We start from the raw sequence: 225,550 nt of genomic DNA on the forward strand, positions 1-225,550 counted from the left end.
GCTTCGCTTCCGTCATGGCGATCCGCGCGAGACGGACGAAGGGCTTCAGCGGCTGCACGCGGCGGAGACGCTGGTCTCAGGCGCGCGCGCCGACATTCACGACGGCATCGCGCTCTCGGTGGATCTTGCGGGCGACCGCGACGGGCTCGTCGGCTACCGGGCCAAGCGGCATACGGGCGTGGTGGATGTGGACGCGCCTGGGGCCTGCGCGATCGCGGATTATTGGGAGCCGGTGCGCGCCGACAGCCAGCGCCGCCTGATCCTCGATCCGGACCAGTTCTACATTCTGGCTTCGAAGGAGGCCGTGCACATTCCTCCCACACACGCGGCCGAGATGATGCCGTTCAATCCGCTGGTCGGCGAGTTCCGCGTGCACTATGCGGGCTTCATGGACCCGGGCTTCGGCCATTCGGCGGCGGGCGGCAGCGGCTCGCGCGTGGTGCTGGAAGTGCGCTCGCATACGGTGCCGTTCATTCTGGAGGACGGGCAGATCATCGGGCGGCTCGTCTACGAGCGGATGATGGCGCTTCCGGAAACGCTCTACGGCCGCGATCTGGGGAGCCACTACCAGGCGCAGGGGCTGAAGCTCTCCAAGCATTTCAAGTAGAGTGCATTGCGGCCGCACCCGCGTCTCCGGTTCGGAGGCGATGCGGAGATGCGGCTGGATCCCGGCCTGCGCCGGGATGACGTTTGTTTTGTGAAATCCGACAGCCCAGACTCACCGTCGCCCCGATGAAGATCGGGGTCCAGGCGCGTTTCGCATAGGTGACGCTTCGGGCCGGTGTCCGGTGCCCACCCATTACCTCCGTGGCCGGGCTTGGCTCGGCCATTCAGGGGTCAGGCATTCTTCCGTTTGGACAAGTGGCCCTGGATGATCGCTTGTCGATGCGAAGCATCGCTCCGCGATGAGGGAAGTCATAGTGTGCATCGTGAACGCCGCCTCCGTGCCGTTGGGCGGCCTTCATGCAATCGGCGGTCAATCGGCGGTGTGTCTGGATCCCGGCCTCCGCCGGGATGACGTTTGTTTTGTGGGACCCGGCAGCCCAAACTCACCGTCACCCCGATGGAGATCGGGGTCCAGACGCGTTTCACACAGGGGACGCTCGGGCCGGTGTCCGGTGCCCTCCATCACCTCCATGGCCGGGCTTGACCCGGCCATCCAGGGGCGAGGCATTCTTCCGTTCGGACAAGCGGCCCTGGATGACCGCCTGTCGATGCGAAGCATCGCTCCGCGATGAGGGAAGTCATAGTGTGCATCGTGAACGCCGCCGCTGTGGCGTGGGGCGGCCTTCATGCAATCGGCGGCGTGTCTGGATCCCGGCCTTCGCCGGGATGACGTTTGTTTTGTGGGACCCGGCAGCCCAGACTCACCGTCACCCCGATGAAGATCGGGGGCCAGGAACGTTTCACACAGGGGGACGTTTTCCGGCCGTGTGTCCGGTGCCCACCCATTACCTCCGTGGCCGGGCTTGGCTCTAGCTGCCGCTCTTTTCGGCGTCCGGGCATTTGAGGGGTTTCGCAGCCTTGAGGATAGCGGCGACTACGCCCGGAAACTTCGCCTCGATCTCGTCGAGACGCAGGCTGTTCACGACCTCGGTGCCGCGGCGCTCGGACTGGATCAGGCCCGCTTCCCGCAAAATCTGAAAGTGATGCGACTGCGTCGACTTCGGCAGGTGCGCAGGTGCGGCCGTCGAGCAGTTGAGTGGGCAATCGCCCGTCACCAGGCGGCGCACGATCTCGAGCCGGACCGGATCGGCGAGCGCGTAGAGCACGCTTTCCAAGCGGATGGCTTCAGCCGGGGGATGTAGGAACGGTCTCTGCACGCCTTCAGATATGGCCCAAGATTCTTAAAATTCAATAGTTCGATAATCTTGAACTACGGGATTGCCGTTCATATGTCTGGGTGCAGCCGGGGCCAAGGTGGTGGTCGGCGCTACCAAGGTTTCTGACTATGCATATGAAATTTATGGAGAAATTTCCATGGCACGTCCCCTTGAAGGCAAAATCGCTCTGGTTACGGGCGGCAGCCGCGGCATTGGCAGGGCCGTCGCGGAGCGTTTGGCCGCTGATGGCGCGCTGGTCGCGGTCCACTACGGCAAGAACCGGCAGGCCGCTGTCGAAACGGTCTCGTCCATCACGGCTCAGGGCGGCACGGCGTTCGCAGTCGGGGCGGACCTGGCCGCCAAGGATGGCGTGAAGACCCTGTTCGCGGCGCTCGACGACGAACTCAAGGCGCGGACCGGGGCGAGCCAGTTCGACATCCTGGTCAACAATGCGGGCATCGCGCCGTTCGCAAACTTCGCGGACACCACCGAGGCGATCCTCGACGAGATCTACGCGGTGAACGTCAAGTCTGTGTTCTTCGTGGCGCAGGAGGCGTCGAAGCGGCTGCGGGACGGCGGGCGTGTCGTCAACGTGTCGAGCGTCGTTGCGCGCACGCCCTCTCCGGACCTTATCGCCTATTCGGCGCTCAAGGCGGTGATCAACAACCTCACGCAGTCGCTGGCCGTGGTGCTCGGCGCGCGGTCGATCACGGTCAACGCGGTGGCGCCCGGTGCGATCGACACGGATATGGCGGCCGCACTCGTCAAGGACCCGGCCATCGCGGAGCATCTCAAGAGCCAGCAGGCGCTGAAGCGGATCGGCCAGCCGGAGGATATCGCGGATGCCGTCGGCTTCCTCGCGAGCCTCGATGCGCGCTGGGTCACGGGACAGACCGTCTATGTCTCCGGCGGCGCGGCGCTGACCATCTGACGTAGACGGACATCGAGCTTGCCCCGGCAGTCGGCGGATCCTTCCTCCGCAACGACCGGGTGATGGAGTGAACGCGCGTGCGGGCTATCCCTGGCCTCCCCCAGAGGCACGCGCAAACCCCTGCACTCCCTCACCTGAGCCGGGGCATTTTTCTTTCATGAGCCCGCGAAATAGCGCGCGAGGAAGCGCTCGTAGATGGCGGTGAGCGTCACGAGGTCGGAGACGGGCACGTGCTCGTCGACGGCGTGGATCGTCTTATTGACGAGGCCGAACTCCACCACGGGGCAGAGGTCCTTGATGAAGCGGGCGTCAGACGTGCCGCCGCCGGTGGTGAGCGCGGGCGTGCGTCCGGTCTCCGCCTTGACCGCCGCTGAGAGCGTGTCGACGAGCACGCCGGGGCTTGTCAGGAACACGTCTCCCGTTCCGGCGAACGCGAGGTCGTAGCGGGCGTCGACTGTCGCCGCCGCTGCCGCGCACTGATCGCGCACCCACGCTTCGATGGTGGGCCGGCGCCAAGTGTCGTTGTAGCGAATGTTGAAGGTGGCGCGGGCCTCGGCCGGGATGACATTGGCGGCGCGGTTCGGCACCGAGATGACGGTTGCCTGAAGGTTCGAGGGCTCGAAGTGGCGCGTGCCGCCGTCGATCTCGGCGGACGAGAGCCGGTCGAGAATGCGAACGAGCTTGGGCAGCGGGTTCTCGGCTTTCTGCGGATAGGCGGCATGACCTTGCTTGCCGTGCACGACGATCTCGACGGTAAGCGATCCGCGACGTCCGACCTTGATCTCGTCGCCGAGCGCTTCGGGGTTCGAGGGCTCTCCGACGATGCAGTCGCTCACCACTTCGCCGCGCTCGCGCAGCCACTCCAGCACCTTCATGGTGCCGTTGATGGAAGGGCCTTCCTCGTCGCCGGTGATGAGGAAGGAGATCGAGCCGCCGATCTTTCCGCCGCTGGCCGCGAGGTGCCGCAACGCGGCGGCGGCGAAGCAGGCGACACCGCCCTTCATGTCCACCGTGCCGCGCCCGTAGAGGATCCCGTCCTTTATCTCGCCCGCGAACGGCGGAACGCTCCAGGCTTCGAGATTGCCCGGCGGGACGACGTCGGTGTGTCCCGCGAAGCAGATGTGAGGCTCGGCGGCTCCGAAACGCGCGTAGAGGTTTTCGACGTCCGGCGTGCCGGGCTCGCTGAAGGTCATGCGGTGGCAAGTGAAGCCCGCAGGGCGCAGCACGCTTTCGAGCAGGGTGAGGGCGCCGCCTTCGGCGGGCGTGACGCTCTCGCAGCGGACGAGCGCCTGCGTCAGCGCGATCGGATCTCTGGGATCGAGGCTCATGTCGGGCTCGGCTTCTGTGTGCGCGCGGGCGGATGAGGAGCGTGGTCGCCGGGCAGCGTTTCTATGATCGTGATCTTCTGCCAGATCTTGTTCGACAGGTCCGAGGTCAGAAGCTCGATGTCGCCCACGGTCTCGACCACGACCGGGTCGCTGAGCTTCTCCGCGTAGAGGGCGGCGCATTTCGCGGTGAGCGACAGCATTTCGGAGCAGTAGTCGAGGTAGCGGATCAGCTCAAACGGCGTCATGGGCCGGTCCGGCGAGCTCGCCGTGCGGAGGTGGCCGAGCATGCTCGGGTCCTTCGTCAACTGGTGCATGTCGATGACGTGGATGATCGACCGCAGCTCGTGCAGCGCCTTAAGCGCGCGGTCGCGTTTCCACCGCGTTTCGAGGGAAGCGAGAAAATAGGCCGCGCCGCCGAGCACGATGACGAGGTTCACGCCCGCATCGACGCCCTGCATCATTTCCGAGAGGTCATCGGAGGTCTTGAGCGCAGAAGCCTCGATGGCGAAGAGTGCGGCGAGGGCGAGCACAATTGCGAGCAGCGCGAGCAGCGAAAGGCGGAGCCCCCAGATCGGCTGCGAGACGGCGACGATCCGTTCCGAGGTCTGCTGGGCCAGGCCCACGACCTCGCTACAGACGCGGCTGAGGCCCGAGCCCGGGAAGCGCTGCTCGATACGCTTCTGGAGCGTGAGGAGCGTATCGATGATCTTGGTGGAATCGAGAGAGCGGTACATCGGCCGGACGGCGTTTCGAAAGGTGTTTCCTACCTAGCACAGGCCGCCGGCCGTGTATCCCGAGCCGTGACCGGCTCAGTCGCGCAGCAGCTCGTTGATGGAGGTCTTCGAGCGGGTTTTCTCATCCACGCGCTTGACGATGACGGCGCAGTAGAGGTTCGGGCCGGGCTCGCCGGAGGGGAGCGGCTTGCCGGGCATCGCGCCGGACACGACCACAGAGTAAGGCGGGACGCGGCCGAAGAACTTCTCGCCCGTCGCGCGGTCGATGATGGTGGTGGAGGCGCCGAGGTAGACGCCCATGGAGAGCACCGAGCCCTCGCCCACGATGACGCCTTCAGCAACCTCGGCACGCGCGCCGATGAAGCAGTTGTCCTCGATGATCACGGGGCCGGCCTGGAGCGGCTCCAGCACGCCGCCGATGCCGGCGCCGCCCGAGATGTGGCAGTTCTTGCCGATCTGGGCACACGAGCCCACGGTCGCCCAGGTGTCCACCATGGTGCCGCTGTCGACGTAGGCACCGAGGTTGACGAAGGAGGGGAGCAGCACGACGCCGGGAGCGATGTAGGCCGAGCGGCGCACGAAGGCGCCGGGCAGGACGCGGAAGCCGCCCTTCTTGAAGTCCTCTTCGGTCCAGCCCTGGAACTTCGGGGCCACCTTGTCCCAGTAGGAGGAGCCTGCGGGGCCGCCGGCGATGAGGCCCATGTCGTTCAGGCGGAAGGACAGGAGAACCGCCTTCTTGAGCCACTGGTTGACGACCCATTCGCCGCCCTTCTTCTCGGCGACGCGGGCCTCGCCCTTGTCGAGCAGCGCGAGCGCGGATTCGACGGCATCGCGCACAGCGCCCTTGGTTGCGGAGTTCACGCTATCGCGCGTCTCCCAGGCCGTCTCGATCGTCTTCTGAAGGTCGCTCATGCTCGTCTCTGCCCCATTCTTAATCGTCTTGGGGGCGTTCATGCGGGCTCTGCCGGGGTCTGTCAATGCTGGAGGAATTTCGGGTTTTTCCCGAGCGGACAGTGTCTCGGCAAACTCGGCGTTAACGCCATTGCTCTATTTTTAGGGAACGGCTGTGCTCGCAGGCTCAGGACACGCGGCGCGCCGGGCACCTGTGTCGGATTTTGTAATGCGTAGGCGGGAGGTTCGCGTGCTTGGAACCCAAGAGCTCGGTGCGAGAGGCCCGGGCGGCGTTGTGACGGCAGGTCCGTGGATCGCACGGGACAGCTACATTGCCGAGACGGCGGTCATCATCGACAGACTGACGGCGAAGATCGAGCGGCTCGAGCGGCGCGAAGAAGCGCTGAACGCCAAGGTGGCGGAGCTGGTGGAGCATACCCAGCAGGCTGGCCGGTTCCAGGCGCTCGCAGAAAGCCTCAGGAATTCAAGAGATTATAAGCTGGATGAGACGATCCGGCTGGCCAAGGAGCTGCGCGGGAGGATCGAGGCCATCGAAGGTCCGCGCGCCGACTACCACGGTCTCACCTACAAGACGCTGGCGGCCATCGACCGCAAGCTCTCCGAGTTGTCGGCTCCGAAGTCCCGCAAGATTTCCTTCGCTGGGTGGCCTCGCTTCACCGGGGTGATGGCGACTGTTTGCGTCATCGGGGCTCTGGCATCGATGACGCTGCGTCTCGTCTAAGGCCTAGCGCAAGGCGGATTCGACCAGTCGTTTGGCGTCGGCCGAATCCCATTCGGCCGGGCCCGGGAGGCGGCCGATCTCGCGCCCTTCCGGATCGATCAGGATGGTCGTCGGCATGCCGATCGCTTTTAGTGCCGATCCGCTACGCGTCGTCGTATCTATATAGAGTTTCAGAGACTTAACCCCTGTCTCGTCGAGAAATTTCTTGACGGACTGCACGCCGGTGCGGTCCACGGCGAGGGCAACCACCTCGAAGGTGCCGGAGCCCAAGGCGGTCTGAAGGCGGTCGAGGGAGGGCATTTCCTCGCGGCACGGCGCACACCACGTCGCCCAGAGGTTCAGGAGAACCGTCTTTCCACGGAAGTCCTTGAGGGTCTTGGGGTTGCCGTCGCCGTCCGTGAAGCTCACGTCCGCCAGCGGCTCGAGTGTCTTCTTGAAGACGAAGGCGGGCATCCCGGCAGCGCGCTTCTGCACATCGGTCGCGGCCTTTTCTCCCGATTGCTCCTCGTAATCGCCCAAGCCGATGTTGTCAGGCCGGCCAAGCGTGCCGTATACCGCCGCAAAGCCGACAAGAGCCGCAACTGCGGCCATGGCCACCACTGCTGCGTAGCTTTTTTGAGGTGCGCGGGAGGTGGTGCCGTTGTTCATGATTGCTTCCATCGAAGTGGGTCTCACGGAGGGCCCGTTCCGTGACAGATAAAAACGCCAACAAGATGTGGGGCGGCCGCTTCGCTGCCTCGCCTGCCGAGATCATGGAGGAGATAAATGCCTCCATCTCCTTCGACAAGGTTTTGGCGCCGCAGGATATCCGCGGCTCGAAGGCGCACGCGGCGATGCTAGGCGAAACCGGCATCATCACCAAGAGCGATGCGCGCGAGATCCTGCGCGGGCTCGATCAGGTGGCGGCTGAGATCGAAGGTGGCACGTTCAAGTTCTCGCGCTCGCTCGAGGACGTTCATATGAACGTGGAGAGCCGGCTGAAGGAACTGATTGGTGCGCCCGCCGGGCGGTTGCACACGGCGCGCTCGCGCAACGACCAGGTGGCGACCGACTTCCGTCTGTTCGTCCGGGATTCTGCCGACGCAATCATACGGGCCATCGCCGATCTCCAGATCGTGCTGGTGAAGAAGGCGGAAGCGCACGCGGCAACCGTGATGCCGGGGTTCACGCATCTCCAGCCCGCGCAGCCGGTGACGTTCGGCCATCATCTGCTCGCCTATGTCGAAATGCTCGGGCGCGACCGCAGCCGGTTCGTGGATGCGCGGCGGCGGCTCAACGAGTGCCCGCTCGGGTCGGCGGCGCTCGCCGGCACGTCGTTCCCGATCGATCGGGCCAAGACAGCCGAGGAGCTGGGCTTCGACCGGCCGATGGCGAACTCGCTCGATGGCGTGTCGGACCGGGATTTCGCGCTCGAAGTTCTCGCGGCGTCCTCGATCGCGGCGGTTCATCTCTCGCGGCTCGCCGAGGAGATCGTGATCTGGATGACCCCGCAGTTCGGGTTCATCAAGCTGTCGGACCGCTTCACGACCGGGTCCTCCATCATGCCGCAGAAGCGCAATCCGGACGCGGCGGAGCTGGTACGCGCCAAGGTGGGACGCATCTCGGGGGCGTTCTACAGCCTACTGACGGTGATGAAGGGACTTCCGCTGGCGTATTCCAAGGACATGCAGGAGGACAAGGAGGCGACGTTCGACGCCATCGCCTCGCTGCGTCTCGCCCTTCTGGCCATGACCGGCATGGTGGGAGACCTGGAGCCTGTCGAGGAGACCATGCGCGCGGCGGCCGGGCGCGGCTACTCCACGGCCACCGATCTCGCCGACTGGCTGGTGCGGGAGCTCAAGATGCCGTTCCGCGATGCCCATCACGTCACGGGGGCCATCGTGAAGGCTGCCGAGGACAAGGGGCTCGAGCTCGAAAACGTGCCGCTGGCCGTGATGCAGGCCATCGAGCCGCGGATATCGAACGGCGTTTACTCTGTTCTTTCCGTGGAGAATTCCGTAAAGTCCCGCAAGAGCTATGGGGGAACTTCGCCACAGAACGTCGCGAAAATGGCGCGAGCCTGGGCGCGGCGCTTGGAAAAGGACGGCGGGGGGCGCTAAACTCCGCCCCAGTTCCGTTTTAGGGTTTCCAGAATTCCGGCGGGCTTCGAGGGCTTGATCGAGATGACGAGTTGGTTTCGCGCACTTCTGACCGTGTCCGCACTGGCGCTCGCGCTCGGTGGGTGCGGTGTGCGCGGATCCCTGGAAACGCCGGCGGAAGCCAAAGCCGACGCTACCGCCGAGGCCCAATCGGGCCAGGGCAAGCCCGAAGGCGCGGCTCCCAAGCCCCACAAGGGCTTCATCCTCGACGGCCTCCTGCGCTAAGCCGCTTCCCGGTCTTTCCGTTTCCGCTTTTCCGGGAGCCCCGGCTCCCGCTATAGGTGCGGTCGCAAATCGATCGGACCGCTTCCACTCCCATGCATCATTTCAGCTACAAAGGCGGCGTGCTTCACGCCGAGGACGTCAGCCTCGCCCGGCTCGCATCGGAGGTCGGGACGCCGTTCTACTGCTATTCGACCGCGACACTGGAACGGCACTATCGCGTTCTGGATCAAGCCTTTGCAGGCCAGGACGCGGTGATCTGCTTCGCCGTGAAGGCGAACTCCAACCAGGCGGTGCTCGCTACGATGGCGCGTCTGGGCGCGGGGATGGATGTCGTCTCGGAGGGCGAGCTGAGGCGCGCGCGGGCTGCGGGCGTTCCGGCCGACAAGATCATCTTCGCGGGCGTCGGCAAGACCCGGGATGAAATGGCCTACGCGCTTCGCGAGGGCATTTTCAGCTTCAACGTGGAGAGCGAGCCCGAACTCGAGGCGCTGTCGGAGGTGGCGGCGGGCCTCGGTGTCAAGGCGCGGGTGGCGGTCCGGGTCAATCCGGACGTGGACGCGAAAACCCATGCCAAGATCTCGACCGGCAAGTCCGAGAACAAGTTCGGCATCCCCTATCTCAAGGCTGTGGCGCTCTATGCCGAAGCGCGGCGGCTGCCTGCGCTCGCCGTGCAGGGAATTCATATGCACATCGGCAGCCAGATCACCGATCTCGCGCCGTTCCGCGATGCCTTCAGGCTGATGCGCGACCTCACGCTGGAGCTCAGGCGCGAGGGGCACGACATTCATCATCTCGATATCGGCGGCGGCCTGGGCGTTCCCTACCGCGGCTCGAACGAGGTGCCGCCGCATCCGGACGAGTATGCGGCGCTGGTCAAGGCTTCGCTCGGCGATCTCGGTGCGAAGATCTACCTCGAGCCCGGCCGCATGATCGTCGGCAATGCAGGGGTTCTCGTTGCGCGCGTGACCTACGTGAAAGAGGGAGCGAACAAGCGCTTCACCATCGTGGACGGCGCGATGAACGACCTGATCCGCCCCACTCTGTACGAGGCCTTTCACGAGGTGTGGCCGGTTGCGGAGGCGCGTGCGTCCGAGCCGTCCGTGCTGCAGGACATCGTGGGGCCGGTGTGCGAGACGGGCGACTATCTGGCGATCGACCGCACTCTGCCGCCGTTCGAGCCCAACGATCTCCTGGCGGTGATGACCGCGGGCGCCTACGGGGCGGTGATGTCGTCGACCTACAATACGCGCCTCCTCGTGCCGGAGGTGCTCGTTAACGGCGAGACCTATGCCGTGGTGCGGCCCCGTCCGTCCTACGATGAGCTGATCGGCCTCGACCGGCTGCCGCCCTGGCTGGCATAAGGCCGGATCTTGGCTGCGGGTATGGCACGCGGGGCAGCTTGTCCGTTGTCGCGGCTCGGTGCTCACGGCGTTCATTGGCCCCCTGCAATCCAAGGACGGGGCCTCGAACGTTAGCGCTTTTTAATGAAGGCGCCCTGGGGGCCGTGCTAGGTTTCGGGCCATGGAGATGGACCAGAGTTCCCCAACATCCGATCGCGTGTTCGAGCGTAAGATCTGGCGTGCCCGCGTCGTGGGCGCGTTCGAGCAGCTCTGGCTCAAGCTTTGGCTCGTGCTCGCCGTCGTCGCGGTCTTTCTGCTGGTGTCCTACGCGGGCCTCTGGGCCTATCTGCCGCCTGTCGTTCACGCGGGCCTGCTCGGCGCGTTCGGCGTGGCACTGCTCGTGGCGCTGGCATCGCTCGCGCGGGTGACGTGGCCGACGCGCGACGACGCGATAAGGCGGATCGAGCGCGCGTCCGGCGTGCCGCACAGGCCGGCGACCTCCTATGAAGATACACTCAGCGCGCCGTCGTCCGACCCGGCGACGCTTGCCATCTGGCAGGCGCATCGCGCGCGCATGGCGGCGATGCTTGCCAAGCTCAAGCCCGGCAAGCCCCATCCGAGAACAGACCGGTTCGATCCCTTCGCCGTCCGCGCCGCTTTGGTGCTCGGCGTCGCCGGGCTAACCGGGCTCATGGGACCGACTGCGTTCGAGCGGGTGCGGGCGGCGTTCACGTTCGGCGCCGCGTCCGCGCATACGGAAGCGCGCCTCGATGCATGGCTCACGCCGCCGTCATACACCGGCCGTGCTCCCGTCATGCTGGCGGACGGAGCCGGGGGCGCGAAGGCGCAGCCGGCGGCTGCCGAGGGAGATGCGCGGCCTGCGGTGCACGAGGTTCCCATAAAGAGCCTTCTGATCGTTCGTGCCGGTGGCATGGGTGATGCTCCGCTGTCCATTGAAGTCGTGCCGACGGTGGCCGAGGGCGAGAAGCCCTTGGTCGAGCGCGTGGAAGCGAAGTCGGAGCAGGATACGGGCGATCTCAAGGAGGTGCGCTTCGAGATGAAGCGTTCCGCCACCGTTCGCGCGCTTGCCGGACGCAGCGAGCTAGCATCGTGGCAGATCTCGGTCACGCCCGATGCTTTGCCAAAGATCTCGCTGTCGCGTCCGCCGGAGTTGACGCCGCGCGGCTCGCTCAAGCTCACCTACAAGGTGGAAGACGACTACGGCGTGGCGTCGGCCGGCGTGCAGCTCAAGAAGCTCGCCGATCCGCCGCGCGATCCGAAGCGGGCCTGGGCGCAGCCGGAAGCGCCGCGCGGGCCGCGTCCACCGCTCATGCGTCCGCCGAAGCTCGAACTGCGTCTGCCGAAAGCGAACGCGACGTCAGCGGAAGCGCACACCTATTTCGAGATGGCGTCTCACCCCTGGGCGGGACGCAAGGTGATCATGACGCTCGAAGCCAAGGACGTGGCGGGGCAGGTGGGCAAGAGCCCGGGCTTCGAGATGATCCTTCCGGAGCGCCACTTCACCAAGCCGCTCGCGCGCGCCATCGTCGAGCAGCGCAAGAAGCTGCTGGAGGATAGCCGCTATCGTCCGGTGGTGCTGACCGCGCTCGATGCGCTGACGCTCGAGCCCGATGGCTTCATCGACGACACCAAGGTCTATCTCGGTCTCAGGACGGTATTCCACCGCCTCAAGAACGATCGCTCGCGCGCCGGCCTTTCGAGCGTGATCGATCAGCTCTGGCAGATCGCGCTCCGTATCGAGGACGGCAACCTGTCGGATGCGGAGCGAGCGCTCAAGGACGCGCAGGACAAGCTGGCCAAGGCTCTGGAGAACGGCGCATCGGAGGAAGAGATCAAGCAGCTCATGCAGGAGCTGCGGCAGGCGCTCAACGATTTCATGAACCAGCTTGCGCAGCAGAACGAGGGCGGGCAGCAGCAGGAAGGGCAGAACCAGGATCAGCAGACGCTCGCCCAGCAGGATCTCGAGCGGATGATGCGCAATCTCGAGGAGATGGCAAAGAGCGGCTCGCGCGAGCAGGCGCAGCAGCTTCTCTCGGAGATGCAGGATCTCATGGAACGTCTGCAATCGGGCCGGCAGGACCAGGCCCAGGCGCAGAAGAACCAAGAGATGATGAAAATGATGGAAGAGCTGGGCGACATGGTCGGCGACCAGCAGAAGCTGATGGATGACACCTTCGGCGAGCGCCGCGAGGAAGACGGCAATCAGGAGGGCGGACGCAACGGCCAGCAGCAACCGCCTCCCGGCATGAAGGGCATGGGCCAGGAGGGCCGCGAAGGCGGAGCCGGGGCGCCGCCGGGCATGGCGGGTGAGCCGCAGCGCGGCCGCGGTCAGCGCGGTGGCGAGCAGCCGGGCGGACAAGCGCAGCAGGGTCAGGGCAACCAGCTCGGGCAGGGCAATCCGCGCCAGGGCGGCCTCTCCGATCTGACGCAGCGGCAGCGCGAGCTGAGGGATCGCCTCGGTCAGTTGCAGCGGGATATGCGTGGGAAGGGCGCCGGGTCGAGCCAGCAGCTCAAGGACGCAGAGCGTGCGATGGAAAGCGCGGAGGATGCTCTCCAGCGCGGCGATCTCGACGAGGCGACCGAGCAGCAGTCACGCGCGCTCGATCAGATGCGCCAGGGTGCGCAGTCGATGGCGCAGGAGATGATGCGCAACATGCCTCAGCGCTATGGCCAGTCCGGCGATACGCCGCGTGATCCGCTGGGCCGTCCGCAACGATCGCAGGGGCCGGATCTCGGCACCTCGGTGAAGGTGCCGGATCAGATCGACATCCAGCGGGCGCGTGAGATTCTCGAGGAGCTGCGCCGCCGTCTCGGCGATGCCACGCGCGCGCCCGTGGAGCTGGATTACCTGGAGCGCCTGCTTCGCCGCTTCTGACGCGGTGCGCCTCTCAAGCTCGTCTCATGATTTTCGGATGGCGTGCGGTGCGGATGCTTTCGCGCCGCCTCGCTCGCGTGCGGATAAGATCAGGCTCTAAGGTGCGGCAACGGCGGGGGCGGAGCGGATGCCGAGGCCGCCGACCACCTGATGGCTCACGAGATTGGTGGTGAGGCGGCCGCCCGGCGGCTCTTCGCCCGAGAGCCAATCGCTGAACTGGCGCCAGAGATCGTAGAACAGCAGGCTGCCGTCGCGCTCGGACAGCGGCATCAGATACGGCGCAAGGGTGAACTTGTATTCGAAGAAGTACGAGACACGTGCGGTGCGCAGCTCAATGCCGACGAGCGCCTGCCCGACGGCGCCTGCCATCTGGTACTCGTAAGTGCGCTTCTCCGAGTTCGCCATCTGCACTTCCGAGTGAGGCAGCGAGACGCCCGCGCCGAGGCCGACGTAAGGATAAATGCGGGGCGTGAAGCTCGGCAGCCGGAAGAGGCCGTTCAGCGTCAGCATGTTGTGCCCGTGGCTCGCTTCAAGTTTGCGGAAAACGCTACGGATGACGGCCTTCTCGGGAGCGGGCGCGCCGTCGATGGTGCCGGTGAAGGCTGCCTCCTGGTCGAAGCGCGAGATGGTCTTCGAGTGGGTGAAATCGAGCATCGTTCCGATGCGGCCGGTGCCGAGCCAGCGCACGATGCGGGCGCCGTAGTAGATCGGATTGACGAACGGCTTGCCTTCCCACTCGACCTCTTTGGCCGTGAAGTCGTGGACGCCGGTCTTCTTGATCGAGACGTCGCTCGGGTAGGTGTAGGGGACGCCCGAGTAGCCGGCGAACATGAACTCGCCGCCCGCGGGCGCGTAGGCTGAAGGCGCGCCGGCTGGGGCGGCGGCGCGATCCGAGGAGGTGCCATCGGTGCTCTGCTCCATCACGATCGGAGCGGCAACGACGGCGAGCGCGGCGATGGCGAACAGGCTCGACAAGGCCTCGATGCGTCGGGTGCCCATTTGCGGGGCGGGGCGGCGCGGCTGCTCCAACGTCCAGGTGGCGCCCGTCAAGATCCGCATTCTGTTCCCTCTGCCGGCTTGGAATCTGGCTGCCGGACCAAGTAGCGGATTGCGGCAGTCCGCTCAATACCTCAGGGTTTTTCAGCTTCAAGATCGCGGCTGGCTGAGGCGGCCCAGCATCTTGAACACAATGTCGATCTGGGGGGCTTCCCGCGTCAGATAGTCGTGTCCGGTGTAACCCCACCAATCCCAGCAGCCTTGCGGGTTGATGGGCGAGGATGAGGCTTGGGGAAACAGCACGATGAACGCGTTGTTGTCGGCCCAGTTGGCGTAGCCCGACTCGCGGATGAAGGTCTCGCCGGTGTTGGTTCGGTTCTGAGCGCAGCCGTGGAAGGCGATGTGAACGCGGCAGGTGGTGGTCTCGGCGCAGGATTTGGGAATGTAGGCGACGCCGCGCTTCTCCATGCCGTGGTTAGGCTCATCGGCGAAGAACGGGCGCTGGTCGAACTCGATGAAGGTGCCGCCCGGCGTTTCGACGCGGGGCGCGAGATTGCCGTAGATGTGCTTCAGCACCTCGCCGGCCTGGTCGTAGTCGCAATCGACGACGTAGGGCTTGGCGGTGTCCTCGCACGCAAGCCCCTGGTCCGACGTGACGAAGGCGTGCCCGGCCGGCTTGTCCGACACATAGACGAGGTTGGCCTCTTTCAGGCCGAGGCGCTTGTAGAACTCGTAGGCCGAGGCGACGATGGCAGGGACGACGGTGCGATCGTTGGAGCCCGAGAACAGGTAGACCCGGTCCTCCATCAAGCTCGCCAGCGGATCGATACGGCCGGTGTCTGCGAGCTTTTTGGTTTTCTCCACGAGGAGGTCGACATCCGGGATGCCCCAGACGGCGAGCGCATTCAACATGCAGCCGTTGATGGCTTTGGAGAGATTGAGGAAGGCCGCGCCGGGGCCGGGCATGAGATCGGAGAACGCGCTCTCGGCGCAGCCGTAGGGGCCGCCCGCGATGATGGCCGCGCCCGAGACGATCTTGGAATGAGCGATCTGAAACTGGCCGGCCATGTAGGCGCCGGAGGAAATGCCGGACACGGACGTCTCGGAGATGTTGGCCGCGAGGGCTGGCAACTCGACGATCGCATCTTCGGCGTGGCCGGAAGCCGAGGCGAGGAACAGGGCGAGGACGCCGAGAAGCGCGCGTGTCGTGGCATAGCGTCGTTGCACTGGTCTCATCCTGTCGTGTCAGGCGATCGGTGTCGCGCGCTCGGCGCTCGGCCCCACAGTAGCGCGTGAAACGCCGTTCCGCCAATGCGCCGGGCTAGGCAAAAATCCCGCCAGCCGCAGAGCTTACACGTGATCCTCAGCGGAGGCGCACGGTGACGCGGTCCACGTAGCCCTTGGCGTCGATCACGGTCAGCTTGGCGAAGCCGCGCCCGTCCGGCTGCCATTCGACCTCGCGGCGGAAGGGGTCCGACTGTACGGGCGTGCCGTCGACGAGCCACGTGAGGGGAAGGGCGCCGCCTTCGGCCTTGAGGATCAGCGGCTCGGCTTCGCGTTCCTCGACGTCGAGCTCGGACCGGTCCGGCGGGAAGGAGATGAGCACCGGTGGCTCCAGGAACGGGCCGGTGGCAATCTGGCTGTCGCCGGGCTCGCGGAAGCGCTTGAGCGGGGGCGGCAGGCTTGCGCCGGTGGCTTTGATCACGCCAGCGGGGGCAGACCGGAACGGCGCCGGCCGTTCGGCGATACGCGCGAAGGTATCGAAGAGAATGGGTGCGGCGGCCATGCGGCCCATCAGGCCCGGCGTCGAGGCGCCATCCGGACGGCCGACCCACACGCCGACGACGTGGCGGCCGTCGTAGCCGATGGCCCAGGCGTCGCGATAGCCGTAGGACGTGCCGGTCTTGTAGGCGATGGCGCCGCCTTTGACGTTCGGCGGGGGCGGGGCGTCCTTCAGGATGTCGGTTACGTACCAGGAGGACACGGGAGACAGCAGGCGACGGCGCGGGTTCGCGGCCGGCTTTGCCTTGCCTTCTCCGTCGCGGGTCCAGGACAGGCTGATCGGCTCTCCGCCGTGCGCAAGTCCGCCGTAAAGCGCGACGAGGTCCCGCAGCGTCATGCCGAGCCCGCCGAGGGCGATGGCGAGCGAAGGCTGTGTATCGCGCGGCAGCGCGGGCTCGATGCCTGCGCGGCGGAAGCGGCCGATGAGGCGGCCGGGGCCGACGGCGGCGAGCACCTTGACGGCCGGCACGTTGAGCGAGTTGCCGAGCGCCTCGCGGACGGTGACGGTGCCGTGGAAATCCTCGTCGAAGTTCTCGGGCGTGTAGGTGCCGAAGCGCGTGCGGCGATCCTCGATCAGCGTTTCGGGATGTGCGAGGCCCGCCTCGAAGGCGAGACCATAGATGAAGGGCTTGAGGGTCGAGCCGGGCGAGCGGATGGCCGCCGTCATGTCGATGGCGCCCTGGCGATCGTTGTCGAGGTAGCCGGCCGATCCTACGTGGGCCAGCACCTCGCCCGTGTTGTGATCGATGACGATGACGGCGCTCGACAGTTTGGGCCCGAGGAGTTTCGTTTCCTCGGCGGCGAGCTTCTCGACGGCCGATTGCAGCTCGCGGTCGAGCGTCAGGCGATGGATGGTCTTGGCCGGTTTCGCCGCGACCTCGGCTTCCGAGAGGTGCGGGGCGAGTTTCAGGAACTCGAGGCGCTGTTTCGGAACGCGCTCATCTTTCGCACGCTCGGCCTCGGCTTTCGGCAGCACGCCTTCCTCGACGGCGCGATCCAGCACGCGGTCACGGGCACGGCGGGCGCGCTCGCTGTAGCGGTCCGGGCGGCGGGTCTCGGGCGATTGGGGAAGGGCGACGAGAAGGGCGGCTTCACCCGCGGAGAGGTGGCGCGGCTCTTTGCCGAAGTAAGCGAGAGAGGCTGCGCGCACGCCTTCGATGTTGCCGCCGAAGGGTGCGAGACGCAGGTAAAGCCGCAGAATGTCGTCCTTCGAGAGGCGCTCCTCGAGCTGAAGCGCGCGGGCGACCTGGCGCAGCTTGCCGGCGCCGGTGCGCTCGTGCTTGCCGTCGAGCAGGCGCGCAACCTGCATGGTGAGCGTGGAGCCGCCGGAGACGATCTGGCCGTGACGCAGCAGCAGATAGCCCGCGCGCAGGAAGGCCAGCATGTCCACGCCGCCGTGGCTGTAATAGCGCTTGTCCTCGAAAGCCATGAGGATCGCGAGATAGCGCGGATCGACCTCGCTCACGTCGACGGGCAGGCGCCAGCGCCCGTCCTTGGTGGTGAAGGCGCGCAGCAGCTTGTTGTCACGATCGAGCACCGTCACCGACATTTCGTTGGCGGCTTCGAGCGGGAGCGGACCGATCTGGTGCTTGACGATCTCCAAGGTCGCCATCGCGGCGGCGGCCACGAAGGCCACCGCCGCGACAGAAAGGACGGCGAGCCGCAGAGAGCGGGGGAGAGGCCTTGTCCATCGCGATGTGCGACCGGGGGGAGAGGACAAGGCCGCTTCCGCGGCGCGCCGTTTCTTGAGGAACGGGAAGCTCATGTTCCCGGCCCTAGCTCTTGGGTTTCACGATGAGGGTGCCGGCACCGGAGCGGGCGTAGCGCTCCGGACGATACATGTCCTCAATGGTGGCAGCGGGGTGGACGAACGTGCCCGGTGTCACGGCGCGAACGATGTAGGCGACGGTGGCCGAGGCCGCGGGCTCCTTGGCCGCGCTCGGGGTCGCCGGAGCCTCCGCCGTGCCGTTGCCGGTGTCGTCCGAGCCGTTGCTGTCGCTGTTGCTCTCCTCCTCGTTGTCGTTGCTCGACGAGGAGCTGGACGTTCCCCAAAGGTTGAAGGCCGCGACGAAGCGGTCGTCACGGAACTCCGTGTGGTCAGGCCGCAGCGTCGTTTTCAGCCAGTCGAGCGTCTTGATGTCGCCGCTGTCGACGAGGCGCGGGTTCTCGATCTCGAGGCCGGCTGGCAGCCGGTCCACGAGCAGCACGCGGCCAGCGGCCTCGTCGCTCGTGATCTTGAGCACCGCAACGAGACGCTCGTTCTGCGCAAGCTCGCTCTTGCCGCCGGTAGCGCTCTCTAGATCGACCTTCTTGCCGTCGAGCGTGTAGTAGGCGCGCTCGATCTCGAAGCCCTTGGAGATGGCGGGCTCCGTCGTCAGGCTGGCGCCGATCACGGTGACCACCGCGTCTGTAGACGCATCGCCGTCGTTGGTGACGGTGATGCCCTTCTCCAGCTCTTCCGGCGTGACGGCGCGGATGATCGATCCGTTCACCGGCGCGCCGTCCACGAGGAGCTTGGCGGACTTGGTCTGCTCGCCGAGGGCATGGGCGGCCAGCAACATCCACGCCTGTTCCTGTGTGGAAGTGTAGTTGCGGGCGACATACGCCTTGGCGATGACGTTCACGAGACGCGGCGTCTCCGATTTCACAATGCCGGTCTCGGAGGCGAGCGTGACGAGAGCGGCGCCGTCGCGGATGTCCGAACCGTAGTCCGAGCGGGCGACGTTCTGCTTGTCATCCGAGGAGAACGTGGTGAGGGCCGCCTTGAAGGCCGTTTCCGCGCGCTCCTTGTCGCCCACCATGGCGAGGGCAGCGCCGAGCTGCGCCTTGCCGAGCGGCGTCGTGAACTTGTCGAGCTTGGTATCGACGTAGTAGCGGAGTTCACCCACCGGTGCGCGGCCGTTGCGGGCCAGCACGTAGAGGGCGTAGGCACGCTCCTCGCCGCCTTCCGAGAAATCCTCACCGTTCAAGGCGAAGTTCTGGAGACGGTCGAGCGCCTGGTTGAAGGGAAGCTGGCGCACGTCGTAGCCGGACTCGCGGGCACGGGTGAGGAAGTCCGTCACGTAACTGGTGAGCCAGAGGTCACCGCTGCCGGGACCCCAGCTTCCGAACGCGCCGGAGCTGTCCTGCATCTCGAACACGCGGGCAACCGCACCCTGCACGCGCTCCTTCAGGGCCTTGTCGGTGCCGATGCCGACGCGGGCGGCGACGGCGTTGGCGTAGAGCAAGGGAAGAGCACGCGAGACAGTTTGCTCGGCGCAGCCATAGGGGTAGCGGTCGAGCGCGGTCAGCAGGCCGGGGACGTCCATGTTGGCGGTGGGGCCGACCGAGAGGTTCACCTTGGTGCGATTTCTGATGAGGCCAGCGAGCAGGTCCTTAGAGAGTGTGAGCTTGCCGCCGTTGGGTGCGAGTGCGCTCACCGTGGTGCGCTTGATGTCGCCTGCGGGCGGCTTCACGTCGAGCGTCAGGCGGCGCGAGAGAGCGATGCCGCCGGGACCCGAGACGCGGACGTCGTAGGTACGCAGACCCACGTCGGAGGGCTTGAAGGTGACCTGCTGCGACTTGCGCTCGCCGTTCTTGAGGGCGACGGCCTGTTCGGCCAGCGCGGTTTCACCCTCGGTCTGGTCGACGAGCTTGGCGGTGTAGGTGCCGTCCGGTCCGTCGACGTTGTGAAGCGAAAGATCGACGCGGGCTTCGTCGCCGAGGGTGAGGAAGCGTGGGGCCGAAGCCGTGAGCGCCACCTCGTCACGCACGATCACGTCGCTGGTGCCGTGGCCGAGCTTGGTCTTCGACCAGGCCACGGCCATGACACGCACGGTGCCGTTGAAGCTCGGGAGCGGGAAGCTCACGTTCGCGGTTCCGTCGGCGCCGACGGTCACGATGCCGGAGTAGTAGGAGACGGTTTCCTCGACAGGCGGGCTGCCTTGCAGGCCCGTGCCTTCCATGCCGTCACCACCGGAGCGGAGCTTGCCGCGCTCGGCGCGCATGCCGTCGATGAGGCGGCCGTAGAAGTCGCGCAGCTCGAGGGCGAGCTTGCGCTGGGCGTAGAAGTGCAGCTCCGGTGCCGGAACCTGGTAGCGGGTGAGGTTGAGGATGCCGACATCGACGGCGGCGACCGTGATGCGCGCTTCCTCTCCGGCGTCGAGGCCTTCCACCTTGACCGGAATGGTGAGCTCGGAAGCACCCTTCACCTTGGCTTCCGTGGGGATCGCAACCTTGAGTGTGCGCTTCGACTGATCGACGCCGATCCAGCGGACGCCGATGGCGCGGCTCGGCATGCGCTTGGCCGCCTCGTCCATGGGCCGGTAGAGCAGAGCCGTTGCGTAAGCGCCGGGACCCCAGTCCTCGCCGACCGGAATTTCCACGTCGCTGCCGCCTTTGGCGATCTCGACCTCCTTGGTGGAGAGCAGGCCGCGGCCGAGCACGGTCACGAGGGCTTTGCCGCCCTGCTTCGAGGCGATGCGAAGCTTCGCGGTCTCGCCGGGCTGATAGGTTTCCTTGTCGAGGGCGACGTCGAGCATCTCGGGGCTGTCGGCCGTATCGCCGGCATTGTACCAGCCCGCGTTGAAGACGACGCTCGAGAGCGTGCCGGAGGTCGCCGACGAGCTGACCTCGAGACGGTAGCGGCCGTAGTCGACATCCGCGGAGATGGACGCGGGCGTCGTTGCCGTGGCGTCGGCCTTGCCGCTCGCGATCTTGCGCGTGATGGTCTGGCTCTCGTAGGCCCAGTAGCCGTCGCGGCGATACCACTGCCAGGAGCTGTCGAGGCGGACGAGCTGCCAGTCGAGGCTGGCTGCCGTGGGCTTGCCGTCGCCGTCGAGAAGCACGACCTCGAAGTTCGCCTTCTCGCCTTCGCCGAGCGCGGAGGTGGAGAACAGCGGCTTGATGCCGATGCGCGGGTCGCCGAGGCTTACCGGCAGCGTGATCGAGCGCTCGATGGAGCGGCCGCCGCTCTCGCGCAAGCGCACGATGACGTTGGCTTCGAGCGGGCGGGCGGTCTTGGTGACGGCCGGGAGCTTCACGGAGAGAGCGGCTTTGCCGTCGGCGTCAGTCTCGACGACTTCCTCGAGTGGCTGACGAACGGGGCTCACGGTCTCGTCCGCCTCGCCGAAGCGATAGCCGGCATACCCGTCGAGATCCTTGCTGGAAGCCTTGACGACGATATCGCCTTCAATGTCGAGGCCCGCGGCCGGAGGGCCGTAGAGATAGCGGCCGGAGACGTCGATGGTCTTGGTCTCGTCGGGGGCGAGCTTGCCCTCACCCTCCTTCAGCGTGAGATCGAGACGTTCGGGGACATAGTCCTCCACCAGGAAGGAGACCTGCGTGATGGCGTCTGCTTTCGGGTCGGCGTGGAGACGTGCGCGCCAGGTGCCGGTCATTGCGCCGCCGCCGAGCGCGAGGCGAAGCGAGCGTGCGCCAAGCTCCTGCTCAGAGAGCGGATAGCGGCCGTACTCGACGCCATCCGGACGGACGACGATGAGGGTGACGGGGAGGGATGCGGCCGCGCCGGTCGAGTCGCGGACGAGGGCGGTGACGTTCACCTCCTCGCCGGGGCGATAGACGCCGCGCTCGGTGTAGAGATAGCCGTCGAGCGGGCCGGGTGCGTCGCGGCCCTTCACGCCGCGGTCCGAAAGATCGAAGGCGTTAGTCGTCAAGTCTAGGAAGGCGTACTCGCCGTTGCCGTTCTCGGCCACCAGGATGGCGGGCGCATTGCCGCCTTCGCCCTTGGACTGGCCGGGCTCGAAGCGCACGTAGCCGTTCTTGTCGGTGGTCGCGGTGGCGAGCACCTCGTTGTTGCGGGCGACGAGGCGCACGCTGGCGTTCGCGATGGCGTCGGCGCTCGCGAGCGAGCGGACGAACGCGTGCACGCCGTCATCGCCGGAGAACGCGGTGAGGCCGAGATCCGAGACGATGAACCACTGGGTCGCCTGCTCGCGCCAGGTGTCCTGGGTCACGTCGGCGGGGCGGGCGATCATGGCGTAGGCGCCGGGCTTCAGCTCGCCGATGGCTTCGCTCACGGGGAAGGCCGCGGTCACCTCGGAGTTGAGCTTGGTCGGCACTTCCAGCTCGCCCTTGTAGACGAGGCTGCCGGTGTTGTTCTTCAGGCCGTCGAGCTCGTAGCCCTGGAGCTGGCGATCGAGATTGCCGTTCGCGAGGGCGTTGGCGAGATTGCGGTCACCGATGCGATAGACCTCGACCTCGACCTTGCCGGTGTTGATGGCGACGAGCGGGATGCCCTGCTGGCCGCGGCTCGGCAGCACGTAGCTCTTGCCGGTGAAGTGAACGGTGGGCTTGCGGTCGGGAACGTAGACGGCGAGCGTCACCTGCTTCGGAAGCGGCTCGTTCACGTCGGAGGGAAGGCCGGAGCGGATCTGGATCTCGTATCGCTGGCCGTGCTCGACGCCGTCGATGCAGAGCTGGCTGCCTTCGGCGGTCACCGACTGGGGGTCACGGCCGTTGACGGAGACGAACTTCGCGAAGTCCACCTGTCCGCGCGACAGGTTCTCGGAGAACTGGATGCAGACGCGGGGCGTGGCGGCATCGCTGTCGGTCGAATAGTCGGTCATGCGGAAGCCGTGCTCGGCGCGCAGCTTTTCATAGGCTTCGCGCACGTTGGCCACTTCGGCGATGGAGAGGCTGGACTTCAGGGCTTCGATGGCCGGGCGCCAGTAGGAGCGGCGCTGCATGGCCTCGCCCAGCACGGCGAGGGCGCGGGCTTTCATGGCCGGGTCGGAGGCAAGCTTGTAGGCGCGGTAGGCGGCGCCCGATGCGTTGACGGGAAGATCGTAGGTTTCCGAGCCCTTGTTGGGATCGGGCTTGATGGCGAGCAGCGCCTTGGCGAGGCCGATCCAGTTCTCGGGGCTCTTGGCGTCCGAAGCAACCGCGATGGCGTAGGTGCGGGAGGCTGCGCGCGGGTCCTGGGCGAGGACGCGCTCGGCGGCGAGCCTCAGGTCGCCGGGCTTGCGGCCGTCTCCTTTCCACGTGTCCTTGATGTAGGTCTCGTAGCGGTCCGCATCCTTGGCCACGCCTTTGTGCGCGAAAGGCCTCTCCTCGGCTCCGGCGGCCGCGAAGCCGGCCAGAATGAAAACACACGCAAGAATGCTTTGAAGAAAGCGCATAGCCCTTCACCCTTGGATCACTTATCTGCCGCGCTCCCTATCGGGGATCGGGAGGCTGGTCGCTGTTCTCCAGGGAACAGCGCAGGAGCGCGTCAGACGCACTTGGCCGGCGGCCAAATTTCGTGTGCGGACACTATCATCGTGTTGCCCGCACGCGTGAGCCCATCAGACCTGAATGATCAAACGTTGGCAGCAAGATAGAATTTACCGGCAAGTTCCGCTCGATGCGGATCTTTCACCCGGGGGGCGCAAACGGGAAAAGGCCGGCTGCCTGGGGGGGGGATGGCAACCGGCCTTTGGGGGGCGTCAGGAGACGGCAGTGTGGGGTTAGTGGCGCAGCAGGGCCGCCGGCATAGGAGCTTCGGCCCCGGCAAGAAGCGAGGGGTCGAACAGAGCCGGCTGGCGGGGGCCAGCCCAGCGGCGCTCGGCGGTGAGGCTGCCGGAGGGGCCGGCGGCACGCCAGATCTGGGCAAAGGAGCGGACCGCGCGGCCGGCGGTGGCCGGGCAGGTGTCCGAGTAAAGCTCGTAGGAATCCCGCTTCAGCGGATCGCGGCGCATGCAGTCGCCAATCCAGACGGTGGTGGAATCGAGCACGAGCTGCTCATGGGCATCGAGGAGGCGAACGTCGGTCACGAACCGGCACTCGGCGCCTTCGAGCGTCACGCCGGATGCGCGGCGGGCAAGCAGCGCTTCGACGGCGATGCCGGCGGCGGCGAGTTCGGGAGCGAGTTGCGAGAGGGCGGCGGCGGCAGGGCTTTCTGCGGAGAGCGCGAGAAGCCGGTATTTGATTTCTCCCGCCGGAGCGCCGGATGCGCGCTGCGCTTCGAGATGGCGGGTGATGAATGCTTTCAGCCGGGCTTCCTTTTCCTCCTTGGTGACGACGTTCATGCGAGCTTTTGGACCGAAGCGCATTCGTTTTTGTCCTTATTTGGGAAGCGGAGCGACGTCCGTAATTTCCCGTCGTGTAGTTGTGGGGCCATTTAGGCGCCAAGACGGTTAAGCAAGTGTTGAGCGGTGACCCGTGCGCGGCTCGACTTTCGTCCGCGATCACGTGTTGGCGATCGCGGGACGCAAGCGGCCCGCGATGGCGACGACATCGTCGGCTGAGGGATCGCTTTCGTCGATCACGTCAAGCGCTTCAAATGATTCCGAAAGCTCGTCCGTTCGATTTGCTGCGACCTCCGGCGCGATGCCCGTTGACTGATGCGCGTTCACCTCAGTCGCGGAAATTTGTCGGGGTGCGGGAATTTTTTCGTTGTCCTGCTCGATGCCCTCAAGGGCCTGACCGAGGCGGCCGATCAAACCGCCGGGACCGTCGGCTGCATCGAGGGGCAGGGTGAGAGTTGCGGTCTCGCGCTTCAGGACGACATCCACGCGCGGACGGGGTGCCTCCGGCGCTGCCGCTCTCCGTGCCTCGACGATGTCGGGCTGATGGCTCGGGACCGTGTTCGAGTTCGCGGGTTCCGCGAGGGGCTCGTCGTCGAAGGCTTCCGGCTCGGCGCTCAGCTCGGCCTTGGCGCTTCGCGCGTAGGGGCCGAAATCGTCCGACGTCGAAACTCTCGGTGTGGCGGGCTTTGCTTTGGGAGGCGCGGGGCGCGCGGGCGTCCACGCGGCGGTCCAGCTCTCGGCCCGAGTAGGAGCGGCGGGCTCGACAGCCGGGGGAACGGCGGTTTCAGCCGGCTGCGGGGCGAAGGCCGGCTCGGCATCGGCGCGGTGCGGCATGGCAGGGCCGAACCCGGAGCCGAACTCCGGTCTCTGCTCCTTCCCGAAATTTTGCGCGAACCGCGGCTCCATGGGGCGCAGGAGGTCGCGCTCGATGCGGCGGCGCTGGGCTTCGGCCTCGACGCGGCGGGCGGCACCCATCACGGCGCCGAGGATGATCTCGGACCAGGCGCCATCGCGGAAGCGATAGACGCGGAAAGCCTCCGATCCCGCGAACTTGGATCCCTGCTTCGCGAGCTTCTTGCGCACGACACCTGCGAACGGCGTCCAGGTGCGGCGGAAGATCTTGTCCTTCTCGAAGCTGGTGAAGAGGTTGGCCAGAAGCTGGGCCTCGGTGCGCAGCTCCTCGCGCTCTGCCGCGCCGACGTGGAGCGGCGCGTCGAGGGGGACTGCGACGTAGTAGGCGCCGTGCAGGTCGAAGACGACGTGGCGGAACAGCTCGAAGCTTTCGCGGATCTCGGGATCGCGGTGGATGTCGTTGAAGCGCGAGAGAATTTCGATGACCGGGCCGCGTTCGGCTTCGCGCATCTTCGGCATGAGGCCGTGCAGGCGGTGGGCTGGCCGGCCGATGGAAACCAGGAACAGGCAGATGTCGACGAAGATGGCCACCGCGAGCGGGACGTAATCTCGTTTCGAGAGACCGCCTTCCTCGGTGACGATGGCAGCCGAGGGGCCGGCCTCGACCGATTGCATCGCCTTCTTCTGCAGCTCGCGCAGCTCGTCCGCCGACGGCGGGAGCTTGAAGGAGAGGAGGCCGTAGAAGGTTGTGGTGAGGCGGCGGAAGGCCTCGATGGTGGCTTCCGAGCCTTCGACGGCGGCGATGGCGGGCTTTTCCAGAACCGGCAGCTCGTTGATGGCGCGTGCAGCGCCGCGCAGAGCCTGGGCGAGCTCCGTATCGGGGCAGACGAAGCCTCCGTTCTTGGGGTCTCCGAAGGTGGATTTGTCGGCGCGCTCGGCGAGGTCCTGGCGCATCTGCTTCAACTGCGGGTCCGTGCGCAGCGCATTGAAGCCCGAGACCGTCATGTCGAGCTTGCGACTCAAGGACTTCATGAACTCGTTGCGGGTGCCGGACTTGGGATCGATGATCGCGGGATCGTTGGCTGCGATCCTGGCGAGGTCGCCGTCGAGAGCGGCCATGTCCGTCTTCACGGCGGCAACGCGGCCGGCGACGAACTCGGATGCGAAGGAGAAGCGGGCGGCGTCCTCGTCCCGCATGCGGCGGCGGGGGCCATCGCCCGGCTTGCTGTTGGGGCAGGAGGTGCCCTTGGCGCGCTCGGTCTCGGCCTTCGCGCGCGAGACGGTGGCGAGCTGGACAAGGGTGGCGTTCAACTGCTCGAGGCGCGTCGAGGCGGCATTGAGGGAGCTCTGCACGGCGGTGACAGCCGATTCCGCCGAGCGCGAGCTTTCGGCGCGGCTTTCGAGCACCTTCCAGTAGAAGCCGAACCCGAAGCCGACCGAGATGATGGAGAGGAACAGGTAGCCCGCGATGTAGGCGAGGCGCGTCATGGTGCCCACGGGGGCGAACATCTGGTCCAAGAGCCAGACGATCATGGTCATCAGCATGGCCACGGAGAAGCCGATGATCACCTTATGAATGAGCGGCAGGTCGCCCATGTTGGCCTCGATCAGCTCCAACATGCCGACGTAGGTCGCCACCCACGACAGGGTGCCGAGGCCGATGATCAGGACAAGCTTCTTGAGGTCGCGCGGAGCAACGGGGTCGGCGTCGCCGCCTGTCGCGTCGGGGAGAAGTCCGAGCTTGAAGGAGCGCGCAAAATATCCGCGCGAACGCCCCGAATCCGGCGCGTACACCATGGGTGTCGACCTGTCTTAGAGGCTTGCAGGAAAACTCTGACGGTCCCTCTGCGAGCGCAATACGCGATAAAGCCGATCAACCCCCGGCATCTCGTGATCCGGGATCTGAATAAAACGGGTTTTTGTCGCGAGTGGGGCTGCCGCGTGTCGGAAGTTGGCAGTGAGCGGCAGTAGGCAGTAGGCAGTAGGCAGTAGGGAGGGAGCTGCCAGATCACGATGTGGCTGGATCCCGGCCTACGCCGGGATGACGTTGCATTTGGAAGTCACTCCCTCACTCCATCCGCATCCCGGCGACACGGCAAAGCGGTGCCGCGCACGGACGACGGCTGGATGTGGGTATGTCCGAGCAGGGTACAGGAACTCATGCGGGCGACAGGGCGTCGGCAGGACCTTCACCAAGGAGGTAACCTCCCTAGCTGCCGGCTGCCTGTTGCCCGTTGCCTTGCTTCTCAGCCGCTGTTGCGCTCGCCAAAGACGTAGCCGGAGCCACGAACGGTGCGGATCGGGTCGCGCTCCTTGCCGCGGATGAGCGCCTTGCGCAGGCGGCCGACGTGCACGTCCACGGTGCGCTCGTCAACGTAGGCATCGCGGCCCCAGACGCCATCGAGAAGCTGGGAGCGCGAGAGCACACGGCCCGGGCTTTCCATCAGGAACTCGAGAAGGCGGAATTCGGTGGGGCCGAGATGCACCTCGCGCAGGCCGCGCGTGACCTTGTGGGCCGGGCGATCCAGCTCGATGTCGGCGAAACGCAGCACGTCCGCCAGACGGTCCGGAGAAGCCCGGCGCAGGATGGCTTTCACGCGGGCCATCAGCTCGGGAAGAGAGAACGGCTTCACCACGTAGTCGTCGGCGCCGGTCGAGAGGCCGCGGATGCGGTCTCCTTCCTCGCCGCGTGCGGTGAGCATGACGATCGGAATGGATTTCGTCTCCATTCGCGCCCGCATGCGCCGGCAGATCTCGATTCCCGAGACGCCCGGAAGCATCCAGTCGAGAACCAGGAGGTCAGGTTTCTCCTCCGCAACAAGGATCTCCGCCTCTTCGCCGTTCTCGGCGTGGGAGACGCGGAACCCTTCCGCTTCGAGGTTGTAACGAAGCATCTCCGCCAGAGGCGCCTCGTCCTCGATAAGAAGAATCTTGGCCGTCATCGTTTATCGCTCATCCATAAAAATGCGAGGCTCAACCCTGCGAGAACAGGGTGGAGCTGGTGTCGTCGCTCTTCGGGCGGTCGTCGATGATATTCACGCCACGCACGAGGAAGTGCACTGTTTCGGCGATGTTGGTGGTGTGGTCGCCAACACGTTCGATGTTCTTGGCGCCGAACAGCAGATGGGTGGAGAGACCGATGTTGCGCGGATCTTCCATCATGTAGGTCAAGAGCTCGCGGAACAGCGAATTGTACATGGAGTCGATGTTCTCGTCGTCGCGCCACACGGCGAGCGCCCGGTCGGCGTCACGCGCGGCATAGGCGTCGAGAACCTCCTTGAGCTGCGAGAGCGCCAGCTCGCCCATGTGGCGCAGGCCGGTCATGAGGGGCTTCGGGTGCGACTCGTGGGCAATGGCGAGCGCGCGCTTGGCGATGTTTTTCGCGAGATCGCCGATGCGCTCAAGGTCGCCCGTGATGCGCAGCGCCGCCATGACGTGACGCAGGTCGTTGGCGAGCGGCTGGCGGCGGGCGATCATGGAGATCACCTGCTCCTCGATGTCACGCTCGAGCTGGTCGATCTGCTTGTCCGTCTTGACGACCTGCTCGGCGAGCTTGGGATCGCGGCGCTCGAGGGCGTCGAACGACTGCCCGAGGATGTGCTCTGCCAGGCCGCCCATGTGGGCGATCTTCTTGTCGAGGAGAGCGAGCTCTTCCTCGTACGATTTTACGATGTGCTCGTTCATAGGGTCTCCTTTGGCCCCTTGGGGCCCGGCGGCTTTGCTCGTGACGGCGGGTGCCTCCGACCTCGAGGCGCGCCACGGCATGAAGCCGCTCAGCAGGGATTTTCGTTCGGTCGTCATCGGACAGGGTCCTGACTGAGGCGATGCGTCAGCCGAAGCGGCCGGTGATGTAATCCTGCGTGCGCTTGTCCGTCGGGTTGGTGAAGATGTCGTTGGTCGCGCCTTCCTCGACAAGGATGCCGAGATGGAAGAACGCGGTGCGCTGCGAGACGCGGGCTGCCTGCTGCATCGAGTGTGTGACGATGATGATGCAGAAGTTCTGCTTCAATTCGTCGATGAGCTCCTCGACCTTGGCGGTGGCGATGGGGTCGAGTGCCGAGCACGGCTCGTCCATCAGGATCACCTCGGGGCCAACGGCGACGGCGCGGGCGATGCAGAGGCGCTGCTGCTGGCCGCCGGAAAGGCCGGTGCCCGGATCGTTCAGGCGGTCCTTGACCTCTTTCCAGAGCGCGGCCTTCTCGAGGCTGGTCTGCACGATGTGGTCAAGCTCGGCCTTGGTGCCGGCGAGACCGTGGATGCGGGGACCGTAGGCCACGTTCTCGTAGATCGACTTGGGGAACGGGTTCGGCTTCTGGAACACCATGCCGACGCGGGCGCGGAGTTGAACGACGTCGAGGGACGGATCGTAGATGTCCTCGTTGTCGATGGTGATCTTGCCGGTGACGCGGCAGATTGGAATGGTATCGTTCATGCGGTTGATGCAGCGCAGGAACGTGGACTTGCCGCAACCCGAGGGGCCGATGAAGGCCGTCACGCTGCGATCGGGGATGTTCACGGTCACGTCGAAGAGGGCGCGCTTATCGCCGTAGTAGACGTTGACGTCCTTGGCGTGGACCTTGGTGCCATCCGTGGCGCCGAGTTTAACGGCGCGGTTTTCTATCTCAGAGGTCTGCACGTTGAGCATCTCTAACTCCAGGATCAAATTGGGGACTACCAGCGCCGCTCGTAACGGCGGCGGAGAATGACGGCGGTGACGTTCATGCACACCAGGAATGCGAGCAGGATGAGGGTGGCGCCCGCGGTGCGTTCGACGAAGCCGCGCTCGGCGGCCGTCGCCCACATGTAGATCTGCACCGGCAGAGCCGTCGCCGCGTCGATGGGCGTCTTCGGATACTCGACGACGAAGGCGACCATGCCGATCATCAGCAGCGGCGCCGTTTCACCGAGCGCCTTGGCGAGGCCGATGATGGTGCCGGTCAGGATGCCGGGCACCGCGAGCGGCAGCACGTGATGGGTAATCGACTGCATCTTCGAGGCGCCGACGCCAAGGGCTGCTTCGCGGATGGACGGCGGCACGGCGCTGATGGCTGCGCGGGTCGCGATGATGATGGTCGGCAGCGTCATGAGTGCGAGCACCAGGCCGCCGACGAGAGAGGCCGAGCGCGGGATGCCCATGAAGTTGATGAAGATCGCGAGACCGAGAAGACCGAACACGATGGACGGGACGGCCGCCAGATTGTTGATGTTGACCTCGATGGTGTCGGTCAGGAAGTTCTTCGGGGCGAACTCCTCGAGGTAGACGGCGGCGGCGACGCCGAGCGGCACCGCGAACAGCAGCACGATCAGCATCATGTAAAGCGAGCCGACGAGTGCGACGCCGACGCCCGCAGTCTCGGGCTTGCTCGATGCGCCGTAGGTGAAGAGGCCGGTGTTGAAGTGCTTGGCGAGGAAGCCGGCCTCGGCGGCCTTGTCGAGCCAGGCGAGCTGCTTGTCGGAGAGCTGGCGGCGGCCTTCGGGAATGTTCCGGTCGAACTGGCCTTTCATGAGGCTGTCGACGTTGCCGTGTGCCAGAAGGGTGAGCTGCACCGATTTGCCGATCAGAGACGGATCAGCCAGCACGGCCTTGCGGATCTGCGTGTCGGCGTTGGCCGAAAGCAGCGCCGCGGCGGCCTTCGCGTCGGCGCGGTTGGCGGGATCCACGCCGAGCACCTGGAACAGCGCGCGGTTGGCGAGCTTGGTGTAGTCGGCCATCAGCAGATCGCTCTCCGTCGGCGGCGAGGATGAGCCGAAGGCGCCAGCGTCGAGGTTCACGTCGAGCGTGAAGGCAGACTGCGTGAATGCGGAATAGCCGCGCACCAGGATGGTCGAGAACAGAGCGACGAGAAAGAGGATGCCGAACAGGATCGCGGACACGCCGTAGGCCCTGAACCGCCTCTCGGCGGCATAGCGCTTGGCGATACGAGCCTGGATGTCCTGCTTGGAGCGGGAGGCGATCAGAGTTCCGGTTGCCATAGGAGCTGTTTCCACAGTCATTATTCGTACTGCTCCCTATATTTGCGCACGATATAGAGCGCGTAAATGTTGAGGGCGAGGGTGAAGACGAACAGGGTTAGGCCAAGGGCGAAGGCGACGAGCGTCTGAGGAGAGTTGAATTCGAGGTCGCCGGTGAGCTGGCTCACGATCTTCACGGTGATCGTAGTGACCGGCTCGAAGGGGTTCAGCGTGAGGTTCGGCGCAATGCCCGCGGCGAGCACCACGATCATGGTTTCGCCGATGGCGCGGGAGGCTGCCAGCAGGATGGCGCCGACGATGCCGGGGAGCGCGGCGGGGAGAATGACCCGCTTGATCGTCTCGGACTGGGTGGCGCCGAGGCCGTAGGAGCCCTCGCGCAGGGACTGCGGCACTGCGTTGATGATGTCGTCCGACAGAGAGGAGACGAACGGGATCAGCATCACGCCCATGATGAGGCCCGCCGTCAGCACGCTCGTTGCCGAGATCGAGAGGCCCGCGAGGGCGCCTGCGTCACGCAGCAGGGGACCGAAGGTGATGAGGGCGAAGAAGCCGTACACGATGGTGGGGATGCCAGCGAGGATCTCGAGCAGCGGCTTGGTGGTGAGGCGGATCTTGCTGGAAGCGTATTCCGACATGTAGACGGCGCTGAAGAGGCCGACCGGAACCGCAACCAGGAGTGCGACGAGCGAGATATAGAGCGTGCCCCAGAGCAGCGGGAGAAGGCCGAACTGTCCACCGGCTTCGTTGGTGGCGCCGGCTGCGGAGAAGCGCGGGTCCCAGACGGTTCCGAACAGGAAGTCCGTGATCGGCACCATGCTGAAGAAGTGGATGCTCTCGAACAGCATCGAGAGGACGATGCCGAGGGTCGTCAGGATGGCGACCATCGAGCAGCCGAGGAGACCGGCGAGAGCCACGGATTCGACGGCGTTGCGGGAGCGCAGCTTGGGGCCGACCTGGAAGAAGCCGAAGGCCATACAGAAGAGCGAGAGGCCGAGCGCGGAAGCTGTGAGCAGGAGCTGGCTCGAATTCTTGACGGCGAGCTGGAAACGGGCCGCGTCGACGGCGAAGGGCTCCGGGTTGACGGCGAGCGGAACACCCTTGCTGAGGAGGAGTGCCTTGACGTCGGTCGCCGGGTCGGCAGTCTTGTCGAGCTCCTCGCTCGAAAGCCGGGACAGGCCCTTCTCGATCATGCCGATGGTGGACATCGTCAGCGCGCGGGTCTGCTCGGGGCCGGCCAGAACAGTCTCCGGAAGCCGCGACGAGACCATGGACGATACGACCGTCGGCGAGATCGCGGACCAGAGGATGAGGAGAAGCAGGGCAGGCAGCGTGGTCCACAGCAGAACGTAGGCGCCGTAGTACCCCGGCCGCGAATGGAGGGCCGAGGTCTTGCCGTTCACCGATGTCCGCGCGCGCCAGTTGCCCAGCACCCATCCAACAACGCCGAGGGCGAGAATTATCAAAACCAGAATGGTCGTCGACACCGGGCTGATCCCTATTTCGATTTCAGAGTTTGAACCCAGGGCACGGTCACACGGGCCTTTCGGGCGCCCGTGTCAGGCTCGCTTTTCGTGTGACCGTGCACTGGGCTCGTGCTTTTCGTGTCTGAGGTCGCCGGCCCGTTGGGAGCGTCGGAAGACGAGGCTCGCGCGCCGCTTGGAGTGGGTCGCAGGAGACGAGAAGGGAGAGCGGTAAAACACGATCACCGGCTCCCCCTTCTCATACTCCTTTGGTCGTCGTCAGTCAGTCGAAGTGATCGCGGCGGGCTTACTTCGCAGCCGTCGCCAGCGTCTTGCCGCTCTTCACGAGCTCCTGGACTTCCTTGCGCTCTGCGTCCGGAAGCGGAACCAGGCCGTACTCGACGAGCGGGCCGTCAGCCGAGAGGATCTTGTCCGAGGTGAAGAACTCGACGTACTCCTTGAGGCCGGGGATCACGCCGAGGTGCGCCTTCTTCACGTAGAAGTAGAGCGGACGCGAAACCGGGTACTTGCCGGAGGCGACGGTCTCGAGCGAGGGCTCGACGCCGTTGATGGTGGCGACCTTCAGCTTGTCCTTGTTGTTCTCGTAGAACGAGAGACCGAACACGCCCACGCCCTGCTTGTTGGACTGGATGCGAGCGAGCGTCTCGGTGTAGTCGCCGTCGATGTCGACTGCGGCGCCGTCCTTGCGGACCTTGTTGCAGGCCTTGTCGGCGGCCTTCTTCTTGGCTTCGTCGTCCTTGCCTTCGGCCTTGGCGAGCTGGAGCTTGTCGCCGCCGGTGGCCTTGCAGCCAGCGTGGAGAACCTTCTCCTCGAACACTTCGCGCGTGCCGTGCTTCTCACCGGGGATGAAGGCGGCGATCGGGAAGTCGGGGAGGGTCGCGTTCACTTCCTTCCAGGTCTTGAAGGGGTTGGCGACGAGAGCGCCGTCCTTCGGAACCTCAGCGGCGAGCGCGAGGTAGAGATCCTTGGGCTCGAGCTTCCATTCGCCGGCGCCCGAGTCGACGGCGAATACGATGCCGTCATAGCCGAACTTCACCTCGACGATGTCGGCAACGCCAGCCTTGGCGCACTCTTCCTGCTCGGCAGGCTTGATCTTGCGCGAGGAGTTGGCGATGTCGATCTTGTCCTCGCCGACGCCGGCGCAGAACTGCTTGAGGCCAGCCGACGAGCCGCCGGACTCGATGACGGGGGTCTTGAGATTGGAGAACGTCTTGCCGAACTGCTCGGCAACGATGTTTGCATACGGCAGAACCGTCGATGATCCTGCAACCTTGACCTGGTCGCGCGCCAAAGCCGCACAGGCAAACGCGCCCATTCCGACGGCGGTGGCCGTCGTGATGGCGATGAACTTGCTGTTCACGCTAATCTCCATTGTCTCGTGGACTATGCAACGAACGCGGCCCTCCGCCTGCGTTCTGCTTCCCGAAGCTGTTGCCCCGGCGCTCTTTTACTAGCGGCGGGAGACTGTGGATTTATGACAGTCTAATATATTGATTTATAATGATTTATTTTAATTATCTGGAATCTGCGGAAAGTCCGCGCCGGTCGGACTGGCGATATGGCTCGGGCGCTCCGCGGGCTGTCTATTGTGACAGTGGCGACGGCACCTTTCCAAAGTCGGTGCCTGGCGGTCGCAGTCAAAGGTCGCACGGCGCAATTGCGGCAAAGCGTTGACAGGGTCCGATCCGGGTCTCATGAGAAGAGACCTTCCTCATTTTACCTTGTTCGACCAAGAGGGCCGGCTCTCCATGGTTCAGCTCACGCTTCCCAAAAACTCGAAGATCCAGACGGGCAAGACGTGGAATGCCCCCGACATCAAGGGAAAATGGCGCGAGTTCCGGATCTATCGCTGGAACCCGGACGATGAGGAAAATCCTCGCATCGACACCTACTGGGTGAACGAGGAGCAGTGCGGGCCGATGGTGCTCGACGCGCTCATCAAGATCAAAAACGAGATCGATCCGACGCTGACGTTCCGCCGTTCCTGCCGTGAGGGGATTTGCGGCTCGTGCGCCATGAATATCGACGGCACGAACGACCTCGCCTGTCTCAAGGGCCTCGACGAGGTCAAGGGTGCGGTCAAGATCTACCCGCTGCCGCACATGAAGGTGGTCAAGGATCTGGTGCCGGATCTCACGAACTTCTACGCCCAGCACCGCTCGATCGAGCCGTGGCTCAAGACGGATACGGCTGCTCCGCCCAAGGAGTGGAAGCAGTCGCGTGAGGACCGCGAGAAGCTCGACGGTCTCTACGAGTGCATTCTCTGCGCCTGTTGCTCGACCTCGTGCCCGAGCTACTGGTGGAACTCGGATCGCTATCTGGGTCCGGCCGCCCTGCTGCAGGCCTATCGCTGGGTCATCGACAGCCGCGACGAGGCCACGGGCGAACGGCTCGACAATCTCGAGGATCCCTTCCGCCTTTACCGCTGCCACACGATCATGAACTGCGCGAAGGCATGCCCCAAGGGGCTGAGCCCCGCCAAGGCGATCGCCGAGCTCAAGAAGCTGATGGTGCAGCGGCGGGTCTAGCGCCGCCTCCGGGACGTGTCTGGACCCCGGCGCACTTCGGTATGATGATATCCATGTGCCGGCGGGCGGACTGCTCAAGAGGTCTGTCGCGCGTTCCGTCGCCGTCGGCGGATGGGTCATGGCACGCTCATCATAAGCGGAGCGATCGCCCGCTGCGCTTCAACAGGAAGGGGTCCGCGTGCTCGACCATATCGGTTTCCCGGTTTCGGACTATCAGAGGTCCAAGGCGTTCTACGAGACGGTGCTGGCTTCGCTCGGCATGCGCCTGCTGATGGACATGGATCTCTCCGACGAAGGCGGGCCTGCGGGCTATGCCGGGTTCGGCGCGGAGCGGCCTCAGTTCTGGATCGGAACGGGGAAGCCGTTGACGGGCCGGCTGCACGTCGCCTTCGCAGCGAAGGATCGGGCTCAGGTGCGGGCCTTTTACGAGGCGGCGATCGCGGCTGGTGCGCGCGACAACGGCGCGCCCGGCCTCCGGCCTCATTATCACGCCAATTATTACGGGGCTTTCGTCATCGATCCCGACGGGCACAATATCGAGGCCGTCAGTCATCTGCCTGAAGACGATTGAGAGTCTTTTTGCCGCTTTTGGCGGCGGCCATACTCGTTTTCGATTATATCGTTCGCCGCAAACGATTGCGTTTCGCGAGCGGAATTTCCGTTTTTTGCGGACCCCAGAAATAACAAGACCGATGGCGCGTCTCGCTGCCATCGGTCTTCAAGTTGGGAAATTGAGCCGCCGTCGCCGCGCCTGTTGCCCAGACAGGAGCGGGTCCAGCGGTCCGCCAGTTAGGCGGCCTTCCGCTTCTTCGCAGCAGGCTTGCGCGCAGCCGGCTTCTTCACAGCCTTGCGAGCGGCGGGCTTCGCAGCAGCCTTACGAGCGGCCGGCTTCTTAGCAGCCTTGCGAGCGGTGGTCTTCTTAACAGCAGCTTTAGCCATAGTAGTCTCTCCCTCTAGAGTTCGAATCATTTCGAACAAAAAAATCATGAGCAAGTTCGATCATTTTGTTGACATGGAAAGTGGATTCAGCCTGCCGATTTATTCGTATTCGGCTGAAAGTGTTGCGTGAATTCAACAAAATGGTCGACATTCTAAGAGACTACGCCGTCATTCTCGATCTCGTATCAGCTGCGCTCGGCAAATTTCGGAATCTGAAATCCAATTTTCGCATCGCGTGAAAGCGGATTTCGACTCCGAAACCTGCATCACGCGACGCGCTCACGCCGCTTTGACGACACGGCGCTGCAGATCGAGAACCGCCATCATGAAGCCGACGCGATCCTCCACCGCCTCTGCGAGGAGCGAGAAATAGTTCGCTTCCTGAGGGACGATCTCGCCGATCACCTCGCCCAACTCGAAGCGCAGATCGGCTTCGTGCTTGCGTGCGATGGCCTGCATCTTCGCGTTAGAGGCGAGGCAGCTCATGTAGATGAGGTGCACACCGCGGTTGCGCGCTGCGCGGATGACGCGGCCCATGAGCTCGGATCCGATGCCCTGCTCCTGGAAGGCCGCTTCGACCGAGAACGCGGCTTCCGCTTCGCGTCCCCAGGTGTCGCCAAGTTTCTTCAACTCGGCTGCAGCGCGCACCTCGCCGTCCTCGATGTAGGCGAACACGGTCGAGCCCGCGTCAGTCATGTGGGCTGCATAGTCTTCGATGAAGGCGTCGGAAACTCCGTGCGCGAAGCGCATGGTCCGGCTCGCCTTGTCCAGTCGCAGCAGGTGGTCGCGAAACATCGCTTGTTCCTGCGGCCAGAGCTTGCGGAATGTGCCGCTCGCACTCCGTCGCTCACTCATTGCGTCAATCCTCCAGATTGAATCGCAGCGGGGCAATCGATCGTGACTTTCGGGCTCACAGGAGCTCCGGCTAACCTCCGCTGTGATTCGGCGCCCTGACTTATTCCAGGCGCCGCTCACCGATATAGAGCTTGTTGTGCGTTGCACAATGCGCCAAATACGTGACGAAAGATGCGGTGTTTTGCCGTTTCCCTGTAGCTGTGGGGTTTTTGCCTATGTTGCGCCGCAAAAATCGACGGGCAGCATTGCGCCTGGCGCAGGCGTGTAAGAAGGCGTGGCCAAGTTGAGCATCGTTTCCGTCGCGTCATGCTGCATTTTCTGGCAGTTTTGCGCGCGGCCGGCGCAGGCGGGATCATGATGGCGGGAACAGTTCTCAAGCTTTACGAGCGGCGGCTGGCGCTCGGCGAGATAGAGCCGGATGCCGCTCAGCGGGAAGCCGCGGCGAGGCTCGATCAGCTCGCTCGAACGCTGGAAGTCTGGCGGCCGCCCGGCCGCAGCGGTCTTCTCTCCTCCTTCTTCCGCTCGCGCGCGGCTCCTCCTCCCAAGGGCCTCTATCTCCACGGCGCGGTCGGACGGGGCAAGACCATGCTGATGGACCTCTTCTACGAAGCGGTCGCCTTCACGCCGAAACGCCGGCTGCACTTCCACGAGTTCATGGCCGAGGTGCACGACCGCATCCAGCGGGGGCGGGCGACCACGGACGGCGACCCCATTCCGTTTGTGGCGGCAGAGATCGCGGCCGAGGCGGGGCTGCTGTGCTTCGACGAGCTCACCATTACGGACATTGCGGACGCGATGATCCTCGGGCGTCTGTTCAAGGCGCTGTTCGAGCGCGGGCTGGTGGTGGTCGCGACCTCCAACGCGGCGCCAGATCGTCTCTATTGGAATGGCCTCAACCGGCAGCTCTTCCTACCGTTCATCGATCTCCTGAGGGAGCAGGTGGATGTGGTGGAGCTTCTTTCGGCCAAGGATTTTCGTCTCGACAAGCTCGCGGGGCGGCAGCTCTATTTCAGTCCGTGCGATGCAAAGGCCGCGGCCGGGGTGGAGGAGCACTGGGCTAGGCTTACGGGCCAGCACCCGGGGGCGCCGGTTCTCGTGGACGTGAAGGGCCGGCAGGTCCGGGTGCCGCTGGCATCGATGGGGGTTGCCCGGTTCGGCTTTGCCGACCTCTGCGAGAAGCCGCTCGGCGCGCTCGACTATCTCCACATCGCGCACGCCTTCCATACGATCGTCATCGAGGGCATCCCGGTGCTCGGCGCCCAACGGCGCAACGAGGCCCGGCGGCTCATTCATCTCATCGATACCCTCTACGACAACCGCAACTGCCTGATCGTCTCGGCGGAAGCGGAGCCCGACCAGCTCTATACCGAGGGAGACGGGGTGCAGCTCTTCGAGCGGACGGCATCCCGCCTCATGGAGATGCGCAGCGAGGCCTATCTCGCGCGCGGGGCCGCCTCCAGGCCTATATAAGGAGACTATAATTCATGCATCGGGCTGATGATCGACAAGCAGATTGGGCTGCTTTGGTCGAATGCGTCCGTTTTGGGCTCGCGCGGGCTTGAGCCCCTAGTCTTTTCGTCATACCAAGGCCGGAGTTTTTGATCCCCGACACGATCGGGCGCATATTTCATGAGGACACGTATCCACCTCAGCAACCAGGGCCTCAGCGAAGGGCCTCTGTCTCCAGGGAGAATGGTCTAATGGCGCGGACGAAAATCGCGTTGATCGGCGGCGGAATGATCGGTGGCACGCTTGCCCACCTGATCGGTCTCAAGGAGCTCGGCGACGTCGTGATTTTCGACATCGCGGAGGGCATCCCCCAGGGCAAGGCGCTAGATATCGCCCAGTCGGGCGCGGTGGAGGGATTCGACTGCACCCTCAAGGGCACCAATGCCTACGCGGACATCGAGGGCGCCAGCGTCTGCATCGTCACCGCCGGCGTGCCGCGCAAGCCCGGCATGAGCCGCGATGACCTGATTGGCATCAACCTCAAGGTCATGGAGCAGGTCGGCGCCGGCATCCGCAAGTATGCGCCGAATGCCTTCGTCATCGTCATCACCAACCCGCTCGACGCCATGGTTTGGGCGCTCCAGAAGGCCTCGGGCCTGCCGCGCAACATGGTGATCGGCATGGCGGGCGTTCTCGATACGGCCCGCTTCCGGCACTTCCTGGCCGAGGAGTTCCGGGTCTCGGTCGAGGATGTGTCGGCTTTCGTTCTCGGTGGCCATGGCGACGACATGGTTCCCCTGGTCCGCTACTCGTCCGTTGGCGGTATTCCGTTGCCGGACCTCGTGAAAATGGGCTGGATCCGCCAGGAGCGCCTCGACCAGATCGTGGACCGCACGCGCAAGGGCGGTGGCGAGATCGTGGGTCTCCTCAAGACCGGCTCGGCCTACTACGCACCGGCTGCTTCCGCGATCGCGATGGCCGAGAGCTTCCTCAAGGACAAGAAGCGCGTGCTGCCATGCGCCGCGTATCTCAACGGGGAATACGGTGTTAAAGGATTGTACGTCGGCGTGCCGACGATTATCGGAGCGGGCGGAACGGAGCGGGTCGTCGAAATCGACCTGAACTCGGCCGAGCGCTCTATGCTCATGAAGTCGATCGAATCCGTGAAGGGTTTGATCGACGCCTGCATCAAGATCAACCCACAGCTCGGCGCCTAGGCACCGAGCCAAACGCCAGCCGACGCGGGGTACGGACGGGTTCTCTCCTCTTTTGTGTGGCCGCCCCCCTGTGGCCACACGCCGTCTGTGCCGCGCTCCCATCATTCGTTTCCTCGAGGGATTACGCGGAACCATGAATATTCACGAGCACCAAGCCAAAGATCTGTTGCGGCAATACGGCGTGCCGACCTCCGGCGGCGGCGTTGCGTTCACGCCTGAAGAAGCCGAGAAGATCGCGGCTGGGATCGAGACCGAGGTTCGCGTCGTCAAGGCGCAGATCCATGCTGGCGGCCGCGGCAAGGGCCACTTCAAGGAGAAGGAAGCGGGCGAGAAGGGTGGCGTTCGCTTCGCCAAGTCGCCGGCCGAGGCGCGCGAGCTTGCTAGCCAGATGCTGGGCAAGACGCTCGTCACCATTCAGACCGGGCCTGCTGGCCGCGTCGTCCGTCGCATCTATCTTACGGAAGCCGCCAACATCGGCCGCGAACTCTATCTCTCCGCGCTCGTCGATCGTGCCAGCTCGCGCGTCGCCTTCATCGCCTCGACGGAAGGCGGCATGGACATCGAGAAGGTCGCCCACGAGACGCCGGACAAGATCCTGACGCTGACCGTCGATCCGGCGACCGGGCTGCAGCCCTTCCACACGCGCAAGATCGCCTTCGCGCTGGGCCTCAAGGGCGACCAGGTGAAAGAGTGCGCGAAGATGGTGGAAGGTCTCTACCGTCTCGTGCTCGAGAAGGACGTGAGCCTCCTCGAGATCAATCCCCTGGTGGTGACGAAGGAAGGGCATCTCACGGCGCTCGACGCCAAGATCTCCTTCGACAGCAACGCACTCTTCCGCCATCCCGACATCGTCGCCCTGCGCGACGAGACCGAGGAAGATCCGATGGAGATCGAGGCGGCGCGTCACGAGCTCAGCTACGTGAAGCTCGACGGCTCGATCGGCTGCATGGTGAACGGCGCCGGTCTCGCGATGGCGACCATGGACATCATCAAGCTCTATGGAGCCGAGCCCGCGAACTTCCTCGACGTTGGCGGCGGTGCCTCCAAGGAAAAGGTGAAGTCGGCGTTCCAGATCATTCTGTCCGACCCATCGGTGAAGGGCATCCTGGTCAACATTTTCGGCGGCATCATGCGTTGCGACATCATCGCGGAGGGCATCGTTGCGGCCGCGCGCGAGATGGCGATCAATGTGCCGCTGGTCGTGCGCCTCGAGGGCACCAACGTCGATCTCGGCAAGGAGATTCTCGCCAAGAGCGGCTTGAAGATCGTGCCGGCCGACGACCTTGCGGACGCCGCCGCCAAAATCACATCAGCGATCAAAGCCGCCGCTTAAGAGCGTAACCGCTCTTCCGCTTTCATTCGAATTCGTCTGGGCAAGAGACACGACATGGCAATTCTCGTCGACAAGTCGACCATCACCATCTGCCAGGGCCTGACCGGCAGCCAGGGAACGTTCCACACCAAACAGGCACGCAGCTACGGGTCCAAGGTGGGAGGCGGCGTGACGCCCGGCAAGGGCGGCACGAAGCATTCCGATCCGGAGCTCGCGGATCTTCCGCTGTTCAATACGGTGATCGAGGCCAAGGCCAAGACCGGCGCCACGGCGACCGCCATCTACGTTCCGCCGCCGTTCGCGGCCGACGCCATCCTCGAAGCGATCGACGCGGAAATGCCGCTGATCGTCTGCATCACCGAGGGCATTCCGGTGCTCGACATGGTGCGCGTGAAGCGGGCGCTGCAGGGCTCCAAATCGCGTCTCATCGGACCCAACTGCCCCGGCGTGCTGACGCCCAACGCCTGCAAGATCGGCATCATGCCCGGCAATATCTTCCGTAAGGGAACTGTCGGTATCGTGTCGCGCTCCGGTACGCTCACCTATGAAGCGGTGAAGCAGACGACGGATGCGGGCCTCGGCCAGTCCACCGCTGTCGGCATCGGTGGTGATCCCGTAAAGGGAACGGAGCACATCGATGTGCTGGAATTGTTCCTGGCTGATCCCGATACGCATTCGATCATCATGATCGGCGAGATCGGCGGTTCCGCCGAGGAAGAAGCTGCCGAATTTTTGATCAGCGAGGCCAAGAAAGGCCGCAAGAAGCCAATGGCAGGCTTCATCGCAGGCATGACCGCACCTCCGGGGCGGCGCATGGGCCACGCCGGTGCTATCATCTCCGGCGGACAAGGCCGTGCAGAGGACAAAGTCGAGGCCATGCGCCGTGCCGGCATCGCCATTGCGGACAGCCCGGCGTCGCTTGGAACAACTTTGACCAAAGTTCTAAAGGGCTAAGTCGGGTTACGCGTATAAGAGTGTCATCGATAGCGCCGAGAATCGCCTAAATCCTGGGGAGAGATGGTCACCTCATCTCCGGCGCAAGCCGGAATAAATGGCGGGGTTTCGCATGTCACGGCACGCGCTTAACGAGCAGTTTCTTCGCACCTCTTTTCTGAATGGTGTCAACGCTCCTTACATCGAGGAGCTGCAGAGCCAATACGAGAAGAATCCCGGTTCCGTCACCGATGAGTGGCGGCTCTTCTTCGAGAGCATGCGGGATCAGCAGGGGCGGGGATCTGCCGACGGACAAGAAGACGGCAGCGCCCGGGATCCGTCCTGGAGCCTGCCGATCTCGCAGCTCCAGGGCGCTCCCACCGAGCTCGTCTCCGCGCTCACCGGCGACTACGGCGACGTCGAGCGCGGTTTGCGCGACAAGATCCAGGCGAAGGCGTTCGGCAGCGGTTTCGAAATCACGCCGGCCGCCTCGTTCCGCGCGATCCAGGACAGCGTTCGCGCGATCATGCTGATCCGCGCCTATCGCGTGATGGGCCACCTTGCTGCGGATCTCGATCCGCTCGGGCTTGCCGAGCGCAAGATCCACAAGGAGCTCAAGCCCGAGACCTACGGCTTCACGGAGGCCGATCTCGACCGGCCGATCTTCATGGACCGCTACCTGGGGCTCGACACGGCGTCGATCCGGCAGGTGGTGCGCATCCTGCGGCGGACCTACTGCCGCAAGATCGGCTACCAGTTCATGCACATTACGTCGCCCGCGCAGAAGTCGTGGATCCAGCACCGGATCGAGGGCGAGGAGAAGGACATCCGCTTCACCGAGAACGGCAAGCGCGCCATTCTCCGCAAGCTGATCGAAGCGGAGATGTTCGAGCGCTTCGCCGACATCAAATACACGGGCACCAAGCGGTTCGGTCTCGACGGCGGCGAGGCGATGATCCCGGCGCTCGAGCAGATCATCAAGCGCGGCGGCCAGCTCGGCGTGAAAGAGATCGTCATCGGCATGGCGCATCGCGGGCGCCTCAACGTGCTGTCGAACGTGATGGCGAAACCGTTCCGCGCCATTTTCAACGAGTTCAAGGGCGGCTCCTGGAAGCCGGACGACGTCGAAGGCTCGGGCGACGTCAAATACCATTTGGGTGCGTCTTCCGACCGGCAGTTCGACGGCAACAACGTGCACCTCTCGCTCACCGCGAACCCGTCGCATCTCGAGATCGTCGATCCGGTGGTGCTCGGCAAGGTGCGCGCCAAGCAGGATCAGCTCAAGTGCGAGCCGAGCGACCGGACGCCGGTGCTGCCGCTGCTGCTGCACGGCGATGCCGCGTTCGCGGGACAGGGCGTCGTGGCGGAGTGCTTCGGGCTCTCGGGCCTCAAGGGCCATCGCACCGGCGGGTCCATTCACTTCATCATCAACAATCAGATCGGCTTCACTACCAATCCGCGCCATTCACGCTCTTCGCCCTATTGCTCGGACGTGGCGCGCATGATCGAGGCGCCGATCTTCCACGTGAACGGCGACGATCCGGAAGCAGTGGTGCATGTCGCCAAGATCGCGACGGAGTTCCGGCAGAAGTTCCAGAAGCCGGTCGTGATCGACATGTTCTGCTATCGCCGTTTCGGTCACAACGAGACCGACGAGCCGGCGTTCACGCAGCCGTTGATGTACGATCGCATTCGCAAGCATCCGACCGCGGTCGAGATCTACTCGAAGACGCTCATCGACGAAGGCGTGCTCAAGTCCGAGGACGTCGAGGCGATGAAGGGCGAGTTCCGCTCGTTCCTCGAGACGGAGCTTGCGGCCGCGGATGCCTTCAAACCGAACAAGGCCGATTGGCTCGACGGACGGTGGAGCGGCGTCACGCTTGCTGACGATGACGAGCGGCGTGGCAATACCGGCGTTTCGCTCGAAGCGCTGCGGGAAGTGGGCAAGCGGCTCACCACCATTCCGTCCGACTTCAACGCCCACAAGACGATCGTGCGGCTGCTCGAGCGGCGGCGCGAGATGATCTCGAAGGGCGAAGGGATCGACTGGGCGATGGCCGAGCATCTGGCCTTCGGCACGCTCGTCAACGAGGGCTATCCGGTTCGTTTGTCGGGCCAGGATTGCGAGCGCGGAACGTTCTCGCAGCGTCATTCGGTGCTGATCGACCAGGAGACGGAGCGGCGCTACACGCCGTTGCGGCACATTTCTCCCACGCAGGCGCGTTTCGAGGTCATCAACTCGATGCTGTCGGAGGAGGCCGTTCTCGGGTTCGAGTATGGCTACTCGCTGGCTGAGCCCAACGCGCTGGTCGCCTGGGAGGCGCAGTTCGGCGACTTCGCGAACGGCGCACAGGTGGTGTTCGACCAGTTCATCTCTTCGGGCGAGCGCAAGTGGCTGCGTATGTCGGGCCTCGTGTGCCTTCTGCCGCACGGCTATGAAGGTCAGGGGCCGGAGCATTCCTCCGCGCGTCTCGAACGCTTCCTTCAGCTTTGCGCCGAGGACAACTGGCAGGTCGCAAACTGCACGACGCCCGCCAACTACTTCCACATCCTGCGCCGCCAGCTTCATCGCAACTTCCGAAAGCCGCTGATCCTGATGACGCCGAAGTCGCTGCTGCGCCACAAGCGCGTGGTCTCGCGGCTCGACGAGATGGGGCCCGGCACGACGTTCCATCGCGTTCTGTGGGACGATACGCTGCGGCGTCCCGATGCCGAGATCAAGCGCGTGGTGCTGTGCTCGGGCAAGGTCTACTACGACATCGCGGATGCGCGCGATGCGGAGGGACTGGACGACGTCTATATCCTGCGGCTCGAGCAGCTTTATCCGTTCCCGGCGCGCGCGCTCATTCACGAGCTGAGCCGCTTCCCCGGCGCGGAGCTGGTGTGGTGCCAGGAGGAGCCCAAGAACATGGGCGCCTGGAGCTTCGTCGAGCCGAACATCAACTGGGTGGCCGATCGCATCAATCCGGCGGGACGGCGCGTGCGCTATACGGGCCGCGCCGCGTCGGCATCCACGGCGACCGGTCTCATGAGCAAACACATCCACGAGCAGAAATCGCTCGTGGCGGATGCATTGAAGAGCTGAAGCCAGGAGGCTTCTGCAGAACGCGGGATGCCGGTCGCCTCGGCGGCCGGTCAGCAAGGGGCGAGACTGCGATGACGATTGAGATCCGCGTACCGACTCTCGGCGAGTCGGTCGCCGAGGCGACGGTCGGAAAGTGGCTTAAGAAGCAGGGCGATGTGGTGAAGGCCGACGAGCCGCTCGTCGAGCTCGAGACCGACAAGGTCACGGTCGAGGTGCCGGCGCCCGCGGCGGGGCTGCTTTCGGAGATCCTGGTCTCGGAAGGCGCGACGGTCGCAATCGGAGCAGTGCTCGGCGCGCTTGCGGAAGGCGGCGGGGCACAGGCCCAGGCGAAGACTGCGGCTCCGCAACCGGCCGCACCGAAGGCGGAAGCACCCGCCGCAGCGCCTGCCCGCGGTGCGCCGCCGAGCCCGGCGGCTCGCAAGCATCTCGCGGAAGCCGGCCTTTCATCCGATGACGTCGCCGGATCGGGGCGGCGCGGTCAGGTGCTCAAGGAAGATGTCGTGGCGGCTGTCGCTCAGGCCGCGGCCGCGCGCCAGAAGCCCGCGCCGCAGCCGCAGCGCGAGGCGGCCGCTCCTTCTCCGGCCCCTGCCCCTGCGCGCGTTCCCGTTCCTCAAACCCCGCACGAGATCTCGACTCCCGATATCCGCGTGCCGACGGCGGTGAGCGAAGCGGGCCGTGAGGAGCGCGTGCGTATGACGCGGCTTCGCCAGACGATCGCCATGCGTCTCAAGGAAGCCCAGAACACGGCGGCGATGCTCACCACGTTCAACGACGTGGACATGTCGGCCGTGATCGCCATGCGCGCGCAATACAAGGACCTGTTCGAGAAGCGCCACGGCGTGAAGCTCGGCTTCATGGGCTTCTTCGTGAAGGCGTGCATCCAGGCGCTGCGCGAAATTCCGGCGGTCAACGCCGAGATCGACGGCGAGGATATCGTCTTCAAGAATTACTACCACATCGGCGTTGCCGTCGGCACGGACCGCGGGCTCGTGGTGCCGGTGCTTCGGGAAGCCGACCGTATGTCGATCGCGGAGATCGAAGGCAAGATCGCCGAGTTCGGCAAGCGCGCGCGCGAGGGCAGGCTCTCGATCGCGGAGATGCAGGGCGGCACCTTCACCATCTCGAACGGCGGCGTCTATGGCTCGATGCTTTCGACGCCCATCCTCAACGCGCCGCAGGCGGGCATCCTCGGCATGCATCGCATTGAGGAGCGGCCGGTGGTGAAGAACGGCCAGATCGTCGCGCGTCCGATGATGTATCTCGCGCTGTCCTACGATCACCGCCTTGTCGACGGCAAGGAAGCGGTGACGTTCCTGGTACGCGTGAAGGAGTGCCTCGAAGATCCGCAGCGCTTCATCCTGGAGCTTTGATTTTTCCCTCCCAAGGCCGCCCTCGATCTGTGCCGCGCGCAAGAGGGCGCTGACACCTAGCAAAGGTTTTCGTGATGGCTGGACCCTACGATCTCATTGTTATCGGCAGTGGGCCGGGTGGCTATGTGTGTGCCATTCGCGCCGCGCAGCTCGGGCTCAAGACGGCCATCGTGGAAAAGCGCGCCACGCACGGCGGCACCTGCCTCAACGTGGGGTGCATACCGTCCAAGGCACTGCTGCACGCCTCCGAGCTTTACGAGGAGGCCGGGCATAGCTTTGCGCGTATGGGCATCAAGGTCTCTCCGGAGCTGGATCTTTCGCGGATGCTCGCCTTCAAGGACGAGGGCGTGAAGGGGAACGTCGATGGCGTGGCGTTCCTGCTCAAGAAGAACAAGATCGATCCCTATCACGGCACGGGCCGCATCGCGGCGCCGGGCAAAGTCGAGGTGACGGCGCCGGGTGGCGAGCGGCAGGTGCTCGAAACGCGCTCGATCGTGATCGCAACGGGCTCGGACGTGGCGCGGCTGCCGGGTATCGAGATCGACGAGACCGAGATCGTCTCCTCGACGGGTGCGCTGTCACTTCCGAACGTGCCCGAGCGGCTGCTGGTGGTGGGCGCGGGCGTCATCGGACTGGAACTCGGCTCGGTGTGGCGCCGCCTCGGCTCAAGCGTGACGGTCGTGGAATATCTCGATCGCATCCTGCCTGGTATGGACGGCGACGTGGCGAAGTCTCTCGAACGCCTCTTCATCAAGCAGGGTCTGTCGTTCCGGCTCGGAACGAAGGTGGTGTCGGTCGCGCGCACAGACGGCGGGCTGGACGTGACGCTGGAGCCAGCCAACGGCGGCGCGCAGGATCATATCGAGGCGGACGTGGTGCTGGTTGCCATCGGCCGCGTGCCCTACACGGACGGGCTGGGGCTGGACGACGTGGGCGTTTTGCGCGACGAGCGCAAGCGGGTGGTCGTCAACGGGCAGTTCGAGACCAACGTGACGGGCATCTATGCCATCGGCGACGTCATCGCGGGGCCGATGCTGGCGCACAAAGCGGAAGACGAAGGGATCGCCGTGGCCGAGATTCTGGCTGGCCAAGCCGGGCACGTGAACCACGACGTCATCCCGAACGTCATCTACACCACGCCGGAAGTGGCCTCTGTCGGCAAGACGGAGGAGGAGCTGAAGGCGAAGGGCGTCGACTATACGGTGGGCAAGTTCCCGTTCCTCGCCAACGGGCGCGCGAAGGTCAACAGAACCACCGATGGGTTCGTGAAGGTGCTTGCGGACGCGGCGACCGATCGCATCCTGGGCGTGCACATCATCGGCGCGAACGCCAGCGAGCTGATCGCTGAAGCCGCTGTGATCATGGAGTTCGGCGGATCAGCAGAGGATCTTGCGCGGACGTGCCATGCCCATCCGACGCTGTCGGAGGCGGTGAAGGAAGCCGCGCTCGCAGTCGCCAAGCGCGCTATCCATATGTGAGAGGCGGAGCATTCTCGCGCCGGACGAATTGGCTTCGAACAGGACCGCTCGCTATTCGATGGCGGTCACGGTGAATCCGGCTTCGCGCATCAGGGCGACGAGGCCGGTCTTGCCCGGCAGGTGCAGGGCGCCGGTGGCGATGAAGATCGGCCCCTTCTCCATGTGGGAGATGGCCACGTCGCGCATTTTGCGATTGCGCTCGACCACCAGCGTCCGCTCGAACGACGCAAACGCGTCAGGGGCGACACCTGCGCGCCGTGCGAGCGCGATCTGCAGGTCCCAGAGGGCTGAGATACGCCGTTCCAGGTAGAGCTGGACCATCGTTTCCAGGAGATCGTCCGTCTTGTCGACGAGGGCGAGGTTGGCGCGGAGCATTCCCAACTGCTCGTCCTCCGGAACCGAGGCGAGCGCCAGGAGCTGCTCCTCCGTCGTTTCCATGCCTTCGACGGGCATGCCGAGGCTCCGGGCCTGCTCGGCCACTACCATGTCGAGAACGAGGTATCCTTTCTGGACGCGGCGGCGCTCGCACTCGGAGGCCGCGAGCAGCATCGTGATCATCCAGGGCTTGTAGATATGCGCGGCCGCCGCCGGCACGCCGACGCCCTCGATGGATCTGCGCACTTTCGCGAACTCGTCTTTGGTGAGCAGCTTATCGAGGGACCGGCCGTCACTGAACACGGCCTGTTTCGTGGCTGCAGAATAGACGCCGCTGGTTGCTTCCTGCTGCTGGCTGGCGTTCTCGATCAGAAGCGTCTTGGCTTCGGAAAGAGCGGTGCGGGTCGCGTCCGTGAGGCGCGTGACGCGGTCGTCGGTCAAATGGACCGTGCCGAAAAGATAGGACGTCTGAAAGCCGGGACGCTCGAGCTTCCAGAGAACGGCGCGGCCGTTCTCGATCGTCTCGGCATCGCGCAGGATGCGGGAGTAGACGAGGGGGTCGGCGGCGGCGAACTCCTGAAGCAAGCTCTTGCCCTCGCATAGTTTGCCAGGCCGGGCATGTCCGGCTGCCTCGGCAGCCAAGGAGCCGAACGTTGTCAAAACGATCAGAGCCGTGGTCAGCCGGGCCGAGTTCCGCAACGTTCGCTCCTTTGGGTCCTTTGTAGCCGACATTGGAACCTGACTTGCGAAGGCGTTCAACGTCGCGGGTGGGCCTTGTCGTAGACCGCCAGGATGCGCTCGCGATCGACCTCCGTATAGACCTGCGTTGTCGAAAGCGAGGCGTGGCCCAAAAGTTCCTGGATCTGGCGGAGATCGGCACCCGCGGCGAGAAGATGCGTCGCGAAGGAATGGCGCAGGGCGTGGGGCGTGGCCGTTTCCGGAAGCGACAGCTCGTCGCGCATGCGGGCGATGGCGAGCTGGATGAGGCGCGGCGAAAGAGCCCCGCCTTTGGCGCCGACGAACAGCGGCGATTGCGGGTCCAAGGGATAGGGACAGAGGGCGATGTAGCGCTCGACGGCACGCTGGGTGACAGGGAGAACGGGGACCAGGCGCTCCTTCCCGCCTTTGCCGGTGATGCGCAGCACGTCGCGTCCCGAGACGGGCGCGTCGCGGCGCGCGAGGCCGAGGGCTTCGGAAATGCGCAGGCCGGCGCCGTAGAGAAGTAGCATCACCGCGACGTCGCGCGCGCGGATCCAGTCGTCCTCCGCGCCCTCTTCATCGACGAGGGCCGCTGCTTTGTCGACTGTCAGCGGCTTCGGCACCGTATGGGGGATGCGCGGCATCGCGACCTGAGCCAGCGCCCGGTTGGCGACGAGGTTCTCGTTCTCGAGCCAACGATAGAAGGTGCGAAGTGCTGAAATGGCTCGCGATAGAGAGCGGCTTGCGGTGCCCTGCCGCCGTCGCGCGGCGAGGAAGCGGCGGACAGCCTTCACGTCCAGGCGGGCGAGATCGTTGAGGCAAGGGGGGTGGCCGAGGTCGTGTTTCAGGAACACGATGAACTGTCGAAGGTCGCGCTCGTAGGAGGCCAGCGTCGCATTGGAATAGCCGCGTTCGTGTGTGAGATGGGCAAACCAATCCGCCGTCGCGCGACGGAGATCGCTGGCGAGAGGCAGCTCGCCATCGGCTTCGAGAAGGCTATCGATGGTGTCGCGCGTCATGCGGGCGAGCAATCCGTTTTCAGTGTTCGAGCATCGTAGGTGATTTGCACCGTATGCGTGACACCTTGCGCGAAGGCCACGTTTTACGGGTACAAATTGCGCATCCGGAGATTGCGGCCGTGCCTCGCGCGCGGTGCGAAGGAGAGATGCGCACGACGAATCGCTGCGAATCGTCACTCATCTCGATGTGCGCGATTGCGCAGAAAACCGCGTAAATGCTATGCAACTGTGACGCTGCACGCGCTTCTCATGCACGCAAATAGCGTGTTTACGGGCGATTCTGAGCTCCGTTGCGCGTGCAAGCGTGACCAAAACTCCAATCTAGGGCAAAAAAGCGCAGTCTTTTTAAATCCATAGCCGCGGAAATTCATTCTTAATGTATGGTTTCGCGGTCATTGATTCCATTTCTGGGGAAACTCTCATGGCTAAAGCCGCCACCAAATCCGTTGCAAAGACCAAAGCCGCTCCGAAGCCGGCCGCCAAGGCTGCCAGCAAGGCAGCAGTGAGCACCGTCACGCTTCGCCACATCGGCACGGCAATCTCCGAGACGCATGATCTTCCGAAGAAGCAGGCCAACGCCGTGCTCGAGGATTTCGTCGCTCTCGTCACGAAGCACCTCAAGAAGGGCGACCGCATCCGCATCGGCGGCCTCGGCATCCTTCAGGTTCGCAAGCGTCCCGCCCGTCTCGGCCGCAACCCGGCTACCGGCGAGCAGATCAAGATCAAGGCCAGCAAGAAGGTTGCCTTCCGCGCTGCCAAGGATCTGAAAGAGCAGATCTAAGCATTACCGGGATCGGTGCTTTGCTTCGGACGCCCTCGTTCGAAGCAGGCATGGTCCGGTGTGCCCGGTGCGAATGAAAAAGGCGAGCAGGCCGGTATCCCGGCCGCTCGCCTTGTTCATTTTGACTTCGAGGAAGCGACGGCTGGCTAGATGGTCTGGCCGGTCTTCTTCCAGTCAGCCACGAATTGCGCGAGACCCGAATCCGTCAACGGATGCTTGACGAGAGCCTTGAGGATGGCGGGCGGAATTGTCGCCACATCGGCGCCGATGAGGGCGGCTTCCTTTACGTGGTTCACCGTGCGGATCGAGGCGGCGAGGATGTCGGTCTCGAGATCCTGATAGTTGTCGTAGATAGCGCGGATCTCGCGGATGAGGTCCATGCCGTTGAGGCCGATGTCGTCGAGTCGGCCGATGAATGGAGAGACGAACGTGGCGCCGGCCTTCGCAGCCAGGAGGGCTTGGTTTGCCGAAAAGCAGAGCGTGACATTGACCATGGTGCCTTCCGACGTCAGCGCCTTGCAGGCCTTGAGGCCGTCGAGCGTGAGCGGCACCTTGATGGTGACGTTGGTGGCGATCTTCCGCAGCACCTCGGCTTCGCGCATCATGCCGGCATAGTCGATGGCGGCCACCTCGGCCGAGACCGGGCCGGGGACGACAGCGCAGATCTCGGCGATTGTCTGCTTGAAGTCGCGGCCGGATTTTGCAATCAGCGACGGGTTGGTGGTCACGCCATCGAGAAGTCCGGTTGCGGCCAGCTCCTTGATTTCGCTGACATCAGCAGTATCGACGAAAAACTTCATTCTCGGTCCTTTGTGCTGCCCCTCGTGGGCATCCTTCAAGTTGAGAGAGGTGCGCGGCCTTGTCCATGGCCGTCAGCTCGCCCTATCTCTCCGCATAAGCTATCGCTTTCAAGCTTGGTAGCTTCTAATCCGGTAGCGGGACACTTGGATAGCCTTCTTGGCATTAATGAAAAGGGTGAAGGCGCGGCGCGGACGCTGGTTCCGGTGCTGATGCCGGGGGCCCCGCTTGACCAGACCTACGACTATCTGGTTCCGCCGGGGCTTGCCATCGAGCCGGGCGCCTTTGTTCTCGTCCCGTTCGGGCCGCAGACGCGCATCGGCGTGGTGTGGGACGGACCGCTCGGCGGCTCCGATCGTCCGGTCGATCCCAAGAAGATGAAGACGCTGACCGAGCGGCTCGATGTTCCGCCGCTGCCGTTGACGTCGCTCAGGTTCGCAGAGTGGATCGCGGGCTACACGCTTTCGCCGCTCGGCATGGTGGTGCGGATGATGATGAGCGCGCAAGCCGCGTTCGAGCCGGTGAAGCCGCGTTTCGGCGTGCGTGCGGTGGCGGATGCGCATGACCCGCCGCGCATGACGCCGGCGCGCCGGCGCGCGCTCGATCTCGCGCGCGACGGCTCGATCCGCGCGAAGTCCGCGCTCGCCCAGGAAGCCGAATGCAGCACGGGCGTGGTGGATGGTCTCGTCGCGTCCGGAAATCTGGTCGAAGTCGTCATTCCCGAGCGGCGTTTTCCGCTACCCAATGCGGACCACCGGCAAACGGAGTTCACGCGCGAACAGGCGGAGGCGGTGCACGCGCTGGTCTCGGCCGTCGACGGCGGCAGCTTCTCGGTATCGCTGCTCGACGGCGTGACGGGCTCGGGCAAAACGGAGGTTTACTACGAGGCGGTTGCGGAAACGCTGCGCAAGGGGCGGCAGGCCCTGATCATGCTGCCCGAGATCGCGCTCACCGGGCAGTTCATGAGCCGGTTCGTCGCGCGCTTCGGATGCGCGCCCGCAGAATGGCATTCGGCCTTGTCGCCTGCCGAGCGCGGACGCGTGTGGCGCGCGGCGGCGACGGGCGAGGCGCGCGTGGTCGTTGGCGCGCGCAGTGCGCTGTTCCTGCCGTTCACCGAGCTCGGTCTCGTGGTGGTCGACGAGGAGCACGATCCTGGTTTCAAGCAGGATGACCGGGTGCACTATCAAGCGCGCGACATGAGTGTCGTGCGCGGCAGCCTCGGGAAGTTTCCCGTGGTGCTCGCCTCGGCAACGCCGTCGATCGAAAGCCATGTCAACGCGCGGACCGGGCGCTACCGGCATATCATCCTGCCGGGACGTTTCACGGGCGCTGAGCTGCCGGACGTCAAGCCGATCGACATGCGCACGCATCCGCCGGAAAAGGGGCAATGGCTCTCGCCGGTGCTGGTGGAGGCGGTCGCCGCCACGCTCGCGGAGCGGCAGCAGTCTCTCCTGTTCCTGAACCGGCGCGGGTATGCGCCGCTGACGTTGTGCCGCAGCTGCGGTCATCGTTTCGAATGCCCGCAGTGCACGGCATGGCTCGTGGAGCACCGGTTCCGGCGGCGTCTCAATTGCCACCATTGCGGTTTCTCGCTGCCCATGCCGGAGACGTGTCCCAAGTGCGGCGAGGAAGGATCGCTCGTCGCGTGCGGACCGGGTGTCGAGCGCGTGGCGGAGGAGGTGCGGGAGCGCTTTCCGGACGCGCGCCTTGCGCTGTTGTCATCGGACCTCATTCCGGGGCTCGAGGAGATGCGCCGCATCATCGGCTCGATCGAGAGCGGTGAGGTGGACATCATCATCGGGACGCAGATCGTGGCCAAGGGCCACAACTTTCCGCTGCTGGCCACGGTTGGTATCGTCGATGGCGATCTGGGCTTGTCGATGGGCGCCGATCCGCGGGCCGGCGAGCGGACGTTCCAGCTTCTGCATCAGGTGACGGGGCGTGCCGGGCGCGCTCTGACCAAGGGCCGCGGCTTCATTCAAACGCACATGCCGGAGCATCCGGTGATGGAAGCCATCATCTCAGGCGATCGCGAGAGCTTCCTCGACCGGGAGATCGACATGCGACGGCGCGGCGTGCTGCCGCCGTTTGGCAGGCTTGCCGCGCTCGTCATCTCGGCGCGCGACAAGGATCTGGCGGAAACGTTCGCGCGTGAGGTTGCGCGGCGCGCGCCACGTGCGGAGCAGATCGAAGTGCTGGGTCCCGCCGAGGCGCCGATCTCGATCGTGCGCGGGCGGCATCGCTGGCGGCTGCTGGTGAAGGCGCCCCGCGACAAGAACATCCAGGCCTTCCTGAGGGCATGGGGTGAGGCGCTTCCGAAAATCGGAGGTGATCTGCGCCTCACCGTCGATATCGATCCCTACAACTTTCTCTAGGGCCGTCTGTGTCTACGCCAAGCGCGGCTTAGCGATGGTGGCCCGACGAGAGGATCGTGCCGACTGCGAGCACGCCGAGGCCGATGGCGATGCCCTTCGCGATGTCTTTACCGCGGTTGTCGCGGTGGCGCTTGTAGGCGTAGCGATGGCGCGGGCCGTAGTAATCGCGCGGGCCATCATAGTGGCGCGAATAGCCGCGGCCTTCATATCCGTTCCATCTGTCATGGGCGCTGGCGGCGGTCGCGAGCGGACCCATGTTGGCGGCGAGCAAGCTCGTGATGACGGCAACGCTGGTGGCGAATTTCTTGAACGACATATCGTGTCCCCTTCGTCCCGATCCTTGCGCCGGGACTGTCCCGGCACGTTGAGATCCTTGATAGCGGGGGCACTCTGAACTCGTGTTGAACGATGCTTGCAGCTTCCGTTCATCTTCGTTGGAGATGCGTAGACAACGCGCCGGTCAGCTTTTTCGAGCTGCCGGCGCGGGTTTTCGATCTTCTGCTGGTTCAGCGCGGCTCAGCTATTTGAGGTAGGGGCAGAGCTTGCGCTTGCCGTCGTTGGCGAGGAAGGTTCCTGTGGCCCGGTCGAACGAGCGGTAACGGGACTCGCACCGCGCAACGGCGTCACCGTCGTTGGCATAGACGACGGCGTCGTCATCGTAGTCGTCGTCGTAATAATAGCTGTCGTAGTAGGAAGGTCCGTAATCATAGAAGTACGGATAGCCGCCGTAATAGACGCGCGGGAAGCGGCGATGCGGGTAGCCGTGGTGATGGTGCTTGCCACCGCGCCATGCGTAGTTGGGGCCGGGACGCGGACCTCGGAACGCCGGAGGACCGGGCCGGTGTTGTCCGGCGCGGAAACCAGGATTTCCGCCGCCGAGAGATCTCGGGATCGAGCCAGGGCCTGCGGGCTTGAAGGCAGGGCCGCCGCCTCTCGAGGCGGGCCCGATACTGCGAAAACCTCCGCCTGCCCTCATACCTCCTCCGCCGCCACCATCCTTACGGACGTTGATGACGGGCGCTCTCGTGGTGTCGTTCGACAGCGCTCTCGCGGGGCCGGGCGCGGCTGGCGCTGCGCCCAACGGAAGCGCCGCCAGGGCCGCGACGGCCAGTAGTCTCGCTGTTTTCATGCCTTATGCTCCTTAGTTTGGTTTGCACCACGCGACTGGGCCACGTGGAAGGCGCTCGGGCCGTTACCTAAGGATGTGGGGTCTGCGCGAAGGAATCACACCGATTGGCCGGGGGCTGAGGATTATTTTCTCGGAGAGGGCCGGGCGGAGTGCTGAATGGCCGCGGAAATGCCGCGTTAGAGACGCGTTAGGCCGGTTGATGCGCCGTGACGCACATGATACAGAACCGCGGGCTTCAGACGGGGTACAGCGCAACTCAGCGGTGCGGTTTGTCCTGTCTGCAACGTCATCATCATGAAAAAGGGCTGTGGCTTCGGCCGCGGGGCTCCTCCAACCCCTTGAGCGCGCGAGATTTCTTGACGTGGCGACAGAAGAACCAATCGTAGGCGGAGTGGCCGGACGCTATGCGGCGGCCCTGTTCGATCTTGCAGTCGAGCAGAAAAATGTGGCCGAGGTCGAGCAGGATCTCGCAAAATTCGAGCAGCTTTACGACATGAGCCCCGATCTGGTTCGGCTCATCCGTAGCCCGGTCATCGCAAGCGAAGACCAGGCCCGTGCGCTCGGCATTCTGCTGGATAAGGCGGGCGTCGGCACCCTGACGCGCAATTTCTTCAACCTGGTGGCTCGTAATCGCAGGCTGTTCGCGGCTCCCGACATGGCGCGCGCCTTCAAGGCGCTCGCGGCCAAGTCGCGCGGCGAGGTCACGGCGGAAGTGGCCAGCGCCCATCCGCTGACCGATGCTCAGGCCGAAGCCCTCAAGGCTGCTCTCAAGGCCACTGTCGGCAAGGACGTGACGCTCGCGACGAAGGTCGATCCTTCGCTGATCGGCGGTCTCGTCGTGAAGCTCGGCAGCCGCATGGTTGATTCGTCGCTCAAGACGAAGCTTTCCAATCTCACGCTTTCGCTCAAGGGAGGCCATTGACGCCAGGCTTTCGGCCTTGCGCCCTGCCTTCCCCACGTACGTTTCAGAGCCTGCCGAACAGGCGCGCTCACAAGATCAGAACACATAGAGAAAACGCCCCAAGAGACGAGGTCAAGTGATGGACATCCGGGCTGCAGAGATCACCTCGATCCTGAAAGATCAGATCAAGAATTTCGGTAAGGAAGCTGAAGTTTCCGAGATCGGCCAAGTGCTGTCGGTCGGTGACGGCATTGCGCGCGTCTACGGTCTCGACAATGTTCAGGCCGGCGAGATGGTCGAGTTCCCGGGCGGCATTCGCGGCATGGCTCTCAACCTCGAAGCCGACAACGTCGGCGTCGTTATCTTCGGCGACGACCGCACGATTCGCGAAGGCGACACCGTCAAGCGGACCGGTGCCATCGTGGAAGTTCCGGTCGGCAGGGGTCTGCTCGGCCGCGTGGTCGACGGCCTCGGCAACCCGATCGACGGCAAGGGTCCGATCCAGTCCGACAAGAAGATGCGCGTCGACGTGAAGGCGCCCGGCATTCTGCCCCGCAAGTCGGTGCATGAGCCGATGGCAACCGGTCTCAAGGCGGTGGACGCTCTCATCCCCGTCGGCCGCGGCCAGCGCGAGCTCATCATCGGTGACCGCCAGACCGGCAAGACGGCGATCATTCTGGACACCTTCCTGAACCAGAAGTCCGTCAACGCCGGCACCGACGAAGGCGCAAAGCTCTATTGCGTGTACGTCGCCGTCGGCCAGAAGCGCTCTACCGTCGCTCAGTTCGTCAAGGTTCTCGAAGAGCGCGGCGCCCTCGAATACTCCATCGTCATCGCCGCCACGGCCTCCGACCCGGCTCCCATGCAGTACCTCGCGCCGTTCACCGGCTGCACCATGGGCGAGTACTTCCGCGACAACGGCATGCACGCTGTGATCGCCTACGACGACCTCTCCAAGCAGGCCGTCGCTTATCGCCAGATGTCGCTTCTGCTGCGTCGTCCGCCGGGCCGTGAAGCCTATCCGGGCGACGTTTTCTATCTGCACTCTCGTCTGCTCGAGCGCGCCGCCAAGCTCGGCGACGCCGCCGGCAAGGGCTCGCTCACCGCGCTCCCCGTCATCGAGACGCAGGCCAACGACGTGTCGGCCTACATTCCGACCAACGTGATCTCGATCACCGACGGCCAGATCTTCCTCGAGACGGACCTCTTCTATCAGGGCATCCGTCCGGCCGTGAACGTCGGTCTCTCGGTGTCGCGAGTCGGCTCGTCGGCACAGACGAAGGCGATGAAGCAGGTTGCCGGCAAGATCAAGGGCGAGCTCGCGCAGTACCGCGAAATGGCGGCCTTCGCGCAGTTCGGCTCGGATCTCGACGCCGCCACGCAGAAGCTGCTCGCACGCGGCGCACGCCTCACCGAGCTTCTCAAGCAGCCGCAGTTCTCTCCGCTCAAGATGGAAGAGCAGGTTGCGGTGATCTTCGCCGGCACGCGCGGCTATCTCGATCCGCTGCCGGTCTCGGCCGTCGGCAAGTTCGAGCAGAGCCTGCTTGCAGCGCTCCGCGACGAGAAGTCGATTCTCGCATCGGTCGCCGCCGAGAAGGCTCTTTCTGCCGACGCCGAGAAGAAGCTGGTCGACCTGCTCGACGGCTTCGCCAAGACCTTCGTCGCTTAAGTCAGCAATGCCCGTTCCGCGAAGCCGGATACGATCCGGTGCTTCGCGGGAGGGCTAGGGCCGAACTCTCGAGGACGCTCGAATGCCGAGCTTAAAAGATCTCAGAAACCGCATCGCCTCCGTGAAGGCGACGCGTAAGATCACGAAGGCCATGCAGATGGTGGCCGCGGCGAAGCTTCGCCGTGCGCAGGAATCCGCAACTGCCGCCCGTCCTTACGCCGAGCGCATGGACGCGGTTCTGGCCGCGCTGAACCAGCGCGCGAGCCGTGAAGGGGCCTCGCCTCTCCTCGTCGGCACGGGCAAGGATCAGGTTCATCTTCTGATCGTGATGACGGCCGAGCGCGGTCTCTGCGGCGGCTTCAACAACAACATCTCGAAGCTTGCACGCGCTGATGCCCAGAGGCTGATCGCGGCCGGCAAGACGGTGAAGATCCTGACGGTGGGCCGCAAGGGCGCGGACAACCTGCGCCGCGATCTCGGCCGCAACATCGTCGAGCGTCACGACCTGCGTGGCGTGCGCCAGCTCGGCTTCTCGAACGCGGAAGAGATCGCCAACAAGGTGCTCGCCATGTTCGAGGCCGGTGAGTTCGACGTTGCGACGCTTTATTTCGCCGAGTTCAAGAGCGTCATCGCGCAGAAGCCGACCGCGCTTCAGCTCATCCCGGCCAAGCTGCCGGAGACGAGTGCCGCAGACGATGCCAAGGCGGGGGCTGGACAGTCGGTCGTCGACTACGAGCCCGACGAGGATGCGATCCTCGGCTACCTGCTCACGCGCAACATCGCCACGCAGATCTTCCGCGGTCTGCTCGAGAATGCCGCGTCCGAGCAGGGCGCACGCATGAGCGCCATGGACAACGCCACGCGCAACGCTGGCGAGATGATCAACAAGCTGACCGTGAAGTACAACCGTCAGCGTCAGGCGAACATCACCAAGGAACTCATCGAAATCATCTCGGGCGCGGAAGCGCTCTAGGGCAATCGTGTGCAGGTCCCGGCTGGTAGAGCGTCGAGGAGTTGACAATGGCATATAGAACGACAGCAACGACGAAGGGCGGCCGTGACGGCCGAGCGGTCCTCGCCGACGGCAAGCTCGCTCTCGCCATGTCGCTTCCCAAGGAGCTCGGCGGATCGGGCGAAGGCCACAATCCTGAGCAGCTCTTCGCGCTCGGGTATTCGGCCTGCTTCGGCCAGGCGATCCTCGTGCTTGCAAAGAAGCACGGGCTCGATGGCCAGGCGGCGCGCGTGACGGCCGATGTGACGCTCAACACCACGGACGGCTTCTCGCTCGCCGTCGATCTCAAGGTTTCGCTTCCCGGTGCCGATCCGGCCGCGCTGCAAGCGCTGGTCGAGGAGGCCCATCAGATTTGTCCCTATTCAAAGGCGACGCGCGGAAACATCCCCGTGACGCTGTCGATCGCATAGTGAGACCGATGAGTCACGCTTCGGACTAAAAGGGTCCGAAGCGATCATGGTCTGAGCATTTTGGCTGGAGAGGAAAATGGCAAGCAAGGTTGGTAAGGTTCGTCAGGTTATGGGCGCTGTCGTCGACGTGCAGTTCGACGGCCATCTGCCGGAAATTCTGAACGCCCTCGAAACCAAGAACCAGGGCAACCGCCTCGTTCTCGAGGTTGCGCAGCATCTCGGCGAGAATACCGTGCGCACCATCGCCATGGACTCGACCGAAGGTCTCGTGCGCGGCCAGAGCGTCGAGGACACCGGCGCGCCGATCTCGGTTCCGGTCGGCGAGGAGACCCTGGGCCGCATCATCAACGTCATCGGCGAGCCGGTGGACGAAGCAGGCCCGGTGAAGACCAACGCTACGCGCGCCATCCACCAGCCCGCTCCGCAGTTCGCCGATCAGGCGACGGAAGCGCAGATCCTCGTGACGGGCATCAAGGTCGTCGACCTGCTCGCTCCGTACGCCAAGGGCGGTAAGATCGGCCTGTTCGGCGGCGCCGGCGTGGGCAAGACCGTTCTCATCATGGAGCTCATCAACAACATCGCGAAGGCACACGGCGGCTACTCCGTGTTCGCGGGCGTCGGTGAGCGTACGCGTGAGGGCAACGACCTCTATCATGAGATGATCGAGTCGAAGGTCAACATCGACCCGAAGAAGAACAACGGCTCCACCAAGGGCTCCAAGTGCGCCCTCGTGTACGGCCAGATGAACGAGCCGCCGGGCGCTCGTATGCGCGTCGCTCTCTCGGGCCTCACGGTCGCCGAGGACTTCCGCGACAAGGGCCAGGACGTGCTGTTCTTCGTGGACAACATCTTCCGCTTCACGCAGGCCGGCTCGGAAGTGTCCGCTCTGCTCGGACGTATTCCTTCGGCGGTGGGCTATCAGCCGACGCTCGCCACCGACATGGGTGCTCTCCAGGAGCGCATCACCACCACGCAGAAGGGTTCGATCACCTCGGTGCAGGCCATTTACGTGCCCGCCGACGACTTGACCGACCCCGCGCCCGCCACCTCGTTCGCTCACTTGGACGCGACGACGGTGCTTTCGCGTACCATCGCAGAAAAGGGCATCTACCCGGCAGTCGACCCGCTCGACTCGACCTCGCGCATGCTCGATCCGCGCATCGTCGGCGAGGAGCACTACCAGGTTGCCCGTAAGGTGCAGTCGATCCTCCAGCGCTACAAGGCGCTGCAGGACATCATCGCCATTCTCGGCATGGACGAGCTCTCGGAAGAGGACAAGCTGGCCGTGGCCCGCGCCCGCAAGATCGAGCGCTTCATGTCCCAGCCGTTCACGGTCGCGGAAGTGTTCACGGGCTCGCCCGGCAAGCTCGTGTCGCTCGCCGACACCATCAAGGGCTTCAAGGGTCTCTGTGAGGGCGACTACGACCATCTGCCGGAGCCGGCGTTCTACATGGTGGGCTCGATCGACGAGGCCATCGCGAAGGCCGAGAAGCTGGCTGAGGCCGCCTGATAGAGTCCTAGAGTCGTCCGGCCGGCACCGGCCGGGCGATCTCGCGTTTGCGTCTGTCTAGAAGTGAAATCCGGTCGCAAGGCGACGGAGCGGGGGTTGAGATGGCAGGTGGAGACGCTCAGAGCTTTGGCTCTTGCTGCGAAGAACTGAAAGAGGCGATGAGCGGCGAGGAGTTCGAGCCGCTGATCACGGTCGGTGACGACGGCGTGCTCTACATGTCCGTCGGGCTCGTGGAGCTCGAGGACGAAGAGCCGGGCATGGTCGATCATCCGATTTTCTTCTGCCCGTTCTGTGGCAAGGGCGTGCAGACGCCTGACGAGGTCAGGGCGAAGGCGGGTGACGACGAGGACGACGACGCGTAAGCGCGCCGTCGCCTTCCGCGGCCTGCGGATCGCACGGGTGCGCGGGCCGGTTCAGAATTTGAGGAAGAGAAGCCAATGGCTCAGACGTTCACATTCGAGCTGGTCAGCCCCGAGAAGGTTCTTCTTTCGGGCGAGGCAGAGCAGGTTCAGCTCCCGGGCGCCGAAGGCGACATGACCATTCTCCCCGGCCATTCTCCGCTGATTTCCACGCTGCGGCCTGGTGTGATCGACGTGGTGCTCGCCGGCGGCAAGTCGCGGGTCTACGTGCGGCAGGCGTTCGCACAGGTGGAGCCCGATCGTCTGACGGTGCTCGCCGAGAAGGCTTACGACGTCGCGGATCTGAACGCTTCGGCGATCTCGACGCAGCTTTCCGAGGCTGAGGCCGAGCTGGCTCAGGCCAAGACCGACGAGCAGCGTCTCGTTGCCAACCAGGCAATCGCTGCGCTCTCGGCGCTCAAGGCTTAAGCGCCTTTTCGGTTGTGAAATTGAAAAGCGCCCGGCGTTGTCCGGGCGCTTTTGCTTTTAAGCCCAAGATGAATGAAGCGCGCCTCGTGTCCGATCCTGGACTTGCATCGTGACGTGTCTGGGCCCCGACCGCCCATGCGGAGCATGGCTTCGCCATGACGTCGGGGTGACGAGACATTTGTGGCAGGCGTTTCCCACAACAGGGCCGTTATCCCGGCGCAGGCCGGGATCCAGATACGCACACGTTGAAAAAAGGGAACGGCTACTTCTGCTCCGCCAAGTCCAGCTTGCGGCCCATGCGGCGGAGGAGCTGACCGACGTTTGCGAGCAGGTTGTGCTCGATGGCGAAGTAGATGCGCTCGCCTTTGAACTTCTTTTTCTCCGCATCCCACGGGAAGAGCAGAACAACGTCGAACTCGATCGGCTGGCCGGTGGAAGGCAGGCCCATGAGATCGCCGTGGTGGACGCCGTTGAAGTGCGCTTCCTCGACCACGCCCTGGGGGCCGATGAAGACGTTGACCACGGAGAAGCAGTTCTCCGGAAACGCCTTTAGGAAGCCGTCGTAGAACTTGGCCGCGCCCTCGTGGCCGTTCCAGACCTTGCCGTTGTTCAGGATGGTGTAGACGCAGTCTTCGGTGAGGGTGGCGAGGAGGCCGGGGATGTCGCCGCGATGCTCGGCGGCGATGTGATCGAGCCAAAGCTCCTTGATGCGATCGTATTCGGCCTGATCGAATGGTTGGCCGGTCTGGTAGTTCGCGCCATCGTTGAAGGGGGGCAGCGTTCTCGTCAAGGTGCGTGTGGACATGTGCTGAACTCGGCGGGTCTGCGTTTAAAACGGCGGGCGGCGGATCTTGAGGGAACGTGGGAATACAACAATCGGTTCAGCTCCGCCGGGGCGAGAGCCGTTGGATTATCAAATTCGTATAGCCAGCAGGCTGGGTGACCAGATTGATCGGAATCAGATTTGATCCGTGTTCGATCGCTCTTTCATTTCAGCTTTGGGCGAGATAGGCAAATCTCTCTACGACGGTTTGGTAAACGGGCCGCTTGAACGAGACGATGAGGTCGGGAAGCTCCGACATCTCGCGCCAGCTCCAGCGGTCGAACTCGGCTTTGCCATTGCGCGGGCGGATGTCGATCTCGCTGTCGTCGCCCCAGAACCGCATGGCGAACCAGCGTTGGCGCTGGCCGCGGTACTTGCCCTTGAGGGCAACGCCGACGAGCGGCTCGGGCAGGTCATAAGTCAGCCATTGGGGAATTTCGGCGATGACGTCGGCGCTGGTGATTCCCGTCTCCTCGCGCAACTCGCGATAGGCTGCCTCGATCGGTTCCTCACCCTTGTCGATACCGCCCTGCGGCATCTGCCAGATGTAGCCGGATTTGTCTCCGCTCCACTTCGGCAGGCGGCGGCCGGTCCAGACGCGGCCGGTCTTGTTCAGAAGCATGATGCCGACGCAAGGCCTGTAGGGAAGCTCGCGGGATTTGGAGATGTGGCTTAGCTCTGTGTGCTTCATGGGTGTGGGCGGACCGGCGTTCGCGTGCGGAACCGGCGCCTGAGCCGGGGTCACGATTGTCCCGCCTTCGATAGGGTTCGAACGGGAATCATGGTTCCGGGCCCGCGTGGCGCCGAACTATTCAAACGACATCATACCCGCGAAGTTAGCGAGTTTTTGTCAGCCCGTCTGTGCCGTGCGGAATATCGGTGGGTTAGCCGGCAGGCTTGCCGAGGAGGGGCTCGAAGATGCGGAGCACCTCCAGGTACACGTCCCGCTTGAAGGGGACGATGGCGGCCGGAAGCTCCTCGGCTGAGGCCCACCGCCATGTGACGAACTCGGCGTTCGGGGTGCCGGGGATGCCGAGATCGATCTCGGATTCTGCGCCGAGGAAGCGGGCGGCGAACCACTTCTGACGCTGGCCGCGGTAGCGGCCGCCCCAGGCGACGCCGATCAGATGAGGCGGCAGATCGTAGGTCAGCCAGCTCGGTGTTTCCGCAATAATCTCAACGGTTTTGATGGCGGTTTCCTCGCGCAGCTCGCGCAAGGCCGCTAGGCGCGGGTCTTCGTTCTCATCAATGCCGCCTTGGGGCATCTGCCACCAGGTTCCCTGTCCTTCGGCATCGCCCGGCATGTCGGCGCGCTGGCCCACCCAGATACGTCCCTCGCGGTTCAGCACCATGATGCCGACGCAGGGGCGATAGCTGAGGGTCGCGGGATCCGGCTTGGGCGTGCTCATGCGGAAGGCTCGTTCTGTTGGCGGGCTGTTTGGCGTGGAAACGGCGATGGGCGCCGATCAGCGCCCATCTCATGGTCTCATCCGGTCACTATGCCGCAGGGGCAATGCCGGTTCAGGTTTCCGCGCCGGAGCCGAAGCTCTCGGCGCGATCTCATGCGAGCAACCGGTGTCAGTTCGGAACCGTGCTCTTTTCGTTAGCGCCCGGGCTGGACGGCGGCTGGGCGGGCTTGGCAACCGTCTCACCGGTCGCGGTTCCGCGCAGGAAGCTCAGGGCGTACTGGAGCTGGGTGTCCTTCTCGGGCTCCTTCGGCACGTAAGCCGACGATCCCGATTCCTCCTTCGGCTCTTCCTTGGGTTCTTCCTTACCGGCCTCGGTCTTTTCCTTTTCGGCGTTCTTCTCAGCCTGCTCGGCCTTGAGCGCATCCTCGCCCTTGAGGTGTCCGCGCAAGCTCGCCTCGCCGCGGGGCTTCTCGGTGGTCTTGCCCTTCAGCTCCTCGGGAAGCTCCTGCTCGATGACGATATCCGGATCGATGCCCTTCGCCTGGATCGAGCGGTTCGACGGCGTGTAGTAGCGAGCCGTGGTGAGACGGATCGCGCCGTTGGCGCCGAGCGGGATGATGGTCTGCACCGAGCCCTTACCGAACGAGCGCGTGCCGATGATGGTGGCGCGCTTGTGGTCCTTGAGGGCGCCGGCCACGATCTCCGACGCGGAGGCAGAGCCGCCGTTGATCAGCACGACGATGGGCTTGCCTTCGGCCGTGTCGCCGGGGCGAGCCTGGGCGCGCTGCGTCTCCTCGTTGTTGCGGCCCTTGGTCAGCACGATGGCGCCGCGCTCCAGGAAGTCGTCGGACACGGCGATGGCCTGATCGAGAAGGCCGCCGGGGTTGTTGCGCAGATCGATGACGAAGCCGCGCAGCTTGGGACCGATCTCCTTCTTGAGGGCGTCCATCGACTTCACGAGGTTGGCGTGCGTCTGCTCGTTGAAGGTGGTGACCTTGAGATAGGCGATGTCTCCCTCGGCGCGGGCCTTGACGGCGTTGATGCGGATGAAGTCGCGGACGATCTTCACGTCGAACGGCTCGTCCTTGCCTTTGCGCACGACGGTCAGCGTGATCGGCGTGTTGACCGGGCCGCGCATCTTCTCGACGGCCTGTTCGAGCGTGAGGCCGGAGATCTGCTCGCTGTCGAGATGGGTGATGAGGTCGTTGGCCTGGATGCCGGCCTTGGAGGCGGGCGTGTCGTCGATCGGCGAGACGACCTTGACGACGCCGTTCTCCATCGTGACCTCGATGCCGAGGCCGCCGAACTCGCCGCGTGTCTGCACCTGCATGTCGCGGTAGTTCTTCGGGCTCATGTAAGAGGAGTGGGGGTCGAGGGCGGCCAGCATGCCGTTGATCGCGCTCTCGATCAGCATGGTGTCGTCCGGCTTCTCGACGTAGTCGGAGCGGACGCGCTCGAACACGTCACCGAAGAGATCGAGCTGGCGATAGAGTTCCGAGTTCGGCGAATTGGCCGAGTACGTTTGCGAGACGTTCAGCACGGTGGTGGCGCCGGCGAGACCCGTCATCGTCAAAAACGTCCAGAACACCAGATCGGTCTTGCGCATTATTCCTGTACCTTCTGATCAGAGGCGGCCCACCATGGATCCGAATCTATGGGTTGCCCGTCCTTGCGAAACTCGATGTAGAGAACGGGCGCGCTGGCTTGCGGCGCCGCTTGGCCCATTCCCGTCTTTTCGGACGCCAATTGTGCTGTGCGAGGTGCGCTACTCATCGTCCCGATCGGCTCGGCGGCCAATACAAACTGTCCGGGGCCGACATCCATTTGTGACAATCCGGCCACCAACACATGATACCCGCCGCCGGCGTTGATGATCAAGAGTTGCCCGTAGCTTCTAAATTCTCCGGCGTACACGATCCAGCCGTCGCAGGGTGAGGTCACCCTGGCGCCGAACCGGGTTTCCAGGACGAGACCCTTGGACGTTCCTCCATATTGGGTTTTGTCGCCAAAACCCAAGGCCCTGCGCCCGCGCGCGGGGAGAGGCAGCTTGCCTTTCGCGTGCTGGAACTGGATGGCGGGCGTGATCCGGTCCGGCTTTCCGGGCATCAAGGCGGTCGTGGACGGGGCCAGCTCGACGATCGAGGAGGGTTTCTCGCGCGCCGGCGGCGGGGTCATCATTGCCACTTCCTCGGCCCGCTGGGGGGGGACCGGCGGGGCGCTGTCCACGGCGGTATCCGGCGCGATGGTGCGGGCGGCGGGGACGGCTTCGGAGCCCGCGGGCGCTTTCGGCGGAGTGGCCGGCGGCAGCATGGCGACAACCTGCTGGTCTTCCGGCTTCTCCGGGGGCGACAGCGTTGGGGTGGTGTTCACCTGCTGGCTCAGCCGGGCGATCAGCTCGCTCAAGTCGCTGACGTTTTTCGAGATCTCGGCGGTGGCCTCGCGCACCTGCTTCAGCTCGGCCTGACGGTCGGCCAGCGATTGCTTCTTGGTTTCGAGCAAGCTCGCAAGGCGTGTCTGAGTGGCGTTCAGCCGGTCGCGTTCGGCGCGCAGGTTGTCGCCTTCGCGGCGGATGTTGTTCATGATGCCCACCAGCTCGTTGAGCTTGGTGGTGAGCACGCGGGCTTCCTCGCGCAGCCCCGGGAAGGCAATGCCGAGCAGCATGGCGCTTCGCACCATCTCGAGCGCATCCTCGCGCTGGGTGATGATCACCGGCGGCGGGTTGCGCCCCATGCGCTGGAGGGCTGCGAGGAGTCCCGAAATCTTGCTGTGCTCCTTGGCAAGGGAGGCGCGGACGGCCTGCTCCTGCTTCTCGAAGCCGGCGAGGCGGTTCTCGATCGCCGTCATCTGCTCTTCGCTCTTCTGGACGAGCGCGGCGGTCTCGACCAGGCGCGCGTTGATCTCGCGCCGCTCGTCGGCAATGCTGACCAGATCCTTCTGAAGCTCGCGATCACGGGCTTCCTTTGCGGCAAGCTCGCTTTTCTGGTTCTCGAGCTTCCTTGTCGCGTCGTCCGTCGATTGGGGTGTTTGGGCTGGCGCGGCGGACATCACAGCGCCGGAAGCGGCCATCGCAAGCGTCAGCGCCGCCGCGATGCGGCGGGCGCGTTGCTTTTCGCTGGAGGTCGCAATCCTGGTTCGGCTCACACCCTAGCCCATCTGGCCCGACTGAGATGACCCGTGCCGTACGCCGCACCACCGACCCTGGTCTTCATGGTCTCATAAATCTGACATTCGGCGGGATGCCGGCTCGGCGCCCCGCGATCGATCAACTTTCGTGTCCGCGTTCCGGCGCACCGGCCGGACGCGCGCTTTGCGTTCGATTTCCCCAGCGAGCGGCCCCTCGGCATCCCCACGCCGCGGCCTCATCCCAAGGGCGCTGTTTAACCTACGATCGCGCCGGAACAAACACTCCGGAGCAACCCTTGCCACGCGTCCCTTCCCGAGGGGGCGCAGCCGAACCTACAACGCCCGGATAAGTGGTTAGAATTAGGGCACGGGAGCGCAAACAAAGTTTGAACAACGTACGGGGGGCGAGCGGCGCCGGATTGCGCCGAGAGGGCCGCATGGTATTTGAAGCGAGCTAACCTTACGTTAGGATACCGACGTCCCGAAAATCGAGGCTTTTTCGTATGCAATCCGCAATGTACTACCTGTCGACAGGCGCGGTGTTCGCGGTCCTGATCGTGCTTCTGATGGGACTGTGGGTCATGACCCGGGGGCGTAGCCCCAACCTCAGCCAAAAGCTGATGCGCTGGCGTGTCGGCCTGCAGTTCGCCGCCATCGTGATGATCGTCGCGTACGTCTACGTCAAACAGCACATGTGACGGGTCTCAATGGCTCTTTTTCGCGTCGGAAAGCGGTTCCCACTTTGACGCAAGCAATCTAGTGTGAGCGCCGATTGGGGGATTTGCTTCACGATGGTCAAACTCAACAAGATCTACACGAAGACGGGCGATGCCGGCACCACGGGCCTCGGCACAGGGGAACGCGTGCGCAAGGATGCGCTGCGGATCGCGGCCTACGGCACGGTGGACGAAACCAACGCCACGCTCGGCATGGTGCGCATCCATCTCGCGGGGCATCCGGGCCTCGATGCCAAGCTCGGCCGGGTGCAGAACGACCTGTTCGATCTCGGTGCGGATCTCTGCGTGCCGGACCGGGGGAAGGCGCTGGGGTTCGAGGCGCTGCGCGTCTCGGACGATCAGGTCACGCGCCTCGAAGCCGAGATCGACGAGATGAACTCAGAGCTTAAACCACTGAAATCCTTTGTTCTTCCTGGCGGATCTCCGGCATCGGCGGCCCTGCATGTGGCGCGGACGGTGTGCCGGCGCGCGGAGCGTGAGATGGTGGCGCTGGCGGCCCAGGAGGACGAGCCTGTGAGCGCCGCGGCCCTCAAGTATATCAATCGTCTTTCCGATTTCCTTTTCGTGGCGGGGCGCTACGTGAACGACCGGGGCCGCAGCGACGTGCTGTGGGTGCCAGGGCAAAACCGCTAAAAGCTGCTTGTGGATCGAGCCGAGGGGGACCGAGCCATGTTTGTTCCGCTACACGACGAGAACTCCCTGAAATCGATCCGCTTTCAGTATGTGACGATCATGCTGATCGCGATCAACGTGATCGTGTATCTTCTTGAGCGCACACGGCTCGAGGAGGTGGCGATCGCCAGTTTCGCCATTGTTCCCAGGGAGTTGTTCGATACCAGCCTGCTGCCGATCCCGACCGAGTCCATGGGGCCGGCGGTGCCCGAGCAGTTGACGCTGCTGACCTACATGTTCTTCCACGGCGATGTGCTTCATCTTGCCGGTAACATGCTTTTTCTGTGGGTCTTCGGCGACAACGTCGAAGATGCCATGGGGCATCTCAAGTTTCTCTTCTTCTACTTGGCATGTGGCGTGGCGGGCGGCTTGCTGCACGCCTGGGTCGAGCCCGGCTCGGAAAGCCCCCTGATAGGGGCCAGCGGGGCGGTGGCGGGCGTGATCGCCGCCTATCTCGTTCTGCATCCCCGGGTCCGGGTGTGGGTGCTGGCCCTCAAGGCCATTCCGCTCCGGATCTCGGCTGCTTTCGCGCTGGGGCTGTGGATCCTCATCCAGGTCGTCATGGTGCTGCTGCCGCAGGTGGGACCGGTGGCCTGGTGGGCGCATATCGGCGGGCTGATTGCGGGTGCGGTGCTGGTGGTTTTTCTGCGCCGTCCGGGTGTGCCGCTGTTCGACAGGGGGTATGGTTACGGAAGCTGATCCGTGTCCTGCCAATTCGGGCGGCAGAAGTCCTTCTGCTGGCCGCATTGACTTGAACCCTGGCGGCTCGTAGTTTCCTCTCTCGCACTTGCGAAGGGCTTGTAAAGTCAGAGGTCACTCGAGTTTATGCCATGGGGCTGGCGCCGGTGACATCGAAGGGAGACGGGCAGCGCAGGTGGGCCGCGAGTTCGTTCTCCCGCGGGCAAATTTCGGAACGTAAAAAACCAGGAAAGCAATGACCAGAACAAGGCAGTGCGCCGGGGAGCGCCGCGCATCATGAAGATCCTCGTCGCGGTGAAACGAGTTGTCGATTACGCGGTCAAGATCCGCGTCAAGGCGGATGGATCAGGGATCGAGCTGGCCAACGTCAAAATGTCCATGAACCCCTTCGACGAGATCGCCGTCGAGGAGGCTGTCCGGATCAAGGAAAAAGATCCTGCGACTGAAGTCGTCGCGGTGTCGATCGGAACCACGAAATCACAGGAGACGCTGCGGACCGCGCTCGCCATCGGCGCCGATCGCGCGATCCTCGTCGAGACGGCTGACGATACGCCGGTCGAGCCGCTCACGGTCGCCAAGCTTCTGCGGGCTGTCGTCGAGCAGGAGAAGCCCGACCTCGTCGTTCTCGGCAAGCAGGCCATTGACGACGACAGCAATCAGACGGGCCAGATGCTCGCTGCGCTGCTCGGCTGGGCTCAGGGTACGTTCGCATCCAAGGTCGTTCCCGAAGGCGGCGCCGTGAACGTGACGCGCGAGGTGGACGGCGGTCTTGAAACGGTGAAGCTCACGCTTCCCGCGATCGTCACCACGGACCTGCGCTTGAACGAGCCGCGCTATCCTTCGCTTCCCAACATCATGAAGGCGAAGAAGAAGCCGCTCGATGTGAAGAAGCCCGCCGATTACGGCGTCGATGTCGCCCAGCGTCTCAAAGTGCTCAAGACCACGGAGCCGCCGGTGCGTAAGGCCGGCGTGAAGGTGGCGGATGTGGCGGAGCTGGTGCGCCGTCTCAAGACCGAGGCGGGGGTGATCTAATGGCTATTCTTCTTGTTGCGGATCATTCCAACTCGGCGCTCGGCGCCAGCACCGGGAAGGCGCTGACGGCTGCCAAGGCCATCGGCGGCGACGTGCACGTGCTGATCGCTGGCCACGCCGCGCAGGCGGCTGCGGAAGCTGCTTCCAAGCTCGACGGCGTTGCCAAGGTGCTGGTGGCGGACGCCCCGCATCTCGCCAACGGTCTCGCCGAGGAAATCGCGGCGACCGTAGTCTCGCTCGCGGGCAACTACGACACAATCATCGCGCCGGCCACGGCCTCGGGCAAGAACGTGCTGCCGCGCGTGGCTGCTCTGCTCGACGTGATGCAGATCTCCGACATCATCAAGGTGGTTTCGCCGGATACGTTCGAGCGGCCCATCTATGCCGGCAACGCCATCCAGACGGTGCAGTCGACGGAAGCCAAGAAGGTGATCACGGTGCGGACGGCTGCGTTCGCGGCGGCATCCGAAGGCGGCTCGGCTCCCATCGAGAGCGTCTCGGCTGCACCCGCCGTCGGCATTTCCTCTTTCGTCGGCGCGGAGCTCACGAAGTCGGACCGGCCCGAACTCACTGCCGCCAAGATCGTCATCTCCGGCGGCCGCGGCATGGGCAACGGTGAGAATTTCAAGACCTACATCGAGCCGATCGCGACGCGTCTCGGCGCGGCGATGGGTGCCTCGCGCGCAGCGGTCGATGCGGGCTTCGTGCCGAACGATCTGCAGGTCGGCCAGACGGGCAAGGTGGTTGCTCCCGAGCTCTATGTGGCCGTCGGCATCTCGGGCGCGATCCAGCATCTCGCCGGCATGAAAGACTCGAAGGTCATCGTTGCGATCAACAAAGACGCCGAAGCCCCGATCTTCCAGGTCGCCGACTACGGTCTCGTTGCGGATCTCTTTCAAGCCCTGCCGGAACTCGACGCGGAACTCGGCAAGGCCGGACTTTAAGATCAGGGGGCGTTCGATCGAAAGATCGGGCGCCCTACAGTTTTGGCGTCGCGTTTTCTACGACGAACCGGTGCGTATGCCGGATTTTCATGCGCAGCGTGGCCCCGACATGATGCCGGGACAGGCTCCGCAGGATGTGCTCCGGCGGGCCCGGGACAAGAAGGACATTCACCATGGATGTTGCAGTCAAAGCCAAGCCGGCCGTTAGACCGGTCCCGGTCATCAAGCAGGTCGGTGTGATCGGAGCGGGCCAGATGGGCAGCGGCATCACGCACGTCATCGCGCTCGGAAAGTACGATGTGCTGCTGACCGATGTCCGCAAGGAAGCGGTCGACAAGGCGATCTCGACGATCGAGAAGAATCTTGGCCGTCAGGTGGCCAAGGGCGTCGTCAACGAAGCCGACATGAAGGCGGCGCTCGGTCGTATCCAGTTCGCGCCGAACCTCGACGCGCTCGGCGACTGCGATCTCGTGATCGAAGCGGCCACGGAGGATGAGTCGGTCAAGCGGCGCATCTTCCAGGAGTTGTGCCCGAAGCTGAAGCCGTCGGCGCTGCTTGCGACCAACACGTCGTCGCTTTCGATCACGCGGCTCGCCTCCACCACGGACCGGCCCGAGCACTTTATCGGCATGCACTTCATGAATCCGGTGCCGCTGATGGAGCTTGTGGAGCTGATCCGCGGCATTGCCACCGAGGACGACGTGTTCGGCGTGGCGCGCACGTTCGTGGAGAGCCTGGGCAAGACCACGGCCGTCTCCGAAGATTTCCCGGCGTTCATCGTCAATCGCATTCTGCTGCCGATGATCAACGAGGCCGTCTACACGCTGTATGAAGGCGTCGGCACGGTCGAGGGGATCGACAAGGCGATGCGGCTTGGCGCGCACCATCCCATGGGACCGCTCGAGCTGGCCGACTTCATCGGCCTCGACACGTGCCTCGCGGTGATGCAGGTGCTGTACGAAGGGCTGTCGGACTCCAAGTATCGTCCCTGTCCGCTGCTCGTGAAGTATGTCGAGGCAGGCTGGCTCGGCCGCAAGACGAACCGCGGGTTCTACGACTATCGCGGCGAGAAGCCGGTTCCGACGCGCTGATCCGCGCGGGCATTCGCCATGACACAGGCGGGGAAAGTGGCGGTGGTGACCGGCGCCGGAAGCGGCATCGGCCGTGCGGTTGCCGTCGCGCTGTTCAACGCGGGCTTCGACGTGGTGCTCGCCGGGCGCCGTCAAGCCGCGCTCGACGAGACGCTCGATGCGTGCACCGCCCGCCCGGGACGCAAGCTCGCGGTCGCCACGGACGTCGCCGATGAAGCGGCCGTCCTGCGCCTCTTCCAAAAAACCGAAGAGGCCTTCGGGCGGGTCGATGTGCTGTTCAACAATGCCGGCATCTCGGCGCCGGCCGTCACCATCGACGAGCTTCCTTTCGAGAGATGGAAAGCGGTTGTCGACGTCAATCTGACCGGGGCCTTCCTCTGCGCGCAAGCGGCGTTTCGAATGATGCGGCGGCAGATGCCGCGGGGCGGGCGCATCATCAACAACGGCTCGATCTCGGCGGTGACGCCACGCCCCTTCTCCGCGCCCTATACCTCGACCAAGCACGCGATCACGGGGCTCACCAAGTCTCTCTCGCTCGACGGGCGCGCTTTCGATATCGCCTGCTCGCAGATCGATATCGGGAATGCGGAAACCGAGATGACGGAGCCGATGGCGCGCGGTGTGTTTCAGGCCGACGGCAGCGTGAAGCCAGAGCCGCGGTTCGATCTCGCCCATGTGGCCGATGCGGTCGTCTACATGGCCAGCCTTCCGCTCGATGCCAACGTTCAATTCATGACGCTGATGGCCACAAAGATGCCCTTTGTCGGGAGAGGATGAGGTTTCAGGGGGCGATTGGGCACCTACGGTTGCGCGCATTCCGCGGTTCAAATAGATCTTGCTGGTCTCTTTGAAGGGTCGCGCAGCCGTTGATCGTCGCGCCAACAGGGGGAAACGGGCGGGATGCTCTCGAACATCGGCAGGATATGCTTTCGGCTGCTGGCCCCGTGCGCGTTGGTCGCGCTCGGCGGTTGCGCATCGATGCAGGATCTCGCCGGTATTCCCCGCGCCGGGTATCAACCCGACGGAACCTATCTGGTGAGCGAGGACGAAGAGAAGCTGGCGTGCCGGCAGATCAAGGATCGCCTCGACATCCTGAGCCTTCAGATCAAGAGCTTACCCGCCAGGGCGGCGGTGGAAGAACGGAGCCGGCCGACGACGGTGGGCGCCGCGCTTGGCCGCATGTTCGGCGGGCCGGGTGACGGGCTCAAGGCGACGAGTGATTTCCAGCGCGCCACCGCCGAGAGCGACGCGCTTCATGCTCTCGCCGCGAAGAAGCAGTGCGTTTGAGGCCTCTGCTTTTCTTGCGTTCGCGGCGGGTGAAACAAAAAGGGCGGGCGTCCTTGTGAGACGGCCCGCCAGAGTCTGAAATCGGCTCCATGAATTTCCGGCTTTTGCCAGGGGCGCGGAGAGGCCTTCAGGAGCGTCCGAGGCTTAGTCCTCGAGCTCGCGCTTCACGATGCGGCCGCCGCGGATATCGACGTCATAGACGCGGCCGTTGGCATGGCGGGCATCGTCGACCTCCCACTTTCCGTCATCGCGCTCGATCTTGCGCCAGGAGACGAAGCCGTTGGCGCTGAGGACGGCCTCGACGCGGGCGCGCTCGGCAGGGTTCGGCGGGCGGTCGCCGGCGGAAGCGGAAGAGGCAAGCGCTGCGGTGGCGAGGGCGGGCACTGCGAGGGCCAGCATCAATTTCTGCATATTCAATCTCTTTCTCTTCAAACGTTGGCGTTTGGCCGCGTGCGGTTGGGGAACCTCAGAAACCGCGCACGACGTTTTCGGCAGACACAAACTAGGAGATCGCCCCTGACGGCCCCCTGATGGGCTCTGTCAGCGAATTGTCAGGCGGATGTCGATGGACTTGCCGAGGCCGGTACGGAGGTCAGGATCTGCGCGGGGCGGTTTCGAAGCTCAGGGTCGCCGTGAGGCCCGGATTTGCGTTTCTCAGGGTCAGCGTGCCGCCCCAGGAGTCGACGATGTCCGTCACGATGGCGAGGCCGAGGCCCGCGCCCGATCCGCGCTCGTCGAGGCGTCCACCGCGGCGGAGCGCTTCGGCCAAGTGCCCCTCGGGGATGCCTTGCCCGTCGTCGGTGACCGAGAGGGTAATGCAGGCGCCGTCGCGGCGGGCGGTTATGGTGATGGCGTGGCGTGCGTGGCGCGCGGCATTCTCGATCAGGTTGCCCATGGCTTCCGACAGGTCGTCGCGATCGATGGGCGCGCTGAGGCCGGCAGGGACGTCCACGATCCAGTCGAGGCGCTCGCCGTCGGGCGTGCGCTGGACGACGCGGATCACCTGCTCGATGGCTGTCGCGACGCTGGTCTCCGCGCTCCGGTTGGGGGCAGCGAGGCGCGCGCGCGCCAATTCACGCTCGACGGTTCTCTGCATGGTGCGGGTGACCGTCGAGAGATTAAGAGCGACGTCCGTCTGTCCGCCTTTGGCCAAGCGCTCGATTTCAGTCTGCAGAACCTGGAGCGGCGTTCTGAGGCCGTGGGCCAAGTCTCCGGCTCGGCTCTTGGCGCGGGCGAGCTCGGCGTCGCGCGCGTCGATCAGATCGTCGATCTCGTGGGCGAGCGGGCGAACCTCGTCGGGAAAGCTCGATCCGAGGCGCTTGCTCTTACCGGAGCGGATGGCGGCAAGTTGCGTGCGGACTGCGGCTAGGGGCTTCAATCCGATGGTCACCCAGATCCAGGTCGCGGCGAGGAGAAGCGCGCCGATGATCGCGAGCAAGGGCGTGAGATCGACGGCAAACTCGCGGACGGCGTTGGAGATCTCCGCCGCGTCCCAGGCCACCGCGATGCGTGCCGTGCCGCCGCCCATGCGCGGAGGAAGCTCGATACGGCGTTGCAGGAGGTAGAGCTGGGCTTTCGCGGGGCCGACGATGTGGTGATGGTGGATCTGGTCGTCGACGTTCGGCTCCGCGGGAAGCGCCAGCTCCGAATCCCACAGCGAGCGTGAGCGGAGCACTGTTCCGCTCTCTTCGTGCACGATCTGCCAATAGAGGCCGGAGAGGGGGACGTCGAAGCGAGGATCGGCGGGAGACGTCTGAAGCCGGATGCCGCCTTCGGGCGCGGGCTCGAGATGCGCGGTGAGCTGGTTGAGGTAGACGGTCAGCTCGGCGTCGATGCGCCGCTCGACGTGCCGTTCGAAGAGAACGGTCAGGCCGTAGGCAGCGAGCGCGAGCGCGATAGCGGTCGAGACGGCGCCCGCCAGCAGAAGCCTGAGGCGCAGCGAGCCGAGTCTCATTCGGGGGCGCCTGCAACCATGTAGCCGAACCCGCGCCGTGTCTGGATGACGTCTGCGCCGAGCTTCTTGCGCAGGCGCGTGACGACGGCTTCGAGCGCGTTGGCGTCTCGTGCGTCGTCGTCGCCGTAGAGGTGCTCGATCAGCTCACCGGGGGAGACGACGCGTCCCTTGTGATGCAGCAGGTAAGCGACGAGGCGATATTCGAGCGGAGAGATCGCGACGTTCGTGCCGTTCACGAGGACGCGCATCTGGCGCGTGTCGATGGAGATCGGACCCGACTCGATGACCGGCGACGCGTGGCCGGCCGCGCGGCGGATGAGGGCACGCACGCGCGCCATCAGCTCCTCGATCTGAAACGGCTTTGCGAGGTAATCGTCGGCGCCGGCGTCGATGCCCTCCACGCGCTCCGGCCAAGCGCCCCGCGCGGTGAGGATCAGCACCGGCATCTGCCGCCCGGCGGCGCGCCAGCGCTTGAGGACCGCGAGGCCGTCCATCTTGGGGAGGCCGAGGTCGAGCACCACGAGATCAAAGTCCTCGGTGTCGCCCAGAAACCAGGCTTCCTCTCCGTCGGCCGCGATGCGTGGCTGATAGCCGGAAGCCGCGAGCGCGGCGGAAATGCCGGATGCGATCTGCGGCTCGTCCTCGACCACGAGAATACGCATCAGTCGTCGTCCTCGATGCTCAGGATCTCGCCGGTCGCTGCATCGACGTCGACTTCCTTCAGCCGTCCGGCGGAATCGATGACGTCGAATTCATAGACGAAGCGGCCGCCCTTCTCGACGTCCAGCTCGACGCCCAGGATCTTGCCCGGCAGCTTCGGTTTCACCTGCTCCGTTATGTCGGACAGGGATTTGATACGGCCTTCGAGCAGAGCCTTGCGGGCCAGGGCCTGATCGCGCGCGTCGTTGTCGGCGTGGGCCGCTGGGGCCGCTACGACGAGGGACAGCGCCAAAAATAGCGCGTGAGAGGGTGTGGTTCGAGACAGTCTCATAGGGGCGATTTATGCACGTTTTCTGCTGACAAACCGCTGACAGCGGCCATCAGCGAGGGATCAGCGGGGTTGAGCGAGGATGCGTCTACCGGACGACATCTGCGTCCGGTCGCATACAACATAAACGGAGATGATCCTATGAAGAAGCTGTTGGCCGTGTCGGCCCTGTCTCTCGCTCTCGCCGCACCCGCGTTCGCCGGCGACGACTACACCGGGCCGCTGAATGTGCCGCGTGATCAGTGGCTTTCGATCTCGGACGTGATCAAGAAGATCGAGGGGCAGGGCTACAAGGTGCACGAGATCGAGGCGGACGACGGCGCCTACGAGTTCGAAGGCACCAACGCAGACGGCGTTCGGGTGGAAGCGCACGTCCATCCGGCGACCGGCGAGATCCTGAAGGGCTATCGCGACTGAAGTCCGCGGATATGGTTTGCTCCGGCGGCATCGGACCGCCGGAGCCCGGTCTCAGAAGATCTCTTTCATCCGCGGCGCTTGCGCGTTGCCGCGGCCTTACGGGCAGAGGCCGATCTTGCGGCTGCCGGGCGCGCGGCTGATGCTTTGCCGCCGAGCTTTCCGCCCTTGTGGGCCGCGGGATTTCCCGTCGATCGGCCGCGGCCCGAGCCGCCGGCTTTCTTGCCGCCGCCGTCGTCCTTGTTGACGGTTGCCCACGCGCGGCGCTCGGCTTCCTTCTTCTTTACGCCCCGCTTCTCGTATCCCTTGGCGATGTGATCAGCCTTGCGCTCCTGCTTGACGGTATACTTGCTCTTGTCTCCTTGCGGCATGATGTCCTCCATGGCCACAGACGCTCATCAAGAACATCGGCTTTGCGGTTCGGTTCCGCCTGAGCTTGCGCCTGCTCTTCCGAGGCGACTCGCTGCTTTGGTCTAGGGTGCCGGTTTTGATGTTGCTCTCCGCTCCGTAGACCGCCAAACGTAGCGGCGTGACGCCATCGTCAGATGGCCGCTCGATTCACATCTTGGATACGAGGCCGGAACGAATGACAGAGACCTTTCGTGTGCTCATCGCGGATCCGATTCACGAGGACGGGCGCAAGCTGCTTGAGTCGAGCGACAAGCTTTCCGTCAATGTCGCAACCGGGCTCGACGAGGCCGGGCTCATCGCCTGCATCGGGCGTTACGATGCGCTTATCGTACGCTCAAAAACGCGCGTCACAGCGCCGGTCATTGCGGCTGGAACTTCGCTCAAGGTGATCGGGCGAGCTGGTATCGGCGTCGACAACATCGATGTGCCTGCCGCGACGGAACGCGGCATCGTTGTATTCAACACGCCCGACGCCAACGCGACGACGACCGCAGAGCTGACCATCGCTCATCTTCTTTCGCTCAGCCGTCATTTGCCGCAAGCCGATCGCTCCGTGCGGCGCGGTGAGTGGCAGCCCACGCGCTATGTCGGCGCGGAGCTTGCGGGCAAGACTATCGGCGTCATCGGTTTCGGCACCATCGGGCGGCTGGTTGCGGCGCGATGCTCGGGCCTCAAGATGCAGGTGTGGGCCTACGACCCGTTCGTTTCTCCGGAAATCCTGGCGCAGTCGGGTGCGGAGCCGCGGGAGCTCGACGCCTTGCTCTCGGGCGCGGACTACGTGACACTGCATTGTCCGTTGATCGATAAGACGCGCAATCTCATCGATCAGAGCCGCATCGCGAAGATGAAGCACGGCGCACGCCTTATCAATTGCGCACGGGGCGGGCTGGTCGACGAGACGGCGCTGTTCGAAGCCTTGCAGAGCGGGCATCTGGCAGGCGCGGCGCTCGACGTGTTCGTGAAGGAGCCGCCGAAGGATTCGCCGTTGCTCAGCCTCGACAGCGTGGTCGTTACGCCGCATCTCGGCGCGTCGACCGAGGAGGCGCAACAGGCCGTGAGCGTCAAGATCGCGGAGGACATCGCCCGCTTCCTGACGAGCGGGGCCGCCGAGACGGCCGTCAACCTGCCGCGCATCTCGAGCGAGCAGTTCAACCGCACGCGGCCCTATCAGGAGTTGGCGCATGCGCTAGGCCGGCTCGTGGGCTCGCTCAGCCACGGACCCATCAGTGAGCTGGTGGTGCGGCTCTATGGTAGTGTGGCGGAGCTCGATGCGCGCCCCATTACGGCGGAAGCGCTCGTCGGACTGCTCGACAAGCGCCTCGCGGGGCCAGTCAATCGGGTGAATGCCACGCATCTTGCCCGCGCGCAGGGCATTGAGGTGCGGGAGTCGCGCTCGGAGCTTGCCCGGGATTACGTGTCGCTCGTGGAAATCAGCGCCGTGACCAAGACGGCGACGACGACGGTTGCGGGCACGCTACTCGGCGGGCGGCTGCCGCGCCTCGTGCGGATCGATGCCTACGATGTCGAGGCCGTGCCAAAGGGACATTTCATCTTCACACGTCACCTGGACCGGCCGGGTGTGGTGGGCGCGCTCGGCGGCATTCTGGCGCGTGAGGCGATCAATATCTCGCGTATGCATGTGGGTATCGACGGGGCCGGCGCCGGAGGGCAGGACCACGCCATCGCGCTCATCAGCATCTCGGCGCCGCTTGCGGACGCAGCGCTTGCCGAGATTCAGGCATTGCCAGCGGTGGCGCAGGTCGTAACCTTCGAGCTTTGATCGTTCGCTGCCTCCAGATTTTCATCGAAACCGGATCGCTTGCCTCATGACGCTTTCGAAGCCTTCTCAGCGCCCCTCGAACCCGCGTTTCTCCTCAGGGCCTTGTGCCAAGCGTCCCGGGTGGAATCCGGACGCGATCGGGGATGCGTTTCTGGGCCGATCGCATCGCTCGAAGGAGGGCAAGGCGCGCCTCAAGCTCGCGATCAGCAAAACGCGCGAGCTGCTGGGCCTGCCGGCCGACTATCACATCGGCATCATGCCGGGCTCCGATACGGGTGCGTTCGAAGCGGCGCTGTGGTCGCTCTTGGGCGCGCGCGGCGTGGATGTGCTGGCATGGGAGAGCTTCGGCAAAGGTTGGGTCACCGACATCGTCAAGCATCTTCGCGTCGAGGACGTGCGCGTGATCGAGGCGGACTATGGCGCGCTTCCCGATCTCGGCGCGGTCGATTTTTCGCGCGATGTCGTGTTCACCTGGAACGGGACGACGTCCGGCGTGCGCGTTCCCGATGGCCGCTGGATTGCGGATAATCGCGAAGGGTTGACGCTGATCGACGCGACGAGCGCGATCTTCGCGCAGCCGATCGATTGGGCGAAGGCGGACGTGGTCACCTATTCCTGGCAGAAGGTGCTGGGCGGGGAAGGTGCGCACGGCATGCTGATCCTGAGCCCGCGCGCCGTTGCGCGGCTTGAGAGCCATACGCCAGCCTGGCCTTTGCCGAAGCTGTTCCGCCTCGTGAAGAAGGGTAAGGTCGATGCGGCGATCTTCGAGGGCGAGACGATCAACACGCCATCGATGCTATGCGTCGAGGATTATCTGGATGCGCTGGCCTGGGCCGAAACCGTTGGCGGCCTGCAGGGCTTGATGGCGCGGGCAAACGCCAATGCAGGTGTGCTGTTCGACTGGATCGCGCGGACGCCGTGGGTCGCCAATCTGGCGATCGATCCGGCAACGCGGTCCAACACGTCAGTCTGCCTCAAGATCGTCGATCCCGAGGTCCTGGCGCTTCCCGCTGCCGAGCAGGCGGCCTTCGTGAAGGCGCTGGCACTGCGGCTCGAGGCGGAAGGCGTGGCCTTCGACATCGGCTCCTATCGCGATGCGCCGCCGGGTCTCAGGATCTGGACGGGTGCCACGGTGGAGACGGGTGATCTCGTAGCGCTCACGCCCTGGCTCGACTGGGCCTTCTCGGCAGGCAAGGAAAAGCTCAGGTAGGACGTTACGCGATCTCAGAAGGTCGCTTCCAAGCTGACTTTCAGCGTGGTGTCCGGCGTCGTGCTGTTGAGGCCGAACAAGGCGCCGATGCCGAGCACGACCTCGGAGCCTTCGTCGTCGTTCCTCTTCTCCGTGGTGTCTCGCGTGGCGCAGAAGTCGGGGCCCAAAGACCAGTAGACGACCGGTCCGATGCGATGCTGGTCGAAGTCGCCGAACAAGGCCGCTTCCTCACTGGGCCCGCCGCTTCCGCCGATGCGATCCACGGTGCCATAGGCTTCCAGTGCAAGCTCGACGCTGTCGGACCAGTGGTATTTGAGCTGTGTGGCGTATCCGAAGTCGATCTTCTCGTCCTTCTCGCCGGCGTCGTTACGCTCGCCGCCGAGGAACTTGATGAGCGTGGGGTTCAGGCTCAGGTGCCACGGGCCGCTCGCATATTCGAGGATCGGACCGGCATTGATCGTGCGCGAGCTGCCGCTTTCAGCGGATTGCTCGTACTCGACGACGACGCCGAGACTGAAGCCGTCGCCGCGGCGCGGGATCATGATCCAGATGACCTCGGCGGCGTATTCGTCGAGCTTGAGGTTCTCGTAGCCTTCCGCGTGGCGAAGCGTCTCGGGGTCTTCGCGCCGCTCCTTCTCGTACTCGACGCCTATACGCGTTTTCAGGAACGGAGTGAGGCCGAATTCGAGCTCGAGTGCGTTGCGCTGGCGGGAGAGGGAGTTGTCGTCGGCTTCGAGCTCGCCGCTGGCGTCGCGTACCACCTTGCGCCGGGGGTTGCCGAAAGCGTACGCATTCTGGCTCTGAAACTCGATCTCGCCGGGCTCGGAGTTCAAGGTCTTGACCTCGAACTGCCCGACCGCAGGACCGGCGAAACTGGGCCAGCTCGCGAGCGACATGCCGCTCGCGATGAGGGCACACGTGGCTAATCTCTCTGGTCGCATCGCTCCCCTACGCATCCCTTAATAGGGAAATTGTCCCGATTTATTCGGGATTATCAGGCAATAACAAGGGAATTCTGACAGCTCGCTGACACCTGTGCGTTGTGCGACGCGAAAGCTGAGCGCGCGGTATGGCTTGGACTGTCAGGCGAAGCGGGCGAACCGTTTATTTGAGCGCCTGAACGAAGGCTGCTGTCGCGGCGAGGGAGACAGCGGCGCGCACGTGGTTCCACCACGTCCACTCTTTGAGATAGCGGGACCAGAGGTCCACCGCCTTGGCGGATGGAGGATCACAGCGGGCGAGGGCGTCGTTGAGCGGAACGTTGCGCGCGATTGTGAGGACGAAGGTTCCGGCCACGTAGAGAAGTCCGCCTGCGAGCCACCAGGGCGCGCGCGAGTCGCCGCTCTTCAGCACCGCCATAAGCACCAGAAATGCCGATGTCGCGGTTGTGCCGACGAACACGGCGATGAAGGCCGACTGCACGACGACGACGTTGATGGCCTGCATGGTTGCGATCGCTTCTGGCGCAGGCCGTTGCGCGAGCGCCCTCATCACGAAAGCGGAGAACGCGAAGAACACGCCCGCCACCAGCGCGCAGCCCAGGGCCGATAGCCACGTCAGGACAACGAGCAGGCTTTCCATGGGCGGCCTCCATCTCGCGCCGGTCTTTTCTGCCGGCTTCGATGCGATGATCCTACCCTATTTCGTTTTCTGCTTCGCCTCCCGCGCAATGAGCGTCCGCTTGCGCTCGACGCCCCAGCGGTAGCCGGAGAGGCTGCCGCCGGTGCGCACCACGCGATGGCAGGGAATGGCGACGGCGATGGTGTTGGCCGCACAGGCAGACGCGACGGCCCGGACGGCTTTCGGTTTGCCGATGCGCTGGGCGAGTTCGGCGTAGCTCACGGTCTCGCCTGAAGGGATCTGGCGAAGGGCTTGCCACACGCGATGCTGGAACGCGGTGCCGCGCACGTCGAGAGGCAGGTCGAGCCTCGAGCCGGGTTTCTCCACGAACCCCACCACCTTGGCGACGACGTCCTCGAAAGCCTTATCTGCGCCGACCAAGGTGGCGTTCGGAAACATGTCCTCCAGGCTGCGGACGAGGCCCGCGGGGTCGTCGCCCATCAGAATGGCGGTGACGCCCTTTGCACTCGCGGCAACAAGGATCGCGCCAAGCGAGCATTGACCGACCGCGAAGCGCATCTCGGCATTGGCGCCGCCAGCGCGGAAGCTCGAGGGCGTCATGCCGAGCAGATCACTGGAGTTGGCGTAGAACCGGCCAGACGAATTGAAACCGGATTTGTGGATGGCTTCGGTCACGGAGCTGCTCCCTTGCAGGCTGTCGCGGACGCGCTTCTGGCGATGGGCTGCGGCGTAGGCTTTGGGTGTGATGCCCACTGCGGCTTTGAAGACGCGGTGGAAGTGATAGGGGCTGAGACCGCTCGCCCGGGCCAGCTCGTCGAGCGAGGGCGTCTCGTCAGCCTCCTCAATGAGCCTGCAGGCGGCCGCGACCTTCGCGGCGTGGATCTCGTGTAGCGAGGCTTCCCTGGGCTTGCATCGCTTGCAGGGACGAAAGCCCGCCTCCTCCGCCTCCTCACACGTGGCATGGAAGCGGACGTTCTCGCGGTTCGCGCGACGGGCGGGGCAGGAGGGGCGGCAGTACACGCCGGTCGTCGCCACGGAGTAGTAGAACGTTCCGTCATAGGCACTGTCGCGCGCGGTCACGGCTTGCCAGAAGCGAGCTTCGCTCTGGTCTGCTGCCGGTTCCGGGGAGCGTTTGCTGCGCGTGGTGACCATTTCCGGGGCGTCCTTGGTTCGCATTCCGGAAGATAGGACGTCGCTCGCCTTTCGGCACTCCGATCCTTGCTGTGAAATCGAAAAAGTGGGGATCGCCTGGCGGGGCTTCCTCGAAGGCTTGCGCGCAACGCTAGAGGAGGGGCTTCAGCCGCTCGTGGAGATATTCTCCGATCACGCGTGAACCTGCGGGCGTCGTGTGGATCGGATCGTAGAAATCCTGTCCGATATCGAATTGAATCTCGGACATGAGGTCGAGGCAGATGGCGCCGGCATTCCCGCAGGCCGTCAGGACGGTATCCGCGATGCGCCGCTCGATGTTGTAGATATCGACGCCGTTGACGGAGCCGAACTTCCTGAAGGCTTCCTCGTGAAAGTCCGGCTTGTAGTCGCTGATGCCCACGATCTCGCCGTTGGCCGACTTCCAGCGCGCGCTGCGCTGAGTGACGAAAATTGGCTTCGCGCCGAGCGCCCGCGTGAGGGAGGCAAGCTCCGTGATGCGCTCATCGAGCGCCTTCAGGCTCGCGGTGAATTCCGGCAGATTGTAGTCCCTGATATTTCCCTTGGTGGCGAACGGGCCGTCCGTCGCGATGTTCCGGCGGTCGAGGGAGTGATCGTATTTGTCGGGAACGAGAATGCGGCGCGAAATCAGATACAACTGATAGAGCGCGGATTTCTCGCGGATGAAGAGCTGAAGCTTGAGGCGCGAGTTGTCGGCGGCAATGGTGTCAAACGTGCCGTCGGGGTTGGTCTTCATGATGTCGTTGATGCCGACGTAGTAGAGGATGTAGCGCGTCTTCAATCCGTCGATGTTTTTCAGCCATGACGAGAAATTGTGGATGTGGCCGAAGGTCGATTGGCCGTCGATGCCGGCGTTCGCGACGTGAATGTCTTTTCCGTCCTTCTTGAACTGGGATTTAAGTACGGCCTGGAAGGTTTCGCTGTCGTCGATCCATCGCTGGTCCGTTGTGCTGCCGCCGACGGTGATGAGGTCGATCTTGTCGACCGACGTGTCGAGGCCGCGGAAGCCGTTGTCGTCGCGCGTGTAGCGGATCTCAGGCGGCGTGTCGGAGAGCGGGTTCTTGTGAACGAGGTGGACGTTGCGCGGCTTCGTGAACTGGTGAAGCGCGTGCACCTCGGAGAACCACGTTCCGAAGACCAGCTCGACCACGACGAGGCCGAGCAACAGCACCAGCACGTTGACGGCTGCTACCTTGAGAACGTTCATGCTCCCCTCGATCGCTTTTGCATGGTCTGAGTTTTTGTCGTCGGGCTTTTCGCGGGGGCCGAAAGTAACCGGAATTGTTCGGCCGCTTTTTCTTGCTTGTCCCCGAACTTCACTTTTGCCGACTAGAGCAACGGGGGCGGAGAGTTCGCAACGACTTTGCCATTTCCTGCTTAAAGCGATGGCCGCCTCTCGACGGAGGCGGATGCGGGGCCTCGCAGGCGTGCTCGCCAGGACCCCCGCGAAGGGGCGGAAAATGCTCTGGTTTCCGTGGGATACCCCCGCCCGCCGAGGCGCGGGCGCGCCTGCGAGATAGGGTGTTGACATATCTAAGACTATTTCGTCCGCTCTAACGGATCTTTAGATGCTCTGGTGTAAGTTCGTTGCTCGTGCGGGGCTTTACGGCGGCAATCTTTTCGGAACTGGCAATCGGATGGCCATGACACGAAGAGAAGAACCTATTCCGGCCCTGTCGGCTGGCCTGTCGCATTTGATGCTGACCGGCGTCTTTCTGCTCGTGGCGCTTCCGGGGCATCCGCCCCTGCGCGAGCTATCCCCCGTTCCTCCCCCCGTTGCCGCTCCCGCTCCCTCTTCTCCTGCGGTCGTCTCGCCGGGAGCGCCTCAGCCTGCTTCGTCCGCCGCAGAGCCGTCTCCCGCGGTCGAGACTGCGGACGTCAAGGACGAGTGGCCGCAGGAGGAGGTGGTTCGCGGCCGCGAGCAGTGCATGCATCTCCTCTCCGGAATGGCCGCAGAGTTCGAGATGATGGAGTCCATCAAGAAAGGCGAGTGCGGCTTGCCGGCTCCCGTGCTCCTCAAGAGCATCGGCTCGGACCCGAAAGTCGTGTTCGATCCGCCGGTGCAGGTGAACTGCCGCATGGTGGCGGCGCTCGGCAAGTGGGCGAAGACAACGTTGCAGCCGAATGCGCGGGCGCGTTTCAGTTCGTCCGTGACCCGCGTGGTCGGCGCGTCGGGGTACTCGTGCCGCAACATCTACAATCTTCCCAATGCGCGGCTGAGCCAGCACGCGCTCGCCAATGCGATCGACATCGGCGGGTTCGGGCTTGCGAACGGACGCTACATTTCGGTGCTCAAAGGATGGGGCCCCACGGTTCGCGATATCCAGGCGGCGGCCAAGCGCGCCAAGGCGAAGGCTGAAGCCGAGGCAAAGAGGAAGGACAAAGCCAAGGCCGGCGACAAGGAGCAGGCGTCATCCAAGAGTACGGTAGCCGAGGCGAAGGATACGGCGGCTACGGAGGCGGTTCCCGGGCGCCGTGAAAAGCTCGCGAAGCAGGTGACCCAGGCCTCTTTGACGCCGATACCTCAGAAGCCTCTCTTGGCGCAGAAGAAGTCCGCTGTTCCGGCGGAGCCCGCGGAGAAGCCGGCAGAGGCTCAGAAGCCGACTAAGGAGGCGCAATTCCTGCGCTCGATCCATGGTGGCGCGTGCGGTGAGTTCGGCACGGTGATGGGCCCGGAGGCCAACGATCCCCACCGCAACCACTTCCACCTCGATCTCATTTCCCGGCGCGGGCGCGGCTACTGCGAGTAAGCGGGCAGGGGCGCCTGCAATTGGGCTTGCCGCCATTGAACGCTATGCCTAGTGAAGCGTTATCAGAATGCCGATGTCCGATGGAGAGATTGCATGTCCCGGCCGCTTTTGGTGACCATTCCCCACAGCCTCGGAAAGGAGGAAGCCACCAACCGGCTCAAGAACGGCTTGACCAAGGCGACGTCGACGCTGCCGATGCTGAAGCTCGACGAGGAGGTCTGGACGGGCGACACCATGACCTTTCGCATGAGCGCCATGGGGCAGCAGGCATTCGGGTCGGTCGACGTCGCGGAGAAGGACGTCCGGATCGAGATCACGCTGCCCTGGCTGCTGCAGCGTTTCGCCGAAGCGATCCAGGACGCCATCAAGTCCAAGGGACAAGTGCTGCTCGAGCACAAAAAGTAGCCTGCGCGCGCCGCGCGCCTCATCCAAGACCGTCGTGAACAAAGACTAAGCCCAGGCGATTGGGAGAGCGCCTGGGCTTAGCAGCTTTACCGCTGCTTCATCGGGGACGGGTTCTTAAGCAGCGGTATTCGCAGGAGGGGGCGAGGCAACCCCCTCCTACTCACGCTGAAGCGTCACTCCGCCGGAACGGGTGTTTTGTGCTTCGAGGCAATCGTGCTGCTCGCGACGCTCTCCTTGCCGGCGTAAGCACCGCGATAGTTCGCGGCCGGATGGCTCGGCTCGACGTAGGCGTCGGGCGTTCCAACCAGCTTCTGACGGAACGTGCCATCCTTGTACGACGTCTGGACGCGGCCACGCTTGCGCAGCTCGGGAACGACGTAGTCGATGAAGTCCGTCGTCGTGCCGGGGGTCACAGCGTAGGCGAGGTTGAAGCCGTCGATGCCGCCTTCGTCCACCCAACGCTCCAACTCGTCGGCAACCTTCTTCGGTCCGCCAACGAATACCGGGCCGAGGCCGCCGATGCAGCGGTTTCTGATGACCTCGCGAACGGTCCACGGCTTGCCGCCGTCGCCGCCCGTGAGCGATTCGAGCGTCGTGCGGAGGCTGTCGTTCTCGATTGCGCGCAGCGGCTCGTCGAGCTCGAGCTGCGAGAAGTCGAGGCCGGTCCAGCCGCCGTACAGCGCAAGCATGCCCTCGGGGCTCGCGTAAGAGAGGTATTCCTCGTACTTGCGCTGAGCCGCTTCGTCCGTTGCGCCGGTGATGACGGTGTAGAGCATGAAGATCTTGACGGAGTCGCGCGGGCGGCCCTCCTTCTCCGCGAGATCGCGGATGTCCTTCGTCATAGCCCGAGCCTGCTCGACGCTGGTGGCGAGGATGAACATGCCTTCCGCGTGACGCGCGGCGAAGCGGCGTCCGCGGCCGGATGCGCCGGCCTGGAAGATGACAGGGGTGCGCTGCGGCGACGGCTCGCAAAGGTGGAAGCCCGGAACCTTGTAGTATTTTCCTTCGTGGCGGATCGGGTGAACCTTCGATCCGTCAGTGAAGACGCCCGTCTCCTTGTTGCGGTGAACGGCACCGGTCTCCCACGAGCCCTCCCAGAGCTTGTACATGACCTCCATGTACTCTTCGGCCATGTCGTAGCGCTCGTCGTGAGCGATCTGCTTGTCCATGCCGATGTTGAGAGCGGCGCTGTTCAGGTAGGAAGACACGACGTTCCAGGCCACGCGGCCCTTGGTGAGGTGATCCAGCGTCGAGAGACGGCGGGCCAGCAGGTAGGGATGCTCGAACGTCACGGCTGCGGTGACGCCGAAGCCGACGTGATCGGTCACGGCTGCCATGGCGGAGATGGCACCGAAGGGGTCGTTTACGGGAACCTGGGCGGCGTCCTTCAGAGCTGCCTCAGCCGATCCGCGGTAGACGTCGTAGACGCCGACGACGTCGGCGATGAAGAGCGTGTCGAAGCAGCCGCGCTCGAGCTCCTTCGCGAGGTTCGTCCAGTAGTCGATGGTGTTGTAGTCCCACGCTTGGCTCGACGGGTGACGCCACGTGCCAGCCGCCTGGTGGCTCACACACGTCATATCGAAACAGTTCAAAATAATCCGCTTCTTCATTGCGTTTCCTCGGTGCGTAGTGGTTTCGCTTTGCCGTGAAGGCGCTCGCGAATGTCGCGCCTTCTTGTTTTTGCTTCTCCGCAGCCTCTGAGCCGACCGCCCAATCCACGGGGCCGTGCGGTCCCATTGCCCGAGGCTGCGCCGGCTCTCCATCCAACGCAGTCTGTGCGCGCCACCGAGAGACGTGAGGTCTCTCATGCCCGTCCATCGTGCGGTCCGATCTTGATGTACCGACCGGTCCATTTAGCCGCGTTAGCGGAGAAGCGCAAGGGGCGATGTGCGGTTTCGCGAGCGCCTGCGGGGCGCTCGATGCGTCAGGGGCGGGAAATTGACGAATGGGTTTGAAACGGAATTCGGCAAATGAAACGAGCTAGGAGAAAGGGTGCGAATTCGCTCTTCGAAAGCTTCCTTATTTTCTCTTTGTTTCGGTCTCCTTCCGCTTCGCAGCCTCAAGGCTCGGGGTCGCCTGCTTGATGCGCGGCGGCCACACTTGGACGTCAAACGCGGCCAATGTCCTCTCCCGGAGAGGCGAATTTTGAGGGTGTTTTGCGCGTCTATGCACAAGGGCAGCGGGGCCGCGTCCTGCGTCGACGTTGTTAAAATAATATATAAATATCAATTGTATGTCGCGCGATTTATGAGCCGCCCCGGGGTGGGGCCAGGCGATGCGGAAATCGTGGCGGGCATCCTGACCGGCCCTCCTCGCAATCGCGGATGGACCGATCGGTATAATTGATTATGATCCTGATCGAATCGTGGAGATTCGTTTGGGGGAGGTTATGACGAAAACTAAGACACTAACGGCTGTTGCAGCCGGACTGGGCTGCCTGCTTGGCGTTTCTTCTGCTCGTGCGGCGGATTTGGGCCAGAATTGCTGTGCGGACTTGGAAGAGCGCATTGCAGAGCTGGAAGCGACAACGGCAAAAAAGGGAAACCGTAAGGTTTCTCTGAAAATCTCGGGTTGGGTGACGGAGCAGATCGTTCATTGGGACGATGGCGTCGAGTCCAACACCTACGTCACTGGTCTCGGCACAGCCTACGCCAGCAACGTCAATTTCACCGGCAGCGCCCAAGTCACGAAAGACTTCTCGGTGGGTTACGTGCTGCACGTCGAGCTCATCACGAGCGACGTCTACACGACTAATCAGAACGTCAGCAGCGGTGGCGCGGCCCTTTCGGGTGGTGGTCCCAACTCGCTGCAGGTGCTCTATTCGTATTGGTTTGCGAAGAGCGAGCAGCTTGGCCGCTTGAGCGTCGGCATGCAGTCGCCCGCGGATGACAGCGCTGTCGTCGCACTCGACAGCTCGGGCACTCTGCAGGCGGGCTATTGGGTGGCGTATGACGTGTTCGGTTTCTTCGTGCGCGGCAACTTCGCCGCGGGCGACTCGCTGATCTGGGGTAACGCGTCATCGTGCCGTGGTTACGGCGGTGGACCCGGCGATTGCAACGGCGTTCCGCTCAACGTGGTGCGCTACGATTCGCCGACCATCGGCGGGTTCTCGGCGAGCGCGTCGTGGGGTGCGGATGACAACTGGGCGGTTGCGCTCCGTTACATCAACTCCAACTTCCACGAATTCACCTTCAAGGCCCTCGCGACCTACTCGGAAACGACGGACGCTGCGAAGGGCGCGCCTCCGGGCGGCAATCTCGAGTACACGCAGGCGAGCATCTACTTGCAGCACAACCCGTCGGGCTGGTTCGCGCACGGTGCCTGGGGTCATCTCGATCAGGACGTCAATCCGCTCAACAATCCGGCCACGGATACCTGGTATATCAAGAGCGGCATTCGTCTTCATCCGACCTCGATCGGCGCCACAATTCCCTATGGCGAGTATCTGCACGCTAACGACAGTGCCTTCATCGTGAACGATGGCGGCACGCCCGGCGATGCCACGGACGACGTGGGCCGCGTCGCGCGCGGCTCGGAGGCGACATTCTGGGGCCTCGGCGTCGTTCAGGAAATCGATGCAGCCGCCATGTCCGTCTGGCTCCGTTATCGTGAACACGAAGTCGACGTCCCCGGTGTCCAAACCGAAAACATGTCGACCGTGGTTTTCGGTGGCTTCATCAACTTCTAGTCGCACCTAGCTCCCACTGCGGCAGCCCTGTCGTGCATTCGCACGGCAGGGCTTTTTTTTAAGCACGTATGTGAAGGTGCCCGTTGCGTGAGCGCTTGTGTGGCGAGCGCATCGAATGATGGTGAATCTGCGTCGAACTGTCCTGTTCCCTCTTGCTTCATCGTCGAAATGGCATCATTATGGACCGATCGATACAAACAATGTCTCCGCCTCGAATGTGAGAGACCGAAGAAGTTCTGGGAGAAAATGCCGATGCTCTCCATGGTGAGGATTAACGGGAGTCCGAGAGCGCAGTCGCGCACGGGCGTTCTCGTCGATGCGGTGGGAGACGCGATCGCGCGTGCGCTGCCGGTGGAGGACAACAAGGTCTCTTTATCTCTCGCGGGCAAGGACATCATGAGCGGGCTCACCCGCTCGGATATTTCCAACGAAGGAGCGAAGGCGCTCGAGCTTGCAGAGCGCGCCGACCTTCTGATCGTTGGAACACCCATCTTTCGTGCAAGCTACACGGGTCTGCTCAAGCATTTCTTCGATCTCGTCGATATCGAAGCGATGAAGGGTTGCAAGGTCGTGCTCTGCGCAACGGGCGGAAGCGCGATGCACGCGCTGGTGCTCGAGCATCAGCTTCGCCCGCTGATGAGTTTCTTCTCCATGCTTACGGTGCCGACCACGCTTTATGGCGTGGGTGACGATGTGCGGGACGGCGCAATCGCGAACGAGCTGCTTCGCGCGCGAATCGACCGTGTCGTCCATGAAGTCGTTGGACTGTTTGGTAGTGCGGACCGCCGCCAACTCTCTCAGGCAAGTTGAGCGTTAGGACATAGCGCACTGTGGTGCGGCTGCGCCCGTCGTTCGACGATACCGGTGCGGCCTGTTGAAATTCGCTTAGGGAAACGCAATGCGTAAGACTGATGTCACGCCAATGAAATTCGCGCATTGGGTGCCGAACGTGAGCGGCGGGCTCGTGGTGAGCAAGCTGCCTCAGCGGACGGATTGGAGCCTCGACTATAACGTTCGCCTGGTCAAAATCGCGGAAGAGGTCGGCTTCGACTACGCGTTGACGCAGATCCGTTTCATGGGGAGCTATGGCGCCGAGTATCAGCACGATTCGGTGATGTTCTCGGCCGCGTTGCTGGCCAGCACGGAACGCCTCAACATCATCACGGCCGTTCTGCCCGGAATTTTTCATCCCGGCGTGATGGCCAAGCACGGTGCCACTGCCGATCAGATCTTCAACGGACGCTGGTCGCTTCATGTTGCCAGCGGGTGGTATCGCAAGGAATTCGATGCGCTTGGCGTGCCGTGGATTCCCCATGACGAGCGTTACGAGCGCTCTCAGGAGTTCGTGGAGATCCTGCGCGGCGTCTGGTCGAAGGACGGGTTCTCCTACAAGGGGAAGCACTGGACGATCAGCGATTACACGATCAAGCCGAAGCCTCTCATGCTTCCCGGCCGCCCCATGCCCGAGATCTTCCAAGGCGGCAATTCGCTCGCCGCGCAACGGATGGCTGCGGCCGTATCCGACTGGTATTTTATGAACGGCAACACGGTGCAGGCTCACCGCGCGCAGATCCAGAACGTGACGCGGATGGCGCTCGCGGCCGGGCGCCGCGTGAAGTTCGGCGTCAACGCATTCATCATCGCGCGGGAGACGGAAGCCGAGGCGCGCAGCGAGCTCGACAGGGTCATCGCGGCGGCGGACAACGTCGCGATCGCAAGCTTCAAGGACGACGTGAAGGAGGCCGGGCTCGCGAGCCCCGAACGCAAGGGCATGTGGGCGGATTCGACCGAGCGCGACCTCGTTCAATACAATGACGGCTTCCGGACCAACCTCGTCGGCACGCCGGAGCAGATTGCCCGGAAAATACACAAGCTTCGCAAGAATGGCATCGATATGATCCTATGCGGTTTCTTGCATTTTCATGAGGAGACGCGCTTCTTCGGGGAGCGTATTATTCCTCTGGTCCGGGAGCTCGAGCTTGCGGATCCGCCCGGTCCACTCGATATCGCATTGTGACCGGGGGCGAGGACGGGAAGCGCGTTATGCAGAAGACGTCCGTAAAACTGAACTCGGAAGGCATCGGTTCTGCTGAGAAGGGTACACCCCTTATGAACTTCATGATCACGCATCCAAACGCTCGCGGCGACGAGATCAGCTCAGCCCAGGAGATCATCGAAGAAGCACGTGCCGGCCGCTGCTTCATACTCGTGGACGACGAGAACCGAGAAAACGAAGGCGACATCGTCATCCCGGCCCAGTTTGCGACGTCGGAAGTCGTGAACTTCATGGCCAAGCATGCGCGCGGCCTCATCTGTCTGGCGCTGACGCCTCAGCGCGTCGCGGAGCTCAAGCTTTCCGCGATGGTTCAGTCTCCCGGTCCCGGTCTGCAGACAGCGTTCACGCTTTCGATCGAGGCCCGTAACGGGGTCACCACGGGAATTTCGGCGGCCGATCGCGCGCGCACCATCGCGGTCGCGATCAACCCCGAGTGTCAGGCGCGCGATATCGTGAGCCCGGGTCACATCTTTCCATTGATTGCGCGTGAGGGCGGTACGCTGGTCCGCGCCGGTCACACCGAAGCAGCGGTTGACGTGGCGCGGATCGCGGGCCTCAACCCCGCGGGTGTCATCTGCGAGGTGATGAACGACGACGGGACGATGGCGCGTTTGCCCGATCTCAAGAAGTTCGCGCGCCAGCATCAGATCAAGCTCGGCACCATCGCGGATCTGATCGCCTATCGCCTGCGCACGGAGCGGCTTATCCAGCATGTGGCCGCTTCGGGCATCCATCATCCCGCGTTTGGAGAATGGCAACTCCACGTCTACCGCGACACCGTCGAGCACGGAGAGCACGTGCTGCTGGTGAAGGGCGATCTCAAGAAGCCCGGACCTACGATGGTGTGTCTGCATCGCCACGATCTCGTGGGCGATGCCATCCTGGGGCGGGATGGCGAAGGCTTGAGCAGCGCGATGCATCGCATTCTCAAGCGTGGCCGGGGGGCGATCGTCATCATCAATGATGGGCGCCCGACGGCACTCTCTCAGCGAATACTCAACGGTAGCCCGCACTCGCGGCCGGGGCCGGAACTGCGTGAGTACGGCGTGGGTGCGCAGATCCTGCGAGATGTCGGCATTCGCGACCTGATCCTGCTGTCCAACCGGGAGCAGACGCTGGTGAGCATCGAGGGCTACGGACTGAACGTCGTGGGACAAGAGCAGATGTGACGATGGGAGCGTCACCTTCCAACGGAGAAACTCTTTATGATTACGAACTTCGTGCGCAACCTCGTCAGCGGTGGCGAGGGCGGGGTTGACGCCGACTCCTTTCGCTCGGTCATGCGCCAACTCGCGGGCTCCGTGACCGTGATCACGACTGAGGGGGAAGGGAAGCTTCACGGGTTCACCGCAACTGCCGTCTGCAGCGTGTGCGCGACCCCTCCCACCATCCTGATCGTCGTCAACAAGTCGACGCGGACGCATCCGCACATCGATCGCAAAGGCTACTTTGGCGTGAACGTTCTGGCCGACAGCCAGAAACATATCGCCGAGCACTTTGCAGGGAAGGGCGAGGATCAGTTCGCGACCGTCGATCACAGCGTGACGAACAGCGGCGTTCCGCTGATCAACGGCGCCTCTGCGCAGATCGAGTGCAAGATCGTCGAAAAGATGAGTGTGGGGACGCATACCATCTTCGTGGGGCGTGTGCTCGGGACGGGAACCGAGGAGACGCCGCCGCTGGTCTATCACGATGCACGCTACGGTCAGGTGGCCCACATCTAGCCCGTGTGCCACGCAACCATCGAAACGGAGTTCGGCCGGCTTACTGCCGGCGCTGAGAGTGTGGCGATGTCAGAACGAAATCAAACGAGACCTGGACACGACGCTCGTGCGGAGGGCATGGCTTGCGCGAACGCGCTGGCCATGCCCGACATGGTACGAGCGCGCCTGCAGCGTGGTGATGTGACCGGCGCAACGCTTCTGCTTGGGCAGCCTTGGGGCATCACCGCAACGGTGGTGCACGGGGACAAGCGAGGACGGGCGCTCGGATTTGCGACGGCAAATCTCGTGCTCAGCCCCGATACTCCTCTCGCGCATGGCGTCTATGCCGTCCGGGCCACGGTGCGGGGAGCGTGTCACGAAGGGGTTGCCTGCTTCGGCACACGGCCGCAGTTCGACGACGGCGCGCCGCGCCTCGAGGTTCATCTGTTCGATTTCGATCACGACATCTACGGGGCGTCGATGAACGTGGCCTTTGTCGCGTTTCAGCGGCCCGAGATGAAATTCGTCAGCGTGGACGCGCTCAAAGAGCAGATGGCAACCGACTGCAGGATGGCTCGCGAGCTTCTTCGCGAGGGCATCGAGGTTGCTGCGTGCTGAGCGCGCCGTTGCCTTCCGGGGCATCGCCAAGCCTTTAGATTCCTCTCCGGCGTCGTGATCCAGGGCTGCTTTCGATCTCATGATCGATTGAACCCCGGGTTGTTTTGCGATAAGTATGTACCGAACGGTACATGAAGAATAGCCAGGAGGGAGCGCGGTGACGCGAGATCGTTTGCAACATGAGCAGGCTGCCGCGGCCGAGCCGTGCCCATGTCAGGAGGGTATGCGTCCGAGTGTGGATCTTGGCCGCCGAAAACTTCTTTTTGCGGGAGCTGCCGCCACGGCGGCAACCGGCCTGATCGGCAGCCGCGCCGCGGCCGATACGAAGGCGCCGCCCGGTGCGGCGCTCTACGATGTTCCCGAGGATTCGACGAAGGTGCCGGGACGCGGCGTGCATGAGGATCATGGCTACGGCACGCGCTCGCAGTTCGAGAAGGAAGTGCGCGTCAAGGCCGACAATCCGAGCGACATCACGTCCTGGACGTTCACGCCGCTGGCATCGACGATCGGCAATCTCACGCCCTCGGGCCTTCACTTCGAGCGCCATCACGGCGGCATTCCGGTCATCGATCCGGATCGGCACGATCTATTCCTGCACGGGCTCGTCGATGTGGCGAAGAAGTTCTCGGTCGCGGAGCTGAAGCGTCTTCCGTCAGTCACGCGCAAATATTTCATCGAATGCTCCGGCAACACGCTGAGCGAGTGGTCGAAACCGAAGGGCAAGAACGTTCAATTCACGCACGGATTGCTCAGCACCTCGGAGTGGACGGGTGTTCCGTTCGCGACGCTCGCGCGCGCCGTTGGCCTCAAGGACAACGCCGCGTGGGTTCTGGCCGAGGGTGCCGATGCCGCCGTCATGACGCGCAGCATCCCGATCGGGAAGATGCTGTCGGATGCGCTCATTGTCTACGGGCAGAACGGAGAGGCATTGCGGCCGGAGCAGGGATATCCGCTCCGCCTCGTTCTTCCCGGCTTCGAGGGCAATACGCATATCAAGTGGCTCAGGCGGTTACAGGTCAGCGACCGTCCGTTCATGACGCGCGAAGAGACTTCCGCGTACACCGACCTCATGAAGGACGGCCGCGCGAAACTCTATACGCTCGCGATGGATGCGAAGTCGGTGATCACCTTCCCGTCCGGGGAGATGATGCTTCCGAAGCCCGGCCAGTACATGATCCAGGGCTTTGCCTGGACGGGACGGGGCCGCGTTCATGCCGTCGACATCTCGCTCGACAAGGGTGCGACGTGGCTGCCCGCCCGCATCGATAATGTTCCCGAGCCGATGTGCACCGTGCGTTTCAGCTTTCCGTGGCACTGGGACGGGAAGCCGGTGGTTCTGCAAAGCCGCTGTACCGATGAAACCGGCTACGTGCAGCCGACCCGCGCAGAGCTCATCCCGCTCAGGGGAGAGAATGCGATCTACCATTACAACGCCATCCAAAGCTGGGCGATCGGCGCCGACGGGAGCGTTTCGAATGTGCATATCTAGGCTCGCCGCGGCCGTCGTTGCCGCTTGTACCCTCGCTTCTCCCGCGCTGGCGCAGGAGCGCAGCCACGAGATCGGTACGCCTGTTTCCGCGGAAGACCTGAAGCCGTTCTTCTCCATTCAGCCGGGAGGGATCGGGCTGCCGGCCGGCTCGGGTACGGTCGCTCATGGGCGCGAGGTCTACAATCAGCGGTGCTTCTACTGTCATGGCGAGAAGCTCGAAGGCAATCGCGATATGGCGGGGCCTCCGCTGGCCGGGGGGCGGGGAACGCTCGCAAGCGAGAAGCCTCTCAAGACTGTCGAAAGCTATTGGCCACAGGCCAGCACGCTGTTCGACTACATCTGGCGCGCCATGCCGTTCGATCAGCCGGGATCGCTGACGGCCGACGAAGTCTATTCCCTCGTCGCCTATATCCTCGCGGAAGGGAAAATCGTGGGCCAGGACGTGCGCATGGATGCGGAGACGCTCTCCAAGGTCGTCATGCCGAACGCCAACGGCTTCTACGACGGATCGGGTCCTGATCTCAGGATCTATCGCGCCGGTGCCGACAAGTAGCGCATCCGTCCCAGCCCATGTCCACGCGGCTCATTCAGGGACCTGCCGTCACCAAGCTTCCGATCGATCATCGGGGACGGCAGGTTCTGCTCGATGCCTATGCCTATCAGGGCAATAACGAGCATGAGCAAATACTGGCGCTCATCCATCGCAGCCCAGAGGCGGACCCGGACGTGGTGCCGATCGTCAGACTCCACTCCGGTTGCGTGACGGGAGATGTGTTCCATTCCCTCCGGTGCGATTGCTATCAGCAGCTTCAACTCGCCCTGGATGCGATCTGTACCGCCCCGCTTGGGGCGATCGTGTACCTCCCCTATCAGGAAGGGCGCGGCATCGGTCTTTACAAGAAGCTCCTGGCGTATGGCCGTCAGGATCGCGGGGCGGATACGATCGAGGCGAATGTCGAGATCGGCGTGCCCGTCGATGCCCGCGATTACGAGTTCGCTGCGTGGGTTTTAAGAGACATCGGATTTCGGACCGTGACGCTGCTTTCCGGAAATCCGCTCAAGAAATCCGCGCTCGTCAAAAACGGAATACAGGTAAATAAGTGTGCGCCTCTCAAAAGCGCATCAAACCGGTACAACGAGCGCTACATTCGCACCAAACGGAAAAGAATGTCTCACGATATCTGAAAATGAAGTCGCTACGGTTTGAAGGGCTTCTTCGGCCGCCCTTCGGCGATTGCCAAGGTCATGTCGGCAAACGTGTCCGCGATCTCGATCGCCGATTGACGCCCGCCGGGCTTCAGCCATAGGAAGCTGTAGAAGTACATGCCGAGCACGCCCTTGATGGCGATGCTCGGGAGATGGCGAAACCGCCCTTTTTTCTCGCCTTCCCGCAGAGTCGCGGCCCAGACGTCCTGGTAGGACTGGTGGAGGTCCGAGACTATTCTGTGGCGCTGTCCCGTCAGGCAGTCCGCCTCGCGGAAACAGACCGTCATTTCGGGAAGATTTGCGAAAATCGTGGTCATCAGCTGCCGGCTCAGAATGTAAATCCGCTTCGCGGGATCCGGCTCCGTTTCGATGGCTTCGCGGCCTTTGATGACCAAATCCTCGATGTATCGCACTACGATACTGAAGAGCAGGTCTTCCTTGCTGCTGATATGATAGTAAAGCGCGCCGCGCCCCAATTTGACGGCATCGCCAATTTCCGCGACGCCGACCGCGCGATAGCCCCGGGTGGCAAACAATTCAGCGGCGATCCGCTTGATGCGCTCGAATTGCTGGGCGCCTGAATTTTTACGACCTTTGTCTCCCCCGACTCCCTCGGTATCGTCCGCCTCTGTGTGTGGACTAGTCGGTACATTCATGATAGTTGGTTCTTTAGCGGCTTGGCCGCGCTTTTTGGGAGTTTTCAGGTCTGAGCGAGACACAGGATGTTCCTTAAGCAGGTGGCCGAGCGCGGTTCGTTCAAACTTCGTAATTGACCATGGACCGTTCGGCAACGTCCGGGAAGCTAGAAACCCCCCGTGAAGATGCAGAGGCGGTACACGACCCCCAACACCAGTCAAGTACATATCCTGAATTTCGGCTGAGTCCGCACGCGTGGTCCAGGCCGACACAAACCGAAAGAACAACACGTACACACTCTGGAGGTTGCGACTTGACGACGACGATCTCATCCGTCTGGGAGCACACAATCAAGGGCAAGCCCGCAGTGGGAGCCGTTGCCCGCCGTTCAAGGCGAACGGAGCGTGCCGACATTTCCCGCTTCTCCGAGATGACCGGTGACTACAATCCTCTTCACTACGATGAAGCGGCGGCCGCTAAATCCGTGTTCGGAAAGATTATTGTGCAAGGTGGCGTTACCTCGGGACTGCTCAACGCCATCGTCGCGGAAGACCTGCCAGGCCCCGGAACGGTGTTTCTCAGCGTAAACTGGCGTTTTTCGCGCGCAGTCGGCGTTGGCGAAGAGATTACGGCGGAGGTCGAGGTCACGGCCGCTCGCGACGACAAGCCCATCTGCGAGCTTGCGACCCGGATCTTCGACGAACAGGGAAACGTGTGCCTCTCGGGTACGGCAACGGTCTATGTCGCGGCGCTGAAGGACATCGCAGCCGCCTCCGCAGCCGATAACAACGGGGCTCGTACGTGCTGACCTCCACCGACACACGGCCCCCGGTACAAGCCGGCAGTCCCTGGCGCGTTCTTGCGATCCTGAGCCTCGCGATCGTGCTCTCGATGACGACGTGGTTTTCGGCAACGGCCATCGTGGGCGAGCTCAAGGCGGTCTGGTCGCTTACCGACGACTCGGCGACCTGGCTCACGAATGCGGTACAGATCGGATTCGTCGCGGGGGCGCTCGGGGCGAGCTTTGTCAATTTGCCGGATCTCGTCGCCGCGCGGACGCTGATGGCGACGTCGGCCGCGATCGCGGCAGGGGCGAACCTCTTGCTTCTTGCGGCACCTAGTGCGGAAGCGGCCATCGCACTGCGCTTTCTGACCGGTGTGGCGCTGGCCGGGATCTATCCACCCGCGCTCAAGCTGATTTCGACGTGGTTCATCAGGGGACGCGGATTGGCGCTCGGCATCGTCATCGGCGCGCTGACGCTGGGATCGGCATTTCCGCACCTTCTTCGCGCCACGACGACGGGACTGCACTGGCAGGTCGTGGTCGTTGGCACGTCGGTGATGACGCTGGTCGGGGCTGCTCTCATGGCGCTCTTCGCCCGTGAAGGCCCGTCCGCGTATCCCAAGGCCACGTTCAACCCGCGTCAGCTCGGAGATGTGCTCCGAAACAAGCCTGTGATGCTCGCAAACATCGGGTACTTCGGGCACATGTGGGAGCTCTATGCGATGTGGGGGTGGTTCCTCGCCTTCATTCACGCGGCTCTCGAACCGCATGGGCTCGGCGCATCGGCGGCGTCGATGACGACGTTTCTCGTGATTGCTTCAGGGTTCATCGGGTGTGTCGTCGGCGGGGTCATGGCCGATCGCATCGGACGCACCGCCACGACCTCCATCATGATGGCTACGTCCGGCACGTGTGCCTTGCTCATCGGCTTCGCGTTCGGCGGGCCGTTGTGGATCCTGCTCGCGATCTCGATCGTGTGGGGCATCAGCGTGATCGGCGATTCCGCGCAGTTTTCCGCGATCGTCACGGAGGTCGGCGATTCCTCTTTCGTCGGAACCAGCCTTGCTCTCCAACTCGGGCTGGGGTTTGCGCTAACCGTCATTGCCATTCGGGCCCTGCCGAGCTTCGCCGACTATCTCGGTGGATGGCAGTGGGCCTTCGTCTTGCTCGTTCCCGGCCCGATCATCGGCACCATCGCGATGCTCGCGCTCCGCCGTTTGCCTCAGGCGGAGAAGATCGCGCAGGGGCGCCGCTAGCTGGCTGCCAGGTTACGGTTTCAAAAAAAATGGCGCATGCGGGCTCTCTGCATGCGCCATTTTTCTTGATCATTGCGCGTCCTTCGCTCAATATGTACCGGTCGATACACAAGTGGTCGATGCGGGCTGGGACCTGCGCACCTGCCGATGGTGACCCGGGAAGACGAAGTACGTGCGTCTTCGCCATCGGCAATCAGCTCAAATCTTCGCGAGAGGTGGATGTCGGCGCATCTGCACCGTCGAGGACACGCGTCTGCATGCGCTCCGAAGATGGGCGCGGCGAATAAAATCATATTGGGAAGGAAACGTAATGTCCGCGGAAGTTGCGCCGTATCGGCCCAAAGAGGCCTTAAGCGGCTTCGTATGGATCTATGCCGCCTCGATCATCTCGTGCTTCTTGGTGAACCTCTGGGTCACCAACTATCCGATCGGGCCTTGGCAAGGCGAGGAGATCGCCAAGTCGTTCTGGCTCGATAACGTAACGTGGCAGATCTTCGCCGCATGGTGGGTCTGTTTCTTTGTCGTCTCCTCGTTCTGGCCCTTCAACTTCATCGAGAGTCCCGTTACGCGCGGCATCGTGGTGGTCGCGGTCTCGTGGTTTTTGGGCTGGTGGAGCGCCAAGCTCATTCACCTCATTGGACCGGGTGGCGACGGCATCTTTCCGCTGGTTGGCACCACGTGGTTCCTGATGGCGTTCTTCTGCTTTGCGGGCGCAAACTTCCTCGTCGCCTCGCTACCTCCAGCGCGCCAGTTCTTCATTCACCTCATCCTGTTCACGGGGCTCACCTATCTCATCACGCATTCGGCCGTGAAATGGGTTCCGGCGTGGTGGTTCCCGTTCCTGCTCGTCGGTCTTGGAACCGGAACCGTGAGCTATCTCGCGCGCGGCTTGCCGCAGCCGGGCAAGGCGGTCGTCATCATGTCGATGCTGTTCTCGACCGCTGCGCTGGTGTTCATGATCTCGGCCGCCGCCGGCTACTGGGATTTCACCAAGTCGCCGATCTCGGCCTTCTGGTCGATGGGTCATTTCACCGATGACAGCTTCTGGCTGCTCTGCTTCATGACGGCGACGTCGATCAACTATGCGTTGCCGATTATCACGCACAACTGGCCCTTCTCGAAGATAGCGATGCCGTGGGGCGGCCTGCTGGCGTGCGTGTTCTATCTCGTGCTCGACGTGATCGTCGCAAGCCTTCTGGTGCGGCTTGTCGGCCCTGTGTTTTCGAGCATGGAAGAGCTGTTGACCTACGCCTACATGGGCGTGAACTGGTCGCTCGTGTTTCCCCTGGTGTTCGGGACGGGTCTCACAACTCCGTATTTGTGGACCGGTCAAAAGACGCCGGGAACTTGGGATGATGTCGCGTGAGTTGTTCCTCCTCTTACGCGACACTCGGATGCCCGGCCTTCTGGCCGGGCATTCTTTTTTTCTCGATGGGGTGCGGATGCTATTTGGACGCGCCGTTTTTACGAAGATCGGCAATGCTGCAACCGAGCTTGCGCCTGAGGAGAAGACGCAATGAAACGCTATCGGCATAACCGACCTCGGCGGCGATTTCATCGACGTTCGTTCTCGTCATCTTGAGGAGGAAGAGTGCGCGCGCCATTCTCGCGTCCTGAAACGCTTCGAGGGGTGATTTTCCGAGCGCGCTCCTGAGCTTTCGTGTGAGGGTGCGCGGGCTCGTGCCGGTGGCGCTTGCGGCTCGAGACAGGGAGAAGCCGGAAGCGAGATTGTCGTGCGCCCAGCTTTCGAAGCGCTCGACGACGGGATCGTGGTTGCGGACCTGATCGGGCATGACGAAAGCGGCGTGGGTCGAGCGCAAATCCTCGATGCTGAGATAGCGGGCTACCGCCGAAGCCAGTGTGCGGCTGCTGCGGCGGATTAAGGACAGGGCGAGGTCGAAGTGCGCCAACGCGGCGCCGGCGGTTATCACCGCGCCTGCATCCAACACCATGCTGTTTTCAACGAGCCTGACGCGCGGATAGCGCGTTCGGAAGCAGTCGGTCAGCCACCAGCTCGTGGTGGCGGGCAGTCCGTCCAGAAGCCGCGCTTCCGCCAGAACGAAGGTGCCCGTGCAGGCGGCGGCGACTGTCGTGCCTATGGTGTGCCATTGGCGGAGCAGGGTTCCGGCTTCGCTTACATCAGGGCGCTTGAGAACGTCGTCGATCGCCTCGCGCGAGGTCGCTCTTATGGCGGGGACGATCGCAACGTCCGGCGGTTCGATGCTCTCTGCCGCCTCGGTCGGTACAATCAAGCCGGCTGCAGTTTTGGCGCTTTCCGCTATGCCGATCCGGCGAACCTGAAGATCGCCTCCCGGGAGAGGCGCTGCGTTCTCGCGGGCCAGATCCCGCGCCAGTTGCAGGGTGTCGTGCAGGGCGGCGAGCCCGGTGTCGAAGACGCCATCGAGAACGAACAGATCAATTCGCATGGCCGTGGACCCATCGAATATGTCCGGTTCCGCAATTCCGCGGGTACGGGGCGAGGCCTATCAATCTCGGGTATTCCCATCTCAGAAAGCTGGAGACACCATGAGCAAGAAAGCAATCTTCGTCCGCCTCGAAGCCAAACCCGGCATGGAGGCTGAACTCAAGTCGTTCCTGGAAAGCGCGTTGCCGTTGGCCGAAAAAGAGTCTTTCACCAAGACTTGGTTCGCTCTTCAATTCGACTCCTCCACGTTCGGCATTTTCGATACGTTCGAGTGTGACCATGGCCGGCTCGAGCACCTCAACGGCCCTATCGCGGCCGCGTTGCTTGCGAATGCGGACAAGCTGCTGGCGGTGGCTCCGAAGATCGAGAAAGTCGACGTTATGGCCGCAAAGGTCACAGCTTGAGTTTTGGCACACCAAAGCCGGCCGGGTTCGCTCCGGCCGGTCTCTTCTCATGTGTACCGATCAGTATACTATGCCCATGGCTCGCGCTCCAGCGGGCAAAAGCGGGGCACTAAGGATCGCTTCGCGAAATCAGCCGCGCGGCTCAATTCAGGACGAAGTCTTGAGAGAGGTCCCCTGCCCGGCGCGCGATGCAAGCTCGTCGGGCGTCAGCGGCCGCACCGCATAGACGCGCTCGCCGGGGGAAGCGTCGGGTCTATTCCGGATGAATGAGATGGCGGCTGCGTCGTCGCTCACCGGCACGTCAAAGAACTGAAGAGGCGTAAGGCTGTCGTAGCAATACTGAGGGCTCACCTGTATCCGCCAGCCGGCAATATTCCTCATGGCCCACCAAACCTTCGATGACTGGGAATGATTTGGGGGCAAGTCCGTACAGAAATCAAACGTCGCAGAAAAAGAATGTAAACGGAGCTTGTCTTTAACGCCCTAACGCAAACGACTTTCCGTCGTTTAATTTGACCTGGGGCAAGTTGGGCTGCTGCTCCGCGTGTACATCCGAAAAAGGTTTTTGTTCCGGATGATATGCAATGCAGCTAACCCGCTCTCAGAGTTTTGTGGCGTGCCAGAAGCCCATTTTCGGGATCGACAAGCAACTCGCCCTCTACCGCAAGATGCTGCTCATCCGGAAGGTCGAGGAAATGCTCGGCAACGCCTCGCTCGCCGCGGAGCTGCCGGGGCCGGTACATCTCTATGTGGGGCAAGAGGCCATCGCGGTGGGCGTCTGCGATCACCTCGCGGAGACAGACTGGATTGCGAGCACGCATCGCGGCCACGGGCATTTTCTCGCCAAGGGGGGCGATACGGCGGCCCTGGTTGCGGAAGTATTCGGCCGCGAAACGGGCATCTGCCGCGGGCGCGGCGGCTCGATGCACGTCGCCGATTTCTCGCGTGGCATCATCGGCGCGAATGGGATCGTGGCGGGCGGCCTCGCGCTTGCCGCAGGCGCGGCGTGGGCCGCGCAACTCGAAGGCACGGGCCGCATCGCGGTCGCGTTCTTCGGTGACGGCGCGGCTAACCAGGGCGTGCTGATGGAGACGCTCAATCTCTCGTCGCTTTGGAAGCTGCCTCTCATCCTCGTGTGCGAGAACAACGGATTCGCCGAGTTCTCGCCGAGTGCGACGGTGACCTCGGGACGGATCGCGGAGCGTGCTGTGCCGTTCGGCGTGGCGCATCGCACGGTGGACGGCAACAATCTCGAAGCGGTGTGGCTCGCGGCGGAAGAGGCGGTGGCTCATGCGCGCGGCGGTGGCGGGCCGATCCTGCTCGAGTTCGAGACCTACCGGCTTCGCGGCCACATGGAGCAGGAGATGGCCTTCCTCAGCAAGACCTACCGTACGAACGCGGAGGTTGAAGAGAGGAGGTCCGCCGACCCGATCCGCCTGTTCCGCGAAGCGCTGATCGTGCATCGTTTTGCGACGGCCGCAGACCTCGACGATCTCGAGGGCGAAGTGCAGGACGAAGTCGTTCGGGCGAAGCAAGCGGCCAAGGCGGCGCCGTGGCCTGATGTGACGGGCGCCAAAGATTTCATGTTTGCGTGAGGGAGAGTTTGCGCATGTCCAGAAGACGCATGGTGCAGGCCATCCAGGAGGCGCTGGCGGAGGAGATGGAGCGGGATGCCCGCGTTCTCGTGTTTGGCGAGGACGTGGAGGCGAGCATGTTCGGCGAGACGGCCGGCCTATCCGAGCGCTTCGGTGCTTCCCGCGTCCGCAATACGCCGATCTCGGAAGCGCTTCTCAGCGGCATGGCAGTGGGGGCTGCGGCCGCGGGATATCGTCCGGTGTGCCATCTGATGTACGGCAATTTCATCTACACGGGCTTCGACGCGATCGCGAACCAGGCGGCGAAGTTTCGCTACATGACCGGCGGTCAGGTCAAGCTTCCGCTCGTGTACATGGGTGTCATCGGCGGCGGGAAAGCGACGGCCGCACAGCATTCGGATTGCATCTATCCGGCGCTCATGAACCTCGGCGGATTGAAGGTCGTGGTGGCGTCGGATCCCGGCGATGCCAAAGGCCTGCTCAAGGCGGCAATCCGCGACGACAATCCCGTCGTGTTCCTGCAGGCTGCGGGGCGCAGCCGCGAACAGTATCCCGTGCCGGATGATGAGGACTATGTGCTGCCACTCGGCCAGGCGGCGGTGAAGCGCGAGGGGCGCGATCTCACGATCGTCGCCATCGGCAGCATGGTGAAGCAGGCGCTGCTGGCGGCTCACGAGCTCGCATCTCAGGGGATCGAGGCCGAGGTCATCGATCCGCGCACCCTGTTTCCGCTCGACGAGGATGCGATCCTGCGCTCTGTCTCGCGGACGGGACGGCTCGTGATCGCAGACGAATCGCACAACACCTGCGGCGCGGCGAGCTATATCTCGGCGATCGCCGGAGAGCGCGCGTTCGCGGCCCTCAAGGCGCCGGTGTGCCGCGTCACGGTGGGGGACGTGGCGATGCCGTTCTCGCCACCGCTCGAGGACGCGCTGCGGCCTGGCAAGGCTGAGATCGTGCGTGCGGCGCTCGGATTGGTCGAGGCGAATGCCGCCTCTCCTCGCCGGCAGGCGATGGCAGGCGGCGAGATGTTGTCCTAGGCGCGTGCGTTGGATCGGCGTGGCGCGAGATCTGCCGGCGCTTCGGTGCGAACGGCGTGGCGGCTCGGTGTGGGCGGCAGGCGGACGCTGTCGTCTGCGGCCGGTCTTCGCCAACTTTCACGCCCAGACCTCGCCGGCCGGCCGGGGCGGAAACCACCGCGTTCTCTCCCGGGCCCGCCCTGGGTTCCCAAGGGCTGCCGGACTCTTTTGACGGCTCGACGAAGACTGTCGCCTCCTGTGAGGCCCCTGCTTGCCGCTCCAACTCGTGAAGCCACATTTAAGCCATTGAAATATAGTGTATTTATTTGGCTCCCCGCATTTTTTTGCGCGGCGGGATGTGTTCGTGGTTTAACGGGTCCAAAGCACCTGCGTTCGGTGATTTCACTGACCGGCCGAGCCACTTTTTGGAGCAGCATGACCACACGAGCGTCGCGCCTAGATCAGATGCCGGACAGCGAGCTGCTGCGCGTGCGGTTTTGCGACCTTCCGCTCCGCCTGAAGGGCTCCGTGATCGAGCAGCGGGCGCAGTCCGTGTTCGACGATCTGACCGCGCGCGGTATCCGCTTCCGCCCGACTCTCTGGATCTCCGAACAGTGGTACAATCCCGACGAGGTCGTTGGATTCGCCGTTCCGTTCTATCTGCTTCACCCGCGACTGATCCGTCTCGAGCGCAAGATGATGCTGGAAGCCGAAGGCGCGTCGTTGAATGAAGCCCTGAGCATCGTGCGGCATGAAACCGGACATGCCGTCGACGAGGCCTTTCAGCTTCGCAAGATGCGCGAGTACCGCAAGGTGTTCGGTTCGCCGCATCGGGCCTATCCGACGGACTATGTGGCGGACTCGGACAGCCGCGATTTCGTCCAGCATCTCAATGCCTGGTATGCGCAATCGCATCCGGTCGAGGATTTTGCCGAGACATTCGCCGTGTGGCTTCGTTCCAAGAACGGCTGGCGGCGGAAATATCGCGATTGGCCGGCCTATGAAAAATTGATGGCGGTCGACACCTGGATGCGCGATCTGCGCGATGTCGAGCCCCAGATCAAGCCGAAGCGGATTGCAAACGAGCTGCGGGATTCGACGCGAACGCTCGGCGAGCACTACGAGGAAAAGCGCGAGTTCTACGCGATCGACGCCGAAGACGAGTTCGACGGCTCGCTGCTGCGGATTTTCGAGCCGAGCAATGGAACAGCAAGCCGCTCGCGCGGGAACATGTCGGCCGCGGCGTTGCTTGCGGAGTACAGGACACGTCTCAGGCGGCGCACGGCCAAGCCGCTCGGGGTGCCCGCCTACGTCGTCGATCAGGTCTTGCGGCAGCTCGTGCAGCGCGCCCGCATCCTGAAGCTCAGACAAGCACGCCCCAAGGCGGAAACGGTCAGCAAGGTGTCGCGCCTCGTTTCCCGTGCGACTGTCTCAATCATCCGGAACAGCCCAAGACTGCCGCTATGACAAGGTTAAAGAAGAAGCTCACGGTTATCCTTCTGGCGGACGAGCGATTGCTGCCGACGGGAGACCTGACTGAGCTCAGCGGCAAGGAGCGGATGCTCCGGAAGACCGAATACGACGTCAAGAACGCCATCGAGGCGCTGGGTCATACGCTCGTTCCGGTCGGTATCTCGAACAATCTCTCGACGATCACCGATGCGCTCGAAGCCCACAAGCCGGACATCGTCTTCAACCTGGCCGAGGAGTTCAATCACATTGGACACTTCGATCAGCACGTCGTCAGCTTCCTGGAGATGCTTCGTCAGCCTTATACCGGCTGCAATCCCCGCGGGCTCACGATTGCCCGTGACAAGGCTTTGACCAAGAAGATCCTCGCTTACGACGGGATGAAGGTGCCGGAGTTCGCCATCTTCCCGATGAAGCGCAACACAAAGCGCCCCAGCACCTTGGGCTTTCCGCTGTTCGTCAAATCGCTGACCGAAGAGGGATCGATCGGGATCTCGGGCGCATCGATCGTGCGCGACGACGTCAAACTGATGGAGCGGGTGGATTTCATACATCGCACCGCGTCGTCGGCGGCGCTGGCCGAGGAATACATCGAAGGCCGGGAAATCTATGTCAGCATGATGGGCAACGAGCGCGTCACCGTGCTGCCGCCTTGGGAGTTCTTCGTTGAGAACAGGCCCGCGGGATCTCCCTTGATCGCGACGGGCCGGGGCAAATGGGATCCGGATTATCAGGATCAGGCCGGCGTGATGACAGGGCCGGCCGAGATCAGCGAGAAGCTTGCTGCAAAACTGCAGAAGCTGTCACGCGACATCTATCGGCTGCTTGGCCTCAGTGGCTATGCGCGGCTGGACTTCCGCGTCACGGACAACGAGGAAGCTTATCTTCTGGAAGCCAATCCCAATCCGCAGATCGCCTCGGACGAGGATTTCGCAAGCGCGGCCGAAGCCGCAGGCATCGAATATCCGGAGCTGATCGAGCGGCTCATCCGGTTTGGAATGAACTACGATCCTGAGCGCATGACCCTCTGACGCGCGCTGGGAATGCGATGGATCGGTGGTCGCCGGTTGCCGCTAGGCGTATCCCGCCCTGCCCCTGAAGCGCAGCCCCGCATAGATCCACCTGGACCGTTCGGGCTCGCTTTGCGACGCTAACGTGAGCAAGGGCGAAGGCGCCGCCCCTACCAGAACCATTGCGATTGCACCTGTTTGGTGCGGGTGCGCCGACGGTTGTTGTCAGGCGGGGGCGGGCTCGGCTGATCGAAGAAGCTGAAGAAGCCGCCGCCTTCCCAGGGCTTGTAAGCCGGAGGAGCGGGCGGCGTCGGCCGGCGCGTCTTGAAGCCTCCCTGTGGCTGATTGCTCAACACCGCAACGAACTCGGTGCGATAGTTGGTTTCTTTGCTCAATGGCTCGTCGGAGACGATGATCGAGGATCGCGGCAGCGCGGTCGGCGCGATGCGCTCGAGCACGTCGCTCGGGATGTTGATGCGGTCGAGCGCGTTCTTGGCGTCGTCACCGGTGTCGATCGAGACCGCGCTCCAACGCAGACCCGGTCCGTCGGACGCCATCGCCGTGAACACATGCGTTCCGATGGGCATGTCGGCATCGCGGATCGTGACTGGTGCCTCGATGGTGGTGTCGAAGACCTCGCCGCCGTCCGGCCACGCCTTGCGCGTGTTCCGCCGCACATAGAGCTTTTGCGTCGCGCGGCTGATGTAGATCGAGACCGGCTCGAGCGCGAGCTTTGCCTCGGCCGCTGCTTTGGCGGCCTCGGGCTTCTTGGCGGCGGCCTCCTTGGCGGCCTCTTGTGCGCGGGCCGCGGCATCGGACTTCAGCGTCGCGTCGGCTTTCGCCGTTTCGAGTTTCGCTGTCGCTTCCGCGACCTTAGTTGCAGCCTTCAGCCTCTGTTCCTCGGCACCCGCCCTGGCCTGATCGGCTTTTGCGGTGGCGAGAGCCTTTTCGGCGCGCGCAAGCGCGGCGTCGGCCGCGGACTTGAGGCCTTCGAGTTTGCGAAGTGCCGCCTTGGACGATGCCGCCTCGCGTGCCGCTTTCGCGGCGGATTTCTTGGAAACTTCGGCGGCTTTTGCTGCCTCGTCGGCTTCCCGCGCCAGTTTTTCGGCGCGCTCAGGAGCCGCCGCGACGGCGTCGGCGTTCGGAACCAGCAGCGCTGGATGAGAAAATGCCGCGGGCGTTGCGTCGTACGGGGAAATAATCACGCGCATCCCGATGCGCGTCGTGTCGAACAGCTTCTCCGCAAAGCCGAATGGCAACCGCACGCAACCGTGCGAGGCGGCATAGCCCGGAAGCGGGCCGCCGTGCATCGCGATCCCATTCCAGGTGAGACGCTGCATGTGCGGCATATGGGCGTCGTCGTAGAGGTTCGAGCGGTGATCCGCATTCTTCTGGAGAACGGCAAACACGCCGGCCGGCGTTTCGCGTCCCTTCGTGCCGGTCGAAACCGGCGCCTTCAGGATCCAGCCGTCCGCGTCATAGAATGTGATCTGCTGGGACTTGATCGACACGATCGCCATGATCGGCTCGCCGGCATCGCGCGGCGCTGCCTCCTCTGCAGCGCGGGGGGGACGGTTGGCGCTGGCGGCGTCGCTCAGTACAGTCATAGCGGCAATGGCCGCCAGTGCTGAAATTGCCGGAAGCAGTAGATACCGACTGGATTTTTGAGTCATCGTCAACCAACTCAACACGCAATGCTCCCCCTTTTGATGCCAGCCTTGCACGGCACGAATCAAGTTTGGCGGAGCAAAATTAAGGCTGGCTTAGCGGACGACCGATTTTGATGTGCTCTTTAGGACACGCAGTTCCTCGCCTTGGACGCGCCGTCCGGGGCTTGTTTGCGGAAACCCTGGCATCAACGCCGCGCTTCGTGCGGGGCAAGACGCTTTCCGGTGTCACCTTAGCGCCGCGGTCCCGGCTTTACGGCGGGCGCCGCGTCGCTCGACAACAGCGGTTTGCCCGGCTAGCTGGCCACGGGTCTCTCCCTGACTAATAGCAAGAGCTGGGATCTGGAAGCGTCACTGCTGTTTGCTCTCGAGAGAGGGGGCAAGTGGATGCTGGTGGTGGCAAGCTCGGCGGCACCCTCACGCCGGTTCGGCGAGACGAACGCTGAGGCGCAGTACGAGCGGACCGCGCATAACGCGACCTTCATCGAACAGACCCTGGCTCTGATCTCTGCCATCACTGACAGCCCTTGCCGGAGAAGCTCACCACGAACGGTGAGCAGGGATCGCCGGCAACTCGTCATCGAAGCCTCAGCTTCAGACGCTTCTTCTGCTCTGCGCCGCAGGCTTTAGGCAGAAGGCAATCGGATTGAAACACGCAAGCCATTGAGAGGCGACGTGTCGAGCTGAATTTCGCCATTATAGAGCACCACGAGATCGCGTACGATAGCAAGGCCGAGTCCCGAGCCAGCTGCTTGCGTATCCCAGCGTTCTCCGACGTTAAAGACGACTTCGTGCGCCTCAGGAGGCAAGCCTGGGCCGTCATCATCAACTAAGATTTCAACTGATCCGCTTTTGGTTTCGTTTGCCGCGATGCGCACGCGAGAGTGGGCAAATTTTCCGGCATTGTCGATAATATTGCCAAGAATTTCTTGAAGATCCTGAGCTTCGCACGCAGCGCGAATAGCGGGGGGCACGTCGACATCGAAGTGCAATTGTTTATGCGCGTAGATGCGCGACAGAGCCGCTATCACATCGGATACAACGCTCGCGACTTCTGACGATGCTCCCGGGGACAGGCGGTTCGCGACAACGCGAGCGCGAGTTGTCTGGTGATTTATCTGAGCTTCCATCTTTCGGCACTGAGCGAGGATAGTGTCCGCGCTTGCTCCGCAGCCGCAAGATTTGAGCCGATAGGCTTCATCTGTCAAAATTGCCAACGGTGTCCTGAGCCCGTGCGCGATGTTTCCGGCCTGCGTTCTAGCCCTTTGCACCAACTCTGTTGTCGACGCGAACATGTAATTGAGATTGTCGACAAGTGGCTGCACCTCGGATGGATAGTTTCCGGGCAAGCACTTCAGATTTGCCGACCGCATCTTTAGTAGCGCAACATTCAGCTGTCCGAGCGGGCGCATTGCATAAAGGATCAAGAGTGCGGCGGCTGCAGCCATCGCCACTCCCAAGGCCGTCAATGACCACGACAGCGTGTCATTGAAACTGGTCACAACGCTTTCGAGATGGCGTTTGTCCGTGCCAATGATGAATTGGACAGGCGGCTCACCGGGATTCTTCCACTCGAGGCTCTCCGCCACAAGCAACTCGCCAGTTGGGCCTTTAATGTGATGTGTGTGGACACCGACATCGGAGCGCCCGTCGGGCGGGGTGGTGAGCGGGGCCGCCTTCATGGAGGGAGAGCGCGCCAGCACCTTGCCTTTCTGCTGGATCTCCCAATAGTAACCCGAGTTCTCGACATCGTAGCGCGGGTCGCTCAGCGGAGCACGCAGAACCGTTTGGCCGTTCTCTGTATGCGCGAGACGCTTTAGCTCCGAAAGGTGCACGAACAGCTCGTCGTAGAACTGCTGCGTCACGTGGGTCCGGAAGACGTTCGAGAGGATCAACCACGCAAGCACCATGCCGAACGCGATCCACGCGGTGGCGGCAACGATGAGCCGATTTTTGAGGCTGGCAGGTTCCTTCATCACCTAGTCCATTCGGTAACCAAGGCCGCGGATCGTCTTGATCAGATCGGCCCCGAACTTGCGGCGCAGACGGCTCACGTAAACTTCTATCGTGTTCGACTCGCGGCTCTCGCCGAGGCTGTACAGGTGCTCGGTAAGCTCTGCCTGGGAGACAACGCGACCTATTCGATGCATGAAGTAGTTCAGCATGCGCAGCTCCTTGGCCGTGAGTTCGATCGGCTGTCCGTCGAGCAGGGCCATTCCTGCACCGGTATCGAGCGTGATTCCCCTGTGCGTGAGCGTGGCGCTCGCCAGACCCGCGGAACGCCTTATGAGAGCATTGAGACGCGCGGCCACCTCGGGGATGTGGAACGGCTTGGTGATGTAATCGTCGGCGCCAGCGTTGAGGCCATCCACTTTCTCAGGCCAGGAGCCGCGTGCCGTCAGGACGAGGACCGGCATCTTGTGGCCGCCGGCGCGCCATTTGCGCAGAACATCGAGCCCCGACATCTGCGGAAGTCCGAGATCCAAAACAACGGCATCATACGTCTCTTCCGTTCCCATGATGTAGCCGTCGGCGCCGTTGTCGGCTCGTTCGACGGCAAATCCCGCCGAATCCAGCCCTTCTGCGAGGCGTTTGGCTATTTCCGGGTCATCCTCGATGAGGAGAATGCGAATGGCGCACTCCTTTGGCGATCTCTATCGCGAGGTTGATAGCACAGCCCTCCTGAACTGGCGCTTAAAAGACCGGTCGTTCAGCCAGCCCGCAGCTTCGGTTCAGGCCGATTTCAGCTTGGCACAGCACATCCTGGGTCAGGAATTGTAGTCGGATCGGGGAGTTCGAAATGCGCAGGACTTTGATAATGGCAGCGGCCATCTCGCTCCATTCCGCGGGCGTTGCCGTGAGCGCATCCTTGCCCGCACCAGCCCGCGATCTTGCCGTCTCGCCGACCCAGATCGAGCGCATGGCAATTGAAATCGAGCCTGCGACACCGACCGCCGAGCAGGTTGTAGCGCTGCTGCCGGGAACAGTCATCCCGGCGCTCAATGCCCGGATCGTCGCAGCCGCGCCTTTTGGCGGCACGGTCGCGCAGCTCCACGTGCTGCCGGGCGAGCGCGTCAGCAAGGGCCAGGATCTGGCCACAGTATCCAGCCGCGAATTGCTGGAAGCGGCTTCGAACCTCGCTCAGGCGGAAGCGGAGCTTCAAGCCGCCGAAGCCGTTGCTCGCCGACGGCGGGATCTTGCCGAGAAGAACATCCAGAGTCCCACGATGGCCGAAGAGGCCGAGGCACAGGTCACCAAGATCAAGGCCGTCATCGAGCAGCACAAGCGAATGCTGGTTCTCGGCGGCATCAGCAGCACGAGCCCAGGCCAGTATACCATCAAGGCACCGGAAGCAGGGCGCGTCGTTGAGGCCAGCGTCACGCCCGGCGACAAGATCGAAGCCATGGCTCCCGCGGTCACGATCGATACGAGTGATGAGCTATGGATCGAGGCGCAGCTGCCCGCCAACCTCGTGAGCCGTATCGCGCCTGGGGACCGCATCAAGGTCATGGACGGCCCGGAAGGCAAAGTTGTTTCGGTGGGCGGGTCGCTCGACAAGCTGACGCGCTCGACCAAGCTGATCGCGAGCGTCCCTTCCGAGAGCGGTCTTCTGCCGGGGCAGATGGTGACTCTCAGCATCGTCCAGAAAGCCGTGACGGGCGCGCTCTCGGTTCCCGCAAGCGCGGTGGCTCGTATCAACGGGGTTGAAGGCGTGTTCGTCCGCAACGACACGGGCTTCACGCTCGTGCCGGTCGAGGTCGCAGGGCGCTCACCCGCGGCGGCAACGGTGCTCGGCAACCTGCCCAAGGGCGCCGCGGTCGCAGCGAGCGGCCTGCCGCAGCTCGAGCAGATGCTGGGGGCGGAATAGCCCACATGCTCGACCGCCTGATCAGTTTTTCTCTGACGCAACGCGTCTTCATCCTGCTGTCTGCGGTTGCTGCGGCCGTGGCCGGGGCGTGGGCCTTTCGCACAATTCCGATCGACGCCTTTCCCAATATCTCGCCTGTTCAGGTCAAGATGATCCTCAAGGCACCCGGCATGACGCCGGAAGAGGTCGAGACGCGCGTCATCACCCCAATCGAGATGGAGCTGCTCGGCATCCCGAAGCAGACCATCCTTCGTTCGGCGGCCAAATACGCCATCGCCGACATCACGCTCGACTTCGAGGACGGCACCGACATCTATTGGGCGCGTCAGCAGGTCGCCGAGCGTCTCAACGGCGTGCGAGATCAATTGCCGTCGAACATTTCGGGCGGCCTCGCCCCGGTGTCGACGCCGCTCTCCGACGTCTTCATGTTCACCATCGATGGCGGCAACCTCTCGCTGGAAGAGCGGCGCAGCCTGCTCGACTGGACCATTCGCCCGGCGCTGCGCACCCTTCCGGGCGTCGCGGACGTGAACGCGCTCGGCGGTATGGTCCGCACGTTCGAGGTCATCCCTGACGCAAAAGCGCTCGCAGGGGCCCGCCTCGGCGTCGAAGATATCCTGAAAGCCATCGACGAGGCCAACCGCAACGACGGCGCGGGGCGGCTGAGCGAGGGAGAGAAGGCTCTCGTCGTGCGTGCTGCCGGCGCTATTCAGAGGCCACAGGATCTCGAGCAGATCGTTCTCAAGACCGAAGGTGAGTATGTCTTGCGCCTCGGTGATGTTGCGAACATCGGAATTGGAAGCCTCACCCGCTATGGCGCGGTAACCATGGACGGGCAAGCCGAGGCAGTTCAGGGGCTGGTGCTTTCTCTACGGGGAGCCGATGCAAGCGCAATCGTGGCAGCTGTAAGGGCGCGCCTCGACGAGTTGAAGCCGAGCCTGCCGGAAGGCGTGAAAATCAACGTCTTCTACGACCGCTCGGACCTGATCGAAAAGGCCGTCGGCACAGTGGGCAAGGCACTCATCGAGGCGACAGTGCTCGTCGTCGTGCTGCTGCTCCTCTTCCTCGGCAACCTGCGGGCCGCCATCGTCGTGGCTTTGACGCTGCCGTTCGCCGCTCTCGCCACCTTCGTCATGATGAAGGCTTTCGGCATGTCCGCGAACCTCATGTCGCTCGGCGGACTGGCGATTGCCATCGGACTCATTGTCGATGCGGCCGTCGTTGTCGTCGAGAACACGGTCGAGCGGCTCCACCACGAGGGGGACAGCGACATTCCTCTCCTCCACAAAGTTTACCGCGCGGCGGGCGAGGTGGCGATGCCGGTGGCCTCGGGAATACTTATCATCTGCCTCGTGTTTCTGCCTCTGCTGTCACTTCAGGGCCTCGAAGGCAAGCTGTTCGCCCCGGTCGCGCTTACCATCATCTTCGCGCTCGGCGCCTCGCTCATTCTTTCGCTCACGCTCATTCCGGTGCTGTCCTCTTACCTGCTTCGCGGCGGCAGTCACGGCGAGCCGCTGCTGATGCGCATTCTCGCGCGTGGCTACAGAACACTCCTCAAGGGATGCCTGGCCTTTCCGATCGCCGCATATCTTGTGGCCGCAGCCGGGATCGTCGCAGTGGTCTTTGCCTACGGCGCCGTCGGCAAATCGTTCATGCCCACCATGGACGAAGGCTCCGTGATCATGCAGATCACCAAGCTGCCCTCCATCAATCTCAAGGCCAGCATCGAGGGCGATCTTCGCATCCAGAGGCTCTTGAAGGAGAAGGTGCCGGAGGTCGAGCGCATCGTCGCGCGCGTCGGATCGGACGAGCTGGGTCTCGACCCCATGGGTCTCAACGAGACGGATACTTTCCTCGTCCTGAAGCCCAAAGATCAATGGCGCGTACCGAACAAGGAGTGGCTGATTGAGCAATTGCGCCAATCCATGGCCGATATGCCGGGCGTCGAGTTCGCGTTCACGCAGCCGATTGAGATGCGCACCGCCGAAATGCTGACGGGTGCGCGGGGCGATCTTGCCATCAAGATCTTCGGCCCCGACCTCGCGACGCTTTCCGGCCTCGCCGGCAAGATCCAGGGCGCGCTTCAGAGCGTCACCGGCGCATCCGAGGTCTCGACCGTCGCCAACGACAACGTCGAGTACCTTCAAATCGATCTCGACCGTCTTGCTGCAGGCCGAACGGGTCTCGCTGTCACGCGCGTCGAGGACGAACTCCGGGCGATGCTCGAAGGGGCGCCTGCCGGTCTCGTCTCGGAGCCCGGCCGGCGCACGGAGATCGTTGTTCGCGGTGCCGAGGATATCCGCGATAATCCTCAGGCCTTCACATCGACCCAGATCGCAGCAGGCGACGGCGGCGTGGTGCGCGCGGGCGACATCGCAAAACTCGAGCGCGTGAGCGGGCCAGTCAAGATCGAGCGAGAGAATGCCTCCCGTTTCGCCATCGTGCAGGCATACGTGACGGGGCGGGATCTCGTCGGCTTTGTCGAGGACGCCCAGCGTGCCGTAGCCGAGAAGGTGGAACTGCCGCCGGGCTACCGCCTCGTATGGGGTGGCCAGTTCGAAAATCAGCGCCGCGCTGCTACCCGGCTTTCGGTCGTCGTGCCCATCGCGCTGCTGCTCATCTTCGGCGTTCTGTTCGCGACGCTGCGTTCGATGCGTCAATCCCTGCTCATTCTCGCCAACGTGCCCTTCGCGTTGGTGGGCGGCGTGCTCTCACTCTGGATCTCTGGCGAGTATCTGTCGGTGCCGGCCTCTGTCGGCTTCATCGCGCTGCTCGGCATCGCTGTGCTCAACGGGCTCGTCCTCGTCACCCACTTCAACCAGCTGGCCGCAAGCGGCATGCCCATTGGGCAAGTCGTGTTCGATGGTGCCGTCCGGCGTCTACGTCCGGTGATGATGACTGCAAGCATCGCCGCGTTCGGCCTCGTGCCGCTCCTGTTCGCCACAGGGCCCGGGTCGGAGATCCAGCGGCCGCTCGCGATCGTCGTAATCGGCGGTCTCGTCACCTCGACCGCTCTCACCCTGCTGCTTCTGCCCATTCTCTTCCGCCGCTTCGGGTTGAGTGGCGACAGGGACAGCAAAGAAATCCGGAGTCCCCAATGGATCAATCCCTTTGCAAGCTCACGCTCGTCTACCCGATCAGCGCCGCAAATGACCTCATCGAGCTGATTATGTCTTCAAAGCCTGCAGTCGGTGGTTTCACGACCTTCAAAGCGGAGGGCCACGGCTTCGATTTCTCGCGCGCCAGCATCAGCGAGCGGGTGCGCGGCCGCGTCGAGCGAGGCGTGCTCGTGGCGGTGATGCCGCGACGGAACGCGTCCCTCCTGCTCGAATCCGTCCGCAAGGCGCTGCCGGTACCGCACATGGCCTACTGGATCGAGCCTGTCATCGAGGTCGGCCGTCTGGTGGAGGGCAGCGAGTCGCAGTCCGGGCCGTCGGGAGCGGCACCATGATCGTATCCGCCAGCGCGTACCCTCTCACGGCACTGATCCTGCCGCTGCTCACCTCGGGAGCCGCATGGGCGATTGCCGTTTGGGCCCTGAAGCAGGGCGGCGCACGGATCGATTTCCTTCGGAAAATGAAGCCGCCGACAGGTGCAGGCGGGTATCCGCCGCGTGCAACGCCGCCCGAACGCATACGCACTGACAACACGAAGGAAAGAGAGGACCAGTCATGAGACAATTCGTGTTTGCTACCCTCGCGGGCGCGCTGATCGCCTTCGGAGGCCCGGCCTCGGCCCATGAGATCCCGTGGAGCAATGGGGCCGCGCGCATCACGGGCTTTGGCCACTGCGCGAAGGGGGCGTGCCAGCGGCGCGCGTCATTCGAGAGCAGTGTTCCGCACCGCCATGTTGGGAAAGGCAAATGCGCGGGGTTAGGCGCAGGGGGATACGCTTTTGGCAGCAAGTTTGCCTGCTAGCAGCCGCCTTCCACTCTGCTCGCCAATTCCAATCTGCGCAGCGGTATCGAGACGCCACCGAGCACTCGGCACCGGTCGCCAGGTTGACCGCATTCCGAACAGCCTATTGGTGGTATGCTGTCGGCCCAAAGGTCGAATGGCGCGCCCGAAAGTACGGCGATGGCGATGATGATTCAGATGGTTATTTCGCCAACTCCGGTCATCCTCGAGCCTATGTTTTCATAGGTTTTCGCGACGGATTCCCAAACTCGTTTGATCTGGTTTCAGCTTGGACGATGTCGCATATGCCGAGTTTGCGGACGGTCAGTCGATGGCGAGGATTTCATTGCGCTTCTCACGGAAGTGCATCCGTGTACGCACTGCCACCAGTCGTGGCTCGACGAGCTGTCGCGGAAGACCACGACTGACCATCCTTAGACATCCCCGGTATCTCGAGAGCGACGAGTTGCTTCGTCGTGGAGTGCAATTAGTTGCTTTATTTTTCTGCTGCGCTTGATCTCCGGCCGCACTGAATAAGCTTCTCATTTTTAGTTTCTTGGTCGCGTGTTGATTTTGTCTAAGCCTCCAGCGTCGAGACGGCGCACACGGCATCATCGCCTCGGCATTCTTACGAGCTCCATTGCCGCTAAACTTCTCGGGGGGATTTCAATGAGACCGGCACTTCGCCATATCGTGTTGACGGCTGGTGCCGTCGCTATCGCCGCAACCGCGGCTTTCGCTCAGTCGGCAGACACCTATCCGAGCGCTCCAATCAAGCTCGTTCTTCCGCTTGGGGCAGGTGGCGCCACGGACAACCTTGCCCGCATTTCGTCGGGTCCTGTCGAAACCAAATTCGGACAGCCGATCGTCATCGAGAACCGTCCCGGTGCGGGCGGGTCGCTCGCGTCCGCGGTGGTCGCGCAGTCAGAGCCCAATGGTCAGACGCTGCTGTTCGCGAACTTCGCGACCCACGCCGTTACCCCGACGCTGTTCACCAACCTCTCTTACGATCCGGTTAAGGACTTCAAGCCTGTGACGCTGATCGCCTCGCAGCCGCACTTCGTGCTGGTCAACCCCGACCTCGGAATCAATACGCTGGCCGAACTGATCGACTACGCCAAGAAGAACCCCGGCAAGCTCAACTTCGCGTCCGCCGGCGTCGGCAGCCCGCTTCATCTCGCGGCCGAATACTTCAAGATCAAGGCCGGTGTCGATCTCGTGCACGTGCCCTACAAATCGAGCGCGCCGGCGTTGCTCGACCTGATCGCCGGCCGCGTGCAGGTGTTCTTCGACAACGTGTCGACCGCTCTTCCTCACGTTCAGGCCGGTAAGCTCAAAGCCCTGGCCATCACCAGCTCCAAGCGCTCGCCGCTGGCGCCCGAAATTCCGACGGTGGCCGAAGCCGGGCTCCAGGATTTCGAAACCTACGGCTGGTGGGGTGTGGCCGCACCGGCCAAGACTCCGCCGGCGGTGATCGCGAAGCTCAACGCGGCCTATGTCGAGGCGCTCAAGTCGCCTGAGGTTTCGACCAAGCTCGCGAGCCAGGGCTACGACGTGATCGCCAGCACGCCGGAGGAGTTCGAAGCCTACATCGGTAAGGAAATCGCAAAGTGGGCGCCGGTCATTAAGGCCGCCAACCTGAGCCCGACGAACTGAGACGGCATGGGCAGCGTTTTGCCAAATAAAGACACGTTATCCGTTCCAGAAAATGGTGCAACCGAAGCAAAGTCCTGGGTTCCGACCCAGGACTTTGCTGCTGGTATCGCTCTGCTCGCGCTCGGGGGCTTCGCGCTCTATCAAGGCGCGAGCCTGCCGGCGGGCTCGCTGAACGCGGTCGGTCCTGGGCTACTGCCGCGCGGCCTAGCGTTCGGGATCGTCTTCATGGGCGTTCTGATCATCCTGCTGGATTTCACACGTCCGGGGGAGCATCTGGGATTTGTCAATCTGCGGCCGCCGATCTTCATCTTCTCTGCATTGATGGCGTTCGCGCTGACGATCAAACCGCTAGGCCTGCTAGGCGCGGTTCCGATCACTGTCGGGTTGGCTGGCTTTGCCAGTGCCGAGACGCAGTGGCGTGAAATCGTCGTGCTCGCTGCGGTATTGACGGTCGCGTGCATCGCGGTGTTCGGATACCTGCTGACACTCAGCATCCCTGTTGGACCGAGCGGGTCGGCGGCGGCGTTTGCGGCGTTGTGGAAATGACCGAGCTGCTCGACCATCTGGTGTTCGGGCTCGCGGTCGCAGTGTCGCCCACCAACGTGTTGCTGTGCCTTGCGGGGTGTTTTCTCGGAACGCTGATCGGGGTTCTGCCGGGGATCGGCAGCATCGCCACCATCTCGATGCTGTTGCCGCTGACATACAGCCTCGATCCGGTCGGCTCGCTGATCATGCTGGCGGGTATCTACTATGGCGCCCAGTACGGCGGGTCCACCGCCTCCATTCTCGTGAATGTCCCGGGCGAGGCGACCGCGATCATCACGGCGATCGACGGTCATCAAATGGCGCGGCAGGGGCGGGCAGGCGCGGCGCTCGGCATCTCGGCGATCGGGTCGTTCATCGCCGGTACGATCGCCACCGTGTTCATCGCGGCGCTCGCGATACCGCTGACGCGGGTGGCGCTGGAGTTCGGTCCCGCCGACTATTTCTCACTCCTTCTGTTGGGGGTGTTGGCCTCGGCGCTGCTCAATCGCGGTGCGGTCAGCAAATCCATTGCGATGATCCTGCTCGGAATGCTGCTCGCGACAGTCGGCATGGATCTCGAGACCGCGGCGCCGCGCTTGACGCTGGGCTATCCGCAACTGATGGAGCAGATCCCGTTCGCGGTGCTGGCGATGGGTGCGTTCGGCCTGGCCGAACTAGGCCGATCACTGGAAACGCCGGAAAACCGCGATGTGATCTCCAAGCAGATCGGAGGGCTGCTGCCGAGTCTTTCGGAGCTCAGGCAATCCGTAGCGCCGATCCTGCGCGGCACCGCGCTCGGGGGCTTGCTCGGGGTGCTGCCGGGTAACGGCGCGCTGCTGGGGCCGGTTGCGTCCTACGGCGTTGAAAAGCATCTGGCGAAAGAGCCCCAGCGTTTCGGAAGAGGCGCCATCGAAGGCGTGGCCGGGCCGGAGTCCGCCAACAACGCAGCGGCGCAGACCTCGTTCATCCCACTCTTGACGCTCGGCGTGCCCGCCAATGCGGTGATGGCGCTGATGCTCGGTGCCATGACCATGAACGGCATCGTCGCCGGTCCGCAGGTGATCGAGCGCAGCCCGGAGTTCTTCTGGGGCATGATCGCCTCGATGTGGATCGGCAACCTCATGCTGCTGGTCATCAACCTGCCGATGATCGGCATCTGGGTGAAGCTGCTCAAGGTGCCGTTCCGCATCCTGATGCCGTCGATCGTCGTGTTCTGCGCGATCGGCGCCTACTCGATGCGCAACGAGCCGTTCGACGTGGCGCTGGCCGGCTTCTTCGCGATTGGCGGCTACCTGCTGATCAAGCTCGGGTTCGAGCCGACTCCGCTGCTGCTCGGCTTTGTCATCGGCGACATGATGGAGGAGAAGTTCAGACAAGCTCTGATCATGTCGCGCGGCAGCCTCGCGATCTTCGTCGAGCAGCCGATCAGCGCGGGGTTGCTGGCGGTGACGCTGGCGTTGCTGTCGGTGCTGCTGTTGCCGCGCGTGCGGCGCAAGCGGGATGAGGTGATCGTCGAATGAGGTTGGGAACCGCGGAATGTTGAGATTAGACGATCATGAACAAGCCATGCTCGCCGGAGTGGAAGGTCGTGCGCGCCAGTGGGCCATGCAGCAGCTGATCCAGGTCGGCCGGTTCTTCGACGCCAAAGACCTAGTCAAGGTCTCGCAGGTGCACCTTATGGCGGACACCGAAGCGCTGGGCGAGGAGGGTATTCGCTTTCTCGAGGGTATTGCCGCCTATCCAGAGGCGGAGCGCCGGGTTCGGGTGCCGACGGTGACCGACCCGCGCGGCGCCGATTTCGCCGCCTACCGGCGCATCAGGCAGAAAGAGGAATTCGTCGCGTTGGAGAAGCGCGCCGCGGACGCTTTGCGTTCGCTCGGCATTCTCATGACCGATACCTGCATCAATTATCAAACCATCCTGCCGCCGGTTAAGGGCGAGCATCTGGCGTTTGGCGATACCGGATCGACGATCTACGCCAACTCGGTGCTGGGCGCGCGGACAAATTTCGAGGGCGGGCCGTCGGCGCTGTCCGCGGCGCTCACCGGCCGGGTTCCGCGCTACGGCTTTCATCTCGATGAACACCGGCGAGGGACGACGCGGTTCGCGGTCGAGGCCCGGCTCGCGGACTACTCCGACTGGGGTGCGCTTGGCGCCGTGATCGGCCGGCGCATGCGCTCTTACTTCGAGGTGCCGGTCGTCGAGGGCATCGCGTCGGCACCGACCTCGGACCAGATCAAGCATTTCGGGGCGGCACTCGCGAGCTACGGATCGACGCCGTTGTTTCATATGGTGGGCGTCACGCCCGAGGCGGGGCGGCTCTCCGACGTGATCGACGACCGCGCGCCGGCGATTTCGATAACGGACGCGGACCTCGCCGCCTATCGCACCTCGCTGACGCCGGTGGATGACACGCTCCATGTCGTCGTATTTGCCGCTCCGCAATTATCTCTGATCGAGCTGCAGCAGTTGGGGACGCTGCTCGACGGCCGGACAGTTCATCCCTCAGTCAGCCTGATCGCGACCACTAGCCCCGAGATCAAGTCCGCCGCCGATCGGCTCGACATCACGCGGAAAATCGACGGCGCCGGCGGTATCCTGCTTCAGGGCGTGTGCTTCTACCAAATGCACGCGCGCGAGATCGGAGAAGCCAACGGCTGGCGGCGGCTGATGTCGAACAGCGCCAAGCTGGTCAACATTCTCGGCGGCTACAACTACGAGACCGTGCTGGGTTCGATGGAGGCGTGTGTGGAGAGTGCAGTCGCCGGGAGGATCGTCGCGTGAGCCTGCGCCTCGTCAAGGGACGGCCCGGGATCGGCGACCAGGTGGAGGGCATCGCGCTCGTCGCTTCTGACAATTTCTCGGCGCGCTACGATCTAGATCGGATCAACGGCGTGTTCTCGCGGCGCTCTCATGCGCTTTACGGGCAGTCCTACGTCGGGCGGATCCTGGTGCTCAATGCCGCGAAGGGTGGAGTCGCGACCGCCTGGATGCTGCGCGAGATGCAGGCGAGACAACTCGGGCCATCCGCGCTTCTCCTCAATTTCGCTAATCCGATCCTGGCGCAGGGCGCGGCGTTCGCGGGCCTTCCTCTGATCGACCGGTTCGAGGCGGATATCACGTCGGTGCTGAAGTCCGGTGATCGCGTTCGGGTTTCGCCGCGCACGGGGGAAGTTCTGGTCCTCGAACGCGACGCTGCGCAACCATGAGCGGCGCTCAGGATCCCGTCCACAGCAAGGCTGGAGTGGTGGTTGCCGGACATCCGCTTGCGGCCGAGGCCGGGCGCGAGGCGCTCGCCGCGGGCGGGAGCGCGACGGACGCGCTGATCGCATCGGCCGCGACGCTGTGCGTAGTGCTGCCCCAGGCGGTTACGCTCGGAGGCGACGCGTTCGGGCTGTTCTACCAAGCCGCGGATGCGACGGTCCATGGACTGAATGCCAGCGGGCGCGCCTCTCGCGCGCTTGTGCCCGATCGATTGCAACGATCCGATCTCGAACACGGCGCGCTTTCGCCGACGGTTCCGGCGTTGGTTCTCGGTTGGGAGGCGGCGCATCGCAGGTTTGGAAAGCTAGCCTGGTCAGAGCTGTTCGCGGCGGCGATTGCGGCCGCCGATCACGGCGTTCCGGTGTCGCGTATTCTGGCGTCGGCGATCATGCAGTACGAGGCGCTCATCGCGCGCGACGCGGGGCTGGCGGCGCTGCTGATCCCGAGCGGCCGGTCGTTGGTCGAAGGCGACCTTCTTCTCCAGCCGCAGTTGGCGGAGTGCTTTCGTAGCATCGCGCGAGGCGGTGCGGCTGCCTTCTATCAAGGGCCCGTCGCGCGTTCGCTTGCCACGCGTATCGCACGGGGCGGTGGTTTGCTCAATGTGGATGATTTTGCGGGCAGCGCGACCGATTGGGTGGCGCCAATCTCGGTCGACTATCGCGGCCATATGGTCGCGACGGTTCCGCCGAATTCCTTCGGACTGCTCGGGTTGCTGCAACTCAAGGAGCTCGATTCCCACGATCACGGCCGCGAATTGCCCGGGGCTAGGCTGGTGGCGCAGGTCGCTGCGGCCGAGCGGGCGTTCGTGACGGGCGCCGGCTATCTTGCCGATCCGGATGCGACCGGGATCACCGGCGCGGATCTCCGCTCGCTCCTGGCCAGCCCCATACCCAATGCGTCTGCGGCGCGGATCGGCTCCAGCCCCGGCGGAACCGCGGTTGCGATGGCCATTGACCGCGACGGAAACGCGGCTCTGATCGTGCAGAGCATATTCACGCTGTTCGGCAGCGGTGTCTTCGATGCCGAAACCGGCATTCTTCTCAACAACCGCATGCGCGGTTTCAGCCTCGATCCTTCGCATCCCAATGTGGTCGCTGCCGGAAAGCGGCCGGCGCACACGCTGAGCCCGATGATGATGCTCAGAGACGGGCGGTTGCGTCTCGTGCTGGCGACTCCGGGTGGTCTCGGACAGACGCCCACGCTGGTTCAGATTATCGACGGCCACATTGGTGCCGGGCTCGATCTCGAAACCGCGATCGCGCGTCCGCGCTGGTCCTACGACCTCGATCAGCGTGTAATCGTGGAGGCCGGTCTTTCCGATGACGTCGTTTCCGCGGTTGCTGCATGTGGTGTCTCGGTTTACCGGCCGACACGGGCTACGCCGTTCTTCGGATCTGTGAAGGCAATCCAGATCGCGCCGGACGGAACTTATCGCGGTGTCGCTGATCGGCGGAGGGATGGGGCAGTGGCCGGTGCCTAGTCCCCGAGGTGACACCGACCAAGATGCGGGAGGCTAATATGTCGATTGAAGATCGGTTGCGTGAGCTTGGTATCGCGCTGCCACGGCCGCGCCGCGTGCCGGCAAACTTCGTTCCGGGTGTGGTGGTCAACGATCTGCTCTGGATGTCCGGAACCCTCGGCACCATCGTCGACGCCGAGGACCGCGACGTTATTGCGACCCCTGGCAAGGTCGGAGAGCAGATCAGTCTTGAGCAGGGCTATCAATCGGCACGTCAATGCGCGATCAACCAGCTCGCCTGGATAAAGATGGTGCTTGGGAACCTCGATCGGGTTGCGCGCATCGTCAAGGTCAACGGCTATGTCAATGCCGTCTACGGGTACAACCAGGGACCGTGGGTCGTGAACGGGGCCTCCGATTTGCTCGTCGAGGTGTTCGGCGAGGAGCGGGGATCTCACGCGCGCGCCGTCGTCAGCGTGGCCGGGCTCGCGTTCGATGCGCCGGTGGAGATTGAGATGCTTCTGCATGTGCGGACATAGTCGCGATCACCATTGCGGAACATTCCTCAAAGGCGCGGCGAGCTTCTGCTTGGTCTCGCTCGGCTAGAGGCTCATCGGGAAGTAAGCGGATGCGCGAACCGATTGGCTCGTTCACACGTGACCATCCCTTACGAGCGGTGCAATGCTCCTTGCAGGAGCGATATGCGCTTGGCGGGCACGTTGATGCGATGGGCCGGGTCGTTGATCGTACGTCGGCGAACTCGCCGCCGAGGTTTGCGCGCGGCTCGAAGGATTGCGATCGAAGCACCGCGACGCGAGCCGTGCGAGGTGATAGGCCACAGCCGCGCCGGAGAAGCCGCCGTCTATGATGGCTACGTCGATCTGTGCGGGCTCCGTTATCTCTCCTGCGCTTGGCGCAGCCATGTCAGGCCGCCGGCGGCGCGCGCCGCGCGAGCGTCGTGTCGAGAGCGGAAAGGATGGCGCGCTTCTCGTCGTCGAAGGAATGCGAGAGCCGGTCGCGCGGACGCGCGAGCTTGACATCGGAGACCTGGGCGACGCGTCCTGGAAACGGCCGCAACACCACGACGCGGGATGCAAGCGCCACGGCTTCCTCGATGTCGTGCGTCACCAGTACGAGCGTCGGACGCGTATCGGCCCAGATCTCGAGAAGATGATCCTGCAGCTCGACGCGGGTGAAAGCATCGAGCGCCGAGAACGGCTCGTCGAGAAGGATGACGCTCGGACGCGCCACCAGCGCGCGTGCGATCGCGACGCGCTGGCTCTGCCCGCCGGAAAGCTCACGCGGCCATCTTAGCGCATAGTCGGCGAGGCCGACGCGCTTCAGCGCCTGGTGGACGCGGTGGCGTCGCTCGGGCCGCGACAGGTGGGCGAGACCGAAGCCTACATTGCCCTCGACCGTAAGCCACGGCAGGAGGCGGGGCTCCTGGAAGACGATGCCGACGGCAGGATGTGGCGCGACGATGCGCGTGCCGTCGACGTCGATGGTGCCGCTCGTCGGATGGTCGAGCCCGGAGATGAGGCGGAGCAGCGTGCTCTTGCCCGAGCCGGAGCCACCAACGACGGCCACGATCTCGCCCGCCCCTACATCGAGCGTGATTTCGCGCAGCGCAGCCGTGCCGTTAGGGTAGGTTTTGCCGATGTTTCTGATGGAGAGCATGGCACCTCAACGGGCTCTGGCGAAGGAATCCTGCCACCTGAGAAACGGAGCCGTGAGCAGGGAAAGTATCCAGTCCGTGATCTGGCCCAATACGGCGAAGACGAGAATGGCGGCGACGATCTGCTGCGGTTTGCCGAGCTGCTGTCCGTCGACGAGGAGATAGCCCAGCCCCTCCGAAGCCCCCATGAACTCCGCTGCTACCACGAACATCCAGCCAAGCCCGAGCCCCTGGCGCAGCGCCACCACGTAGGCGGGCAGGATGGACGGCAGCAGGATGCGTCTCACGAGGCCGAGCGGCGAGAGGCGGAATGCGCGCCCCACCTCGACGGTCTTGCGATCCACGGCCTCGATGGCGCCAAGCACGCCGAGGTAGACGGGAAAGAAGACGCCGACTGCGATCAGCGTGATCTTCGAGAGCTCGAAGATTCCGAACCAGAGGATGAAAAGAGGAACCCAGGCGATCGACGGCACGGCCCTGAGCCCCTGCAGCGACGGGTCGAGCAGCTGCCGGAAGCGGCGGAAATAACCGATCAGCGCTCCCACGAGCGTGCCGGCGACGGCCCCTGCCGCGAATCCCGCCAGCACGCGCAGCAGCGTCGCACGGATATGCACGTAAAGCTCACCCGTGGAGGAAAGCTCGGCGAGCGTGCGGAAGATCGCCGACGGCGGCGGAACCAGCCGGCCGTTCGCGAGGCCGAAATAGACCAGCGCCTCCCAGACCGCGCCAAGCGCGACAGGCAGCAGGAGCCCCGCGACAAACGGATAGGCTCCGGCGAACCGTGAGGTTCGCCGGAGCGCCGAAATTTCGCTTCTTGCCTCGATGGCGAGACTGCCGTCTGCGGGCATGCGCGATCCCGCCTTATTTCGCGGCCGTGGTGAAGGTGCCGTCGATCAACTGATCGACCACTGCCTGGATGTTGACGTCCTCCTTGATGACGCCAGCCTTCTGAAGTGCGAGGCCTGCTGCGAGGATCGTATCCTTCTGCTGCTGGCCGATCTTCGAGTGGGAGAGGTCCGTGCGCTCCTTGAGCTGGCGCTCGATGACGGCGTCGGGAAGCTTGGTCACTTCGACGAGCTGCTTCTTGAGATCTTCCGGGTGCGCAATCGACCATTCGCGTGCCTGCTCATAGGCGGCGAGTACGCGTTTCACCACGTCGGCGTGCTGCTTGGCGAATGCTTCGCGAACGTTGAGAACGCCCCAGCTGTTCGCCTCCTTGTTGCGGTGGAACAGGATGGCGCCATTCTCGATCTCGGCCGAGGCGGTCAAGGGGTCGAGGCCGGCCCAGGCGTCGACGTCGCCGCGCAGGAGTGCGGCCTTTCCGTCGCCGTGCTGCAGGAGAACAAGCGTGATGTCTTTCTCCGACAGGCCCGCTTCCTGAAGGGCGCGAATGAGGAAGATGTGCGGGTCGGTGCCGCGGGTAGCCGCAACGCGCTTGCCCTTGAGGTCGGCAACTGTCTTGATGCCGGTGTCGGGGCGCGTGACGAGCGTCGCCCACTCGGGCCGGGAATAGACGTAGATCGACTTGATCGGATTGCCGTTGATCTTGCCGACGAGGGCGGCTGCTCCCGCCGTCGACCCGAATTCGAGCGAACTCGCGTTCAGAAACTCAAGCGCTTTGTTGGAGCCGAGCGACTGCACCCACGTAATCTTGATACCATCCTTCTCGAATTCCTTCTCGAGCAGGCCCTGGTTCTTGAGCGCGATCGACACGGGATTGTAGGTCGCCCAGTCGATCTTGATTTCGGAAAGCTTCTCCTGGGCGGAGGCCAGCGCCGGCAGCGCCGCCGTGACGGCAAGCGAGAGCGCGGCGCGCGCCAGGCTCTTGAACGAAGGCGTCATGATGTGGATCTCCACTTTTGATCTAAATCAAGCCCGACGCTATCCGCCGCGGTCGGCCCGACAAACGAAGAAGAACTGCTGATTATTCCAACGGCAGAGACGCGAAAGCTGCAGTCCAAGCGGCCAGCGGGGAGGCCGCCTGGACTGCGTGCCAGCGTCCCCCGTCAGGGAACCAGCGTGGCCGGATCGAGCTTGCCTTTGACGAAGCCGAAGCTGGTGCCCGCGTCGAGACGCTCGGCCAGAAGCTTCTTGAAACCGTCGTCGATCGTGATCTTGACGTCGTCGCGCGATTTGACCCCGTAAAGCGGGTTCTCGCCTGCGAGGCTCTTCACCACCGAGGCGTCGAGCCGCTGAGTCTCGGCGAACCACGCGGCGGATTCGTCCGGCTTGGTTGCGATGTAGAACACGGCGTCCTTCAACGCCTCGACGAAGGCGTCGACGGCCTTTGGGTTGCTCGCCAGATATTCTGAGCGCACGAGCGCGGTAAAATAGAAGGGCCAGGTGTGCACGCGCTTCGCGCCGAGCTTCGTCTCGAGCCGCTGCGTCTGCGGCTGGCGGATCAGCACCGCATCGACGAGGCCGGTCTCGATGGCGCCCGGAAGCTCGTTGGGCTGCAGATTGACGTACTCGAACGCATCCTTGTCGATGCCCTTATCCTTGAGCAGGATCAGGAGGTCGAGATGGGACTCGGTATTGAGCGAAAGCCCGATCTTCTTGCCCTTGAGATCCTCGATTGTCTTGGCCTGGCTGTCCTTCGGCACGAGCAGCGAGTGGCTAGATTGACCGAGGCTTGCGACGAACTTGATCGACCCTGGCGATTTTAGCGCGAGGTTGAAAGGCGGGATGAAGCTCGTCACGACAGCGTCGAGCTGACCAGACGCGAGGCCCTCCATCAGCGGCGGACCGAACTGGAAGCCCGTGAACTCCGCATCGAGATCGTGCTTTGCGGCCAGCCCCGCCTTCTGCAGGACAACTGGAACCTGACCGTTCATGCCGCTCGGATAGCCGATGCGGATCTTGGCATTCTCCGCTTGCGATTGTCCCTGAAGGCTCAAGAGGCCGACGGCTGCCAGAGCGATTACACGAAGGAGTGAGCGAGACATCTGAAAGGTCCTTTTCCTTTTCTAACGTGGATAGTGCCAGGGGACGATGACGCGCCGCTCAAGCACGCCGAGCGAGCCGATCATGAGAGCGCCGAGAAGGCCGATGACGGTCATGCCGACGAGCACGCGGGAGGTCTCGAGGCTGAGCCGGCTGATCTGGATCATGTAGCCGAGCCCCGATTGGGCAGCGACCAACTCGGCCGTGACGACCGCCATCCAGGCCTGCCCGAGCCCGATGCGCAGGCCCGTTGCGATCGACGGCAGCGCGGACGGCAGCATGACGGTTGTGAGCAGCGCGAGCGGCGAGGCGCCGAGCGAGCGGGCCGCATTGACGTGCTCCTCCACGAGCGAGGTGCCGCCTGCGAACGCATTGATGAAGATTGGGAAGAACGCGGCGATCGCGGTGATGAAATAGCTAGGCGGGTCGCCGAGGCCCATCCACAGAATGGCGAGCGGGATCCACGCGATCGGCGGAATCGGCCGTATGAGCGCGATGAGCGGCATCACCAGCGCGCGTAGGATGCGCGAATAAGCCAGCACGAGCGCCAGCGGCACCGCGAGGCTTGCAGCGGCGAAAAAGCCGGCGAACACGCGGACGATGCTGGCCTTGACGTCGCCCGCGAGCGAGCCGTCGGCAATCAGCTCGCCGTAGGTCGTGAGAACATCGGCCGGCGGCGGCAGGAGAACGTCGTTGTCGAGCTTGAGCGAGGCGAGTGTCCAGATCGCGAGAAAAATGGCGAGCCCCGCCGCGCCGAGCCCGATCGTCAAGGCGGCCTGCCGGATCTGGTCAAGCCTGTGGTCGCGCCGGTTCATCGGAATGCCTTCCGTGCTTCGATGCGGATCACATCCGCGATCTCGCGGCGGTGCTCGATGAATGCCGGCTGGTCCATGATGGCGTGCGCGCGCGGGCGCGGAAACGGGATCGAAATTTCTCGAGCGACGCGCCCCGGGAGCGATTCCATCACGATCACGCGGTCCGCAAGGAAGAGGGCCTCCTCGATGTCGTGGGTCACGAACACAACGGTGGGCTTGAGCTTGTCCCAGATCGCGAGCAGTTCCTCCTGCATGAGAGAGCGGGTCTGTGCGTCGAGCGCACCGAACGGCTCGTCCATGAGCAGCACGGGCGGGCGCGTCGCGAGCGCGCGAGCGATGCCGACGCGCTGCTGCATGCCGCCAGAAAGGCTCGACGGCCACGCATGCGCCACGTCCTTGAGGCCGACCAAGTCGAGAAGCGCATGCGCGCGCTCCAAGGGCCTGTCCAGCCCGAGCCGTCGCGGTCCGAAGGCCACGTTCTCGATCACGCTCATCCAGGGAAAAAGCGCATGCTTCTGGAAAACGATCCCGCAGCGCGCCGAAGGACCTAGGTGCGGCTGCTCGTCGAGAAGAACGCGGCCGCGATCCGGCGAGCGAAATCCCGCAAAGACGTTGAGCAAAGTGGATTTTCCGCACCCACTCGGTCCCAGTAGGGCGACGAACTCGCCCGCTCCGATCGAGAGCGAGACGTCGTCGACGGCCGGCCGGCTGCGTCCGTAGTTGATCGTCACGTGCTCGAGGCGCAAGCGCGGCTTGGCGAGAATGTTGTCGGTGGCCGATCCATCGGGGCTTGTGCCCGCGACAAGCCGCAAGCTGGGAGGCGCCTCCGTAGCCTGTGCGGAAGCCCCAGCAGGCGCGCCTGCAAGGTCCCGCAAAGACTGCTGGTGGACAATCCCCGCCACTTTGCTCGATGCCCCGATGTGAAAGTCCCCAATCGTCAACGAATACGAGCCCCCAAAAGTCTGGCGAACGAATAATTTATTGGATCTATATGAGGCTCGGCGCTCTTTGCTTAGGAGCGACCTGCGCTCACCCCGGCAGGAAAGGCGTCGAAAGTTCGAGCACGCGCTCTGCCGGGCGATACCAGCCCTGCGGCGCGTGGCTGTCGTCGTGCAGGTAGAGGCGCACGCGCACGAGGCGTGAGCCGGCCGTGAAGGTGAAATGCCGGCTCATCGGCGGACACGTGACGAACGAGTGGTACTTGGAGAGCTGCGCGCAGTTGACGAAGTTTGTGTTCCAGCGGCGTTCCACGTGGCTGCGTCCGCTGACGATGTCGTCCGGATGCGTATGCGTGTGTCCGCCGAGCCAGATGTCAACAGCACCCGGGTTGGCTTCGAGGTAACGCTCGAACCGCTGCGCCTTGGGCTCGTCGTCAACGAAATAGAGATACGAGGCGCCTTCCGGTACGCCGTCGACGCCGTGGTAGCGCCCGTGGCGATAACGTCCATCGGGATAGCGCGAAACGCCCTCGAAATCGCCAGAGCCAACCGTCGTCTCACGCAGCATGTGATGGTGACAGCTCACGACGATCTCGCCCGCTTCGCGGGCGGCTTCGACCTTCTGCCGCCACCACTCCCACGTCTCGCCCGTTACCGCGCCGGCCGGTGAGCCGCCGCCGGATTCACGCCGCCCCACCGGATACGGCAGGTCGTTGCGGTCGCTCATCATGAGAAAGCGGATGTTGCCGACCTTGAACGTATAGCGATCCCACACGCCATCGACCGGGTAGGGCCGCTTGGCAGGGTCGACGCCCGACGTCTCAGGATGCTCCCCCAGCGGATCGATCCACTTGCGGAACCACCAGTTGGCGGGCTTGCCCAGGCTCGACGCGGCGTCTCCGGGCGAGCCGTCGTGATTGCCGGCGACCGGATAGATCTGCTCGCGCCGGTGTTGCTTCAGGACGCCGAGCTGGCGCACCACTTCTGCGCCCTGGGTATCGTCCGGGAGATCCCAAAGACCCGCGTTGTCGCCGAGGTCGAGCGCAATGTCCCAGCGGAACGACGGCCCGCCGAGCTCGCCGCCTTCTTCCGACTGGCGCAGCGCATTGGCGAGGCTTTCGGGGTAGCCGGCGGGCGGAATGAAGCCCATGCCGTTGCGGATGGCGGCCGAGACGGCGCGATCGGTCGCTGCGTGGGCATCCGAGAACACCCAGAGATGAAACGTGGCCGCCTCGCCGGCCGCACCGGCAGTTAGATCTGTCATGGAACCTACACCCCCAACCTCGATGCGCGCTTGAGCAGGCGGATTGGCGTCCGCCTGTTGCCGCACATCGCTTTGGAAATCCTTGAGGGATAAGGCGCGGCCAGTTGAAGCAATTAGTTTGCAGGCCGCTTAGACGATTTTCTCATATGAATTTTCATGCGTAGCGTGGCGAACACGACGGTCGTGTCGCGCGGGCCTAGATGTTCAGAAAGTGCCTCTCCATCATCATGCGCGTCAGCGCGCCGAGTGCCCGGAATGGCTCGTCCATGGGCAGCAGGTCCGGCGGACGAGCCGTAGCGTCCCGTTACCCGACTATCGGGCAACTCCCGTCTTTCGCCCAATCGGAGAAGCTGAGGTAGTAGACACGCACATCATCACAGCCGGCCCGAACGGCAGCGACAGCGGCCAGCGCGGCGCGGCCTCCGCCGTCGCAATGGGTCACGATATGGTCTCCGGATTGGAAACCGGCATCAGCCAGCAGGCCGCGCAAGTGGCCGGCGGGCTTTAGACGGCCGTCGTCGAGCAGGTCAGAATGGGGGATCAGCCGCGCGCCCGGCAGATGGCCGCCGCGTGCATTACGCCGCAGATCCGTTCCCGTGTATTCGCCGACCGTGCGGGCATCGAAGACGCGAACGTCAGCGCCAAGCTCGGCCTTAAGCGTCGTCCGGTCGGCAAGCCCGACGGGCCCGCTTCCGGGGCGCGCCCGAAACGTCGTGGAATCCCTCGGCTTCGCGGCCGATACGGGCAATAGCGCGCCTCCTTCGAGCGCGGGCCATCCACCGTTTAAGATGAACGCCTTGGCGCCGAAGTACTGCAGGATGAACCAGACGCGGGCCGCCTCAGTCATCCGGCCGTCGTCGTAGATGACGACAGGTCGTTGTCCGTCCACGCCGAGAGCGGCGATCTGGTGCTCCCAATAAGTGACGTTCTCAAAGGAAGTCTCGCCGGCCTTTGCGGCCGCCTCCCACTCCTCGATGGGCACCCGCATAGCGTGCGCTGCATGGCCAGAGTCGAAGGCGTCTGGCGATCGCACGTCGAGCAGGCGGTAGACGCCGAGCAACGGCACGGCAGCGGGCTCGATGACGGGGTCATGGGACATTCAAATGCTCCAGGGCAACTTGATGATTCGCGATATCCCGCCTTCGTGGATAGGGTGCGATGGTCACGGGCATGGCAGTAATTATTCCAACTGCAGACATCGATGGGAATGTCAGATGAGTTCGACTCAGACGACCTCTACATCCGCTTCCGGGACAGATCAGTCGTGGAGCTGTGTGAGGTCGACTAGGGAGCCATGTCGACTGCGCACCCCACCGGCCCGATAGCGCAATGTTCCGTCCGCCATAGATCAACGGCGATTGCACGCCTTGCGCTTTTGCTTGCCAGGCTTGGGCGTGATCGCTCCTCGCTCCAGGGTTCGCATGCTCGGGGAGCCGGTCGAAACGCTTGGAGGCGCTTGTACCCGGATGCGGGTATGTCCCGTTTCGCGACACGGCTCGAACCGCAGCAGCTTCGTTGCCAGCGCTTTAGCTTCAGCTTCGTCATGGGTCACCATGACAATTGTCGCGCCAGTATCACGCCACAGCGTGCGCACCAACCGCTGGAGCTGAGTTCGATTGGTCGGATCCAGCGCACCGAACGGCTCATCAAGCAACAGCAATTTCGGTCGGGCGATCATCGCCTGAGCAATCGCGAGGCGCTGGCACATTCCGCCAGAGAGTTCGTGCGGATATTTCCGTGCCGCTGTCTCTAGACCGACGTCTGCGAGCGCTTGCATGGCTCTTTCGCGGAGGACTTTCAGTGCGTGCCCGAATACCCATCCCGTCCGTGGCGCATGCTTGAATTTCAAACCTAGAAGGACATTATCCAGAGCCGTCTTGTGTGCGAAGACCGAGTAGTTCTGGAATACGACGCCGCGGTCCGGCGTCGGGTGGTCCGGCATCGGCGCACCCTCGAGCAGCACCCGGCCCTCTGTGGGCCGGAGCTGGCCGAGAAGAAGCCGCACGAATGTTGATTTGCCGCTCCCCGACGGTCCCGTGATCGCGCAGAAGCTCCCCTTTTCAACTGTGAGATCGACGCCCCGCAGGACCCACTGATTTCCAGCCTGGACGCCGACGCCCTGCACATCGATCGCACTCATGGGGTGGCCCTGCTCGCATAGATCCAAGGCCCCATGTATTCGGCGCCGCGCTTGAGGACGTAATCAAGCGTGAACGCAATGAGCGTGATCCAAAGGACGTACGGGATGATGACATCCATCGCCATGTAGCGGCGCACCAGAAAGATGCGATAACCGAGGCCGCTCTGCGCGGCGATCGCTTCTCCTGCCAGCAAAAACAACCACGCCGAGCCAAGACCCACCCGAACGCTTTCGAGAAGGCGCGGCAGCATCTGCGGCAGCACGATGGTACTCACAATAAGATGCGTGGACGCCCCAAGCGTCTGCGCCTTGATCAGCACCTCAACCGGGATTTCCTGCGTTCGTGTCGCGATGTCGCGCGCAATGAATGGAGCGATGCCTAACACGATCAGGAAAATCTTCGAAGCTTCCCCTAGTCCCATCGTGATGAGAATAATCGGAAGTAGCGCGAAGGGCGGAATGATCGAGACGACTGCAACAAACGGCGAGAACATTGCGCGGATAAAGGGAAACAGACCGAGGGCGATGCCGACGGCTAAGCCGATCAACGCTGCAAGTCCTAGCCCAATGACGAGCCGCTCCAGACTCGAAAAGGTATCTGCGGCAAATACACTCAAACCCGAGTGCGGATCAATCGCGCCACCGATCCGCTTCACACCCTCGTACATGGCAAAAGCGGACGGCAACAGATTGTCGCGCGCGTTCTCGGCAAGCCGCGATGCGGACGCGCTCGCATAGGCTATTGCAGCTACGACAAACGGGACCGCCCCGAGAGCCAGTGTGGCTCTACGGGACGGCCTTGCGTTGACGAGACGCGTCTTGCTCACAGCTTGCCGGCCGCCGCTTGCGCTATGAGGTCACGATCGAAGCGAAGCAGAACGTTGTCCTTGCTTCCCACGACCTCGCCGGTGGGGAGTTGGATGCCGATTGAGTCGGCTTCCTTTACGTCCTTGCCGAGAAGCTGATAGCGGTGCGCGAAATCGCGAACACGAACCAAGGTCTCTTTCGTCTGCGCGCGATCCGCGAAGGCCAGAGCATCTGCACCGTTCGAGAATAGGCCGACAGACGTCAGCTGCTGCTCGTAGGTCGCCGGGTCGGTCGCGGAAGCCTCGGCCAGCGCCTTGATCACTTCCGGACGCTTGGGATCTGCCTTGTTGTTGATGATCGCGGCCACCTCGTACCAGGCACCAAGCAGGGCCTTTGCGTAGTTCGGGTTTTCCTTGAGCTTGCTGGTTCGGATGATGATCGACTCGAACACCTCACCCGGAATATTCGACGAATCGAACACGATGTGTGCATCGCCGCTCTGCTTGATCTGGTCGATCTGTGGTTGCCAGGCGACCAGCGCCGAAAGCTCGGGAGCCTTGTAGGCGGCGACGAAATCTGCGTCGCCAATATTGATCCGCTTTATGTCATCGAAGGGAATATTCGCAGTCTCGAGCGCGCGATCAAGAAGGTAGTGGGAGACTGAATACTCGACCAAATGGGCCGTCTGCCCCTTGATATCGGCAAGCTTGTCCTTGCCTTTGAGCACGATGGCGTCTGCCCCGTTGGAGTAGTCGATGGGGAAGATTGTCGTATCGACGCCGTTGGCTACGGGGATGGAGTAGACATCTGCAATGCTTGCTAAAACGCCATCAAGGCCGCCTGCCGAATACTGGTTCACGGATTCGACATAGTCGTTGAGCTGAACCAGCTCGATATTGACGTCGTACTTGTCAGCCCACTTTTTTAGAATGCCGCTCTGCTGGGCATAGCTCCACGGCATCCACGGCGTGAATACGATCCAGCCGAAGCGGAAAGTGGGTTTGTCTGCCGCCGTAGCCCCGCCTATGGACATTGCCACTGCCGCAAGCGATGCGATCAGCATCGCAAAAAGTCGCGCATTCTTCATCTTCAACTCCGATTGTAAAAGGATAGCTTCAGTCAGCGATCAGAACGCCAGGAGGTTTTCTCTCAGCGTCTTGTGCGTGTATTCGGTTCGCACCAGCCCGCGCCGCTGCAGTGCAGGCACCAGACCGTCGGTCACCGAAATTACGTGCCGGCGATTGGTCGAAAGCGCGGGCGTGGTGATGAGGAAGCCGTCTCCGCCGACCTCCTCCATCGCGGCTTCCATCTTGTCCGCCACAGTGTCAGGCGTGCCGACGAGTTCGATCGACGCGCAGATTCCGCCCGAGGCTTCGATGACGAGTTGCCGGAGCGTCTTGTTTTTCCCCCACTGCTGGAACTTGTCGAGCGATCCCTGCTCACCGTTCGTGGTGAGCTTCTCCGGCAAGGGCTTGTCGAGATCGAAAGCCTTGAAGTTGATGTCCGTGATGGCAGAGATCAGAGCCAGGTTCTGTTCGATGAAGGTCGCGTTATGCGCGGTCCGCTCGTACTGCGCCTGCGCCTCAGCGTCCGTCTCGCCGAGAACCGGCGTGATCAGGAACAGGACTTTGACATCATCCGGATTGCGTCCATGCTTCGCCGCCCGCGCGCGAATATCGTCACGATAGGCCTTCATGCCTTCGATGCCGTTTTCGACAGCGATGATTGCGTCGGCGTGCTTGGCCGCAAAGTCACGGCCCGTCGGAGATCCACCCGCCTGCAACAACGTCGGACGCCCTTGTGGAGACCGGAGCGTGTTCAGCGGCCCGCGGCATTTGAAATACTTGCCCTGGAAATCAATCGTCCGGACCTTTGTGTGATCCACGTAGGTTCCGGTCTCACGATCCCGGACGAGCGCGCCCTCATCCCATGAATCGATCAGTTGGTAAAAGAGATCCATGTACTCGTGGGCCACCTCATAACGCTTCTCGCGCGGCGGAAGCTCGTCGAGACCGAAGTTCTGCGCGGCAGCGTTTTCCGCGCTGGTCACGATGTTCCAGGCGAACCTACCGTTGGTGAGATGGTCTACGGTAGACGCAAGGCGAGCGAGCAGGTACGGCGGATATCCAAGCGTGGACATCGTCGCCACGACACCGAGACCCTTCGTGTGTGCCGCCATCAGAGTGGCCAAGGGCACTGGATCGTGTTTCGGCGCCATGCCGAGGCCGAGCTTCAGGTAGCTCTCGAAACTGCCGCCGTAGGCTTCGGGAATGGCCAGCTTGTCCTCGAGCATGATGAAATCGAAACCAGCGCGGTCGAGCGCGCGCGCCATGTCGATGTGAAAGCTGCCGTCCCAGCTGTTGCCGCCGTTGGAGAACGGACCGTTCCATTCGTCGGCCGTGAAGTTGGTGAACCACCCAAGGTGAAACTTCGTCTTCGTTCCGTTTTTCGTCGTCGAGTTTGACACGTTGTAGTCCTCATGAAGCGAACAGTTCGCGTGCAACAGTGTGGCTGCTGCACGCTCAGGCGAATGAAGGATCGGGGGTGTTGCACGCCGGGCCATGCACCCGCGTTTTCAGACGCTCGCCTGTTTCGCGCGCGTTTGCGGCCGCGATCGTCTTGCGGGCTTTCTCAAGCGCCACCGCCGATTTGATCCAGCCGTAGGGATTCTCCGGGCGCGCCGTGATGCGTTCCGACGCAAGAGCGGTCGCGAGATTCGTCCAATCGGAGCGGATGGCTGCTTCGATAAGCGTACGATCGAGAACGTCGCGCTGCGCGGCCGAACCGCCGAACTCCACTGCATGGCCCCGCGCGTTGAGTATTTCCTCCGCCGCGTCGCGATAGCGTTGCTCCCCGAACGCGAGAAACGCCTTCGCGAGAGGGATGCCGACACGTTGACCGTTGGCCCGGTTGTTCGTCTCCGCACCATCCGACGCGACGAAAGCTTCGAGGTTGGCTAAGACGCGGCGCGCTTCCCCTAGGTTTTCTGCGCCCACGTGGGCCATCACAGCGTGCACGTCGTTAAAGACGTAGTGCGACACATCGGGAAGAACGGTCTCCCACGCGGCAGAAAGTGTCTCAAAGCGCGAGCGAACGTCCACACCTTCAAGATGGGCCCGCCATAACAAAGCCGACGCATCGAGCAAGACGAGCGCTATTTTCGGGCTGTCGTCATGAAAGAGCGCCCGGTCGTAAACCTCGAGTGCGCGCCCATAGTCGCCAAGATCCAGATGGAATAGGCCCTTGTGCCACCAGTTATGGGCGCTGAAGAGATTGCCGGCCGCCCAACTGTCCTTGCGCGCGTTCAGGAACGAAAGCCCGGCCCCGATCGCGCCGCGCATTTCAAGAGAATGCGTCACTGCATGGATCGCCCAGACGTCATCAGGCCGATAATCGAGCGCGAGACGGCCATGGTGTTCCGCCCGCTCATATTCGCCGTTTTCCTCGAGGCCGAACGCATAGCAGCCATGGACAACACCATACTGGGCATCGCTGCGGTGCCACTGTCCGATCTGTCGCGCGACACGATCTTTCAGGTTTCGCGTGTTGCCCGAGAAGAAGTCGAGCTCGTGCCCTATGCGAAGACCGAGAATGTCGCGCGGTTCGTCGATCCCCAACCTGTCGAGAACACGGGCCGCCTTTCGCATATCGCCGCCAATCCAGGCATCGATCGCTTCGGCGTGCGCCCGCTCGCGGTCCGACCAAGACGATGCGGGAGCATGCGTCTTCAAGTTCGCGATCGTCTCGACAGCCAATGCCGTCGAGGCAGGCTCGGTCATGAACAAATGCAGGTAGGCCTTAGCGAAGGACGCCATCGGAAAATTCGGCGTTGCCGAAATAGCTTGATCTAGCGTGTCGAAGACAGTGGTCTTGAACAGCACCAGCTCGTCGACGCCCTGCCTATAGAGCGCGGCTGAATTGGCGTCCGCGCCAGTCAGCGGCAGACCTTGCAAGTCAACCTGCATCGGCTTTCTCACCTTGTCTGAAATGGCCAAAAGTTGCCTGAGGAGTGGCGATTGTGCCAACGGCGCGCTCCCGCGTCCTGGTCAACGACCGCCTCCCCGTACTTCCGCGTGCCCGTGGCCGCGACGGATCGGAGGCCCTTGATCCCGAGCTCCGGGCAAGGAGGAACTTCAGCCGCTCGGTAACGGAGCCGGCGAATGCCGATACGATCCACGGGTCTTCGCGGCTCGTGCCGGTGGGAACGAGTACGCCCTCATGCCCGAGAGCATCAGCCGCCAGAACGACCTGCTCGAGATATGTAACATCGGGCTCGCGTCCGCTGACATCGACGCTGAGCGAGCGGCTGTCTCTATGCGTCGGCAAAAACCAGGGGTTGATGATTGGTGTTAGCATCGCTGAAAGCCGCAGGTGAGCAATTCTTCGACCCAGGCTTCTAACGAGCGCTCAATTCAAAACAACGTCGTATTTGTGATAAGAAAATCAAGCCACTTGAATTGCACTCAAACGGCTTGACTTTTTACGTCTGAAAAAAGCTAATGAATTTTTCGTATTTGCCCGCTGTCCCCCAGGTTAAGTATCCACCACAGGAGCCGCGCCCGCCGTCTACAAGACGAGCCGCGTCGTTTTGCGGCGCAAGCAGAGGCTTCCATGGTCGCCAACTCATGCCGTCGTCTGAAAGGTTCATTCAAAGTCGCAGGGGTGTCCGCTGGCGTCCGCGCTCCTTCTCGAACGCGCACCTTGGCGTTAGCCATCGGGGCCGCTGTCGGCGATCGCGTGGAAACCGAGACATCGGTCGTCGATGTGTCAACGCTTTGGAAGCAGATCGCGGTAGTCGCCAACCCGAAAGACGCCGATCAAGAGGCACTGGCCACGTTCCGCGCCATTGAGGATGCCGACCTCGTCGTCACGGCATCGCCCACCGCCATCGCAAGCTGATCAAGCAAGCAGAAAGCTCAATATCCCGAGGTGACTGCCCCCCTCAGAATGTCGCCGGGGTGTTGAACCAAAGCACCCTCAACGTAGTCTTACCGGCGTTCCGATAGCCATGCGGAAGCTCTGACGGAAAATAGAAGGTATCGCCGGCTTTCAGCGCATAAATCTGATCCCCCACTGAAAGCTCCAGCGTGCCCTCCAGGACGTATCCGAAATCCTCACCCTTATGGACAATCCTGCCATCGCTCCGGCAGCGCGGAGGTACCGTATGAATATTAGCCTGGAACAACACCGGACCCGGAGACGGGGTCAGCAATTCCAGCGAAACGTCGCTTCCTTCCGCGCCAGCGTTCCGAACGATGAATGGACGCTCCCCTTGTCGCGTAACCACTCGGGCGGCACTCGGCTCAAATAGGGCCGTCATATTCGTTCCTAGACTGGCGACGAGCCGATGCAGCAAACCGATCGATGGCGTAATGCGGTCATTTTCGACTTTTGAGAGCATACTTTCCGAGCAATCGGCCCTGCTTGCCACCTCTTTGAGGGTTAGGCGTTTCGCGAGGCGAAACTGGCGAAGCTTGGCGCCCATTTGCACTGCACCTGCCAGCCCCTCAACTGCCATTGCCTTTCTCTCCTGCCAATCGCAGCGCTAAATATACATTCTTCGATGCAACGACAATCCCTAACACTGATTATCGCTTCCACTTCATTCTCATATCGAATGCAGAAATTTAGTGACTGCCTTTGAGCCGCTGGGCCGGGAGAAAGCCGGGTCAGTTCCTATTCGCAAGCCGAGGCGATATCTCCCACGGAATGACGACGAGGCAGTACGCCCGGCTCGTTCACCGGCGAAATTCGGAACGCACTCCTTGCGACGTACCAAGGCGGTGTTGATCTACCAGCGCACCGGGCCATCGCGATCGCCGAGAAGATCGACATCTGACGCGATACCCTCAATAAGCAGACGTGGTCGGCGACGGCCTTGGCCTCGCCGATTGCCGCTATTGGGACGGACCGCATTTATGCGACGCATCTGACGCCAAACCGTTGATGGCAGCTTCTGACCTAAACTCCGATAGTTTATGGACGGCTTGGGACCATCGTGACATCAATCCGTCGCGCCGGGCGTGATCGTCGGTCGGTCCCAGAAACTGCCGTAAACACAGTTGCCTGCTCCTCGTAGAGGTTCCTGTGGTAGAGGTCTTCGAATCCTGGCCTCTTGGCCGCCTCCAGTGCACGTTGATGATGTGGACCCGCTTCACCGTGCGACAGCCACTGCTGCGCCGGCCACTGTCCGAAAGATGGCGGTGTAGCAATTGCCACCAGACCTTAGCCTCGTCCATGGACCGAATGGTTGGCGTGGGGTGGCAAAGGCAGAAGGAGCGATCATCGTTGATGTGACGCTCCGGACAGGCGGCCGCGCGGTCGGTGAAGCCCTCAATGCTCAGCTCGACCGTCAGTCCGCGCGCTGCGCTAGGCGGCAGGTCGCCCAATATACACGCGCTGCGGAACAGAAGCGGCTCGCACGGTCTGCTATCGACCGCCTTACGGGTGCGCCACACGCAATCAAAGTGCCAAACCGGCTTGGCGGCTTGGGAAAAACCGGCGCAAAAATTAATGAAATCAATGCTGAAAACGAAGAATGGCGCGCCCGAAAGGATTCGAACCTCTGACCCCCAGATTCGTAGTCTGGTGCTCTATCCAGCTGAGCTACGGGCGCGTCTTTGCCGATGTTGCCGGTTGAGGACCGGCTGGGACCGTCGAGTAGCGCCACGGCGCCGCCTGAGGTCCGGCAAGGCGGCAACTACTAATGTGCCTGTCCGTCAAGTGCAAGTGTCTTCGGTGACGCCGGGGCTGCTTTCGGGATAACCCCTCTGGATACCCCGTATATTCGGGCGATGAGGGGCAAGAAGCGCTCGTCATTCCTCCGTTTCTTTCTGCTCGATGTCGCTTTGCGTTCCCTCAGAGAAATGGGCGAATCCCGAGGGGACCGTTCGGGTGCGGATGCACTTCTAAGGTGGCCTCGGCCCGGGAGGGTGAGACGATCAGCGCACGCTCCGGTCCGGCAGCTCGATGAGGAAGGTCGCGCCGGCGCCGGTATCGAGAAGCTCGAGCTTGCCGCCGTGCACCCCCACCAGCTCCGAGGCGATGGCGAGGCCGAGGCCGGAGCCGTCCTTGCGGGTGGAAGCCTGGAAGGCACGGAACAGGTTCTCGCGGGCGTGCTTCGGCACGCCGGGACCGTTGTCGGACATCTCGATGAAGACCTTGCGGCCATCCCGCCAGGCCTTGACGCGGATCTCGCCGGACTTGGCATCGCCCTGGCTCTCGATGGCCTGCACGGCGTTGCGCGTCAGGTTGCTCAAGACGCGGAAAAGATGTTCGTGATCGGCGTCGATCAGAAGCTGGTCGTCGAGGTCGAGCGTCCAGGCGATCTTTCCTTCGCGCGGGAGGCCCAAGCCTTCCGCCACCTCTTCCAGCAACGGCTTCAGACGCATCAGCTCGCGGCGTGGCTCGGCCTCCTCGGCGCGGCCGAAGCGGAGCGAGGAGTTGCAGAAGTTGATGGCGCGATCGAGCGAGGCGATCAGCTTCGGTGCGAACTGCTGCACGGTGGGATCGGGGATGGCCGTCAGGCGATCGGAGATGAGCTGTGCGTTGGCGAGCATGTTGCGCAAATCGTGGCTGATCTTGCTGACGGCGAGGCCGAGCTGAGCGAGCCGGTTCTTCTGGATGAGAGCCTGCGTGAGCTGGCGCTGCATGTGAGCGAGCTCGCGCTCGGCGGTGCCGATCTCGTCGGCGCGGCCCGAAGGCGTGATGATGCGGCTCGCGTCCTCGGGGTTCTCGCCGAAACGCAGCATGTTGCGGGAGATGCGCATCATCGGGCGCACGAGCAGCGCGCTGATGGCGAAGTACACCAGCGCCGCCGTGATCAGTGAGATCATGATCGAGAGATAGACGATGTTCATGCCGTAGCGGACCATCGCGCGCTTCAGCGGCTCCTCCGGCAGCACGACCTCGATCACGTCGTCGAAGCGGGGACCCAGCAGACCGACGATGCGGATGACGCGGTCGTCGGGGGCCAGGAACACGTCGATGGCGTCCTTGATCTGCGAGGCGCGGAGCGCGAGATCCTGTCCGACGGTGAGACCGGGAGGCTGGCGCAGATCGAAATGCTCGTCGATCGAGATCTCGGAAACGGGCGGCAGGACCAAGCGGCGCGCGCCGCCCCGGCGAATGGCGACGGCGCGAACGAGAGCCGTGCGGACCAGCTCGTTCCGCAGAGCGGGTGGCACGTTGCGTCCCGGCACGGCTTCGGCGGCGAGAGCGGCCACGTTGGCGGCGGTCAGCCGGTCATTCAGCCAGCTGATGCGGTAATTGGCGATGGAGGGTAGGAAGATCAGGATTTCCGCGAGCATGACGAACACGGCCGTGAGCAGCAGCAGCTTCGCGGGCAAGCCGATGCGAAGCCAGCCGCGCCGGATCGCGGAAGCGCGCTCGCGCAGCCACGGCCAGACGGCAAAGGAGTGTTTTTCCGTCGTTTCGATCACACGCTCGTTCATATCGAGGGGCATGCTCACCCATTCGGCCCCCGGTCACGCTTCGGCTTGAGGACAGTTACGCCGGCAGCCCCTCCCAGCCCTTGCGCCTCCGCGAGATGAGGCTCGGAAGCGATTCTGGCACTTCGCGCTGCCTATGTCACCCACGGCGGGTATCCATACGAGCCGAGTTCTCGGGACATGGTCAAGGGGAGAGGCGCTTATCATCCCGATCCCAGGAATATGGTGCGATAACCCCCGCTAACCAAGCTTGGCAAGAAAATCGATGAGCTTACGGACCTTCGTCTTGGACGGCAGGGTGGCGTAGTGGCGGAGCGCGGCCTGGCGTCCGATCTCGCCCAGCGTTGGATAGGGGGCGACATAGCTCGCCAGCGCCTTGATGTGGAGGCGCTGGGCCACGGCGAGGGCCCAGATCTGGATCAGCTCGCTGGCATTGGGTCCGACGATGGTGGCGCCGAGCACGCGCCCTTCGGCGTTGGTGACGACCTTGATATGGCCGGTTGTTTCGCCTTCGGCCTGGGCCCGGTCGTTCTCGGCGAAGGAGGCGCGGAGCACGTTGAGCTTGTGCTTGGCGGCGCGGGCCTGGTCCTCGGTCAAGCCGACGTGGGCCAGCTCGGGATCGGTGAAGGTGATCCAGGGGAGGATCGTGGTGTCGACCTTGGCCGGCTGCCAAAACAGGGCGCGGCGTAGCACGATCTCGGCCTGGTAGCTCGACACGTGGCTGAAGTGGGGGCCGCCGGCCACGTCGCCGATGGCATAGACGCGACGGTTGGATGTCCTGAGCCCGCGATTGACGGAGATCCCCTGCTTTCCGAACTTGATGCCGGCGGCGGGGAGGTTGAGATCCGACAGGTTGGGCGTGCGCCCGGTCGCGATGAGGAGGTGTGAGCCGTCCACCGTCTCGATGCCGTTCAAGGTGGAGACGTAGACGCGCACGAAGCCAGCCATGCTCTCCACGCGTTCGACCTTGGCACCCTCGCGGATGTCGATTCCTTCCGCGCGCAAGGCCGAGAGTGCGACGGCGACGGCTTCGGGGTCATCACGCCCGAGGGCGCGAGCGGCTTCCAGCACCGTGACGCGGCTGCCGAGGCGCAGGTGAGCCTGAGCGAGCTCGAGGCCGATGGGGCCGCCGCCGATGACGATCAGGTGAGGCAGCTTGCGGTCGGCTTCGAAAATCGTCTCGTTGGTGAGATAGGGCGTTCTTTCGAGGCCCGGGATCGGCGGCACGTCTGGTGAGGACCCGGTGGCGATGACGAAGCGGCGCGCGGTGATGCGATAGTCTCCGGCGAGCACGGTGCGCTTGTCGAGGAAGCGGGCGGCGCCCAGGATGACGCGCACGCCGAGGCCGGTGAAGCGCTCGACGGAATCCTGTGGCGCGATGGCCGAGATGACATTGCGGACATGCTGCTGCACGGCGCGGTAGTCGATCTGCGGCTCCACGGATGCGATGCCGAAGGGTGCGGCGGTGCGCATGGCGTGGGCGCGTTTCGCGGTGGCGAGAAGCGCCTTCGAGGGGATGCTGCCGACGTTGAGGCCGCCGCCGCCCATCTTGTTCTTCTCGACGAGCACCACCTTACGTCCGAATGCTGCGGCGGCCGTTGCCACCGCAAGCCCGCCCGAGCCCGCGCCGATCACGCAAATGTCGGTCGCGAGCGGCTCGCCGGCGAGGACGACGGAGCTCTCGCCGGATGGGGTCTCGGCGCTCTGTGCGGGCAGGGCCCCGGATCTCGGTTGAGACATTGTAATGCTCCAGAAAGCCCTCGCGACGGGGGCACAAATCGGCGCTCTTTGGAAGCTTGCCAGCCAGATGGGCTGGCGCAGGTCCCGGGAGGTGGTGCGGCGGCATTAACGGTGTTTGGGAGGATTCCCTGGTCTTGTGCGGGTTTGCAAGGAGTTATCGAAAACGTGCGGCCGGTCTGAGGCCTATCCTGCTGGTTGCGGCAGCAAGGCGTGGGCCGCTTTTGTGCCGCCTGTCCGGAGGCGCCGATCGCATCGGGAGGGCCACGGCGTCAATTGACTTCTAGCCCCGTGCAACTTATAAGCCCCTCAATCCCATCACGCTCAGCATTGGATGGCGCTTTTCGCCGTGCTGCGGCTGTTCGCATCGATCTACTGGAGTAAGACCCGTGAAACGGACCTATCAACCGAGCAAGCTCGTTCGCAAGCGCCGCCACGGTTTCCGCGCCCGCATGCAGACGGCCGGTGGCGTCAAGGTCATCGCCCGCCGCCGCGCCAAGGGCCGCAAGCGCCTGTCGGCCTAGCGCCCAGACTGTTCGCGACGCGGCAGGGCCCGCAGGGCTGGAGGCTTCGTCGTGGCGCTTGAGACGCTCAAGAAACGAGCGGAATTTCTGAGACTTAGAGGGGGCGCGCGGTTTGCGACGCCCTCTTTCGTTCTGGAAACACGCCCCCGTGAGCGGGCGGGTTCTCGTGCGCCCAAATCCCAAGGAACACAGTCCCAAGGGCCGAGTGAGTTGATGCCTTTCGGCGCCGCACGCTTCGGCTTCACGGTCACGAAGAAGCTCGGAGGCGCGGTGGTGCGCAATCGTATTCGTAGGCGCCTCAAGGCGGCCGTTGCGCTGGTGGCGCCCAAGCTCGCCCACAAGGAGCACGACTACGTGCTGGTCGCCCGGCTGGCGGCGCTCGACCGTGAGTTCGCCGATATCAAGAAAGACCTTGAACGGGCTCTCCATCGCGTGCATCACCCTGCGGCAGCGCCGCAGAAAGGCAAAAACCCCTTAGGGGGTGCCGGCTGACCGGTGTCTTGCCGGCTGCGGGTTCCCACGTTTGCGGACACACTCAAATGGGGTTAATCCGCACCGCGCTCAAATCGCCCATATCCATAGGCGTTACCAGGGTTGTAAGAGAGCCAGTCTGAAATTTGCGGGCCGCCGCCCGCCGGCGTTCAGGGCGGCACCGCGATATCCGAGGTCTTCATGAGCCAGCGCCCCGACGATCAAAAGAACCTTCTCATCGCCGTCGTTCTCTCGGTGGCGGTGATGCTCGGCTGGCAGTTCTTCTACGCCGGGCCGCAGATGAAGGCTCAGCAGGAAAAGGCGCAGCGCGAGAAGGTCGCGCAGCAGGAGGCCGCTAAGGCCGCCGGTGAAAATCCCGCCGCGGCGACCGCACCGGCAACGCCCGGCGCGACGCTTCCCGGCGCGCAGCCAAGCGGGACGTCATTGTCGGCCGCGCCGGTCGGCACCCGCCCGGAAGTGCTGGCGAAGACCCAGCGTGTGCCGATCGAGACGCCGTCGCTCACGGGTTCGATCTCGCTCAAGGGTGGCCTCGTCGACGACCTCGTGCTCGCCAACTATCGCGAGACGGTCGATCCGAAGAGCCCGAACGTCGTGCTGTTCTCTCCGCTCGGCGCGCCGAACGCCTACTTCGCCGAGTTCGGCTGGCAGGCCGCCGGCCGCTCGCAGACGGCTGTTCCTGACAGCGAGACGGTCTGGCAGGCCGAGCCCAACGCCAAGCTCACCCCGTCCACGCCGGTCAAACTGACCTGGGACAACGGGCAGGGCCTTAAGTTCGTTCGGACGCTCGCGATCGACGAGCACTACATGATCACCGTCACGGACGAGGTGCAGAACACCACCTCCGGCGACATCGTTCTCACGCCTTACGGCCGCCTTTACCGCTTCGGCCTGCCGCACACGTCGGGCTACGCCGTGCTCCACGAGGGTCTGATCGGCGTTCCGGGAGACGCGGGCCTTCAGGAGATCGCCTACGCCAAGGTTCTCGAGGACGGGGGCGCCAAGACGTTCGACGGCAAGACGGGCGGCTGGCTCGGCATCACCGACAAGTACTGGGCGGCGACGCTCATTCCCGATCAGAAGGCGACGTATGCGGCGAGCTTCCGCGGGCAGCCGAAGAAGGGCCTCTCACCTGATGTGTTCTGGACCGATTATAGCCTCGGCGGCATCGTCGTTGCGGCCGGTGCCACGCAGAAGACCGAGAACCGCCTCTACGCGGGTGCCAAGCAGGTCAAGCTCATCGAGGACTACGAGACGTCGCTCGGCATCGAGAAGTTCGAGCTGCTTGTGGACTGGGGCTGGTTCTACTTCATCACCAAGCCGCTCTACTATCTGATCGACTGGCTGTACGGCATCCTCGGCAACTTCGGTCTCGCAATCCTCGCGGTCACGGTGATCGTGAAGGGCTTGTTCTTCCCGCTCGCTAACAAGAGCTACGAGAGCATGGCGAAGATGAAGAAGCTCCAGCCGCAGATGGAGCAGCTTCGTGAGCGCTATAAGGACGACAAGGCCAAGCAGCAGCAGGAGCTGATGGCTCTCTACCAGAAGGAAAAGATCAATCCGCTGGCGGGCTGTCTGCCGATCCTGGTGCAGATCCCGGTGTTCTTCGCGCTCTACAAGGTGCTGTTCGTCTCGATCGACATGCGCCATGCGCCCTTCTTCGGCTGGATCCGCGATCTCTCGGCGGCTGACCCGACGTCGATCTTCAACCTGTTCGGGCTGTTGCCGTTCGTGGTGCCGGAGTTCCTGCATATCGGCGTGTGGCCGATCATCATGGGCATCACCATGTGGTTCCAGATGCAGCTCAACCCGCCGCAGCCGGACCCGATCCAGCAGCAGATCTTCTCGTTCATGCCGCTGCTGTTCACGTTCCTGCTCGCCGCTTTCCCGGCTGGCCTCGTGATCTACTGGGCCTGGAACAACATCCTGTCCATCGCTCAGCAGTGGTACATCTCCCACAAGCAGGGTGCGGACGTTCATCTGGTGGACAATCTCAAGCGCACGTTCGCGCCAATAGGGCGATTGTTCGGGCGAAAGAGCGAGTCGAAGGGGTGATCTCAGGATGACCGATGTGGCGCTCTTCACGCCCGAGGACATCGCGGCGGGGGAACGCCTGGTCTCCCGGCCCTGGCGCTTTGTGAAAGGCGTCGTGGCGCTCGACGGGCTGCCGGACGACGGCTGGCTGGAGGTTGCCTTTGCCGGGCGTTCCAACGTGGGCAAGTCGAGCCTCATCAACGCGATGGTGCGCAAGAGCGGGCTTGCGCGCACCTCCAACACGCCGGGGCGCACGCAGGAGCTCAACTTCTTCGTGCCCGACGAAGATCCGCTCTATCTCATCGACATGCCAGGCTACGGGTTCGCCAAGGCGCCCAAGGACAAGGTGGAGACGTGGACGGCTCTCGTTCGCTCCTACCTCAGCGGCCGCTCGACGCTGCGCCGCGTGTTCCTGCTGATCGACAGCCGCCACGGCATCAAGCCGCCCGATCGCGAGATCATGGAGATGCTCGATACGACGGCGGTTCCCTATCAGGTGGTGCTGACGAAGGGGGACAAGATCAACGTTCCTGCGCTCGCGGCCATCAAGGCGGCGACGGAGAAGGAGCTCTCGTCGCATCCGGCGGCGTTTCCGATCGTGCTCGCCACCTCGTCCGAGAAGGGCTGGGGCCTTCCAGAGCTTCGGGCAACGCTGGCCGCGATCCTTCGGGACTGAGCTCTCGCGGTCCTCCAAAGGAAGACGTTATTAATCAGCATCGCGTGTCGCGATTGTTGCCGACGGCAAATCGCCCATAGTCCGAGCCGGACTGTTTCAGTTTGGCCCCCTCTCGCACGAGGTCGCGATGCAACTCAGCATGCGTTTGCCGCTCATCACCGGGGTGATGGTGACGGCGCTCTCCGTCTCTCTCTTCGATATGGCAGAAGCCTGCACGCGCGTGCTCTGGAACGACAACAAGCTCGCTGTCGTAACCGGCCGCTCGATGGATTGGCCGGAGAGCACCGAGCCCAAGCTTACGGTCTTTCCGCGCGGGATGGCGCGCGACGGCGGGCGGCTCGGCCCCGAGACCATCATTGCCGAGAACCCGGCCAAGTGGACATCCAAGTACGGCAGCATCGTCACCACGATCTACGGTATCGGCTCAGTGGATGGGCTGAACGAGAAGGGGCTCGGCGCGCATCTTCTGTTTTTGACGGCCACGGATTTCGGCGCGCGCGATGCCGGAATGCCCGGCCTGCATGCGGGGCTCTGGGCGCAGTACGTCCTCGACAACGCCGCGACCGTCGAGGAGGCGCTTGCCGCGCTCGATAAGGTGCAGGTGGTGATGGCGGAAGCGCGCGGCCACAAGGCTACGGTTCACCTCGCGCTCGAGGATGCGGGCGGGGATTCGGCGATCGTCGAGTACATCGGCGGCAAGCCCGTGATCCATCACGGTCGCGACTATCGCATCATGACCAACGATCCGCCTTACGACGAGCAGCTCGCGCTGCTTGCGGAACTGGATTTCTCGAAGCCGACAAGCGAGATGCCGCTGCCTGGCAATGTCAATCCTCGCGATCGCTTCCAGCGCGCGGCCTATTACTCGGCGCTGTTGCCGGACCCCAAGTCGGAGCAGGAGGCCATTGCCGGCATTCTCGCAATCATCCGAAACGTGTCGGTGCCGTTCGGTGCGCCGTACAAGGGGTTCGGGATCTACAATACGGAGTATCGCACCGCGCTCAATCTCACCGGCAAGCGCTACTTCTTCGAGCTGACCACGAGCCCCAACGTAATCTGGGCGGATCTTGCGAAGTTCGATCTTGCGCCGGGAGCACCGGTCATGGCGCTCGATCCGGACAACAGCGCGCTTTCGGGAGATGTGTCGGGGGCATTCAAGAAGGAAGCTGCGCCGTTCTAGCGGTCGCCGGCTTCGTGCGGCACGGACGACGTAACGCCGACGCCGCTGACAAGGATGAGGCCGCTCGCTCTCAACAGACGTGACTGGATCCCGGCCTTCGCCGGGATGACCTCCTATTGTCTGGCACGCCGACAGCCTGGTTGACGCATTACCCGACGGGGGCGGTGTCCGGACACGCGTGGAGCGCGATCCTCGAAGGGACGACGGGTCGTCCACATTGCGCGGTGTCTTGAGCATTTTCCGGCTAAGTGAAGGTGCGTTCGCCGCAAGACAATGCGCGGGCAAAACCTAGAGCCGTGATCCAAGCCTCTAAGATCGCACGCTCTAGACGCCGAGGTACTTCGCAGCGAGGAGCTTCAGGATCACGTAGCCGGTCTCGCCGAACTTGGCGAGAAGGCCGCCGACAATCGCGGCTCCGATCCAGCCTGCCCAGCGTCCGAGCGTGCGGCCGTAGTTGATGGCCACCTTCACGTCGACGAGCTGGTCGGGCAACGCGGTCTCCGCCGTCACGCCGTCCGCGCCGACGGTGCGGGCCGAGACGATGAGCTGGAGCTGGCGGCGTCCGCGCGAGCGCGGTGTCACGGTCCAGCGCCAGCTTGCGAAGTCGTCGCTGCCGAGACCGAGGACGTTCTCGATCCATTGCGTCTCGGGTGACCGGTTCTCGATGGAGAAGCCGCCTTCCGGAGCCCTGAGCCTCACCGACATGGCCTTGGTGACCACGACCTCATGACGGAAGGCTGCGCCGCCGCCCTGCAGTCCCTCGGCGAGGGCCTTCACGTCGGCGCGTGCGATGCGGGCTTCGACGACGACAGGCACGCCGACGCGCATGCGGCGCGGAATGTTCTCGACCAGCTGGCCGGCCTCGATCAACGGCCAGGAGCCTACGAAGGGGCCGGAGCCCGTCACGCGCCGGCGCTCGGTTTGAGGTGGCGCGGTGCGCGGAGCCTCGGTCTGCGATGGGCGCCAGCGCGCGCTCGCGGCGGCGTCCGAGGGCGGGGCCGGAGGCTCGTGCTCGGCGGGAGCGCGGGCTACGTGCGGGGGTGCCGGAGGCGGCGCCGGATAGTGCGAGGCGGACGGAGCCGGCGCGTGCGGAAGCACCGGCTCGTGATGCTCCTCGAATCGCTCCTCCGCGGGCTGGCGCCTGCGGATATAGGCCGGAATGTCATCGGCCCCGGGATCGGGGTGGTGGTAGGCCGGGCGGCCCTCAGAGATCGGATGCTCGGGTTCGAGCTCGCGGGCGGCGGGGGCCGGCTGAGGCGGCGCATGCCGCGACGGCGGGCCTCCGAGATCGGGATAGTTGGCCCGTGGCAGCGCGGGCGGCGGCGCCTGCGCGGGAGGCTCGACAGGGAGTTGCTGGGGAGAGCGGCTCTGTAGGCGCTCGCGGGCCGAGGCAAGAATTTCCTCGGTGGTCGCGGGGCGCGAAAAATCGGGCTGAGGCGGCGTTTCGCGCACCTCTGCGGGCGGAGGACGGCTGGGCGCCGGCTGGTGGGCGACCGGAGGCGGCGGCGGAACGGGTGCCGGTGCGGGCTGCGGCGGCGGGGCCGTGGCGCGCTGGAGCGCCCGAATCGCTTCCTCGAACGTCAGTCCCTGCACGCGGAGCAGATTGGCGGCCGTGCTCTTGCCGTCGCCCACGATGGCGGCCAGCACGATGGCGCCGTTGATCTCGCGGCGGCGGCCTTGGCGGGCGGCCGCGGCTGCGGCCTCCAGAATCCGGCGCAAATCGGCGGAGATGGCGATTGCCTGGCCGCTCTCCAGGTCGACCCGGTCGTCGGAACGGCCCAGAAAATCCGAGACTTCGGCCGTCAGGCGGGCGAGATCGATGTTGGAGGATTTGAGGACGACAGTGGCTTCGGGATCCTCGGCGAGCGCCAGAAGCAGGTGCTCGAGCGTGACCTCCCGGTGGGACTGTGCGGTGGCGTAGTCGGCGGCGCGCGTCAGGGTGGCCGTGAGGTACGGCGACATGGGAATTCTGCCGAGATCGTCGACGATCATCGTCGTCATTGCGGCTTCCTCTCCCAGGGCGAGCGCGGTTTGCGGGCACCAAGTCCCAGGCCTGGCCGCCGGAGCCCCCAACGGATCGAATCTATCATTCGGGATATGACGTTATGATGCAGACGCGGGCAAGGTTGGACCTCAATTCCCCAGAACTCAACGCGTAATCTTGGCGCGCGAAGGTGTGGGAATTCCATTGAGGACGGCTATCCACACGGTATATGTGCTCGCCGTGGCGGACCTGTGACCGGGGCTGCCGTCCAGGGGATTTCCGCTTTTCGTTGAAAAGCTCCCATCCCGCTGTTTTCTGTACGCGGCAGTAGCAGGGATCGAACAGAGACACATGGCGAAGGCGAGCGACACTCCGGGCACCGTGCAGGACAGCTTCAATCCGAAAGAGGTCTCGGCCCACGTTCAGGCGCGCATCCTGGCGGAGGCGCTGCCCAATATGCTCCGCTATGACGAGGAGACGGTCGTCGTCAAATTCGGCGGCCACGCCATGGGCGACCAAGCCCTGTCGGATGCCTTCGCCAAGGACATCGTCTATCTCAAGCAGTCGGGCGTGAACCCGATCGTGGTGCACGGCGGCGGGCCGCAGATCGCCACCATGCTGAAGAAGCTCGACATCACCTCCGAGTTCGTGAACGGCCTGCGCGTCACCGACAAGCCCACCGTCGAGGTGGTCGAGATGGTGCTGGCGGGGCGCATCAACAAGGACATCGTGTCGGCCATCAACCGGCAGGGCGGCAAGGCCGTCGGCATCTGCGGCAAAGACGCCAACCTGATGATCGCGCGCAAGATCACGCAGATGGCCGATCCGACCAGCAACGAGATGAAGGATGTCGATATCGGTTATGTGGGCGATCCGCTGCAGGTCAATCCGCATATCGTGGACGTGATCTCGAAGTCGGATCTCATTCCCGTCATCGCGCCGATCGGTATTTCGCCGCAGGGCGAGACCCTGAACATCAACGCCGACACGTTCGCTTCGGCGCTGGCCGCTCGCCTCAAGGCGAAGCGCTTGCTGCTGCTGACGGATGTCGAGGGCGTTCTCGACAAGGAAGGCAAGCTGATCGCCGATCTCGCCATCGACGAGGCGCAGGACCTGATCCGCAACGGCACCATCACCGGCGGCATGATTCCCAAGATCGAGGGCTGCATCGAAGTCGTGGAAGCGGGTGTCGAGGCGGTCGTCATCATCAACGGCAAGGTCCCCCACAGCGTGCTGCTCGAGCTTCTCACGGATCACGGCGCGGGCACGCTGGTCGGGCGGCGCAAGCCAAAGGTGAAGAAGGCCTAGGCGTGGCGCACGGCACGGACACTCCTGAGCAATCGGGCGGCCCCGACGGGCGGCCGAAGATCCTTGCCCCGCGAGCCGGAGCCGAGCGGCGCTCGTTCGCGAACACCGATGTCTGGATCTTCGATCTCGACAACACGCTCTATCCGGCGGAATGCAACCTGTTCGCGCAGGTGGACCACCGCATGGGCGAGTTCATCGCGCATTATCTCGGCGTTCCCTACGTCCACGCGCGGCATCTGCAGAAGGCCTACTACCGGCAGTTCGGCACGACGCTCGCGGGGCTGATGGCCGTGCACAAGCTCGATCCGGGCGAGTTCCTCGCCTATGTGCACGACATCGATTTGTCGGTGGTGAGCGAAGCGCCGGAGCTTCGCGCCGAGATCGCCAGCCTGCCGGGGCGCCGTCTCATTTTCACGAACGGCTCGCGGCGTCATGCGGAACGGGTGGCCGAGAAGCTCGGCGTGCTCGATCTGTTCGAGGACATCTGCGATATCGAGGCGTGCAACTACGTTCCTAAGCCGGAGGCCGATGCGTTCCAGCGGATGATCAGCCGCCATGGCGTGGCGCCCGGCAGCGCGGCGATGTTCGAGGATATGCCGATGAACCTCGAGGTGCCGCATGCGCTGGGCATGACGACGGTGCTCGTGCATTCGAGCTACATCGACCATCCCCTCCAGCAGAAGATGAAGACGTGGACGGAGCTGCCGGACCACATCCATCACATGACGCTTGATCTCGGTCAGTTCCTGGCCGACCGGCGGACATCACTTGGTGGTTGCGACGCTGAACGGGAGTAATATGCTCAGCAGCCATTCCAAAATAGGAGGCGGGGCATGATCACGGCAGTAGAAACATCGACGGCACAGGCCGGGCTCAGCAGGCGCCAGGCGCTGCAAGTGAGTGGAGCGGCGGTGCTCGCAGCAAGCGCGCTCGCTTCCGCGACGGGCGCAAGCGCCCAGGAGGATCCTCACGCGGGGCATGAGCATCACGCGGAGATGCACGGGGCCGAGGGGCACGCCTCCTCGCAGCATAGGGCGCTGATCGAGGCTGCGCAGAAGTGCGTCGCCAGCGCCGAAGCGTGCGTGCCGCACTGCCTCGGCTTGATCGCGAAGGGCGATACGTCGCTCGCCGAATGCCTCGAAAGCGTTCTCGCCATGAGCCCTGTCTGCACGGCCGTCGTTCGGGTTGCCTCGCTGCAAGCCACCCGGCTCAAGCAGCTGGTCAAGGTCTGTGGCGATATCTGCGCCGATTGCGAGAAGGCGTGCCGCAAGCACGCCGAGCACCACGAGGTGTGCAAGGCTTGCGCGGATTCCTGCGCGGCGTTCACCAAGGAAGCGAAGAAGCTATCCGATGCGTGATCGGGGGGCGAGCGTCAGCCCTGCTTCTCCCAGCGGCCGCTTTCCGATTGCCGCCAGTAGGTGACGGTGCAGCCGGCCGCCTGGGCTGCCTTCCATTGGGAGCGCGCCTTTCCGGTCGCCTCCGCATCGTGTCCGTCGAAGATGCACACGATGCGGACGAAGCCTTCGAAGTGCGTCATCTCCGCGCCGTCGACGAGGAAGCGCACGCCGGCGCCGTTCGGCGTCTCGTCGCCGGTGGTGAGGTAGATCGGCTGGCGTGACGGATCGCCATCGCGTGCTGTTCCGTGCGGGAGGAAGCTCGCGTCGTTGTAGGTCCAGAGGGCGAGGTCGAGCGCTTCGAGGCGCTCGGCGCTGCCGGATTGGACAACGGCGCGCCAACCCCGCTCGAGCGTGCGCTCGAGCAGAGACGGCAGCACACGCTCGAGCGGCGCGCGCTCGAGGTGGTAGAACAAAACTTCAGCCGCATCCGCCATTGCCGTCGCGCTTCTCTTGGCTCGTTTCTCGAGACCGTTCCTATCCCGATGCAGGCCCGCACTCAATGCAGGCCCGGCCGCTTCGCGGCTTGCGCAACTTGACGCGCATCAAGCACGCATGCGCACGCGCCTCCGCATTCGAAATCAAATCGACAAAAGGCAATCGAGGGGTCTTGATATGGGGAACACTCTCGCCTATCTGTCGAGGTCCGGTGCGGCGCCATCAAGGGTGACGCCCGTGCGGGCGGTGTAGCACAGCAGCATCTTCGGGTTCGCTGTCGTGCTCCCGCCCGCTGCGATTCTTTAGCTACGATTCTTTCGCTGCGATTCATGGGCCCGATAGAGATCGGCCACGATAGCCGTTCCGGGCCGCAATAAAAAAGGGCCGGAAGTCCGGCCCTGATTGCTACTTCTTGCGATACTTGCGCGGCACCATGCCGGCATCCACCAGCGCGTTGAAGCAGGTGGGGCTCAGGTTTCCTCTCTTTCCAGCGAGCGTCATGCAGTTGCGCAGCGCGGCGGAGCCTTCCTTGTAGGCGGGGCAGTGGGTCTGGTAGTCGCCCCTGCAGGAATTCTCGACCTTCTTGCTGTAGGCGGCGGCCTCGATCGTCAAAAGGCCGAGCACGGCCGCTGCGACCGGAACGATGCGCATCACGCGGCCTAGGGTGGTGCCCGCGGATTGGGTGTAGGACTCTCTGAACATCAACGCGTTCCCTTTTGCTTTTTTCACATGCGATTGCCGGGCACGATCCAAGCCCGAAACTATCCTGCCCGGTTGTGCTGCACCAGCCTGTCTCTGATTAACCTTTGATCAGGTTGAACCGGCCTATCGGCGGCGTTTGGGGGCGAACGGATTATCGCCGCCGCGCAGGTTCAGGCGAATAGGAACTCCTGGCAAATCAAAGGCCTCCCGGAGGCTATTGGTCAGGTATTTTTGATAGGTCTTAGGCAGATCGTCGGGCCGCGAACAGAATGCGACGAACGTGGGCGGGCGCGTGGACGGCTGCGTCATGTAGCGGATCTTGAGGCGGCGGCCTGACGGCGCGGGCGGGGCATGGCGTGCGAGGGCCTCCTCCAGCCAGCGGTTGAGCTGTGGCGTGGGGACGCGCCGGTTCCAGATTTCTGCGGCGTTGGTGATGGCGCGCAGGAGCTTGTCGAGGCCCTTCTCGCTCGCGGCCGAGATCGGGATGACGGCGACGCCCGGCACCTGTGCGAGGCCGATGGCGATCTTGTCGAAGAGCTGCTTCAGAACTTTCTGCTTCTCCTCGACGAGGTCCCACTTGTTGACGGCGATCACGATTGCGCGGCCTTCCTCGGTCGCCAGCTCGCCGATGCTCAGGTCCTGGTGCTCGAGCCCGCGCTCGGGATCGATGAGAAGCACGACGACCTCGGCGAAGCGGATCGCGCGGACGGTGTCGCTGGTGGCGAGCTTTTCGGCGAGCTCCGTGACCTTGGCCTTGCGACGCAGTCCGGCTGTGTCGAACAGGCGGATCGCCTGGCCGTTCCAGGTGATGTCGCTCGCGACCGAGTCGCGCGTGAGGCCCGGCTCCGGGCCCGTAATCATGCGGTCCTCGCCGATGAGCGCGTTGACGAGCGTGGATTTTCCGGCATTCGGGCGGCCGACGATAGCGACCCGCAGCGGCCTCTTTTTTTCCTCTTCCTCCGGCTCTTCTTCGTCATCGTGCTCGCCGCGCTTCTTGATCTTCGGCTTGAGGCCGAGGGCGGCGAGGGCATCACGTTCGAGGTCTCCGAGGCCCATGCCATGCTCCGCCGAGATGGCGACAGGCTCGCCGAGGCCCAGCTTGAAGGCTTCGTAAAATCCCTCGTCGGAGGAGCGGCCCTCGCACTTGTTGGCGATGAGAACAACGGGACGGCCGGATGACCGGACCGTGCGGGCGAAGGTCTCGTCCGTGGCGGTCACACCGTCGCGCGCGTCGATGACGAACAGCACGAGATCGGCGAGCGAGATCGCCGCCTCGGTCTGCTGGCGCATGCGGTCGGCAATGGAGCCGCGCGAGGCGACCTCCAGACCGGCGGTGTCGATGATCTTGATGGGGTGGCCGCCGAGCGTGGTGTCGCCTTCCTTGCGGTCGCGCGTGAGACCGGGAAGGTCGGAGACGAGGGCGGCGCGGGTGCCGGTCAGGCGGTTGAACAGGGTCGATTTGCCCACGTTGGGCCGGCCGACAATGGCGATTTTCGGAATCATGATCTTGGCTCGCGTCAGGCGTCGCTCAGAGCGCGTTTGCGCAATTCAAGTCAAGCGAAGGGGCTCTATGGCCTGAAATTGCCGGAAATGCAAAGCGGCGATGGGCGCACGCGTCCATTTGGCGGGAGCGGGCCTTGCCGAATGGTAAATATACGCCTTTTGCTGCATCAGCCGCCGGAGCGGTCCGGATTCGCATTTCCAGAGGCCGCTTTCAGGGTGCGTACTCGTTGGAGCCGTCTGAGCAGAAGGTGAGAATCAGCTCGCAGTTCTTGCCGCCCTGTTTCGCGCAGTCCTCCGCCGACAAGGTTTTCGCGGCTTCCACGTCGGCGTCGGTCGCCCATCCCGAGGCCCAGTCGTCCTTCTTTTTCTCTCCCGCGGAAAGCGCGAAGCACTGCTCCTTGAAGGACGCATATTGCTCGCATCCTCCGGATTCGGACTTGGCAACGCACAGCGCCATGGCCTGCTGCTTGGCTTCCTCCTCGCTGCCGTAGGCCATCGTGCGCCAGAGCATGGCGTTCGAATCCCTGACGACGGCGCCCCAATCGTCGATCCAGTAGAGGATGCCTTCGCCGCATTCTGCCGCCATTGCGCGGAATGCCTTCTCGAAGCCGCTGGTGGGGTAGGAGAGCTTCAGCGTGCCGCCATAGGCGGAGGTTCCCGATAGGATCACCTCACCCTCATGGAAGCGGAGCGTGCGCGTGACATCGCGCGAGGGATGGCCGTCGGCCGTGTCGCCCATCACGATGTCCTCGCCGTCGAACTTGAGGATCTGGTGATCGGTGCCTGAGGTGAGGCTCACGGGGCTCGAAGTGTCGAAGAGCGCGGATTTGGAGAGACCCACGTCGAAGGTGTCGCCCGAGGAGTCCTCGGAATAGCTCCGCTTGCGGCCAAACTCCAACACCGGGCGCTGGGTGAGAATGGAACGTCCCTCGATGCGCGTTGCACCGGTGGAGATGCGGCAGCCCTCCTGGTTCTTCTCGAAGAACCAGCGCCCCTCCACGGCGGCGCCTGCGACGCTGTAGGGATCGAGCTCGACGCCTTCCTCCAGGATGCGGTTCAGCGTGTCCTGATTGAGCGTGCCGGTCTTTTGCTGGCCAATCGCGCCTTGATAGCTCTTGAGAGCGGTGCGGATGTCGGAGATCGACGCCGTGCCGCTGCCGCGCAGATGGCCGAGGCGGCGCATCACAAGCTCCACGCGGTTCCAGACGCCCTCGGGGTTTTGTGCCAAGGCGGGCAGGTTGCGTTCGCTCGCGTCGTCCAGGAGTGCCGCGGGTTGGGGCGCAGCGCTCTCCTTCTCGGCGCCGTCGAACATGCGGACGAGGAACACGGCCAGCATCACCAGAGCCGCGCCGCGCAGCACGTAGTCGGGCCAGCGCAGCTTCGACGGCTGTTTGGGAGCCGTATCGGCCGCCTTCTCACTCTTGCCAAAGAAGCGCGTGGCGAGCGTCTTGGCGCCGCCTGCGGGCTCGAACCGCGTCGCCATGGTCTCGGCGCGCCCGGACGGATTGGGCAGCAGCTTACGCCGCCATTCGCGGATGGTGACGGGGCGGCGGTCGGGATCCGGCTCCAGCGCCCAGTCCACGGCATCGAGGAACTCGCTTCGGTAGGCGCCTCGTGCGGCTTGGCGGGCGGAGACGTAGGCATCGTTGCGCACGCGCGAAAGCGCATCGGGGGGCGGGCCGCCGGCGATGACGCTGTAGATGGTGGCACCAAGCGAATAGATGTCCGACCAGGCGCCCTGCTGGCGCGTCTCGCGATCGTACTGCTCGATGGGCGAGTAGCCGGGCTTCACGATGGCGGCCACGGTTTGCGTGCGCCGCGCCATGGCCTGGCGGCTCGCGCCGAAGTCGATCAGCACGGGGCTGCCGTCGTCACGGACGAGGATGTTGTCGGGCGAGATGTCGCGATGATAGATGCCCGTCGCGTGCAGGGCTTCGAGCGCGTTGAGAAGCGGCGTCAGCAACTCGTCCAGCTCGCGCTGCTGCGGGGGCTTCGGGAAGTAGGTTTCGAGGGTGCGGCCCTCCTCGAAGGTCATGACGAAGTAGCCGGTGTCGTTGCCTTCGAAGTAGCGCATGCAGCGAACGATGTTGGGATGCTGCAGGCGGGCGAGGCGGCGCGCCTCGTCGATGAACTGCGACAGGCCCCATTTGAATTGCTCGACCTCGCTGCGGGTGCGCGGGCGGACGGTGACGGTGTTGGAGCGGCTCGCGAAATCGCGCGGGAAATACTCTTTGATCGCCACGTCGATATCGAGCTTCACGTCATGCGCGCGATAGGTGATGCCGAAACCGCCGGCTCCCAGGATGCTGTCGATGCGATATTCGTCCGCGAGAAGCGTGCCGATGGGAAGGGCGTATTCGTGTTCCATTGAGGGTCCTGAAATGAGGAGCGGCCGGCCGCCTCGGTTGGAAAATGCCTAAAAATCTCGCCCCAGATGGAACGTGTATCCGACCGCGCCGAAACGGACATGCTTGCCCGGCGGCACGGCTGCTTTCGTGATGCGCTCGGCGTCGACGTAAGTCCCCGCGCTTGATCCCAGGTCCTCGATCCAGAGCACGCCGGATTTGTCGAGCCACATGCGGGCGTGGCGGCGGCTCACGCTTTCATGCGAGAGCACGACATCGCAGCTCCGCGATCGGCCGATGACGAGAGACTGGCCTTTTTCGAGCTTGTCTTTGTCGATGACGAATTCGGGGCCTGCGGCCTTGGGCGTGAGCGTGATGGATTTCTCGCGCTTCGGAGGTGGCGAGACCGGCGAGACCTTCTTTCCGGCGTCGCGGTTGGCATGGCCGATCGCGCCGAAACCGGCGCCAGCGGCGACGCGGCTCACGCGGTCGGCCACGGCGGTGAGCGGTTTCACCACGACCGGAACCTGACGGCGGTATGCAACCCAGAGCGAAGCGGCGGCCAGCAGCAGGCTTGCGAAGAACATCGGGAAGACGAGGGCGCTCGACGAGCCGGTGATGGTGCAGGTGCTCGAGACGATGGTGGGCGAGAAGCTCGCGACCTCGAGGAAGCGGGTGATCTCTTTCGGATGGATGGCGTAGAACACGCCCTGCGGATCGTTCTCGACAGCGCGAATGGTGTTGACGCCGAGCACGCGGCCGCAGCTATCGATCAAGGGGCCGCCGCTGTTGCCCTGGTTGATGGCCGCGGAATGCTGGAGCGCTGGGCCGTCGATGCTGCGGAAATAGCTGAGATTGCGGGAGGCGACGCCCTCGGTCCAGGTGGGGCGATAAAAATCCTCGTCCTCCAGGCCGAAACGCACGGCCTTCATCTCTCCGGTGCTGCGATCGGAGAACAGCGCGAGGTCGGCAGTTCCGGGGAAGCCGATGGCGATGACGCGTGTGGTGGCCCTGGTCTCGTAGCCCGCAAGCGGGAGGGCTTTGCCGGGCAGGTCTCTCACCGCTTCCAGAACGGCGAGGTCTTTTTCGGGAGAGCGGCGCAGCAGCTTGGCCTCGATGACCTGCGGCTTGCCGTCGACCAGAACGCCGAGGTGAAAGGCTGTGCCGCCTTCGACCACATGATTGTTGGTGATCACCACGCGGCGGCCGCTGACGATCCAGCCGGTGCCGAGGCTGAAGCTGTCCGGCTGGCTTTGCGGAACGATGACGCGAACGACGCTCGCCTCGATGGCGGACGTATCGAAAGCCTCGCCAGCCTTCGCGCGCTCACTCACCGTCACCAAGGTTAAACTTAGAAAGACTGCCGCGATGAGGCCGAGGCCCATGGGCTTCGCTGCGGCTCGAGCGAACATTTTCAGCCCCATCAAAGAGGTCGACTGATTGTGAGTATAAATGCAAAAACGCGAGCGGTGCTAGAGCGTGATCGCATTGTTTAATACGATCACGACAGGACGGCGGGCCGCTCTCCGCGCGGGCACCGAACGTGCGGTGCGGGCGGCTTCTTTACAACTCGACGATCAGGACCGGGGGTTAGTTGAAAGCGATCAGCTTGGCTTCGTCGGTCAGAACGAACATCTTTCCCTGCGCCACGACCGGAGGGATGTACACCGCTCCGCCAATGCTCATCTGTCCGGTGACACGGCCAGTGGCTGCGTCCACGCCGGCGAGCTGGCCGTCCTTGGAGGCAAGCCACAGGATGCCGTTTGCCATGACGGGGCCCGACCAGGTCTTGGAGTCGGGCAGCTTGGTGCTCCACTGGACCTTGCCGTCGCGGCGATGGATGGCCATGAGCTGGCCCGACGTATCCACCACGAAGACGCTGTCACCAGCTACGCAAGGCGGCTGCGTGCCGGGCACGCTCAACGACCACAGGCGCTCGCCCGTCTTGGCGACGGTCGCAACCATGCGGCCGCCATGGCCCACCGCGAACACGGTGCCGTTGTCGACGGCCGGGCGGGCCGCGTCGCTCATGGCGGTCAACTGCGAGGTGGTGCGCGTGCGGGCGAGGCTTTCGGACCAGAGGCCACTGCCGTCTGCGGTGCGCAGGGCGACGAGATCGCCCGACGCATAGGGCACCACGACGATGTCGCCGTCGACGGCGGGGCTGGCGTTCAGGCCGAGGCTCGCCTGTTGCGGCAGGCCGCGCACGACCCAGAGCTCGGTGCCGTCGGTGGTCGAGAGGCAATAGAGCTTGCCTTCGATGGTGAGCACGAACAGGCGGTCGCCAACGGCCGTGGGGGCGGCGCGGACTGGAATGCCGAGCGCTTTTTCCCAGAGGCGCTTGCCGGTGGCAGGATCGAGCGCGATCACGGCGCCGAAGCCGCTCGCGGCATAGATACGGCCGCCGTCGGCGGCGATGCCGCCGCCGTAGCCGCCGCCATCCGCGGCGGTGAGGTTCATGATGTTCGAGGTGATGGCCTGGAAGCCGGGACCGGCTTTGTCGGTGGTCGGCTCCAGGGAGGCGCGCCAGAGAGCGGAGCCGCCGGAGATCGAGAAGGCGCTGACCGCGCCGTCCGAATCGAGGGCGAACACCCGGCCGTCATAGACGATCGGGCTTGCAGTCACGCGGCCGACCTTGGAGGTGCCTTTGCCGGCGCTGGCGCTCCAGGCCTGCTTCAGGGAGTTGGCGGTGAGCGCGAGGTTGCCGGGTGCGTTGTTCGGCTCGCCGCCCGGTTGAGCCCATGCCTCGTTGAGGCGCGGCGGGGGAATGACGATCGGGGCGCTCGCGTCGGCCAACTCACCCAGGGTGTTCTCCTGAGCTGGAATGACGGGGATGCGCTTGCCCGGAAGCGGGGGCGTCGTTTCCTTGAACGGATTGAGCTCGCTGACTTTGGGAAGGCTCGGGAGACTGTCGGAGCAGCCGCCGAGAAGAAGGCCCGCCGTGAGAGCGAGCGTTCCCAGCGTAGCCATCCGGCCTGAGCGATTGAGCGCCATTCGTTGGAGCCTCCGGGACCGGCTATCAGGGTGCCGATGCGGGTTTCTCAGCGTCGTCAGTCTTCTTTTCCGGCTCACTCTTCTTCTCCGGCTCGCTGGCGGCGGGGGCCGGAGCAGGCGTGGCCGCGAGCTCCGTGGTGGCGATCTCGGCCATCAAGCGATTGACCCGCTCTGATGCCGACTGGGTGAGACCCGGATCGGCGAGAAGCGGAGCGAGGGCGGCGCGGGCTTCGTCGAGCTTGCCGGCCTTGACCGCTGCCGTGCCGAGCAGCTCGCGGGCCGTGAAGCGCCAGGGGCTGTCGTCACCCGTCAAAGGCTTGAGCCGATTCTGTATCTCGGTAAAGTCCGCCTCCCCCACGCGCAGCGAGGCGGCCTGGAGGCGGGCGAAGTTCGCGATCATGGCGTCGGTGGACGAATCGGAGGCGAGCTTGTCGAAGACGGCGAGCGCTTCGGCGCGCTTGTCCTGCTTCAGATAAGCCCCTGCCTGCGCAAGACTTGCGAGGGCGGCGTAGCCTTTTGGGCCGCTGGCCGCGAGAGCCTCGAAGGCTTTGGCCGCTTCGTCGGTCTTGCCGGAAACGGCCAGGCTCGTCGCGGCTTCGTACTCCGCGCCGGCTGCTTGGCTGTGCGCAATGCGGCGGCTTTCCCACAGCTTTGTGCCGCCGACCACCGCGACGATCGCGGCAGCCAAGGCGATCATGTAAATTCCGTAGCGCTCCCAGAGCTTTGCGAATTGCTCGCGGCGCAGCTCCTCCTCAACCTCGCGGAACAGCGCGTCGTTTTTGTCGACCATTGAGCTCCGTGCCCCAATCGTTGTTGTCCGGGCCTCGTCCGGCCGATGGCCGCCGGGCACCTTTGGTTTGTCCAGCTCGACCGGTCACGCGGGATCGGATCCTGCGTGGCGACAGTCGGAAACCTGCTTGATAGCCCGTAAGCCCCAATGAGAGCAAATGGCGTGAGGCCGACCCCCGACCTTTCTCACCTGAACGTCTAAGTGCTCAGCTTTTTCGGCTTTTTCGTGACTGGCGCGGGGGTGCCCAGGCTGCCGGGGGCGTCGTCCTTCATGGCGTAGGTGTGCTCCTCGGCGGGGAAGCGGCGCTCGCGGACGTCGTCGGCGTAGTCCTTGATGGCGTCCTCGATGGCGGTTGCCACGGCGCCGAACTTCTTAACGAACTTCGGCACGCGGGGCGAAAGACCCAGCATGTCCTCCATCACCAGGATCTGGCCGTCGCAATTGGAGGAGGCGCCGATGCCGATGGTCGGGATGGGGACGACGTCCGTGATGCGGGCTGCGAGGGGGGCCGACATGGCTTCCAGCACGATTGCGAAGGCACCAGCTTCCGCCAGTGCGCGGGCATCCTCTTCGATGGCGGTCCACTCGTCCCGGGTGCGGCCCTGGGTCTTGAAGCCGCCGAGCACGTTGATGGACTGGGGCGTGAGGCCGATGTGGCCCATCACCGGGATGCCGCGGTCGACGAGATAGCGCGTGGTCTCGGCCGTGCGCCGTCCGCCTTCCAGTTTCACGGCGCCGCAATCCGTCTCCTTCAGCACGCGCGAGGCATTCCGGAATGCGACGGAGGGGCTCTCCTCGTAGGAGCCGAACGGCATGTCCACGACGACAAGCGCACGCTTGGCGCCGCGCACGACGGCCCGGCCGTGCACGATCATCATGTCGAGCGTAACCGGCACCGTGGTCTCGAAGCCGTGCATGACCATGCCGAGGCTGTCACCGACGAGCAGGAAATCGCAGTATTTGTCGGCGATTGCGGCAGTGTGCGCGTGATACGACGTCAGCGCGATGATGGGCCGGACCCGTTTCATGGCGGTGATATCGGGGGCCATCAGGCGGCGTGTCATCGGATGAAGGGACATGGGATCCGGGGCGTCTCCTTGGAGCCATTCGAGGGTGAATCCTAAACCTCGGGGTGGCAGGATGCCACTTGTGCTTTCATGCAGGGTCAACGCGGCGGGCGTTGATATTGGGCCACACCGCGGAGTGAGATCGCCAACTCGGCGCGTCACGAATTGCCTGGGGCAAATTTCGTCTGGTAACCTTATAGATCTGCTAACCGTGTGTTAGGCGAACGCCACTAATCCTTGTCGTCACTATATTTTTTATTCATCAAGCTGCAGGGATGGTTGTATCGTGCCTCAATTTTCCGGGACGCCTCTTTATCCTTTCGCCCTGCGGCTGGGGCCTCGGGCCGTCAGCACGCTCGCTCTCCTGATGGCAGGCGCCGTTCTCGCGGCCCCGCATGCCGAAGCCCAGGGGCTTTTCGGCAATTGGGACTCGCCTCCGGTCAAGGTGCGGAAAGTGAAGCGCCCGCCGCCCGCCGTCACGGAAGAGGTGGGCGAGAAATCCAAGGGCAAGAAGTCGAAATCCGAGAGCGTCGCGGAGAAGCCTGCTACCGGCCCCCTCGTGATCAGTGTTTCGCTCGCCCGCCAGCGGCTTGCGGTTTACGACTCGACGGGGCGCATCGCGGAGTCGCCCATTTCCTCGGGCCGCGTGGGCTATTCCACGCCCACGGGCGTGTTCACGGTTCTGGAAAAGAACCGCGTCCATCATTCCAACCTCTATTCCGGCGCTCCGATGCCCAACATGCAGCGGCTCACCTGGTCGGGTGTTGCGCTCCATGCCGGCGTGCTGCCGGGCTATCCTGCGTCGCACGGCTGCATTCGCTTGCCGCATGGGTTCTCCAAGAAACTGTTCGGCATGACCAAGCTCGGCACGCGCGTCATCGTCACGCGCGATCCGGTGAGCCCCGCGGCGTTCTCGCATGATCGCCTGTTCACCGCGTTGCCGCCGGAAGATGCGGTCGTCACGGGCAGCACCAGCGCGCACGAAACGCAGGTTGCGGATGCTTCGCGCGTCACGAACGAGGCCGGCGGGGTTTCGGCCGTGCTCGGCGTTTCCGCCGCCGCAGCGGCCGGTACCGATGGCGGGGTCGCCCCCGCGCGGCTCAGCTTGCGCGAGCGCCGCCAACTCGAGGCGGAGCAACTCGCCGCCGAAATCCGGACGGTGGGTTACGAGAAGGTCGACAAGGCCGCGAAGCTCGAAGCGCTCCAGAAGGAAGCAGCGGTTGCGCGCCAGCCTCTCATTGCGGCACGCGCCGAGGCCGAACAGCTGGGCGACGAGCTCAGCAAGCTCGAAAAGGGCAAGGCGGGCGCCGAACGTGAGCTTGCGATGCTGCAGAAGCCGGAGGACGAGGATACCGGCAAGAAGAAGCGCAAGAACAAGAAGGTGATGGACAAGGCCAAGCGCGAAGCGCGGATTGCGGAGCTGACCGAGGAGCTCGCGGAGCTTCCGCCGGAGCTCGAAGCCAAGCGCACGGCCTGGCAGGCGGCGGATGCGGCTTTCAAGAAGGCCGAAGAGACCGCCAAGGCTGCGGAGGACAAGCGTCGCGCGGCAGCCAAGGAGCTTCTGGAGGTCAACGCGCGCCTTTCGCAGGCGTTGACCAAGGAGAAGGCGGCCAAGCGGCGCGAGGCCAAGCGCCAGCTTCCGGTCTCCGTGTTCGTCAGCCGGTCCAAGCAGCGGATCTACGTCCGCCAGGGCTATGAGGACATCTTCAACGCCGAGGTGACCTTCGATCGTCCAGACGAGCCGGTCGGCACGCATGTGTTCACCGCGCTCGACTATGCGGAGAACAAGACGACGATGACGTGGAACGTCGTCTCCGTTCCGCACGATCCGTCGCGTGCTTCGTCCAAGAAGAAGGACAAGACGGGCAAGGCCAAGCAGGCCGAGCCTGCCGTTCAGGTGTCGAAGGCGGCTCAGACGCCGCAAGCGGCGCTCGACCGGCTCACGATCTCCGACGACGTGCGCGAGCAGATCGCCGACGTGATGAAGCCAGGCTCCTCGCTCGTGATCTCCGATCTCGGCATCGGCAACGAGACGGGCGAGTTCACGGACTTCATCGTTCCGATCCGCTGAAAGGACGGCGATCCCTCGGGTGGGGGCCGCGTGGTGTTGCGGCGCGTCTGGATCCCGATCTTCATCGAGATGACGTCCTGTTGGGAGCGCCGGGCATCAGGCGGTCAGGGGGCGTCGCCCGATAGGGCGACGCGAGCTGCCCGTCAGGGCGCGAAGCTGAAGCTCGTGATCGGCACGCCGATCAGGGCTCCATGTCCCCAGAACAGGATCAATGCGTAGAGCGCGAGGCCGAGCCCCACGACCAGCACGTCGTTCAGCGCTCCGGGAGGCGCCGGAGGGGGGCCTGCCGAGGGGCGACGTTTCATGGAGATACGGTCGTAGACGGCGTAGGCGAGGAAGCTTCCGAATAGCAGGAGCGCGCCGAGATCGCCGTTTACCAGAAGGTGGGCGAGCGCCCAGAACTTGATGGCGGCCAGCATCGGGTGCTTGGCGGCCGTGCGGATGCGCGAGGGGATGAAGGCGGCCACCAGCAGAATGATGGCCGGAAGCATCAGCAGGAAGGCGACGTGGCGCGTCCAGCTCGGCGGATCCCACAGGACCGGGTTCTTGCCTGGCATGAGCTGAAGCTTGTGGTAGCCGACCACGATCAGCGCGAAGCCGATCAGAGACAGCACCGAGTGGACGATCCTGTAGGGCGTTTCTCCGAAACGCTCGACCAGGCCTTGGCGCAGGCTGGCCGAGGTCGGCACGAGGTGAACGGCGAAGAACAGGAGGAGGCCGAGCGTTAACGGAAGCATGCGATGATCCCTGTCGCGTAAAGCTGGTGAGGCATGGAACCAAACCTCGGCGCGCGCAATTTTTTGCAGTGCAACCGCGATTGACCCAATACGGGAGTTTTTAGCATAATCGCGCGCGGGCGGAACGTGTGACCGAGTGAGGCCCTGTGTGTCAGTGACCGACAGTTGGACAGAAGTGACGCGAGGCAGCCCCGGCAGGGTTCCGGCACCGGCCCGTGCCGGTTGCCGCTCGCTCAAGGATGCGCTGTCGGAGGCGGGATTGGGCGAGTCCTCTTCGGAGACGCCTGACGCATCCGAGCGGCGCCCCTACAGAGCGCCTGCTGCTTCTTCTTCCCTGCGAGCGGCTGTTGCCAATGTTGCTCCGGAGCGGCGTGCTCCGCTCACTACGCCGCGCCTCGTCGTGTTCGAGGACGCCGAGGAGACCGCCGCCGAAGCACCCGTGCGTGCCGTCGTGCGTCCGGCCCCGCCGCCGAGCGTGGTGTCGCCGCCGCCGTGGGTGAGGGCTGCGCGCCGCGGACGCTGGCATACCGTTATGCTCAATACGTTCGGCTGGGTGATGACGCTCGTTGTGGCCGGAAGCATCCTCGGCGTGGCCGGGCGGTATCTCGCTGTGCCGCCGCATCTCGAGCAGTTCCAGGCCGCGCGCCAATAGCGACGGGCGCGCAGAGCGCTCCAGTCCAATCCTCCTCCGTCTGTCACATGCCTGCCGCGGTGAGCGGGAGACGAATCAGGTAATCGAAGTGTCTTGCAGACAGAGCAGGATCTTGTGCGCCTATGATCTCGACCGCAGACATGCCGAGGGCCGAACGCACCGGCGCGGTTTCGGCTCATCCGTCGCGGGATGGAGCTGCGGAGCGCACGCGCCTGCACGTGGTTCCTCCTGATACGCGCGCTGCCGATCAACTCGTGCAGACCATGCGGCTCGTGAAGGCGGCCCGCTTCAATGCGGCGACGCGGCTCGAGCAGAAACAGGCGGTGTCGCTGTTCACGCAATCGATGGTGGCGCTCTATTTCGTAGGGCTCGCCGTTTGGCAGGCTGTCTATGTCGGCCAGATCGACGAGGCAACCAACCGTCTGATGACGTTCATCCAGCTGGTCTCGTCAGTGTTCACGCTGATCCTCGGGCTCCTTGAGGCGATGAACGACTACAAGATGAAGGCGCACCACCTTCAGAATTGCGCGCTCGTGGTCTCGGAGCTTGCGCAGGAGCTCAAGATCGCGCGGCCTTCCGATCCGCATGAGGTGCAGCAGTTCCGGCGGCGCTACAACGAGGCCTTGCGCGCCTGTCCGGTGAACCATGCACGCATCGATTTCATGTGTGCCAAGCTCGACGAGAAGCCTGCCGGGCGCGGCGAGCGGGTGTTGCTGAATGCCCGTTATGTGCTCGATGTCTACGGGCTTTACGCGCTGTTCCTCGCCGTGCCGCCGCTCATTTGGTGGGTGCATCAGTAGCGGGCTGCGCGGGCGACGTCGCCTGCGGCGGTGATGCGGGTACCGAGTTCGTCGCGGCTGTCGGCGTTGCGGGTTGAGCTGGCGAGGAGGGGGCAGCGACAGGCGCGCCTGTGTCCTTTGCCAGGCACGCTTCGCGGATGCGCGTTTCGGCGAGCGCTTTCGTTTCTGCGAACTCTCCACTGAACGGGATGAAGGTCAGGCGCGTGAGTTTGTAGAGCTCGTTCGTGAAGGTCGCGCCGCAATCGAGCACGAACTGGTGCAGCTCCGCCATGCGGCAGGCTTCGAGCACGGCCTTGGCATCCTGATCGAGCACGCGCGCGTCGTAGGCTTTGGTGATGCAGCGATCGACATCCGCCATGCGCGCGATGAGGTGATCCTCGAACAGCGGCTCGAGTGCGGAGAACTTGAGATCGCCCGCTGCCTCCCGGATGGCGAAGAGGTTGAGCATCACGTTCTTGTTCCAGTCGACGTAGGCTTCATCGTAAGCCTGCTTGCGATGGCGCACCTCCTCGATATCGGCGTTGCGGCGAATGGCGGAGGCCACCATGCCGGCGCGCGTGCGGCGCTCGTAGACGAGGTGGGCGATGGTCTCGATGGCCTGGCGGCGGCTCTGGTAGGCGGAGTAGGTCTGCGCGAGCCAGGCGCCGACCGACGCGGTGATCACGCCGTTGATGGCGGCCGAGGCGAGAGCGAACATGACGATCTGGCGGCGCGTTAAGCGGGCATAGCGCAGCAGTCCCCTCGACATGGCCACACACCCCCCCTTTGCGGCGCGCCGCTCTCTGCCGTCAGCCTCCGGTTACGCTCATGTGACGGGCGACCGCGGGGCGCTGCTTGCGGCGGTCGATGACGAAATCATGGCCCTTCGGCTTGCGGGCGATGGCGGCGTCGATAGCCTCGAACAGCAGGCCGTTGTCGGGGCTCTCACGCAGCGGCGCGCGCAGGTCCGCGGCGTCCTCCTGGCCCAGGCACATGTAGAGCGTGCCCGTGCAGGTGACGCGCACGCGGTTGCAGCTTTCGCAGAAGTTGTGCGTCATCGGCGTGATGAAGCCCAGGCGTCCGCCGGTTTCCTTGATACGGACGTAACGGGCGGGTCCACCGGTGCGGAACGGAATGTCCTCCAGCGTCCAGCGGTCGAGCAGGCGTGTGCGCACCACCGAGAGCGGCAGGTACTGATCGGTGCGGTCGCCTTCGATGTCGCCGAGGGGCATCGTCTCGATCAGCGTGAGGTCGTGGCCCTCTCCGTGCGAGAAGCGGATGAGGTCTTCGATCTCGTCCTCGTTGACGCCCTTGAGCGCTACGGCGTTTATCTTGATCGAGAGGCCGGCGCGCTGGGCTGCCTTCACGCCATCGAGCACGGTTGCGAGATCGCCCCACCGCGTGATGGCCTTGAACTTCACTGGATCGAGCGTGTCGATCGACACGTTGATGCGCTCCACCCCGGCGGCCTTGAGGTCGCCGGCGTATTTGGCGAGCTGGCTGCCGTTGGTGGTGAGCGTCAGCTCTTCGAGGCGGCCGGTCTCGCGATGGCGCGAAAGCGACTTGAACAGCGACATGATGTTCTTGCGCACGAGCGGCTCGCCGCCCGTGATGCGCAATTTCTTGACGCCCTTGGTGACGAAAGCAGAGCAGAGCCGGTCCAGCTCCTCGAGCGTCAGCAAGTCCTTCTTGGGCAGGAAGGACATATTCTCGCTCATGCAATACACACAGCGGAAGTCGCAGCGGTCGGTTACGGACACCCGAAGGTAGGTGACGTAGCGGCCGAACGGGTCCTGCAGGCCGGGAGTGGGGCCAGGGTCTTTGGCGAACGATGTGGGGGTCGTGAAGTCCATGCTTCCTTGCCGGATCGTTAGTCTGCTTTCAGGCTTATCATGTCAGCCATCGGATCGTGGCTGAACAGCCATTTCTGATCCCGGATCTTAACCCCATAAAGTAGCCACGTCCCCGCTTACATCAAGTCCATCCGTACTTGTGTCATAAGCTTGCGCATTATACTGCTTTAGCGCAAACCCCGCCAAAAGGGGGGCAAGAACAGATGTTTGGGGGGAAGGACACGCCATGGCAAGCACCAATGGAACTCCCGGTGTCGCGTCGGCGCAGCCCGGTTGGCTGAGCCGGGAGGCCATCGTCGCCAAGCCGGGCTTCAATCGGTGGCTGGTTCCCCCCGCCGCGCTCTGCATTCACCTGTGCATCGGCATGGCCTATGGCTTCTCCGTTTTCTGGAAGCCGCTGCAAGGCGCGCTGGTGGGCGCGGACGGCAAGGCCCTTGCGGAGTGCTCCGCGGGCGCTGTGACCTTCGCGGAGAAGGCCGTCGGCACGATGCGCGCGCTGACCGCCACGGACTGCAACTGGAGCCAGTTCGATCTCGGCTGGATGTACACTTTCTTCTTCGTGCTGCTCGGCGTTTCGGCTGCGATCTGGGGCGGATGGCTCGAGCGCGCCGGTCCGCGCAAGGCGGGACTCGTCTCGACGCTGTGCTGGTGTGGCGGTCTTCTCATGTCGGCGCTTGGCGTCTACACGCATCAGCTCTGGCTTATGTGGCTCGGCTCCGGTGTGATCGGCGGCATCGGTCTCGGCCTCGGCTACATCTCCCCGGTGTCGACGCTCATCAAGTGGTTTCCTGACCGGCGCGGCATGGCGACGGGCATGGCCATCATGGGTTTCGGCGGCGGCGCGATGATCGGCTCTCCGCTCGCAACCGCGCTGATGGACGGCGTGTTCAAGACGGCGACGGATCCGGGCGTGTGGCAGACGTTCGTCGCTATGGCCGCGATCTACACGGTTTTCATGCTCATCGGCTCGTTCGGCTACCGGCTGCCGCCTTCGGGATGGAAGCCCGAAGGCTGGACACCGCCCGCCAGCAACAAGGCCATGATCACGAGCAATCACGTCCATCTCGACAATGCGCACAAGACGAGCGCGTTCTGGCTGATCTGGCTGGCGCTGTGCCTCAACGTTTCGGCCGGCATCGGCATCATCGGAGCGGCCTCGCCGATGCTGCAGGAAACGTTCGGCGGCCAGCTCGTCGGACAGGCAGGGCTCGGCTATCTCGAGATGAAAAAGGATGCGGCGCTGGCCGCGGGCGCGGCTGCGGTCGGCGCCGGCTTCGTCGGCATCATCTCCCTGTTCAACATCTTCGGCCGCTTCGCGTGGGCCTCGTCCTCGGACTATCTTGGCCGCAAGATGACCTACTTCATCTTCTTCACGCTCGGCGCGGTGCTGTATGTGCTCGCGGCTTCCGCGGCCGACTGGAAGGTGCTCTGGCTCTTCGTCATCTGCTTCTGCGTCATAGCCTCCATGTACGGCGGAGGGTTCTCTACCGTGCCGGCCTATCTTGCCGACATCTTCGGCACGCAGTTCGTGGGTGCTATCCACGGGCGGCTGCTGACGGCATGGTCGACGGCCGGCATCGTCGGTCCAGTGATCGTCAACTATCTGCACGACACGCGCTATGCGCAGGGCATTTCTCCGGACAAGCTCTACGGCGAGATCTTCTACATTCTTGCCGGGCTTCTCGTGGTGGGCTTCATCGCGAACCTGATGATCCGTCCCGTCGATCCGAAATGGCACATGAAGGACACCGAGGTGGCGGTCGAGCAGGCCAAGCTCAGCTCCACCGCCCAGGCGGACAAGGGCGGTTCCTACGGTATCGGCAAGGGCGGCCTGGATGCGAAGGCCGCCATGTTCTGGACGCTGGTTGGCGTGCCGCTTGCTTGGGGCGTGTGGCAGACCGTGGAAAAGGCGCTGGTCTTCTTCCATTGAGGTCTGGCGGCCCCAAACGGGATCGGCCAATGCGTCAGTGGGCGAAGTGCGTTGTCTGGGGCGGTGCGCTGCTGGCGGCTGCTTTGACGCTTTCCATCAAAGTGAACGAGCCGCGTGCGGATGCGGCTCGGGAGGCGCCGGCGATTGTGGGCGCTGTTACATCCGAGCGCGCTCAACCGTCGAGCCTGCGCCGGGCACGCCTCGTTCGGCTTCCCGATGAAGAGAATGAAGAGAGCGCTCGCGCGCCTGTGCCCGAGCGGCAGCTGGCGGGCGTCCTAGCGCTGCTCGCTCTGCTGGGGCTTGGCAGACTTGCAGTCGGTGCCCGGCGGCGCGTTGCCGGGTTCTCCGCCGCTGCCAACGCGGTCTAGGAAACTCCGCTTCCGTTCGCCGCCTGTTGCGCCAGCCAGATCTCCGTTGCCGCATCCGAGCGCGCGGGCCGCGGCTTCGGCCGCTGCATCGTTGCGGCCTGCGGAATCCAACAGCACAAGATTTTCAACCGTGTCATTCGTTGCGCGTTCCTCGCCGGTGAGGCCCGGTGCGGAGGCGACGAACAGCATATTTTTGAAGCGCGCTGCTGCGGCGCGCAGGACTTCGATCTCGCCGCGCGTTTCGGCATCGAGCGGGATCAGCGCGATGCGCGCGGGCGTCCCGGCGGCGAATGCGATGGCCTTGGCGAGCGACGCGCGATCTTTCGGGGCAAAGCGAACGGCGATGATGCGTACCCCGCCGAGGCTTGCGGCAGTGCTCGCGGTTTTTGTTCCGGTGCTGGCCAGGGCGAAAGGACGATGGTCGCCATCGACGGCATCGAAGGCAATGGCTTCGCCCTCCCCGTCGCGGGCGAGAACGCGGGTGAGCTCGGGCTTGGTGTAGTCGAACCCGTCAGCCAGCACGGCAACCGCGGTGCCGCCGGGATCGCGGCCCGGTTTCAGTTGGGGATCGGCGGCGAAGAGCGGGGTCGCCGCGAGGCTTCCGAGAAGCGCGATCGCGAGCCGTCGATGCGCGGGAGCAAAGGCTGGCATCATCTGCCTCACGTCGTCACGAGGCCAGATTTCGCGAGCACGAGGTCAGCGAGTCCCGGCGCGTCGTCGAGATCGAAAACGGGAAGGCCCGCGTCCGTCACGGCATGATCGGCGGCGATGGCGACGACGAGCGGATCGGTGCCTGCGAGGGGCGGGCCTTCGCTCTGGCCGTGCCGGCGAACTTCGATCTTGCAGATGGGCTCGTGCTTGTAGCCTTCCACGATGACGATGTCGGCCGGCGTGAGGCGGGCGACGATCTCCTCCAGCTCGGGGGCGGGCTCGTCGCGCATTTCATGCACGATGGCCCAGCGGCGCGGCGAGACCAGCACGGCGTCGCGGGCGCCGGCCTCGCGGTGGCGCGCGCTGTCGGTGCCGGGAGCTTCGAATTCGACGTCGTGATGGCTGTGCTTCACGGTCGAGACCCGGTAACCGCGCTTCGTCAACTCCCGCACGAGCTTCACGACGAGCGTGGTCTTGCCCGAATTCTTCCAGCCGGCAACGCCGATGACGAAGGGCGCGAGGCCGCTCATGCGACGCCTCCGCGGTGGGCGCTTGCCGTCATCAGGCCATTGGCGAAGGCCAGGTCGTCGGGTGTGTTGATGTTGAAGAACGGGTCCACGCGCTCGCCCGCGATCTCTTGATCGGGGAAGGGTACGGCCACGGCGCCGAGGCGGTCCACGATCGCCTCGACCCGCCGCTCGCTGCGCGCCAAGGCTGCTTCGATCTCGCTTGCGGTTTCGAGCGGCCACAGGCCGATCACGTGATGGCGGTGGCCGTGGGATTGGGCGACGGCCGCTCTCAACACCGGCGTGGAGCTTGATGCCTCCAAAAGCCGATGCACGAGATCGGCCGGAACGAAGGGGGCGTCGGCGGAGACACTGACGACGGCGCGCGTTTGCGGGCGCACACGTGCCGCCCAGTGAAGCGCAGCGAGCACGCCTGCGAGAGGGCCGGGGAAATCAGCCGTCTCGTCCGGCACGACGGGAAGCGCGAGGGCTGCGAAGCGGGCGGGGTCTCCATTGGCGTTGATCGCGAGAGCGCCAACCTGGGGGGCCAACCGCTCGGTGGCGTGCCGGATTAGGGGACGGCCGGCAAGCTCGAGCAGCGCCTTGTCGCCGCCACCCATGCGCCGGCTGAGGCCTCCGGCCAGCACCACGCCTGTAATTTCATCGCGCGCGATCATGCCCGTTCTTCGACTCCGGCTTTTCATGACCGGCTCGAAGCAATCCGAGCCCGGTCAGCTCAATCGTTGGCGAGGCGCTCGCACCCAGCCTTGCTTTTTGTGAAGACGAAGACGCGACCGATGTCGCCCTCGCAATTGACCATCACCGCCTCGAGGTCGAGCGACGGGGTCTCCTCCATCAGCTTGCATTCGGGGTAGCGCTTCATCAGCTCCTCGGGCGTGAGGGTGACGCCTTCGGCCTCGATCGGGGGGCCGCATTCCCGGCCGCTTTCCGTCTGCTGCAACATCCACCAGTCGGCGGCACCTGCTTCGGCCGACATCAGAAGGGCTACACCGACGATCAGCCCTCCCAGTCTCCAACCCGACACTTTCTGCATCTGCCCGATCCTCTCGCGCGCCATGGACGGCGCTCCGTCACCCTACTTTGCGGCACGGGGAGCGCAACTGTTCTCCTCTGAAGCTTTCCGCTCGTGTCTGTCCTCTGACGGTAAGCCCGTCTATAGTCCCGCCGGAAGTGGGGCAGGGATTCAAGATGAAGAAACTCAATCGCCGGAAATTCCTCAAGATTGCGGGCGCGGGCGGGGCGGCCGCCACGGTGGCGGCCTGCGAGCAGCCTGCGGCTCCCGCGATCACGGAGTCGATGCCCAAGCTCTATTGGCGGCTCACCTCGAGCTTCCCCAAATCGCTCGATACGATTCACGGCGCGGCCGAGGTTTTTGCCAAGATCGTGGGGGAGATGACGGACGGCAAGTTCACGATCCAGGTGTTCGCGGCGGGCGAGATCGTAGGTGGACTTCAAGCCGCTGACGCGGTCTCGGACGGCACCGTCGAGGCGGCGCATACTGCCTCCTACTACTACTGGGGCAAGGACCCGACCTTCGCGCTCGCGACCGGCATTCCGTTCGCCCTCAATTGCCGGATGCAGAACGCCTGGATGTACGAAGGCGGTGGCATCGACCTCATGAACGAGTTCTATCAGCGCTACAACATTTTCGCGCTGCCGAGCGGGAACTCGGGCGCGCAGATGGGCGGCTGGTACCGGAAAGAGATCAACAAGCCGGAAGACTGGAAGGGCCTCAAGATCCGCATCGGCGGGTTCGGCGGGGCGATCATGTCGCGACTGGGTGCGGTGCCCCAGCAGATCGCGGGCGGCGACATCTATCCGGCGCTCGAAAAAGGCACGATCGATGCGGCCGAGTGGGTAGGCCCCTATGACGACGAGAAGCTCGGCTTCTACCGGGTGGCCCGCAACTACTATTATCCCGGCTGGTGGGAAGGGCAGGCGATGCTGCACTTCTTCTTCAACCTCGAAAAATGGAACAGTCTGCCGAAGCCCTACCAGGCCATCATCCGCAGCGCGTCGCAGACGGCCAATATGATCATGATGGCGCGTTACGACATGCTCAATCCGGCTGCGTTGAGGCGGCTGGTGAAGGCGGGCGCCATCCTAAGGCCGTTCTCGGAGGAGGTGCTCGACGGCTGCTTCAAGGCTTCGAACGAGGTCTACGCGGAGCTTTCCGCGAGCAACCCGAGCTTCAAGAAAGCTTACGACGCGATGACGGCGGTGCGCGCGGAGGAATTCCTCTGGTTCCAGCTCGCCGAGCACACCAGCGACACGTACATGATGATCCAGCAGCGCAAGAACGCACTCTAGGGCTCCAGAGAGACCGACTGCAAGGGTCCGAAGCCATCCTGCTGCGGGCGGCGTTTGCCCGTCCGTTGTTCTTACGCGATAAGCGTGCGGACCGCGGTGCGGATCTGCTCGAGCGTGAACGGCTTGATGATGACGTTGAGGTTCGGCGACTTCAACGCCTGGGCGCGGTCCAGCTCCTCGGCGAACCCGGACATGAGCAGCAGCTTCAGACGCGGCGAGGTCTCGATGGCGCGGCGGGCGAGATCGATGCCGTCGAGCCCCGGCATATGGACATCCGAAACCAGGACATCGATACCCTCCGGCGCGGCAATGAGCCTGTCGAGCGCCTCGGCGCCGTCCTGGGTGAGGTCTACCTTGTGACCATCGGATTCGAGCGCGCGCTTGACCAGATCGCGCGTCGCCTTGTCGTCGTCGGCCAGCAGAATATGAGCCATCCCTCGTCCTCCCGGACTTTGCTGCCGCTGTTACGGCCAGACTACTGCTCCTTCATGACGCCAACGCGTGGGGTTCGGATCTAGTCTATTCCTTCGTCATGCGGCCAACGAAAGGCAGCTCGCGATAGCGGTGCGCCACGTCCATGCCGTAGCCGACCACATATTCGTGGTTTCCTTCGAAGGCGCTGAAGTCGGCCTCCACGTCGACGGCACGGGGGACCTTCTTGTTGATCAGGACGCAGGTCAGAATCTGGGTGGCGCCGCGTGCGGCGATCAGATCCTTCGCGAACACGAGGGTGCGGCCGGAATCGAGCACATCGTCGATCAGCAGAACGTTGCGGCCTTCGACGTTGAGATCGAGATCCCGCAAAATCTCGACCTTGCCGGAAGAGGTCTTGCTCTTGCGGTAGCTCGAGAGCGTAAGGAAATCCACCTCGGGCTCGAGCCCGATGCGATGAAGGGCGCGGATCAGGTCGGCGGCAAACACGAAGCTGCCCTTGAGCACGGCCACGATCAGCAGGCGCTCGAGCTTACGGTCGGATATCTCCAGCGCCAGTTTCTCGAGACGGGCGGCGATGCTTTCCGCCGAATAAATGACCTCGACCTCGGAGTGTGCGCCGGATGTCTGCTCCGTCATGCCAATTCCTCTACCAGCGGTTCAGAGCGCGACCGGCTCCCCGTGAGAATGACGGGACCGAATCTCACTCGAAATCATAAGTTTAGAGCCTGATCCTTGTCCGAGACTGGGCACGGGACCGGCCGGTTTCGAGGCCGCGGGCTCTGCCGTCCTCAAGGTATCAAGTGATCCGCGGCCAAGTGCAAGGCCAGCGGCCTAATGTCGGTGAACGCAGTGCTGCCTCGATTGTACATGCCGTCGCCATATTCGTAACCGATTGATACTGCCGCCGCCTTCCCGCATATAGGCGCTCGACTATCGATCGAAACCATCTCAGTTCATTCCGGAGCGAAGCGACCGTGATACGGTTGACGAATGTCGGTCTCAAATACGATCGGGGGCCGGAGATCCTGTCGGAGGTGAACTTCCATCTCCGGCCGGGGTCGTTCCACTTTCTCACCGGTCCATCGGGCGCGGGAAAGACGTCGCTTCTGCGGCTGCTTTTCATGTCGCTCCATCCGACGCACGGACAGATCCAGCTCTTCGGGCAGGATGTGAGCCGCATCACGACCAGCAAGCGCGCGCCGCTGAGACGACGCATCGGCATCGTGTTCCAGGATTTCCGTCTGCTCGAGCATCTGACCACGTGGGAGAACGTGGCGCTGCCGCTGCGCGTGGTCGGCAAGCGGCTCGACGACTACAAGGAAGACGTCACGGATCTCCTACAGTGGGTCGGTCTCGGTGACCGGATGCACGGCTATCCGTCTGTGCTTTCGGGCGGTGAGAAGCAGCGCGCGGCCATCGCGCGCGCTGTGATCGGCAAGCCCGAGCTGCTGCTCGCCGACGAGCCCACCGGAAACGTGGACCCGCAGATGGCGCGCCGCCTGCTTCGCCTATTCATCGAGCTCAACAGGCTCGGCACCTCGGTTCTGATCGCGACACACGATCATCAACTGATGCGACAGTTCAAAGCCCCTCGCCTGGAGCTGCACGACGGCCATGTCCGGATCGTATGACAGACCCCCTGATCGGCCGGGTATGCGCGGATTGGGCTCCTCTCCTCGCACCCCGGAGTATGACGCCTATGACGACGGCGCCGTCGTGACACAGCAGGGCGGACGCACGTCGACGCAGTCTCGCGATCCCGCGTATGGCACCTACGAGCCGGAGCCGATCAGTCCGGATTCCCTCAGGACCGACTACGAGCGCGTCTCCCGGCCGGACATCTACGTGCCCACGCGGGAAGCGCGCAAAGTGCAGTCGCTCACGGCGCCGATCGTGCCGGCGGGATCGGTCACGGGCCGCTCGCTGACGCTCGTCATCACCATCATGTGCTTCCTGGCGTGCCTCACGGTCGGCGCGGTCTACATGATCCGCCAGTCCGCCAACGCCTGGTTGCGCGACATTGCGAGCGAGGTCACCGTCCAGGTGCAGGCCAAGGATGGGACGGATGCCGAGAAGCTGACGCAGCAGGTGGCGACCTATCTCGGCCAGCAGGCAGGCATCAGCAAGGTCACGGTGATGTCGGCGGCCGAATCGGCGGCGCTGCTCGAGCCATGGCTCGGGCCTATCGACGATCTCAACGCGCTCCCCCTGCCTCGCCTCATCGCCATCGAGCTGGATAGGGCCGGTACGCCGAACGTGGACGCGGTGCGCGAGGGCGTGGAAAAGCAGTTCCAGGGCGTCACCCTCGACGATCATCGGCGCTGGCAACGGCAGATCACGACCATCACGCACAGCTTCTCGCTCGGCGGGCTCGCCATTCTGGCGCTGGTCGCAATGGCGACGACGGCGATCATTGTCTCGGCGACCAAGAGCTCGATGGCCTCCAACCGCGAAATCGTGGAGGTGCTGCACTTCGTGGGCGCCACGGACCGCTTCATTGCCCGCGAGTTCGAGAAGCATTTCCTGCGGCTCGGCGTGCGCGCGGGGCTCGTGGGCGCGATCCTGGCGCTCGCGGTTTTCACGCTGATGCCAACCATCGTGCAGATCCTGGGCGGCGGGTCTCTCACGCTCTCCGAGCTGCACCGGCTCGTGGGTTCCGGGTCGCTCGATATGGCGGGCTACGTGCTGATGGGCATCGTGGTGGTGGTGATCGCTGCGCTTTGCATGCTGACGTCGCGTTTCGGCGTCTTCCGTATCCTTAACAGCAAGCATTGAGCGGCCGGCGGAGATCAGCCCGGCTGGGGCAAATTCCGTCGATTAATCAATCCTGAAGACGGCGTGAGCACGACTTGTCACAAGGGAGGCCAAATCAGCTAGTCTCCTCCCTGAGTAGGTCGCTCGTAGAGGGTTCGAGTCCGTGGTTCGGCGGGTCTCGGCCAGCTCAAGAGCGGGGTGGGCAGTCATGATTCCGAGACGCTTCGTCGTTGCTTTTCTCGGTGCGGCCGTGTCGCTGGTCGCATTCGGATTCGTGCTGTTCGCAAACTCCGTGATGCGCGAGCCGGAACTTCAGAACGCGCGCGCGGACGGCATCGTGGTGCTCACGGGCGGGCAGACCCGCATCACCGAGGCCGCCAGGCTTCTGCAGGATGGGCGCGCGCAGCGCCTGCTGATCTCCGGCGTGAACCAGAAGATCGGCCGGGCGTCCCTGCTCAAGATCTCCGGGCTCGACGAGAAGATTTTCGCCTGCTGCGTGGATCTCGGCTATGCGGCGCTGAACACGGTCGGCAATGCGGACGAGACGCGGCGGTGGGCGGAGGCGCTGGGCTATGACCGTCTGATCGTCGTCACGGCGAGCTACCATATGCCGAGGAGCCTCGCGGAGCTCGCGCGCGCCATGCCCAACATCGAGCTCATTCCGCATCCGGTGGCGCCCGATGTGCTGCGCCGGAAGGTTTGGTGGCTCGACGCGACGGCGGCACGGCTGCTTGCTGCCGAGTACGTCAAGTTTCTGCCGGCGGCGATCCGGCTGGTGGTCGCCCGTGGGGTCACTCCCTGGCAGGCGACCTCCGTGACTGCGGCGTCGGGCACGCCCAGCAAGTCGTAGACATAGGTCTAGACAATGTTGGCCCCGTCGGATTGATAGGTTCCGACCGGATCGTCTGCCCTGAACTGGACCCCGCCTTTCTATGCTTCTTCTCCGTTCCTATCTGTTCGCGCTGGCCTTCTACGTCACGACGGCGCTGTTCCTCGTACTCGGCTCGTGGCTGCTGCTCGGACCCAGGCGCTGGGCGATGGCGGGGCTCAAGCTGCACGCCATCGTCTCGGTGTGGCTGCTGCGCGTGATCGCGGGGACTAGGCTCGAGGTGCGTGGGCGCGAGAAGCTGCCCAAGGGCGCTTATCTCGTTGTCTCCAAGCATCAATCCGCGTGGGACACGTTCGGGCTCGTGCCGCTGTTCCGCGATCCGGCGATCGTTCTCAAGGACGAGCTCAAGTGGATTCCGTTCTACGGCTGGTTCTGCGTGAAGTTCGAGCACATCCTGGTGAAGCGCGACAAAGCCGCGAAGGCGCTGAAGCAGATGATCTCGGATGCGCAGTCCCGTGCCGCCGAGGGGCGCGAAATCGTGATCTTCCCCGAAGGCACACGCCAGGCGCCCGGCGCGCCGCCCGACTACAAGCCAGGGTATGTGGCGCTTTACGAGGCTCTCGAGCTTCCCTGCGTGCCGCTTGCCCTCAACTCCGGCCTCTTCTGGCCGCGACGCCAGCTCGTGCGCCATCCGGGCACGATCGTCGTCGAGTTTCTCGATCCCATTCCGGCCGGGCTGCCCCGCAAGGAGTTCCGGGCCATGCTGGAGGCCCGCCTCGAAGCCGCCTCTCAGCGGCTTGTCGAAGAGGGGAAGAAAAGTCTAGACGAGAACAAATAGGAACTTATAGAGAACATTTTGTTGACGATTTGGGGGTAAGCCCCTATATATTGGAGCCGTAATCAACGGTTCGAGGCGCGGATGAAAGACGCCCCCACGTTCCTTGCGCCGATCTCTGAGGAGATCTGGCGGCTCAAGTACCGGTTCACAAACGGTGGAGCGCAGGGGGGGCAGCCCGGCGAATCTCTGACGGAGACGTTCCGGCGCGTGGCGGAGGCGGGTGCCTCGGTCGAGAAAGGCGGAAAACGCGTCCGCGCACGCTGGGCCGATCGCTTCTACGAAACGATGGCTGACTTCGGCTTCCTGCCTGCGGGGCGCATTCTCGCCGGCGCCGGGACGGGACGCGCCGTCACGCTTTTCAATTGCTTCGTCATGGGCCGGATCGAGGATGATCTCGGCTCCATCTTCCAGAACGTCAAGGAAGCCGCGCTCACCATGCAGCAGGGCGGCGGCATCGGGCATGACTTCTCGACGCTGAGGCCCAAGGGGGCGCTGGTCAGAAGCATCGGCGCGGATGCGTCCGGGCCGGTGAGCTTCATGGACGTGTGGGATGCGATGTGCCGAACGATCATGTCCGCGGGCGCGCGGCGCGGCGCGATGATGGGCACGCTCAGTTGCTCGCATCCCGATATCGAAGCGTTCATCGACGTAAAGTCGGATCCGGTGCGCCTGCGCAATTTCAATCTCTCGGTGCTCGTGCCGGACGCGTTCATCGCTGCCGTTCGGGCCGACAAGCCGTGGGATCTCGTCTTCGAGGGAAAGGTCTACAGGACGGTCTCGGCGCGTGCGCTGTGGGAGCGCCTGATGCGGGCCGCTTACGACTACGCGGAGCCGGGCGTGATCTTCATCGATCGCGTCAATGCGATGAACAATCTCGCTTACTGTGAGCAGATCTGCGCCACCAATCCGTGCGGCGAGCAGCCGCTGCCGCCCTATGGCGCGTGCCTCCTCGGCTCCATCAATCTCGCCCAGCTCGTGAAGCATCCGTTCGAGGCGGGCGCGGCGATCGATGCCGCGGAGCTCGAGGAGCGGGTGCGCGTCGCGGTCCGTTTCCTCGACAACATCATCGATGTCTCGGGATACCCGCTGCCTCAGCAGAGGCAAGAGGCGATGGCCAAGCGGCGCATCGGTCTCGGCGTCACGGGGCTTGCGGATGCGCTCATTGCAGTCGGTGTGCGCTACGGCTCGCCGGAAGCCGAGACGCTCGCGCAGTCGTGGATGGCTTCGATCGAGCGGGCGGCCTATCTCGTGAGTGCGGAGCTTGCGGGTGAGAAGGGCGCGTTCCCGCTCTACGATGCTGAGCGGTTTCTCTCATCTCCCAACGTGGTGCGGCTGCCGGCAGAGGTGCGCGGCGCCATCGTGCGGGACGGCATTCGCAACGGCTGCCTCACCTCGATTGCGCCGACCGGCACCATCTCTCTCTTCGCAGGCAACGTTTCGTCCGGTGTCGAGCCGGTTTTCGATTTCCGCTACACGCGGCGTGTGCTCGGTAAGGACGGGGCGACACGGACGGAGGTGGTCGAGGATCTCGCGCACGCGCGCTTCAGGCGGATGTTCGGAGAGCGAGAGCCGCTCGGGCCGCAGTTCGTCACCGCGGGCGATCTCTCGCCGCGCGAGCATCTCGTGATGCAGGCGGCGATGCAGCGGCACGTGGACAGCTCCATCTCGAAGACCATCAACTGCCCGCCAGAAATTCCGTTCGAGGCGTTCAAGACGATCTATCTGGATGCTTTCGAACTGGGGCTCAAGGGCTGCACGGTCTACCGGCCGAACGCGGTGACGGGCGCCGTGCTCTCCCCGGTCGAGGGGGCTCCCGATACCTCCTCCGGTCCACGAGCGGAGGAAGCGGTTGCGGACGAAGCTCCTCGAAAGGCTCCGGCTGTGGCTGTTGCGGTGGCGCCGGTGGAGATTTCCGCCGCGCGGCATGGCGATGTCGTCTACATGTCGCAACCGCTCGATCGCGATACGGTGCTCGCGGGCTTTACCTACAAGCTCAAATGGCCGGAGAGCGATCACGCGATCTACGTGACGATCAACGACATCGAGCGCGACGGCCGCAGACGGCCGTTCGAGATCTTCATCAACACGCGCAATCTTGAGCACTATGCGTGGACGGTGGCGCTCACGCGCATGATCAGCGCCGTGTTCCGCCGTGGCGGAGACGTGGCGTTCGTGGCGGAGGAGCTCAAGGCGGTGTTCGATCCGCAGGGTGGGCGCTGGATCGGCGGGCGCTACGTGCCGAGCCTGCTTGCTGCGATCGGCGAGGTGATCGAGACGCACATGCGGCGGATCGGGTTCCTCACACCGGCCGATGGCGCAATCTCGCTTCCGATCGCGGAGCCCGTGTCGCTCGGCGGCGGAGAGGACGGGGCCGAGCGCCGTTCAGCGGGCGGTTCCGGGTCGAGGGCCGGAGTGGCCCCTACGCTGGGCCGAAGCTGTCCGCGATGTGCCTCACAGACCTACGTGAAGGAAGCCGGGTGCTGGGTCTGCCGCTCGTGCGGGTTCTCGCGTTGCGAGTAAGGCCGGGCCGCGGCGGGCTGTAAACGTGACAGATCCGTGGCAGGGAGCGGCCCTGGCGGGAGTGCTGCCCGAAACTGGTTAACTCAATGACTCGCAAGGGGCGTTCCCCAGGTGACAGCGCGAAGCGGGCGCGGCGCATTAAGGTTTCCCGCAGTGTCATTGCCCTGAAATGACTGAGATGGAGCCATATTTCGGCTGAAAATGCTCAGCACTCTCAGGGTCAGTTCGGTAGCGTCAAAGGCCGCGTAAACGGCAAAGGAACTTCGTCATGGGAGCGCGTGTCATTCAACTCGCAGAGATCAGAGCTCGCCGCTCGGCTCAGACCCCCGTCGTGGCGCTGGACAGCCCCTCGGAACTCAACGACCGGTTCCATTTCTGGAGCGGGGCTTCGGGGCGGCGTTACGTTCATTCCGTTTATGACCTGCTCGACTGCCCGGAAGTTCCGGCTGCCAATTTCCTGCTCGTCCGCCGCGATGGTTCGGGCCGCCGCTCGGTGCTGGCCATTGGCCACCTGACGCACGACGCGGGTTCGCTCAATCTCGCGGAGATCCGTCATCGCGGAGCCCGGCTCGGCGCCAACGAGGTTCACGTCCATCTGCTCGCCCCGTCCGCTCAGCAGCGCCGGATCGTGGAACTCGACTTGCGCGCCGGTCAGATCGACTGCGGCGCCAACGAGGAGCGCATCTCCGGAACGCGCCATTAGAACTCAACTCTTTTGAATTTGAGACCTTGCTCGCGCCGAACCTGAAATGGTCCGGCGCGATTTGCATTTCAGAGACCGTCTTGCGCTTCAGGCGAGGACCGCTCGCATCATCCAGAGCCCGAGGAACAATCCGAGCAGGGACATGGCCACGCTGCCCGCAACGTAGACGGCCGCCAGCAGGGGCTCTCCGCGCTCGATGAGGAGAGCGGTGTCGAGAGAGAAGGCCGAGAAGGTGGTGAAGCCGCCGAGGATGCCGGTGGCGAGGAACAGCCTCAGATCCGGCAGGATCTCTCCACGGGACGCGAACCAGCCTGCGGCGAGGCCCATCGCCGTCGATCCGATCACGTTGATGGTCAGGATGCCGTAGGGGAACCCGCTGCTCGCAAGGGCGGTGATCCAGATATTCATCACATGGCGCATCAGTCCGCCGATGCCGGCACCGATGAACACGATAATGGATGTTCTCATTCCTGTCTCCGCATAGGGCCTCGTTAGGCTCCCGCACGGGAAGCTCGAGGCAAGCTCCTACCCGCGCGAAAGCGCCTGGTAGGAGCCATCAGCCTTGCGGCGGTTGTCGGGAGACTCCATTCCCATCCCACGGCGCCAATCTGCGCGATGCGCGGGGGCTTGGCAAGGATCGGCGCAAGGATCAGCGCAAGGATCAGCCGCGCTTGGCGCGATAGCCGAAACGGTTGTCGCGCACGGTGCGGGGTGTCGCAAATGTCCGCGTTGCCCAGGCCCGTGCCAAGGCTGCCGTGGGGGAGCGTGCGCAGTTGGTGCTTGCTGCCCGCGCGGCGAGCGCGCCGGTGAGGGTGAGGAGCCTGTCGAGTCTCCGTTCCGAGATGCCAAGCTCTTTCAGGTGGCGGAGCGTGCTCAGGAGATAGTCGAGATTGGTGCCGCCGCGCCCTGCCGATCGGCGGATCAGGCTCGCCTCGCGGCGGAGGGGGAGGCAGCCGGCGTAGGCGGGGTGTGCGCGCTCGGCAATGTAAGTGATCGCCCACACGGTTCGCGGCGCTTCGCCCGTCTCGTGGCCGAGCACGACAGGCACCAGAGTCTCGCGATAGACGCCGTAGATCAACTCGCGGCGGCGGAGGTAGGAGACCGTTTCGGCTCGCCGCTCCGGCGCGATGCGAAAGGCGATGCCGTCGCAAATGCCGCCGCGGTCGAGGCCGAGCACGAGCCCCGGCTGGCGCTCGGTGCCGCGATAGTGAATGGAGTAGATGCAGAAGGCGCGGTGGAAGCCGGTGAGGCGCGCGCGGCGGGCTTCGGCATAGGCGAAGCCCGGGTTCCACATCAGCGATCCGTAACCGAAAACCCAAGTGTCGGCGGGCTCTACGGGCATCGGGATCGCTTGCTCCTCACTTGCGTTTGGCGGAGGGCGGCGTTGCGGGAGCCGGTCCCTTGGTGCGGCCGAAGTCGGGGGCCGCGATGTCCTGACCCGCCTGGATGATGTTGCGGCGGATGGCGCGGGCCTCGGTGAAGAGGCGATGCAGCGTCTCGCCGTCGCCGAAGCGGATGGCCCGCTGCAGCATGGTGAGATCCTCGGTGAAGCGGCCCAGCATGTCGAGCACCGCCTCCTTGTTGTTGAGGAATACGTCGCGCCACATGATGGGGTCGGAGGCGGCGATGCGCGTGAAATCGCGGAAGCCGCCGGCCGAGAACTTGATCACCTCGCTGTCCGTCACGCGCTCGAGATGGGCGGCCGTGTTGACGATATTGTAGGCGATAAGGTGGGGGACATGGCTCGTGATGGCGAGCACGAGGTCATGGTGCTCGGGCGTCATGATCTCGACCTTGGAGCCGAGCGCCTCCCAGAATTTCTTCAGCTTCTCGACGGCTGCCGCATCGGTGTGGGGCTCGGGCGTGAGAATGCACCAGCGGCCATCGAACAACTCGGCGAAGCCGGCTTCCGGGCCGGACTGCTCGGTGCCGGCGATGGGGTGGCCGGGGACGAAGTGAACGCCCTGCGGTACGTGAGGGCTCACGTCCTTCACGATGGACGCCTTGACGGAGCCGACGTCCGTGAGGATGGCGCCCGGCTTGAGGCTGCGCGCGATCTCCTTGGCGATTGGGCCGCAAAGTCCGACCGGCGTGCAGAGAATGACGAGATCCGCATCCTCGACCGCCTCGGCGGCCGTGACGAAGCCCTGCTCGATCAGGCCGAGGCGCATGGCGGTCTCGACGGTCGCGGGTGTGCGGGCGGAGCCGACGATGGAGCCGGCGAGGCCGCCGCGGCGGCAGCCATGACTGATGGACGAGCCGATAAGCCCGATGCCGATCAGAGCGACGCGGTCGAACATCACTTTCGTCATGCGTGAGAGCCCACGAATTCTGCGAGGGCATCACGCACTTTTCGGTTCTCATCCTCGGTGCCGATGGTGAGGCGCAGGGCGCCAGGCAGGCCGTAGCCCGCCACACGGCGCAGGATGATGCCCTTCTGCTTCAGGAAGGCGTCACAGGCGGCAGCATCGCGGCCGGGACCATCCGGGAAATGGATCAGGATGAAGTTGGCGACGCTCGGCGTCACGCGGAGGCCGAGCTTCTCGATCTCGCTGGTGAGCCAGGGCAGCCATTGCTCGTTGTGGTGGACGGCGGCCTCGATGTGGGCCCAGTCGTCCATGGCGGCAGCGCCCGCAGCGATGGAGGGCGCGGAGAGATTGAAGGGGCCGCGGATGCGGTTCAATGCGTCGGCGACGGCTGCCGGGCAGTACGCCCAGCCGATGCGCAGGCCCGCTAAGCCGAAGATCTTGGAGAATGTGCGCGTCATCACCGTGTTCTCGGTGGTGGCGACCAGCTCGAGGCCCGCCTCGTAGTCGTTGCGGCGCACATACTCGGCGTAGGCTGCATCGAGCACGAGCAGCACGTCGGACGGGAGACTGGCGCGCAGGCGGCGCACCTCGTCGATGCCGAGGTAGGTGCCCGTGGGGTTGTTCGGGTTGGCGAGGAAGACGACGCGGGTGCGCGGGGTGACCCTGGCGAGGATCGCGTCCACGTCGGCCTTGAGGCCGGTCTCGGGCGCGACCACGGGCGTCGCGCCGGCTGCCAGGATGACGATGCGATAGAGCAGGAAGCCGTGCTCGGTGAAGAGCCCTTCGTCGCCCGGCCCCAGGTAGGCGTGGGCGATGAGGTTGATCAGCTCGTCCGATCCCGCGCCGCAGACGATGCGGTCGGGATTGAGACCGAAGCGGCGCGCGATGGCGTGCCGAAGCGCCGAGGCCTGACCGTCAGGATAGCGCTCCAATGCGCTGCCCGCCTGCGTGAACGCCTCCACCGCCTTGGGGCTCGGCCCAAGGGGCGTCTCGTTCGAGGAGAGCTTCACAGGCTTCAGCCCGCCCGGAACATGGCTTTCGCCCGGAACGTAGGCCTCGATGTCTAGGACGCCAGGACGGGGTTTCGGAGCGGCAGGGGCCATGGGTGGCTTCCAGGATGGTCGTTTTCAGGATGGCCTGGCCAGGGCGGCGCAGGCGAGGCCCCGTGATACCGAGGGAGCCGCCAAAGCGCAAAGGATTAAGCATCGCAAGGGGCTGGGACGCCCTCGACGAGATGGGGCGCCTTCCAGACCGCGCGCGGAGAGGGGTGATCTCTGACGGGAGATTTTTTCAGTTCCCGTTTTACAAACTTTTAGTCGCGAATGCCGAAAGCTCATTTCAATGCGAAATTGCGGAATCAATTCGCTAAATGACCATCGAATATAGGTTATCGGAGATGCGGCGTTGCGGCTTGAAAATCGTCTTCTGCTTTTTGTTTTTGCATCGTCTTTTGTCATCTCTTTTACGGGTGCTCATGAGGCCCTCGCGGACAAGATTGGCGCGAGCAACCTGCCGCGTCCTGCTCCTGGGCTCAAAGGCCGGATCAACGACGCGGACGGTGCTACCTCGGCGGCTGTTCTCGGCGGCAGTCTCGGCTTCACATCCAACGCCGGCCCCACCCTCGCCGAGGTGCCGAGCGCGTTTCACGACCGGGCCTTCGGCTATGCGCACGTGTTCTCCACGCCCCTAGGCCGGCTGGATCTCGGTCTCAATCTCTCGGAGCGGCGCTACGTATCCTTCCAGGACGCGAACGAGCGGGCTGCCAGTCTCGCGATGTCGCTCTCTAAGGACTGGGCCGGGCAGCAGACGCTGCTCGCCTTTGCGACGTCTGCCGGGCGCGACGTGGAGGAGCGCCTGGGGGAGACCAGCGTGTCGCTTTCGCACGCCTGGACCAGTGGCCGGCTGAGACCCTATCTCAAAGCGGAGACGGCGCTTCTCGATTATCGAGATCTGCCGGATCCCTTCCAGCCCTCCGGCAATCAGGACGACCGGGACCGTCTTTCGTCCCGGCTACAGGCTGGAATGCGCATGACTCTCACGGAGCATGTGGAGCTCGAGCTGGGAGGCGGCGTCGACACCAAGCACTACCTCACCCGCACGGACGATTTCGGCGTGCGGCGCGGGAGCGTCTCACTCTTTCCAGCGATTGGGCTCGCGTATACAGGCGAGACCGGAACCCTGAGAGGGCTTTATATGCCGTTCTGGCGGGACTTTCGTGACGATCTATTTGCCGATGGGTGGCATCACGGCTACGCGGTGGAAGGTGAGATGAAGCTGTCGGATACGCTCAAGGCCTTCGCCTCCGCGCGCTACGGTTTCGAAGAGACGGACTTCCTGATCGCTAGCGCGGCCTACGAATCGGTCGCGATCGCGGGAGTCGTTTGGACCGTTGGAAAGGGAACTCTCTCGCTCGCCGCATCGCAGACGCGGCGCTCCTACGACGATCTGGATCTCGTCGCGCTGGCGCGGTTCGATGAGAAGTTTGAAGTGGCCCTATCCGGAGAGATGCCGCTTGTGGAAGACCTCTCTCTCAATGGGCGTATCGGATATCTCGACTACAGGAGCTCGTTCGGCGATATCCGGACAGACGCTTTTACGGCGGCGATCGGGCTGACTTATGCGGTAGCCCAATGAGGGGGCGAGGGTCGGGTGGGCTGTACTCGCCCCCTCAAAGAGTCAGCGGCCGCCGATTCCGAGACCAAGGCCAAGCCCGAGGCCAGCCTTGACTTTCACGATGTTCAGGACATTGAGCTTGGCGCCCACCTGTGCTCCGGCACCGACGCCGATGGCGGGGCCGCCGTGGCCGTGGCTGCCGCCGCGGCCGCCGGCCTGTGCCGGAACGGACATGGCGAGGGCAAGGGTCGCTGCGAGCGCAATGCAAGCCGATTTCATGCTGGTTTCTCCTTTGGCGCGTTTTAAGTTTTTGTGCCGTTTTGCTTTGGCCATTGTTTTGTAATTCGATCCGAATTGGATCGCAAATTAATCAGCGTATAATGGTGAAATGCTGGAACGAATATTTCTTCGTCATTTGAATGATTTGTGGGTGCTTTTCCTTGCGTTTATCGGGTCATTTGCCCTGGGGCCCGGAAGGGGGCGGCGGAGGATTTTCCGCCACGTTGCCGGTCGAGGCGGGCCGGAGGGCCGAAGTCGAGAAGATTTGTCGCGCCGTAGAAGCTGGGGAACGCGGGCTATCTGCCCGGAATTTCGACGTATTCCCTGCGTCTGGTTGCCCCAATCAACCGAATGGCGGGAAGCGCTAGCTTAGGCTTGAAGCGAGCTTGCGGCTCGCCAATGGCATTGAGGAATGACGACGTATTACGATTACCTGAGGGACAGGGTGCTGGCGTCGGCCGTTTCGAACCAGGCGCAACTCGAGCACCTGATCCATGCCGAGCGGAATGCTTTCTGGCAGCAGATCTGTATGAACCCGGCCTACGACGAGCACGCCAGAATGGGCGCGCTCGCGGCGTTCGACGAGCAGGCCTCGCGCGTTCTGAGTGAGCATGCGGGCCGGTTCGGCCGCCCGCAGCCTGCGCCCGTGGAGCCGGCCGCCGCGATCTCCCATCATGGCGGAGGAGCGGTCGCGCATGGCGGTGTCCGTGAGCGTCTGCCCGCGCGATCGCGTGCCCTCTCGCGGGATCTGTTCTTTTTGCTGGTCGGTCTCGTTCTAGGCGTGATGCTCGGCGTCGCCGCCGCCTACTTCGGACGGGCGGTGCTCGTGGGGTCCGCGGCGAGCGCGGGCGGGGGTGGTGCGCTCGGGATCACGGGGCTCACCGCGTCCAAGTCTTCCTTCAAGTTCGTGCGGAGCAACCCGAGCGAGCCGGAGGGTGAGATCGAGGTCGCGTATGCGGACGGCGCGCCCCGTGGGCTCACCTGCACCGTGGAGGCGAGCTATCGGCAGGTTCTGGAGTATGTGAAGTTCGACAGCGGGTGCCGAAAGGTGTCGTTCAAGTTCCTGCCGGCGGCAGATCTCTGGGCGAACTGGAACTACCTCGAAGGCTACATGGTGTTTTCGACCACCATCAGCTCAGCCTCTGGCGGCCATTGGGAAGGCTCCGCCAGCGTCTATTTTTCCGTCAATGGAACGACGTGAGAGATAGGCAATGCCGCAGAGCCGATCCGGCTCCGCAGCTCACTGCATATAGGGGCTGTCGCCGCCGTGCGGCGCGTTCGGCGTGGAGAAGAAGAAGCCGTTGTCGAACGGGCCGGCGTTGGTCTGAGCCTGGACGGTGGGGTCCACGAAGCGGCGCGTGTTGGTGCCCTGCAGATACTTGTAGGAGTATCCGCCACGACGGGGCGCCGGACGAACGACGCCACGCAAAGGCTTCTCTTTCGCATAGGCCTTCTGGGCGAAAGCCGGCTCGGAAGCGACAGGCACAGCGAGCAGAGCCGCGGCCACGATCATTTTGAAGAGACCAAGAGTTTTCATAGCTCTAAATTAACCCAGGTTGGGGGTGCATGTCGATGTGGGGCGGTGGTCCTGGTCTTCTTTCGGCCGCCGGGTGTGGCTTTCAGAACCTCCGGCGGGGCGCGTTCTTACCCAAGCTCGCCCTACCATCGGCGAGCCGGGATTTAGGATTAGTTAACGCTGTTACCCAGGGCCGGTTCCCGGCCGGCGACGTGCGTCATCCCCCCGGCCTTGACCGCGGCGGGCAAGCTCCGATATTCAGAATGTCTTCGCTCGTGGTGATTTGGCCGGCCGGCTTGCAGCCACGTTAAATAAGTCGCTAAATGGGCCGTCGCACACCCGATATTTCGGTTGGGCCGGCCTCAGGTCAGGGCCGGTGTCGAGATCCCGTCATGGACGGGTCGGGAGTGCGCAAGGCATGGGCACGTTTTCCGCGTCCGAAGGGGCTGACCGTTCCGGCGAACCCAGGGTAGAGGCGCGGCTTTCCGAGGTAAGCCGTCCCTCCAGTCCGACGGTCGTGTTTCCCGAAGACAAGCCCTTGCGGCTCGAATCCGGCCAGCTGCTCGCGCCGCTCTCGATCGCCTATCAGACCTACGGCACCCTCAACGCCGACAAGTCGAACGCTATTCTCATCTGTCATGCGCTGACGGGTGACCAGCACGTGGCCAGCCGCCATCCCGTGACCGGCAAGCCCGGCTGGTGGGAGGCGCTCGTCGGCCCGGGCAAGCCGGTCGATACGGATCGCTTCTTCATCATCTGCCCCAATATCCTCGGCGGCTGCATGGGCTCGACAGGGCCTGCCTCCCTCAACCCGAAAACCGGCAAGCCCTACGGTCTCGACTTTCCTGTCATCACCATCGGCGACATGGTGGATGCGCAAGTGCGCCTCATCGACCATCTCGGAATCAATCAGTTGTTCTCGGTGATTGGCGGCTCCATGGGCGGGATGCAGGTGCTGGAATGGGTGACGCGGCAGAGGGAGCGCGTGGCGACGGCCATTCCGATCGCCACGGCGCCCTGGCATTCCGCGCAGAACATCGCGTTCCACGAGGTCGGGCGGCAGGCCGTGATGGCCGATCCGGATTGGCGTGGCGGCAACTACTACGAGGACGGCGTCGTTCCCAAGAACGGGCTCGCGGTGGCGCGCATGGCGGCCCACATCACGTATCTCTCGGAGAAGGCGCTCCAGGGCAAGTTCGGGCGCAATCTCCAGGACCGCGCGGCGCGCTCGTTCTCGTTCGATGCGGATTTCAAGATCGAGAGCTACCTGCGCCACCAGGGGTCTACGTTCGTCGATCGCTTCGATGCCAACAGCTATCTCTACATCACGCGCGCCATGGACTACTTCGATCTCGAGAATGCGCACGGCGGTAAGCTCGCGAACGCTTTTGTCGGGACGAAGACGCAGTTCTGCGTGGTGTCGTTCACGAGCGACTGGCTCTATCCGACGCGCGACAGCAAGGCCATCGTGAAGGCGCTCAACGCGGTTGCCGCTAACGTGAGCTTCGTCGAGATCGAGAGCGACAAGGGCCATGACGCATTCCTGCTCGAGGAGCCCGAGTTTCACGCCACGGTGCGCGGCTTTCTGACGGCGGCCGCGGCCAAGCGCGGCCTCGCCGCCTACGCGAGGGGGATCTGATGCAGAAAGCGGTTCCTTTCGCCGGTCAGCAGCGCGCAGACCATCTGCTGATCGCGGAAATGGTAGCGCCCGGGTCGCGCGTGCTCGATGTGGGCTGCGGGGACGGTGCTCTCCTCAAGCTGCTCGCGGAGACCAAGGGCGTCGATGGGCGCGGCGTCGAGCTTTCGCGCGAGAAGGTCAATCTCTGCGTGAAGCACGGGCTCTCCGTGATCCAGGGCGACGCCGACCGGGATCTGGCCGACTATCCGGATCAGGCCTTCGACTACGCGGTTCTGTCGCTCACCATCCAGGCGACGCGCGATCCGAAGACGGTGCTCACCAATCTGTTGCGCATCGGGCGGCGGGCCATCGTGTCGTTTCCGAACTTTGGACACTGGAAGATCCGCGCGCAGCTTCTGTTCACGGGGCGCATGCCGATGACGCCCAATCTGCCCGAGCCCTGGTACACGACCGCGGACGCGCATCTCTGCACGATCAAGGATTTCGTGGATCTGGTCGCGCTGGTCGATGCGGAGGTGGAGGAAGGAGTGGCCTTCAACAGCAAAGGCGAGCGGCTGCCCATACGCCGGTCGCTGTCGCTGCAGAACCTGCTCGGTGAAAAGGCCGTGTTCAAGTTGAAGCGGCGTGGCTAGCTCCAGGTCTCTAATGAGACCGACGAGTCACGTTTCGGACTGACGGGTCCGAAGCGATCATGGTTCGGTCCTCTATCCGTAAGCTGGGCGAGGCGTGTCGATCTGCGTCAGCGGGCCGTGACGAGGTTGCGGAACGCCTTGGCGCGTGCGGGCTTGCCGTTGACCGGGGCCACGATCTCCTTGCGCGCCTCCACCATGAGAACGCCGCCGAACCTCGGAGACATCCGCGTGCCGATGCGTTCCCACGCGGTGGCGGAGCGCACGAGCATGCTGCGGTCGAAGGGGGGCAGGTGCAGCGCCGTGGTCCAGCTCAGTGGCGTGAAGAGCGATTGCGCGAGCAGCACGTCGAGCTGCGAGCGGCTGTAGGGGCGTCCGTAGCCAAATGGCGTGGTGTCGACATGTGCCCATAGTCCGCGCCGGTTCGGCACCACGATCAGGAGGCGGCCCTGCGGCGCCAGCGCGCGCCAGAGCTCCCGCAGAAGCGGGGTGACCTGCTCGGCGACTTCGAGGCAATGGATGACGAGCAGGCGATCGATGGCGTTGTCCCGCACGGGGAGAGATCCCTCCTCGACCAGCGTCGAAAGGATCGGCGAGGCGGGAGGCCAAATGAGTGCGCCCTGGCTTTCGGGCATGAAGGCCGCGAAGCTTCGCGCGTCGTTGCGGTAGCTGCCGAGAAACGGCGTGCCGAAGCCGAGGCTCGCGACCGTTTCGCCCGGTGCAGGCCCCCACTGGGAGCGGATACGGCGAGCGAGAATGCGTCGCGCGATCTGGCCGAGCGGCGTCGCGTAGAAATCCCGCAGAGTGGCGACGTCGAGATGCATGCGTCTCAGGGGGTCCTGTTCTAGCTCGTACCCGGTCTCTTTTCGCCCGATCGGCCCCGGTATGACAAGCTCGGGCGCGCCGGAGTGGCGCCGCTTCGCGCCTTACCGCGGAAAACCGCTTCACACTTCTCCGGAAGCACTCTAGCCTTGCTCCAGAGCCCCTCATGCAATGCGGGCGAGTCACAAGAAACATGACCCAACCGCAAATCCATCAGTTTCCGTGTCTCAAAGACAATTACGGCGTGCTCGTTCATGACGCGGACGGGGGCGTGACGCTGTCCATCGACGCGCCGGATGCGGCTGCCGTGACCCGGGCGCTCGACGAGCGGGGCTGGCGGCTCACGCATATTCTTGTGACACACCATCACGCCGATCATACGGCCGGGATCGCGGCGCTCAAGGCGGAAACGCATTGCACGGTGATCGGGCCGCGTGGCGAAGCGCAACGCATTCCGTGCCTGGACGTGGCGGTGGGCGAGCCCGACGTGCTGCCGCTCGGCAGTCTTTCGGTGCGCGTGCTCGATACTCCGGGGCACACCATAGGTCATGTCACCTATTGGATCGAGAAGGCCGGGGTCGCGTTCGTCGGGGATACGCTGTTCGCGATGGGCTGCGGCCGAGTTCTGGAAGGCACGGCCGAGATGATGTGGGGTTCGCTCGTGAAGATCGCGGCCTTGCCAGGCGAGACGCTCGTCTATTGCGGCCACGAATACACGGTCTCGAACGCGAAATTCGGGATTTCGATCGAGCCGGAGAACGCCCTGCTCCAGCAGCGTTTAAAGGACGCGGAGGCGACGCGTGCCGCGGGGGCTGCCACGCTTCCGACGCGCATCGATCTCGAGCGGGAAACCAACGTGTTCCTGCGCGTCGACAGGCAGGATCTGCGCGAGCGGCTGGGGCTTTCCTCGGCGCCGGACTGGAAAGTGTTCGCGGATCTTCGCGAGCGCAAGAACCGCTTCTGAGACGCAGAGGCCCACACGCATGGATGCCGATCAGATCATTGCGGCTCTCGGCCTCGCGCCTCATCCCGAGGGCGGCTATTTCCGCGAGACGTTTCGTGATGCGGCGCAGACCGGCGGCCGGTCACAGTCGACCGCGATCTATTTCCTGCTCAAGGCGGGACAGGTCTCGCGCTGGCATCGGGTGGATGCGGTGGAGGTCTGGCATTGGTATGCGGGGGCGCCGCTCGCGCTTTCGATCGCCGCTCCCGGAGCCACGGCTCAAACGCTGCGGCTTGGCCCCGCTCTCCTCGATGGGGAGCGTCCGCAGGGACATGTGCCCACGGGACATTGGCAACAGGCCTGGTCGCTCGGGGCATGGACGCTGGTCGGGTGCACCGTCGCACCGGGGTTCGAGTTCGCAGGGTTCGAGATGGCGCCGCCGGATTTCGTGCCGGGTGCCGCAACCTCCTGATCCAGCACGGCAGAGGCCCTGACCGGCGGCCCAGTCATGCGGTTTTGGTCATTCGCCGCGACCGGCTGAGCGGGGGTGTCCGAAACGCCGGATTCGCATGGCGGCCGTCAGGTTCGGGGGCAATTTGGAACCGGTTGGGGCGATGCCTTGAGTTTTCCACCACTCATTATGTGAACTCGACGAGGTCAGGTTATTGATTTTTCTAGCCTTCGAGCAATTCCTGGGGACCGGGTCCGCCCTACGCTTGCCGCTCAAACCCGACTCGTAAAGAGTGCGAATCAATAGGGAAAAGTATGCGCGCAGCGGGGGTTGCTAAACATGAAGGTGGAGTCCACCGGGGCTGTTCTCAGTACGGTATTTGTCGATTACGACAACATCTACCTGTCGCTGAAAAGAAAGAACGAAGAGGCCGCGAAGCGGTTCGCGAAGGACGCGGCGCTGTGGCTGCGTGAGATCGAGAGCGGCCGGCTGATCACGCCGACTAACGGCTCGAACTTCGTGGCGCCGCGGCGCATCGTGATGAGCCGGTGCTACGGCAACCCGGTTCCGCGCCGCAATGCGAACGACAACTCGACGGACATGAACTCGTTTCCGTTCGTGCGTCACCACTTTCTGCGCGCGGGCTTCGAGGTGGTCGACTGCCCGCCGCTGACGGCCCAGCTCAAGAACTCCGCCGACATCCGGATGGTGATGGACGTGCGCGACGTGCTCAATCACGAGACGCGCTTCGACGAGTTTATCCTGCTCTCGGGAGACGCGGACTTCACGCCGGTTCTGCACCGGCTTCGCGCGCATGCGCGCCGCACCGTGGTGTTCGCGAACGATCATACGGCACAGCCCTATACGGCCATCAGCGATGGCGAGGTGCGCGAGGCTGATCTGATCTCGCTGCTGCTCGAAGGGCGCATCGAGGCCGAGGTGAAGACGGGCGGCGAGTTGCGTGCGCCGAGCACCGCCGAGCTCGAAGGGATGCGCAAGTCCATCGTCGCCGAAGTCGTGGGAACTGTGCGCTCCGCAGCGCAGCCGGTTCCGCTCGAGGCATTGGCGGATCGCGCCGTGCGCACGCTGGGGCACGACAAGACCGTGGGATCCTCTTGGGGAGGTGCGGGAAGCTTCCGCGATCTCCTCAGCAAGGCGCTGCCCAAGGACATCAAGCTCACTGACCAGCCTCCCTATTTCGCCTACGAGCCCACGCGGCAGATCTCGCGCGAGATCGAGACGCGTCCTGAGCCGCCGGTTGCACGCGAGCGCGCACCCGAGCTGCCGGAGGCCCGTTTCGAGCCGCGCTTCGAAGCGCCCCAGAGCCGCCGCGCGGAGAGCCGTCCCGAGACCCAGAAGGACGCGCGTTTCGATGCGCCGCGTGCCGAGCGCCCGATCGCCGAACGCGATCCGCGTGGTGCCGAGCCTCGCGTGGATGCGCGCTACGAGGAGGCGCGTTATGCGCTTCCGCGCGAAACGCGGACCGAGCTTGGCGAGCCGATGCGGGAGATGCCGCGGGCTCCGCAGCCGTCGTTTGACCGGCGTGACGAGCCCCTGCCTGCGCGGCAGGAGCGCGCTCCTCAGGCGCGCGAAGCGCAGCCGTCGCAAGCCTACGGTTCGCAGCCGTTCTTCGCCCCGCCGCCGGATCGTACGCAGCTTGGTGCCCCGGCTCCGCGTGCGCCGATGCCTGAAGCTCCGACTCCACAGCAGGCGACTGGCGCCTTCGCTGCGCGTCCGCCCCACCAGGCTCCGGCTCCCGCTGCTCCGCAGCCGGAAGCTTATGCCGCGCCGCGCGCACCGGTGCCGCCGCAGCAGCCGTCGGCCCGTAGTGTCGATCAGGCCTCGCAGATCCAGCAGTCGATCGCGCGGATTCACGAAGCCTGCCAGGCGCCGCCGCTGTCGCCGCCCGAATATCGTGTGCTGTTCGAGGTGATGGCGGAGGAGATCACGGCCAACAATCTCTCCGGCCAGCAGACGCTTATCAACATCGTGCAGCGCGCACGCGAGATGGGTCTCGAGGTGCGCCGCGACGACGTCCGCTTCGTGCTGGAAGTTGTGAGCGAGGCCGATCCCTGGTTCGAGCAGGGGGCTTCCGCCAACCTGTTCGCCAGCCGGTTCCGCAATTTCGTGGTGGCACGCTGCCGCTCGCAGGGGCTCAACCTCTCGGCCGACGAGATCGATCTCATCGATGCCTGGTTTGGAGGCGCGCCGCCGTCGCAGCGCGCGGCTGCACCGGCTCAGCAGGCGCCGGCTCGTCCGTCGGCACCGCAGGGTTATGGTGTGCCACCGCCCCAGCAGCAGGTGGCCGATCGCTGGCCGGCGCCGGAGAGCCGCGGGTTGCCGAGTGCGCCGCAGCCTTCGCAGGCGTTCGGGGCCGAGCCCGAGGATGAGTTCCCGCGCATCGTTCGCTCGCGTCTGCGCGGGTAAAGACGCGCTCTCACGCAGAAAAAAAGCCGGCGGTCTCCACGAGGGCCGCCGGTTTTCTTTTTGGATATGCGTGATCCCGGACGTTCCTTCGGTGAGAGCCTGTTTCCAGCCGAGCCCTGGGCCGCAGCTTTGTCCTCGCCTCTTCTTCTGCGTGTCTGGACCCCGACCTTCGTCGGGGTGACGAGTAAGAGAGCAGACCGCCCAAATAAGTACGTCATCCCGGCGGAGGCCGGGATCCAGACACGCGTCCGTTAAACACGGAAAAGAAAAAGGCCGCGGAGGGTGCTCCGCGGCCTTTCCTAATTTCGGATCTTCGAGGCGAGATCAGACGGCGATGTAGTGGCCGCCGTTCACGTCGAGGCAGGCGCCAGTGATGAAGCCGGCTTCGTCAGCGGCAAGGAAGGCCACGGCGCGAGCGATCTCCTCGACGGTGCCGAGGCGGCCGACGGGGATCTGCGGCAGGATCTTGCTTTCGAGAACTTCCTTCGGCACAGCGGCGACCATCTCGGTGTTGATGTAGCCGGGTGCGATGGTGTTGACGGTGATGCCCTTGGCAGCGCCCTCGAAGGCAAGGGCCTTGGTGAAGCCGTGCATGCCGGCCTTGGCGGCCGAGTAGTTGGTCTGGCCCATCTGGCCCTTGCGGCCGTTGATCGACGAAATGTTGATGATGCGGCCGAAGCTGCGGGCGCGCATGCTGTCGATCACGAGGCGGCTCATGTTGAAGACGGAGTCGAGGTCGACGCTGATGACCTCGCGCCACTGTTCGGGCGTCATCTTGTGGAGCATGGCGTCGCGGGTGATGCCAGCGTTGTTCACCAGCACGTCGATGGGGCCGAGGGCCTTGGTGATCTCTGCCACGCCCTTGGCGCAGGCGTCGTAGTCACCGACGTTCCACTTGTAGACGGGGATGCCGGTCTCGACCTGGAACTGCTGCGCGGCGGCGTCGTTGCCAGCGTAGTTCGCGGCGACGCGATAGCCCTTGTTCTTGAGTGCGATCGAGATGGCGTGGCCAATGCCACGCGTGCCACCGGTAACGACTGCGACGCGGGTCATGAGTGGAGATCTCCCTAGAGCAAATTTCTGTTTGATTGCGGTGCCGGTGAGTAGCCCTCCCGCCAACGCAGCGGGAAGTCACCAAAATGAAGCAGCACGTGCGGAGAATGGTCGCGGTGGATAGGGCGTTTCCTCCCCCCTTGGGTAGGGGGAGGATCGCTTTCCTTAGTCGCGCTCGACGCAGAGGGCGACGCCCATGCCGCCGCCGATGCACAGCGTGGCGAGGCCCTTCTTCGCGTCGCGGCGCTGCATTTCGTAGAGCAGCGTCACGAGGATGCGTGCGCCCGAGGCACCGATCGGATGGCCGATGGCGATGGCGCCACCGTTGACGTTCACCTTGTCGGTATCCCAGCCGAGGCCCTTGTTGACGCTGATCGCCTGCGCGGCGAACGCCTCATTGGCCTCGATGAGATCGAGATCCTGGACAGTCCAGCCCGCCTTCTCCAGCGCCTTCTTGGAGGCGGGTATGGGGCCGGTGCCCATGATCGACGGATCGACGCCCGCGTGTGCCCAGGACACGATGCGCGCGAGCGGCTTCACGCCACGCTTCTTGGCTTCCTCGGCGGTCATGAGAACCACGGCGGCAGCGCCGTCGTTGATGCCGGAGGCGTTGGCTGCCGTCACGGAGCCTTCCTTCGGATCGAAGGCGGGGCGCAGCTTGGCGATGCTATCGAGCGTCACGCCGTCCTTGATGTACTCGTCGGTGTCGACGACGACGTCGCCCTTCTTGCCCTTGATGGTGACCGGTGCGATCTCGTCCTTGAACTTGCCGGCCTTGCGCGCAGCCTCGGCCTTGTTCTGCGAGGCAACGGCGAAGGCATCCTGCTCGGCGCGGCTGATCTGCCATTGGCGGGCGACGTTCTCGGCCGTCGTGCCCATGTGGTAATTGTTGAACGCGTCCCAGAGGCCGTCCTTGATCATGGTGTCGACGAACTTCACGTCGCCCATCTTGGTGCCGTCGCGCATGTGAGCCGCGTGCTTGGACTGGCTCATGCTTTCCTGGCCGCCAGCGACGACGATCGAGGCCGAGCCGGTCTGGATCTGCTGGAGGCCGAGGGCTACGGCGCGCAGGCCGGAGCCGCAGATCTGGTTCATGCCCCAGGCCGGGGTGTCGACGGGAATGCCTGCCGCGAGAGAGGCCTGGCGAGCCGGGTTCTGTCCGTGTCCGGCCGTCAGGATCTGGCCGAGAATGACCTCGGAAACGTCACCAGGGGCGGTTTTGGCACGCTCGAGGGCGGCGGTGATGGCAACCTTTCCGAGCTCGTGAGCCGGAAGGCTCGCCAGGGTGCCGTTGAACGAGCCGACGGGCGTTCTGGCTGCACCGGCAATGACGATAGTGGTGTTATCCGCACTCATGAGTGCTTCCTCCTCGGGGGGAAATCTGGGGCGTTTCTTGGCCTTTGGGTGGGGGAGCCGTCTTTGACATGCATCAAGACCAACGGCCCCTATGTGCACGATAGCAGTAGCGTGTCGCTGCTCGCAATTAGGTCTTTATGTCGGGACTTTGCTTGGCAGGTATGCAGTTAGGTATGGAAGCCCGTCTCCGGACTGTGCTACGATGACGCACTGCGAAGAGGTGAAAGTTGATGGCACAGCCGATGCTTAACAAATCCGACGTAAGCCCAGAGAAAAAAGAGGCGGTCGTCATCAAGAAGTATGCGAACCGGCGCCTCTACAATACCGAGACCAGCACCTACGTGACGCTGGACGACTTGGCGCAGATGGTTCGCAACGACAAGGATTTCGTGGTTTACGACGCGAAGTCCGGCGACGATCTCACGCACGCCGTGCTCACCCAGATCATCGTGGAGCAAGAGAGCCGGCAGGGCGGGCAGACGCTTCTGCCCATTCCGTTCCTTCGCCAGCTCATTCGTTTCTACGACGACAACATCGGCAGCATGGTGCCGAGCTATCTCCAGTTCAGCCTCGAGAACCTCGTGAAGGAGCAGGAGAAGTTCCGGTCGATGTTCGCCAATGCGTTCGCCAATCCGGCGGCTGCATTCGAGGCCTATCAGGACCAGGCGCGCAAGAACATGGCAATGTTCGAGCAGGCCATGAACATGTGGACCTCGTTCGGCGGCGCGGCCAACTTCCAGGCGAAGCGGGATGAGGCGGGCGAGGACCAAGCCCAGGCCGCCGGCGGTGCGGATGCGCCCAAGGGCGAGATCGACGAGCTCAAGGCGCAGCTCAGCGCCATGCAGCAGCGCATCGAGCGGCTTGCGAAGGGGAACGAGTAAGCCTCGTTTCGGCCAAGACCCAAATCGGCCATGTATTTTGTCTTGGGCAAGGTCTTCAGCTCTTCACATCTGAAGAGCGTTGACGTGGTCTGTCGCGCCTAAAGCAAGCCTCGCCGCTTCATCTCGTCGACAGTGATCGGCGAGCCGTGCAGGAATCCCTGCAGGTAGGTGATGCCGACAGAGCGGAGGAAGATCGCCGTCTCCTCGTCGCTCACCCATTCGGCCACGGTCTCAAGTCCGAATGCCTGCGCGATCTCGATCATCGTCTTCACCAGCACGCGCGCCTGATGGTCGTTCGGCAGATTGCTCATGAACATGCCGTCGATCTTCAGCATGTCGACATGCAGGGACTTTAGGTGGCGGAAGGACGTGTAGCCGGCTCCGAAATCGTCGATGGCGACCTTGCAGCCGGACGCGCGCAGCAGGTCCACGAAGGAGGCGATCTCGTCGAGATCATGGATCATGGCCGTCTCGGTGATCTCGACGGTGAGGCGCTCGGTCAATCCCGGATGCCTGGCGGAGGCCGCTTCGAGTGTTGCGAGCCAATCCTTGTCGCCCGCGGTGAGGCTCGAAATGTTCAGTGACAGCTTGAGTGCGGGATGGGCGGCGAGCAGATCCAGCGCGAGTTCGAGGGCGCGCCTGTCGAGCGGACGGGCGAGGCCCAGCGTCTCGGCTTCCTCGATGAAATCCGCAGCTGCGAGGAGTGTACCGTCGGGCTGCTTCAAGCGAAGCAGGGCCTCGTAGAACGCGGGCTGGCTGCTCGCCGCATGCACGACGGGCTGCAATGCAAGCAGCAGGCGATTTTCTTCGAGTGCGGCAATCACGGAGCCGGTGATGGACTGCGCGCGGTTCTGAGCGCGCGCGATGGCGGCTTCGGGACAGTGCGCGACGAACGTCCCGGGGTGCTGCTTGGCGTTTTCGAGCGCGGCCAGTGCGTTAGTGATGGCATCTCCGACCGTTGGCGCTTGTCCTGGGAGCGTGACAGCGCCGATGGAGATGGCTGCCGCCAGGGGACCTACGGACGTCTGGAACGTCGCGCGTCCGATCTCGCCGATCATGCGGCCTGCTCTTTCCGCGAGCGCGGCCTCAGGGCAATCGTCGACGATGACGGCGAAGGTGTTGGAGGCGTAGCGCGCGATGCTGTCCTGCTCTCCGAGGCTCGCCTTCAGGAGGCGGCCGGCCGCCGCGATGATCTCGTCACCGATGTCGAGGCCGAACCGTGTGTTGAGCGCTTCCAATCCGGTGATGGATACCAGAAGAAGCGCGCATGATCGCCCGGTACGCTCCGCGCGCCGCATCACGGCGCCGAGCGCTTCGAAGAGCCGGGTGCGCTGGAGCTCTCCTGCGCTTTCGTCGTCGTGCAGGGAGACGATCAGGCGCTGATCCTCGATGTAGCGCTCGTCGATCAGTCTCAGGATGCCGCGGGCGCGTGCTGGCTGGTCGCCGGATGCCGGCCACCAGCGCCCGGTATCTTCGAGCCAGACGGAGTTTCCCGGGTGCCTTCCATCGGGCACGAACTTGAACTGCACGCGATAAGCCACGCCGTGCGTGTCGTCGGCTGCGGCGCGGGCATCGACGATGGCGGACAGACGCGATGCGCGGTGATCGGGCGCGACGAGTGCGTCGAAGCGCTGGCCGGTCGAGATGCTTGCGAGCGTGCCGACGCCGAGAACCTCAACGGCGTTCGGCTGCCATTCCAGCCGGTCGTTGGCGATGTCCCATGCGTAGGCTGTCTCGAAAAGCTCGCCCGCTCTGCGCGTGGATTGCGGAACAATTGGGTTTGGATCGCTCACGAGGAGTATCCGTAAACGGCGCGAGGCATCAAATCACGATGTTGCTTGCTCATCGAGATGAAGCTTGTGCTGTGGGGGACGGTCGTCAGTTGATGTAAATCAGCAGGCGAACGGTAACGCCATATCGCCGATCCCACAATGGATTGCGTGCGCGGAGATCGGCAGGATCTCCGCGCACGCTCAGCTTGCTCGATTTGAATTTGAGATCAGTCGTTTGTGCCGAAGCCGATGTCGCGCTTCGCGACACGGATGCCGATGGTGAAGCCGGCGATGACGTCGATTACGAGCGCGACCAACAGCAGGAAGAAGACGGATGTCGCGGCCTGCGGGACGACGATGAACTCGATCAGGGCGGCGACGAACACCACCATGGACAGGCCGTGATCGACCAGCGACGAGGTGGAGGTGTACGTGGCCTTCAGGATCTCGATGAAGAGAACGATCAGGGTGATGATGAGGATCAGGTCACCCCAGGTGAAGAACCAGCGGGCGCCGCTGATCATCGGAATGCTGAACAGCTCGGAGGCGAGCAGGGCGCGGGCCGCTGCTGCGCCGTCGGTCGCGACTTCAGGCGCGGGAGAACCGGAAAACAGAACGATGAGATTGTAGATGATGAAGGGGATGATCGTTAGCGGAATAGCTCGCAGCGACATGGTTCTCTCCTGATAGCCTCAAAGCAGGCTGGTGGCCCATCCTCTGAAAGATTTCGAGGGACCTCAAGAGAAACGACGGCGCCCGAGGCGGATACACCGCTACCCCCGCCAGAACCGCTCAGGTTTCTAACCCGCGGGAGCGATCCCGGTTCTTATCTTAGCCGTGCCAGCTAACTGGAAAGCCTTTTCCGCTTCCGGCCTTGCGCCGGAGCGGGCTTCCGCCTGCAAGCACTTTCGTTGGCAAGAGTTCCAGTGCGACCGTCGATCCCGTGGCCGGGTTCGGGTGCCCCAGTCTGCTTGTCGCGATCTTCCACGACCTCTGCGACAATCCAATGTCCGGCCTCGACAAAAATTGAGGCCGTAGGCTGGGCGGAGTGGTACGGGGCGGTTACGTTCCGTCAGGACGCCGGCCCCGTCTCCAGGTCGGCTTAGACGTCAGCCTTCGGCGGGAGGATCTGGCGGCCGCGATACTTGCCGGTCTTGAGGTCGATGTGGTGGGGACGGCGGCGCTCGCCGCTCTCCTTGTCCTCGACGTAGGCGGGCGCGGTCAGCGCGTCGTGGGACTGGCGCTGCCCCTTCTTCATCGGGGAGGTCTTTTTCCTAGGAACGGCCATTGGTTAACTCCGGTAATCTCGGCGCCTCGAAGGGCAAATTCGGTTTGATCAGAGGCGACGGTGCCGCCAAAAGAAACCGCGACGTCCAACCGGATGATCGGGCGCCGCAGGCTCCAAAATCAAAGATTGCGGCCTTATACCCACAATCCCAGGCGTGCGCCAGAGCCTTTTCCGCGCGGCGAAAGGACGAGCTTGGGGCCCGATCAGTTGCCAAAATTTAGGGTCGGCGTCCAGTCGTCGACCTTTTTCTTCCGCGGCGTCGTGCGCAAGGGCGCTTTGCGGATGGTTGCCGGTTTGGCTGCGGGTGCCGATGCGGGAGGGGCTGCTGCGACAACGCAAGAGGCCACCGCGCCGTAGGCCTTCACGCGGGCCTGGATGACGCGGGCTTTGCGGGAGGTCTGCGGACCGGGAGAACCGGCCACCCGCACCACCGGATTGGGAAGCACCGCGGCCAGGAGGGCGGCCTCCCGCTCGTTCAGGCGGGCGGCGGATTTGTTGAAGTGGTGGTGGGCGGCTGCTTCCGCACCGAAGACCCCAGGCCCCCATTCGGCGATGTTGAGATACACCTCGAGGACGCGCTGCTTCGGCCAGAGCAGCTCCATGATCAGCGTGAGCGGGATCTCGATCACCTTGCGCACGTAGCTTTTCGCGTTCCAGAGGAACAGGTTCTTGGTCACCTGCATGGAAATGGTGCTGGCGCCGCGCGGCGTGCCGCCTGCCGCCCGCTCGATGGCTTCCTTCATGGCGACGGTGTCGATGCCGCTGTGCTCGCAGAAGCGTCCATCCTCCGAGACGATCACGGCGCGGACCAGTGCGGGTGAGATGGAATTGAACGGCACCCACGTGCGGTCGATCGAGTTACCGCGGAGCGCTTGGGTGAGCATCAGCATGGAGCCGGGCGGATCCACGAAGCGGAACAGCACGATCAGCACCAGCACGAGCGCCAGGTAGCCCGCCACAGCATAGGCCGCATAGCGCGCGAAGGTGAAAAGGCGGGTTTTCCAGGTCGGCTTGACGACGGGTGGCGCAAAATCGTCCCGCGGTTCGATGACCGGCGGGACCGGGCGCGGGATGCGGAGCGATGGGTCGAGCCTGCGCCCCAGCGTGATGAGATGGGTGCCCTCGCCAGGGCCGGTGTCAGATGGGCGGAACAGTCCTTCGGCCGCGGCGGTGAAGGAGGCGGACGTGTCGTCGGTGGCGGCTGGCGTGGTGCTCGCGGTTGCCGATTGTGCGGGTTCGGAGACTGGTTCCGGCTCCGGAGTTTCGGGGAGGATTTGGGGCAGCTCGGCAGCGGGGGCGGCCGGAGCGGTGGGCGCTTCAGCGGTGGGTGCTTCAGCCCCCTGGGGAGGAGCAGGCGCCGGTGCCGGATCCGCCAGGGCTTCCGCGATGGCCGAGTGCCAGGATGCGGTAAGTTCCGGCGCGGGCGCGTTCGTGAACGCCTCGGATGCCGATCGCGGGGCTTGTTCGGGTGAAAGCGGCTCGGGAGAGAGCAGCTGGATGTCCGAGGCGGGTTCCGCTTCCGCATTTCTGTTCAGGGCGGACGGCTGATCGGCCGTCACCTGGGCCGGCTCATGCGTTGGCGCAGGGGACGGGCGGCTCGGCGCTTCGGTCGTGGGGTCGGTTTCCTCGCCGAGGTCTGGGCCTCGCGCGGCAGGGCCGCCTTCCGAGCGCGGACCCTCGGGCAGAGGGAGTGGCTCGCCACGTGCCTCGAACTCGTATGAGGTGTCCTTATCCGCCACGGATGCTATATCCCGCGCCAACCATCGTTTCCCTCAGCCAAATCGGGGCGCTTTCGCGTGTCGCCGTAACGTACCGGCACTCTCGGCCTTTGACTGCTCGTGCTTCACGTCCGAAAAACGGTTCGCTTCCGGCTTGGCGAAGTGCCATGCAAAACATGGACCTGCTGACGTCGGCGAGACCAATTTTCTCCCCCATTCCGGCTGGCGATCCCGCCTGGTCCCGGACTGTAACGTTTTCAGCCCGTTGTTCGGTCGTGCGTCGTTTCGGATAACCGCTTCACACTGTTCCGCAAGGCCTTTAGGTACTTCGTCTATGACCTTCTCGCAAAGGCTCGATCAGATCGCAGGGCTAACGGAAGCCCGTCTCGGTACGCTCGTCGGGACAAAAATTAAGCATCCTGAACGGGATGATCCTATTCCTCCCCGGCTTCTCGGCGCGCTTCGCCATGCGACGCTCGGAGGCGGGAAAAGGTTCCGGCCATTTCTTGTCATCGAGAGTGCGGCTCTTTTCGGGCTTTCGGAACGCCAGGCTTTGGATACCGCGGTCGCGCTCGAATGCGTGCATTGCTACTCGCTCGTTCACGACGATCTTCCGGCCATGGACAACGACGCCACGCGGCGCGGGATGCCCAGCGTGTGGAAGGCGTTCGACGAGTGGACGGCGATCCTGGCGGGGGATGCGCTTCTTACGGTTGCGTTCGAGATTCTAAGCACGCCCGAGGTGCATGAAAGCCCCGAGGTGCGGCTGGCGCTCATCTCGGCTTTGGCCAAGGCGGCGGGCGCGGCCGGAATGGTCGGCGGGCAGGCGCTCGACCTCGAGGCCGAGCGGCTTCCCTCGCGGGAGGCGCCGACGCTGTCGGGCATTTTGCACCTTCAGAGCCTAAAGACGGGGGCGTTGATCCGCTTTGCCTGTGAGGCGGGCGCGATCCTCGGCGGAGGTGGGCCGGATAAGCGCGCCGCCTTGCATCGCTACGGCACCGAGCTCGGCCTTGCCTTCCAGATCGCGGACGATCTTCTGGATGTGGAAGGCGATGCGTTGACCGTCGGCAAGGCGGTGAGCAAGGACGCGGCGGCCGGGAAGGCGACCCTCGTCTCGCTCATGGGCATCGCGCGTGCCCGCGCCGAGCTCAAGCGCGCGGAGCAGGCGGCGATCGATGCGCTGGCTCCATTTGGGGCGAAAGCCGAGACGCTGATCGAAGCGGCTCGGTTCGTGGCCGAGCGCAATCGGTAGTGTTCGCTAGATTTGGGTCCCGGCAGATTTGTGCTGATCTTCGAGGTCACTGGATCCCGGCCTGCGCCGGGATGACGGTACTGGGGGATGTGTTGGCGCATCCGTTGCTGGCCTCTCAATGCAGGTGATGATCTTTGGGGTGTCCGCACCTGCGCCGGGATGACGTTGCTATGGAGGCACCGGCCAGCACCTACGTAAAGTTAGACCGGCGTCATGGCGGAGCGGTGCTGTGCATGGAAGACACTTGGACCTCTGCCGGGATGACGTTTTTTGTAGAATCCGACTGCCCAATCTCAACGTCACCCCGGCGCAGGCCGGGGGCCAGACGCGCTGCTGCATAGGGACGTTCTTACTCTGCCCGAACCGGAGCATTTCCGACGACGTGGATGCTGGTTCATCGCAAGAAAATGCGACCAATCCAGAATCCAGTGCGGACTCAGCGCTGGCGGAACTCGTTGGTGGAGCGGGCCTTGACGATGGTGTTGGCGGGGACGGAGCTCGTGAGCGTGGTGCCCGAGGCGATGATGCAGCGATCACCGATGGTCAGATACGGCTCGATGCCGACGTGCATTCCGAAGCGGATGTAGCTGCCGATGGTGACGCGCCCGCAGGCCGTGCAGCCGGGGCCGAAGGCGTTGTGGTCGCCCACCTTGCTGTGGTGCTCGATCACGTTGTGGCTGGCGAAGAAGTTGTTGTTTCCAATCTCGGCGCTATGGGCGAGGAAGCCGTTGGACATGATGGCGTTGCCCACGCCCATCTTGACGTCGGTGCGGATCGAGACCGAGGGATCGATGACGTTGGTCATGCGGATGCCTTCCGAGACGAGGCTGTTGAACAGCTCCGCGCGGTCGTCGATGTCGTCGGTGAAGAGGATGATGGCGCCGTCGAAGCGGCCTTCCGCCCAAAGTTCCGGGATCGCCGTGCGGTCTCCCAGTACCGGCACACCGTGGACGGTTTGGCCGTGCGTCTTGGGGTTGGTGTCTATGATGCCGGCGGGTTTCTGGTGAGATGTGCGCAGGATCGCTTCAACCGCGATGGCGCCGGCTCCACTCGCGCCGCCGATCAGCAGCACGCGCTCGAAGTGCTGGCCGACGCCGAGATAGGCGCGTGGCGCCGCGGTCTGTCGCTGGACCGGGCATACGGCGGCGGGTTTCACAGGAGCCGCGGCAGGCGCCTCGGCCGGTGAGCCGGATTGAGCTGCGAGCACGTCGGCTTCTGTGAGCGTCGCGCCGGGTTTGGCTTTCGCCAGCGCCTCGATGTCGATGCCGAGACGGCGGGCGACGATGAAGGCTTTCTTGGTCCAGCGCTTCTCGGCCTCTTTAGCGGGTGAGCCGTCCGCGCCCAGGAGGTGATCATGGGCGTCCGCAAGGTTGGCCTTGATGACGGCGATGGGCGCGCCGACCTGCTGGCTCGCGCCCGCAGCCGCGATGGGAACCAGGAAGCCGTCAGCTTCCGCCTCGATCTCGACGGCGCTCTTGGTGGTCTCGATCTCGCAGACGAGCTGGCCCTTCTTGACCGCCGCGCCCTCGTCCACGAGCCAGCGCACCAGCATTGCGCTATCCTCGTTGGCGTTCACGCCCGGCATGCGCATCACATGGATCATGCTTGTGCTCCCGATAAACGCGGCGGTTCCACGTTCCACACGGGTGACCTTGGCGTCGTTCTGAGACGTGTCTGGGCACCGGCCTTCGCCGGTGTGACGGAGATGGGGGACGAGCCGCCTGCCAAATGCTCCCCGTCATCCCGGCGCAGGCCGGGATCCAGATGCTTCAGCCGCAGTGTGCCGGACCTCACGCGAGCTCCTCGTAGACGGCGGCCTCGATGTCGTCGGCACTGATCAGCGTGCCGGCTTCGCCGTCCTTCGATGTCGGGATGATTTGCGGTTTGGAGGCCAAGCGGCGCACGGGGCGATCCAGCTTGCCGAACAGCGTTTCGTGCAGGCGGGCTGCAACCTCCGCACCCCAATCGAATCCAGCCACGCCTTCCTCGACGACGAGCGCGCGCCGCGCGCGGGCCACTTCCTGTGCGATGGGTGCGATGTCGAGCGGCGAGATGACGGCGGGCAGCACGACGGAGACGTTGATCTCCTCCTCCGCCAGCCGCTCCGCGACCTCCAGCATGAGCGGGGCGACGCCGCCGTAGCCGATCAGAACAGCATCCGGCTCGCCCGTCTCGAAGTTGCGGACGATGCGCGTCGCGTAGGAGCCGGTGGGAGCGGGCGCCACGTTCAGCAGCTCGCTTCCGGTGAAAAGCGGCAGCGGGTAGAGGCTCTTGTATTCGATGAACAGCACCGGCTGCGTCTCGCTGGCGATGGCCGCGCCGAGCAGGTCGCCCGCGGCGTGGACGTGCGACGGCGAGATCACCTTCAAGCCGGGGATGCCGAAGAAGTGCTTCTCGATGCTCTGGCTGTGGGTGGGGCCATAGCCGCGCCGGCCGCCCATGGGCGTGCGGATCACCATCGGCACGGGAACCTCCGTGCCGTACATGGCGCCGAACTTCACGGCATGATTGAGGATCTGATCGAAGGTGAGGGTCAGGAAGTCGCCGAACATGATCTCGACGACGGGCTTCAGGCCGCGCAGCGCCATGCCGCTCGCGAGGCCGGTGATGGCGCCTTCGGAGATCGGCGTGGTGTGCACGCGATCGGGGAAGCGCGTCGAGAGCCCTGCCGAGACTTTGAAGGCGCCGCCGTAGGGATCGAGGACATCCTCGCCCGCGAAGTGAACGGCCTCGTCGGCTGCCATGGCGGCGTGGAGACCGCGGTTCAGGCTTTGCAGGTAGGTGGACGGCGTTGTGTCAGGTGTCATGCGAGCGCTTCGATGATGTCGCGGACATGGGTGGCGACGGCCTGATCCACGGCGTCGCAGAATTCGAGCGGCAGCTTCGCGCGGGCTCGCACAATGGGCTCGCGCGTCCAAGCGTCGGCGATCTCTGTCTTGTCGCGGATATCGTCGCCCTTCGAGTGGGGAGCGAGACGATACGTTGAGCAGTAGAGTACGCCCGGGCCTGCGCCGGAGCGGATGTGGTCGGAGAGCGTTTCGGCGGCTTCGTGCACGGCTTCGGCGTCGTTGCCGTCCACCTCCATCACGCGGATGCCGAAGGGCTTGGCGCGATCGGCCAGCGTGCCGGATTGCTCGAGTGCTTTCGGCGTGCTTTGCGCGTAGCCGTTGTCTTCGACGACCAGCATGTACGGCAGCTTCCAGAGCGCGGCCATGTTGAAGGCTTCGTAGAAGGCGCCTTCGGCCAGCGCGCCGTCGCCCGCGAACTGCACGACGATGGCGCCCGAGCGCTTGGTCTTCTCGCCCATGGCCATGCCGACACTAACGGGGGCCATGCCGCCCAGGATGCCGTTCGAATAGAAATTCTTCTTGTGCAGATGCTGGCTGCCGCCCACGCCTTTGCAGACGCCATCGGGGCGGCCCATGATCTCGGCAATGAGGCCCTTGGCGTCGCCGCAATAGGCCAGGTAGTGGCCGTGGCCGCGATGGTTCGAGCAGATGACGTCGCGGTCGAGGTCGAGGGCGGCGACGACGCCGGCGGCGATCGCTTCCTGGCCGATGCCCGTGTGCACCGTTCCGCGCAGCTTCCCTTTGCCGAAGAGATCGAGAAGGCTGGTCTCGACGGCGCGGATCAGCGCCATCGTCTCGTACATGGCTCTCAGCGAGCCACGTGGGGTCAGGGCTTTCTGCATGCCGCTGCGCGCTTTGTTTCTCGTGCTTCCAGCCGAAAAGCCGCATCACACTTTTTCGGAAGCACTTGGGTCCGTCGGTACAACTCGAGGGTACGCAGGAACTCTCATGCAGGGGTAAGCGCGCAAGCTTTCGGGGAGCTTACGTTGGGTGTATCGGATGCCTTCCGAGGGAAAGTTTGCCGGTCTCGGTGCTGAAACTTTGACGCGGCTGGACCCCGATCTTCATCGGGGTGACGTTGAGTTGGTATATGCTGATACCTCTTTGAACTCCGTCATCCCGACTTAGGTCGGGATCCAGATGCATTCGAAATAGTGCGGGGATTGTACGGGCGCGGTTTTCGAATGGCGCGCTGGTTGGGCGCGAGTGACCAGACCTATTTCCGTAGCGCCCTATGCCAACCCTAAGTCGTGTCTAGGCCCCGGCCGTCCATGCGAAGCATGGCTCTGCCATGACGCCGGGGTGACGTTATTTGGGGCGGCGACGTTCTGCCTTCAAAGGTGCCGTCATCCCGACGCAGGTCGGGATCCAGATCCAGGAGAAGTCGGTTCGGCGAATGCATGGGTGTCGGTATCGCCGAAGGCGGTTTCGCCACTTTGTTTATCGAAGAGATCTTTCCACTCGGGGTTCATCTGTTCGATCAGGCGGATTTTCCACGCTCGTCGCCACTCTTTGATCTGCTTCTCGCGGTTTGGAAACTTCAGACGTGTCTGGACCCCGACCTCCGTCGGGGTGACGGAATTCTAAAGAGCAGCCGGCCTACACCAAACCAACGTCACGCCGGCGTCATGGCAGAGCCAAGCTTCGCATGGACGCAGTGGGCTTCCGGGATCGGTCGGCATTTCCAGGCACCACGTAAACTACAGGCATGTCTGGATCCCGGCCTGCACCGGGATGACGTCGAAATCGAATCGGCCGTAAGCCACCAATATCCCGTCACCCCGAGGTACAGATTCGTACCAAATGGGCGTGGATCCGGTCGACTCAGACCGCTTCCTGCTTTGCGCCCATGCCGAAGCGGCGCTCGATGTAGTCTTCGACGATGGTCTTGAAGTCGGCGGCAATGTTGGGGCCGCGCAGCGTCATGGCTTTCTTGCCGTCGATGAAGACGGGGGCGGCCGGGCTCTCGCCGGTGCCGGGGAGCGAGATGCCGATGTCGGCGTGCTTCGATTCTCCCGGGCCGTTGACGATGCACCCCATCACCGCGAAGTTCAGCGTCTCCACTCCGGGGTAGCGCGTCTTCCAGTCCGGCATGCGGTCGCGAATCATGGTCTCGACGTCGCGGGCCAGCTCCTGGAAGACGGTGGATGTGGTACGTCCGCAGCCGGGGCACGCCGCCACGACGGGCACGAACGAGCGGAAGCCCATGGTCTGCAGGATCTCCTGGCCGACCTTCACCTCGAGCGTGCGGTCGCCGCCGGGCTCCGGCGTCAGCGAGATGCGGATGGTGTCGCCGATGCCTTCCTGCAGCAGCACGCCGAGGGCGGCCGTGGATGCGACGATGCCCTTCGAGCCCATCCCGGCTTCGGTGAGGCCGAGGTGGAGCGCGTAGCGGCAGCGGTCTGCCAGCATGCGGTAGACGGCGATAAGGTCCTGCACGGAGGAGACCTTCGCCGAGAGGATGATCTTGTCGGAGCCCATGCCGAGCTTTTCCGCCTGCTCGGCCGAGATCAGGGCGGACTGCACGATGGCCTCGTGCATCACCTGGCGGGCGTCCTTCGGATTGGGAGAGGCCGCGTTCTGATCCATCAGGCGCGTCAGCAGCTCCTGGTCGAGCGAGCCCCAGTTGACGCCGATGCGCACTGGCTTTGCGTGCCGCATCGCGATCTCGATGATGTCGGCGAACTGGCGGTCCTTCTTGTCCTTGAAGCCGACGTTGCCCGGATTGATGCGGTACTTGTCGAGCGCTTCGGCGCAGGCGGGGTTCTCGGCCAGGAGCTTGTGGCCGATGTAGTGGAAGTCGCCGACGAGGGGGACGCTCACGCCGCGCCTCAGAAGCTGCTCCTTGATGTGAGGCACGGCCTTCGCCGCCTCGTCGCGGTCGACGGTAATACGAACGAGCTCGCTTCCGGTGCGGGCGAGGGCTGCCACCTGGGTGACGGTCGAGGCGATATCCGCGGTGTCGGTGTTGGTCATCGACTGGACGACGACGGGTGCCGATCCGCCCACCACCACGCTGCCCACGTCAACGGGAACCGACCAGCGGCGCGGAGCAGTCATGAAATCGTGATCGGCAGGTTCGGTCATCGGTCAGGCCAAGCCAATTGCGGCGTCCGGAGTTGTCACCCCTTGGTGTAGCCGAGGTTTGGCGCCTCGGCCAGCGGGGCGAGTTCAGGCGTTGCGGCGCAGGGCCGCCGAGGCGACGGAAAACCCGGCGATCACGGCCATGAACAGCACGATGGAGGGGCCTCCGGGCACGTCGAAATTGAGGGAGAGGGTGATCCCGAGAACGACGCTCGCGGCGGCTACGAGGGCCGCCAGCAGGGCCATGCGTTCGGGCGTCGACGAAAAAGGGCGGGCGGCGACGGCCGGCACGATCAGGAAGGCGATCACGAGCAGCGCGCCGACGATCTTGATGGCGATGGCGATGGTGAGCGACAGGAGCACGATGAAGACCGCCTTCACCAGGTCCCGGTTCACGCCTTCGGCGGCGGCCAGCTCCTCGTGCACGGCAAGGCGCAGCATGGGCTGCCAGAGCCAGGCGAGGATGGCGAGCACCAGCGCGCCTCCGCCGTAAACCCAGTAGAGATCGGTGGTGGTGACGGCGAAGATGTCGCCGAACAGGTAGCTCATGAGATCCACGGCCGGGCCGCGCAGGCTCAAGGTGGCGATGACGCCGAGCGCGAGCGCGCCGTGGTGCATGAGGCCCAGGATGGCGTCGAGCGGCACGATCTTCTGCCGGGAGAGCAATATGAGCAGCCCGGCGACGACGAGCGTCACGAAAATGACGGGGCCGGTGATGTCCACGCCGAGAAAGAGGCCGAGGGCGATGCCGATGAGGCTCGCCTGCGAGACGGTCTCGCCGAAATAGGCCATGCGGTTCCAGATCACGAGTGAGCCCAGGGGCGCCGCGACGAGGGCAAGCGCGAGCGAGGCTGCGATCGCGCGCAGGAGAAACGGCTCCAGCTCAAGCATTCCTGTCTCCGCTGGGCGGGCTTGCGGGCGAGGCCGGAGCCGTTTCGCCTGCGAGGTCGTGCCTGTGATCGTGGTGGTGCTGGTAGACGGCGAAGCTGCGGGCCTGCTCCGGACCGAAGAGGCGCGTGTACTCGGGATGCTGGGCCACGGCCTCGGGTACGCCGGAGCAGCAGACATGGCGGTTGAGGCAGACGACGCGGTCGCTCTGCGCCATGACGACGTGGAGATCGTGCGAGATGAGAAGCACGCCGAGGCCGCGCCGGTCGCGCAGGCGGCCGATCAATGCGTAAAGCTCGGCTTCGCCGACGTAGTCGACGCCGCGCACGGGCTCGTCCAGCACCAGAAGCTCGGGATCGTTCAAGAGGGCGCGGGCCAGAACCACGCGCTGCAACTCGCCGCCCGACAACTGGCCGAGCTGCTGGGCGATGACGCGGGATGCGCCGACTTCCTCAAGCACGGTCTCAATGCGTGATTTCTTGGCGCCGTCTCCGAGCGAGAGGAAGCGCTCGACCGTCATGGGGAGCGCGCGGTCGATGTCGAAGCGCTGGGGCACGTAGCCGACCTTGAGGCCGGGGCGTTTCCAGACCGTGCCGCGATCCGGCCGTTCGAGCCCGAGCAGGGTGCGGACCAGGGTGGTCTTGCCGGCGCCGTTGGGTCCGATGAGGGTCAAAATCTCGCCAGGGCGGATATCGAGGTCCACGTCCGAGAGGATGGTGCGGCCGGAGCGGACGATCTCGAGTCCGCGGGCGCCGATCAGGGCTGCCGGATCGAGGGGGCGGGCGGATGGTCTGTGGCTGTGGCCGCAGCAGGCGCCGGACTGATGATCGTGGGCATGAGCCTGAGCAGGGGCAGGCACGGCCGCTTTTGAGCCGCCGACGGTGCCCGCGGTCTCTCCGGGACGCTCGGTCATTCGAGATGCAGCCTTATGCCTTGTCTTTCTCTTCCGACGCGCAGCGCGGACAGAGCCCCTGAACCTCGACGAATTTAACACGGGCGACGAACTTCGCGCTATTCGCCGCCTCGCCGATCAGGTCGAAGATGTGCTGGCCGTCCACCTCGCCGACGGCGCCGCATTTCTCGCAGGAGAGAAACAGCGGGCGGCGGCCGGTGCGGTGGTCCATCCGGCGGCAGGCGAAGAAGGCGTTCTTGCTTTCGAGACGGTGGATCACGCCTGCTTCGAGAAGCGCGTCGATGGCGCGGTAGATCGAGATGGGGGCGACGCGGGTGCCCTTGTCGGCGAGGCGCGCGAGGATCTCGTAGGCACCGATCGAGGCGTAAGTGGCCGCGATCTCCTCGTAGACCATCTGGCGCAGCTTGGTGAAGCGCAGGTTCTTGGCCGCAAACTCCTCACCGGCGCGCTCGACGGCCTTGGCGAGGCGCTTGCCGTTCGATTTGTCCGGCGGAGGAAACGCGGTGCGGTTTGCGACGTCAGACATCGGAGCCTATTCGGTTTCTCGTGACCTTTCGCAACACAATATCATGACCGATCCCTCTGCCTAGAGAAATCGCGCCCGGGCCTTTTCCAGCGGCTGAATTGATTGTGAACAGAAAGTGTAATGAAACGGGTCGAGCCGTGCCTGCCGCCTGTATAGTAACAGTATTACACCTACCTGCTTTTTGCCATGTTTCCGTAGTTACTAGCATCGCGCGGCAGATCCGGACGGCGTTAGGTTCGGTTGCGTCATGTATTGCGGGCTGCATTTTAGGTCTATGCCTTTCTCCTCCTCCTATATCATTTCTGCACGACGCTCAGCTCTCGGCCGGATTGGTGGACTGCATCGCAATCGGCGGATCGCCGATCTCGCGGCGCCGGTCATTCTTGCCGCGCTCGAGGACGCCGGTTTGAAGCCCCGGGACGTCGACGAGCTGATCGTGGGCAACGCGTCCGAGGGCGGAAACCCCGCCCGCCTGATCTCGCTCGCGGCGGGCTTGCCTGAAACGGTCGCGTCCCATTCGATCGACCGGCAATGCGCCTCCGGGCTCGATGCCATCGTCTCCGCCGTGCGCCTCGTGGAGGCGGGAGAGGCGGACGTGGTGGTGGCGGGCGGCGCCGAATCACTCTCCACCGCTCCGTGGCGGGTCGCGAAGCCCAAGAGCCTCTACCAGCTTCCGCACTTCATGCGCGTTGAGCCCGTGCCGGACCTGACCGACGACACCACGTTCGAGGCCTCCGAGCTTCTGCCGCGTCGGCTCGGCATTACGCGTGCCCGGCAGGATGTGGTGGCGATGCAGTCTCACCTCAAGGCTGAGGCGGCGCGCTCGGCGCGGCGTTTCGTCGGCGAGATCGTGCCCTTTCGCGCCAACGCGGAAGAGGCGCGGGATCAGAGCGCGGTGGAGCCTGACCTTGACGACCTGGAGGAGATGCAGCCGTTCGCGCCGCCGCACGGCACGCTCACGCCGGGCAACACCAGCAGCTTGCATGACGGTGCGGCGTTCGTGGTGGTGGTGAGCGAGCGCGTCTGGCGAGAGCGCGGCGCGCCGGGTGCGTTGCGGCTGATCTCGGCGGCGGCGCAAGGGGTGGGCCCCGACAACGACGGGGCGGCCCCGATCGAGGCCATGCGCAAACTTTACAATCGCCTCAATGGCTTCAAGCGTGAGGAGATCGACGTTGTCGAAATGAGCGAAAGCTCCGCGGCGCAGGTGATCGCGCTCTCCGAGCTGTTGGACGTCGATCTTTCGAAGATCAATCCGCATGGCGGCGCCATTGCGCGGGGGCACCCGCTGGGTGCGGCTGGTGCGGTGCTCGTGGTGCGGCTGTTCTCCACGCTCGTGCGTGCGCGGGAGCGCGCGGCGCAGAAGTATGGCGTGGCCGCGCTGGGGGCGATCGGCGGGCTGGGTCTCGCGGCGTTGTTCGAGTCGGTTCCCTGAACGGTGCGCAACGCGCAATCGGCGTTTGCGACGGAACGAAGGCGCCTCGTCCGTCATTAGCAGACATTAATTCGCCTTCATGTGGACGGATCGCCGTATTCCCGCCGTGATGAAGCCCGGGAATGCAAGCAGTGCGCATAAGGGCATCGCACTGTCAGCGCTCTCGGGTAAGAGCGCCATGTAGGATTTGAGAGCATGGGCTGGGACGTCAAGGCCACGGCGGACGGAGTCGTTCAGTCACTTCCGGCACTTCCAACCATTTCGAGCGACGTTTCGCTGCCGCAGGCGGCCAACTGGGTCATCATGGGCTTGCTCGTGCTTGCGGTCGCGAGCGCGCTGGTCAGGCTGTTGCCGAAACTCTGGTCCGCGATCGAGCAGACGCTGTTTACGAACTGGCGCCTCGCGCTGATTGGCGGATCGGCGCTGCTGCTCTCGCTCGCCGGTGGCTGGACCACGTGGGACGGTATGCGGAACTTCACCGGGGAATCGGTGCTCTCCGCGATGTTCACCTTCGGCATCCACGGCGTCATGCTGATCGTCGCGTGGCTGATCGGCGAGAGCTTCGCCACCGGCATGAACCAGGTGCGCGGCCGCTCGGGCCGTAGCGTCAGCCCGCCGATGGTGGCCCTGTCGGTGCTGGGCGGCGGCTTCGTGCTCGCCGCGCTGATGATCGGCATCGTTCATGCGGGCGTGTCGAGCGACCAGATGCTCTACGGGTTCGCGGGGGCGGGCGCAGTGCTGCTCGCCGTTTCCGCTCTCATGATGTTCTCGAAGAGCGACGTGGTGCAGCCCTACGCGCAAGGGCTTCGCATCGTCGCCAAGAACGCCATGCTGTGGGTGATGTTCCTCGCCTGCATGGCGACGAGCGTGTTCTTCTCGTTCGATAGCCGCTTCAACGTCATCTTCCCGAAGGATCAGCGTGAGCGCGCGGCCGAGATCCGCACCAAGAACCAGGTGGCGGGCGTCGTCGCCGATATCGGCGAGACGATTTCGAGCCGCCGCATGACCGAAGCCGAGCGCCTGTTCCAGAGCGAAGGCTGGAACGCCTACGAAACGCAGCTTGCCAATCTCTCCAAGGCCTCCGAAGGCGCGGAAGCGGAGATCGAGGCGCATTTCACACGCCAGATGGAGGCGCATCGCTCGTCGATCGCGGCCCAGCAGGAGCGCATCGCGACTGCGACCAGCGGCCAGGCGGGGCTTGCCGGAAAGAAAGCCGTCCTCACCGACGAGCTGTCGCGGCTGAAGGCCGACCGGCCTGGCCTTGCGGCCGACCTTTCGGGGAAGAAGAGCGAGCTCGATGCGCGGGCCAAGGAGGTCGATGCCAAGCGCGTCGAGGCGATGGCCGAGGACAAGGGCGTCGAAGGCACTCTCAAGGAAGGCAAGGGGCCGATCTATCGCCAGAGGATGGCGGAGATGGGCAAGCTCAAGGAATACTACAAGATCGGCGAGGAGCGCGTGCGCGATGCGCAGAAGCGTCTCGATGCGGTCGATACGCGCGTCGCCCAGATCGAGCGCGAGCTTGCGGGCGTTGACGGCGAGCTTGCCAAGCTCAAGGGCGAGGCGGTGACCGCCGAGCAGCGCATCCAGGCGGCAGAATCCTCCCAGCTCGGGCAGGAAGGCCAGAAGGTCGATCCGGCGCGGGTGCGTGCCGCGTTCGAGCGGGCGCGAGCGGATTTCCGCCAGCAGCCCGATGCCGAACGGCTCTCTACGCTTCATCAGCATTGCACGCAGCTCTATGACGCCATGATCAGCACGGCGGCGACGAAGGACCGCGTGCGTGACATCGATTGCGATCCCAAGCAGGCGGTGGAAGCGGCCGCGACGATTTTTGCCCTTAATGCCGGGCTCAAGGCGTTCGAGGCGAACTGCGCGGGCGGCGACAAGGTGCCGGACACGGGCGGCGTCGATCCGCTGCTCCAGTTCGGCCGCAAGTGCCTGCAGGATTCGGGTCTGCCGAGCGGGGATTCCTCGGCGATGGGCGCCAAGCTCTCGGCCATCGATCTCAACCGCGACGACAAGGCCCACAATTTCGTCGTGACGCTCAACGCGTTTCAGGACGGCAACCGGCTCGCGTATCTCGCGCTCGCCATTGCGATCGGCATCGACTCGCTGATCTTCATGACCGGCTTGTTCGGCGCCAACGCCGTGCGCTCGCCGCTGTCGGACGTTCCGAGCATGAAGGCGCGGAACTCGCAGGAGCTGAACGCGATGATCGAGACGGCGCTGCTGCCGGACATGTTCCGCAAGGCGCGCCTCGTCAGCCAGGCGATGCATCCGATCGAGAATGTGGAAGGCTACTCGAACGAGGTGAGGCTCGACGAGCTGGATCCCGAGACCGCCGTGCAGGTGCGCGAGGTGTTGAACGCGGGCGCTATCATCGGCGCCGTGCGGCGCGGCGATCAGCCGGGACGCTATCTCGTGCGCTCAGAGCTGCTCGAGTTCCTGAACTCGGTGATCAAACGCGAGCTGGAGACGAACAAGGCGCAAGCGGAAGCCGGCATGCTGATCGACCAGATGGACGATCAACTCGTGGTGGCGCTGCTGCCTCACGTCGGCGACAACGCAGAAGCGGTGCTGGGCGAGCTGGTTCCGATGGATGAAGCGAATGGCTTCACGTCCTACGTGGCGCTGGAGGATATCGACGAGGATGTGCGGCCAGTGATGCTCAACGTGCTCAACACGGGCGCGACGTTCCGCTACGTCCAGCGCGAGAAGGGCAGCGAGAGCTATTTCGTTCACAAGGATCTCTACAAGACGCTGGCGCGCATCCGGGCACGTGAGGTCGCGCGGGCGGGCCAGAGGCCGCTCGCACTCGACCGCGCGCGGCGGCGCGCCGAGAAAGTCAGCTTCCGCGGCTCGCTCACGCCGAAGCAGGCGGCGCTCGTGGATCATACCCAGGAGGCCAAGCCGCGGCTCTCCGACGAGGAGGAGCGCGCGCAGTATCTCGCAGCCTTGATCGAAGCGATCGGCATCAATCCGGAAACCTATTTCGGCCTTTCGGGGCCCGCCGTTGCGGCTGCGGCCGCGGCGAGCGAGGCGTTCCTCTCGTCGCGTCAGAGCGTCCGCCTGCTCGACCAGGAGCTTGCGGAGCGTGACGAGCAGGCTCACGGCCTTGTCTCGCAGGCCTTCGCGCAGATGGATGGCTCGCTTTCGGCCAGCGACGACTGGAAGCGCCAGCTTCTGGTCAGCGCGTCCGAGGAGGTGGATCAGAACCTGCCCATTCTGATGCTGCTTCCGAACGGTCCTTACGAGACCGCGCTCCATGGTCTCGTCGAGCAGCTTGAGCCGGACAATGCGACGGGCTCGCTTCGGAGCGACGAGCAGCTTCTGCTTCTCACCGCGCAGCGGCTCGTTCACGAGCTTGCACAGAACGCGCGTCGAACCGATCGCGATTGGATGCGGCTCGAGGTGGTGTTCCATCAGTTGTCGCGCGGACATGCACAGCAGGCCGCCGTCGGCGACGGGAAGCGCACGCTGAACTAGTTTTTTGACTGGCCGCTTTTTGTTGCGACGAGCCGGTCTCTACGTAGAAGCCCGCGTGGCGGCAGCGCCGCACGCGGGCTTTCTTTTTTTTGCCATCGGCGCTGCGTCATTCCGACATGAGTTTCGCACTATTCCGCCCGCGCACGCATTTATTCTGCGGTTTCGTTTCTATTTTTTGAGGAGATTTTCATGTCGCCCATGCGCACGCTTTCTTCTCTTTTCGGATTGGCAGCTTTGTGCGGTGCCGTCGCGGTTCCGGGGCTCGAAGCCCGGGCTGCGGAGATGCAGCTCGGGGCGGAGCTCGGCCACTCCGTCATCGATACCAAGAGCCGGGACCGAGTCTATCTCAGGCTCTCTCTCAAGACGCTTGCCGCGCAAGCAAAGGAGCGGCGTGCGCCGATCAACGTGGCGATCGTCGTCGATCGCTCGGGCTCCATGAGCGGTGAGCGGCTGGCGGCGGCCAAGAAGGGCGCACATGCGGCGCTCGAACGGCTCGGGTCCGACGACATCGTCTCGCTCGTCTCCTACAATCACGAGGTCGACGTGCTGCAGAAGGCGGGCCGTTTCGGCTCCGAGCGCGGAGCGCTCGAACGCGCGATCGACAAACTCGAAGCCAGTGGTACGACGGCGCTCTATGCGGGCGTGAAGGAGGGCGGCGAGCAGGTGCGCGCCTTCCGCTCCGACGTGAAGGTCAACCGCGTCGTGCTGTTGTCGGACGGGCTTGCCAATGTCGGCCCCAGCACGCCGGGCGAGCTCGCCTCGCTGGGGCGGGAGCTGGCCGGCAAGGGGATCACCGTTTCCACCATCGGTCTCGGCCTCGAATACAATGAGGATCTGATGCAGCGGCTGGCAGCGGCGAGCGACGGCAATCACGTGTTCGTGGAGCGGCCAAGCGATCTCGCGGAGATCTTCGACCGTGAGTTCGGCGACGCCCTGTCCATCGCGGCGCGCGACATCACCATCACCATCGAGTGCAAGTCAGGCTTCACGCCGAAGCGCGTTCTCGGCCGCGAGGCGGAGATCTCGAGCAGCCGCATCACGCTCAAGCTCAACCAGCTTCAGGCGGACAACGAGCGCTATGTGGTGGTTGAGCTCGATCCGCCCTCGTCGGCAGTCTCGGCCGGGGACAGCGAGGTCGCGAGCGTAGACGTGGACTATCTGAGCCTCGAGAGCGGCTCACGTGCCTCGGCCAAGGCCGGGGTGAAGGCCCGCTTCACGGACAACGCGAAAGACGCGGAAGCGAGCCTCAACAAGGCCGTGATGAGCCAGGTGACCGAGCAGGTGGCCACCGAGAATAGCGAGCGTGCGGTGGAGCTGCGTGACAAAGGCGATGTAACGGCGGCCCGGAAGGTGCTCGAGGACAACGCCATGTACCTCAACAAGCAGAAGAGCGCGCTCGGCGCCGGCGCGGCTGCGGCGCCCGCGGCCTCCATCTCGGCACTCGACAAGCTCGAATCCAAGAGCCGTGAAGCCGCCAATAACCTGGAAGGTGAGAGCTGGGAGAAGACCCGAAAGGTGATGCGCCACGATCAGCACAAGTCCAAGGTGCAGCAGGCGTACTGAGCCCGGGACCTCGATCGCAAAAAAATCGAGGGCGGCCCCGCGTGTGCGGCCGCCCTTTCATTTTTCCCGGTGAGGGAGGGTTCGTCCTACTTAGGCGCGAGCACCATCACCATCTGGCGGCCTTCGAAGCGCGGCTCGGATTCCACCTTCGCGATCGGCTCGACATCGTTCTTGACGCGGACCAGCACGGCCATGCCGAGCTGCTGGTGGGCCATTTCACGGCCGCGGAAGCGCAGGGTCACCTTGACCTTGTCGCCTTCCTCGAAGAACCGCTTGATGGCGCGCATCTTCACGTCATAGTCGTGATCATCGATGCCGGGACGCATCTTGATCTCTTTGATCTCGACGATTTTCTGGTGCTTGCGGGCTTCGGCAGCTTTTTTCTGTTCTTGGTATTTGTACTTACCGAAGTCGAGAATCTTGCAAACCGGAGGTTCGGCATCCGGAGAAACTTCGACCAGATCCAATCCGGCCGCTTCAGCCCGGGCAATGGCATCAACCTTCGATACGACGCCGACGTTCTGCCCGGTTTCGTCAATAAGCCGCACTTCACGCGCCCGGATCGCATCATTGATCTTCGGACCGGTCGGCTCGCGCTCGGAAGCGCCTCGCATAGGCTTGCGGATGTTAAGTCTCCATCAGTGGTTTCAGTTCAATCGGCAATAGCTACGGCACCTTCAATCAGAAAACAACGGCCTCGCCCCGCAATTTGGGTGGCCGTTCTGCCGTGGACTGCCGAACTATCCGGGCGGAGAATTGAGAAGAACCGGCCGCAAGTCAAGCTGCGATGGGTTTATGCAACGCAGAGCCATGGGGATGAGTTAAGGAATTTACTTATACGACGCCCGAAGTTGGGTGCCGAGCAGGCGGTCGTAAACGTCGAGCGTGTCTAGGCGCATACTTTCCAGGCTGAAGTTCTGGAGCACCCGGTTGCGGGCCCGGCCAGCCAGGGCGGCGCGGGCGTCCGGGGTCAGGCTCAGGGCTTCCGCCATGGCGGCGGCCAGTTTTGAGGCGTCGCCCGGGGGCACCAGCCAGCCGGTCGCCTCTTCAGCTTTGAATTTGGGAGGGGCGGCCACGGTTTCCGGGGGGGCGCCGATATCCGTCGCGATGACGGGGCAGCCCATGACCTGCGCCTCCGTGGCCACCCGCCCGAAGGCTTCCGGCTCGACGGATGCGACGATGGCGAGGTGGGAGACGGCCAGGGCTGCCGCCACGTCTTCCACGTGGCCCGGCAGGATGATGTTGTCCTCGAGGCCCGCGGCTTTGATCTCGCTTTCGAGGCGCTGGCGGTAGGAGTCGCGGCCCTGGGCATCGCCCGCCAGCACGATCAGGGTGTTGCCGAGCCGGTTATCGGCCTTGAGGAGGCGGGCGGCCTCGATCACCGTGCTCTGCCCTTTCCACGCGGTCAGTCGCGCCGGCTGCAGGACGATCCTGGTGCCGGGCGCTGCGCGCCAGCGGGCTCTGAGGGCGGCCTTGCGCTCCTCCGAGATCACTGCGGGATCGAATTTGCTGCCGTCGACGCCGCGATAGATCACGCGGATGCGGTCCGAGGGCGTCCCGTAACGCTCCTCGATCAGCCGCTTTGTGTACTGAGAGTTGGCGATGACGGTGTCGCCCTTGGCCATGATGGCGTTGTAGGCCTTCTTGAGGCGCGTCTTCTCATTGTAGGCGCCGTGATAGGTGGTGACGAACGGCTTTCCGGCGCGGCGCGCGGCCAGCATTGCGCTCCAGGCCGGTGCGCGGCTGCGGGCGTGGACGAGATCGACACCCTCGTTTTCGATCATCTGGCGGATGACATGTGCGTTCCAGAGGATGCGCGCGGGGTTCTTGGTGGCGGCGGCGAAGGGTACGAACTCTCCGCCCGTCGCGGTGATGCGTGGAGCGAGGCGGCCTCCCTCCGACAGCACGAGGGCGCGCCCACCCGCGCGGACGATGGCGTCGGCGATCTCGACCGCGGACAGCTCCGCGCCGCCGGTGTCGAGCTCCGGGATGATCTGCAGTATGGTGGGGCGCGTGAGGGCCAAGTCCGGCCTCCGATCGTTAGCACGTCGATTACACAGCACTTAGATAGCAGGGCACGGGGGTTTCATAGGATGAGCGCGAGCGATCCGCAATTCATCACAGTCGGCAGCGGTTCGGACGCGCGCAAGATTGCCTATCTATCCCAGGCGCCGGCCCAGGAAGGCGGGCCGGGTCTGCTTTGGTTGATCGGGCTCAAATCCGACATGATGTCGACGAAGGCCGAGGCGCTGGCGGCGTGGACGGCGGCGCGCGGGCTCGGCTTCACGCGGTTCGACTATTCCGGGCACGGCCGCTCGGGCGGCGCGTTCGAGGACGCCACGCTCAGCGACTGGCTGGAAGAGGCCGCGGCCGTTTTCCAGCAGGTGACGCGCGGGCCGCAGATCCTGGTTGGATCGAGCACGGGGGCGCACATGGCGCTAATTCTGCTGCGGCACTTGATGGCGACTGCGCCCGAGGAGGCGCAGCGCGTGCCCGGCCTCGTATTGATCGCGCCCGCCTGGGATCTCACCGAGGCGCTGATGTGGAACCAGTTCTCGGAGGAAATCCGCCGCGAGATCATGGAGAAGGGAAAGTGGGTGCGCGCTTCGGACTATGATCCGGCCGGCTACCCCATCACCAAGCGTTTCATCGAGGACGGGCGACGGCATCTGATCAAGGGCGCGGGGTTCGATCCGGGGCGGCCGGTGCTCGTGCTGCAGGGGGGCGAGGACCGCGATGTGCCGATTGCGCACGCGCGTGAGCTCAAGTCCGTTCTGGCCGGAGACTGGGTGCGGATTACGGAGGTCGCGGATGGCGAGCACCGCATGTCGCGCCCGCAAGACCTCGAGAAGCTCTACGGGCTTATCGAGACGCTGGTTCCGGGCGCTTGATGTTCGCCAGGATGAACAGGTTCAAGCCTTCGAGGCGGCGTGCTGCGTACCAGTTGAAGGCGGATGCGGCCACGACCGAGGTCGCAGTCGCGACGGCGGCTCCGGCTACGCTCCACAGCGGGATCAGGATCAGGTTCAGCGTCACGCAGATGACGGCGGCGAGGCCGATTGAGATCGCGCTCGCGCGCTGATGGCCCAGCATGTTGAGGATGGTGTCGGCCGGCCCCGTGGCCGCCTTGGCGAGAATGCCGACAGCGAGGATGAACATCAGCGGATAGGCGTCCGTGAAGCCTTGGCCGAACTGCGCAAGCACGGGATAGCCCACCAGCAGGATGCCGAGGGTGACGGCGGCCGAGGGTATGAACGTCCAGCGGACGGAATTGCGCACCAGCTCCCGCACCTGAGCGTTATCTCCCAGGGCGTGGGCGGCCGCGATGCGGCCCGCGTAGGCCGATCCCACGGCGTAGTGCACGAACAGCGCGAGGCCGGCCGTCTTGGCTGCGGCGTAGTAGATGCCGATCTCGCCGGAGGGGCGGAAGAGATTGAGCATGAGGACATCTGCGTTCTGGATCACCAGATCGCAGATGCTTCCCGCCAGCAGAGGCAGCGAAATCTTGAGCCAGGTGGAGAAGGCATAGGCCGGCTGCGTCGCGGGTACGGACTTCTCGACGCGCCGCTCCAGCAGGACGGTCTGCAGGACGGCCGCAAACAGGGTCGCGGCGAGCGCGATGGTCATGCCGGTCACGGCGTTGGCGGCATAGCCCAGCATGGAGACGACGAGCACAAGCGTCAGCAGCATCAGGGGGCGCGCGATGTAGGGCGGGCCGATGGCTTCAATGGTCCAGCCCTGGCCGCGGCCGAGGCCATCCTGCACATCGGTCAAGGCGTAGAGCGGGAGGCAGAGAAGGGCGAGCGCCATTGGCACGGCAAGCGCTGTGCCGCTTTCGGTGCTCGAAATCCAGAGTGCAGCAAGGCCGACACCTGCAATGGCGGCGGCGGACGCAATGGCGACGAGGCGCCCGCCATTCAATAGGCCGCGGAAAGACGCGTAGTCCTGGTTTGCCTGATACTGCGGGGCAAGCCGCATCATGGCGACGTTGAAGCCCAAGTGCGAGATGCCGCCGACGACGAGGACGCACGTCCAGGCCGATACGTAGAGGCCGTATTCGGAGGCGCCCATCCAGCGCGCGAGAACGACCTGCGTGGCGAACAGGAGTGCGGCGCTCGCGGCGCGAATGGCGAAGACGCCGATTGCGTTCCAGCTCGCGGCGTGTTTGGCGCGGCTGTTCCACAGCTCGTTGAGCGTAGTCTTCAAGAGGGTCAGCGGCTCGCCGCGGGCTTCAATCATGGCGTCGCCTCTCCTGGCTCGGCGCGGGCGGCTCAGCATCGACAAGACCCCAGATGAGGGCCATCAGGATGAAGAAATGACGCCAGTGGTCGGTATCGATTACGAAGCCCTCGAACACCACGCCCGCAAAGGAAGCGGTGGCGATGATGAGGGGGCCTTGCAGCGCGTTTCTCCTCCGGAGCCCATAGAAGCCCGCGGCCAGCGTTCCGAACACAGAGACGGCGTAGAGCGTGCCGCCGATCCAGCCGGCATTCATGAATTGGCTGAGGTAGACGTTGTGCGCTTCTTCGTGGTGATAGGTGTCACGGAACGTATGCGTGCCTATGCCGAAGGGGTTCTCGAGGATGAGGCCTACGGCCTTAGCCTGTCCGCCGAAGCGTCCTTCGGGGCCCACGTCGTAGGACTGATCCAGGCTGGCGCGCTCCTGGAATAGACCCTGGACCGCTTCGAGCTGGAGCGCGGCGCCG

General features: G+C 64.1%; 206 protein-coding genes, 1 tRNA gene and 2 riboswitches (2 of these 209 only partly in view). Of the genes, 101 read left to right on the forward strand and 106 right to left on the reverse strand.

The genetic code is table 11. The features are described 5' to 3' along the window. Window positions 1-607 carry the 3' portion of a 2'-deoxycytidine 5'-triphosphate deaminase gene (locus PE058_RS02020; protein WP_020085884.1) on the forward strand. The gene continues 530 nt to the left of window position 1, outside the view, so only the last 607 of its 1,137 coding nucleotides appear in the window; its start codon lies beyond the left edge, outside the window; it ends in the stop codon at window positions 605-607. 868 nt (window positions 608-1,475) lie between these two features. Here PE058_RS02020 and PE058_RS02025 read toward each other — a convergent pair. Next, window positions 1,476-1,772 (reverse strand): ArsR/SmtB family transcription factor, encoded by a 297-nt coding sequence (locus PE058_RS02025; RefSeq protein WP_271030589.1) that lies wholly within the window; start codon window positions 1,770-1,772, stop codon window positions 1,476-1,478. A gap of 208 nt (window positions 1,773-1,980) precedes the next feature. On the opposite strand from PE058_RS02025, the gene PE058_RS02030 reads away from it, so the two are divergent. Further along, on the forward strand, window positions 1,981-2,754 hold the full coding sequence (locus PE058_RS02030) for an SDR family oxidoreductase (RefSeq protein ID WP_271029710.1): 774 nt from the start codon (window positions 1,981-1,983) through the stop codon (window positions 2,752-2,754). 155 nt (window positions 2,755-2,909) lie between these two features. On the opposite strand, the gene dapE is transcribed toward PE058_RS02030, so the two are convergent. The 3 genes from dapE to dapD all read right to left on the reverse strand — a co-directional run bounded on the left by dapE (window position 2,910) and on the right by dapD (window position 5,770). Next, window positions 2,910-4,082 (reverse strand): succinyl-diaminopimelate desuccinylase, encoded by a 1,173-nt coding sequence (gene dapE / locus PE058_RS02035; protein WP_271029711.1) that lies wholly within the window; start codon window positions 4,080-4,082, stop codon window positions 2,910-2,912. Then, entirely contained in the window at window positions 4,079-4,816 is a 738-nt protein-coding gene (locus PE058_RS02040) for a hypothetical protein (protein WP_020085888.1), read from the reverse strand. The genes dapE and PE058_RS02040 overlap by 4 nt, the downstream gene beginning before the upstream one ends. A gap of 75 nt (window positions 4,817-4,891) precedes the next feature. After that, on the reverse strand, window positions 4,892-5,770 hold the full coding sequence (gene dapD, locus PE058_RS02045) for a 2,3,4,5-tetrahydropyridine-2,6-dicarboxylate N-succinyltransferase (RefSeq protein WP_020085889.1): 879 nt from the start codon (window positions 5,768-5,770) through the stop codon (window positions 4,892-4,894). A gap of 187 nt (window positions 5,771-5,957) precedes the next feature. Between dapD and PE058_RS02050 the strand changes: the two genes are divergently transcribed. Continuing rightward, a complete protein-coding gene (locus PE058_RS02050) occupies window positions 5,958-6,449 on the forward strand; it encodes a hypothetical protein (protein WP_156827356.1) in 492 nt (163 codons plus the stop codon). Window positions 6,450-6,452: 3 nt separating this feature from the next. Here the strand turns inward: PE058_RS02050 and PE058_RS02055 are convergent, their stop codons facing one another. Further along, entirely contained in the window at window positions 6,453-7,097 is a 645-nt protein-coding gene (locus PE058_RS02055) for a TlpA family protein disulfide reductase (RefSeq protein WP_040498190.1), read from the reverse strand. Window positions 7,098-7,138: 41 nt separating this feature from the next. Here PE058_RS02055 and argH point away from each other — a divergent pair, with 41 nt between their 5' ends. The 4 genes from argH to PE058_RS02075 all read left to right on the forward strand — a co-directional run bounded on the left by argH (window position 7,139) and on the right by PE058_RS02075 (window position 13,048). After that, window positions 7,139-8,548: an argininosuccinate lyase gene (gene argH, locus PE058_RS02060; RefSeq protein WP_271029712.1), complete on the forward strand. Its 1,410-nt coding sequence runs from the start codon at window positions 7,139-7,141 to the stop codon at window positions 8,546-8,548. A gap of 63 nt (window positions 8,549-8,611) precedes the next feature. Continuing rightward, a complete protein-coding gene (gene lptM, locus PE058_RS02065; RefSeq protein ID WP_040498192.1) occupies window positions 8,612-8,812 on the forward strand; it encodes an LPS translocon maturation chaperone LptM in 201 nt (66 codons plus the stop codon). Between the two features lie 92 nt (window positions 8,813-8,904). Next, a complete protein-coding gene (gene lysA / locus PE058_RS02070) occupies window positions 8,905-10,173 on the forward strand; it encodes a diaminopimelate decarboxylase (RefSeq protein WP_271029713.1) in 1,269 nt (422 codons plus the stop codon). Between the two features lie 166 nt (window positions 10,174-10,339). Continuing rightward, window positions 10,340-13,048, forward strand: coding sequence for a TIGR02302 family protein (locus PE058_RS02075; protein WP_271029714.1), 2,709 nt, complete (start codon window positions 10,340-10,342; stop codon window positions 13,046-13,048). A gap of 96 nt (window positions 13,049-13,144) precedes the next feature. On the opposite strand, the gene PE058_RS02080 is transcribed toward PE058_RS02075, so the two are convergent. The 12 genes from PE058_RS02080 to PE058_RS02135 form a co-directional block, all read right to left on the reverse strand. Further along, complete coding sequence (locus tag PE058_RS02080) at window positions 13,145-14,107, reverse strand: hypothetical protein (protein ID WP_271029715.1); 963 nt, start codon at window positions 14,105-14,107, stop codon at window positions 13,145-13,147. A gap of 87 nt (window positions 14,108-14,194) precedes the next feature. Continuing rightward, window positions 14,195-15,271: an extracellular catalytic domain type 2 short-chain-length polyhydroxyalkanoate depolymerase gene (locus tag PE058_RS02085; protein WP_271029716.1), complete on the reverse strand. Its 1,077-nt coding sequence runs from the start codon at window positions 15,269-15,271 to the stop codon at window positions 14,195-14,197. A 136-nt stretch (window positions 15,272-15,407) separates the two neighbouring features. After that, the gene (pbpC, locus tag PE058_RS02090) at window positions 15,408-17,591 is read right to left on the reverse strand and encodes a penicillin-binding protein 1C (RefSeq protein WP_020085898.1); all 2,184 of its coding nucleotides are present in this window, start codon (window positions 17,589-17,591) and stop codon (window positions 15,408-15,410) included. A 10-nt stretch (window positions 17,592-17,601) separates the two neighbouring features. Then, window positions 17,602-22,944: an alpha-2-macroglobulin family protein gene (locus tag PE058_RS02095; protein WP_271029717.1), complete on the reverse strand. Its 5,343-nt coding sequence runs from the start codon at window positions 22,942-22,944 to the stop codon at window positions 17,602-17,604. Window positions 22,945-23,271: 327 nt separating this feature from the next. After that, window positions 23,272-23,856, reverse strand: coding sequence for a hypothetical protein (locus PE058_RS02100; protein WP_020085900.1), 585 nt, complete (start codon window positions 23,854-23,856; stop codon window positions 23,272-23,274). A gap of 135 nt (window positions 23,857-23,991) precedes the next feature. After that, entirely contained in the window at window positions 23,992-26,481 is a 2,490-nt protein-coding gene (locus PE058_RS02105; RefSeq protein ID WP_271029718.1) for a hypothetical protein, read from the reverse strand. A 449-nt stretch (window positions 26,482-26,930) separates the two neighbouring features. Next, window positions 26,931-27,626: a phosphate regulon transcriptional regulator PhoB gene (gene phoB / locus PE058_RS02110; protein ID WP_020085901.1), complete on the reverse strand. Its 696-nt coding sequence runs from the start codon at window positions 27,624-27,626 to the stop codon at window positions 26,931-26,933. A 31-nt stretch (window positions 27,627-27,657) separates the two neighbouring features. Continuing rightward, window positions 27,658-28,368 (reverse strand): phosphate signaling complex protein PhoU, encoded by a 711-nt coding sequence (gene phoU, locus PE058_RS02115; RefSeq protein ID WP_020085902.1) that lies wholly within the window; start codon window positions 28,366-28,368, stop codon window positions 27,658-27,660. Between the two features lie 145 nt (window positions 28,369-28,513). Next, window positions 28,514-29,329, reverse strand: a complete 816-nt coding sequence (gene pstB / locus PE058_RS02120) for a phosphate ABC transporter ATP-binding protein PstB (RefSeq protein ID WP_271029719.1) — start codon at window positions 29,327-29,329, stop codon at window positions 28,514-28,516. A 26-nt stretch (window positions 29,330-29,355) separates the two neighbouring features. Beyond that, on the reverse strand, window positions 29,356-30,678 hold the full coding sequence (gene pstA, locus PE058_RS02125; protein WP_026868016.1) for a phosphate ABC transporter permease PstA: 1,323 nt from the start codon (window positions 30,676-30,678) through the stop codon (window positions 29,356-29,358). Then, window positions 30,678-32,141 carry a phosphate ABC transporter permease subunit PstC gene (gene pstC / locus PE058_RS02130; RefSeq protein WP_020085905.1) on the reverse strand — a complete coding sequence of 488 codons (1,464 nt, stop codon included), beginning with the start codon at window positions 32,139-32,141 and terminating at the stop codon, window positions 30,678-30,680. The genes pstA and pstC overlap by 1 nt, the downstream gene beginning before the upstream one ends. A gap of 283 nt (window positions 32,142-32,424) precedes the next feature. After that, complete coding sequence (locus PE058_RS02135; RefSeq protein WP_020085906.1) at window positions 32,425-33,510, reverse strand: substrate-binding domain-containing protein; 1,086 nt, start codon at window positions 33,508-33,510, stop codon at window positions 32,425-32,427. Window positions 33,511-33,886: 376 nt separating this feature from the next. On the opposite strand from PE058_RS02135, the gene PE058_RS02140 reads away from it, so the two are divergent. Further along, window positions 33,887-34,666, forward strand: a complete 780-nt coding sequence (locus PE058_RS02140) for a succinate dehydrogenase iron-sulfur subunit (protein WP_271029720.1) — start codon at window positions 33,887-33,889, stop codon at window positions 34,664-34,666. 178 nt (window positions 34,667-34,844) lie between these two features. After that, window positions 34,845-35,237 (forward strand): VOC family protein, encoded by a 393-nt coding sequence (locus PE058_RS02145; protein WP_020085908.1) that lies wholly within the window; start codon window positions 34,845-34,847, stop codon window positions 35,235-35,237. A 218-nt stretch (window positions 35,238-35,455) separates the two neighbouring features. Here PE058_RS02145 and PE058_RS02150 read toward each other — a convergent pair whose 3' ends face one another. Together PE058_RS02150 and PE058_RS02155 are read right to left on the reverse strand one after the other, a co-directional pair. Next, window positions 35,456-35,605: a hypothetical protein gene (locus PE058_RS02150; RefSeq protein ID WP_020085909.1), complete on the reverse strand. Its 150-nt coding sequence runs from the start codon at window positions 35,603-35,605 to the stop codon at window positions 35,456-35,458. 279 nt (window positions 35,606-35,884) lie between these two features. Continuing rightward, window positions 35,885-36,460, reverse strand: a complete 576-nt coding sequence (locus PE058_RS02155) for a GNAT family N-acetyltransferase (protein ID WP_040498102.1) — start codon at window positions 36,458-36,460, stop codon at window positions 35,885-35,887. A gap of 354 nt (window positions 36,461-36,814) precedes the next feature. Between PE058_RS02155 and zapE the strand changes: the two genes are divergently transcribed. The 7 genes from zapE (at window position 36,815) to lpdA (ending at window position 47,325) form a co-directional block, all read left to right on the forward strand. Then, the gene (gene zapE / locus PE058_RS02160) at window positions 36,815-37,930 is read left to right on the forward strand and encodes a cell division protein ZapE (RefSeq protein ID WP_040498198.1); all 1,116 of its coding nucleotides are present in this window, start codon (window positions 36,815-36,817) and stop codon (window positions 37,928-37,930) included. Window positions 37,931-38,160: 230 nt separating this feature from the next. Continuing rightward, window positions 38,161-39,126, forward strand: a complete 966-nt coding sequence (mdh, locus tag PE058_RS02165; RefSeq protein WP_020085913.1) for a malate dehydrogenase — start codon at window positions 38,161-38,163, stop codon at window positions 39,124-39,126. 133 nt (window positions 39,127-39,259) lie between these two features. Then, the gene (sucC, locus tag PE058_RS02170) at window positions 39,260-40,459 is read left to right on the forward strand and encodes an ADP-forming succinate--CoA ligase subunit beta (RefSeq protein WP_271029721.1); all 1,200 of its coding nucleotides are present in this window, start codon (window positions 39,260-39,262) and stop codon (window positions 40,457-40,459) included. A gap of 54 nt (window positions 40,460-40,513) precedes the next feature. After that, on the forward strand, window positions 40,514-41,413 hold the full coding sequence (sucD, locus tag PE058_RS02175; protein WP_020085915.1) for a succinate--CoA ligase subunit alpha: 900 nt from the start codon (window positions 40,514-40,516) through the stop codon (window positions 41,411-41,413). 112 nt (window positions 41,414-41,525) lie between these two features. Beyond that, a complete protein-coding gene (locus PE058_RS02180) occupies window positions 41,526-44,477 on the forward strand; it encodes a 2-oxoglutarate dehydrogenase E1 component (protein WP_271029722.1) in 2,952 nt (983 codons plus the stop codon). 71 nt (window positions 44,478-44,548) lie between these two features. Beyond that, window positions 44,549-45,847 (forward strand): 2-oxoglutarate dehydrogenase complex dihydrolipoyllysine-residue succinyltransferase, encoded by a 1,299-nt coding sequence (gene odhB / locus PE058_RS02185; RefSeq protein WP_271029723.1) that lies wholly within the window; start codon window positions 44,549-44,551, stop codon window positions 45,845-45,847. 74 nt (window positions 45,848-45,921) lie between these two features. Next, window positions 45,922-47,325, forward strand: a complete 1,404-nt coding sequence (lpdA, locus tag PE058_RS02190; protein WP_271029724.1) for a dihydrolipoyl dehydrogenase — start codon at window positions 45,922-45,924, stop codon at window positions 47,323-47,325. Between the two features lie 51 nt (window positions 47,326-47,376). Here lpdA and PE058_RS02195 read toward each other — a convergent pair whose 3' ends face one another. Together PE058_RS02195 and PE058_RS02200 are read right to left on the reverse strand one after the other, a co-directional pair. Next, entirely contained in the window at window positions 47,377-48,399 is a 1,023-nt protein-coding gene (locus PE058_RS02195; RefSeq protein ID WP_271029725.1) for a TraB/GumN family protein, read from the reverse strand. A 56-nt stretch (window positions 48,400-48,455) separates the two neighbouring features. After that, on the reverse strand, window positions 48,456-49,418 hold the full coding sequence (locus tag PE058_RS02200; RefSeq protein WP_040498200.1) for a tyrosine recombinase XerC: 963 nt from the start codon (window positions 49,416-49,418) through the stop codon (window positions 48,456-48,458). Between the two features lie 421 nt (window positions 49,419-49,839). Here PE058_RS02200 and PE058_RS02205 point away from each other — a divergent pair, with 421 nt between their 5' ends. After that, window positions 49,840-50,199 carry an HU family DNA-binding protein gene (locus PE058_RS02205; RefSeq protein ID WP_020085921.1) on the forward strand — a complete coding sequence of 120 codons (360 nt, stop codon included), beginning with the start codon at window positions 49,840-49,842 and terminating at the stop codon, window positions 50,197-50,199. 146 nt (window positions 50,200-50,345) lie between these two features. Here the strand turns inward: PE058_RS02205 and fsa are convergent, their stop codons facing one another. Continuing rightward, complete coding sequence (gene fsa / locus PE058_RS02210) at window positions 50,346-50,999, reverse strand: fructose-6-phosphate aldolase (RefSeq protein WP_020085922.1); 654 nt, start codon at window positions 50,997-50,999, stop codon at window positions 50,346-50,348. A gap of 144 nt (window positions 51,000-51,143) precedes the next feature. Here fsa and PE058_RS02215 point away from each other — a divergent pair, with 144 nt between their 5' ends. After that, window positions 51,144-53,372 carry a primosomal protein N' gene (locus PE058_RS02215; protein ID WP_271029726.1) on the forward strand — a complete coding sequence of 743 codons (2,229 nt, stop codon included), beginning with the start codon at window positions 51,144-51,146 and terminating at the stop codon, window positions 53,370-53,372. Window positions 53,373-53,400: 28 nt separating this feature from the next. On the opposite strand, the gene PE058_RS02220 is transcribed toward PE058_RS02215, so the two are convergent. Further along, window positions 53,401-53,688, reverse strand: a complete 288-nt coding sequence (locus PE058_RS02220; RefSeq protein WP_271029727.1) for a hypothetical protein — start codon at window positions 53,686-53,688, stop codon at window positions 53,401-53,403. Window positions 53,689-53,892: 204 nt separating this feature from the next. Then, entirely contained in the window at window positions 53,893-54,501 is a 609-nt protein-coding gene (locus PE058_RS02225; protein ID WP_271029728.1) for a BA14K family protein, read from the reverse strand. A gap of 361 nt (window positions 54,502-54,862) precedes the next feature. On the opposite strand from PE058_RS02225, the gene PE058_RS02230 reads away from it, so the two are divergent. From PE058_RS02230 to PE058_RS02260, 7 genes are all read left to right on the forward strand, one after another. Continuing rightward, a complete protein-coding gene (locus PE058_RS02230) occupies window positions 54,863-55,423 on the forward strand; it encodes a F0F1 ATP synthase subunit delta (RefSeq protein ID WP_026868022.1) in 561 nt (186 codons plus the stop codon). Between the two features lie 118 nt (window positions 55,424-55,541). Next, a complete protein-coding gene (atpA, locus tag PE058_RS02235; protein WP_020085927.1) occupies window positions 55,542-57,071 on the forward strand; it encodes a F0F1 ATP synthase subunit alpha in 1,530 nt (509 codons plus the stop codon). An 82-nt stretch (window positions 57,072-57,153) separates the two neighbouring features. Next, complete coding sequence (locus PE058_RS02240) at window positions 57,154-58,044, forward strand: F0F1 ATP synthase subunit gamma (protein WP_020085928.1); 891 nt, start codon at window positions 57,154-57,156, stop codon at window positions 58,042-58,044. A 47-nt stretch (window positions 58,045-58,091) separates the two neighbouring features. Continuing rightward, complete coding sequence (locus PE058_RS02245) at window positions 58,092-58,493, forward strand: organic hydroperoxide resistance protein (RefSeq protein ID WP_020085929.1); 402 nt, start codon at window positions 58,092-58,094, stop codon at window positions 58,491-58,493. A 76-nt stretch (window positions 58,494-58,569) separates the two neighbouring features. Next, a complete protein-coding gene (gene atpD, locus PE058_RS02250) occupies window positions 58,570-60,003 on the forward strand; it encodes a F0F1 ATP synthase subunit beta (protein WP_026868023.1) in 1,434 nt (477 codons plus the stop codon). Between the two features lie 101 nt (window positions 60,004-60,104). Next, window positions 60,105-60,365: a hypothetical protein gene (locus PE058_RS02255; protein WP_026868024.1), complete on the forward strand. Its 261-nt coding sequence runs from the start codon at window positions 60,105-60,107 to the stop codon at window positions 60,363-60,365. A gap of 75 nt (window positions 60,366-60,440) precedes the next feature. Beyond that, window positions 60,441-60,830 carry a F0F1 ATP synthase subunit epsilon gene (locus PE058_RS02260; RefSeq protein ID WP_271029729.1) on the forward strand — a complete coding sequence of 130 codons (390 nt, stop codon included), beginning with the start codon at window positions 60,441-60,443 and terminating at the stop codon, window positions 60,828-60,830. 262 nt (window positions 60,831-61,092) lie between these two features. On the opposite strand, the gene PE058_RS02265 is transcribed toward PE058_RS02260, so the two are convergent. The 5 genes from PE058_RS02265 to PE058_RS02285 all read right to left on the reverse strand — a co-directional run bounded on the left by PE058_RS02265 (window position 61,093) and on the right by PE058_RS02285 (window position 66,203). Continuing rightward, window positions 61,093-61,635, reverse strand: a complete 543-nt coding sequence (locus PE058_RS02265; protein ID WP_020085933.1) for an ester cyclase — start codon at window positions 61,633-61,635, stop codon at window positions 61,093-61,095. A gap of 187 nt (window positions 61,636-61,822) precedes the next feature. After that, on the reverse strand, window positions 61,823-62,344 hold the full coding sequence (locus tag PE058_RS02270; protein ID WP_020085934.1) for an RNA pyrophosphohydrolase: 522 nt from the start codon (window positions 62,342-62,344) through the stop codon (window positions 61,823-61,825). 193 nt (window positions 62,345-62,537) lie between these two features. Next, the gene (locus PE058_RS02275) at window positions 62,538-63,062 is read right to left on the reverse strand and encodes an RNA pyrophosphohydrolase (protein WP_020085935.1); all 525 of its coding nucleotides are present in this window, start codon (window positions 63,060-63,062) and stop codon (window positions 62,538-62,540) included. 169 nt (window positions 63,063-63,231) lie between these two features. Then, window positions 63,232-64,668 (reverse strand): S41 family peptidase, encoded by a 1,437-nt coding sequence (locus PE058_RS02280; protein ID WP_271029730.1) that lies wholly within the window; start codon window positions 64,666-64,668, stop codon window positions 63,232-63,234. Next, the gene (locus PE058_RS02285; protein ID WP_271029731.1) at window positions 64,668-66,203 is read right to left on the reverse strand and encodes a murein hydrolase activator EnvC family protein; all 1,536 of its coding nucleotides are present in this window, start codon (window positions 66,201-66,203) and stop codon (window positions 64,668-64,670) included. Before PE058_RS02285 ends, PE058_RS02280 begins: the two co-directional genes overlap by 1 nt. A gap of 485 nt (window positions 66,204-66,688) precedes the next feature. On the opposite strand from PE058_RS02285, the gene PE058_RS02290 reads away from it, so the two are divergent. The 8 genes from PE058_RS02290 to PE058_RS02325 all read left to right on the forward strand — a co-directional run bounded on the left by PE058_RS02290 (window position 66,689) and on the right by PE058_RS02325 (window position 72,647). Then, window positions 66,689-66,883, forward strand: a complete 195-nt coding sequence (locus PE058_RS02290) for a twin transmembrane helix small protein (protein ID WP_026868026.1) — start codon at window positions 66,689-66,691, stop codon at window positions 66,881-66,883. A gap of 93 nt (window positions 66,884-66,976) precedes the next feature. Next, window positions 66,977-67,555 (forward strand): cob(I)yrinic acid a,c-diamide adenosyltransferase, encoded by a 579-nt coding sequence (locus PE058_RS02295; protein WP_020085939.1) that lies wholly within the window; start codon window positions 66,977-66,979, stop codon window positions 67,553-67,555. A gap of 36 nt (window positions 67,556-67,591) precedes the next feature. Beyond that, on the forward strand, window positions 67,592-68,293 hold the full coding sequence (locus tag PE058_RS02300; RefSeq protein ID WP_271029732.1) for a rhomboid family intramembrane serine protease: 702 nt from the start codon (window positions 67,592-67,594) through the stop codon (window positions 68,291-68,293). Window positions 68,294-68,569: 276 nt separating this feature from the next. Next, window positions 68,570-69,325 (forward strand): electron transfer flavoprotein subunit beta/FixA family protein, encoded by a 756-nt coding sequence (locus PE058_RS02305; protein ID WP_271029733.1) that lies wholly within the window; start codon window positions 68,570-68,572, stop codon window positions 69,323-69,325. Then, entirely contained in the window at window positions 69,325-70,269 is a 945-nt protein-coding gene (locus PE058_RS02310) for an electron transfer flavoprotein subunit alpha/FixB family protein (RefSeq protein ID WP_020085942.1), read from the forward strand. Before PE058_RS02305 ends, PE058_RS02310 begins: the two co-directional genes overlap by 1 nt. Window positions 70,270-70,442: 173 nt before the next feature. Continuing rightward, complete coding sequence (locus PE058_RS02315; protein WP_020085943.1) at window positions 70,443-71,360, forward strand: 3-hydroxybutyryl-CoA dehydrogenase; 918 nt, start codon at window positions 70,443-70,445, stop codon at window positions 71,358-71,360. A gap of 18 nt (window positions 71,361-71,378) precedes the next feature. After that, window positions 71,379-72,137 carry an SDR family oxidoreductase gene (locus PE058_RS02320; protein WP_271029734.1) on the forward strand — a complete coding sequence of 253 codons (759 nt, stop codon included), beginning with the start codon at window positions 71,379-71,381 and terminating at the stop codon, window positions 72,135-72,137. Between the two features lie 201 nt (window positions 72,138-72,338). Further along, window positions 72,339-72,647 carry a hypothetical protein gene (locus tag PE058_RS02325; RefSeq protein ID WP_156827357.1) on the forward strand — a complete coding sequence of 103 codons (309 nt, stop codon included), beginning with the start codon at window positions 72,339-72,341 and terminating at the stop codon, window positions 72,645-72,647. Between the two features lie 144 nt (window positions 72,648-72,791). Here PE058_RS02325 and PE058_RS02330 read toward each other — a convergent pair whose 3' ends face one another. From PE058_RS02330 to PE058_RS02345, 4 genes are all read right to left on the reverse strand, one after another. Further along, complete coding sequence (locus PE058_RS02330; protein ID WP_271029735.1) at window positions 72,792-73,058, reverse strand: PepSY domain-containing protein; 267 nt, start codon at window positions 73,056-73,058, stop codon at window positions 72,792-72,794. Between the two features lie 181 nt (window positions 73,059-73,239). After that, on the reverse strand, window positions 73,240-74,601 hold the full coding sequence (locus PE058_RS02335) for a sensor histidine kinase (protein WP_271029736.1): 1,362 nt from the start codon (window positions 74,599-74,601) through the stop codon (window positions 73,240-73,242). Beyond that, the gene (locus tag PE058_RS02340) at window positions 74,598-75,263 is read right to left on the reverse strand and encodes a response regulator transcription factor (protein ID WP_271029737.1); all 666 of its coding nucleotides are present in this window, start codon (window positions 75,261-75,263) and stop codon (window positions 74,598-74,600) included. Before PE058_RS02340 ends, PE058_RS02335 begins: the two co-directional genes overlap by 4 nt. Beyond that, window positions 75,263-75,553 carry a PepSY domain-containing protein gene (locus tag PE058_RS02345; protein WP_020085949.1) on the reverse strand — a complete coding sequence of 97 codons (291 nt, stop codon included), beginning with the start codon at window positions 75,551-75,553 and terminating at the stop codon, window positions 75,263-75,265. Before PE058_RS02345 ends, PE058_RS02340 begins: the two co-directional genes overlap by 1 nt. Window positions 75,554-75,730: 177 nt before the next feature. Here PE058_RS02345 and PE058_RS02350 point away from each other — a divergent pair, with 177 nt between their 5' ends. Continuing rightward, a complete protein-coding gene (locus tag PE058_RS02350) occupies window positions 75,731-76,006 on the forward strand; it encodes a PepSY domain-containing protein (protein WP_020085950.1) in 276 nt (91 codons plus the stop codon). A gap of 65 nt (window positions 76,007-76,071) precedes the next feature. Here the strand turns inward: PE058_RS02350 and PE058_RS02355 are convergent, their stop codons facing one another. After that, window positions 76,072-76,374 carry a plasmid stabilization protein gene (locus PE058_RS02355; RefSeq protein ID WP_271029738.1) on the reverse strand — a complete coding sequence of 101 codons (303 nt, stop codon included), beginning with the start codon at window positions 76,372-76,374 and terminating at the stop codon, window positions 76,072-76,074. Between the two features lie 215 nt (window positions 76,375-76,589). On the opposite strand from PE058_RS02355, the gene serA reads away from it, so the two are divergent. Together serA and PE058_RS02365 are read left to right on the forward strand one after the other, a co-directional pair. Then, entirely contained in the window at window positions 76,590-78,194 is a 1,605-nt protein-coding gene (gene serA / locus PE058_RS02360; protein WP_020085952.1) for a phosphoglycerate dehydrogenase, read from the forward strand. 46 nt (window positions 78,195-78,240) lie between these two features. Then, window positions 78,241-79,404: a phosphoserine transaminase gene (locus tag PE058_RS02365; RefSeq protein ID WP_020085953.1), complete on the forward strand. Its 1,164-nt coding sequence runs from the start codon at window positions 78,241-78,243 to the stop codon at window positions 79,402-79,404. A gap of 14 nt (window positions 79,405-79,418) precedes the next feature. On the opposite strand, the gene PE058_RS02370 is transcribed toward PE058_RS02365, so the two are convergent. From PE058_RS02370 to PE058_RS02385, 4 genes are all read right to left on the reverse strand, one after another. Next, a complete protein-coding gene (locus tag PE058_RS02370) occupies window positions 79,419-80,345 on the reverse strand; it encodes a hypothetical protein (protein WP_271029739.1) in 927 nt (308 codons plus the stop codon). A 163-nt stretch (window positions 80,346-80,508) separates the two neighbouring features. Next, entirely contained in the window at window positions 80,509-80,985 is a 477-nt protein-coding gene (locus PE058_RS02375) for an anthrone oxygenase family protein (protein WP_271029740.1), read from the reverse strand. Between the two features lie 57 nt (window positions 80,986-81,042). Next, window positions 81,043-82,137 (reverse strand): bifunctional DNA-binding transcriptional regulator/O6-methylguanine-DNA methyltransferase Ada, encoded by a 1,095-nt coding sequence (gene ada / locus PE058_RS02380; RefSeq protein ID WP_271029741.1) that lies wholly within the window; start codon window positions 82,135-82,137, stop codon window positions 81,043-81,045. A 130-nt stretch (window positions 82,138-82,267) separates the two neighbouring features. Beyond that, window positions 82,268-83,362: a hypothetical protein gene (locus PE058_RS02385; RefSeq protein ID WP_271029742.1), complete on the reverse strand. Its 1,095-nt coding sequence runs from the start codon at window positions 83,360-83,362 to the stop codon at window positions 82,268-82,270. Window positions 83,363-83,798: 436 nt separating this feature from the next. Between PE058_RS02385 and PE058_RS02390 the strand changes: the two genes are divergently transcribed. Both PE058_RS02390 and PE058_RS02395 read left to right on the forward strand, forming a co-directional pair. After that, window positions 83,799-84,905: an extensin-like domain-containing protein gene (locus tag PE058_RS02390; RefSeq protein WP_271029743.1), complete on the forward strand. Its 1,107-nt coding sequence runs from the start codon at window positions 83,799-83,801 to the stop codon at window positions 84,903-84,905. A 93-nt stretch (window positions 84,906-84,998) separates the two neighbouring features. After that, window positions 84,999-85,310 carry a polyhydroxyalkanoic acid system family protein gene (locus PE058_RS02395; RefSeq protein ID WP_020085959.1) on the forward strand — a complete coding sequence of 104 codons (312 nt, stop codon included), beginning with the start codon at window positions 84,999-85,001 and terminating at the stop codon, window positions 85,308-85,310. Window positions 85,311-85,483: 173 nt separating this feature from the next. On the opposite strand, the gene PE058_RS02400 is transcribed toward PE058_RS02395, so the two are convergent. Then, window positions 85,484-86,920, reverse strand: a complete 1,437-nt coding sequence (locus tag PE058_RS02400) for an LLM class flavin-dependent oxidoreductase (RefSeq protein ID WP_020085960.1) — start codon at window positions 86,918-86,920, stop codon at window positions 85,484-85,486. Between the two features lie 779 nt (window positions 86,921-87,699). On the opposite strand from PE058_RS02400, the gene PE058_RS02405 reads away from it, so the two are divergent. From PE058_RS02405 to PE058_RS02445, 9 genes are all read left to right on the forward strand, one after another. Continuing rightward, window positions 87,700-88,998 (forward strand): hypothetical protein, encoded by a 1,299-nt coding sequence (locus PE058_RS02405; RefSeq protein WP_026868032.1) that lies wholly within the window; start codon window positions 87,700-87,702, stop codon window positions 88,996-88,998. A gap of 261 nt (window positions 88,999-89,259) precedes the next feature. After that, entirely contained in the window at window positions 89,260-89,808 is a 549-nt protein-coding gene (locus PE058_RS02410; RefSeq protein ID WP_156827359.1) for an NAD(P)H-dependent oxidoreductase, read from the forward strand. A gap of 88 nt (window positions 89,809-89,896) precedes the next feature. Next, on the forward strand, window positions 89,897-91,015 hold the full coding sequence (gene sfnG / locus PE058_RS02415; RefSeq protein WP_271029744.1) for a dimethylsulfone monooxygenase SfnG: 1,119 nt from the start codon (window positions 89,897-89,899) through the stop codon (window positions 91,013-91,015). Window positions 91,016-91,041: 26 nt separating this feature from the next. Then, the gene (gene ribB, locus PE058_RS02420) at window positions 91,042-92,223 is read left to right on the forward strand and encodes a 3,4-dihydroxy-2-butanone-4-phosphate synthase (protein WP_245257665.1); all 1,182 of its coding nucleotides are present in this window, start codon (window positions 91,042-91,044) and stop codon (window positions 92,221-92,223) included. 36 nt (window positions 92,224-92,259) lie between these two features. After that, window positions 92,260-92,778: a flavin reductase family protein gene (locus tag PE058_RS02425; protein ID WP_020085965.1), complete on the forward strand. Its 519-nt coding sequence runs from the start codon at window positions 92,260-92,262 to the stop codon at window positions 92,776-92,778. 117 nt (window positions 92,779-92,895) lie between these two features. Further along, a complete protein-coding gene (locus tag PE058_RS02430; RefSeq protein WP_020085966.1) occupies window positions 92,896-93,375 on the forward strand; it encodes a riboflavin kinase in 480 nt (159 codons plus the stop codon). 223 nt (window positions 93,376-93,598) lie between these two features. Continuing rightward, the gene (gene soxC, locus PE058_RS02435) at window positions 93,599-94,864 is read left to right on the forward strand and encodes a sulfite dehydrogenase (protein WP_020085967.1); all 1,266 of its coding nucleotides are present in this window, start codon (window positions 93,599-93,601) and stop codon (window positions 94,862-94,864) included. Further along, window positions 94,851-95,417, forward strand: a complete 567-nt coding sequence (locus PE058_RS02440; RefSeq protein ID WP_271029745.1) for a c-type cytochrome — start codon at window positions 94,851-94,853, stop codon at window positions 95,415-95,417. Before soxC ends, PE058_RS02440 begins: the two co-directional genes overlap by 14 nt. 17 nt (window positions 95,418-95,434) lie before the next feature. Continuing rightward, the gene (locus tag PE058_RS02445) at window positions 95,435-96,049 is read left to right on the forward strand and encodes a GTP cyclohydrolase II (RefSeq protein WP_271029746.1); all 615 of its coding nucleotides are present in this window, start codon (window positions 95,435-95,437) and stop codon (window positions 96,047-96,049) included. An 11-nt stretch (window positions 96,050-96,060) separates the two neighbouring features. Here PE058_RS02445 and PE058_RS02450 read toward each other — a convergent pair whose 3' ends face one another. After that, window positions 96,061-96,789: a TetR/AcrR family transcriptional regulator gene (locus tag PE058_RS02450; protein ID WP_271029747.1), complete on the reverse strand. Its 729-nt coding sequence runs from the start codon at window positions 96,787-96,789 to the stop codon at window positions 96,061-96,063. A 230-nt stretch (window positions 96,790-97,019) separates the two neighbouring features. Between PE058_RS02450 and PE058_RS02455 the strand changes: the two genes are divergently transcribed. The 3 genes from PE058_RS02455 (at window position 97,020) to PE058_RS02465 (ending at window position 100,112) form a co-directional block, all read left to right on the forward strand. After that, the gene (locus PE058_RS02455) at window positions 97,020-97,514 is read left to right on the forward strand and encodes a MaoC family dehydratase (RefSeq protein WP_271029748.1); all 495 of its coding nucleotides are present in this window, start codon (window positions 97,020-97,022) and stop codon (window positions 97,512-97,514) included. Then, complete coding sequence (locus PE058_RS02460) at window positions 97,508-98,746, forward strand: MFS transporter (protein WP_271029749.1); 1,239 nt, start codon at window positions 97,508-97,510, stop codon at window positions 98,744-98,746. The genes PE058_RS02455 and PE058_RS02460 overlap by 7 nt, the downstream gene beginning before the upstream one ends. A gap of 310 nt (window positions 98,747-99,056) precedes the next feature. Next, complete coding sequence (locus PE058_RS02465; RefSeq protein ID WP_020085973.1) at window positions 99,057-100,112, forward strand: hypothetical protein; 1,056 nt, start codon at window positions 99,057-99,059, stop codon at window positions 100,110-100,112. 79 nt (window positions 100,113-100,191) lie between these two features. On the opposite strand, the gene PE058_RS02470 is transcribed toward PE058_RS02465, so the two are convergent. Next, complete coding sequence (locus tag PE058_RS02470) at window positions 100,192-101,172, reverse strand: GlxA family transcriptional regulator (RefSeq protein WP_271029750.1); 981 nt, start codon at window positions 101,170-101,172, stop codon at window positions 100,192-100,194. Window positions 101,173-101,272: 100 nt separating this feature from the next. Here PE058_RS02470 and PE058_RS02475 point away from each other — a divergent pair, with 100 nt between their 5' ends. After that, on the forward strand, window positions 101,273-101,575 hold the full coding sequence (locus PE058_RS02475) for a putative quinol monooxygenase (protein WP_020085975.1): 303 nt from the start codon (window positions 101,273-101,275) through the stop codon (window positions 101,573-101,575). A gap of 147 nt (window positions 101,576-101,722) precedes the next feature. Here PE058_RS02475 and PE058_RS02480 read toward each other — a convergent pair whose 3' ends face one another. After that, window positions 101,723-101,956, reverse strand: coding sequence for a hypothetical protein (locus PE058_RS02480; RefSeq protein ID WP_020085976.1), 234 nt, complete (start codon window positions 101,954-101,956; stop codon window positions 101,723-101,725). A gap of 203 nt (window positions 101,957-102,159) precedes the next feature. On the opposite strand from PE058_RS02480, the gene PE058_RS02485 reads away from it, so the two are divergent. The 4 genes from PE058_RS02485 (at window position 102,160) to PE058_RS02500 (ending at window position 106,690) form a co-directional block, all read left to right on the forward strand. Next, a complete protein-coding gene (locus tag PE058_RS02485; RefSeq protein ID WP_271029751.1) occupies window positions 102,160-103,170 on the forward strand; it encodes a thiamine pyrophosphate-dependent dehydrogenase E1 component subunit alpha in 1,011 nt (336 codons plus the stop codon). 14 nt (window positions 103,171-103,184) lie between these two features. Next, complete coding sequence (locus PE058_RS02490) at window positions 103,185-104,210, forward strand: alpha-ketoacid dehydrogenase subunit beta (RefSeq protein ID WP_051113798.1); 1,026 nt, start codon at window positions 103,185-103,187, stop codon at window positions 104,208-104,210. A gap of 414 nt (window positions 104,211-104,624) precedes the next feature. Continuing rightward, window positions 104,625-105,656 carry a putative zinc-binding metallopeptidase gene (locus tag PE058_RS02495; RefSeq protein ID WP_040498104.1) on the forward strand — a complete coding sequence of 344 codons (1,032 nt, stop codon included), beginning with the start codon at window positions 104,625-104,627 and terminating at the stop codon, window positions 105,654-105,656. Then, a complete protein-coding gene (locus PE058_RS02500; protein WP_020085980.1) occupies window positions 105,653-106,690 on the forward strand; it encodes a D-alanine--D-alanine ligase family protein in 1,038 nt (345 codons plus the stop codon). The genes PE058_RS02495 and PE058_RS02500 overlap by 4 nt, the downstream gene beginning before the upstream one ends. Window positions 106,691-106,839: 149 nt before the next feature. On the opposite strand, the gene PE058_RS02505 is transcribed toward PE058_RS02500, so the two are convergent. The 3 genes from PE058_RS02505 to PE058_RS02515 all read right to left on the reverse strand — a co-directional run bounded on the left by PE058_RS02505 (window position 106,840) and on the right by PE058_RS02515 (window position 110,969). Next, a complete protein-coding gene (locus tag PE058_RS02505) occupies window positions 106,840-108,342 on the reverse strand; it encodes a L,D-transpeptidase (protein ID WP_040498105.1) in 1,503 nt (500 codons plus the stop codon). A gap of 620 nt (window positions 108,343-108,962) precedes the next feature. Further along, entirely contained in the window at window positions 108,963-110,312 is a 1,350-nt protein-coding gene (locus PE058_RS02510; RefSeq protein WP_271029752.1) for a sensor histidine kinase, read from the reverse strand. Between the two features lie 3 nt (window positions 110,313-110,315). Next, window positions 110,316-110,969: a response regulator transcription factor gene (locus PE058_RS02515; protein WP_026868035.1), complete on the reverse strand. Its 654-nt coding sequence runs from the start codon at window positions 110,967-110,969 to the stop codon at window positions 110,316-110,318. Between PE058_RS02515 and PE058_RS02520 the strand changes: the two genes are divergently transcribed. From PE058_RS02520 to PE058_RS02575, 12 genes are all read left to right on the forward strand, one after another. After that, the gene (locus PE058_RS02520; RefSeq protein WP_020085985.1) at window positions 110,968-111,117 is read left to right on the forward strand and encodes a hypothetical protein; all 150 of its coding nucleotides are present in this window, start codon (window positions 110,968-110,970) and stop codon (window positions 111,115-111,117) included. The two genes, PE058_RS02515 and PE058_RS02520, sit on opposite strands and share 2 nt — an antisense overlap. Before the next feature lie 37 nt (window positions 111,118-111,154). Continuing rightward, entirely contained in the window at window positions 111,155-112,204 is a 1,050-nt protein-coding gene (locus tag PE058_RS02525) for an efflux RND transporter periplasmic adaptor subunit (protein ID WP_020085986.1), read from the forward strand. A 5-nt stretch (window positions 112,205-112,209) separates the two neighbouring features. Further along, window positions 112,210-115,371, forward strand: coding sequence for an efflux RND transporter permease subunit (locus PE058_RS02530; protein ID WP_271029753.1), 3,162 nt, complete (start codon window positions 112,210-112,212; stop codon window positions 115,369-115,371). Continuing rightward, the gene (locus tag PE058_RS02535; RefSeq protein WP_083929164.1) at window positions 115,302-115,655 is read left to right on the forward strand and encodes a DUF3240 family protein; all 354 of its coding nucleotides are present in this window, start codon (window positions 115,302-115,304) and stop codon (window positions 115,653-115,655) included. Before PE058_RS02530 ends, PE058_RS02535 begins: the two co-directional genes overlap by 70 nt. Beyond that, window positions 115,652-115,879, forward strand: coding sequence for a hypothetical protein (locus PE058_RS02540; RefSeq protein ID WP_020085989.1), 228 nt, complete (start codon window positions 115,652-115,654; stop codon window positions 115,877-115,879). Before PE058_RS02535 ends, PE058_RS02540 begins: the two co-directional genes overlap by 4 nt. A gap of 890 nt (window positions 115,880-116,769) precedes the next feature. Further along, on the forward strand, window positions 116,770-117,756 hold the full coding sequence (locus PE058_RS02545; protein WP_271029754.1) for a Bug family tripartite tricarboxylate transporter substrate binding protein: 987 nt from the start codon (window positions 116,770-116,772) through the stop codon (window positions 117,754-117,756). A gap of 6 nt (window positions 117,757-117,762) precedes the next feature. Further along, complete coding sequence (locus PE058_RS02550; protein ID WP_271029755.1) at window positions 117,763-118,302, forward strand: tripartite tricarboxylate transporter TctB family protein; 540 nt, start codon at window positions 117,763-117,765, stop codon at window positions 118,300-118,302. Further along, on the forward strand, window positions 118,299-119,801 hold the full coding sequence (locus tag PE058_RS02555; protein ID WP_271029756.1) for a tripartite tricarboxylate transporter permease: 1,503 nt from the start codon (window positions 118,299-118,301) through the stop codon (window positions 119,799-119,801). The genes PE058_RS02550 and PE058_RS02555 overlap by 4 nt, the downstream gene beginning before the upstream one ends. A 16-nt stretch (window positions 119,802-119,817) precedes the next feature. Next, entirely contained in the window at window positions 119,818-121,065 is a 1,248-nt protein-coding gene (locus tag PE058_RS02560; RefSeq protein WP_083929159.1) for an aconitase X, read from the forward strand. Then, entirely contained in the window at window positions 121,062-121,490 is a 429-nt protein-coding gene (locus PE058_RS02565) for an aconitase X swivel domain-containing protein (protein WP_271029757.1), read from the forward strand. Before PE058_RS02560 ends, PE058_RS02565 begins: the two co-directional genes overlap by 4 nt. Next, a complete protein-coding gene (locus PE058_RS02570; RefSeq protein WP_271029758.1) occupies window positions 121,487-123,025 on the forward strand; it encodes a gamma-glutamyltransferase family protein in 1,539 nt (512 codons plus the stop codon). The genes PE058_RS02565 and PE058_RS02570 overlap by 4 nt, the downstream gene beginning before the upstream one ends. 38 nt (window positions 123,026-123,063) lie before the next feature. Further along, a complete protein-coding gene (locus PE058_RS02575) occupies window positions 123,064-123,543 on the forward strand; it encodes a RidA family protein (protein ID WP_020085998.1) in 480 nt (159 codons plus the stop codon). Between the two features lie 385 nt (window positions 123,544-123,928). Here the strand turns inward: PE058_RS02575 and PE058_RS02580 are convergent, their stop codons facing one another. The 14 genes from PE058_RS02580 to PE058_RS22025 all read right to left on the reverse strand — a co-directional run bounded on the left by PE058_RS02580 (window position 123,929) and on the right by PE058_RS22025 (window position 137,942). After that, window positions 123,929-124,681: an ABC transporter ATP-binding protein gene (locus tag PE058_RS02580; RefSeq protein ID WP_020085999.1), complete on the reverse strand. Its 753-nt coding sequence runs from the start codon at window positions 124,679-124,681 to the stop codon at window positions 123,929-123,931. Between the two features lie 6 nt (window positions 124,682-124,687). Beyond that, on the reverse strand, window positions 124,688-125,527 hold the full coding sequence (locus tag PE058_RS02585) for an ABC transporter permease (RefSeq protein WP_020086000.1): 840 nt from the start codon (window positions 125,525-125,527) through the stop codon (window positions 124,688-124,690). 13 nt (window positions 125,528-125,540) lie between these two features. Then, window positions 125,541-126,521 carry an aliphatic sulfonate ABC transporter substrate-binding protein gene (locus tag PE058_RS02590; protein ID WP_020086001.1) on the reverse strand — a complete coding sequence of 327 codons (981 nt, stop codon included), beginning with the start codon at window positions 126,519-126,521 and terminating at the stop codon, window positions 125,541-125,543. A 164-nt stretch (window positions 126,522-126,685) separates the two neighbouring features. Beyond that, complete coding sequence (locus PE058_RS02595) at window positions 126,686-127,624, reverse strand: ABC transporter substrate-binding protein (protein ID WP_020086002.1); 939 nt, start codon at window positions 127,622-127,624, stop codon at window positions 126,686-126,688. 21 nt (window positions 127,625-127,645) lie between these two features. Further along, a complete protein-coding gene (locus PE058_RS02600) occupies window positions 127,646-128,437 on the reverse strand; it encodes an ABC transporter permease (RefSeq protein WP_271029759.1) in 792 nt (263 codons plus the stop codon). Beyond that, window positions 128,434-129,249, reverse strand: coding sequence for an ABC transporter ATP-binding protein (locus PE058_RS02605; RefSeq protein WP_271029760.1), 816 nt, complete (start codon window positions 129,247-129,249; stop codon window positions 128,434-128,436). The genes PE058_RS02600 and PE058_RS02605 overlap by 4 nt, the downstream gene beginning before the upstream one ends. 217 nt (window positions 129,250-129,466) lie before the next feature. Continuing rightward, window positions 129,467-130,639 (reverse strand): metallophosphoesterase, encoded by a 1,173-nt coding sequence (locus PE058_RS02610; protein ID WP_271029761.1) that lies wholly within the window; start codon window positions 130,637-130,639, stop codon window positions 129,467-129,469. 304 nt (window positions 130,640-130,943) lie between these two features. Beyond that, window positions 130,944-131,738, reverse strand: a complete 795-nt coding sequence (locus tag PE058_RS02615) for a sulfurtransferase (RefSeq protein WP_020086006.1) — start codon at window positions 131,736-131,738, stop codon at window positions 130,944-130,946. 249 nt (window positions 131,739-131,987) lie between these two features. After that, entirely contained in the window at window positions 131,988-132,779 is a 792-nt protein-coding gene (locus PE058_RS02620) for an ABC transporter ATP-binding protein (RefSeq protein ID WP_271029762.1), read from the reverse strand. Then, a complete protein-coding gene (locus PE058_RS02625) occupies window positions 132,776-133,447 on the reverse strand; it encodes an ABC transporter permease subunit (RefSeq protein WP_020086008.1) in 672 nt (223 codons plus the stop codon). Before PE058_RS02625 ends, PE058_RS02620 begins: the two co-directional genes overlap by 4 nt. Before the next feature lie 155 nt (window positions 133,448-133,602). Further along, complete coding sequence (locus tag PE058_RS02630) at window positions 133,603-134,673, reverse strand: putative urea ABC transporter substrate-binding protein (protein WP_020086009.1); 1,071 nt, start codon at window positions 134,671-134,673, stop codon at window positions 133,603-133,605. A gap of 39 nt (window positions 134,674-134,712) precedes the next feature. Continuing rightward, a complete protein-coding gene (locus PE058_RS02635) occupies window positions 134,713-136,149 on the reverse strand; it encodes an NtaA/DmoA family FMN-dependent monooxygenase (protein ID WP_271029764.1) in 1,437 nt (478 codons plus the stop codon). Continuing rightward, a complete protein-coding gene (locus tag PE058_RS02640; RefSeq protein ID WP_271029765.1) occupies window positions 136,109-137,581 on the reverse strand; it encodes a tetratricopeptide repeat protein in 1,473 nt (490 codons plus the stop codon). Before PE058_RS02640 ends, PE058_RS02635 begins: the two co-directional genes overlap by 41 nt. Further along, window positions 137,541-137,942, reverse strand: coding sequence for an LLM class flavin-dependent oxidoreductase (locus PE058_RS22025; RefSeq protein WP_442908669.1), 402 nt, complete (start codon window positions 137,940-137,942; stop codon window positions 137,541-137,543). Before PE058_RS22025 ends, PE058_RS02640 begins: the two co-directional genes overlap by 41 nt. A gap of 255 nt (window positions 137,943-138,197) precedes the next feature. Between PE058_RS22025 and PE058_RS02645 the strand changes: the two genes are divergently transcribed. Beyond that, a complete protein-coding gene (locus PE058_RS02645; RefSeq protein ID WP_271029766.1) occupies window positions 138,198-138,485 on the forward strand; it encodes an NAD(P)H-dependent oxidoreductase in 288 nt (95 codons plus the stop codon). A gap of 43 nt (window positions 138,486-138,528) precedes the next feature. Here PE058_RS02645 and PE058_RS02650 read toward each other — a convergent pair whose 3' ends face one another. Both PE058_RS02650 and PE058_RS22030 read right to left on the reverse strand, forming a co-directional pair. Next, window positions 138,529-139,104, reverse strand: coding sequence for a cupin domain-containing protein (locus PE058_RS02650; protein ID WP_020086013.1), 576 nt, complete (start codon window positions 139,102-139,104; stop codon window positions 138,529-138,531). A 379-nt stretch (window positions 139,105-139,483) separates the two neighbouring features. Next, window positions 139,484-139,966, reverse strand: a complete 483-nt coding sequence (locus tag PE058_RS22030; RefSeq protein ID WP_442908678.1) for an E2 domain-containing protein — start codon at window positions 139,964-139,966, stop codon at window positions 139,484-139,486. Between PE058_RS22030 and PE058_RS02655 the strand changes: the two genes are divergently transcribed. After that, complete coding sequence (locus tag PE058_RS02655; protein ID WP_271029767.1) at window positions 139,847-140,155, forward strand: hypothetical protein; 309 nt, start codon at window positions 139,847-139,849, stop codon at window positions 140,153-140,155. The genes PE058_RS22030 and PE058_RS02655 overlap by 120 nt on opposite strands. Here PE058_RS02655 and PE058_RS02660 read toward each other — a convergent pair. The 3 genes from PE058_RS02660 to PE058_RS02670 all read right to left on the reverse strand — a co-directional run bounded on the left by PE058_RS02660 (window position 140,126) and on the right by PE058_RS02670 (window position 143,776). Beyond that, window positions 140,126-140,202, reverse strand: a tRNA-Arg gene (locus PE058_RS02660). The two genes, PE058_RS02655 and PE058_RS02660, sit on opposite strands and share 30 nt — an antisense overlap. Before the next feature lie 325 nt (window positions 140,203-140,527). After that, the gene (locus PE058_RS02665) at window positions 140,528-142,051 is read right to left on the reverse strand and encodes a sensor histidine kinase (protein ID WP_271030590.1); all 1,524 of its coding nucleotides are present in this window, start codon (window positions 142,049-142,051) and stop codon (window positions 140,528-140,530) included. A 225-nt stretch (window positions 142,052-142,276) separates the two neighbouring features. Further along, window positions 142,277-143,776, reverse strand: a complete 1,500-nt coding sequence (locus tag PE058_RS02670) for a dihydrolipoyl dehydrogenase family protein (RefSeq protein WP_020083923.1) — start codon at window positions 143,774-143,776, stop codon at window positions 142,277-142,279. Window positions 143,777-144,162: 386 nt separating this feature from the next. Here PE058_RS02670 and rpmH point away from each other — a divergent pair, with 386 nt between their 5' ends. The 5 genes from rpmH (at window position 144,163) to PE058_RS02695 (ending at window position 148,676) form a co-directional block, all read left to right on the forward strand. After that, complete coding sequence (gene rpmH / locus PE058_RS02675) at window positions 144,163-144,297, forward strand: 50S ribosomal protein L34 (protein WP_020083925.1); 135 nt, start codon at window positions 144,163-144,165, stop codon at window positions 144,295-144,297. Window positions 144,298-144,348: 51 nt separating this feature from the next. Beyond that, on the forward strand, window positions 144,349-144,789 hold the full coding sequence (gene rnpA, locus PE058_RS02680) for a ribonuclease P protein component (protein WP_083929011.1): 441 nt from the start codon (window positions 144,349-144,351) through the stop codon (window positions 144,787-144,789). A 180-nt stretch (window positions 144,790-144,969) separates the two neighbouring features. After that, window positions 144,970-146,841 (forward strand): membrane protein insertase YidC, encoded by a 1,872-nt coding sequence (gene yidC, locus PE058_RS02685; protein ID WP_020083927.1) that lies wholly within the window; start codon window positions 144,970-144,972, stop codon window positions 146,839-146,841. A 7-nt stretch (window positions 146,842-146,848) separates the two neighbouring features. Further along, window positions 146,849-147,496 (forward strand): ribosome biogenesis GTP-binding protein YihA/YsxC, encoded by a 648-nt coding sequence (gene yihA, locus PE058_RS02690; protein ID WP_271029768.1) that lies wholly within the window; start codon window positions 146,849-146,851, stop codon window positions 147,494-147,496. A gap of 127 nt (window positions 147,497-147,623) precedes the next feature. Next, window positions 147,624-148,676: a linear amide C-N hydrolase gene (locus PE058_RS02695; RefSeq protein WP_020083929.1), complete on the forward strand. Its 1,053-nt coding sequence runs from the start codon at window positions 147,624-147,626 to the stop codon at window positions 148,674-148,676. Window positions 148,677-149,000: 324 nt separating this feature from the next. On the opposite strand, the gene PE058_RS02700 is transcribed toward PE058_RS02695, so the two are convergent. After that, the gene (locus PE058_RS02700) at window positions 149,001-150,677 is read right to left on the reverse strand and encodes a Clp protease N-terminal domain-containing protein (RefSeq protein WP_271029769.1); all 1,677 of its coding nucleotides are present in this window, start codon (window positions 150,675-150,677) and stop codon (window positions 149,001-149,003) included. 334 nt (window positions 150,678-151,011) lie between these two features. Between PE058_RS02700 and argB the strand changes: the two genes are divergently transcribed. The 3 genes from argB to PE058_RS02715 are packed head-to-tail and all read left to right on the forward strand — an operon-like array spanning window position 151,012 to window position 153,326. Beyond that, complete coding sequence (gene argB, locus PE058_RS02705) at window positions 151,012-151,968, forward strand: acetylglutamate kinase (RefSeq protein WP_020083930.1); 957 nt, start codon at window positions 151,012-151,014, stop codon at window positions 151,966-151,968. A 2-nt stretch (window positions 151,969-151,970) separates the two neighbouring features. After that, window positions 151,971-152,765 (forward strand): pyrimidine 5'-nucleotidase, encoded by a 795-nt coding sequence (locus tag PE058_RS02710; protein ID WP_020083931.1) that lies wholly within the window; start codon window positions 151,971-151,973, stop codon window positions 152,763-152,765. A 36-nt stretch (window positions 152,766-152,801) separates the two neighbouring features. Continuing rightward, window positions 152,802-153,326, forward strand: coding sequence for a Csp1 family four helix bundle copper storage protein (locus PE058_RS02715; protein WP_271029770.1), 525 nt, complete (start codon window positions 152,802-152,804; stop codon window positions 153,324-153,326). A gap of 14 nt (window positions 153,327-153,340) precedes the next feature. Here PE058_RS02715 and PE058_RS02720 read toward each other — a convergent pair whose 3' ends face one another. The 8 genes from PE058_RS02720 to panB all read right to left on the reverse strand — a co-directional run bounded on the left by PE058_RS02720 (window position 153,341) and on the right by panB (window position 163,213). Further along, window positions 153,341-153,799, reverse strand: coding sequence for a DNA polymerase III subunit chi (locus PE058_RS02720; RefSeq protein ID WP_020083933.1), 459 nt, complete (start codon window positions 153,797-153,799; stop codon window positions 153,341-153,343). Window positions 153,800-154,205: 406 nt separating this feature from the next. After that, on the reverse strand, window positions 154,206-154,502 hold the full coding sequence (locus tag PE058_RS02725; protein ID WP_271029771.1) for a hypothetical protein: 297 nt from the start codon (window positions 154,500-154,502) through the stop codon (window positions 154,206-154,208). A 123-nt stretch (window positions 154,503-154,625) separates the two neighbouring features. Next, complete coding sequence (der, locus tag PE058_RS02730; RefSeq protein WP_271029772.1) at window positions 154,626-156,005, reverse strand: ribosome biogenesis GTPase Der; 1,380 nt, start codon at window positions 156,003-156,005, stop codon at window positions 154,626-154,628. A gap of 211 nt (window positions 156,006-156,216) precedes the next feature. Further along, complete coding sequence (locus tag PE058_RS02735) at window positions 156,217-158,373, reverse strand: protein kinase domain-containing protein (RefSeq protein WP_271029773.1); 2,157 nt, start codon at window positions 158,371-158,373, stop codon at window positions 156,217-156,219. A gap of 48 nt (window positions 158,374-158,421) precedes the next feature. Further along, window positions 158,422-159,762 (reverse strand): trypsin-like peptidase domain-containing protein, encoded by a 1,341-nt coding sequence (locus tag PE058_RS02740; RefSeq protein ID WP_271029774.1) that lies wholly within the window; start codon window positions 159,760-159,762, stop codon window positions 158,422-158,424. Between the two features lie 178 nt (window positions 159,763-159,940). Continuing rightward, a complete protein-coding gene (locus PE058_RS02745) occupies window positions 159,941-161,344 on the reverse strand; it encodes an outer membrane protein assembly factor BamB family protein (protein ID WP_020083936.1) in 1,404 nt (467 codons plus the stop codon). 25 nt (window positions 161,345-161,369) lie between these two features. Then, on the reverse strand, window positions 161,370-162,134 hold the full coding sequence (locus PE058_RS02750; RefSeq protein ID WP_020083937.1) for a tetratricopeptide repeat protein: 765 nt from the start codon (window positions 162,132-162,134) through the stop codon (window positions 161,370-161,372). 197 nt (window positions 162,135-162,331) lie between these two features. Further along, window positions 162,332-163,213, reverse strand: coding sequence for a 3-methyl-2-oxobutanoate hydroxymethyltransferase (panB, locus tag PE058_RS02755; protein WP_020083938.1), 882 nt, complete (start codon window positions 163,211-163,213; stop codon window positions 162,332-162,334). A gap of 274 nt (window positions 163,214-163,487) precedes the next feature. Between panB and PE058_RS02760 the strand changes: the two genes are divergently transcribed. After that, on the forward strand, window positions 163,488-165,272 hold the full coding sequence (locus PE058_RS02760) for a L,D-transpeptidase (RefSeq protein ID WP_271029775.1): 1,785 nt from the start codon (window positions 163,488-163,490) through the stop codon (window positions 165,270-165,272). 143 nt (window positions 165,273-165,415) lie between these two features. On the opposite strand, the gene PE058_RS02765 is transcribed toward PE058_RS02760, so the two are convergent. Continuing rightward, entirely contained in the window at window positions 165,416-166,009 is a 594-nt protein-coding gene (locus tag PE058_RS02765) for an NnrU family protein (protein ID WP_271029776.1), read from the reverse strand. 259 nt (window positions 166,010-166,268) lie between these two features. On the opposite strand from PE058_RS02765, the gene PE058_RS02770 reads away from it, so the two are divergent. Both PE058_RS02770 and PE058_RS02775 read left to right on the forward strand, forming a co-directional pair. Next, window positions 166,269-166,661, forward strand: coding sequence for a hypothetical protein (locus PE058_RS02770; RefSeq protein WP_271029777.1), 393 nt, complete (start codon window positions 166,269-166,271; stop codon window positions 166,659-166,661). Window positions 166,662-166,783: 122 nt separating this feature from the next. Further along, window positions 166,784-167,461: an SLATT domain-containing protein gene (locus tag PE058_RS02775; protein WP_271029778.1), complete on the forward strand. Its 678-nt coding sequence runs from the start codon at window positions 166,784-166,786 to the stop codon at window positions 167,459-167,461. Here the strand turns inward: PE058_RS02775 and PE058_RS02780 are convergent. Both PE058_RS02780 and moaA read right to left on the reverse strand, forming a co-directional pair. Then, complete coding sequence (locus tag PE058_RS02780; RefSeq protein ID WP_271029779.1) at window positions 167,439-168,209, reverse strand: hypothetical protein; 771 nt, start codon at window positions 168,207-168,209, stop codon at window positions 167,439-167,441. The two genes, PE058_RS02775 and PE058_RS02780, sit on opposite strands and share 23 nt — an antisense overlap. A 40-nt stretch (window positions 168,210-168,249) precedes the next feature. After that, complete coding sequence (gene moaA / locus PE058_RS02785) at window positions 168,250-169,293, reverse strand: GTP 3',8-cyclase MoaA (RefSeq protein ID WP_271029780.1); 1,044 nt, start codon at window positions 169,291-169,293, stop codon at window positions 168,250-168,252. A gap of 226 nt (window positions 169,294-169,519) precedes the next feature. Between moaA and PE058_RS02790 the strand changes: the two genes are divergently transcribed. After that, on the forward strand, window positions 169,520-171,223 hold the full coding sequence (locus PE058_RS02790) for an OFA family MFS transporter (protein ID WP_020083945.1): 1,704 nt from the start codon (window positions 169,520-169,522) through the stop codon (window positions 171,221-171,223). Window positions 171,224-171,498: 275 nt separating this feature from the next. On the opposite strand, the gene PE058_RS02795 is transcribed toward PE058_RS02790, so the two are convergent. From PE058_RS02795 to PE058_RS02810, 4 genes are read right to left on the reverse strand one after another with little or no spacing between them, the layout of a single operon-like run. Continuing rightward, entirely contained in the window at window positions 171,499-172,245 is a 747-nt protein-coding gene (locus tag PE058_RS02795) for a S8/S53 family peptidase (protein WP_271029781.1), read from the reverse strand. A gap of 5 nt (window positions 172,246-172,250) precedes the next feature. After that, the gene (mobB, locus tag PE058_RS02800; protein WP_020083947.1) at window positions 172,251-172,772 is read right to left on the reverse strand and encodes a molybdopterin-guanine dinucleotide biosynthesis protein B; all 522 of its coding nucleotides are present in this window, start codon (window positions 172,770-172,772) and stop codon (window positions 172,251-172,253) included. After that, window positions 172,769-173,425, reverse strand: a complete 657-nt coding sequence (gene mobA / locus PE058_RS02805) for a molybdenum cofactor guanylyltransferase MobA (RefSeq protein ID WP_271029782.1) — start codon at window positions 173,423-173,425, stop codon at window positions 172,769-172,771. The genes mobB and mobA overlap by 4 nt, the downstream gene beginning before the upstream one ends. Window positions 173,426-173,484: 59 nt before the next feature. Continuing rightward, complete coding sequence (locus PE058_RS02810) at window positions 173,485-173,826, reverse strand: hypothetical protein (RefSeq protein ID WP_020083949.1); 342 nt, start codon at window positions 173,824-173,826, stop codon at window positions 173,485-173,487. Between the two features lie 131 nt (window positions 173,827-173,957). Between PE058_RS02810 and PE058_RS02815 the strand changes: the two genes are divergently transcribed. Next, window positions 173,958-175,079 carry a TRAP transporter substrate-binding protein gene (locus PE058_RS02815; RefSeq protein WP_020083950.1) on the forward strand — a complete coding sequence of 374 codons (1,122 nt, stop codon included), beginning with the start codon at window positions 173,958-173,960 and terminating at the stop codon, window positions 175,077-175,079. 71 nt (window positions 175,080-175,150) lie between these two features. Here the strand turns inward: PE058_RS02815 and PE058_RS02820 are convergent, their stop codons facing one another. After that, on the reverse strand, window positions 175,151-175,513 hold the full coding sequence (locus PE058_RS02820) for a response regulator (RefSeq protein ID WP_020083951.1): 363 nt from the start codon (window positions 175,511-175,513) through the stop codon (window positions 175,151-175,153). Window positions 175,514-175,598: 85 nt separating this feature from the next. Beyond that, the gene (gene hpt / locus PE058_RS02825) at window positions 175,599-176,150 is read right to left on the reverse strand and encodes a hypoxanthine phosphoribosyltransferase (protein WP_020083952.1); all 552 of its coding nucleotides are present in this window, start codon (window positions 176,148-176,150) and stop codon (window positions 175,599-175,601) included. 338 nt (window positions 176,151-176,488) lie between these two features. Here hpt and ftsE point away from each other — a divergent pair, with 338 nt between their 5' ends. From ftsE to PE058_RS02855, 6 genes are all read left to right on the forward strand, one after another. Continuing rightward, a complete protein-coding gene (ftsE, locus tag PE058_RS02830) occupies window positions 176,489-177,145 on the forward strand; it encodes a cell division ATP-binding protein FtsE (RefSeq protein ID WP_026867729.1) in 657 nt (218 codons plus the stop codon). Beyond that, entirely contained in the window at window positions 177,129-178,289 is a 1,161-nt protein-coding gene (locus PE058_RS02835; RefSeq protein ID WP_156827153.1) for a cell division protein FtsX, read from the forward strand. Before ftsE ends, PE058_RS02835 begins: the two co-directional genes overlap by 17 nt. Before the next feature lie 187 nt (window positions 178,290-178,476). Next, window positions 178,477-179,118 carry a YdcF family protein gene (locus PE058_RS02840; protein WP_020083955.1) on the forward strand — a complete coding sequence of 214 codons (642 nt, stop codon included), beginning with the start codon at window positions 178,477-178,479 and terminating at the stop codon, window positions 179,116-179,118. 82 nt (window positions 179,119-179,200) lie between these two features. After that, complete coding sequence (locus PE058_RS02845) at window positions 179,201-179,935, forward strand: lysophospholipid acyltransferase family protein (protein ID WP_271029783.1); 735 nt, start codon at window positions 179,201-179,203, stop codon at window positions 179,933-179,935. A gap of 81 nt (window positions 179,936-180,016) precedes the next feature. Next, the gene (locus PE058_RS02850; protein WP_271029784.1) at window positions 180,017-182,455 is read left to right on the forward strand and encodes an adenosylcobalamin-dependent ribonucleoside-diphosphate reductase; all 2,439 of its coding nucleotides are present in this window, start codon (window positions 180,017-180,019) and stop codon (window positions 182,453-182,455) included. 268 nt (window positions 182,456-182,723) lie between these two features. Continuing rightward, on the forward strand, window positions 182,724-183,158 hold the full coding sequence (locus PE058_RS02855) for a hypothetical protein (protein WP_020083958.1): 435 nt from the start codon (window positions 182,724-182,726) through the stop codon (window positions 183,156-183,158). Between the two features lie 87 nt (window positions 183,159-183,245). On the opposite strand, the gene crcB is transcribed toward PE058_RS02855, so the two are convergent. The 4 genes from crcB to hisC form a co-directional block, all read right to left on the reverse strand. Next, window positions 183,246-183,626: a fluoride efflux transporter CrcB gene (crcB, locus tag PE058_RS02860; RefSeq protein WP_020083959.1), complete on the reverse strand. Its 381-nt coding sequence runs from the start codon at window positions 183,624-183,626 to the stop codon at window positions 183,246-183,248. A 72-nt stretch (window positions 183,627-183,698) separates the two neighbouring features. Further along, window positions 183,699-183,759: riboswitch (Fluoride riboswitch) on the reverse strand. 60 nt (window positions 183,760-183,819) lie between these two features. Then, window positions 183,820-184,500 carry a gamma-glutamylcyclotransferase gene (locus PE058_RS02865; RefSeq protein WP_271029785.1) on the reverse strand — a complete coding sequence of 227 codons (681 nt, stop codon included), beginning with the start codon at window positions 184,498-184,500 and terminating at the stop codon, window positions 183,820-183,822. A 16-nt stretch (window positions 184,501-184,516) separates the two neighbouring features. Beyond that, on the reverse strand, window positions 184,517-185,470 hold the full coding sequence (locus tag PE058_RS02870) for a prephenate/arogenate dehydrogenase family protein (RefSeq protein WP_271029786.1): 954 nt from the start codon (window positions 185,468-185,470) through the stop codon (window positions 184,517-184,519). Further along, window positions 185,467-186,570, reverse strand: a complete 1,104-nt coding sequence (gene hisC, locus PE058_RS02875) for a histidinol-phosphate transaminase (protein ID WP_271029787.1) — start codon at window positions 186,568-186,570, stop codon at window positions 185,467-185,469. The genes PE058_RS02870 and hisC overlap by 4 nt, the downstream gene beginning before the upstream one ends. 301 nt (window positions 186,571-186,871) lie before the next feature. Here hisC and PE058_RS02880 point away from each other — a divergent pair, with 301 nt between their 5' ends. After that, entirely contained in the window at window positions 186,872-188,101 is a 1,230-nt protein-coding gene (locus PE058_RS02880; RefSeq protein ID WP_271029788.1) for a hypothetical protein, read from the forward strand. Between the two features lie 42 nt (window positions 188,102-188,143). Here the strand turns inward: PE058_RS02880 and PE058_RS02885 are convergent, their stop codons facing one another. Beyond that, entirely contained in the window at window positions 188,144-188,359 is a 216-nt protein-coding gene (locus PE058_RS02885) for a hypothetical protein (protein WP_020083964.1), read from the reverse strand. Window positions 188,360-188,771: 412 nt separating this feature from the next. Here PE058_RS02885 and PE058_RS02890 point away from each other — a divergent pair, with 412 nt between their 5' ends. After that, window positions 188,772-189,560, forward strand: a complete 789-nt coding sequence (locus PE058_RS02890) for a hypothetical protein (RefSeq protein ID WP_020083965.1) — start codon at window positions 188,772-188,774, stop codon at window positions 189,558-189,560. Between the two features lie 39 nt (window positions 189,561-189,599). Here PE058_RS02890 and PE058_RS02895 read toward each other — a convergent pair whose 3' ends face one another. Then, entirely contained in the window at window positions 189,600-189,896 is a 297-nt protein-coding gene (locus tag PE058_RS02895) for a hypothetical protein (RefSeq protein ID WP_156827154.1), read from the reverse strand. Window positions 189,897-190,140: 244 nt separating this feature from the next. After that, window positions 190,141-190,219, forward strand: a riboswitch (SAM riboswitch). A gap of 74 nt (window positions 190,220-190,293) precedes the next feature. On the opposite strand from PE058_RS02895, the gene metX reads away from it, so the two are divergent. Together metX and metW are read left to right on the forward strand one after the other, a co-directional pair. After that, window positions 190,294-191,514 carry a homoserine O-acetyltransferase MetX gene (gene metX, locus PE058_RS02900; protein ID WP_020083967.1) on the forward strand — a complete coding sequence of 407 codons (1,221 nt, stop codon included), beginning with the start codon at window positions 190,294-190,296 and terminating at the stop codon, window positions 191,512-191,514. Beyond that, window positions 191,514-192,146, forward strand: coding sequence for a methionine biosynthesis protein MetW (gene metW, locus PE058_RS02905; RefSeq protein ID WP_020083968.1), 633 nt, complete (start codon window positions 191,514-191,516; stop codon window positions 192,144-192,146). The genes metX and metW overlap by 1 nt, the downstream gene beginning before the upstream one ends. 107 nt (window positions 192,147-192,253) lie before the next feature. On the opposite strand, the gene PE058_RS02910 is transcribed toward metW, so the two are convergent. Next, complete coding sequence (locus PE058_RS02910; protein ID WP_271029789.1) at window positions 192,254-192,967, reverse strand: class I SAM-dependent methyltransferase; 714 nt, start codon at window positions 192,965-192,967, stop codon at window positions 192,254-192,256. 191 nt (window positions 192,968-193,158) lie between these two features. On the opposite strand from PE058_RS02910, the gene gloB reads away from it, so the two are divergent. From gloB to PE058_RS02925, 3 genes are all read left to right on the forward strand, one after another. Beyond that, the gene (gene gloB / locus PE058_RS02915; protein ID WP_020083970.1) at window positions 193,159-193,929 is read left to right on the forward strand and encodes a hydroxyacylglutathione hydrolase; all 771 of its coding nucleotides are present in this window, start codon (window positions 193,159-193,161) and stop codon (window positions 193,927-193,929) included. A gap of 19 nt (window positions 193,930-193,948) precedes the next feature. Then, a complete protein-coding gene (locus PE058_RS02920; RefSeq protein ID WP_271029790.1) occupies window positions 193,949-194,380 on the forward strand; it encodes a cupin domain-containing protein in 432 nt (143 codons plus the stop codon). A gap of 318 nt (window positions 194,381-194,698) precedes the next feature. Then, window positions 194,699-196,786 carry an NYN domain-containing protein gene (locus PE058_RS02925; RefSeq protein WP_271029791.1) on the forward strand — a complete coding sequence of 696 codons (2,088 nt, stop codon included), beginning with the start codon at window positions 194,699-194,701 and terminating at the stop codon, window positions 196,784-196,786. Window positions 196,787-197,110: 324 nt separating this feature from the next. On the opposite strand, the gene phbB is transcribed toward PE058_RS02925, so the two are convergent. Together phbB and PE058_RS02935 are read right to left on the reverse strand one after the other, a co-directional pair. Beyond that, window positions 197,111-197,839 (reverse strand): acetoacetyl-CoA reductase, encoded by a 729-nt coding sequence (gene phbB, locus PE058_RS02930; protein ID WP_020083973.1) that lies wholly within the window; start codon window positions 197,837-197,839, stop codon window positions 197,111-197,113. A gap of 165 nt (window positions 197,840-198,004) precedes the next feature. Further along, on the reverse strand, window positions 198,005-199,195 hold the full coding sequence (locus PE058_RS02935; RefSeq protein WP_020083974.1) for an acetyl-CoA C-acetyltransferase: 1,191 nt from the start codon (window positions 199,193-199,195) through the stop codon (window positions 198,005-198,007). A gap of 230 nt (window positions 199,196-199,425) precedes the next feature. Here PE058_RS02935 and phaR point away from each other — a divergent pair, with 230 nt between their 5' ends. Then, window positions 199,426-200,076 carry a polyhydroxyalkanoate synthesis repressor PhaR gene (gene phaR / locus PE058_RS02940; protein WP_020083975.1) on the forward strand — a complete coding sequence of 217 codons (651 nt, stop codon included), beginning with the start codon at window positions 199,426-199,428 and terminating at the stop codon, window positions 200,074-200,076. A gap of 98 nt (window positions 200,077-200,174) precedes the next feature. On the opposite strand, the gene PE058_RS02945 is transcribed toward phaR, so the two are convergent. The 4 genes from PE058_RS02945 to mtgA all read right to left on the reverse strand — a co-directional run bounded on the left by PE058_RS02945 (window position 200,175) and on the right by mtgA (window position 204,875). Further along, window positions 200,175-201,869: a bifunctional diguanylate cyclase/phosphodiesterase gene (locus PE058_RS02945; protein ID WP_271029792.1), complete on the reverse strand. Its 1,695-nt coding sequence runs from the start codon at window positions 201,867-201,869 to the stop codon at window positions 200,175-200,177. Between the two features lie 206 nt (window positions 201,870-202,075). Then, complete coding sequence (locus PE058_RS02950) at window positions 202,076-202,522, reverse strand: hypothetical protein (RefSeq protein ID WP_020083977.1); 447 nt, start codon at window positions 202,520-202,522, stop codon at window positions 202,076-202,078. 428 nt (window positions 202,523-202,950) lie between these two features. Then, window positions 202,951-203,136: a 50S ribosomal protein L32 gene (gene rpmF, locus PE058_RS02955; protein ID WP_026867731.1), complete on the reverse strand. Its 186-nt coding sequence runs from the start codon at window positions 203,134-203,136 to the stop codon at window positions 202,951-202,953. A 203-nt stretch (window positions 203,137-203,339) separates the two neighbouring features. Further along, window positions 203,340-204,875, reverse strand: coding sequence for a monofunctional biosynthetic peptidoglycan transglycosylase (gene mtgA, locus PE058_RS02960; protein ID WP_271029793.1), 1,536 nt, complete (start codon window positions 204,873-204,875; stop codon window positions 203,340-203,342). A 313-nt stretch (window positions 204,876-205,188) separates the two neighbouring features. Here mtgA and PE058_RS02965 point away from each other — a divergent pair, with 313 nt between their 5' ends. Beyond that, window positions 205,189-206,106, forward strand: a complete 918-nt coding sequence (locus tag PE058_RS02965) for a polyprenyl synthetase family protein (protein WP_271029794.1) — start codon at window positions 205,189-205,191, stop codon at window positions 206,104-206,106. Between the two features lie 436 nt (window positions 206,107-206,542). On the opposite strand, the gene PE058_RS02970 is transcribed toward PE058_RS02965, so the two are convergent. The 7 genes from PE058_RS02970 to PE058_RS03005 all read right to left on the reverse strand — a co-directional run bounded on the left by PE058_RS02970 (window position 206,543) and on the right by PE058_RS03005 (window position 214,366). After that, window positions 206,543-207,709, reverse strand: a complete 1,167-nt coding sequence (locus PE058_RS02970; RefSeq protein WP_271029795.1) for a biotin/lipoyl-containing protein — start codon at window positions 207,707-207,709, stop codon at window positions 206,543-206,545. A 187-nt stretch (window positions 207,710-207,896) separates the two neighbouring features. After that, a complete protein-coding gene (locus tag PE058_RS02975) occupies window positions 207,897-208,913 on the reverse strand; it encodes an alpha-ketoacid dehydrogenase subunit beta (protein WP_271029796.1) in 1,017 nt (338 codons plus the stop codon). Continuing rightward, on the reverse strand, window positions 208,910-209,797 hold the full coding sequence (locus tag PE058_RS02980; protein ID WP_156827155.1) for a thiamine pyrophosphate-dependent dehydrogenase E1 component subunit alpha: 888 nt from the start codon (window positions 209,795-209,797) through the stop codon (window positions 208,910-208,912). Before PE058_RS02980 ends, PE058_RS02975 begins: the two co-directional genes overlap by 4 nt. A gap of 982 nt (window positions 209,798-210,779) precedes the next feature. After that, window positions 210,780-212,042 (reverse strand): flavodoxin-dependent (E)-4-hydroxy-3-methylbut-2-enyl-diphosphate synthase, encoded by a 1,263-nt coding sequence (ispG, locus tag PE058_RS02990; protein ID WP_442908670.1) that lies wholly within the window; start codon window positions 212,040-212,042, stop codon window positions 210,780-210,782. An 84-nt stretch (window positions 212,043-212,126) separates the two neighbouring features. Continuing rightward, window positions 212,127-212,930 (reverse strand): metal ABC transporter permease, encoded by an 804-nt coding sequence (locus tag PE058_RS02995; protein WP_020083986.1) that lies wholly within the window; start codon window positions 212,928-212,930, stop codon window positions 212,127-212,129. After that, window positions 212,923-213,840 carry an ATP-binding cassette domain-containing protein gene (locus tag PE058_RS03000; RefSeq protein WP_271029797.1) on the reverse strand — a complete coding sequence of 306 codons (918 nt, stop codon included), beginning with the start codon at window positions 213,838-213,840 and terminating at the stop codon, window positions 212,923-212,925. The genes PE058_RS02995 and PE058_RS03000 overlap by 8 nt, the downstream gene beginning before the upstream one ends. Window positions 213,841-213,853: 13 nt before the next feature. After that, window positions 213,854-214,366, reverse strand: coding sequence for a Fur family transcriptional regulator (locus PE058_RS03005; protein ID WP_020083988.1), 513 nt, complete (start codon window positions 214,364-214,366; stop codon window positions 213,854-213,856). Between the two features lie 274 nt (window positions 214,367-214,640). Here PE058_RS03005 and PE058_RS03010 point away from each other — a divergent pair, with 274 nt between their 5' ends. From PE058_RS03010 to PE058_RS03020, 3 genes are all read left to right on the forward strand, one after another. Then, window positions 214,641-215,798 carry a thiolase family protein gene (locus PE058_RS03010; protein ID WP_271029798.1) on the forward strand — a complete coding sequence of 386 codons (1,158 nt, stop codon included), beginning with the start codon at window positions 214,641-214,643 and terminating at the stop codon, window positions 215,796-215,798. Window positions 215,799-215,993: 195 nt separating this feature from the next. After that, window positions 215,994-219,281, forward strand: coding sequence for an MFS transporter (locus PE058_RS03015; RefSeq protein ID WP_271029799.1), 3,288 nt, complete (start codon window positions 215,994-215,996; stop codon window positions 219,279-219,281). Between the two features lie 189 nt (window positions 219,282-219,470). Further along, window positions 219,471-220,844 carry a vWA domain-containing protein gene (locus PE058_RS03020; protein ID WP_271029800.1) on the forward strand — a complete coding sequence of 458 codons (1,374 nt, stop codon included), beginning with the start codon at window positions 219,471-219,473 and terminating at the stop codon, window positions 220,842-220,844. 86 nt (window positions 220,845-220,930) lie between these two features. Here PE058_RS03020 and infC read toward each other — a convergent pair whose 3' ends face one another. Both infC and PE058_RS03030 read right to left on the reverse strand, forming a co-directional pair. Further along, the gene (gene infC, locus PE058_RS03025; protein ID WP_020083991.1) at window positions 220,931-221,458 is read right to left on the reverse strand and encodes a translation initiation factor IF-3; all 528 of its coding nucleotides are present in this window, start codon (window positions 221,456-221,458) and stop codon (window positions 220,931-220,933) included. Window positions 221,459-221,674: 216 nt separating this feature from the next. Beyond that, window positions 221,675-222,868: a glycosyltransferase family 4 protein gene (locus tag PE058_RS03030; RefSeq protein WP_271029801.1), complete on the reverse strand. Its 1,194-nt coding sequence runs from the start codon at window positions 222,866-222,868 to the stop codon at window positions 221,675-221,677. A gap of 69 nt (window positions 222,869-222,937) precedes the next feature. Between PE058_RS03030 and PE058_RS03035 the strand changes: the two genes are divergently transcribed. Further along, the gene (locus PE058_RS03035; protein ID WP_271029802.1) at window positions 222,938-223,735 is read left to right on the forward strand and encodes an alpha/beta hydrolase; all 798 of its coding nucleotides are present in this window, start codon (window positions 222,938-222,940) and stop codon (window positions 223,733-223,735) included. On the opposite strand, the gene PE058_RS03040 is transcribed toward PE058_RS03035, so the two are convergent. Together PE058_RS03040 and PE058_RS03045 are read right to left on the reverse strand one after the other, a co-directional pair. Beyond that, entirely contained in the window at window positions 223,707-225,083 is a 1,377-nt protein-coding gene (locus PE058_RS03040; RefSeq protein ID WP_020083994.1) for a lipopolysaccharide biosynthesis protein, read from the reverse strand. The genes PE058_RS03035 and PE058_RS03040 overlap by 29 nt on opposite strands. Continuing rightward, window positions 225,076-225,550: the 3' end of an O-antigen ligase family protein gene (locus PE058_RS03045; RefSeq protein ID WP_020083995.1), read on the reverse strand. It continues 842 nt past the right edge of the window; only the last 475 of its 1,317 coding nucleotides appear in the window; the start codon falls outside the window, past its right edge; it ends in the stop codon at window positions 225,076-225,078. Before PE058_RS03045 ends, PE058_RS03040 begins: the two co-directional genes overlap by 8 nt.

The sequence above is a fragment of the Hyphomicrobium sp. DMF-1 genome, from assembly GCF_027886585.1.
Lineage (GTDB): Bacteria > Pseudomonadota > Alphaproteobacteria > Rhizobiales > Hyphomicrobiaceae > Hyphomicrobium_C > Hyphomicrobium_C zavarzinii.

What these genes read in the sequence shown, in the direction of transcription:
- PE058_RS02895 (WP_156827154.1), bottom strand. Translation starts at nt 189,896, where the DNA reads ATGAAAACTCTTGGTCTCTTCAAAATGATCGTGGCCGCGGCTCTGCTC.
- pstA (WP_026868016.1), bottom strand. Translation starts at nt 30,678, where the DNA reads ATGACTGTGGAAACAGCTCCTATGGCAACCGGAACTCTGATCGCCTCC.
- PE058_RS02405 (WP_026868032.1), top strand. Translation starts at nt 87,700, where the DNA reads ATGACGAAAACTAAGACACTAACGGCTGTTGCAGCCGGACTGGGCTGC.
- PE058_RS02910 (WP_271029789.1), bottom strand. Translation starts at nt 192,967, where the DNA reads ATGCATCTCGACGTCGCCACTCTGCGGGATTTCTACGCGACGCCGCTC.
- ribB (WP_245257665.1), top strand. Translation starts at nt 91,042, where the DNA reads ATGCAGAAGACGTCCGTAAAACTGAACTCGGAAGGCATCGGTTCTGCT.
- lpdA (WP_271029724.1), top strand. Translation starts at nt 45,922, where the DNA reads ATGGCTGGACCCTACGATCTCATTGTTATCGGCAGTGGGCCGGGTGGC.
- PE058_RS02265 (WP_020085933.1), bottom strand. Translation starts at nt 61,635, where the DNA reads ATGTCCACACGCACCTTGACGAGAACGCTGCCCCCCTTCAACGATGGC.
- PE058_RS02790 (WP_020083945.1), top strand. Translation starts at nt 169,520, where the DNA reads ATGGCAAGCACCAATGGAACTCCCGGTGTCGCGTCGGCGCAGCCCGGT.
- metW (WP_020083968.1), top strand. Translation starts at nt 191,514, where the DNA reads ATGCAGAAAGCGGTTCCTTTCGCCGGTCAGCAGCGCGCAGACCATCTG.
- PE058_RS02925 (WP_271029791.1), top strand. Translation starts at nt 194,699, where the DNA reads ATGAAGGTGGAGTCCACCGGGGCTGTTCTCAGTACGGTATTTGTCGAT.
- PE058_RS02630 (WP_020086009.1), bottom strand. Translation starts at nt 134,673, where the DNA reads ATGAAGAATGCGCGACTTTTTGCGATGCTGATCGCATCGCTTGCGGCA.
- PE058_RS02845 (WP_271029783.1), top strand. Translation starts at nt 179,201, where the DNA reads ATGCTTCTTCTCCGTTCCTATCTGTTCGCGCTGGCCTTCTACGTCACG.
- PE058_RS02495 (WP_040498104.1), top strand. Translation starts at nt 104,625, where the DNA reads ATGACCACACGAGCGTCGCGCCTAGATCAGATGCCGGACAGCGAGCTG.
- PE058_RS02100 (WP_020085900.1), bottom strand. Translation starts at nt 23,856, where the DNA reads ATGCGCTTCGGTCCAAAAGCTCGCATGAACGTCGTCACCAAGGAGGAA.
- pbpC (WP_020085898.1), bottom strand. Translation starts at nt 17,591, where the DNA reads ATGAGCTTCCCGTTCCTCAAGAAACGGCGCGCCGCGGAAGCGGCCTTG.
- phoU (WP_020085902.1), bottom strand. Translation starts at nt 28,368, where the DNA reads ATGAACGAGCACATCGTAAAATCGTACGAGGAAGAGCTCGCTCTCCTC.
- PE058_RS02260 (WP_271029729.1), top strand. Translation starts at nt 60,441, where the DNA reads ATGGCTCAGACGTTCACATTCGAGCTGGTCAGCCCCGAGAAGGTTCTT.
- PE058_RS02750 (WP_020083937.1), bottom strand. Translation starts at nt 162,134, where the DNA reads ATGGTCGACAAAAACGACGCGCTGTTCCGCGAGGTTGAGGAGGAGCTG.
- lysA (WP_271029713.1), top strand. Translation starts at nt 8,905, where the DNA reads ATGCATCATTTCAGCTACAAAGGCGGCGTGCTTCACGCCGAGGACGTC.
- moaA (WP_271029780.1), bottom strand. Translation starts at nt 169,293, where the DNA reads ATGGACTTCACGACCCCCACATCGTTCGCCAAAGACCCTGGCCCCACT.
- PE058_RS02535 (WP_083929164.1), top strand. Translation starts at nt 115,302, where the DNA reads ATGGATCAATCCCTTTGCAAGCTCACGCTCGTCTACCCGATCAGCGCC.
- sfnG (WP_271029744.1), top strand. Translation starts at nt 89,897, where the DNA reads ATGCGTAAGACTGATGTCACGCCAATGAAATTCGCGCATTGGGTGCCG.
- pstB (WP_271029719.1), bottom strand. Translation starts at nt 29,329, where the DNA reads ATGCTCAACGTGCAGACCTCTGAGATAGAAAACCGCGCCGTTAAACTC.
- PE058_RS02975 (WP_271029796.1), bottom strand. Translation starts at nt 208,913, where the DNA reads ATGACACCTGACACAACGCCGTCCACCTACCTGCAAAGCCTGAACCGC.
- odhB (WP_271029723.1), top strand. Translation starts at nt 44,549, where the DNA reads ATGACGATTGAGATCCGCGTACCGACTCTCGGCGAGTCGGTCGCCGAG.
- mobB (WP_020083947.1), bottom strand. Translation starts at nt 172,772, where the DNA reads ATGAGCGGCCTCGCGCCCTTCGTCATCGGCGTTGCCGGCTGGAAGAAT.
- PE058_RS02240 (WP_020085928.1), top strand. Translation starts at nt 57,154, where the DNA reads ATGCCGAGCTTAAAAGATCTCAGAAACCGCATCGCCTCCGTGAAGGCG.
- PE058_RS02500 (WP_020085980.1), top strand. Translation starts at nt 105,653, where the DNA reads ATGACAAGGTTAAAGAAGAAGCTCACGGTTATCCTTCTGGCGGACGAG.
- PE058_RS02030 (WP_271029710.1), top strand. Translation starts at nt 1,981, where the DNA reads ATGGCACGTCCCCTTGAAGGCAAAATCGCTCTGGTTACGGGCGGCAGC.
- PE058_RS02610 (WP_271029761.1), bottom strand. Translation starts at nt 130,639, where the DNA reads ATGACAGATCTAACTGCCGGTGCGGCCGGCGAGGCGGCCACGTTTCAT.
- PE058_RS02350 (WP_020085950.1), top strand. Translation starts at nt 75,731, where the DNA reads ATGAAGAAGCTGTTGGCCGTGTCGGCCCTGTCTCTCGCTCTCGCCGCA.
- PE058_RS22025 (WP_442908669.1), bottom strand. Translation starts at nt 137,942, where the DNA reads ATGCTAACACCAATCATCAACCCCTGGTTTTTGCCGACGCATAGAGAC.
- panB (WP_020083938.1), bottom strand. Translation starts at nt 163,213, where the DNA reads ATGTCCCTTCATCCGATGACACGCCGCCTGATGGCCCCCGATATCACC.
- PE058_RS02305 (WP_271029733.1), top strand. Translation starts at nt 68,570, where the DNA reads ATGAAGATCCTCGTCGCGGTGAAACGAGTTGTCGATTACGCGGTCAAG.
- PE058_RS02080 (WP_271029715.1), bottom strand. Translation starts at nt 14,107, where the DNA reads ATGCGGATCTTGACGGGCGCCACCTGGACGTTGGAGCAGCCGCGCCGC.
- PE058_RS03010 (WP_271029798.1), top strand. Translation starts at nt 214,641, where the DNA reads ATGCCTTTCTCCTCCTCCTATATCATTTCTGCACGACGCTCAGCTCTC.
- PE058_RS02970 (WP_271029795.1), bottom strand. Translation starts at nt 207,709, where the DNA reads ATGATCCATGTGATGCGCATGCCGGGCGTGAACGCCAACGAGGATAGC.
- sucD (WP_020085915.1), top strand. Translation starts at nt 40,514, where the DNA reads ATGGCAATTCTCGTCGACAAGTCGACCATCACCATCTGCCAGGGCCTG.
- PE058_RS02615 (WP_020086006.1), bottom strand. Translation starts at nt 131,738, where the DNA reads ATGTCCCATGACCCCGTCATCGAGCCCGCTGCCGTGCCGTTGCTCGGC.
- PE058_RS02140 (WP_271029720.1), top strand. Translation starts at nt 33,887, where the DNA reads ATGGTTCAGCTCACGCTTCCCAAAAACTCGAAGATCCAGACGGGCAAG.
- mdh (WP_020085913.1), top strand. Translation starts at nt 38,161, where the DNA reads ATGGCGCGGACGAAAATCGCGTTGATCGGCGGCGGAATGATCGGTGGC.
- PE058_RS02590 (WP_020086001.1), bottom strand. Translation starts at nt 126,521, where the DNA reads ATGACGCCTTCGTTCAAGAGCCTGGCGCGCGCCGCGCTCTCGCTTGCC.
- PE058_RS02180 (WP_271029722.1), top strand. Translation starts at nt 41,526, where the DNA reads ATGTCACGGCACGCGCTTAACGAGCAGTTTCTTCGCACCTCTTTTCTG.
- phoB (WP_020085901.1), bottom strand. Translation starts at nt 27,626, where the DNA reads ATGACGGCCAAGATTCTTCTTATCGAGGACGAGGCGCCTCTGGCGGAG.
- PE058_RS03005 (WP_020083988.1), bottom strand. Translation starts at nt 214,366, where the DNA reads ATGTCTGACGTCGCAAACCGCACCGCGTTTCCTCCGCCGGACAAATCG.
- PE058_RS02505 (WP_040498105.1), bottom strand. Translation starts at nt 108,342, where the DNA reads ATGACTCAAAAATCCAGTCGGTATCTACTGCTTCCGGCAATTTCAGCA.
- PE058_RS02775 (WP_271029778.1), top strand. Translation starts at nt 166,784, where the DNA reads ATGATCTCGACCGCAGACATGCCGAGGGCCGAACGCACCGGCGCGGTT.
- PE058_RS02715 (WP_271029770.1), top strand. Translation starts at nt 152,802, where the DNA reads ATGATCACGGCAGTAGAAACATCGACGGCACAGGCCGGGCTCAGCAGG.
- PE058_RS02480 (WP_020085976.1), bottom strand. Translation starts at nt 101,956, where the DNA reads ATGAGGAATATTGCCGGCTGGCGGATACAGGTGAGCCCTCAGTATTGC.
- PE058_RS02780 (WP_271029779.1), bottom strand. Translation starts at nt 168,209, where the DNA reads ATGTCGAGGGGACTGCTGCGCTATGCCCGCTTAACGCGCCGCCAGATC.
- PE058_RS02635 (WP_271029764.1), bottom strand. Translation starts at nt 136,149, where the DNA reads ATGGCCCGGCGTGCAACACCCCCGATCCTTCATTCGCCTGAGCGTGCA.
- PE058_RS02485 (WP_271029751.1), top strand. Translation starts at nt 102,160, where the DNA reads ATGCAGCTAACCCGCTCTCAGAGTTTTGTGGCGTGCCAGAAGCCCATT.
- PE058_RS02540 (WP_020085989.1), top strand. Translation starts at nt 115,652, where the DNA reads ATGATCGTATCCGCCAGCGCGTACCCTCTCACGGCACTGATCCTGCCG.
- PE058_RS02055 (WP_040498190.1), bottom strand. Translation starts at nt 7,097, where the DNA reads ATGAACAACGGCACCACCTCCCGCGCACCTCAAAAAAGCTACGCAGCA.
- PE058_RS02560 (WP_083929159.1), top strand. Translation starts at nt 119,818, where the DNA reads ATGTTGAGATTAGACGATCATGAACAAGCCATGCTCGCCGGAGTGGAA.
- ispG (WP_442908670.1), bottom strand. Translation starts at nt 212,042, where the DNA reads ATGACCGAACCTGCCGATCACGATTTCATGACTGCTCCGCGCCGCTGG.
- PE058_RS02530 (WP_271029753.1), top strand. Translation starts at nt 112,210, where the DNA reads ATGCTCGACCGCCTGATCAGTTTTTCTCTGACGCAACGCGTCTTCATC.
- PE058_RS02850 (WP_271029784.1), top strand. Translation starts at nt 180,017, where the DNA reads ATGAAAGACGCCCCCACGTTCCTTGCGCCGATCTCTGAGGAGATCTGG.
- fsa (WP_020085922.1), bottom strand. Translation starts at nt 50,999, where the DNA reads ATGAAGTTTTTCGTCGATACTGCTGATGTCAGCGAAATCAAGGAGCTG.
- PE058_RS02400 (WP_020085960.1), bottom strand. Translation starts at nt 86,920, where the DNA reads ATGAAGAAGCGGATTATTTTGAACTGTTTCGATATGACGTGTGTGAGC.
- PE058_RS02550 (WP_271029755.1), top strand. Translation starts at nt 117,763, where the DNA reads ATGGGCAGCGTTTTGCCAAATAAAGACACGTTATCCGTTCCAGAAAAT.
- PE058_RS02820 (WP_020083951.1), bottom strand. Translation starts at nt 175,513, where the DNA reads ATGGCTCATATTCTGCTGGCCGACGACGACAAGGCGACGCGCGATCTG.
- dapE (WP_271029711.1), bottom strand. Translation starts at nt 4,082, where the DNA reads ATGAGCCTCGATCCCAGAGATCCGATCGCGCTGACGCAGGCGCTCGTC.
- PE058_RS02270 (WP_020085934.1), bottom strand. Translation starts at nt 62,344, where the DNA reads ATGAAGCACACAGAGCTAAGCCACATCTCCAAATCCCGCGAGCTTCCC.
- atpD (WP_026868023.1), top strand. Translation starts at nt 58,570, where the DNA reads ATGGCAAGCAAGGTTGGTAAGGTTCGTCAGGTTATGGGCGCTGTCGTC.
- PE058_RS02425 (WP_020085965.1), top strand. Translation starts at nt 92,260, where the DNA reads ATGATTACGAACTTCGTGCGCAACCTCGTCAGCGGTGGCGAGGGCGGG.
- phaR (WP_020083975.1), top strand. Translation starts at nt 199,426, where the DNA reads ATGGCACAGCCGATGCTTAACAAATCCGACGTAAGCCCAGAGAAAAAA.
- serA (WP_020085952.1), top strand. Translation starts at nt 76,590, where the DNA reads ATGACAGAGACCTTTCGTGTGCTCATCGCGGATCCGATTCACGAGGAC.
- PE058_RS02580 (WP_020085999.1), bottom strand. Translation starts at nt 124,681, where the DNA reads ATGCTCTCCATCAGAAACATCGGCAAAACCTACCCTAACGGCACGGCT.
- PE058_RS02300 (WP_271029732.1), top strand. Translation starts at nt 67,592, where the DNA reads ATGTTTGTTCCGCTACACGACGAGAACTCCCTGAAATCGATCCGCTTT.
- PE058_RS02150 (WP_020085909.1), bottom strand. Translation starts at nt 35,605, where the DNA reads ATGGCTAAAGCTGCTGTTAAGAAGACCACCGCTCGCAAGGCTGCTAAG.
- PE058_RS02665 (WP_271030590.1), bottom strand. Translation starts at nt 142,051, where the DNA reads ATGCCCCTCGATATGAACGAGCGTGTGATCGAAACGACGGAAAAACAC.
- PE058_RS02920 (WP_271029790.1), top strand. Translation starts at nt 193,949, where the DNA reads ATGGATGCCGATCAGATCATTGCGGCTCTCGGCCTCGCGCCTCATCCC.
- PE058_RS02935 (WP_020083974.1), bottom strand. Translation starts at nt 199,195, where the DNA reads ATGAGTGCGGATAACACCACTATCGTCATTGCCGGTGCAGCCAGAACG.
- PE058_RS02645 (WP_271029766.1), top strand. Translation starts at nt 138,198, where the DNA reads ATGGTCGCCAACTCATGCCGTCGTCTGAAAGGTTCATTCAAAGTCGCA.
- PE058_RS02840 (WP_020083955.1), top strand. Translation starts at nt 178,477, where the DNA reads ATGATTCCGAGACGCTTCGTCGTTGCTTTTCTCGGTGCGGCCGTGTCG.
- PE058_RS02745 (WP_020083936.1), bottom strand. Translation starts at nt 161,344, where the DNA reads ATGGCGCTCAATCGCTCAGGCCGGATGGCTACGCTGGGAACGCTCGCT.
- PE058_RS02365 (WP_020085953.1), top strand. Translation starts at nt 78,241, where the DNA reads ATGACGCTTTCGAAGCCTTCTCAGCGCCCCTCGAACCCGCGTTTCTCC.
- PE058_RS02835 (WP_156827153.1), top strand. Translation starts at nt 177,129, where the DNA reads ATGTCCGGATCGTATGACAGACCCCCTGATCGGCCGGGTATGCGCGGA.
- PE058_RS02155 (WP_040498102.1), bottom strand. Translation starts at nt 36,460, where the DNA reads ATGAGTGAGCGACGGAGTGCGAGCGGCACATTCCGCAAGCTCTGGCCG.
- der (WP_271029772.1), bottom strand. Translation starts at nt 156,005, where the DNA reads ATGATTCCGAAAATCGCCATTGTCGGCCGGCCCAACGTGGGCAAATCG.
- PE058_RS02735 (WP_271029773.1), bottom strand. Translation starts at nt 158,373, where the DNA reads ATGGAACACGAATACGCCCTTCCCATCGGCACGCTTCTCGCGGACGAA.
- PE058_RS02885 (WP_020083964.1), bottom strand. Translation starts at nt 188,359, where the DNA reads ATGAAATCGGCTTGCATTGCGCTCGCAGCGACCCTTGCCCTCGCCATG.
- PE058_RS02280 (WP_271029730.1), bottom strand. Translation starts at nt 64,668, where the DNA reads ATGCGCAAGACCGATCTGGTGTTCTGGACGTTTTTGACGATGACGGGT.
- gloB (WP_020083970.1), top strand. Translation starts at nt 193,159, where the DNA reads ATGACCCAACCGCAAATCCATCAGTTTCCGTGTCTCAAAGACAATTAC.
- PE058_RS02650 (WP_020086013.1), bottom strand. Translation starts at nt 139,104, where the DNA reads ATGGCAGTTGAGGGGCTGGCAGGTGCAGTGCAAATGGGCGCCAAGCTT.
- PE058_RS02855 (WP_020083958.1), top strand. Translation starts at nt 182,724, where the DNA reads ATGGGAGCGCGTGTCATTCAACTCGCAGAGATCAGAGCTCGCCGCTCG.
- PE058_RS02445 (WP_271029746.1), top strand. Translation starts at nt 95,435, where the DNA reads ATGTCCACGCGGCTCATTCAGGGACCTGCCGTCACCAAGCTTCCGATC.
- PE058_RS02440 (WP_271029745.1), top strand. Translation starts at nt 94,851, where the DNA reads ATGTGCATATCTAGGCTCGCCGCGGCCGTCGTTGCCGCTTGTACCCTC.
- PE058_RS02700 (WP_271029769.1), bottom strand. Translation starts at nt 150,677, where the DNA reads ATGACGACGATGATCGTCGACGATCTCGGCAGAATTCCCATGTCGCCG.
- PE058_RS02520 (WP_020085985.1), top strand. Translation starts at nt 110,968, where the DNA reads ATGGCGCACTCCTTTGGCGATCTCTATCGCGAGGTTGATAGCACAGCC.
- PE058_RS02870 (WP_271029786.1), bottom strand. Translation starts at nt 185,470, where the DNA reads ATGACGAAAGTGATGTTCGACCGCGTCGCTCTGATCGGCATCGGGCTT.
- PE058_RS02510 (WP_271029752.1), bottom strand. Translation starts at nt 110,312, where the DNA reads ATGAAGGAACCTGCCAGCCTCAAAAATCGGCTCATCGTTGCCGCCACC.
- PE058_RS03020 (WP_271029800.1), top strand. Translation starts at nt 219,471, where the DNA reads ATGTCGCCCATGCGCACGCTTTCTTCTCTTTTCGGATTGGCAGCTTTG.
- PE058_RS03040 (WP_020083994.1), bottom strand. Translation starts at nt 225,083, where the DNA reads ATGATTGAAGCCCGCGGCGAGCCGCTGACCCTCTTGAAGACTACGCTC.
- PE058_RS03035 (WP_271029802.1), top strand. Translation starts at nt 222,938, where the DNA reads ATGAGCGCGAGCGATCCGCAATTCATCACAGTCGGCAGCGGTTCGGAC.
- PE058_RS02765 (WP_271029776.1), bottom strand. Translation starts at nt 166,009, where the DNA reads ATGCTTCCGTTAACGCTCGGCCTCCTCCTGTTCTTCGCCGTTCACCTC.
- PE058_RS02385 (WP_271029742.1), bottom strand. Translation starts at nt 83,362, where the DNA reads ATGAACGTTCTCAAGGTAGCAGCCGTCAACGTGCTGGTGCTGTTGCTC.
- PE058_RS03015 (WP_271029799.1), top strand. Translation starts at nt 215,994, where the DNA reads ATGGGCTGGGACGTCAAGGCCACGGCGGACGGAGTCGTTCAGTCACTT.
- soxC (WP_020085967.1), top strand. Translation starts at nt 93,599, where the DNA reads ATGCGTCCGAGTGTGGATCTTGGCCGCCGAAAACTTCTTTTTGCGGGA.
- PE058_RS02275 (WP_020085935.1), bottom strand. Translation starts at nt 63,062, where the DNA reads ATGAGCACGCCCAAGCCGGATCCCGCGACCCTCAGCTATCGCCCCTGC.
- hisC (WP_271029787.1), bottom strand. Translation starts at nt 186,570, where the DNA reads ATGGCCCCTGCCGCTCCGAAACCCCGTCCTGGCGTCCTAGACATCGAG.
- PE058_RS02135 (WP_020085906.1), bottom strand. Translation starts at nt 33,510, where the DNA reads ATGGAGATTAGCGTGAACAGCAAGTTCATCGCCATCACGACGGCCACC.
- metX (WP_020083967.1), top strand. Translation starts at nt 190,294, where the DNA reads ATGGGCACGTTTTCCGCGTCCGAAGGGGCTGACCGTTCCGGCGAACCC.
- infC (WP_020083991.1), bottom strand. Translation starts at nt 221,458, where the DNA reads ATGCGAGGCGCTTCCGAGCGCGAGCCGACCGGTCCGAAGATCAATGAT.
- PE058_RS02390 (WP_271029743.1), top strand. Translation starts at nt 83,799, where the DNA reads ATGACACGAAGAGAAGAACCTATTCCGGCCCTGTCGGCTGGCCTGTCG.
- PE058_RS02200 (WP_040498200.1), bottom strand. Translation starts at nt 49,418, where the DNA reads ATGACGCGCGACACCATCGATAGCCTTCTCGAAGCCGATGGCGAGCTG.
- phbB (WP_020083973.1), bottom strand. Translation starts at nt 197,839, where the DNA reads ATGACCCGCGTCGCAGTCGTTACCGGTGGCACGCGTGGCATTGGCCAC.
- PE058_RS02255 (WP_026868024.1), top strand. Translation starts at nt 60,105, where the DNA reads ATGGCAGGTGGAGACGCTCAGAGCTTTGGCTCTTGCTGCGAAGAACTG.
- atpA (WP_020085927.1), top strand. Translation starts at nt 55,542, where the DNA reads ATGGACATCCGGGCTGCAGAGATCACCTCGATCCTGAAAGATCAGATC.
- PE058_RS02720 (WP_020083933.1), bottom strand. Translation starts at nt 153,799, where the DNA reads ATGGCGGATGCGGCTGAAGTTTTGTTCTACCACCTCGAGCGCGCGCCG.
- mobA (WP_271029782.1), bottom strand. Translation starts at nt 173,425, where the DNA reads ATGATCGCGCGCGATGAAATTACAGGCGTGGTGCTGGCCGGAGGCCTC.
- argB (WP_020083930.1), top strand. Translation starts at nt 151,012, where the DNA reads ATGGCGAAGGCGAGCGACACTCCGGGCACCGTGCAGGACAGCTTCAAT.
- sucC (WP_271029721.1), top strand. Translation starts at nt 39,260, where the DNA reads ATGAATATTCACGAGCACCAAGCCAAAGATCTGTTGCGGCAATACGGC.
- PE058_RS02245 (WP_020085929.1), top strand. Translation starts at nt 58,092, where the DNA reads ATGGCATATAGAACGACAGCAACGACGAAGGGCGGCCGTGACGGCCGA.
- PE058_RS02525 (WP_020085986.1), top strand. Translation starts at nt 111,155, where the DNA reads ATGGCAGCGGCCATCTCGCTCCATTCCGCGGGCGTTGCCGTGAGCGCA.
- PE058_RS02575 (WP_020085998.1), top strand. Translation starts at nt 123,064, where the DNA reads ATGTCGATTGAAGATCGGTTGCGTGAGCTTGGTATCGCGCTGCCACGG.
- PE058_RS02290 (WP_026868026.1), top strand. Translation starts at nt 66,689, where the DNA reads ATGCAATCCGCAATGTACTACCTGTCGACAGGCGCGGTGTTCGCGGTC.
- lptM (WP_040498192.1), top strand. Translation starts at nt 8,612, where the DNA reads ATGACGAGTTGGTTTCGCGCACTTCTGACCGTGTCCGCACTGGCGCTC.
- PE058_RS02370 (WP_271029739.1), bottom strand. Translation starts at nt 80,345, where the DNA reads ATGCGACCAGAGAGATTAGCCACGTGTGCCCTCATCGCGAGCGGCATG.
- PE058_RS02950 (WP_020083977.1), bottom strand. Translation starts at nt 202,522, where the DNA reads ATGTCGCTGCGAGCTATTCCGCTAACGATCATCCCCTTCATCATCTAC.
- yihA (WP_271029768.1), top strand. Translation starts at nt 146,849, where the DNA reads ATGACCGATGTGGCGCTCTTCACGCCCGAGGACATCGCGGCGGGGGAA.
- PE058_RS02795 (WP_271029781.1), bottom strand. Translation starts at nt 172,245, where the DNA reads ATGATGCCAGCCTTTGCTCCCGCGCATCGACGGCTCGCGATCGCGCTT.
- PE058_RS02740 (WP_271029774.1), bottom strand. Translation starts at nt 159,762, where the DNA reads ATGTTCGCTCGAGCCGCAGCGAAGCCCATGGGCCTCGGCCTCATCGCG.
- PE058_RS02355 (WP_271029738.1), bottom strand. Translation starts at nt 76,374, where the DNA reads ATGCCGCAAGGAGACAAGAGCAAGTATACCGTCAAGCAGGAGCGCAAG.
- PE058_RS02225 (WP_271029728.1), bottom strand. Translation starts at nt 54,501, where the DNA reads ATGAAAACAGCGAGACTACTGGCCGTCGCGGCCCTGGCGGCGCTTCCG.
- PE058_RS02375 (WP_271029740.1), bottom strand. Translation starts at nt 80,985, where the DNA reads ATGGAAAGCCTGCTCGTTGTCCTGACGTGGCTATCGGCCCTGGGCTGC.
- PE058_RS02695 (WP_020083929.1), top strand. Translation starts at nt 147,624, where the DNA reads ATGCAACTCAGCATGCGTTTGCCGCTCATCACCGGGGTGATGGTGACG.
- PE058_RS02555 (WP_271029756.1), top strand. Translation starts at nt 118,299, where the DNA reads ATGACCGAGCTGCTCGACCATCTGGTGTTCGGGCTCGCGGTCGCAGTG.
- zapE (WP_040498198.1), top strand. Translation starts at nt 36,815, where the DNA reads ATGATGGCGGGAACAGTTCTCAAGCTTTACGAGCGGCGGCTGGCGCTC.
- PE058_RS02865 (WP_271029785.1), bottom strand. Translation starts at nt 184,500, where the DNA reads ATGCCCGTAGAGCCCGCCGACACTTGGGTTTTCGGTTACGGATCGCTG.
- dapD (WP_020085889.1), bottom strand. Translation starts at nt 5,770, where the DNA reads ATGAACGCCCCCAAGACGATTAAGAATGGGGCAGAGACGAGCATGAGC.
- PE058_RS02470 (WP_271029750.1), bottom strand. Translation starts at nt 101,172, where the DNA reads ATGCGAATTGATCTGTTCGTTCTCGATGGCGTCTTCGACACCGGGCTC.
- PE058_RS02040 (WP_020085888.1), bottom strand. Translation starts at nt 4,816, where the DNA reads ATGTACCGCTCTCTCGATTCCACCAAGATCATCGATACGCTCCTCACG.
- PE058_RS02585 (WP_020086000.1), bottom strand. Translation starts at nt 125,527, where the DNA reads ATGCCCGCAGACGGCAGTCTCGCCATCGAGGCAAGAAGCGAAATTTCG.
- PE058_RS02995 (WP_020083986.1), bottom strand. Translation starts at nt 212,930, where the DNA reads ATGCTTGAGCTGGAGCCGTTTCTCCTGCGCGCGATCGCAGCCTCGCTC.
- PE058_RS02570 (WP_271029758.1), top strand. Translation starts at nt 121,487, where the DNA reads ATGAGCGGCGCTCAGGATCCCGTCCACAGCAAGGCTGGAGTGGTGGTT.
- PE058_RS02105 (WP_271029718.1), bottom strand. Translation starts at nt 26,481, where the DNA reads ATGGTGTACGCGCCGGATTCGGGGCGTTCGCGCGGATATTTTGCGCGC.
- PE058_RS02620 (WP_271029762.1), bottom strand. Translation starts at nt 132,779, where the DNA reads ATGAGTGCGATCGATGTGCAGGGCGTCGGCGTCCAGGCTGGAAATCAG.
- PE058_RS02890 (WP_020083965.1), top strand. Translation starts at nt 188,772, where the DNA reads ATGACGACGTATTACGATTACCTGAGGGACAGGGTGCTGGCGTCGGCC.
- PE058_RS02095 (WP_271029717.1), bottom strand. Translation starts at nt 22,944, where the DNA reads ATGCGCTTTCTTCAAAGCATTCTTGCGTGTGTTTTCATTCTGGCCGGC.
- PE058_RS02325 (WP_156827357.1), top strand. Translation starts at nt 72,339, where the DNA reads ATGCAGGATCTCGCCGGTATTCCCCGCGCCGGGTATCAACCCGACGGA.
- PE058_RS02815 (WP_020083950.1), top strand. Translation starts at nt 173,958, where the DNA reads ATGAAGAAACTCAATCGCCGGAAATTCCTCAAGATTGCGGGCGCGGGC.
- PE058_RS02075 (WP_271029714.1), top strand. Translation starts at nt 10,340, where the DNA reads ATGGACCAGAGTTCCCCAACATCCGATCGCGTGTTCGAGCGTAAGATC.
- PE058_RS02205 (WP_020085921.1), top strand. Translation starts at nt 49,840, where the DNA reads ATGGCTAAAGCCGCCACCAAATCCGTTGCAAAGACCAAAGCCGCTCCG.
- PE058_RS02295 (WP_020085939.1), top strand. Translation starts at nt 66,977, where the DNA reads ATGGTCAAACTCAACAAGATCTACACGAAGACGGGCGATGCCGGCACC.
- PE058_RS03000 (WP_271029797.1), bottom strand. Translation starts at nt 213,840, where the DNA reads ATGACCGAGCGTCCCGGAGAGACCGCGGGCACCGTCGGCGGCTCAAAA.
- PE058_RS02315 (WP_020085943.1), top strand. Translation starts at nt 70,443, where the DNA reads ATGGATGTTGCAGTCAAAGCCAAGCCGGCCGTTAGACCGGTCCCGGTC.
- PE058_RS02595 (WP_020086002.1), bottom strand. Translation starts at nt 127,624, where the DNA reads ATGTCTCGCTCACTCCTTCGTGTAATCGCTCTGGCAGCCGTCGGCCTC.
- PE058_RS02600 (WP_271029759.1), bottom strand. Translation starts at nt 128,437, where the DNA reads ATGAACCGGCGCGACCACAGGCTTGACCAGATCCGGCAGGCCGCCTTG.
- PE058_RS02475 (WP_020085975.1), top strand. Translation starts at nt 101,273, where the DNA reads ATGAGCAAGAAAGCAATCTTCGTCCGCCTCGAAGCCAAACCCGGCATG.
- PE058_RS02330 (WP_271029735.1), bottom strand. Translation starts at nt 73,058, where the DNA reads ATGCAGAAATTGATGCTGGCCCTCGCAGTGCCCGCCCTCGCCACCGCA.
- PE058_RS02625 (WP_020086008.1), bottom strand. Translation starts at nt 133,447, where the DNA reads ATGTACGAGGGTGTGAAGCGGATCGGTGGCGCGATTGATCCGCACTCG.
- PE058_RS02340 (WP_271029737.1), bottom strand. Translation starts at nt 75,263, where the DNA reads ATGCGTATTCTCGTGGTCGAGGACGAGCCGCAGATCGCATCCGGCATT.
- PE058_RS02545 (WP_271029754.1), top strand. Translation starts at nt 116,770, where the DNA reads ATGAGACCGGCACTTCGCCATATCGTGTTGACGGCTGGTGCCGTCGCT.
- PE058_RS02670 (WP_020083923.1), bottom strand. Translation starts at nt 143,776, where the DNA reads ATGTCTCAACCGAGATCCGGGGCCCTGCCCGCACAGAGCGCCGAGACC.
- PE058_RS02395 (WP_020085959.1), top strand. Translation starts at nt 84,999, where the DNA reads ATGTCCCGGCCGCTTTTGGTGACCATTCCCCACAGCCTCGGAAAGGAG.
- rpmF (WP_026867731.1), bottom strand. Translation starts at nt 203,136, where the DNA reads ATGGCCGTTCCTAGGAAAAAGACCTCCCCGATGAAGAAGGGGCAGCGC.
- PE058_RS02465 (WP_020085973.1), top strand. Translation starts at nt 99,057, where the DNA reads ATGTCCGCGGAAGTTGCGCCGTATCGGCCCAAAGAGGCCTTAAGCGGC.
- crcB (WP_020083959.1), bottom strand. Translation starts at nt 183,626, where the DNA reads ATGAGAACATCCATTATCGTGTTCATCGGTGCCGGCATCGGCGGACTG.
- ada (WP_271029741.1), bottom strand. Translation starts at nt 82,137, where the DNA reads ATGGTCACCACGCGCAGCAAACGCTCCCCGGAACCGGCAGCAGACCAG.
- yidC (WP_020083927.1), top strand. Translation starts at nt 144,970, where the DNA reads ATGAGCCAGCGCCCCGACGATCAAAAGAACCTTCTCATCGCCGTCGTT.
- PE058_RS02410 (WP_156827359.1), top strand. Translation starts at nt 89,260, where the DNA reads ATGGTGAGGATTAACGGGAGTCCGAGAGCGCAGTCGCGCACGGGCGTT.
- PE058_RS02430 (WP_020085966.1), top strand. Translation starts at nt 92,896, where the DNA reads ATGGCTTGCGCGAACGCGCTGGCCATGCCCGACATGGTACGAGCGCGC.
- PE058_RS02490 (WP_051113798.1), top strand. Translation starts at nt 103,185, where the DNA reads ATGTCCAGAAGACGCATGGTGCAGGCCATCCAGGAGGCGCTGGCGGAG.
- PE058_RS02965 (WP_271029794.1), top strand. Translation starts at nt 205,189, where the DNA reads ATGACCTTCTCGCAAAGGCTCGATCAGATCGCAGGGCTAACGGAAGCC.
- PE058_RS02220 (WP_271029727.1), bottom strand. Translation starts at nt 53,688, where the DNA reads ATGTCGTTCAAGAAATTCGCCACCAGCGTTGCCGTCATCACGAGCTTG.
- PE058_RS02725 (WP_271029771.1), bottom strand. Translation starts at nt 154,502, where the DNA reads ATGTTCAGAGAGTCCTACACCCAATCCGCGGGCACCACCCTAGGCCGC.
- PE058_RS02320 (WP_271029734.1), top strand. Translation starts at nt 71,379, where the DNA reads ATGACACAGGCGGGGAAAGTGGCGGTGGTGACCGGCGCCGGAAGCGGC.
- PE058_RS02335 (WP_271029736.1), bottom strand. Translation starts at nt 74,601, where the DNA reads ATGAGACTCGGCTCGCTGCGCCTCAGGCTTCTGCTGGCGGGCGCCGTC.
- PE058_RS02310 (WP_020085942.1), top strand. Translation starts at nt 69,325, where the DNA reads ATGGCTATTCTTCTTGTTGCGGATCATTCCAACTCGGCGCTCGGCGCC.
- PE058_RS02980 (WP_156827155.1), bottom strand. Translation starts at nt 209,797, where the DNA reads ATGCAGAAAGCCCTGACCCCACGTGGCTCGCTGAGAGCCATGTACGAG.
- hpt (WP_020083952.1), bottom strand. Translation starts at nt 176,150, where the DNA reads ATGACGGAGCAGACATCCGGCGCACACTCCGAGGTCGAGGTCATTTAT.
- PE058_RS02810 (WP_020083949.1), bottom strand. Translation starts at nt 173,826, where the DNA reads ATGGCGCGCGAGAGGATCGGGCAGATGCAGAAAGTGTCGGGTTGGAGA.